The following is a 223772-nucleotide window of genomic DNA, read 5'->3' on the forward strand; positions in this document are numbered from 1 at the left end:
CGACCATAGGCGCTGGCTGGATCCTTGAAGCCCCAGGCTTCGAAGAACTGCAGCAACTGCTTGCGCGCGCCATCCTCGTTCCACTCCCGGTCACGGCGGACGATCTCGATCAGCTGGTCCACCGCACCTTCCTTGTCGCCCTTGCCGTTGAGGCCGAGGGCAAGGTCGAAACGGGCCTGCAGATCGAGCGGGTCCTTGGCGATGCGCTCCTGAAACTCGGCGAGGTCGCCCAGGGAGGCCGCCTGTTCGGCCAGTTCCAATGCGGTCTTGGCGGCCACATAGGCTTCGTCCGCCTGTTTTTCTTCCGGAACCAGTTCAAGCGCCTGCTTGGCCCGTTCCAGGTCGTCGGCTCCGAGATAACATTGTGCGAGACCGGCAATCGCGGTCACGTTGTCCGGTTCCATCTGCATCACGGCGCCGAAAAGCTGGGCCGCCTGGCCGTAATCCTTGGCAATCAGCAGCTCTGCGGCCTGCTCCAGGAACGTGTCTGTCTGGCTGACCGGTGCGGGGCCGGCCACGCGCTCGATAAAGGCCTGGATCTGGCTTTCCGGCTGCGCACCCATGAAGCCGTCCACCGGTTGGCCGTCCTTGAAAGCCACCACGGCCGGGATCGACTGGATGCCCATCTGGCCGGCAATTTCCGGATGGTCGTCAATGTTCATCTTGGCCAGCTTGACGCGGCCGCCGGCGGCTTTCACCGCGGCTTCGATGAGCGGTGTCAGCTGCTTGCAGGGGCCACACCAGGGCGCCCAGAAATCGACCAGAACCGGTTGCTGGCGGGAGGCTTCCATGACATCGGCCATGAAGGTCTGCGTCGTGACGTCGAAGATCAGGTCTCCGGCAGGGGCGTCACCGCCGCCGTTGCCGCCACCCATGTTTCCACCACCCTGGCCGCCGTAACCGCCGCCCATGCTGGCGCCAAAGCCGCCGCCGACCTGGCCGCCGATGCTGTAATTGCCGTTGCTCATGTGCCGCCTCGAAATTTCCGGCCGGTGCCTGAGGCATCCCGGCTCAAAGTGAATGCCGTTGAATGGTTGAGTTGGCCCATAACATGGAGCCACTGCGCGCGAAATACAAACGCCTTTGCCTGCTGAAAGAAGCGGGCTGCTAAAGCCCTGCCGCCTTGGCCTCTTCGCTGACCGCCAGAACCTGTGCCGTGTGGCCGCAGGCAGAGGCGAATTTCAGAAGGTCGGCGGAGGAAATCGCCGTCGTCGCGTTGTTCTTCAGCGGGTGATAATTGAGCACCTCATGCTGCATCATGGCGGCGTCAAAGACAGGTGTGACGCGCTGGGCTTCGCGATCGTTGATCAGCGAAAACGGCGTCACCGACCCCGGTTCGACGCCAAGCACTTCCATCAGAAGATCCGCGTTGCCGAAGGAGACGCGCCCCTGCGCACCGATGATCTGATGAACCTTCTTCAGGTCGATTTCGGCATCATGCAGGGCGACAATCAGAAACAGCCGGCCCTTCTTGTCCTTGACGAAGAGGTTCTTGGTGTGACCGCCGGGAATGCGGTCATGCAGGTCGCCGGACTCGGCAACGGTAAAAACGGGCTCGTGATCCACTGTCGTGACAGGGATCCCGAGTTCCTCGAAAAAGGCCAGTAGGTCGTCGCGTGTCGCCGGCATGAGTTTTCCTGAGAATTTTGAGAGCTTATGCGCTGTCTAACGCGATTTGGCAGCCCGCCACAAGGGGATGCAAGCAGAACAAGCGGCAGAAATCCGCGATTTTCCGGCGTTGATTTCACAGGAAATCCACAAATGGATGGCCAAAAAAAATTCTTCAATTTCGGTGTTGCAATCCGTCTCAGCATAGTTCATATACTGCGCCACCGACGCCGAGGCGGTCACCGCCACGGACCAGGGACGCTATGCGGGCGTAGCTCAGGGGTAGAGCACAACCTTGCCAAGGTTGGGGTCGTGGGTTCGAATCCCATCGCCCGCTCCAATTCGACCGAAAGGTCCAGAAAGCCAGTATTCGAAAGAATACCGGTTTTTTTGTTTTTGTTCCGGGATTGGCGGCTTGCCGCGCGCTATCGGCAGTATTTCAAGGTTCGTCTAAACATTGATACAAACCCGGCTCCCAACCTGAACGAAGTTGCAGGGGCCAGGGAGTACTGTCAGCGGGCATTATGCGGTGGGGCCGGTTGCCGGTGGTCTCCGTCTTTTGCTTTGCCTCAAGTACCCAACTTGGCTGCAGTGGAACCACCCGGTTCCGCTGCAGTTCCAGTGACTGCCAGCGCTTGGCGTCCTGTGCCGATCCATCCAGATCCTGCCTGGCACATTCCGAAGCTTTTCAGGCCCAAAGAGACACTTCGGGAACCGGCTGTCCGGCACTTCTGGTCGCGTTTCAAAAAAAATGATCTCTCCGCGTTCAATAGTTCCGCGCCTTTTGCCGGGTCGTGTTACCGTGCCCGCGTGCCGATTGCAGTCGGGGGGAAGGCATTGAACGCATTGAAGGAACATCCGGTTTTCGGTTTTGCCGACTGGTGCCTGCGCGGGATCGGGCAGGTGGTGTTTCAGAACAATCCGGTCTCGGGTCTGATCATCTTGGGCGCGCTTTTCTTCAATTCGCCGATCTATGGGGCCATTGCCGTTTTCGGAGTGGTCATCTCCACCGCGACGGCGGTTCTGTTGCAGGCGGACAAGGAGCTGATCCGCGACGGACTGTTCGGCTTCAACGGGGGCCTCGTCGCGCTGGCCTTGATTGCCTTCACGAGCGAGGATTTCCATTACGGCGCTGTTCCGTCCGTCTATCTGACGGTCTATATCGCCTTCGGCTCCGCCATGACGGCGATGGTTTTCACCAGCCTGGCAAACCTGCTTGGCCCGCACCGGGTCGCGCCGCTGACAATGCCGTTCGTGCTGGTCGGCTGGCTGTTCCTGTTTGCCGTCCTGAAGTTCCACAGCATCGATGCCGGGCCGCTCGCCAAGCCCGTGTCGCCCACCCAGTATGACGGCACGGTCCAGTACACGCTGGCGACCTGGTACAAGGGTATCGGCAATGCCATCGGTCAGATCTTCTTTCAGGACAACTGGATCAGCGGATATCTGATCCTGCTCGGTATCGCCGTGAATTCGCGTGTCAGTGCGATCATGGCGCTGCTGGGGGCCAATGTGGCGGCCTTTGTCGCCGTTCTTTACGGCGCGCCGGAAGGGGCGATCAGCGACGGGCTGTTCGGCTACAACGCCGCCCTGACGGCGATCGCGCTCGGGGGCTTCTTCCTGGTGTTGACGCCAGCCTCCGCTCTCTACACACTTTTTGGCGTTGTCGTGTCGACCTGGCTCTGGGCGTCCGTCGCAATCTTTCTGGAGCCCATCGGCATGCCGGTGCTGACCTCAACCTTTGTCATCGTGACCTGGCTGATGCTGATCGGCGTCAACGGATTTGCGGCCCTTGTTCCGATTGCGCCGGCTGATGCCGTTACGCCGGAGGTCAACCGCAGGCGTTATCTTAAGGCGTTGCGGGAAGGCTGAACCTGCAGAGAACTCAGAAGTCAGCAACGCCAAAGTGGCATTAGCGTCCATAGCACCGCATCCGGCCAGCCTGTCGCCATTCTCTAGCCTCTCCATCGTCATCCCGGCCAAGCGTAGCGCAAGCCGGGACCGGGGAGGCCAGAGCCTTTCCTGTTCCTCGAGACTGCCAGATCAGGGGCTCTCCGTTCCCGGATCTTCACTTCGCTGTGTCCGGGATGACGGTGGAAGGGCTGTTAAGCGAGCGGAGCGGAGCTGCTCCGCTCGCTATTCACCTGTCCGGCTCAGACTTTCAGAAAGCAGCCGTTTTGCGCGTGGGAGCGTTCTGCGAGGTCGAGCGCGACCTGAAGCCGGGCGCCGTGGTCGAAATCCGGGTCCGCCGGGGCGCCGTTCATGATCGCGGCGGCAAAACGCTGGTAGACCGTCGGCACCGGGCCGACCTCGATGTCAGACCAGGTCGCGGACGGGAGACCTTCGCCTTCGCAAATGCGCAGGCTCTCGGTGCCCTTTTCGAAGCGCACTTCCAGACCGCCCTTGTCGCCATAAAGGCGCAGGCGCAGGTCGTTCAGATGACCGGAGGCGAACCGTGTCGCGCTGATCGTGCCGAGCGCGCCGTTTTCCAGTTCCGCCTGCAAGGTGGCGCTGTCGTTGGCGTCGAGCGTGTATTCGCCGATCCGGCCGCCTTCGACCTTGTCGAAGGTCTTGAGTCGGCAGGACAGTTCGTTGACCGGGCTGCCGGCGGCGAAGATGACGAAGTCGAGGATATGAATGCCGACATCGCCGAGCACGCCCTTGGAGCCATGTGCGCTCGACAGTCGCCAGAGCCACTGGCTTTCGGTTTTCCAGTCGCCCCAGGCCGGCTGTGTCAGCCAGCTTTGCAGGTAGGAGGCCTCGAAGTGGCGAAGCGCGCCGAGGCGGCCGACTGCGACCAGTTCGGCGGCCTTCTGCAGCACGGCGACGTTGCGATAGCTCAGGTTGACCATGCCGATCAGGGACTGCGCGCGGGCAAGATCCGCCATTTCCCGGGCATCGGCGGCGTTGGTCGCCAGCGGCTTTTCGCACAGAACGTGCTTGCCCGCCTTCATCAAGGCCAGTGTGGTTGAATGGTGCGCGGCGTCCGGGGTCACATTGGCGGCAGCATCGAAACCGCCCCAGGCGATTGCCTCTTCCAGTGTCGCGAAGCGATTTGGAATGGAGAACGCGTCGCAGAAATGAGCGAGCACGTCCGGGCGCCGGTCGACACCACCGACGATTTCAACACCGTCGATCTTTGAAAAGGCATCCGCGTGGGTACGCGCCATGTTGCCGGTCCCGACAATCAGGATCCGAAGAGGAGTAGCAGCAGAGGTCACGGGGATCTCCCTCAGCGTTTGGGGAATGGCCGGACCGGCAAAAGGCTGCCGGTCCGGAAAAGGGTGCGGATCAGCGGAAGCCTTCTTCGCCGTCGGCGTGCAGCCTGGGGCCGCGTTCCTCGATCTTTTCGGGCGCGGCTTCCACCGGAACGTTGGGGGCAGCGTTCGGATCGGCGATACGGGCCATCGGGTTGAAGGCCCATTTGACACCGTTCTTCAGCACCGTCTGCACATGGGCATTGTGATAGGTCGGATAGGTCTCGTGCCCCGGGCGGAAGTAGAAGACATTGCCCGCTCCGCGCTTGTAGGTCAGGCCCGAACGGAACACCTCGCCGCCCTGGAACCAGCTTATGAAGACCGTTTCCAGCGGTTCCGGCACGCCAAAGGGTTCGCCGTACATTTCTTCCATCTCCAGCTCGAAACTGTCCGGCAGGCCGTTGGTGATGGGGTGGTTGCGGCTGGTCACCCACAGGCGCTCACGCTCGCCGGCCTCACGCCAGGTGAGGTTGCACGGGCCACCCATCAGGCGCTTGAACGGCTTGGCGAAATGGGCCGAGTGGAGAAACACGATGCCCATGCCGGACCAGACGGCATCGCAGACCCGCTCGACCACCTCGTCGGCAACGTCGCCATGGGCAGCGTGACCCCACCACAGCAAGACGTCGGTTTCGGCAAGGCGTTCCTTCGTCAGGCCGTGTTCCGGCTCCTGCAGGGTTGCCGTGGTGGCGGTGATTTCAGGATCGGTATTCAGCGTATCGGCGATGCACTGGTGCATGCCGTCCGGATAGACACCCGCGACGATCTTGTTGTGCTGTTCATGGACGTTTTCGCCCCAGACCACGGCTCTGATCGGCATTGCAGCCTCTCCCGTTGTTCAGATGTTGGCAGAATTGTTTGCGAATTCAGGATAGAAAGCGCTTTCCCTGAAATGATCCTCCAAAGCGCTTTGGATAGCGCTAGCATCAGGGTTTTATACTGTCAATCGGACGGGCTGTAATATTCGATCACAGTTCGCATCGAGGGTTCCAAACCGGCGCGAGTGAACCTGAGGACAGCTGCGGGGTCATCCCGGGCAAAGGCCACCCGACGAAAATCAGACGCCGGTAAAAAAACGCACCAGACAACGACGCAGCAGTGTGGCCAGACCTTCTCTGCTGTGACCCACCGCCGCATTTCCCGTCATGCTCATTCGTGAAAACATACCATATGTTATGGTTTGTTATGGAGGTGAAGATGGAAATGAATGGTCTCTTGCTGGCGGCTGCGGGTTTGTCCGCTGCCGTCTGCCTGATCCACACGTTTGCGGGTGGACGCACGATTGCCGTGCCGCTGCTGAATGCGGCGGATCTGCATCCGGTGCCGAAATATGTCGCTTACTACTGCTGGCACATCGTCACGATTGTCCTGGCGATGATCGCGGTCATGTTCGCCCTTGCAGGCACACGGGCCGAAAGCCTCGACCTTGGCTGGGTGGCGACAGCCTTGACGGCTTCTTTCTGTCTGCTGGGCCTTGCGGTGCCGCCGCTGAAGAAGCAGAAATACAGCCAGATGCCGCAAGGCTGGCTGTTTCTGCCGATTGTCGTGCTGGGCGTGCTGGGTGTTCTGAGTGGAGTGAGCTGACCTGAAGAAGCGTTTCGGAAAATCGGACTGGCTTGATCTCGGCCTCACGCAGCTTGCGAAGGACGGTCCGGCGGGACTGACCATCGAGGCGCTTTGCGCTGCAGCCGGTCGTACCCGCGGTTCGTTCTATCATCACTTCCAGGATCACGGCGCTTTCGTGGAAGCCCTGATGCTTGCCTGGAAACAGCGTCACACGCTGGACCTTGCCGACCAGACCCTGGCCGAAGAAGGCGCATTGCGCGCCCGCAAGCTGTCCGACCTTGCCAACCGTCTGGACCACCGGCTGGAGCGGGCCGTGCGCGAATTCGCGCAGTCAGACCGGCAGGCGCAGGAGATCGTCCGGGATGTCGATGACCTGCGAACCGGTTTCATCGCCCGGCTTTACGAAATCGGAGGGTTGGAACCGGCGCTCGCGGCGGATGTTGCAAAAATCGAATACGCCGCCTTTGTCGGCAGCCAGATTGTTTGGCCGGACATGCCGGCGGAAGACCGCGTCGCCCTCGACCGGCGGTTCGCGCAGCTTGTTGCAATGGCGACGGCTGCTGCATCCGAAACGTAAATCCGGAGCTCAGGCAAGAAAAAGCCTCGGGTCCTCGAAGAGGGCCCGGGGCAGATTGAGGGAACGCGGTATCCTAATAACCGGCGGCCAGGGCGCCGGGACGGCGCGGGTCGGAGGAACCGGCCAGCACGCCGTCGACCAGCATGATCGACTGGGTCGACCCCATCGCATTCTTGACCTCCACCTTGTGGCCGCGGGCTTCCAGCAGGCGGATGGTGTCCGGCGAAAGACCTTCCTCGATCCGAATTTCATCCGGGAGCCACTGATTGTGGATGCGCGGGGCAGCGGTTGCCTCGGCAATGTTCATACCGTGATCGACGACGTTGAGGATGATCTGCAACGTGGTGGTGATGATGCGGCTGCCGCCGGGTGAGCCCGTGGCAAGGAAAAGCTTGCCATCCTTGAATACCAGTGTCGGGCTCATGGAAGACAGCGGCCGCTTTCCGCCTTCGACTGCGTTGGCTGTGCCGCCGATCAGTCCGTAGGCATTGGGGACCCCGGGTTTTGCGGAAAAGTCGTCCAGTTCGTTGTTGAGCAGCACGCCGGTGCCGTCGGCGGTCAGGCCAACGCCGTAGGAAAAGTTCAGCGTGTAGGTATTGGAGACGGCATTGCCATCCTTGTCGACAACGGAAAAATGCGTGGTCTGGTTGCTCTCATAGGGGAACGGATCGCCAGGTTTCACGTCTTCGGAGGGCGTTGCCGCATCCATCTTGATGGTTTTGACGAGTTCCGCCGCGTAGGCCGGGTCGGTCAGGCCCTTGACCGGAACCTCCACAAAATCCGGATCTCCCAGATATTTGGAGCGGTCGGCATAGGCGCGCCGCATGGTTTCGGCCATGACGTGGATACTGTCCGCGGAGTTCGGGCCATATTCAGCCAGCGGGTAATCTTGCAGCATGTTGAGGATCTGCACGATGTGAACGCCGCCGGAAGAAGGTGGCGGCATCGATGCGATTTCATAGCCGTGATAGCTGCCCGTGACGGGTTCCCGCCAGACGGGTTTGTAACCGGCCAGATCTTCCGTGGTCATGCCGCCGCCGGTGGCCTGTACCTTCTGCGCGATTTTTTCGGCAACTTCACCGGTGTAAAAGCCTGCCGCGCCGGTGTCGGCGATGCGTTTCAACGTGTTGGCAAGGTCAGGCTGCTTGAGCGTTTCGCCCGGTACGAATGGCAGGCCGCCGGTCTTGTAAAAGATCGCGGCGCTTGCCGGGTCCTTGAGAAGCCGCTTTGCAGAGGCGGTCAGCGAGGCGGCAAGATCCGGCGTCACTTCGATACCGTTCTCTGCAAGGCCAATGGCAGGTGCCACAAGCTCGGCCCAGGTCAGCTTGCCGCTGCCGTGTTTTTCGAACGCTTCGGCAAATCCCGCCACGGTGCCGGGAACGCCGACAGCAAGTCCGGAGAAGCGGGACTTCTGATTGTCCGGTTCGCCGTCTTCTCCAAGAAACATGTCTTTGAAGGCAGCCTCTGGCGCCTGTTCCCGGTAATCGAGGGCCTTGGTTTCACCGCTGTCGGCCAGATGGATCATCATGAAGCCGCCGCCACCCAGATTGCCGGCCCGTGGCAGCGTGACGGCAAGAGCAAACCCGGTGGCGATGGCGGCATCGACTGCATTGCCGCCCTTTTTCAGAATGTCGACACCGACGCGGCTTGCAACGGCCTCCTGGCTGGCGACCATGCCGTTTTGCGCCGTTTCCGGCTGAAAACGGTCCTTCAGAGAATAGATCGGCGAATCCTGCGCCGCGAGTGGTGCCGCGACGCCGGCAACGAGAGCGGCCGCCAGCGAAACGGCGGCAAAGCTGGATTTGAGAAAATGTTTCATGGGTCTCTCCGGTCGCCGGTATGGCAGGAGTTGGCAAGTGGCGGGCAGATCGCGCATCAGGCGTAGCGATCTTCCCGGCAACTTTAAGTCGTTCTTGATTCAGCGCAAGGCTAGATGATCAGATAGGCTGCAGTCTTGAAGGGACAAGCTGCACGAAGGCCAGAACGCGACTGGTTGAAGGAGGATCCATGAGCATCGCATATGCCGTTTCGAAACCGTGCCTCAACCTGAAGGTACGGTCCTTGCTGAGCGGTGCCGCTCTGGTATGCATAGCCATTGTCTCCGGTGCAGGTGCTGTCCATGCAGGGGATGCGGCCAGCGGCAAGGCTTTGGCGCTGCAATGGTGCTCTGCCTGCCACCTGGTGTCTGACGAGCAGAACAGCGCGTCCAGCGTGTCCCTCCCGAGTTTCTACGACATGGCGAAGGATCCCGGCTGGTCGGAAGAAAAACTCGCAACCTTTCTCGCCAATCCCCACCCGCAAATGCCGAACATGACGCTCGGAAACACCGAGATCGCAAATCTGGCCAGTTACATCGAATCCCTGGCCCCTTGAGGCGCGTTGCTTGCCCGTAACCTCATGGTGAGGGAGCGGGGTTGGCTGGCTCTTTTTTGGGTATCGGGTAATCTGTACGAAGACATTTCCGCCAGTCCGCTAAAACTCGAACTCGGCCAGCATGGCGGCGTGGAAGGAGCCGGCATAGGCGTCTTCATCCGCGTCGAAGACTTCGTCGGGAAGGCCGACATTGAACACCTTGAAATCAATCGTCCGGTGGGCAACGGAGGCGCTGGCGAGGATATGGTCCAGCGCCTGGCCCTTGCCCTTGTGAATGACCGTCTGGCGCTTCTCCGGGGGTAGCGAAGCATCAAGCTGGTAGAGACGGCGTGCGGCGAGCTTCGGTGAGCAGGTGTCGTCCGGGTCGGCACGCAGCAGCCTCAGCGTTCCGGTTTCACCGGTTGCGTTGAAATCACCCGCCAGAACGATCTGGCTGTCCTCGCTTGCATCGAACAGGCTTTCCACGGCAAGGCGCAATTCGAGCGCCTGCGCGGTCTGTTTCAACACCGAGAGCTGATACCCTTCAGCCCATGCAGAGACCGATGTCCATGTCCGGTCCTTCCCCTTGCCGCCGCGGATCATGGCCGCAATCGGCGCCCGCAGGTGCACACAGAAGACATGCAGGGGGCGGCCCGTGCCGATATCGATTTCCACCTGCAGGACCGGTCTGTCGAACAGGATCGTCTGCGGGCTGCGATAGGCCGGCACGGCGGTGTTGGGTTGCCAGAGAGGTGGGTGGGCATTGGTCTGGTAGAGGCTGAAGAACCTGGTTATCGGAAACCGCGAGAGAACCACGAGATTGTGACGGTCACCGGGCCCCTTTCCGGAAGGGCGTTCGCTGGTTGCCCGGTGAAATTTCTCGTAGGACGTTCCCTCCAGAAGCAGATCCAGGGCCTGGAACTGACGTGCTGTGACACCTTTTCGTTTCTGAGCGTTGACTTCCTGCAGGCACAGGATGTCGGCTTCAAGCTCCAGGATCTTCGGCCGAAGCGCATCCAGACGGGGTGTCAGCGCGTCCGGGTCGTGCCGGTCCGCGCCGAAAGATTCCATGTTGAAGGTGGCAAGTTTCATTCAGCAGGCCCGAAGCTGGAAAGGGTCTGTGAAACCATAGCCGTGCGGAGGACCAAGTGGTAGAGAGCGTTGACGCAGGAATGGCTCTGAATGGGGGGAGAGGCAAATGAGCGAAGAGGTTTGCCCCTGTGGCAGCGGCAAGGGTTTCGATCTGTGCTGCGCGCCGTATCTTTCAGGCAAGGCTGTGCCGGAAACCGCGGAGGCGCTCATGCGCTCGCGCTATTCGGCCTATGTCCGGCAACTCATCGCCTATCTGAAAGAAACGCTCTGGCCGAAGTATCAGCCGAGTTTCGATACGCAAGGCACCGCGCGCTGGGCGGCGGAAAGCCACTGGACGGGTCTCAGCATATTGGCCGTCGACAAGGGCGGACCAGCCGACCGTGACGGCACCGTGCTTTTCGAAGCGAAATACCTGTCTGCCGGTCAACTTCACACGCACCGGGAACTGAGCCGGTTCCGCAAGAAAAGCGGGCGCTGGTACTACGTGGAAGCCGTGCCGGATTAGGCAGGCTGGCCGTCTCGATTGTTGGTTTAAAAAAATCGTCCGGTCCCTGCGATTGGCGGCGGGAGCAGGGACCGGACCAATTTGCGGATAGAAGGGGAGGCAGCCCTCAACATCCGCAACAAGGAGATCGGGAAGGCCTGCGGCAAGGGTCAGCCGAAGGCGTCGACAGGGTCGAATCGAGTTTCGTTCTCCGTTTGTTCTTCTTAGCATGATTCCCTGGCCCGGCGTCAAGCACGGAAACGGCCAATATGCACGTGAGGGACGCAGGGTGTCTTCCGGCAGGACATGAAGGAAAATCAACGCTCTGGCGGCTTCCGAAACGTCATCACACATCTGTGAAACGTAGCCAGGTGCGTTTGATTGATCGCCATAGAATATTAAGTCCCTCATGTCACAAATACGGAAGAGTACTCATAAGGGACCCCTACGTGCGTTTTTCCGCCAACTCCTGGACCAAGCGTTTGCAAGGCGTCGCCTCGCCTCTGGGATTGGGGAAGGGGGCTGATCAGATCCTGGAATTCCTGAAGGGAGGCGGCAGCGACCGGCATGCGGCGGGCCGGATGGTGGTGTCGACCTTCGCGGCTCGGATTGCCGGCGCGGCTCTTGCCTATCTGTCGCAGATCGTGCTTGCCCGCCTGTTGGGGGCTCATGACTACGGTCTCTATTCGGTTGCCTGGACCTTCGTGATCGTGCTGGGCGTGATGGCCTGCGGAGGGTTTTCCACCTCCGCCAGCCGGTTCATCCCGCAGTATCTGCAAAGCGGCGACATGGCGCGCCTGCGCGGTTTCCTGCGAACAAGCCGGCAAATGGCGTTTTTCCTCGGGGGAGCTGCAGCGGTCATCGGCATCGGCTGTGTCACCTTGTTCCGGCCCTACATCGAAACCGCCTATTTCGAGCCGCTGACGGTCGTTCTCCTGGCGCTGCCCTTTTTTGCATTCGGTCTGGTTCAGGACGGCATTGCCCGCAGTTACGACTGGTCGTCGCTGGCGATGTTGCCAACCTATATCTGGCGGCCGCTGGCGATCCTGTTCTTGCTGGTCGGTGCGGTGGTCGCAGGTTTTCAGCCTGATGCGGTGACGGCGGCCGTGGTGGCTGTCGCGGCAACGGTTCTGGTCGCTCTCTACCAGTTCCTGCATCTTCGTCGGCGGCTGCGTACGCAGGTCCCTGACGGGCCTGCAAAGTTCGAGTTCAGATCCTGGCTGGCAGTTTCCATGCCGATGCTGATGGTCGACGGATTCCTGCAACTGATCACAAGTGCCGACGTGATCATGGTCAGCTTCTTTCAGGATCCGGACGAGGTTGCGGTCTATTTCGCTGCGTCCAGAACGCTGGCGCTGGTGCATTTTGTCTATTTTGCCGTGCGGGCCGCATCGGCGCATCGTTTTTCCAGCTACACCCACAATCAGGATCTTTCGGGACTTGCCGGTTACATGCGGCAGGCAACCCTCTGGACCTTCTGGCCGTCTGTGGCCGCAGGTGCCGGCTTGCTGCTGATCGCGCCGCTTCTGCTGGCCCTGTTCGGCAGCGGTTTTGAAAGCGGCTACGAGGTGATAGCCCTCCTGATGATCGGCGTGCTTGCGCGTGCTTCGGTTGGACCTGCCGACGCGCTTTTGACGATGACCGGGCACCAGAACACTTGCGCCGGCATTTACGCCGGGACGTTTTTCCTTAACGTCATACTCAATCTCGTTCTGATCCCGCTGCTCGGCCTGGCCGGCGCGGCTATTGCCACAAGTCTTGCGATCCTTTTTGAAGCCACTGCCCTTGCGGTAGTGGCAAAACGGAAGCTCAATATCACGACATTCGTTTTGCCATTGCTTTTCTCCGGGAACCGTTCGGTTGACCAATGATCCGTTTTCTTCCGTGCAGCTCGAGGTTTTGTCCCTCGACCCTTTGAGCGCCGATGTGCCGCTGGATGCCTGGCGGGAACTGGGTGCGGCAGCTCTCAGCCCGAATCCATTCTTCGGTCCGGATTTCCTCTGTCCGTTTCTGGAAAAGATGAGCAAACGGCCGGTGCGGCTTGTCGTGGTGCGCGAACGCTCTGGTGGCCGCTGGTTGGTGGCGGCCCCTATCGGCCGCCGCCGGTTCGGGCTGGCACTCTCCGTCAACACCACCTGGGCAACGGAGTTTGCCCCGCTCGGTACGCCGCTGGTCCACCCGGACGCGAGTACCGAGGCCATCACAACGTTTCTGACGGCCGCCAAAGACCCTGGAGACGCCCTCGCCATTCCCTATCTGCCGCTGCATTCCCAATCTGCAGTCCGGTTGAGGGACGCCGGCTCCGGCAGGAAGGCGGTGCTTGTGAAGTCGTTCCGGGCGAGCCACGGTGCCGGAGCCACGGGAAAGGCGCAGCTTGCCGAAGCCGACAGCGGCAAACGGCGCAAGGAAATGCGCCGGCTGATGCGCCGACTGGGAGACCATGGCAAAACCACGTTCCGCAGCCTCGCCGGGCCGGATGCCATTGCCGGGTTCGAGACCTTTCTGGAACTGGAGGCCTCCGGCTGGAAGGGCCGGTCGGGAACCGCTCTTGTCAGTCAGTCCAATACGGCGAACTTTGCCCGAACGGCCGTCGCCAATATGGCCGGGCGAAACGGTGTCCGGATCGATCAGCTCTGGTCGGGGCAGACACTGGTTGCCGCCCTGGTGCTGTTTCAGGAGGCCGGCAAGGTGTTTTCCTGGAAGATCGCTTTTGACGAGGAATTCGCCCGCTATTCTCCCGGAGCCCAGATCGCGCTGCAGGCGTTGAAGACCAATCTGGCCATCCCGGGGTTCAGGGGCGCGGATTCCCTGGCCATTCCCGGGCATTCGATGATCGAGCCACTGTGGCGCGGCCGGCTGGAAACCGGCACGATGCTTTACGCCAGTGGCCTGAAGCTGTCGTTGTACAAGACGGATCTCAAGTTTGAGCAAAGCCTGCGCCGGTTTGCGCGGGCGGTCAAAAAACGTCTGCGTTCCCGGTCATGACGAGGGGGATCAGCCCTCGATGCTTTCAAGGTCCCGCAATTTCCTGCGAATGATCTTGCCGGTGGTGGTCATGGGCAACGAGGTGACGAATTCGATTTCCCGCGGATATTCATGTGCCGACAGGCGTTCGCGGACGAAGGTGCGGATATCGTTTTCCAGAGCTGTGCCTTTTTCCTCGCCCGGCTTCAGGACGATGAAGGCCTTGACGATTTCCGTGCGCAGCGGGTCCGGCTTGCCGACAGCCGCCGCGAGCGCGATGGCCGGATGTTTCAGCAGGCAATCCTCAATCTCGCCCGGGCCGATCCGATAGCTTGCCGACGTGATGATGTCGTCGTCGCGGCCAACGAAATGGACATAGCCGTCTTTGTCCATCAGGCCCTGGTCACCGGTGATCATCCAGTCTCCGATGAACTTCTCCCGCGTCGCCTCCGGCTTGTTCCAGTATTCCAGGAACATTACCGGGTCTGGCCGCTGGATGGCGATCTGGCCGAGGGTTTCAGACGGCAGCTCATTGCCTTCATCATCGATGATCGCAACCTGGTGACCGGGCGTTGCCTTGCCGATGGCCCCTGACCGGCTGACGCCGAGGTCCGCGGCGGAGCCGAGCACGGCATTGCATTCGGTCTGGCCGTAGAATTCGTTGACCTTGAAGCCGAATTCGTCGGCGAACCAGTCGTAGGTCTCCCGGCCGAGGGATTCTCCGGCGGAGCCGACGCTGCGCCAGGTCAGGTCGAACCGTTTGGCCGGATTGTCGACAGCCCGCAGCATCTTCAGGGCCGTGGGCGGAATGAAGGCATTGCGGATCTTCTGCTGTTCCATGAGACGGAAAGCGACTTCCGGGTCGAACTTGCGCGATGCGTGGCAGACCACCGGCACGCCGAGTGACAATGCTGGAAACAGGGCGTTCAGCAGGCCACCTGCCCAGGCCCAGTCGGCCGGGGTCCAGAGCAGATCACCGTCGCGGCCGAGGAAATTCTGCGACAACTCGATGCCGGGCATATGCCCGAGCAACACCCGGTGGCCATGCAGCACGCCCTTGGGCTGCCCGGTGGTGCCGGACGTGTAGATCATGAGCGCCGGGTTGTCGGGTGTGGTCGCAAGGGTCCGGTAGTCATCGGAGGCCTTCTCAAGCAGGTCCTCGAAACCGAAGACACCGGTTTCCGGGCCGTCGACAGAAATCACCAGATCGAGGCCGGGAAGGTCTGACCGGATTTCCGTAAGTTTTGTGAGGCCGGCTGTATCCGTCACAAGGACGCGGGCACCGGAATCGGCCAGCCTGTAGCGCAGTGCCTCCAGTCCGAACAGGGCCGCCAGCGGCACGGCGATCGCGCCGGACTTGTAGGCTGCCAGATGCGCGATGGCCGTTTGGGGGATCTGCGGCAGGAGCAGCGCAACCCGGTCGCCGCGGTTCAGGCCAAGGCCTTCAAGAGCATTGGCAAAACGGTTGGCTGCCCGGTTCAGCGCAAGATGGCTCCAGTCCCGGTGCGACCCGTCCTCGAGAACCTGGCGGATCGCGAGACGGCCGGGGTCTTGTGCGGCCCATTGGTCGCTGACCGCTGCGGCCATGTTGTAGGTTGCAGGCCGAGGCCAGCGGAAAGTCTCTCTCAGCGCGTCGTAGTTGCCTGTAGGCTGCAGCATTTCAGAGCGTCCGGTGCTTCAATTTTGAGCAGCGGAGTTTAGGGCGGTCATTGCTGCAGCGCAATAGAGCCGAAATCATCCTGGGAAATAGGGGTTTGCTGTCCTTGCGCTGACGCGCGAAAGGTACGCCGGTATGGCCGTTTCCAAAAGGTTTTCCTGTCAATATTTTGCGTAAACCGGCTGTTTGAAACGGGTTGCCGCTGCGGGCGGATTGCGGGTCAGGCAGAGCGCGCGGGGTATTTCCGGGCAGTCATTTCTTCGCGAGCGGATGGGCGCTTTCGACCAGTTCGCGCAGGCGTTCGTCCAGAACGTGGGTGTAGATTTGCGTCGTGGAAATATCCGCATGGCCCAGCAGTTGCTGCACCACTCTGAGATCGGCACCGTTCTGCAGCAGGTGCGAGGCGAAGGCGTGACGCAGCACGTGGGGCGAGATCTTGCCGGCATCGAGCCCGGCGGCGATGGCGAGGTCTTTCAGCTCGCGCGCAAAATGCTGGCGGGTCAGATGTCCGCTTTCGCCGTGGGAGGGAAACAGCCAGGGGCTTTTTTCATATGCCCCTTCGGCGGCGCGCAATCCAACATAGTCCTTCATGGCAGCCTGGGCAGCGCGCGACAGCGGCACCAGACGCTCCTTGCCGCCCTTGCCCCGGATTTCGATCAGGCGCGCGTCCCTGAGAGCGGCCGTAACGGGAAGGGCGACCAGTTCCGAAACGCGCAGGCCGGTGGCATATAGCACCTCGATCAGTGTGTACATGCGCTGCGTGCGCAAGCGTGCAGCAGCGCTTTTCTGCGGCTTTTCGGTTTCCGACCGTGCTGTCTCGATCAGGCGGTCGACATCGTTCATCGACAGCACCTTGGGCAGGCTTGCGCGTTTCTTGGGTGCGGACAGGGTGCGGGTCGGGTCGTCTTCCCGTGAGCCTTCCGCATAAAGGAACTTGTAAAACTGCTTCAGCGCCGACAGCCGTCTTGCCTGCGAGGTTTCGGCAAAACCGCGCCGATTGAGATCGCCCAGATAGTCTGAAATGTCGACGGATTGCGCGGATGCCAGGGTCTTTCGTCCGAGAAAGCCGGAGAAATCTTCCAGGTCGCGACGGTATCCGGCCAGCGTGTTTTCCGCCGCGCCGCGTTCGGCGGCCAGCATCTCCAGGAAGTTTTCAAGATCGAAACCGGTTGCCATTGCGTATGCCTTCGGAAAGGACCTTATGCTTGTCCCTAGGATGACCAGTCAGTTGAACACGCGCCTTAGCGGCCGAAGCCGTCTTTTTTCACCCGCACCTCGATTTCCCGTTCGCGCGGATCGACGAGATTGGCCAGGGAATAGATCGCGCCATAGCCGAGCGCGCCGAGCAGCAGCAGCACGAGCAACAGGCGGGTCAGGGTCGGCACGTCGGCTGTCTCCAGGTCAGGACGTCGGTCCGCTCGAAGTGAAGCGAATCGGATACCGGATTGTTTCAACAAGGCGGGGGTGCATGCAAGGCAAAGCAGCAATCAGGCAGGCCGAGTTCCCCCGTGTCTTTTTTGACGAATATGCTAAAACGCCGCAATGACAGAACACGACAAGGCGCGGTCTTCCGAAGGAGGATTCGCGGAGACAGACGTAAAACCCGTTGATCTGGCCCGCCTGGTGGCTGCCCTGGGGCATCGGTCCATCGTTCTGGTGGGAATCATGGGCTGTGGCAAGTCGACGGTCGGCAAGCGGCTGGCGAACCGGCTTGGACTTGAATTTGTCGACGCCGATACCGAAATCGAGCGCGCGGCCAACATGACCGTTGCAGAAATTTTCGCCGAACACGGCGAGCCTTATTTTCGCAGCGGTGAGGAACGGGTGATCGCCCGCCTTCTGCGTGAAGGGCCGCAGGTGCTGGCTACGGGTGGCGGCGCTTTCATGAGCGATGCGACACGGGCGGAAATTGCAGAACATGGCCTGTCCATCTGGCTGAAGGTGGATTTCGACACGGTGATGGCGCGAGTCCGGCGCAGATCCACGCGCCCTCTGCTGCAGAACCCCGATCCCGAGGGCACGATGCGCAAGCTGATGGCCGACCGCGAGCCCGTCTATGCCAAGGCGGCATTGACGGTCACGTCCAAGGACGTTCCGCATGAGGCGGTCGTCGACCAGATCATCGCCACCCTGGCGGATTATCTGTTTCAACGCGAGGCCGCCAGCGCCGCGCAAACATCAATGACATGAATTTAAAAGCGTGACGGCATGGTAGACACGGTAGTGGCAAAAGCATTGTTGGGCCGGGACGAGAAGATCGTCCAGGTCGATCTTGGCGCGCGCAGTTACGATATCAAGATCGGCCGGGGGCTGCTTGAAGGTGCCGGGGCGGAGATCGCTGCCATCATGCCCGGTGCACGTCTTGCTGTTGTTGCGGACGAAACCGTTGCGGGGCTTCATCTGAAGGCCTTTTCACAAAGCCTGAAGGCCGCCGGTCTCGAACATACCGTCATTACCGTGCCGGCAGGCGAAAGCACCAAATGCTTCCGTGAGTTCGAGCGCCTGTGCGACGAGGTTCTGGCCGCCCGGCTGGAACGCGGCGACGCGGTTGTCGCTCTTGGTGGCGGTGTCGTTGGCGACCTGACCGGATTTGTCGCCTCCGCCGTGCGCCGCGGCATGGCTTTCATTCAGGTGCCGACCACGCTTCTTGCACAGGTCGACAGTTCTGTCGGTGGCAAGACCGGGATCAACTCGCGCCACGGCAAGAACCTGATCGGCGCTTTCCACCAGCCTGCGCTGGTGCTGGCCGACACCGCCATTCTGGACACGCTGCCGCTTCGCGATTTCCGCGCCGGCTATGCGGAAGTTGCCAAATACGGGCTTCTGGGCGATGCCGATTTCTTCGCCTGGCTGGAAACCAACTGGCAGGCGGTTTTTGCCGGTGGGGCGGAACGGGACGAAGCGGTGGCCCGGTCCTGCCAGGCCAAGGCCGATGTGGTGGCTGCGGACGAGCTGGAATCGGGCCGCAGGGCGCTTCTCAACCTGGGACACACGTTCGGCCACGCGCTTGAATCGGCCGTTGCTTACGAGACCGAGCGTCTGGTGCATGGCGAAGGTGTGTCCATCGGCATGATGCTCGCGCATGAATTCTCTCAGCGTCTTGGTCTCATCGGCGAAGACACCGTTGAGCGTGTCCACAAGCATCTGAGCGATGTCGGTCTGCCCCTCCGGGTGCAGGACATTCCCGGCCAGTTGCCGCCGGCCGAAACGCTCATGGATATCATCGCGCAGGACAAGAAGGTCAGCCGGGGTGCGCTCACTTTCATTCTTACGCGCGGCATCGGTGAAGCCTTTGTCGAAAAAGGCGTCGATCCCGCACTGGTGTCGGACTTCCTGAAGGAGAAACTCGAGGCATGACGGAAACGGCTCTCTGGCTGGCGATTGGCGCCATCTTCGTGCTCCTGTTCCTGTCGGGCTTCTTTTCCGGCTCGGAAACAGCGCTCACCGCCGCATCGCGCGCGCGCATGCACCAGATGGAAAAAACCGGCGACTGGCGCGCCCGGGTGGTCAGCCTGCTGATCGCCAACCGGGAACGGCTGATCGGCGCGCTGCTGCTGGGCAACAACCTGGTCAATATCCTGGCGTCTGCGCTGGCAACCAGTGTGTTCCTGTCGCTGTTCGGCGAGGCGGGCGTGGCGCTTGCCACGCTGGTCATGACCGCCCTTGTTCTGGTTTTTGCCGAAGTGCTGCCGAAGACCTGGGCCATTTCGAACCCGGAGCGTTTTGCGCTTGCGGTGGCGCCGATCGTGCGCTTCGTGGTGGCTGTATTCGGGCCGATCGTCGTCGGGGTGGAGTGGATCGTTCGCAACATCCTGAAGCTGCTTGGCGTCAATATCGGTGACGACACGTCGATCCTGTCGCCGCATGAGGAACTGCGCGGCGCCGTCGATCTGCAGCATATCGAAGGTGGCCTGGAAAAGGGCGAGCGCGACCGCCTCGGCGGGTTGCTCGACCTGGCGGAACTGGAAGTCTCGGATGTCATGGTTCACCGCACCAACATGGTGGCGCTGAATGCTGATGACGCGCCGGACAAGCTGGTCAATGCGGCTCTGGCTTCGCCCTATACCCGTCTGCCGCTCTGGCGCGGAGAAAGCGACAATTTTGTCGGCGTGCTGCATGCCAAGGATCTGCTGCGCGCGCTGCAGGCTGCAGGTGGCGATGCCGCGAAGATCAACGTCCTGGATATTGCTGCCCCGGCCTGGTTCGTTCCCGACACGACCTCGCTTCAGGATCAGCTCAACGCCTTCCTGCGGCACAAATCGCATTTCGCCCTCGTGGTCGACGAGTATGGCGAGGTGATGGGTCTGGTTACGCTGGAAGACATTCTGGAGGAAATCGTCGGCGAGATTGCCGATGAACACGACGTGGAGCTGGAAGGCCTGCGGCCGCAGGCGGATGGCTCGGTGATTGTCGATGGCTCCGTACCGATTCGCGACCTCAACCGCGCTGCCGACTGGAGTCTGCCGGACGACGAGGCGACCACGATAGCCGGTCTTGTCATTCACGAAGCGCGGATGATCCCGGAAGAACGCCAGATCTTCACCTTCCACGGCTTCCGTTTCACCGTGCTGCGGCGGGAGAAGAACCGCGTCACCCGGTTGCGCATCATGCCGCTTGGCCAGACCCCCGGCGTCAAGATGCCGGCTGCCGCTGCCCAGGCCGTTGCCGGTGCAGCAGCGAAAGCGGGTGGTTGACCTAAAAAACACCCGGCTGTTGAAAGCCGGGTGGTGGCGCTGCCTGGGCATGGCCCCAAACAACGCTTCAGGCGCTGAATTTCGGACTTTCTAGGTAACCGGCCGTTCAGCCGCCTGCCACCCGGGCGGCGCGCGGGTCCGGTTCGCTTTCGGAGCGGATTTCCAGTGCCAGCGCGTGTACGCCTCCGGCGATCTCGTCGGCAAGCAGATCGTTGATTGCCCGGTGCCTTGCAACCCGGTTCATGCCCTCGAAAGCGGCCGCGGCGATTTGTACACGGAAGTGGGTTTCACCACCCTCGCGCCAGCCGCCATGGCCCCTGTGCTTTTCGGACTCGTCGATGACGTTCAGATAGGACGGGGAAAAGGCTGCGGAGAGTTTGTCGGTGATCGTCTGCTTTGTGCTCATGTGTCTCACTTGGCGTAGCTGTTTTCGAAGTTCAAGTCTTTCATGGTCCGACCCTGCCTGATACAGTGCCGGGCTCTTCGACTTTCGAAATCCGGTGCGGAGAAATTAACTTTGGATACCGGGACAATGCAACGGCCTGCGGCTTGCTCGCCAGCCCTCACACTTCAATATTTCGGCGCATGAAACTCGACTCAAAACTTTTCGACAGCATCCGAGTGAAACCGGACAAGGAACGGGCCCAGCAGGGTCGCCATCCGGTTTGCGACCATCCGGGTTGCCAGCGACCGGGCACGCACCGGGCGCCGAAAGGGCGCGACCGGGAAGGGCAGTATTTTAATTTCTGCGTCGACCACGTACGCGAATACAACAAGTCCTATAACTATTTTACAGGTATGGGCGACGACGACGTGCGCACCTATCAGAAGGACAGTCTGACGGGGCACCGGCCGACCTGGAAAATGGGCGTAAACCGGCAGGCGGCGCAGGGCCCGGACGGGTTCGACGCACGCTCCAACATGCGCTCCAACGCGCAACGGCGGGCCGAGCAAGTGCGGCGTCCGCGCGAAAGAAAGCTACTAACGCTTGAAAAACGTTCCCTGGATGTGCTCAATCTGCCCTACACAGCCCGTGGCGCCGAAATCAAAGCGCGCTATAAGGAGCTTGTTAAATTGAACCATCCGGATGCCAATGGCGGTGACAGGTCTTCCGAAGACCGCCTGCGGGAAATCATTCAGGCGTATAACGTTCTGAAAAAAGCCGGTTTCCTTTAGAGCCTGCAGGGTCCTGCCGGCTTTTCCCAAACGACCCTTCCCGAAATCCGGGACTGCGGAGGACTGATGACTGAGACGACGACTGCGGCCATGGCCATGCCGGACACTGAAATTTCCGTAGAAGAGGTTTTCGGTTTCAAGTCCGACCTCAAGGTACCCGCATTTTCCGCGCCGTCAGAACATGTGCCTGAGCGTGACGAGGATTACCTTTTCGACCGCGCGACCACATTGGCGATCCTGGCGGGGTTTGCCCACAATCGGCGCGTGATGGTGACCGGATACCACGGCACGGGCAAGTCGACCCACATCGAACAGGTGGCGTCGCGTCTCAACTGGCCCTGTATCCGTGTCAACCTGGACAGCCACATCTCCCGTATCGATCTGGTCGGCAAGGACGCGATCGTGATCAAGGACGGCAAGCAGGTCACCGAGTTTCGTGACGGTATCCTGCCCTGGGCCTATCAGCACAACGTCGCGCTGGTGTTTGACGAATACGACGCCGGCCGTCCTGACGTGATGTTCGTGATCCAGCGTATCCTGGAATCCTCCGGCCGCCTGACGCTACTCGACCAGAGCCGGGTCATCCGTCCGCATGCCGCATTCCGGCTGTTCGCCACCGCCAACACGGTCGGTCTCGGCGATACCTCCGGCCTTTATCACGGCACGCAGCAGATCAACCAGGCCCAGATGGACCGCTGGTCGATCGTCACCACGCTGAACTATCTGCCGCATGACAATGAGGTCGATATCGTCCTGTCGAAGGCAAAGCACTTCCAGTCGGACGAAGGCCGCAACACCGTTTCCAAGATGGTGCGCCTGGCAGACATGACGCGGAACGCCTTCATCAACGGCGACCTGTCCACGGTCATGAGCCCGCGTACGGTCATCACCTGGGCGGAAAACGCCCAGATCTTTGGCGATGTCGGCTTTGCCTTCCGTCTGACCTTCCTCAACAAGTGCGACGACATGGAACAGTCCCTGGTGGCCGAGTTCTATCAGCGCTGCTTCGGTGAAGATCTGCCGGAATCGTCCGTCAACGTAGTCATGAGCTGAGGTCCCTATGGCACCACGGCCGGGTCATAATTCCCTTCCGGGCAACAAGCCCGCACCGAGCACCGAGCCGTTCAAGCAGTCGGTGACCGGCACCATGCGGGCGATTTCCGGTGAACCGGAACTGGAAGTCATCTTTTCCGGCGACCGGCCAGGTCTCAGTGGCATGTCCGCGCGCTTGCCCGAACCTTCGCGCAAGATCAACGCGCGCGAGATCGCCATTACCCGCGGTCTTTCGGACAGCATTGCGCTGCGCATCGCCTGCCACGACAAGGCGATTCATTCCAAGAACATGCCGCAAGGCCCGGACGCCCGGGCGATTTTCGAAGCGGTCGAGCAGGCTCGCTGCGAGGCCGTCGGCGCGCGCCGTATGCAGGGGGTCGCCGACAACCTGTCGGAGATGCTCGACGACCGGTTCCGCAAGTCCGGTGCGCCGGACATTACCAGCCGGGAGGAAGCGCCGCTGCAGGACGCCCTGTCCCTGCTGGTGCGTGAGCGTCTGACCGGGGCAAAGCCGCCGGAGAGTGCTGAAAAGCTTGTCGACATGTGGCGGGGCTGGATCGAGGACAAGGCCGGTGCCGACCTTGACCGGCTGGAAGCCGAGGTCGAAAACCAGAATTCCTTCGCAGCCCGTCTGCGCGATGTCCTGAAATCGCTCGACATGGGTGATGAGCTTGGCGATCACGACCAGGACATGGACCCGGAAGAAAACGAGGACCAGGGCAACAACGACGAAGCCGAATCCGGCGACGACAGCGAAGAAGACAGCGGCGAACAGGAAGCCTCTCCGCAGGAGATGGAACTTTCCGGCGAAGAGCAGGAAAGCGGAGATACGGAAGCCGCTGAAGCCGACATGGAAGACTTCGCCGATCAGGACATGTCGGAGGACACAGAGGAGCCGGGCGAAAGCGACCGGCCCGACACGCCGTTCTCCAACCGGCCGGAGTCCGATTACCGGGTGTTCACCACCCAGTTCGACGAGACCATCACCGCGGAAGAGCTTTGCGACACGGCAGAACTCGACCGTTTGCGCGGCTTCCTCGACAAGCAGCTGACCCATCTTCAGGGCGCTGTGGCGCGTCTTGCCAACCGGCTGCAGCGCAAGTTGATGGCCCAGCAGAACCGGGCCTGGGATTTCGATCTGGAAGAAGGGCTTCTGGACACGGCCAGGCTGACGCGCGCCGTGACCGACCCGATGGCCCCGCTTGCCTTCAAACAGGAGCGCGACACCAATTTCCGCGACACGGTCGTGACGCTGCTCCTGGACAATTCGGGATCCATGCGCGGGCGTCCGATCACCGTTGCGGCCACCTGCGCCGACATTCTGGCGCGCACGCTGGAGCGGTGCGGAGTGAAGGTCGAGATCCTCGGCTTCACCACCAAGGCGTGGAAAGGCGGCCAGTCGCGCGAGAGCTGGATCGGAGCCGGCAAGCCGCCGACCCCGGGCCGGCTGAACGACCTGCGCCACATCATCTACAAATCCGCGGACGCGCCCTGGCGTCGAGCCAGACGGAACCTCGGCCTGATGATGCGCGAAGGCCTGTTGAAGGAAAACATCGACGGTGAAGCGCTGCTGTGGGCTCATGACCGCCTGATGGCGAGGCCCGAACAGCGCCGTATCCTGATGATGATTTCCGACGGTGCGCCGGTCGATGACACCACGCTGTCCGTCAATCCGGGCAATTATCTGGAGCGGCACCTGCGCTATGTCATCGAGGAGATCGAGACCCGCTCGCCGGTCGAACTGATCGCCATCGGCATCGGTCACGACGTCACGCGGTACTACCGCCGTGCCGTCACGATCGTCGATGCCGAAGAACTTGCAGGTGCGATGACGGACCAGCTTGCCAACCTCTTCGACGACGAGGTGGACACGTCCTTCAATACGCGCGGCCGCCGTCGCCGCGCAGGGCATCGTTAGACGGCGGGAACCGGAAAATATGGGAGCAGAAGGGCGTCGTCCGGCTGGCAGCATCGCGCTGGCTGCCGCCTTTCTCTCCGCTTTCTGGTGTGCAGCGCCCGTCTCGGTCTCGGCGCAAGAACTGCTGACTGCCGGACAGCCGGTCAAGGTTCGCACCAAGCCCATCGATACCTTCCGCATAGGGCTCGCCGACACGACATTTGGCAAGCTGACCTATCTTGGCGGTCTGGAGCTGATCGCTGACGACCGCAAGGTGGGTGGTCTTTCCGGCCTCATCAGTCTGGATCACGGCAACCGGTTTCTGGCGGTGACGGACAATGGCCACTGGGTAAGCGGCTCGATCGAGCAGACCACGGACGGCAAGCCGACCGGCATCAAAGATCTGCGAAGCGCGTCCCTGCTGGGCGCGGACGGCAAAACGCTCGACGCCCGCTGGGGGCACGACACCGAGGCTCTGACACTGTCGGGGTCCGGGCTCTATGTGACGGCCGAAACCCGCAATGCGGTTTACCGCTTTCCGTGGCCGATCTCGACCGGCAAGGAAAAGATGATCGGCGAAGTCGCGCTGCCGCAGGATATTCGGGATCTGCCGCGCAACACCGGGTTGGAAGCGCTTGCCGCCGGTCCGGAGGACGGGCCGCTGGCCGATAAGCTCGTGGCCGTCGCGGAATCGGCTCCAAGCGATCTGCACGATCTGTCCGGCTTCATCATCGGGCCGGAGGGGACGGAACGCTTCACCATCCGCCGGCACGATCGTTTCGACGCGACGGATGCCGCGTTTCTGCCGGGCGGAGACATGGTGCTTGTGGAGCGCCGCTTCAGCCTGCGCGACCTGATTGGCCTGCGTCTGCGCCGGTTCAAAGGCGCGGATATCGTTCCCGGCGCGGTTCTGGAAGGTGAGCTGCTTCTGGAGGCCGACTTCAATTCCCAGATCGACAATATGGAAGCGCTCGGCGTGCATACAGATGAAAACGGCGCAACGATTCTGACGCTTGTTTCCGACAACAACCGGTCGATCCTGCAGCGGACCCTGTTCCTGAGGTTTCGGCTGGAGGACTGAGGCGCGATTGCAAGTCGTGTCAGCTCGTCGGCAGCGAGGCGATTGGCGGGAGCACACTCGCCTTGCCGCTTGGCTCAGGACATTTCTGGTTGAGAGGCGCTTCCGGAAATTGTCTGCATTTCTCCTGAAATGAGCAGGCCCGAGTGGCGGTTCGCCAAATTTGTACGACCGCCCTTCCTGTTCGGCGAGTGTCGCTTAAGCTGCGGTGCCCTTCGGCATGGCTTGAAACAGGCTCAGCACGATGCGGTAGGGGGCCAGCAGGGCGACGGCAACCAGCATTTTGACCAGGAAGTCACCCACGGCCAGGGAGACCCACAGCAGGGCCTGGGTATCGTCGCTGATGCCCAGGAACGGCACCGGGAAGGCGAGCGAGCTGTTGTCCATGCCGAACAGGCCGTCGATGAAGGCGAAGCTGGCAGAAAAGGCAATGCCGAAAAACAGGATGGTGTCGATCACCGAACCGATGAAGGAAGAGGTGATCGGTGCTTTCCACCAGGCCAGCTTGCGCATCCGGTCGAAAATCGTCACGTCCAGCAATTGCGCCACCAGGAAGGCGGTGCCTGAGGCAATGGCAATGCGGGGTGTCGCGAGCCAGATCGACAGGACAACGGCAATCAGGAAGCCAGCGATCACCACCTTGCGAGCTGCGGTCGGGCCGAAGCGGCGGTTGGTGAGATCGGTTACCAGGAAGGCGACCGGATAGGTGAACGCGCCCCAGGTAAGCGTGTCGGCCAGATTGACGCTGCCGATGAAATGCTCGACCGGAAACTGGACCAGAAAGTTGGAGGCCACGACAACAGCCGCCATCGCAAGAATAGCGACAACGTGATGGCCGGCGGAAAAGGTCCGGGTATCGGTCATGTGTTCACCTCATAACGACAGACGCCCAACCGGTTTCGATTGGGCGTCCTGAAAAGGTTCTGTGCAAGTAAGCGAGCTGCCTGCTGCCGAAAACGGCCGATGCAGGCGCTTCAGGCCTTAAGCGGCAGCGGTGGCTTCAGCCTGCTTGCGCTTGATGTTGACCTTGATCTTGCGGGCAGCGTCGGAGAGCTCTGCGTCGCTGGCCTTCATCAGGTATGCGTCCAGGCCACCGCGGTGTTCGACGGAGCGCAGAGCGTGTGCGCAGACCTTCAGCTTGAAAGTTTCGCCAAGCGTGTCGCTGATGAGAGACACGTTGCACAGGTTCGGGAGGAACCGGCGGCGGGACCTGTTGTTCGCGTGAGAGACGTTGTTGCCCGTCATCACATCTTTGCCGGAGAGTTCGCAACGGCGTGCCATGATATCACCTTTTGTTTTCGTGGCTGGGCCGTTACTTTGAACCCAGCAAGTCCAACCGGAACCGGCGCGGACCTGAGGCCCGGCGACATCGTCTCCGGCATTTCTCGGAAAAAGTTGCCCCGCTATAATGGGAGTGGAGGCCAACGTCAAGACATCTGAACCGCTTTGCCGAGATTCACTGCTTTTATTTGCATGATGCCCTGCCGTTAACCAGTGAGTTACCATAATTGAGAATGATTGGGGTCGTTCAACGGACAGGATTCATGGTACTCTTTCCGTCGCGGAACACTGATGGCGCGGGGGCGCAATTCGCTGCCAGACGGCAGTCCGGAGGTTTTGAAGTGTTTGGTTTGATGTCTCTCGGGCGGCTGGTCGCCCTGCCAATGCTTGCTGCGGCACTGCTGACGACGCCGGCGGAAGCCAAGAAAAACAGCGTAGGCGGCCTGTACAATATCTCGATTGCCGGCTTCAAGGTCGGACGCGGAACCCTGTCGCTCGTCATGCAGGGCAATGCCTATTCGGCCAAGGTCAGCCTTGAGCCTGCAGGCATCGGCACGCTGTTCACCACTGGCAAGGGCGGTGCAGAAGCCTCCGGCTGGATGGTCGGGTCCCGCGTGGTGCCGTCCAAGTACCGGATGGCCTCGCATGCCTCCAATCTCGATTTCTACGTCAATCTGAGTCAGGGCTCCGGCAGCATCCGGTCCATGGAAGTTGCGCCCCAGTTCAAGCCCAATCCGGAACGGATCAAGGTGACGGACCGGCATACGCGTAACGCGATAGATCCGCTCAGCGCGGCGCTGATGCCCGTAGGCCGGGCCAAGGACAGCCTCGGGCCGAAGGCGTGCTCCCGGCGTTTGCCGGTATTCGACGGCTGGACGCGATTCGACATCAAGCTGAGCTATTCCGGCACCAAGGAAGTCTCCGGCCACGGCTACGACGGCCAGGTGGTGGTCTGCAAGGCCCGCTGGGTGCCCGTCGCGGGGCACCGTCCGTCCAAGGATTCAGTCAAATACATGGCCAGGGCCAACATGGAAGTCTGGATCGCGCCCATGGGCCGCGACAACGTGCTGGTGCCCTACCGGATTTCCATCGATACCAAGAACGGCCGTCTCGTCGTTGAAGCCGACAAGCTCAAGATCGACGGTGCCGGCAGCGACCAGGCTTCTGCCGACTGATCGCAGGCCTTTTTCAGATCCCTTTCCGGCGCCAAAGCCGGGAGGGGCTGGCGGGCGCGAAGGTGTTCCGATGCCGGTCGGCCGGCACACCGAGACTTGCGCCCTCTTGCGTCTCTTGATACAGCCCTCCACGTATGTGTTCAGGCGCGCTTGCGTGGCCTGAAGCATCTTGCGTTGTTCAGACGCGGCAAAGATGCTTGAACGTCTTTGAAATGATCGACTTTGGCTGCCTGGCCGCTTCCGGCCGGATATCCTTCGATCTTGTGACAGAATTTCCGGAGCGGCCGCCGAACGTGAGGTGGTGCCGGCTTGATTCAGGTAACCGAGTAAATGCACAGCTATTTGGAATTCGAAAAGCCCGTTGCAGACATTGAAGGCAAGATCCAGGAGCTGCGGGCTCTGGCCGGGGAAGATGGCGAAGCCGTCAATGTCGACAGTGAAATCGACCGGCTGAAATCGAAGTCCTCGCAAACACTGCAGGAACTCTACACAAAACTGACACCCTGGCAGAAAACGCTTGTTGCCCGCCATCCGGACCGTCCGCACGCCGTTGCCTACATCGCCGGCCTGATCGAGGATTTCACGCCGCTGGCCGGTGACAGGAAATTTGCCGAAGATGCCGCGCTGATCGCCGGGATCGGACGTTTCCGCGGTCAGTCCGTCGCCATCCTGGCCCAGGAAAAGGGCCATGACACCGAAACGCGCCTCAAGCACAATTTCGGCATGGTCCGTCCGGAAGGTTACCGCAAGGCGGTCCGGGTCATGGAAATGGCGGAACGTTTCGGCCTGCCCCTGATCAGCTTTGTCGACACGTCCGGTGCCTATCCGGGACGCGGTGCGGAAGAGCGCGGCCAATCGGAAGCGATTGCACGCTCAACGGATGTCGGTCTTGGTCTCGGCACGCCGTCCGTTTCCGTCGTCATCGGCGAAGGCGGATCCGGTGGCGCGATTGCCATCGCAACCGCCAACAAGGTGCTGATGATGGAGCATGCGATCTATTCGGTGATTTCGCCGGAAGGGGCCGCCTCCATCCTGTGGCGCGACAGCGCAAAGGCCCAGGATGCTGCGACCGCGCTGAAGATCACCGCGCAGGATCTCAAGCAGCTCGGTGTCATCGACGACATCATCAAGGAACCGGTAGGCGGTGCGCATCGTGCGCGTGAAATCGTCATCGACAATGCAGGCAAGGCCATCGAGAGCGCCTTGAAGGACCTGGCGGGACTGTCGCCCGAGGAGCTGCGCAAGCAGCGTCGCGACAAATTCATCTCCATCGGCAGAACGCTGAGCTAGAATACTTCACGTTCATTTGTGTGCCTTCCGGATGCCGGTTTCAGTCAGATAGCTGTGCCGGTGGCCTTGAAGGGCTGCAATTCGCCGCAATTCAGGAAAAACGATGCCGGGCCGCCGTAAAAGCGGCCCTTTTGCCATCCTGTGGCCAGAATTTGCCGTCATTCAGGCGAAGTTGGGACGCACAGGATGACGCTCGGGCAAGTTTTTGTTCCTATCACCATAATTTGGGTCGCGGGTACAATCCGGTTTCAGTAACTTATCGTCAACCATCATTCCCTAGCCTTTGCGCGGGGGCGAGGACGCAGGAAGTGCGACAGGGCTAATTGTCTGCCTTTGTCGGTTTCCGCTTAGTTTGGGACAGTATCATGGTCTTTCGGCGCCTTATGAACACGCCAGCCGGCCTATTCTTTGGCAAAAGCGGCCTGACGGGCCGCAAGGCAGTCCGTCTCGGGGCGGCACTGTTGCTTGCCGGTGTGCTGGCTGCCTGTCAGGCAGACGAATTCAGCGCAGGTCCAAACAAGGCTCAGCGTCCTGTCAGCGCGTCGATCAAGCGCAAGATGAACGATCTCAACATGAGCTCGACATCGCCGATCATGATCCGGATCTTCAAGGAAGAGAGCGCGCTGGAAGTCTGGAAACAGACCCGCACCGGCAAGTACCAGCTTCTGGACGAATTCGAGATCTGCAAATGGTCCGGCAAGCTCGGCCCGAAATTCAAGGAAGGCGACCGTCAGGCCCCGGAAGGCTTTTACGAGATCACGCCGGCCCTGATGAACCCCAATTCGAATTATCACCTGGCCTTCAATCTCGGCTATCCGAATTCCTATGACCGTTCCCACGGCCGTACGGGCTCGCACCTGATGGTGCATGGCGCCTGTTCGTCCCGCGGCTGCTACGCCATGACCGACGAGCAGGTCCAGGACATCTACGCACTTGCCCGCGACAGCTTTAAGGGCGGTCAGCGCTCCTTCCAGGTCCAGGCCTTCCCGTTCCGCATGACGCCGGAAAACATGGCCCGCCACCGCGATAGCGAGCATATGGAATTCTGGAAGATGCTGAAGACCGGCTACGACCACTTCGAAGTGACGCAGACCCCGCCGCAGATTTCCGTGTGCGAGAAGAAATACGTGTTCGATGCCACCACGCTGGTGGAAGGCGTGCCCTTCCGGGCCAGCGCCAAGTGCCCCGACTATCAGGTAAGCCCGGGCATCGCGACGGCCGTTGCCTCCAAGCAGCGCCGCGACAACGAGAAGTACCAGCAGCTCGCCGCACGGTTTGACGCCCGTGAAGAGCGTCAGAAACGCTGGGAAGAACGCTCCAACCGGCTTGCTGAAGCTCTTGGTGGCGGACAAGACGAAACCAATCCGTCAGTCGCTACGGCCGAGACGGCTGCGCCTGACGTACAGCCTGCCGCCGAAACGGCAACGGCTGCAGCTCCTGCTGACGCTGCTCCTGCGGCTCAGCGACCGGGATCGGCAGTCGAAACCGCCTTTGCTCCGCAGGACCAGTCCAGCGGCAGCTCCGTCGGCAGTTTCTTCAAGCGCTGGGTGCCGTTCGGCGCGAAAGCCACCGATGAGAACGCCGGTGTCGGCCCGATCGAAACCGAAGTGGTTCCGGACACCAAGCCGAACTGATCGGGCTCAGTCCCGGTCTCAGCTACATCGAGATCTTGCTCCCCGGTTGATTTCCACATCCAGAGGACTGAAAAGTCCTCTGGATGTGGCTGTAATGCGATTCAGGCTTCGTGGAGGGGAATCTCGAGGCTCGATGAGGTATCCTTCGGAGCTGGCGGCGCAAGCTGGCCGTGCACAGTCAGCCTCAATGGACGTTATTTGATCGCAGTGATGGCGGCCCATTGGGTTGGCTTGCGGTCGTAACCACTTCCCAGCCAGGTTTCTGTTTCCAGGATGCGCCAGGGGGCCATCTCTCTCCAGACCGTGGCCAGTTCTTCCAGAGACAGGAAGTTGTAGTAGCGGCCAAGCGCGTCAGTGCCTTCGTTGGTACCGACTTTGAAGCTGGCCCAGACTACCCCGTTGTCGCGCAATGCTCGATGGATTCTCTCAATCACATCGCCGAGGTCAGCTCTGGGGGCGTGGGTCAGCGCAGCGCAGGCGTAGACGCCGTCATAAAGCTCGACGGCGTCGAGTTCGTCAAACAACATGGTCTTAACCGGCTGGCCTAACCGTTGCGAAGCTATCGCTGCGAGTTCGGAAGAGCCATCAGTCGCATCCAGTGCAAAGCCGGACTTGAGTATGGCTTCAGCGTCCACACCTCCTCCGGTTCCCAGTTCCAGAATTTTACCCTCTGCTTTGCAGCGCTTCAGGAAGACGGGCAATCTGGGATTGGGCGTCTCCTTGTTGCCAACATATTCCCTGGCAGTGGTGTTATAAAAATTCACTGTTTTGCTGGTCATACGTGACAGTCGATCTCCATTGGCTTTCGATCTCGAACTCGCAGAGTCTGAAGTTGTGACAGCTGTTTGCGGCGCCAAGTTGGCTTGGAAGGGCCGTCTTGAAAAAGGTTTGGTTCGTGCCAGGGTTTGGGGGGGCACATGGCTCGCGGTAAAGCTTGCTCAGAAGCACAAAGTGTGTGGACGCCCTGGTGCATGCGCCGTGTCACGAAGGGAGCATGCCCTTCGCTTCAAGCGTTGTTCGTGTTGCTTCATTGAGATCGTATTTGCCGAGATCTTCGGGAAGGACCCATGCGAAGTCCTCGAATTCGTCATTGATGGAAACGTTGCGGTTGGCCGCTCTGCAATCAAATATAAGATAAATCATGTAAATTTCTTCGGTCGTTCCGTCCGGGTAGGTCTTCGTCCTGACGTCGTCGCGGAACGTCCATGGCTGCACTGTTTCAATCGTCAGACCGGAGCCCAGCTCCTCTGCGATTTCCCGAAGCAGCCCCTCTGTAATTCGCTCACCCTGTTCCAAACCACCACCGGAAAGCGCCCATTGACCCGGAAAGACCCCCCGGTCGCCTGGCATCTTGCACAGAAGGTACGCACCTTCATTTTCGATCAAGGGGCAAACAATAATTCTTTGACGCATGTCTTTCTCGATCTATCTGATTGTTCGAGGATATTTCTGTTTCTCAAATCGTTGCGATGGCTGCATTTGTCGCAATGTGGCCGGCACTGAATGGCGGCAATCTACCGTTCCCTCAACCTATTCATGGTGGGGTGGACACGCTGCAAGCGTTGGGCCGTTGATGGGTGTCCCGGAAGGCGACGGCCTGTGCATCCCCGAACCCTTCATACGCCTTGTCCGGCAGGGATGACACTGGAGGAGCGCCGCCAAGGACAGGCGGTTCTGCTTGCATCAGACGCCGGACGTTCATCGGAGAGGCGGCAGTCCTCTGGTGACACCTTCCTGCAGCACAGCCGGGTCGTAGGCCTTGCGGGAAAAGACCTCGCGCACCAGCGGCTCGAAGCTTTCCAGCGTGTCCGTTTCATAGTCGGGATCGAAGGACGACTGGTCCCAGCGTTCGCAAAAGTCGGCGCAGGCCTGGAAGTGCATGTGATCCTTGAACCGGTCGCGGGCGTTTTCGTCCCAGCCATAGTGGCGGCCGTAGTAGAGCATCTGGAAGATGCCGTGATGTTCCACCACCCAGGCAACCTCGTCGCGCACGAAGGGCCGGATGACCTCGGCTGAGAACCGGTCGTGGTTCTGCGGAGCCAGCCCGTCGCCGATGTCGTGCAGAAGCGCACCGACAATCCAGTCGATATCCGCGCCTTCCCGCCTCGCGCGGGTCGCGGCCTGCAGGCCATGCTGCATGCGGGTGATCTTGTAGCCGGACAGCGTGTCCTCGTTCTGGCGTTTCAGCTCGGCCAGGATCCGTTCCGGTGTCAGGGCGTGATAGGGACGCTCCGCTTCCGCCAGCAGTTCGTAGTCTTCCCTGGTGCCGTCTTTCATCTGGGTGAAGGATACGGTTTTCATGGCGCACGCTCCTGTTTTGCGAGAGTGTGCGCCAGGGCTTCCGAAAAAGTCCAGACAGGAAACATCCTGCTCCTGCCTGGCTCCACTGCTCAGTTGGACGCCGGTGCCGGCATATCCGGCAGCACTGCTTCGACCGCAAGACCGAGCGACAGGAGATGCCGGTCGGAGAAGGCGGGGCCGTCAAGTTCAAGGCCCACGGGCAGGCCCTCCGATGTCAGCCCTGCGGGCAACGACAGGCCGGGAATTCCGGCAACCGATCCCGGATCGGTGTTGCGGATGAAGGTTGGGAAGGTCGGCACGTCTTCGCCATTCAGCGACACTGTCTCATCGGATCCGGAGATAGGCTGTGCGGGCAGAGGGGTTGTCGGGAAAACCAGCGCGTCCAGCTTGTTGGCTGCAAAGACCTCCGCATATCCGGCCTGGATCAAGGGGCGCATGTCGTCCATTGCCTCCCGGTAGACAGCATCGGGGATCGCCTCGTTGCCCAGTACCAGATTGTCAAAGACGAATTTGACATCCGGGCTCGCAACCTCATCGGCTATGTCCTGCAACCCCAGCCCGGTTTCGTGGGTCTGCAGAAAAGCGGCAAGATCCCGTTTCACTTCCCACAATGCAATCGGGAAACCGGCTTTTCCGGCAAGCCCAAGCTCAGTGCTGATATCGACGGGAACAAGGGTCACGCCAGCGTTCTTCAACTTTTCCAGCGCTTCCTTGAAAAGGCGATCCGTCTCCGGCGACAGGTTTTCCGTCAGAACTCCTGGAACCCCAAGACGGACCGTGCCGAGGTCGGCGGGCTCGATCGGTGACATGCTGCCTGTGATCACCGCATCGAGGAGGACCAGATCGGCGACAGTCCTTGCAATCGAGCCGGGTGTGTCGCGGGTTGCGGAAATCGGCACGATACCTTCTGCCGGATAACGGCCGGTGGTCGGGCGCAGACCGGAGACACCGTTGAGCGCCGAGGGAATGCGCACCGAACCGCCCGTGTCGGTTCCAAGGCCGGCAGGCGCCAGCCGGGCACCGACTGCTGCTCCGGTGCCACCGCTTGACCCGCCGGCAAAGCGGCCCGGATCATAGGCATTTGCAACGGCACCGAAGGCAGCATTGTTCGAGGTGATGCCGAAGGCAAGTTCATGAAGGTTGGTCTTGCCGAGCAGGATGGCGCCTGCATCCCGCAGCTTCTTCAGAACCGGTGCGTCCTCCCCGGGCACCCATTCCTTCAGTGCGGGCGTTCCGCCAGTGGTCGGCAGGCCAGCGGCGGCAATATTGTCCTTCACGACGATCGGTACACCGTGCAGCGGGCCAAGTGTATCCCCTGCCTTCACGCTTTCATCCGCGGCTGCCGCAGCCGCCAGAGCCCCTTCGGTGTCGAAGGTAATGTAGACGTTTCCCGGGTCATCCCCGGTTTTGGCAATCAGAGCTTTGACGAGTTCCGTGGCGCTCAGCGTCCGTTCGGCGATGGCGCTTGCCGTCTCCGTCGCACTCATGGTGGTGATGTCTTCCGCAGACTGGGCGGGGCAGGCCAAGGCGGCCGCGATTGCGGTCAGTCCGGCTGTGAGATGCACTTTCATTTCGTTCCCCTTCTTGTGCATGAGGGAAACAGCAAACGCCTGCGTCTTGTGCTGTGCATCCTCCAAAATGAGGAGGCGGACGCCTTTATTGCAGCGAGCACCGCGCGTTGATGCTTGCGAGCAGTTCTGCCCGGCTTTTTACTCCTGACCTTTGAAACACGGCCTTGAGGTGGGAGCGGACGGTGGTAACGGAGATTTCCAGATCGGCCGCTATGTCGCGGTCACGCTTGCCCTTGCTCAACAGGCGTAGCACGTCCTGCTCCCGGCTGGTGAGCCCGTGGTGTGTCGCCCAAGCTGTCAGCCGTCGTCGAGGATCAGCATCATGCTGTTTGCGTTCGTGATTCTGCATGTTCGCGAGGGCTTGCCCGAAAGATCTGCCGATTGCGTTGAGAATTTCCAGGTCGCGCTGCTGGAAGGTTTCCTTGCCGGCTCCGCGCCAGATGCGCAGATCGCCCAGATGACCGGTCGCCGCATAGGCATGGAAGTTCATGCCCTGATGCAAGCCATCCCGCGCCAGAAAGTCGTTGTAGAATTCGGTGCGCAGGAAGTCTTCGCGGGAAATGACCTGGTCGAGGTGGGTGGCGCGCCTGCACATGCGGAACCTGGGTGTAATCGGATCGCAGTGCTGGAAATGGTGCTGGTAGGCGGCGAGATTGCTCTCGTCCATGTTCAGGAACACGCCGTCCGTGTCACCGTCGGTCCTTGTCCAGACGTAGGAGGCAAAGTAGTCCGCCTCCAGAAGGTCCAGCAAGCGGGTGCCAAGCTGCAGCCTGAGTTGCCGTGCGTCCTGGATGGCGATCATGTCCTGCATGATTGCAAACAGCAGGTTTGTTTCCCGGCCCGAAAGCGTTGTCAGCATGCCGACCCTCCTCCTGCATCATGGTAGCCGGGTAGAGGAGATCCGTCATCCAAAAGGATCGGGTCGATCCGGCAGCTTATTTCGGCATCAGGGCCCAGTAATCGAAATCGAGCACCACTTCCGGCAGGTAGTTGCCCTCATGGTCCTGGCCCGGAAAATCATGGCAGGGCCGGTTCTTGGTTGCGACGAGGCGCAGGCGCAGCGCGCCGACATCCGAGCGTCCGTCAATATCTGCCTTGTCCAGCACTTCCGACCAGGCATATACCGTGTCGCCTGCTGCCAGCGGCCCGACGTGGCGGCCGCCATTGATGCCGGCAATATGAAATGCGTTGCCCAGTCCGTTGAACGACAGTGCGCGGGCAATGGAAATCACGTGACCGCCATAGACCAGACGGTGGCCGAAGCGGTTGTGAGCTTCCGTATGCTGGTTGAAATGTACCTTGGCGGTGTTCTGGTAAAGCCGCGTCGCGAGCTGATGCTCGGCTTCCTCCACCGTTATGCCGTCGACATGGTCGATCTTCTCGCCAATCTCGTAGTCGTCGAACCGGTATTCGGATCCGGCCAGATCGTTGTCCCAGTTGGCGGTGTCGAGCAGCGGCACGGCCGTGCCGAGAGACTGCGGGTCGAGTGCGGCGGGAAGTTCCGGTACCACCGGTTCCGGTGCCGGATTTGCGGCAACACGCTTGTTGACCATCACCCAGCGGACATAGTCGAGCACCTCGGTGCCGTTGGCGGTATAGCCGGTCGAGCGTACATAGACGACGCCGGTCTTGCCGTTGGAATTCTCCTTCTTGCCGATCACCTCGGAGACGGTGGAGATCGTGTCGCCCGGGAACACCGGCGCCAGGAAGCGGCCGCCCGCGTAGCCCAGATTGGCGACGGCATTCAGCGAGATGTCCGGAACGGTCTTGCCGAAGACGATGTGAAAGGTCAGCAGGTCGTCGACGGGGGCGTGGGAATAGCCGAGCGATTTTGCGAAAGCGTCTGACGACTGGACCGCGAAACGAGAGCCGTAAAGCGCTGTGTAGAGCGCCTGGTCACCAGTGGTGACGGTGCGCGGCGTTGCATGGCGGATCACCTGACCCACCTCGAAGTCCTCGAAGAAATTGCCGCGATTGGTCTTGCTCACCTGTGCCTCCCGGTTCTGATTTGCCGGAGAGGATTAAGCCCGCTGCGGTGCACACAAGCAAGTCAGACGTTTTGCCGATGAGTCGTGAATCCGGTTTGATGCTACCAGCTTGGCATTTTGCACCGGAAAATGCCTGGAAGAAGCCCTGCTATTTGCCGGCCGGGTCGGGCAGCGCGCCGCAGAAGCCGCCGCTGGGGGCGGTGCCGGACCCCAGGGCTAGAAGCTTCGGGGCCTTGTAGGGGTTGGGCGGTGTCGCGGACGCATCCAGGGCGATCATTGCGGCAAGCCCTGCGAGAGCGATGGAGGCCGTTACCAGACGGGTCATGATCTTGCCTCCAGCTTCAAAAGCGGGCGCAGTTTCACGCCGTAGATCGAGCCGGCGAACGCTGCCGCGAACCAGACCCAGCCGTGCAGGCTGCCCGTTGAAATGCCGGAAAAGAACGCGCCGACATTGCAGCCGAAAGCAAGGCGGGAGGAATAGCCCAGCAGAAAACCCGCGACCATCGCAGCAAGCCATGCCTGCAGGGGCAGCCTCTGGATCTTCTGCGACAGGCCGCCGTTTCGCCAGCCGGCAACCAGAAAGGCGCCCAGGATGATGCCGATATTGGTGAGCGAGGTGTAGTCTGTCAGCAGGCTATGGGTCAGGCGCTCGACGGATGCGGGTGCGCTCCAGAATGCCGATCCGGACAGGTCCACACCTGCGGCGGAGGCTGCTTTTGCCGCCCACAGCCCCAGGCCGTATACGACGCCCCAGGGTTGGCCGGCCACGATCAGGTTCAGAATGGCAAGGGCAGCCAGCAGGGTGGCTGCAGCAATCAGCCGGCGTGGCAGGCGCCGGTGTTCGGGAGCCGCCAGCTTCCAAAGCACTGCGGCAATTGCCGAAAGCCCCAACCAAGTGATTACCGCGCCCTGCCAGCCGGACAGGGTCAGAACAGGCAAGGCACCAAGGTCTGTCCACCAGATAAGGTGATAGGCCCCGGCAAAGCTGCCGATGGCAAAGAAGGGTAGGGCAACGAGGGAAATCGCATTACCGGATCCTGCGTTGACCAGGGTGCCGGACCCGCATCCCAGCACCACCTGCATGGCGGCACCGAACACGAAGGCTCCCGCAATCATGGCAAAGCCGATCGGTCCCTGAGCACCGCTCAGCTCGCCCTGGTTCGCGGCAAGCAGCGGAAAGGCCACTAGCGAGACAAGGGCAATCGACAGAAGCTGTGCCCACAGGCCGCCCGGGTCCCGGCGCAGGATCATCGCCCGCCAGGGGCCGGCAAAGCCGAAGCGCAGACCTTCCAGCACGATGCCGAAGCCAAGACCGACGGCAAGCAGCAAGCCGTAACGTCCACCGACCAGAAGGGCGGTGGCCAACACGGCTGCGAGGGCGACCAAAACAAGACCGCCGCGGCGCCAGATTGGCGTCGCAGCGGTTGTGTGAATATTTACGGCAGTGGTCACGTCAGTTCAGTATCTGGTTGATCAGGTTCTGCACGAGACCCGGCGTGTTCGCCATCTCGTTTCCGGACTGGGAATATTCGACCATGGAGCCTGCGTAAAGCTTGGCGTTTTCAACGCCGGCCACTTCGGACACGGCAAACCAGTGCGCAGCGGCCCAATGGCCGGTGTTGCAGAAGGAGACCGTATTCTTGCCGTCTTCAACACCAAGCGAGGCTTTCAGCGCGGCCGGATCGATGGCAGTGGACATCGCCGGCGAGCCTTCCTTGAAGAAGGTCGTGTAGGTGTGGTTGATGGCGGTCGGCAGGGTTCCGGGGCGCGCTGCCGCGTCATGCGCCTTCCTGCCGTTGAAGAAGTCAGCCGGGCGGGCATCGACCAGAAGTGCGTTGGATTCGCCTGCAGCCACTGCGGCAACGTCCGCCGTGGTGGCGAGCCACGTGTCGTCAAACGTCAGCTCCAGCTCGCTCGGAAAGGCGGATTCGGGCGTGGAATTGACTGGCAGTCCAGCGGCTTTCCAGGATTCCAGGCCTCCGTTCAGGATCGACAGATCGGTGAAGCCGGTTGATTTCAAGGTCCAGTAAACCCGGGCAGCGGAGCCGAAGTCGGTATCGGTCTTGCCTTCGGACAGGATGACGATGGGCGTATCCTGTTCGAGGCCGAGTTCTTCCAGTTCGGCTTCCAGCTTTTCAAGGTCCACAAGGCCGCCGGGATTTTCAGCTGGTCCACGGAACATGCGGTAAGGGGCAAACAGGGCACCGTCGGCATGACCCTTCTCGTATCCGGCATTGCGGATGTCCAGCAACACCGGCTCCACGGTGTCCAGCGACGCGGACAGCTCTGCGGGGTCCACCAGCGGGCCGAAAGTTGCGGCAGCGGCGGATGTGGCGAGGCTTGCGGTCATCGCCAATGCGAGAGCGATATGTTTCATGGCTTCAGCCTTTCTTGCGCGCGTCCGCCTTGAGGCCACGCGCGTTATTTCGATTGCCGAAGTTTAGGAAATTCCCGTGCATTGGGCGTGGGATGGCGTTTCAAATTCAGTCGTGGGGCTGACATTTTAAACCAAGGCGGACAATTGGCGTGGCAATTGGTTGCGGTCAGGCTTGCTGACGGTTGCCTGTCCTGTGCTTTGCCGGCGAACGATCCGGACGAGTGAAAGAAGGCGTGCATAGGCAAACCTCAACCTGCGGAAGCGCGAAGCGCTGTCTCGAAGGATGGGGCACTTGCTCCGAAAATGCCGTCCATGCTTCGAGACGGACCTGCGGCCCTCCTCAGCATGAGGGAAAAATCGAACTGGCCGAAAAAACATAAAAAAAGCCCGGGACATTGCCCGGGCTTTTTCAGGTTCTTCAAATCGGGCTTATGCCGATTCCTTGTTCGCCGCGCGGTCGGCGCGCTTGCGCTCATGCGGGTCGAGAATGGCCTTGCGCAGGCGGATGGAGTCCGGGGTGACTTCCACCAGCTCGTCGTCTGCGATGTAGGAGAGTGCCGCTTCCAGGGTCAGCTTCTTCGGCGTGGTCAGCTTGACCGCGTCGTCCTTGCCGGCAGAGCGGATGTTGGTGAGCTGCTTGCCCTTCAGGACGTTCACTTCCAGGTCGTTGCCGCGGGTGTGCTCGCCGATGATCATGCCCGGATACACCTTTGTGCCCGGATCGATCATCATCGGGCCGCGGTCTTCCAGGTTGAACAGCGCATAGGCAACGGCTTCACCGGTGCCGTTGGACAGGAGCACGCCGGTATGGCGGCCCTGGATCGGGCCCTTGTGCGGCTCGTAGCCATGGAACAGGCGGTTGAAGATCGCGGTGCCGCGGGTGTCCGACAAAAGCTCGGACTGGTAGCCGATGAGGCCGCGGGTCGGGGCGTGGAACACCAGACGGGTGCGGCCGCCGCCGGACGGCTTCATTTCCAGAAGGTCGGCCTTGCGTTCCTGCAGCTTCTGAACCACGACGCCTGAATGTTCTTCATCGACGTCGATGATGACTTCCTCGATCGGCTCCAGGCGGTTGCCGGCATCGTCATACTGATAGACAACGCGCGGACGGCCGACGCCGAGTTCAAAACCCTCGCGACGCATGTTCTCGATCAGGATTGCCAGCAGAAGTTCGCCGCGTCCGGATACAACGAAAGCGTCCGGCTCAGCGGTATCTTCAATCTTCAGCGCGACGTTGCCCTCGGCTTCCTTCTTCAGGCGGTCGCGGATAACGCGGGACTGAACCTTGGAGCCTTCGGTGCCGGCCAGCGGGCTGTCGTTGACCCGGAAGGTCATGGACAGTGTCGGCGGATCGATTGGCTGTGCCTGCAGGGACTCGGTGACCGACGGTGCACACAGCGTGTCGGCAACGGTTGCCTTGGTCAGGCCCGCGATAGCGACGATGTCGCCCGCTTCACCCTTTTCGATCGGCTGGCGTTCCAGACCCCGGAAAGCGAGGATCTTGGAGATGCGGCCGTTTTCCACCAGGCTGCCGTCACGGGCAAGCGCCTTGATCGGCATGTTCGGCACAGCGGTGCCGGATACGATGCGACCGGTCAGGATGCGGCCCAGGAACGGGTCGGATTCGATCGTGGTTGCCAGAATGCGGAAATCACCCGGCTGGGCTTCCGGCGGAGACACCTTGTCCAGAACCATGTCGAAGAGCGGATCCATGCTGTCCTGCGGGCCGGTCGGCTCGAGCGCCATCCATTCCTGTTTGGCGGAACCGTAAAGGACCGGGAAGTCGAGCTGGTCTTCATTGGCGTCGAGGGCTGCGAAGAGGTCGAAGACCTCGTCCAGCACTTCATCGGCGCGCTGTTCCGGCTTGTCGATCTTGTTGATCGCGACGATCGGTTTCAGGCCGAGCTTGAGTGCCTTGCCGAGAACGAACTTGGTCTGCGGCATCGGGCCTTCGGCGGCATCCACCAGAAGGATCACACCGTCGACCATGTGCAGAATACGCTCGACCTCGCCGCCGAAGTCGGCGTGGCCCGGGGTGTCGACGATGTTGATGCGGGTGTCTTTCCAGACCAGCGAGGTGACCTTGGCAAGAATGGTGATGCCGCGTTCACGCTCGATGTCGTTGGAGTCCATCATCCGTTCTTCGGTGCGCTGGTTGTCGCGAAAGGCGCCGGATTGCTTGAGAAGAACGTCGATGAGAGTGGTTTTGCCATGGTCAACGTGCGCGATAATGGCAATATTACGAAGGTTCATGAGTGGCTCCAAAAGACAGAACGGGCCCTTGGGGACCCGCAGCTTGTCTGGAAGTTGAATTGCTATGGATCGGCATCCGCGCCGAATTTGGCGCCTTTATACGTGGCGCGAGGGAATTGTGCAACGCAATGTCACATCTGCGCATTGACAGCGGTTCCAGAACCGCCGTATTCGTAAGGTAACCTTACTAAAATGAGGCGGCGATGGGACTTCCTACTCCGAATGTCGGCATCACCATGCTGGTCGTCGATCTGGCACGGTTGCTGCGGCGGAACTTCGAAGCGGAATTATCCAAGGTCGACACTGGTCTGACCGCCGGCGAGGCGCGTACGCTGTTTTATGTCTGGCGCCATCCGGGCCAACGGCAGGCTGTTCTGGCAGATGCGATGTATGTCGAGCCGATGACCCTGGTCGGGTACCTCGACACGCTCGAAAAAGCCGGATTGATCAAACGCTGCCAGGATCCGAACGACCGTCGGGCCAAGATGATCGAGCTGACGCCGTTGGCCGATCCGTTGCTTGAAAGAATAGGGACTGCCCTGCAAGCAGTACGCTCCAAGGCGCTTGAGGACATTCCCGCCGATCAACGGCAGATACTGGAAGCACTTCTGCAGACCATGAAGGACAGCCTGCTGCAGGAGGTTTCCAAAGGGAAACAGAAATGACCGCCGACAGCTCGATCATGAGCGCCAGACGTACTTCGCTACTCGGGGCCGGGCTCGTCGCCATCGGCCCCATTTCGATGGCACTTTATACCCCGGCCATGCCGGCCCTTGTCGAAGCCTTCGGTACCACCGATTCAGCAGTCAAGCTTACCTTGACGGCCTATTTCGCCGGTTTTGCCGTTACTCAGCTTGTCTGCGGACCGCTGACGGACGCTTTCGGACGCAAGCCGGTCACGATTGCCTTCCTGATCCTTTACCTGATCTCCAGCGTGCTGGCGACCTTCTCTCCGACCGTCGAGTTCATGGTGTTCGCCCGTGCGCTTCAGGGTGTCGGCGCCGCGGTAGGCATCGCGGTCTCGCGTGCCATTGTCCGCGATCAGTTCACCGGACAGGCCTCCGCCAAGATCATGAATACAATCGCGATGATGCTGGCCCTGGGGCCGGCGATCTCGCCCACCATCGGCGGCATCGTGCTGGAGCTGTTCGGCTGGCAGGAAGTGTTCTGGTGCATGGTGATCTACGGCGCACTGCTGATGATTGCCGTGCTTGTCTTTCAGGTCGAGACCAATCCAAAGCCGGGCAAGCATCACCTCAATCCGCGGCAACTGGCGATCAATTACACCACATTGCTGAAAGATCCGAGGTTCCTGGCGCCAAGCCTTCTCATCGGCTTCGGCCTCGGCAACCTGTATGCGCTGGCAACCGTTCTGCCTTTCATCCTGATCTATGAGGTCGGCCTCACGCCGTCCGCCTTCGGGCTGACTATGATCATTCAGTCGGGCTCCTTCATTTCTGGAACCATCCTGACCGGCCGCCTCCTGCGCTTCATCGAAGCCCGCAAGCTGGTGCCCTATGGGCTCGGGCTCTGGGTCGTTGCGTCGACGCTGATGTGCTACGTCACGCTGACTCATGAGCCGACGATCCTGACGGTGATGGGGCCGGTGGCGCTGTTCACATTCGCGCTGGCACTGGTGCTGCCGGCAAGCTTCACCGAGTCCATGGCCCCTTTCCCGCATATGGCAGGGGCGGCATCTTCCATGCTCGGCTTTCTTCAGTTCGGCGGTGGTATCGTCGCCAGCCTCTTGATTGCGGCGCTCGGCGAACCGATCCTGGGGCTTGCCTTCATTCTGCCGGGTATGCCCATCGTCGGTATCATTCTCTATCTGATCCTGCGCAATCAGATCCGGCAACCTGCTGCGGCGGCGGAGTAGAAAAATCAAACGGGCCGGTTTCCCGGCCCGCTCTTTTGTCTGAAAAACTTGATCAGGCCTTACGAACCGGATCCAGCGTGACGGTGTGCAGTTCGACGTCGTCACGGTCCATCAGGCGTACGGTGAGCTGTTCGCTCTGGCCGTCGATATCCACCAGGCCAAAGAACTGAAGCCCCATGGACGGCGGCAGGTTGGCTCCCTGTTCGGCGGTCGGTGCCTTGATGTATTTCAGCTCCGGGCCGAAGGTCATGTCGAGATCGTTCGGACCGAAGGTGCCGGCATGGATCGGGCCGGAGACGAATTCCCAGAACGGTTTGAAGTCCTGGAACTGGGCCTTGTCCGGATTGTAGTAATGCGCGGCGGTGTAGTGCACGTCGGCGGTCAGCCAGACGATGTTGTCGATATCGGCCGTCTTGATGAAGCGCAGCAGATCGGCAATTTCCAGTTCGCGGCCCTTTGGAGCGCCATGATCGCCATTGGCGACTGCTTCGGCACCGGCCTGGTCCTTCCAGTTGTCCCAGACGATCAGGCCAATCGGCATGTCGCAGGCGATTACCTTCCAGGTGGCGTTGGAATTCAGCAGTTCGCGCTTCAACCAGGCAAGCTGCTCGGCGCCGAGGATGCGCGAGGCAGGCGTCATGCTGTCTTCCATCGAGGCGCCGTTCGGGCCGCGATAGGAGCGCAGGTCCAGGAAAAACACATCCAGCAGCGGACCATAGGCGATCTTGCGATAGACGCGGCCCGGTTCGGCCGGTGCATAGCGGATCGGGGTCAGTTCGTGGAAAGCCCGGCCGGCACGGGCGGCCAGCAGGTGGATGTTCTTTTCGCTGTAGCGGTCGTCGGACAGGAGATCCTTGGAAGACGACCAGTTGTTGACGACTTCGTGGTCGTCCCACTGGAAGAAGGTCGGAACTTCCGCGTTGAACGCCTTGAGGTTCTCGTCCAGGAGATTGTATTTCCACTGGCCGCGATATTCGTCCAGCGTCTCGGCAACCTTGGATTTTTCTTCCGTGACGATGTTCTTCCAGACAGTACCGTCCTTCAGGTCGACCGTTTCCTTCACCGGGCCGTCGGCATAAATCGTGTCACCGGAGTGGATGAAGAAGTCCGGCTGATGCTTTGCCATTGTGGCATAGGTCTTCATGCCGCCGCGGTCAGTATCGATCCCCCAGCCCTGGCCGGCAGTGTCGCCCGACCAGGCGAAGCGGATGTTGCGGCGAGAGGCGGGAGCCGTGCGAAAGCGGCCGGTCATCGGCTCTGACACCGCATTGACGTCGTTCAGGTCGGCAAAGGCGACGCGGTAGAAGATGTCCTGATCGGACGGCAGATTCTCAAGCAGACGCTTGACGGCGAAATCCGAGTCGGGAAGCGCATTGATAGGGGCAAGGCGTCGCGGCGTTTCGAAGGTTCCGGTGGCGTCGACTTCCACCAGCATTTTTGCCGGACGATCCGACCGCGCCCAGATCATGCCGGAATTGGCGTCAACGTCACCAGACTGCAGGCCATGCGTGATCTGCGGGCGCGAGGCTGCGCGCGACAGGCCGGGCATGGCGAGCGGCGAGGATAGCACCAGACCAGTGGCAACCGATGATTTCAGAAAATTGCGTCGAGAAACTTTTGAAGACATTTTCAAGCTCCGTGGCTGAGGACCGCAGGGGCGAGTCCCTTGGCAAAAACATCAGGTGCTGAAGCTCCGTGACAGACGGATGTCCGTTCCAAGACCGTTTCCCGAATTTTTGATGACGGTGTGTTCGGATTGCAGAAAACCGCTACGGAACGATTGAACCTCCAAATTGCTTCCAAATCGTGATCGTCCACAGCCTTGGGGTGGGGTCAAGCAGGGCGAGGTCGCTTTAGTGCCGCTTGACCGTCGGTGCCAGACGCGCCAAACACGTGCCTGACCGTCAAAAGGACGCCATGATGCCGACCCCGACAGCCTATCAACCGCCTCGTTTTGCAGGTGGAAGTCAACGCCCCCACGTGATGGGGATCTTGAACGTGACCCCGGATTCCTTTTCCGACGGTGGACGCCATGCGACCGCCGGCGCCGCACTGCGGCGCGCGCAGGAAATGATTCTGGAGGGTGCCGACATTCTGGATGTCGGCGGGGAAAGCACGCGGCCGGGTTCGGAGCCGGTGCCGCTGGACCTGGAATGGTCGCGGCTCGATCCGATCCTCGATGAGGTGATCGCCATGGGGACGCCGGTTTCCATCGATACCTACAAGGCCGAAATCGCCCGCCGCGCCTGTGCCGCAGGCGCTGTCATCGTCAATGATGTCTGGGGTCTGCAAAAGGATCCGGCCATGGCGGATGTCGTTGCCGAGGCAGGCGTGCATGTGGTCATGATGCATAACCGTCTTGCCGCCGATGCCGGTCTGGATATTCTTGCGGACATCGACCGGTTCTTCGAAACTTCGATGGAGCTGGCGGAAAAGGCCGGAATCGCCCGGGACAAGCAGATCCTTGATCCGGGCTTCGGTTTCGGCAAGACCATCAATCAGAATTTCATCGTCCTGAACCGTTTCGAAACGCTGCAGAAACACGGTCTGCCGCTGTTGGCGGGCGCGTCGCGCAAGCGCATGATCGGCGCCGTGCTGGAAGCGGAGACGGAAGACCGGCTGTTCGGGTCCGTTGCCGTTCACATGACGGCCATGTTGAAGGGCGCCGCCATCGTGCGGACACATGACGTAAGTCCACATGCCGATTGCGTGCGTATGATCGAGGCAACCCGCCTGGAACGGAACCCTGTCGAATGAATGCTGAAAGTGCGATGGCCGATGCCCCGACCCGCTGTGCGCTCGGGCTTGGATCGAACCTTGGAGATCCTAAGGCCAATCTCGACGAAGCGATCCGGCGACTGGAGGAAACTCCCGGCATCATGCTGGTGTCCCGCTCCTCCGACTACCGCACGCCGCCCTGGGGGCCGGTGCCACAGGACGATTTCCGCAATTGCTGCGTGGTGATCGACACGACCTTGAGCCCGCAGGCGCTGTTGAAACGCTGTCTTGAAATCGAGACCGAACTCGGTCGCGTGCGCGATGTGCGCTGGGGACCGAGGACGCTGGATATTGATGTTCTGATCTATGGTCTGCAAAGGGTTGCCGAAAACGACCTCGAAATACCTCATCCACGCATGGGCGATCGTGCCTTCGTTCTGATCCCGCTTGCCGAAATCTGGCCAGACGCCCCCCTCGGCGACGGTCGCACAGCAATGGAAGCATTGGAAACCTGTCCGGATCAGGACGGTGTGGTGAGGCTCTGACGGCAGCGGTCTGCCGCGAGTGGGGTGGGCCTAATCGGGTTTCCTTTGGAAAATTTCAACCAAAGACGTCCTAAACTGTCGAAAACGGGGCGAGCTTCATGTCCGCCATTTTCAGTCGGCATGTCGTTGCAGGGGGCAGGGTTGTGATTGGCAAGGTCAGACAGTTCTATCTGGGGGCGCTCAGATCGGAGGATCTGAACACCCGCTTTGGTGGTCCACTGTTCGTTTTCATTCTGCTTTCCATGTCACTGCTTCTCCTTGCAACCTGGATTCGCGACGACGGCGGTGCGTTTACTTTCGCGCATAGCGTTGGCGTTGCGGAAAACGAGGATTTCGCCGCCTTCTACCGCGCTGGCGAAATGGCGCGGCTCGGCATTGCGTCCGATGCCTACGATTACTACAGGTTCACGGCGGCATTCTCAGAGAGCAACAAATTCCTGTTCTTCCTGAACCCTCCTCATGCCTTTCTGTTCTTCGAGCCGCTCACGTACCTCGATTACCCGGGTGCGAAAGCCGTCTTCATGGTGCTGAGTGTACTTTGTCTGCTGATGTCCATTCACATGACCCGGCTCAAGCTCGGTCTGTGGCCCTATGTCTTCGTGCTCCTGTCAAGCGGGACTTTATATTCGTTTCAGCTCTTGCAACTTTCTCCGATTACGACGTTCCTGCTTCTGTTCGCCCTGCTGTTCAGCCGCACGCGGCCAGTGCTGGCGGGACTCGCCCTGGCTGTGCTCACGATAAAGCCGCAGTACGGTATTCTTGCGCCTGTCTTCCTTGCAGCCAATCGGGATTGGCGTGCCTTTGCGGTCGCCGCACTTGGAACCTGCGGGCTGATTGCGCTGTCCATCGCCGTCTACGGCCTTGAGGTCTGGCAGGCATTCTTTACGTCTCTGTCGAGCGGCGTGCACGCGGTTCAGTTCGAGGTGCTGCACAACATGATGGTGACAGTCGGGAATTCTCTCGGAAAATTCGGTGTGGAACCCGCTTTCAGAAAGGCGTTGCAACTGTTGGCCATATTGTGTCTTGGGGTGGCAGTCTGGTTTCTTGCGCGACGCCGCCCTAGGGAAGAAGCCGTGGCCTTCTGCCTGCTGGGAATGTGCCTGGCAGCACCGTCTTTCCTGTTCTACGACTGGTTAATCTACTCTATGGCTCTGCTCCTGCTGGTCAAGGTCAGACCCAATTGGCCAATCGCCCTTCAGGCAGCCGCCGGACTGCTCTGGTGCGCGCCTGTCCTGCATGACATTGTCGACAAGTATGACCCCACCGCGGCATTCTACTTTTCAGGTTCTATTTTGTTCCTGTCACTCTTGGTTCTAGCGCTCGCCTTTGCCTGCTTCAGGAAAGCCCCTGCAACAGGCAGCGTTGCCAGATGTCAGATTCCGATGGTGCAGGCACCATAGGGTCAGGGTTCCCAAGCCGGGTCACACCGTCGGCTGGCTCTAACAAAGCCCAATAAAACTCTTCATGTGGAACCGCGCATTATCCGGGGCCTGGCGATGCTCCTTGCCAACGGGGCAGGCCAGACGGGCAAGGCAGCCGGTCCAGCAGGCCTGCATCTCGTCTTCCAAAAGGTGCGTCCGGCAGGCCGGAACGTCGTAGCCGGTTTCCAGCGACAGGGCATCTGCCGGGCAGGCGGCGATACAGGGTTTGTCCTTGCAGGCCTCGCAGGGGCCCGGCAGACCGTCAGATGTTTCTGCCCAAAGTGGTTTATTGCTCAGAAAAGCCGCACGGAAACCGGTCCAGGGGCCGTAGGTCCGGTGCGCCAGAACTCCGAGCGGGCTTTGGGAGAAGCCTCCGCATTTCATCGCCCATTGCTGGAAGGGGTAATAGGGCGGGCCTTCGAAGGGAAACACCGGTTCGTAGCCGGATGCCTCGGCAAGGTCCAAAAGGCTGCGCCGCGTGTAGCGGTCGAGCGAGTCCGGTTGGCCGCTCTCATATTCCGGGCTCTGTGTCAGTCGCGGCCAGATCGACGGTCCGGTGCTGCCGATCAGGAGGAGGCTTCGGACCTCCTTGCCGTTTGCAAGAGACGGGACGGCAACAGTGCCGTCGGGCGCAAAGCCACCGAGCAACAAAAAACCGGCGGCAGCAAGGTCCTGTTCGAGTTTTGCTGCCGCCGGTCTTGTCATGTCAGAGATCTCAGCCGATCCGGTCGCGCTTGGCGAGGGTGCGCAGGCGCAGGGCGTTCAGCTTGATGAAGCCGGCGGCGTCCTTCTGGTCGTAGGCGCCCTGGTCGTCCTCGAAGGTGACCAGCTCTTCGGAATAGAGCGAATAGGGCGAAGACCGGCCGACGAGAATGACGTTGCCCTTGTAGAGCTTCAGCTTGACGGAGCCGGTGACATGCTCCTGGCTCTTGTCGATCAGAGCCTGCAGCATTTCGCGCTCCGGCGAGAACCAGAAACCGTTGTAGATCAACTCTGCATACCGCGGCATCAGTTCGTCCTTCAGGTGCGACGCACCTCGGTCGAGCGTAATTGATTCCATGGCCCGGTGCGCCGTCAGAAGGATGGTGCCGCCCGGCGTTTCGTAGATGCCGCGGCTCTTCATGCCGACGAAGCGGTTCTCGACCATGTCGAGACGGCCGATGCCGTTGTCGCGGCCATAGTCGTTGAGCTTTGCGAAGAGCGTTGCCGGCGACATCTTCTCGCCGTTGAGGGAGACAGCGTCGCCCTTTTCGAAGCCGATCTCGATGTAGGTGACTTCGTCCGGAGCTTCGGTCGGGTCAACCGTGCGCTGGAACACGTAATTCGGTGCTTCCTCGGCCGGATCTTCCAGCACTTTGCCTTCCGATGAGGAGTGCAGCATGTTTGCGTCGACGGAGAACGGGGCTTCGCCGCGCTTGTCCTTCGGAACCGGGATCTGGTGCTGTTCGGCGAATTCCAGAAGATCGGTCCGGGACTTGAAGGTCCAGTCGCGCCAGGGGGCAATCACCTTGATATCCGGGTTCAGCGCATAGGCGGACAGTTCGAAACGAACCTGGTCGTTCCCCTTGCCGGTCGCGCCATGCGCAATGGCGTCGGCGCCGGTTTCCTCGGCGATCTCGATCAGGCGCTTGGAAATCAGCGGCCGGGCGATGGAGGTGCCGAGCAGGTAAACACCTTCATAGACGGCATTGGCGCGGAACATCGGGAAAACGAAGTCGCGGATGAATTCCTCGCGCAGGTCGTCGATGTAGATTTCCTTGATGCCGAGCATCTCGGCTTTCTTGCGCGCAGGCTCCAGTTCCTCGCCCTGGCCGAGGTCGGCGGTGAAGGTCACCACTTCGCAGCCCAGTTCGGTCTGCAGCCATTTCAGGATGATGGAAGTGTCGAGGCCGCCGGAATAGGCCAGCACGACTTTTTTGATGTCACCATGCGCCATTTTGGGAAAAATCCAGTTCGATGTTCCTGGCGGTTGCCCGCCGATGAAAATTTGCGGCAATTTAGCCGGTTCTATGGACGGCGCAAGCCCCGCGATGCACTCAAATCGTCGCGTTTTCGTCTGCCAGGGCCGATCTGTCGTATTGGAGAATTTTGGCGGGCGCCGGTTACTGCGCCGCTACCGTGCGCGCGGATGCCGTAGCGCCGTATCGGGCCAGGAACATATCGACGCTTTCCTCGATGATCCGTTCCATCTCGGGCCGGGTCGTGACGCGGCCGCTGTGGATGTTCGGATAGAAGGAGCGGGCCTTGATCAGGCCGAGAAACTGGGTTGCTGCCAGGGACGGATCTTCGACGGTAAGCTTGCCTTCGCGGGTGGCGCGTTCCATGAACTCGGTAAAGACGGAGATCTTGGTCATGCGGCTGTCCATATCGGCAGCAAGGGCCGGATTACGGATCGTTTCGCTCATGACCATGCGGGCCAGGCTCATGAAACACGGATTGACCATGAGTTCGCCTTCCGCCCAGCCAAGACGCACAAGTGCGTCGCGAATGGGGACAGCCGGGTCGTAAGGGACTTCAAGTGCCGAGTTGATCTGGTCGGCAAGGCACTGGTTGATCTCCTTGAAAAGCACGTCCTTGCTTTCAAAATGATTGTAGACCGTGCGCTTGGAAACCTGGGCTCGCTCGGAAATCCGGTCCATGCTGGCTCCGGCATAGCCCTTTTCCTGAAACTCCGCGATTGCAGCCTGAACTATCTGCTTCTTTTTCTGATCCGATACGGACATTATCTACTCATATTAACCCCGTTGCATTTTCTGTCAGTTGACAGGACCTCCGCCTCTTTAATCCCAAAAATCGCGTCCTATGTAAACTCTGGCGTTTACAGACGTGCCGTTTCTAACTAAACTGCACGGTGTAGTTTACATCCTTTAGCCAGAATTGGCCAGCCAAAGGAGACGCCTCCTCATGTCAGTGACATTAAAAATAAACGGGGAAACGCGCACGCTCGACGCGGATCCCGAGAGCCCTCTGCTGTGGGCTCTGCGAGACGAGCTGGGAATGACGGGGACGAAGTTCGGTTGCGGCATCGCATCCTGCGGTGCCTGCACGGTTCACATGGACGGTATTCCGATCCGGTCCTGCCAGACGTTCGTCGGCGACCTTGAAGGCGCTGAAATCACCACGATCGAAGGCATCGACGGCAAGGCGGCTGCAGCTGTCCAGGCCGCCTGGAACGAGCTGGACGTGCCGCAGTGCGGTTACTGCCAGTCCGGCCAGATCATGGCTGCAACCGCATTGCTGGCAGAAACGCCCAAGCCGACCGATGAGGACATCGACGCAGCGATGGATGGCAATGTCTGCCGCTGTGCCACCTATGCCCGGATCCGCAAGGCCATCCACCTTGCTTCAGACAAGATGGAGGCCTGAGCCATGCTGCATCTCCTGAAACAACCGCTGGCAGCCGCAATGCCGACACGGCGCACCTTCCTGAAGATGTCCGCCGGTACTGTTGGTGGCCTTGTGCTTGCCATGAACCTGCCGCGCTCGACCGCATCGGCCGCCGAAGGTGAGTTCATCCAGCCCTTCGTTCACATCCGTCCGGACAACACGGTGGTGGTGCTGTCAAAGCACTTCGACATGGGACAGGGAACAGCCAGCGGTCTCTGCAGTCTGGTGGCCGACGAACTCGACGCTTCCTGGGAGCAGGTTCGTGTCGAATTCGCCCCGTCCAATCCGCAGGTCTATGCCAACACGCTGTTCGGCGTTCAGGGCACCGGCGGTTCCACGGCCATGGCCAACTCGTTCATGCAATACCGTCAGGCCGGAGCTGCGGCAAAGGCGATGATCGTTGCCGCCGCGGCACAGAAATGGGGTGTGCCGGCTGGTGAAATCACCGTGTCGGGCGGCGTTGTCTCCCATGGTTCGGACAAGTCCGCGACCCTGGGTGAGCTTGCCGGTCTTGCCGCCAACGAGGACGTCCCGGCAGAGCCGACACTGAAGACACCGGACCAGTGGGTCTATATCGGCAAGTCGTTCCCGCGTCTTGACGTCAAAAACAAGACCGTGGGGGCACCGAAGACCTACACGATGGACTTCCAGCGTGATGACCTGCTGGTTGCCGTTGTTGCCCGCTCTCCCCGTTTTGGCGGCAAGGTGAAGTCGTTTGACGCCACCGAAGCCAAGAAGGTGCCAGGCGTCGTCAACGTGCTGCAGATCCCGAACGGAGTTGCGGTGATCGCCAAGTCCACCTGGCCGGCAATCAACGGCCGGTCCCTGCTCGAAATCGAGTGGGACGATGCCGAGGCGGAAACACGGTCCAGCGATGCAATGATCGCCGAACTGAAGGATATGACCACCAAGCCGGGTGTGAAGGTTCGCGAAGACGGTGATGTCGACGCGGCGCTGGAAGCTTCGGCCAAGGTCATCGAAGCGGAATACGACTTCCCGTTCCTGGCCCATGGCGCCATGGAACCGCTCGACATCGCCATGATGTTCGACGGCGACACGGCGGAATTCTGGTTCGCTTCCCAGATCCCGACCATCGATCACAACGTGGCGGCCACCGTACTCGGCATTCCGTTCGAGAAGGTCAAGATCAACACCCTGTGGGCAGGCGGGTCCTTCGGGCGTCGGGCCCAGGCCGATGCGCATCCGGTCGTGGAAATCACCACGCTGGCCAAGGCCATGCAGGCCGCCGGCATGGCACCGGCTCCGGTGAAGATCGTCTGGACCCGTGAGGACGACATGGCGGGCGGTTACTACCGTCCGATGTCGGCTCACCGGCTGCGGGTCGGTCTTGATGACCAGGGCAACGTGACGGCGTTCAAGTACAACATCGCCGCCAAGTCCATCGTCAAGGGCACGCCTTTCGAAGCCATGCTGATGAAGGACGGTGTCGACCACAACATGACCGAAGGCGCGCATGATACGACCTATGCGTTCCCGCTCATGAACATGGACCAGTCCTTCCAGGAAACGCAGGTGCCGGTGCTGTGGTGGCGGTCGGTGGGGCACACCCACACGGCCTACGTCATGGAAACCATGGTCGACCGTCTGGCCAAGGAAGCCGGCAAGGACCCGGTTGCCTATCGCCTTGAAATGATCAAGGACGATCCGCGCAAGGCGGGTGTCCTGAAGCTGGCTGCCGAAAAGGCCGGTTGGGACACGCCCTTGCCTGAAGGACGTCACCGCGGCGTGGCCGTGCACAAATCCTTTGGCTCCTATGTGGCCGAGGTTGCGGAAATCTCCTTCCGCGATGACGGCACGGTGAAAGTGGAAAAGGTGACGGCAGCGGTCGACTGCGGCACGCCGATCAACCCGGACAATATCCGGGCGCAGGTCGAAGGCGGCATCGGCTATGGTCTCGGTGCCATTCTGCGAAACCAGGTGACGCTTGCGGATGGGGTTGTCGAAGAAACCAACTTCGACACCTACGAGCCGATTCGGATGTCCGACATGCCGGAGATCGAGGTGCATATCGTTCCTTCGAACGAAGCACCGACCGGCATCGGTGAGCCCGGCACTCCGCCAATCGGTCCGGCCGTCGCCAACGCGATTGCCGCTGCCAAGGGCGAGTGGGCAACCAGTCTGCCGCTGGCAAAGGCCGGTCTCGTCTGAGCCTTGCCGCTTGAACAGAGAAAGGCCGCCTCCGGGCGGCCTTTTCCAGATTGCCTTGACGTTTTCTGATCAAACAAAAACGGCGACTCACTGGAGTCGCCGTTTTTCGTTCAGCAAATGATGTTGCCTCAGGAGGCTGCCAGTGCCTCACGGTCCTTCTTGCGCATGCGCTCCGATGCCGATTTCAGCTGTCCGCAGGCTGCAAAGATGTCGCGTCCGCGCGGTGTGCGGATGGGAGAGGCATACCCGGCCCGGTTGACGATGTCGGCGAATTCCTCGATCCGTTCCCAGTCGGAGCATTCGTAATCGGTGCCCGGCCAGGGGTTGAAGGGGATGAGGTTGATCTTGGCCGGAATGCCCTTGAGCAGGCGGACCAGATCGAGTGCGTCCTGGTTGCTGTCGTTGACGCCCTTCAGCATCACATATTCGAAGGTGATGCGCTTGGCGTTGGACAGGCCCGGATACTGCCGGCAGGCATCGAGCAGTTCCTTGATGTTCCATTTCTTGTTGATCGGCACCAGCACGTCGCGCAGCTCGTCGCGGACCGCATGCAGGGAGATGGCCAGCATGCAGCCGATCTCTTCACCGGTGCGGAAGATTTCCGGCACGACGCCGGAGGTCGACAGGGTGATGCGACGCTTGGAGAGCGACAGGCCGTCGCCGTCGGAAGCGATCAGCAGCGCCTTCTTGACGTTGTCGAAATTGTAGAGCGGCTCGCCCATGCCCATCATGACGATGTTGGTTACCAGCCGGCCTTCGGACGGTACAATGGCGCCCTGAGGTGTGTCCGCATGCGGAAAATCGCCCAGCCGGTCGCGAGCGATCAGGATCTGCGACAGAATTTCTTCGGCCGTCAGGTTGCGGACCATCTTCTGGGTGCCTGTGTGGCAGAAGGTGCAGGTCAGCGTGCAGCCGACCTGAGAAGAAACGCAGAGCGTGCCGCGGCCTTCTTCGGGAATATAGACGGTCTCGACTTCGACCGGACGCCCGGCGCCGCGCGCGGGAAAGCGGAACAGCCACTTGCGTGTGCCGTCGACAGAGATCTGCTCTGAGACGATTTCCGGACGGGCGATGGTGAAGGCGTCGTCCAGCTTCTGGCGCAGGTCCTTGGCGATGTTGGTCATCTGCGCAAAGTCGGAAACGCCGCGCACGTAAAGCCAGTGCCAGAGCTGCGAGGCGCGCATGCGCCACTGCTTCTGTGGCACGCCGATGGTACCGAGAGCTTCGCCCAGTTCCTCGCGCGACAGGCCGATCAGCGTCGGCTTGTCTTCGCCGGGCAGCACTGCGCCGGCTGCGCCTGAAACGGTGTGCGCGTTCGGATTGTCCCGCGCGATGTCGAGCGTAATTGCCATGTCGTGATCCGTAATCTCGTCCGGCAAGGTTTTTGAGTGTCTTGATACAAGACTACGCTGTCGCCGGGCACCTGTCTCGCAGGTCTGAATTCAAGCGCTCCCAAAACCACAAAAAGCGCCGAAAATCAAGTTTATCGACGTGCAAGGGAGCTATGCAGATCTGTTTTCATGCAACGAAAAGAGCCCGGAAAGGCCGTTGGGCCCGTCCGGGGTCAAGTCGAAATTGAAAGGAAACCACCGGCTGGCTTCGGCATTTCACCCTGCAAATGCGGGTGAAAGCCGGAGAAGCCGCCACCTGATCGCGTTAGCGGCAGGCAGCGTTGGAATCGTCGATCGCGGCCGTTACACCGGAAAGAGAGAACTTGTAGGTGGTACGGGTACCGCGGCTGGATTCGCCGGTAACCGTCATTTCCCGGCCCGCCTTCATGGCAGCGACCAGTTGCGCTTCGGTAGCAGCATTTTCGACCCAGGCACCATCATTGTTGGTGAAGAGCGTGAAGCCCTTGCCATCAATATCGACGTTGACCGAGGATTTGTCCTTGAAAGGATAACCGACCAGCAGGCTCGGCTCGGACGAAACGCCTTCCGCCGGGCGGGTGGTCACGAAAAAGAACACGTCCCCGTGATTTCGATCTCCCGGCAGCAACGTCGTCGGTTTGGTCAGCGCGTAGCAAACCTTACCGCCGCCACTGGTCAGCGCATAGGCCGCCCAATCCTTGTGCTGCTTCAGAAGTGTCGGGGTTTGTGCGAAAGCCGCTGCACTCGAAACGGCAAGACCTGCGATGGCCAGAACCAGCGATTTTGCTTTCATCATCTCCACACCGTTGGATTTGAGTTTCCGTCAAATTTAGTTCAACTGCCGTCTGACATATAAACCTTGCTTTAATGATAACTTAAAGCGGGTTACGAAAGGGTTGAAGCTCGGCAATTGTTTTTCTGTTTTCGGTGCGTGCACCAATCTTATCGCTTTGCGTTTAAACGCGGCAACAGTGTGGCAGACCTGCTTGACCCCCCTTTCGAATTGTGCCGAACCTGATAAAGAAGATGGATCGGCAGGGGGATTGATTGTCTTTGACGCAGGTGCAGTATTTTTCCGATCTCATTGTCAAAGTGGCGGAAGACCGGGACAAGGCGGCTTTCGTGGAGCTGTTCGATCACTTCGCACCGCGCCTGAAGGGCTATCTCATGAAACAGGGCGCTGATGAAGCCCTGGCGGAAGAGGTCGCCCAGGACGTCATGATGACGCTGTGGCGCAAGGCAGATCTGTTCGATCCCAGAAAATCTAATGCCAGCACGTGGCTGTTCCGGGTTGCCCGAAACCGGCGGATTGACCGCATTCGCCGCCAGAAGTCCGCAGCGCTCGACCCGGACGATCCGTCCCTGCAGCCCACGCCCTTGCCGGATATTGCGGAGGAAATGGATGCCCGGCTGCGGGAAAAACGCGTGCGCGCTGCCTTGTCGCAGTTGCCTGAAGAGCAGCGGGATGTGGTTCGCCTGGCCTTCTTTTCAGGGCAGTCTCACAGCGAGATTGCCGAAAACACCGGTCTGCCGCTGGGGACGGTGAAATCCCGTATCAGGCTGGCCTTCGGACGATTGCGCCAACTTCTGGAAACCGACTCGTCCGTGGATGTGGACTGAACTGGTTCGCGACAATGCCCCCGAACCGATTTACAGGGTGGGGGACTCAGGTGTGCCCCGGGTCAGGTTCCCGGCACCTTGCGGCCCGTGCGCATCACAGGTCCGCCGCTGACATGTTTCGGCCGTTCGATTTTCGGGCCGCCGGCGGTGATCGAGCGATCGGCGTAGCGGCCGAGGGCCCTGTGACGGTCATACATGACGATTGCGCCGGCCATGGCAACGTTGATGCAGAACTTGGTCGGGATCTTCACCACATGGTCGCAGCGCTCCAGCATCTGCGGCGAGAGAGACCCTCGCTCCGGGCCGAGCACGTAGGCGGCCTGCAACGGATGGCCGAAGCTCGGCAATTCGATCGATTCGTCCGTCAGTTCGATGCCCACCAGTTGGCACCCCCTGGGCAAGTCCATCGTGTCAACGCTGTCCCAGGTGAAGACCGGCAGGTGTCCGGGGCTCTTGGAGGTGTCGGAGGGTGGTGCCTTGCGCAGTTTGTGGTCGGCATCCACCGTGAAGAAAAAGTTGGCGCCAAAGGCGTGGGCAGAACGCATCAAAGTGCCCAGGTTCATTCGTTTCGAGAGGCCTTCGGCCCCGATTGCAAAATATCCGCGCATCAGTTCGTCCGTTTTCGATTTGGCTGCCTCATAGCCGACTTTCGCCAAGGCCGAAAGTTTTCAGCTTATCCGGAAAGCCAATTCCCGCCTTGAGCATGGCTTGCTAACGTCTCGGCCAATACAGCGCGATCGGCGCTTTGCCCGTTCAATCTCATGAGGATGCCGTGAAAGCCTGTCTCTGCAAAACCTTCGGTCCGCCTTCCAGTCTGACTGTCGAAGACATTGCCGACCCGGTCGCCGGGTCTGGTGAGGTCGTGGTGCGGGTGAAGGCTTGTGCGCTCAATTTCTTCGATACGCTGATCATCAGGGGCAAGTACCAGTACAAGCCGGAAATGCCGTTTTCACCGAGTGCCGAATTCGCCGGTGTGGTCGAGGCGGTCGGCTCCGGAGTGGAGGGATATTCCGCCGGCGATAGGGTCATGGGGTACATGCGCTGGGGCGCTGCGCGGGAAAAGGTGGTTGTTGCCGCAGCTGATCTTGTGTCTCTGCCTGAGGATATTTCCTTTGAAACCGCAGCGGGTTTGACCGTCACCTACGGCACGACGCTGCATGCCTATCGCGACCGCGCAGGACTGAAGCCGGGCGAGACAGTCGCCGTTCTGGGGGCATCGGGCGGGGTTGGCCAGGCGGCAGTGGAAATTGCCGCCGTGATGGGCGCAAAGGTGATCGCCTGCGCATCGTCGGAGGAAAAGCTTTCCTTTGCCCGATCACTTGGCGCGGACATGACGGTCGATTATTCGGTTCAGCCACTCAAGGAAACATTGAAGGAGCTGACCGGCGGCAAGGGTGTCGACGTCGTCTACGATCCGGTGGGCGGGGACTTGTCCGAACAGGCCATCCGGGCGACAGCCTGGGAAGGGCGGTTTTTGGTGATCGGCTTCGCCGCGGGCGAGATCCCGAAAATCCCGCTCAATATCGTCATGCTGAAAGGCTGCGACATACGTGGCGTCTTCTGGGGAGCCGCGCTCGAACGGGATCCTGAAGGCCACCGCCGCAACATGTCTGAGTTGCTGTCCTGGGTTGGCGAGGGCAAGCTGAAGCCGCACATCCACGGTGTCTACCAACTGGAGGAAACCGCCCAGGCTCTCGAGGAAATCGCCGCGCGCCGGGTACAGGGCAAGGTGATCGTCACGCCTTGAGCTTCCATTCACGGTGGTTTTAGCAGATACTTGGAGAAGGTATTATTACTTGGACGCGCCGGTTGCCTTTTAAAGCCATTAACTTGTTTAAATCATAGACTGATGAGGTTATTGCGGCGGCTCGTCGATGGGAATGAATTGCTGTCCCGGAGGTGCCGATGTTGAAAAAAAGCCTTCTTTGCTTAATTGCTTTTTGGTTGTTGCCCTGCTTCGTAACTCATGCGGCTAGCGAGAAGCGCGTGGCACTTGTTATAGGCAATAGCTCCTACGACAATGCGACCTACCTCGACAATCCCGTGAATGACGCCAAAGCTGTTGAAAGCAAGCTGTTGGAGTTGGGTTTCGATGTTCTGTTGTCGCTGGATGCAGACCAACAGAGCTTCATCGAAACCCTTGAGGAGTTCAGGGAACGACTGGAAGGCGCAACACATGCGGTCTTCTATTTCGCTGGCCACGGGATACAGGTTGATGGACAGAATTATCTGATTTCGACCAATGCTAGTCTTGATAGCCGTTTCAAGGTTCAATCAGAAACAATCGCGCTAGATCAGATTATTGAAGTGATGGAGGGCTCTAGTCCCGTCAACATGGTGTTTCTGGACGCTTGCCGAACCAATCCCTTCACTGAGCGACTGAGAGAAGTGGAGTCCCGATCCCGATCAGCCACAATTACCAAAGGCCTTGCTCCGATGTCACGCGCACTTCATGACCGGTCGGGCAAGGAATTGCTTGTTATGTTCGCAACGGCACCGAACAGGCTTGCTGAGGACGGTGAAGGTGAAAATTCTCCATTTGCGAAAGCCCTGATCCAACACCTCGGAACACCGTCAGCAGAGGTGTCGATTGCGCTTAAGCGCGTCATCAAGGATGTGCGCGAGGCGACCAACTATCGACAAAGTCCAGAGATTTTGTCGTCAATGTCGGTGGAGTTTTTCTTCAACCATCGTCTTCCGGAGAATGCGAGTGATCTGACCGGCAGTTCGGATGCGATTTATCTTGCTTTTAATGCAGCGAGGAACTCGAACACATCGGATGCTTGGCGACGATTTCTGGATCAGACACCTGACGGTTATTATGCGGACCTTGCGCGCGATGCGCTGGTCGAGGCAGAGGCGAATGAATATGTGTTTGATGTCAGTGTTTCTTCGGAACAAGCTGAGAACTCACTTGCATTGAATGCATCCGAGCGGAGAGATGTTCAGCTTGTCTTGGCTGCCCTTCGCTACGACCCAGGACCGGCCGATGGGGCTTTTGGAAAGGGTACTCGGCACGCGTTGCAGGCGTTCCAAAGGGAATGGGGCCTGGCTCCGACTGGCTATATTGATAAACTGACCCAGCAATATCTCAGGTCTGAACGTGTTCTGACAGCTGCTGGCAGGAGTCTGGACGGTTCCTTGGTTCTGGAAGGGCGTGCTGCGGAAGAGGCGCTCGGTCTCACGCTTCAGGAAAAAAAGGCCATTCTCCGTGGTCTCGGAGTCTTGGGCTACGATGCCGGAGCGAGCCGGGAGGGGCTTGACGGGTACAAACAAAGGGCAGCGATCAAGCAATTCCAATTCAAGAATGACAAGGAGCCAACTGGCTTCCTGCACGCTGAAGACGCGGCTTATCTGCTGAAACTCGGACGTGAGCAAGGACAGTTTGTTGCAGACTATCTGGATGTGAATGACTTGGACCCGAGAAGTGATCCGCGCTTAATAAAGGGGGCGCGCATCTTTAACAATCGTCTCGTGCTCTACGCTTATTTTGGGAATTCGCTTTATTTCGTGGTGGAGGGAGATCGTTCCTGGGATTCCTATGAGAGCTTGGCAGAGTCTGCCGGAGGGCACCTTGTGGTTTTCTCTAGTGCGGCTGAAAAGAAGTTTGTCGACGATCTCGTCAGTCAAGATACTCGGTTTTATGTGTCTGACAGTTCGTGGCACGATGGTCCCACGGTTGGATACTTTCAGAAAGGCAGTGCCAGGAGTTCCACAGAGGGCTGGCGATCTGTTACCGGTGAGCCTGTGCGTTTTCTGAACTGGTTCAAGGGGCAGCCGAATGAAGTGCGATTGGCTCGCAAAGTCGGGTTCGCCGTTTATGGTGGAGAAGGTCCGTTCAGCAGGAACCGCAGGCTGGCTTTTGCCGATCAGATCCGGTTTCAGCAGATTGCGCAAAGCGCAGTCATCGAGGTTCCTCCAGAACCGGTGAAGACACAGACCAAATAGCCTGTCCTTCCTCCTGCGCACAGGTTTTAGATCGCGAATTCGGCGATCACCGGCGCGTGGTCCGACGGCTTTTCCCAGCCACGGGCGGCGCGCAGCACCGTGGTTCCTTTCACATGCGGGGCAAGCGGCTGAGAGACCCAGACATGGTCGAGACGGCGGCCCTTGTCGGCAGCGGCCCAGTCCTTGGCACGGTAGCTCCACCAGGTGTAGAGCTTTTCGTCCAGCGGCGTGAACTGGCGCATGGCGTCCAGCCAGCCGCCTGCTTCGCGCACCTGTTCGAACAGCTCCGTTTCGACCGGCGTGTGCGAGACGACCTTCAAAAGTTTCTTGTGCGACCAGACATCGTGCTCATAGGGGGCGACGTTGAGATCGCCGACCAGAATGGCGGGTTTTGCGGTTTCCCCGCCTTTCAGCCATCCCAGCATTTCGTTCATGAAGTCAAGCTTGTGGCCGAACTTCGGGTTGATCGTGCGGTCCGGCTCGTCGCCACCGGCCGGAACGTAAAAATTATGCAGCCGGATGCTGGAACCGTTGAAGGGCACATCCGCAGCCACATGGCGGCTGTCGCCAACCTGGCAGAAGTCGCGCTTCTCGATGTTGCTCAGCGGCAGCTTGGAGAGCGTTGCGACGCCGTGGTAGCCCTTCTGGCCGTGAATGGCCATGTGTTCGTATCCCGCCTTGCGGAAGGCGTTTTCCGGAAAATTGGCGTCCGGGCACTTTGTTTCCTGCAGACAGATCACGTCCGGGGACACTTCCTCGATCAGCTGTTCCACAATCGGCATGCGCAGGCGCACGGAATTGATGTTCCAGGTGACGAGTTTGATCCGGTCGGTCATGGGAAAATTGCCAAGGCTGGTTGCGGGATTTGCCAAGTCATACGGATTTGGCGGCCGAGTGCAAATGATTTCAGGTCTCGGTATCGTCTTCCCCGGCCTTGCCGGTTTCACCGGCCCGTTTGAGCGCTTGCTGGGTGGCGGTGGGGCCGAGCAGTTCGAAGACGATCGTCGATCCTATGGCGACGGTCAGGATTTCGTCCCGGAACTGCGGCAGCACTTCTGCTGCCACCAGGGCCATGCCGAGCGCAACGCCGGCCTGGGGCAGCAGCGACAGGCCGAAGAGATAGCTTCTGGACGATGCAGCTCCACCGGTGAGCTTGCCGCCCAGCCAGCCCCCGGCCAGACGTCCGGCAAGCCGCAGCAGAACGTAAGCGGCGCCCAGGAGCCCGAGTTTCACCAGCAAATCCGGCTGCAATGCAGCACCGGCCAATACGAAAAAGAAGATCATGAACGGCCATTCGATATGTTCGATTTCATAGAACGGCCGGGAATGGTGACGACCGGTGTTGACCACCATGGCACCGCAGGCAATGCCTGCAAGCAGGAAAGACAGATCGAGCCAAAGCGCGAGGCCTGCTGTCAGAAAGACAATGCCGAGGGCTTCGGCAAGTGTGGGATCACCGGGCTGCAGGCGTCCTGACAGATAACCTGCCGGCAGGCCGACGATGGCGCCAAGCAGGAGCGATCCGATGATTTCCCACGCGGCATGCAGCAAGGCGCCCGACCCATCGCCTCCCACGAGAGCCTGAGCGCCCATGAGGCAAAGCGCGAAGATCAAAATGCCCCAGATGTCGTCGAGGGCGACGATGCCAGACAGAACGGTGGTGAACGGCCCCTTGGCGCGATACTGGCGAATGACGTCACTGGTGGCGGCTGGATCCGTCGCGGTGGCCAGGGCTGCCAGGATCAGGGCCAGTTCCAGCGGGAAGCCGAGCAGGGCGAGACCTGCAAAGACGATGATTGCGGTGGAGACGACGGCAGAGGCCGAAATGATCGTGACGGCTCGGCCGCTGTTTTGCAGATGTACCCTGGAGAGTTTGCCTCCGAGCACGAAGGCGACCATCGACAGGGCGAGCACGGAGAGGGTCTCGTACAGCTGGGTCAGGTTCTCGGGCAGAAGGTCGAAGAAGGCAGGGCCTGCGGCCAGTCCGCACAGGATCAGCAGCGTGACACGCGGCAGCTGCGTCCTGTGGCCGATTTCGTCGGCCAGCATGCCGAGCAGCAGAAGGACGCCGATGGCGATCAGGGTGGTCGCAATTTCCATGCTCATAGATTGGGCGAAGCGGGCCAGATGTCTTTGATCCGCCGCAATCCCGCCCTATTCGATTGCCTGCACGATAACAGATACGTGTTAACGCGGAGAAATCGTGAATTCGTCTACGCTCCGTTAGGAAATCCCGGGCATTTTGTGCGGTGACTTAAAGCCTTTCTTAACCCTGCCGAGGACGCTGTGCTGGCAATCGCGAAATCGTTTTGTTCCATTTTCGGGTTCATATTTTTAAGCTCATGTGCAGCTTACGACTTTCCGGATCCAACACCAGAAGACTACGCGGTGCACGGCATCGATGTGTCCCGGTGGCAGGGCGATATCGATTGGGCCGCGGCCAAACAGGGGGGCGTCGCCTTTGTCTGGATCAAGGCGACGGAAGGCGGCGATCATGTCGATCCGCGCTTTGTCGACAACTGGGTGGCCGCACGCCAGGCAGGCATGCCGCGCGGCGCCTATCACTTCTATTATTTCTGCCGCCCGGTTGAGGAACAGATCTCCTGGGTGAAGGAAATCGTTCCCGTTGATCCGCAAGCCCTGCCGCTTGTACTCGACATGGAATGGAATGCGCATTCCAAGACCTGCCGGGAAAGGCCGGAGCGGCCGCAGATCCTGCGGGACATGAAGATCTTCCTCGACGAAATGGAAAGGCACTACGGCAAGCGCCCGGTGATCTATTCCTCTGTCGACTTCCACCGCGACCGGCTGGTGGGAGCGCTGAAGAACGAGCAGTTCTGGCTGCGCTCGGTCGCGAGCTTCCCGAACAACATCTACGAGCAGCGTAACGACTGGGTGTTCTGGCAGTATACGGCCGAGGGCCGGGTGCCGGGTGTGAAGGGCGATGTCGACCGGAATGCGTTCTTCGGAACGAAATCGCAATTCCGCGACTGGCTGAACGGCAAGCTGAAGCGCTGACCGCACCGGAAGGTCACCCCGCTAACGAACCTTGATCTGGTGTGTGACGTCCTTGCCGTTGCTGACGGTGACCTGCGTGAAGCCGATCAATTTGCACAGGTCGAGAAAGTTCAGGTCCTGAGGCTGGTTCGACCGCGCGAACAGCTCGGTTGTGCGGGACATCGATGTGAGTGAGGCGAGCAGGGCGCGCAGTCTGAACAGCGTGTCGTAGCGTCCGTCGCCGGTTGCGACCACAATCAGCTTCTCCAGCTCTCCGCCCTTGGCAAACAGATGATAGCCGGGCGCATACCCCAGCTTTGCATTCTGGGACGCAAGGCCGCTGACAAAGGCTGCCCGCGAGCGTTTGCCGGTGTCCGGTGCCAGTTCCAGCCCGGAGACGTAGACCTCCTGCGTCTGCACTTCGGGGTAGTAGTATCCGGCATGAGCATCAAAGGCCCTTGCCGGTGCAAGAGAAGCGGCAAGCCACAGTGCGGCAAGCGCCATTGCAGGCGCAACAGATTGAGTTCGTTTCATTTCCAGCAAGCCCCCCGGCTGTTTGTGCGCCTATCAAGCCTGAAATGCCGAGCGAACGCAAACCAGACGCAAGCTGGACGCAAGCTGGGGCGGGCACCATTTGGCGTGAGAAGGAGCCGAGATGCCTGCAGCGCTATACTTTTGCCATGATGCTAGCCGCTTCTTGAAAGCGTCAGGGCGCAGACCTTTGGAGTTTTGAACATGTTGACCCGCTTTTCGCTGGCCTTCGCCGCGATCGTGATGATGGCGCTGCCGGCGAGCGCGCAATCACGGCCGGCCATTGCCTATACGACGGCCAATCTCAACATGCGTGCCGGGCCGGGAACCAATTATCCGGTAATTGCGACCGTGCCGCGTGGGGGCGGGGTGACCATATTCGGATGTACGGCCGATTTCGGCTGGTGCGACGCCGCCTTCACCAACGTGAAAGGGTGGGTTTCAGGCAAATATCTGAGCTATGGCGGCGAAGGGATCTACTATGGCCGGCCAATTCCCAGTGCCGGCATCAATCTCGGTGTGCAGCGCTACTACCGGGATTATCCGATCTATGCGGAAGCGCCTGCCTATCGGGGCGGGCCGGTCTACAAGGGTGATCCCCCCTATGATCCGCCGCCCGTCGATCCGGGCCCCGTCTATGCTCCTGGCCCGGTCTATGACGCGCCGCCTGTTGTGGTCGCGCCGCCGCAGCCGATCATCATCCGTCCCTACTGGGATTCGTTCCCCGGTTATCCGCAACGGTATTTCGAACCGCGCGTCTATTGAGGAGAGGTCCTACTGCGCCGGTTTCGGTGCGGCCATGACAAGCGACCAGAACACCTTGTGCTTGGCGTTGGGCGCATAAGCCGTTGCGATGCCGAGCCGGGTCGCGTCCTTCGTCAGGAGTACCTGATTGTGCTTCGGGCTTTCCCGCCAGCCGGAAAAGGCTTCGGCGAAGGTCCGGTAGCCGGCGCTGACGTTTTCGGCGGCTGCCGTCTTCGGCTCGCCGATAGATGCCATACGGGTTGCCAGTTGCTGGTTCGGGGCGAGCGATGCCTGAACGTTTCCGGCCGTTGCCATGGCAGTGGCCTGGGACTTGGCAATCGACGTCAGTTGCGGATCGGCGGTCACCGGCGACAATCCGTTGTTGATCCGGTACTGCGAGATCATCTGAGCGGCGGTTGCCGCATCTACCACCCCATCGACACGCGCCATGTCCTCGTAGAAGGGGGGCGTCTGCATACGGTCCCCCATGCAGGCGGCAACCGAGAACAGCAGCGCACCGGCGAGGGCGAGTTTCAGGGGTCGATGGACCATCGGTTTGTCAGCCACGCTGTTGAAGCTCCCGCTCAGGATAATTGAGTTCCAGTGAGGGACATGATTCGCCTCACTTGGGAAGGTGATGGGACGACAGTTGAGCAGAATTGCGGCGCCGCCCTTCGGAAACCGGTGCACAAGCCATTCACTCAAGACCGCCCAACGCCAAGGCCCCGGAAAATTACAGGCCGGTTTCTTGCATGTCGGATTTCAAGTTACATATAAAGTAACATGAAAAAATTGGCCACCCGGCCAGAACGGGCCATTGAGCTGAGTAATGCTTGGGGAAACCATTCATGTCTTTGTTTTCGGGTGATGCATCGACTGCCGGATATGCGGAAAGAACGGCCAGGCTGGTGCCGGGCCTGGCCGACATGCACAAGATGGCCGGACTTCTGCTGGCCGAGCGGGCGCCGGCAAAGGGGACCATTCTGGTACTGGGTGCCGGCGGCGGCGTTGAGCTGACGGCCTTTGCCCGGATGCAGCCGGACTGGCGTTTCTGCGGTGTGGATCCATCGGCGGACATGCTGGAAAAGGCGCGCGTACACCTTGGTCCCCTGGGCGCGCGGGTGCAATTGCTGGAGGGGTATATTGAGGATGCGCCAGACAAGCTCTTCGACGGGGCGGCCTGCCTGCTGACGCTGCATTTCCTCAATCAGGACGAGCGGTTGAAGACCCTTCTGGAGCTTCGGCGCCGGTTGAAACCGGGCGCAGTGTTCGTTGCGGTTCATCACAGTTTTCCGACCGACCCTGCGGGCAAGGACAGATGGCTTGCCCGGTTCGCCGCGTTTTCCGCCGAATCCGGGGTGCCCCGGTCGCTGACCGAAAGCGGACTGGCCGCAATGAAGGAGCGATTGCCGGTGCTTGCCCCCGAGCAGGACGCGGATTTGCTGAGGCAGGCAGGATTTGTCGATGTCGAGACTTTCTACTCTGCCTTCACCTTCAGGGGCTGGGTCGCCGTTGCCGGGTGATCTCAAGGAAAAGGCCAGCCCGTGAGACACGGGCTGGCCAGGCTGCATGAGGCTAACGGAGCCGAAGCCCCCCAGCCTTCCAGGGAGATTGTTGGCCCGGCCGCTTTCAAGCGCATCACTTGCGGGCGGCAGGTGCCGGATCAGCGAGTGGACGCCTCCAGGACGTCGTCATAGGTGCGAAGACCGGTGGTCGGGGCACACACCAGAACGGACATGTTGCCCGGTGCGTGCTGGTTCTTCCACATCTTGGTGTGGGCCTTCGGGATCTGGTCCCAGGGGAATACCTCGGACATATAGGGGTCGATGCGCCGTTCGATCATCAGCTTGTTGGCGGCCGATGCCTGTTTCAGATGGGCAAAGTGTGAGCCCTGCAGGCGCTTCTGGTGCATCCACATGTAGCGGACATCGAAAGTGCAGTTGAAGCCGGAGGTGCCGGCGCAAATGACGACCATGCCGCCCTTCTTGCAGACCAGGGTCGATACCGGGAAGGTTGCCTCACCCGGGTGTTCGAAGACGATATCGACGTTGTTGCCCTTGCCGGTGATGTCCCAGATTGCCTTGCCGAACTTGCGCGCTTCCGCGAACCAGTCTGCATATTCGGGCGAGCCGACCGTGGGCAACTGGCCCCAGCACTTGAAGTCCTTGCGGTTGATCACGCCCTTGGCACCGAGTTCCATGACGAACTGACGTTTGTCTTCCTCGGAGATGACACCAATGGCGTTGGCGCCCGCTGCGGTGATCAACTGGATGGCGTAGGAGCCGAGACCGCCGGACGCCCCCCATACCAGCACGTTCTGTCCTGGCTTCAGTTCATGCGGATGATGGCCGAAAAGCATGCGGTAAGCGGTCGCGAGCGTCAGCGTGTAACAGGCGCTTTCTTCCCAGGTCAGATGCTTCGGCCGGGGCATCAACTGCTGGGCCTGAACGCGGGTGAACTGCGAGAAGGATCCGTCGGGTGTTTCGTAGCCCCAGATTCTCTGGGAGGTCGAGAACATCGGGTCGCCGCCGTTGCATTCCTCGTCGTCGCCGTCGTCCTGATTACAATGCACCACGACTTCGTCGCCAACTTTCCAGCGTTTGACCTTGTCGCCGACGGCCCAGACGATGCCGGACGCATCGGACCCTGCAATGTGGTAGGCGGCGCCATGGCCGTCGAACGGGCTGATCGGCTGGCCGAGTCCTGCCCAGATGCCGTTGTAGTTGACGCCGGCGGCCATCACCAGAACCAGAACCTCGTAGCTGTCGAGTTCCCAGGTCGGCACGACTTCCAGCTTCATGGCGTCTTCCGGCGGGCCGTGACGCTCGCGGCGGATCGTCCAGGCATACATGTTTTTGGGAACGTGTCCGAGCGGCGGGATCTCTCCGATTTCATAAAGATCTTTCACCGGCGCGCCCTCTCGCGTTTGGTTGTCATTGGCTTCCGCGCTTGCTGTCATTCTCCCCCTCCCAGGGCTTTTGTTGGGCCTCAGAATTTCGCATTTGCACAAGGCGTAATCGGGCAAATACCCGATTTTGCGCAACTATTGTTCAAAAACAATCACCGTTCTATACGACTATTGCTTAACTTGCGTTTTGATGCCAAGCATATTTTGCATTGCACATTGGGATTTCGCAGTCGCGTAAACTCCGGCACACTGCCGACTGTTCGGGAGAAACAGGCTGACGCGGTGCTGCGAAATCAAGAAAAAACAGGCAGCAGAACGCCTTAGGAGGATGAGTGGCATGAGTGCATCGGGTGAGAGCCGGCCGGAGAAGGATCGTCCGTGGATTTTCCGGACATACGCGGGTCACTCTACGGCGGCCGAATCGAACAGGCTCTACCGTGGCAATCTTGCCAAGGGTCAGACCGGCCTGTCCGTTGCATTCGACCTGCCGACCCAGACCGGATACGATCCGGACGATGCGCTGGCGCGTGGTGAAGTCGGCAAGGTCGGTGTGCCGGTGGCCCATCTGGGCGACATGCGCGCCCTGTTCCAGGACATTCCGCTGGAGCGGATGAACACGTCCATGACGATCAACGCGACTGCGCCCTGGCTGTTGTCGCTCTATATAGCCGCCGCCGACGAGCAGGGGGCCGACCGCACGCTTCTGTCCGGCACCACTCAGAACGACATCATCAAGGAATATCTGTCCCGGGGCACCTATGTGTTTCCGCCGGCGCCGTCGCTCAAGCTGACGACCGATGTCATCGCCTGGACCTATTCCAACATGCCCAAATGGAACCCGATGAACGTCTGCTCCTATCATTTGCAGGAAGCAGGCGCGACACCGGTGCAGGAGCTGTCCTTCGCGCTGGCGACGGCGGTGGCCATTCTGGATTCCATCAAGGCGAGCGGTGCCATTCCCGACGAGGATTTTCCGAAGGCCGTCGGCCGCATTTCCTTCTTCGTCAACGCGGGCATGCGGTTCATTACCGAGATGTGCAAGATGCGCGCCTTCACCGAACTGTGGGACGAGATCTGTCTGGAACGCTATGGGGTCGAGGACGAGCGGTACCGCCGCTTCCGCTACGGGGTCCAGGTCAACAGCCTCGGCCTGACCGAGCCGCAGCCCGAAAACAACGTCTACCGCATCCTGATCGAGATGCTGGCGGTGGTGTTGTCCAAGAATGCGCGTGCCCGTGCGGTGCAGCTTCCCGCCTGGAACGAGGCGCTGGGCCTGCCGCGGCCGTTCGACCAGCAGTGGTCGCTGAGGATGCAGCAGATCGTTGCCTATGAGACGGACCTTCTGGAATACGCGGACATTTTCGACGGGTCTGCCGAAATTACCCGGAAAGTGGAGGAACTGAAGGCGCAGGCCCGGGAAGAGCTTGCCCGGATCGATGCCATGGGCGGCGCGGTCGCCGCGGTCGACAGCAGCTACATGAAGCGCCAGCTTGTGGAATCCAATTCAGCGCGTCTGGCCGGCATTGAGGGCGGCGAGCAGGTGGTGGTCGGCGTGAACCGCTGGACGGACAGCGAGCCTTCGCCGCTGGCCGCAGGTGAAGACGGCGGCATCCTGACCGTTTCCGAGCATGTCGAGGAAGAAGCGGTCGAGAAGATCAAGGCCTGGCGCGAGGCACGAGACAGCGCCGCGGTCGACACCGCGCTGGCGAATCTGAAGGCGGCTGCCCAGGAAGGCCGCAATATCATGGAGCCTTCGATTGCCGCGGCAAGGGCAGGCGTGACCACAGGCGAATGGGGCCGGACGCTGCGCGAAGTCTTTGGCGAATACCGGGCACCGACCGGTGTCGGCCAGGCCGTGCGGGACACCGCCGGCACATTGGCCGACATCCGCTCGGACGTGGAGGCGGTTTCGGAGAAACTCGGCCGCCGCTTGAAATTCCTGGTCGGCAAGCCGGGGCTGGACGGGCATTCGAACGGTGCGGAGCAGATTGCGGTCAGGGCGCGCGACTGCGGCATGGAAGTGGTCTATGAGGGGATCCGGTTGACTCCGGCCCAGATCGTCAACGCAGCGGTGGAAGAAGATGTCCACGTGATCGGTCTTTCGATCCTGTCCGGCTCGCATCTGGCGCTGGTGCGCGACGTGATGGACAGGCTCCGGGCTGCCGGGGCGGACGATATCCCGGTTGTTGTCGGCGGGATCATTCCAGACGAAGACGCTGCCCGGCTGAAGGCACAGGGTGTTGCCGCGGTCTATACGCCAAAGGATTTTCAGCTCACTGACATCATGGCGGATGTTGTGCGAATTGTTGGCAGCCGTGCGGAAAAGGCCGCTTGAAACATTCAGTTGCCTGAAGTGACGAGTGTTCTGATGTAAGTATTATCTGCGTCGTGCATCGATTATTCCCGTGCCAGATAAACTTTCGGTTGCGGCTGACGTAGTCTTGTCTGCGTCAGTTTCTCCGACAGGTTCAAGGTTTATTTATACTTGGTCATTAGTAGTTTCCCTTAGTGCGGGTCTAAGCAGGAAACGATCCGATGATACGCAAGCCAATTTCCAGAATAACTTCAATTCTCATCGGATTGCGGGACGGGACCAGTCTGCGCCAGCAGATTGCTCTTCTGGCGGCTTCGCTTTGCATCCTTTCCATTGCCGTTGCTGCCTTTGGAGCAGCGTTGATCGCGCGCGGCGAAGCGATCCGTGAAAACCGCTGGGATCTGACCCTGATCGCACGCAGCATGGCGCAGCGGCTGGACCAGACGATGTTCGATCGGTTCCGCGAAGTGCGCAATGTCGCCGACATGGAATTGCTGAAGCCCGTCTGGACCCGGAATCCCGATAGCATCCGCGAGACGCTCGACCAGTTGCAGAGCAGCCTGCCGCAATACGCCTGGATCGGTTTCGCATCCGTCGACGGAACGGTCGTCGCCGCGACGCGTGGCATGCTGGAGGGCGCCTCTGTCGCCGAGCGACCCTGGTTTGTCAGCGGTTTGAAGGGGCCAACCGCCGAAGATGTTCATCTTGCCAAGTTGCTCGACCATCTTCTGCGGACAAGTCCCGACGAGGCACCTTTCCGCTTTGTCGATGTGGCAATGCCCGTGACGGACGAAAGCGGCAAATTGGCAGGCGTCCTTGGCGCTCATATGAGCTGGAACTGGGCTGAAGAAACCCGGCGCAACGTTCTGGACAACAATCTCGGCAAGGAAGGGCTCGACCTGTTCGTGCTCGCGCGTGACGGCACCGTGCTTGTCGGTGAAGATGCAACGGGCAGGTCGATCGCCCAGGAAGATGCCGCCTTCGATCCGGCCAATCCCGACATGATGGTCGAAGTGGTCGAAACAGCGGGCCTCGGTGATTATCCGGGACTGGGCTGGAAAGTTGCCGTGCAGCAGCCGATCAGCGTCGTGTCGGCCCGGGTGGCGGATCTGGTGCGCAACATCTTCCTGATCGGACTTGCGGTTGCCTGTCTGTCAGCGCTGTTGGCGTGGCTGGTCTCGCGAACCATCTCGCAGCCGCTTCTGGGGCTAGTGTCCGCTCTGGACGGGATCGGGCGTGACGAAAAGGAAACCACTGTTCCGCGCCTGCATGGGTTCCGGGAGCTTTCGCAGGTTTCCGCCTCTGTCAGGTCACTGCTGCGCCGCCTTGGCAGCGTGGAAGAAAGCGCGAAAAGCGCCCGGGACATGCTTGAGGAGCTGAAAGACGAATACAGCCGGAACATGCGTTCCAGCGAAGAGCGAAACCGGCAGCTGGGAGCCGATATCCGTTCCTTGAGAACACTGGCGGAGCACGACCCGCTGTCGGGTCTGCTGAACCGGCGCGCGTTCCAGCCGTTTGCCGAAGACGCGTTTGCGACGTTCCGGCGCCATGATCGGCCTTTCAGTGTGCTGATGATCGATGCCGATCACTTCAAGACCGTGAACGATCGCTTCGGGCATCGGGCCGGCGACGACGTGATCCGGGCCATCGGCGAAACCATCGTTGAAGAAATCCGATCGACAGACAAGGCCGCCCGGTTCGGTGGGGAAGAATTCGTCCTGCTTCTGAGGGAGAACGACGCCAATGGTGCCTGGGTTCTGGCCGAACGTATCAGGTTGAGGATTGCAGCCTTGTCCGTGGAGGAGGGGCAAGGCAGTGTCTCGGTAACGGTCAGCATCGGCCTGGCTGAGGCCACTGTCGAGGATCGCGACGTCGAAGACACGATCGCCCGGGCCGATCAGGCGCTTTACGCCGCCAAGTCTTCAGGACGCAATCGAGTCTGCGTCGACTATCCGCTCGGCCGGTCTCAATCAGCCTGAGGCTGTTGCCCTCGGCAGAAACCGGATTAACCTAGCGTAAAGTTTTGTTAACTCTTTGTTGAGACAGTTGGCAGGTTCCGCCAGAAGGCGGTAATTCTCTGATGGCCAGGAGGCCGGAATGGCGACGATCGAAAGGCCGCAATCGGCCCAGGTCGTGGCGCATGCGACAGAGTATCCAGCGGACCGTGACGGTGACGGCACCGGTTACGACCGCAGAAAGAAGCGTGACACCGCAGAGCGCCACGAAAATGAAACCGGACTGTCCGATGACACTCCGGCATTCCTTATTGATGATCATCATACGGTAAATCATGTGCTGGATGGCGTTGCCGCCTACAAGGCCGCTGCGCTGCAGGTCATGGAGCCCGGCATCGATCACGGACCGGTGCACCCCTTGCGCGGGCCGGTCGATCGAGTACCCGCCGACAATATCCGCCATGCCTATGAGGATCACGATGATGGTGAGCCTCCACATGAGGTGAATGTCGCGACCTGACGGACAGACTCGTCCGAAAGGTTGAAGTCTCTTGGCTCGTTACGTATTAACCCGTATCTATGGCCGGCAGGGGAGATCCCCTATCGTTCGCGCATCGATGGGCATCCTTGCGGATGCTGCACCTGGTGCCGCCGTTCCGGTTGGCAGGCCTGCCCATATCTGGTGCAGGCGGTCGATCCCGGGTGACAAGAGCTGGAGACTTGAGTTTGACTTTCCCCACACATCTTCTCGAAGGCTACGGCCGTTACCTCAACAAGGGATTCGTCAGGCACAGGGAAACCCACGAGCGGCTCGCGGTCTATGGCCAGACACCGGACGTAATGGTGATTTCCTGCTGCGACAGCCGCGTGACACCCGAAGGCATCTTCAATGTCGGTCCGGGTGAATTGTTCGTGGTGCGCAATGTTGCCAATCTGGTGCCGCCTTACGAGGACACCGAAGGTCAACACGGCACCAGCGCGGCGATCGAATTCGCGGTCAAGGGGCTTCAGGTCAAGCACATCGTGATCATGGGACATGGTCATTGCGGCGGGGTGAAAGCCTTCCGGGAAAACGCGAATGCTCCAATGGCGACAGGACAGTTCATCGGCCGCTGGATCAAACTGCTGGAACCGGCGGCGATCGCCATGGCCTGCATGCCAGTGGACAAGGCGGACGATCCTCAGCTGGCCATGGAATATGCCGGCATCCGGCAATCGCTGAAAAACCTGCTGACCTTCCCGTTCATCGAAGCGGCGGTTCAGGAAGGGACGCTCAGCCTGCACGGATCCTGGTTCGACATCGGGTCCGGCGAGCTGCGGGTGATGGACCCGGAAACCCAGAGGTTCTCCACCACCGCCCCGAATGTTCTCGAAACGGCGAGATAATTGCAGCCAGGAAAGGGACGTCATGCTCGTTGATCCGGTGCTCTATCGCCGAATGGCCAAATACAACAGCTGGATGACCGAAAAGGTCTATGCGGCGGCGGGTCTTATGAGCGATGAGGACCGCAAGTCGGACCGGGGAGCCTTCTTCCGGTCCGTACATTCGACGCTCAACCACATCCTGTTTGCCGACAGGGCCTGGATGAGCCGTTTCACCGGCCGTAAATACGAAATCAAGGGCATGGGCGTCGATATCTTCGAGAATTTCGACGAGTTGAAAGCTGCTCATTTCGACATGTGTCTGCAGATTTCCGATTTTGCCGAATGGTTGACCATTGACTGGCTGGCGGAGGATCTGGAATGGACAAGCGGTCAGGACGGTATTCCCCGGTCACGGCCGCGCTGGATCCTTGTCACCCACATGTTCAACCACCAGACCCATCACCGCGGCCAGCTGTCAACGCTGCTGACCCAGGCCGGGCACGACATCGGCGTCACCGATCTGCCGTTCATGCCGGACCTGGTATGATCGGGATCCGTGGCTGACCGTCAGTTGGCCACGCGGCGCAGTTCCCCGAGATCTATGCTCAAGATGGTGTCCCGGAACGCGCGCAGCAGGTCTGTGTCGAGTTTGCCTTTCATCTCCGCCAATGTGGCAAAGGCCTGCCTGGGGCTCATGCTGTCCTTGTAGGCGCGTTTTTCCGTCAGTGCCGAATAGATGTCGACAATGGTGATGATGCGAACGAGTTGCGGAATCTGATCAGCGGCAAGGCCGTCCGGATAGCCGGTGCCGTCCAGAAACTCGTGATGCCAGATGGCCATCTCGGCGGCTTCCCTGGGGATGTCCTTGCAGTTCTTGAGGATCAGCCGGCTGTAGGCAGGGTGCTTGTTGACAAGCTGGCGTTCCGCGTCCGACAGCTTGCCAGGCTTGTCGAGAATGGACAGCGGGATCTTGATCTTGCCGAGGTCGTGGACCAGAGCACCCATTCCGAGCATCGCCTGGGTTTCGGCCGAAAGTCCGAGGACCTTGGAAAACAGCATCGTGTGCCCCGTCACCATCATGGTGTGGCAAAAGGTGTGGCTGTGATGCAGCTGCACAGCCGTGAGCCAGGCGCCGAGGCCGTCCGATTCAATGGTGTTCGAAATCTCGACACTGGTTCTCGCCAGGCTCGCCAGAGGCAGGGCAGCGCCGGTCAGGGCTGCGGTCGAGGTCGCGGAAAGTGCGACGCAGGTGGATTTCACGGTTTCTCCCACCTTCGGGGAGCACTTGCCGTCAATTTGCGGCAGGGAATAGTCGGCAGCTTTCTCACGGATTTTCAGCAATAGCGTGCCAAGTGGTTCGGCGCGGTCAACAAGGTCATGGCACCCCAGTTCACGCACCTGCATGATCTGCTGCCGGTTCTTCAGGTCGAGGACGGCGATCACTTCACAGGTTGCCTTGGCCAGCAAGGTCTTCAGAACAGTAAAATGCTCCGGTGTGGCTCCAAGGAAGTCGGCGACGACCAACACGTTTGCGGGCAGTTGTGGTCCGAGCTCGGAAAACGACGCGAGTCTTGCCGGATACAATGAGCAGATTTCAAGGAAGTTTTTGCTCGCCTTGTTCGTGTCTGCAATCGTCAGCAAAACCTGCATGATGAAGAGTTGCCTTTTTACGCTACGGAATATTCCTTGGTAAGGGGCGCGCCTTAAAGAAGTATTTCACGGAAGCACCAGGCTAACTGCTTGTAGGTTGTAATTAAGTTTGAAAGCGGATCGATAAAGTATTTGGTGAATCCGGAGTTAAGGTGGAGCGCTCCCAATATAGGGCGAGGCAGGAATTTAACCGGTTGAGATGCTGCTGCCTGCCCTGTCATTCGGCAAAGACCCTTCGGCGGCCAAACCGCCCCGCGTGGGGCGGCCGAGTCATGCCGCAGACAGGCCCTTCAGGCCAGAGTTGCTGTGCGGACAGCACCGCAACGATCAAAGCATCATGCGTCGGTCTTCATCCCGTAATTCTTCACCGCGCCGAGCACCGCATCGATTTCGGACTTGGATAGAATGTGCGGCGAGCCGATCGTCCGGCTGAGGATGTAGGCCTTTGCCAGGATTTCCAGTTCCTCCAGCCGCCAGAGGCCCTTCTCAAGGGTTTCTCCGACAACCACCGCGCCGTGGTTGGCCATCAGGCAGCCATGCCGGTCCGTCATGGCGCCGGTCACCTCGCGGGCAAGTTCGTCGCTGCCGAAAAGAGCGTAGCCTGCCAGGGGAACCGTGTCGCCGCCGAAGAGCGCGATCATGTAGTGGCAGGAAGGAATCTCCATCCGGTTGATTGCCAGCGCGGTGCAGTGAACCGGGTGCGCGTGCACGACCGCGTGCATGTCCGGCTTCGCCCTGAGCAGAGCAAGGTGGAACTGCCATTCGGTCGACGGCGGCAGCGGGCCATCGAAGCCGCCATCGCCATCCAGCGGAATGGAAGCCAGCATCTCCGGGGTCATACGATCATAGGGTACGCCGGAGGGCGTGATGATCATCCGGTCGCCCGCGCGTGCGGAAATATTGCCCGATGTGCCCTGGTTGATACCGCGGCTGTTCATTTCCTTGCAGGCATCGATGATGGCCTCGCGAAGGTCGGGGGTATCCTGATAAGGCGTCTTAAGCATTGTCTTCCGTCAGATTGAGCATTTCGGTCGCTGTTTCCGAACATGTGGCGATATGGGTGGCATAGCCGCCACGCAGGGCTGCCAGCATGGGTCTGGCACGGTCGGGGCCTGAGCCGACAAGCAGCCCCATGTCCTTGCCGCGCATCTGGTCCAGGGTGACGGCGATCATCCGGTCCTCGATTTCCCGGTTGAGACCGTTGCCGTCGTGGTCGATCAGGCGGCCGCAGATCACGCCGATGGCACCGCGTTCCGCGCAAGGGTCGATGTCGGACGGGTCGAGCAGTCCGGTATGGACGACGTGGCTGTCCGCCGTGCAGGTGCCGCAGGCGAAGATGGTCTTGTTGCAGTCGGCGACAGCATCAAGCTGCATTCGGATCACCGGTTCCTGCTTCAGTTCCTCCACCAGGGCCCGGTTCGACAGCAGCAGCGGCACATGCAGGTTGACGCAGTGCGCGCCATAACGGCGGGCAAGCGTCGCCGAACAGGTTTCCGCGGCAAAGCCGAGTGCCGCCGGACGCGAGCCGACAAGCTGAACCACCGTGAGGTCCGGCACCGTCACGCGGGGTGCGGCTTCGGCGACCCGGTAAACCGTCTCACCCCAGGCAACGCCAAGCCTGTCGCCCGGTTCCAGCAGGCCCGGTAGCCAGTCGGCAACCACCCGCGTTACACGGTCGAGCGACTGATCGGCGCCGGCCGGCGATGTGGGAACGACAATGGCATCCCGCAGGCCGAACCGGTCAACGAGGCGTCGTGCCAGATCGTGGTTTCGGAAGATATCCGTATCCAGCGTGATGCGGACATAATCGCGTTTTCGCGCTTCGGACAGATAGTTGACGACGGTCGCCCGCGAGATGCCGAGGCGTTCGGCGATCTCGTTCTGGTTCATGCCTTCCTGGTAGTAGCACCAGGTGACCTCGATGATGGCATCGTCCTGGCTGCGCGCCCTTGTGGCCGCAGCTGGTGCCGCGGCCTTGGTACCGGAGGGCCGGGAACTGGTCGGTCCTGGGCTCATGCGCTCTTGGCGATCCCGCTGAGATCCGGGAAGAGAGCCGCGAGGCCTTCGGCGCTGGCGTCGCACACGCCGCGTTCCGTGATGAGGCCGGTGACGAGGTGGTTCGGCGTAACGTCGAAGGCGGGGTTGCCACCCGGCGTGCCGACCGGTGTCACCTGCACGATGCCGATGCTGCCGTCGTCGGTCAGGCCCTGAATGTGGGTGACTTCCCGTTCCTGGCGTTCCTCGATCGGAATTTCGGCAACGCCGTCATCCACCGTCCAGTCGATGGTCGGTGACGGCAGGGCGACGTAGAAGGGCACATTGTTGGCCTTGGCGGCCAGCGCCTTCAGATAGGTGCCGATCTTGTTGCAGACGTCGCCACGGCGCGTGGTGCGGTCCGTGCCGACGATGACCAAGTCGACAAGGCCATGCTGCATCAGGTGCCCGCCGGCATTGTCGGTGATGTAGGTGTGCGGAATGCCATGGCTGCCGAGCTCCCAGGAGGTGAGGGCGCCCTGGTTGCGCGGGCGGGTCTCGTCCACCCAGACATGGATCGGAATGCCGGCGTCATGCGCCTGGTACATCGGGCTTGTGGCCGTACCCCAGTCGACGGTGGCGATCCAGCCGGCGTTGCAATGGGTCAGGATGCGGACGGGCTCGCCGTCCTTCTTGCCGGCGGCGATCTTGCGGATGATTTCAAGACCATTCTGGCCGATGCTGTGATTGATGCCGACATCCTCGTCGGAAATCTCGTGTGCCAGCTTCAGCGCGGCCGCCGCACGGTCTGCTTCGGGCAGGGGCATCAGGTGCGCACGGCAGCGGTTGAGCGCCCAACGCAGGTTGATGGCTGTCGGCCGGGTCTTGTCGAGATATTCCCAGGCCTGATCCAGATGGGCGTTGGACGGGTCGACCTTTGCGGCCAAGGCCATGCCGTAGGCTGCCGTTGCGCCGATCAGCGGCGCGCCGCGCACACGCATTTCCACGATGGCGTCGGCAAAATCCTGGAGCGTGTCGACCTGCTGGATACGGAATTCATGCGGCAACCAGCGTTGATCGATGATCTGCAAGGCAGCCTTGTCGTCATCCCACCAGAGCGAGCGGTAATGGGTGCCGTTGACCTTCATGGGATGTCCTTCTTGTTGAATTGGCGCGCAAGCTTCACAAGCGCATCGGTCGAGCCGTAAGTTTCGGGCGACAGGATGAGGTCGGCCCCCATCAGCAGGTTGCGCGTTTCAAGGCGGCGCTTCATCTGCTTGTCCTCGATTTCCTCGAAATCGGCGTTGTGGGCGAGTGACAGGGTGCGGCGGTGCATCTCGATGCCGCAATAGCCCATGGCCTCGGTGCGGATCTCCTGCAGGAGGCCGGCACAGGCGAAGCCGGACGCCTGTCCCTGATCCTCGAACAGGGAAGCCGGATAAAGCATGCCCGTGCGTTCCGTGTTCCAAAGCCGTGTGAACTCGGCCTCGAAGGCGGAGAAGGTTTCGGAAATGACCGACAGAACCCATTCCTGGAAATCGTCCAGAGTGTCTGCGCTGCGATGGGCAGGCTGGCTGAAATAGGCCATCAGAAAGTTTGCCGTCAGCATGCCGATGTCGAACCCGAGCGGGCCGTATTGCACGAATTCCGGATCGATGACGCGGCTGTCGCTGTCCGTGGACATGATGGAGCCGCTGTGCAGGTCGCCATGCACCATGGTCTCGGTGTTGGAGGCGAATTTCATCAGGAAGCGCTGCACCTTCGCCTTCAGCTCAGCATTGGCGCGCAGGTCCGCTACAACGGGATCGAGGCCGTCCGTATGGTGGTTCATCTCCGCCGCGTAGTACGGGTCGGTGAAGACCAGCGCCTCGGTGATTGCAGGAATTTCCACATTGCCGGCGAACAGGCTGACGTCAGCCTTCTTGTCGGCGCTCTTCATGGAGAGTTCCGAGCCGCGAAATGCCGTGCGGGCGCAGAAGGCACCAAGGAACGCTCCGAGCCCGGCAACCTTCTCGCCGTCGATCAGCTTGCGGCGCAGGATCTTGTGGGGCGAGAGGTATTCCATGACGATCAGCGCCTGGCTCTCGTCGAAGTGATAGACCTCCGGCACCGCGCCCGGGTCGCGGGCGGCCTGGCGCACAAGCGCATGGTTCTCGTAAAGCGCGCGATAAAGCGGCAGCGGCCAGCTGTCGCCGACCAGGCGAACATAGGGCAGCGCCTGCTTGACGATGATCGTGCCTTTGGAGCCTTCGACGATGAAGACAAGATTGAGGTTGCCGTCGCCGACTTCGCGAACGGTCCAGTCAGACGGGTCTGCTCCGATCCTGTCCGCAACGGCGGCAATCCCGGAAAGTCTCTCGCCGAGCGTTTCCGGCGTCAGGGGCCGATAGAGGTCTGGCGTGTCCATCTTGGGTCTTGTTCCTCCCTATTTTGCCCCGATAATGGTCAAGATTATTCAAAAGTCAACACAGTTGACAAATGCCTATTTAGCGTGTTGTAACGATGACAAGCGGGGGAGGAACTCGCAAAAACATCGGGAGGAAAGGTGCCAGACGTCACCTGTAAATTGAGCGGCTTGGAAAAGTCCTTCGGGCGCAATCACGTGCTTCGGGGGATCGATCTGGAGCTGCGCGCCGGCGAAGTCACGGCGTTGATGGGGGCCAACGGTGCTGGCAAGTCGACGCTGGTGAAGGTCCTGTGCGGCTATCATTTTGCCGATGCCGGCGAGATCGAACTGGCCGGTGCACCCTTCAAGCCACTCGACGCGGCAGATGCCATCTCAAAGGGCGTTGTTACCGTGCACCAGTCCATCGACGATGGTGTGATCCCGGATCTCGATGTCGCCACCAACCTGACGCTCGATCTTCTGACGGAGCCGGGCGCCGATTTTTTCGTCAATGACAGGAAGCTGCGCCGGCAGGCCCGCAAGGTTGCCGAAAGCATGGGGCTGACAATGGACGTGCGCACCCGCGTTGCGGACCTGGAGGTCGCCGACCGGCAGATGATCGCCATCGCCCGTGCCATGGCGCGCGCGCCGAAACTGCTCATTCTGGATGAGCCAACCTCTTCCCTGTCCGCTTCCGAAGCCGATCGCCTGTTTGCGCTGATCGACAGGCTGCGCGCGGAAGGTGTCGCCATTCTCTATATTTCGCACCGCATGTCGGACATCCGCCGGGTGGCCGACCGGATTGTGTCCATGCGCGACGGGGCAATTTCAGGCCTGTTCGAGACGGAGCCGCTGGACTATGTCGGCGCGGTCAACGCCATGCTTGGGCACCAGATGACCGAGGTCGATATCGAGCCGGTCTCAGGCGGTGATCCGATCCTGGAAGTTGAAGGTATACGCCTTTTCGAGAACGCCCCGCAGATCGACCTGACTGCTCGCGAAGGCGAAGTGGTCGCCCTTACCGGACTTCTCGGCAGCGGAACTACGGAGCTGGCCGAAGTCCTGTTCGGACTTGCGAAACCCGCAAGCGGCAGCTTGCGCCTGGACGGCAAGGACTACACGCCGAAAAGCGCTGAAGACGCCGTCGCCAAGGGTGTGTTCATGTCGCCCAAGGACCGCAGCGTGAATGCCGTGGTGCCGGACTTCGATATTGCCAACAACATGACGCTGCCGTTCCTTGGTGCGTTCAGCCGGTTCTCTTTCTTAAGCGATCGCGGGCAACGTAGGGCCGCCGATGACATGATCGGCAAGATCGGCATCGTCTGTCAGGGCAATGGCGACGGCATCAACACGCTGTCGGGCGGCAATCAGCAAAAGGTCATGATCGGCCGCTGGTTGCTTCAGGCAAGCCGCGTTCTGTTGCTGGACGAACCTTTCCAGGGGGTCGACATCGGCGCCCGGCGGGACATCGGTCATTACATCCGGCAAACCGCGAAAGGGCGCACGACGCTCGTCTTCGTGGCGGAAATCGACGAAGCCCTGGAAATCGCCGACCGCATCGTCGTCATGCATGAAGCCGCGATCGTCGGCGAATACATCAACAAGAACGTCGACCTGAACCGTCTGGTCGCGGATGTCTCCGGTCCGGCGAACGGGCAGGGACAGCACGAGGCGGCAACGCAGGCAATGGCAGGATGAATACCGGAACAATGAACAAGAACCCGCTCGAACTTGCCATCCGCTACGGCTTCCTCGTCCTGCTCGGCGGACTGGCCCTTTTCTTCAGCCTCTATGCCAGCGGTTTTGCCAGCCCGCGCTCGGCAGTTTTCATCCTGCAGTCGGTGGCCATTACCGGCATTCTGGCGCTTGGCGTCACCTGTACACTGGTGGTGGGTGGCTTCGATCTTTCCATCGGCTCCGTGGCGACATCGGCCCTGATGCTGTCCGCCTATTCCATGGTGGTTCTGGAACAATCGGCCTTTGTTGCCGTAGCGCTCTGCCTGGTGATGGGCGCGGTTGTCGGTCTGATCAACGGCTTCCTGATCGTGAAGATGCGCGTACCGGATCTTCTGGCGACGCTCGGCATGATGTTCCTCTTGATCGGCCTGCAGCGCATACCGACCCAGGGCAATTCGATCGCGACCGGGATGAGCCTGGGCGATGGGGTTGTGGCGGAAGGCACGTTCTCCGCGGCTTTCCTGTGGCTCGGCCGGCACCGGTTCGACCTGTTTCTGGACCGGTTGCTGCCGGTGCCGGTGGTGGTGTTCCTGCTGATCGCGCTGCTGATCTGGCTGTTCCTCGGCTACACCCGTCATGGCCGCCTGATGTATGCAATCGGGTCCAACGAACGGGCTGCAGAACTGGTCGGCACCAACGTGCAGCGCTACAAGATCGTGGCCTACATGATCTCCGGTATGCTGGCGTCGGTCGGCGGCATTCTTCTGGCCGCGCGTCTCGGCCGTGGCGACATCGCCTCGGGCAACAATCTTCTGCTCGACAGCGTTGCGGCTGCGCTTATCGGCTTCGCGGTGCTGGGCGCTGCCCGTCCGAATGCCTTCGGCACAGCCGCAGGTGCGCTGTTTGTCGGCATTCTTCTTCAGGGGCTGACCATGATGAACGCCCCTTACTACATGCAGGATTTCGTCAAGGGCGCCGTACTGGTCGCCGCCCTTGTCTTCACATTCTACCTGTCCTCGCGACGCGGGGGCCGGAGAACAGCGTGACGCCCTGAATGGCGCCGTTTCCATTGGGAGGAAAACAAATGCTGAGACGTGAATTCATGAAGTTGGCGGTTGCCGCCGGGATCGGACTTTCCGGCGGAGCGGCTTTCGCAGCCGATATGCCGGCCCCGTTCGACAAGCCGGAAGAGGTGAAGATCGCCCTGGTGCGTTATCTGTCCACCGGCGACTTCTTCCAGTCCTATCTGTCGGGCGTGGAAAAGCAGGCAGCTGCCCTTGGCGTCGACCTGCGCGTTCTCGACAGCCGTCAGGATGCTGCCCTTCAGGCCGACATGGTCGACCAGGCCATCGCGCTTGGTGTTGACGGGATCATCATCCAGCACGGCCTGACCGAATCCATGAAGGCTGCGGCACAGCGCGCCGTCGATGCAGGCATCAAGGTCGTCGCTTTCGACGTCAACGTTGAAAACGATGCGATCCCGCAGATCGAGCAGTCCGACTACCTGCTCGGCAAGCTGGCGCTGGAACAGGCTATCAAGGACAATGGCGACAGCTTCACTGCCGGCTATGTCTATGTGCCGGGTATCGCGCCGCTGGACCGCCGGGATGTCGCCTGGAAGGAAGTCAAGGAAGCCAATCCGGGTATCACGGAAGCGGCCATGTTCGGCACGCTCGACAACCCGATTGCCAACTCCGTTGCCAACCAGGCCCGTTCGGTGCTGCAGGCCAACCCGAACATCAGTGTTGTCTTTGCCCCATACGACGAATTCGCCAAGGGCGTGAAGATTGCAGTCGATGAAGCCGGTCTCAACCAGGACATCGATATCTATTCCGCGGATGTTTCCACGGCCGATATCTCCGCCATGCGCGAACCGGATTCCGCCTGGGCGGCAACGGTTGCGACCAATCCGGCGGTGGTCGGCGAAGTCAGCGTGCGCACGCTGGCCCTGATGCTGGCTGGTGAAGATCCGGGCAAGCAGGTTGTCGTGCCGCCTACCCTGATCACCCAGGAGTTCCTCAACGAACAGGACGTCAAGAACATGGAAGAGCTGGGCCAGAAGATGCCGCAGTTCCAGCATGCCGACGTGTCTGTTGCCGAGTGGATCCCGCTTCCGGCCCGCTAAGAAGAAATTCGGTTGCTCGTCAAAAGAAAACCCGGTGTCCATGCACCGGGTTTTTTTGTTTTGCGGGGTTCGCCGATCAAGGCAGTGCGCACTCCAGCGGATCACATCAGGGATTGCGACGCCTGTTTCACGTTCTTGGTGGCCGCGTCGATCTGGGCCGTTGCCGAAGAAATCGACTGCATGTTCGAGGTGATCATTTCCACGCCCTGGGCGGCCGAATGCATGTTGGAGGAGATGTCGTTGGTGACCGCCGACTGTTCCTCGACCGAAGTTGCGATGCTGGCGGCGATTTCGCCGACATTCTTGATGACCGTCAGGATCGATTCGATTGCGGAGACCGCCTGTCCGGTCGTTTCCTGCATCGACCCGATCTGGTTGGAGATTTCCTCGGTCGCCTTGCTTGTTTGTGCGGCCAGGCTCTTCACTTCGGAAGCAACCACGGCAAAGCCCTTGCCGGCTTCACCCGCTCTTGCGGCCTCGATGGTGGCGTTCAGGGCCAGCAGATTGGTCTGGTCCGCGATGCCGTCGATCAGTTCGATCACGGAGCCGATCGTCTTGGCGTCTTCGGACAGTCCGCTCATGATATCGCTCGACCGCTCCGCCTCGGTGGCGGCGCTTCGGGAGACCTCGAGCGCGGTCTGGACCTGACGGCTGATTTCCTGGATCGAGGCAACAAGTTCTTCTGCTGCCGCGGCGACTGTCTGAACACTTGAATAGGTCTGTTCGGACGCGGAAGCCGACGTCGTGGCTTGTTCGGTCGTATTGGAGATGGCTGCGGCGATTTCCGACAGATCCTGGTCGATGCCCTGTTGAACGGTGGTGCGGCGACGTCTTTCAACGACCTGCGGGGTGCGGTCCGTCGCGAATTTCACGACCTTGAAGGGACGGCCGGCGGAATCGAATATCGGATTGTAGGTTGCCTGGATCCAGACTTCGCGCCCGCCCTTGCCGATGCGTTTGAATTCGCCCGCCTGATATTTCCCCTCCGACAGATTTTTCCAGAACTGCCGGTACTCGGTGCTTGCTTCGTAATCTTTCTCCACAAACATGCTGTGTTTGCGGCCTTTGATTTCGTCGAGGGAGTAGCCCATCGCGGACAGGAAATTTTCGTTGGCGTCCAGGATCGTGCCGTCGAGATCGAAATGGATCACGGCCTGCGACCGGTTCATCGCTTCAACCTGACCTTCAAAATCGGCGCTCTTCTGCTTGCGCTCGGTGATGTCCGAGGCGATCTTGACTACCTTGACCACCTTGCCGGCGCTGTTGAGGATCGGGTTGTACGAGGCTTGGATCCAGACTTCCCGGCCACCCTTGCCGTAGCGCAGATATTCTGCGGCTTGAAATTCGCCTTGGGCCAGCTTTTTCCAGAACGTCTTGTAATCCTCGGACGCAGCGTAGTCGGCATCGACAAACATGCTGTGATGCTTCCCCTGAATCTCGCTGAGGGAATAACCCAAGGCGTTCAGAAAGTTGGGGTTGGCTGTCAGGACCGTGCCCTCGGGAGTGAACTCGATGATGGCCTGCGAACGGCTGAACGCATCAAATGCGGCTTTCCACATGTTCGACCCTGAAAACAGCACCACTTCTACTCCCGATTATTACATTTGTTGAACTGGGAATTGTCGTTGGGGAACCTGAAGAAAAGGTTGCGGTGACCTTGGAAAGTCAAAGGAAAGCTCATGCGGGCGAACAATTTTCGCTGATGGCGCTACCTATTGGCTGTGATGTCGTCAGGTATTCAACTTGTGGAGGGCGTTGATCCTGTCTAACAGGCCCTGGCCTGTCGCCGGACACGCCCAAATTCGGAACTCAGCACCTGGGTTCGAAATTTTCGCAACAGGTCCATGTCGAGCTTGCCTTTCATCTCGAACATGATGGCAAAGGCCTGGCGCGGGCTGAGGCTGTCCTTGTAGGCACGTTTTTCGGTGAGCGCTGAGAAGATGTCGCTGATCGTCAGCAACCTGACCAATTGCGGGATCTGGTTGCCCTTGAGGCCATTCGGATATCCGCTGCCGTCCAGGAATTCATGGTGCCACAATGCCATCTGGACAACTTGTTTGGGAACTTCCTTCCGCGTTGCCAGAATCTCCTGGCTGTATAGCGGGTGTTTGTCGACGAGTTCGCGTTCTTCCTTTGTCAGCTTGCCGGGCTTGTCCAGGATGGTAAGCGGGATCTTGACCTTGCCCAGGTCGTGAACCAGCGCACCGAGACCGAGCAGTGTCTGGTCTGCCTCCGAGTGGCCGAGCGAGCGAGAAAACGACACGGCGTGACCGGCGACCATCATCGTGTGGCAGAAGGTGTGGCTGTGATGGCACTGAACCGCGCTCAGCCAGTTGTCCAGGCCTTCCGTCATGATGGTGGAGGTTATGTCCTTGGCGTTGGTCGCCAGCAGGCGCATCGGCAAGGGGGCGCCGGAAAGCGCAGCAGCGGACATGAGGTTCAAACCCATGCTGCTGTCTTCGACCGATTTGACAAGCTTTTCCGAAAACCGGGTGGGGAGCGCAGGTTTGGAGTAGTCGCCCACGATCTCGCGTATCTTTGCGAACAGGACCGCGAATTTGTCCTCGCGGTCGACCAGGTTGTAGAAGCCGAGCTCGCGCGCCTGCAGCACGCTCTGCCTGCTTTTGGTGTCGACGATGCCGAGTGCCGGAACGGTCTGGGGGCCTCTGGAAAACTCCCGCAGGATGCGGATGTGGTCAGGGCCAAGGTCGAGAAAGTCCACAAGAAGCAGAGATCGCGGCTTGATGTCCAGCAGGTTGGTTCTGGAGAAGGCAATTCTCTTTGTCGGGTAAAGCGTCGCGATTTTTGCAAATCGCGTTGGGAAGTTCCCGAAATCTACTGCCGCCACTAAAATTTGGACCATGATAAATCGGCATCTGAGAAAATATTGGTTGAAATCAAGGATTGTAGAAAAAGACTAAAAAAGCTTTAGTGAAATTTACAGGTAAAATTACGAACAAGGTCCAGTAATTTCTGGAGCTGGAACTTCTTTTTAACGTCCCGTGATGACCCGTCTGATCATGAAGTTTTGACTGTACCTGTTTTGATCTGCGTGCAGTGCAGCAAAAAAACGTGGTGCTGAGCGAAATGAAGCTCACCGGTTGCGGTGTCGGGACATTCGCCTTGTCCTCAGGTTACTTGAAAAATATCCGGACTGAAATAACCGGTTCGTCCGACTCGTGAGCGTTCGGCCGTGATTGCGGTCCGGCGGGGCCTTGCGCTGCGGACACTTGGCAGGAAGCCTATGCCGCAGGGTGATGCAGGCAAGACATTGGCTTTCGGATATGAAAAGGGCACGGACAGTGTCCGCGCCCTTTCGCAAGTCGACATGTTTCGGGCCCGGAGCCTCAGGCGGCTGCGACACCATCCAGGAAGGTTTCCACTTCCTGTTTCAACTCTTCGGTGCGGGAAGACAGCATTTCGGAGGCGTCCAGAACCGACTGGGAAGCCTTCGACGTCTGGTTGACCGCGCTGGAAAGGTCGGACATGCAGGAGGACACGAAGGTAGTCCCTTCCGCCGCGTTCTGGGCGTTCTGCGAGATCTCCCCTGTGGCCGAACCTTGCTGGCTCACTGCCGCCGCGATGGTGCTGGTGTAGGAATTCACCTCTTCCATGATCTTGGTGATCTCCGCAATGGCACCGACCGAATCCTTCGTGGCATCCTGGATGGCGGTGATCTGGGCGCTGATTTCCTCGGTTGCCTTGGAGGTCTGGGTGGCCAGTTCCTTCACTTCGGCTGCCACGACCGCAAATCCCTTGCCGGCTTCGCCGGCGCGTGCCGCCTCGATGGTGGCGTTGAGGGCCAGAAGATTGGTCTGTTCGGCAATCGCCTGGATCAGCGTCACAACTTCGCCGATCTTGGAAGCGGAGGCCGCGAGCCCTTCCACTTTCTCGTTGGTCATGCGTGTGCCTTCGGTTGCCCGGCCAACGACTTCCGTCGTCTGGGCCACCTGGCGGGAAATCTCGCTGATGGAAGCGGAGAGTTCTTCAGCGGCGCTGGCCACGGTCTGAACGCTCGACGTGGCCTCATCGGCAGAGTTCAGGGTTTCCGTCGCACTCGAGGCGCTCTGGCCGGACAGGTCGGACAGGTGACCGGCGGTGCCTTCCAGGCCCTGCACCGTTTCATTGACCGAGTTGAGCACGTTGGACACATTGGTCCGGAAGGATTCGATCAGCGCCTGAACACGGTTTTGCCGGTCGGCGGCTGCCGCTTCGGATGTGCGCTGATGCTCAGTCAGTTCAATCCGTTCAACAGCCCTGTCACGCAGCGTGCTGACCGCCTGGGCGAGTGTTCCGATTTGGTCGGAACGTTCCTTGAAGGGAACTTCGTCGGCAAGGTTGTCCTGCGCAATCTGATCGGTGATTTGCGCCAGTCTTGTGATCGGACGGAGCTGGCGGCGGATGGCAAGGATCAGAAGGATCACCGAAACGGCAACGACCGGCAGCACCAGCATCGCGTAGCGGCTGGTCAGTTCCCATGCGTTTGCTTCGACTGCAGCTTTTTCAACGCCGGCATAAAGAATGCCGAGAATATCGCCTGTGGTGGAGAAGATCGGCTGATAGACCGTGAAATAGTCCTTGCCGAGAATGGTAGCCTGACCGTGGAAGGTCTTGCCCTGCGTCACGACGGGATACACCGCACCGTTCTGGCCAAGCTGGGTTCCGACAGCCCGTTTGCCGTCACCCTTGATGATGTTGGTGGTCTTGCGCCAGAAATCCTTGGTTTCAGAGTCCCATGCAAAAACAGTTGCGGTTTCACCGGTCATGCGTCCGATGGAATCGATCAGGTCATGATTTTCGAACACCGGCATTTCGGCCAGCTCGATCCGCTTGACGTTGCCACTGGAGTCCCACGAAACCTTCGCCCCGTCGATACGGTCCTGAAACAGCGTGGCTGCAACACGAAGGTTGATATCCTGCTTGACCTGGGCACGATCCTGAGCTTGACCAAGCGCGATTTCGTACAGGATAAAGCCCACAACAATCATCGATATTCCAAGCACGCTGGCAGAAATAATTGCGAGCGTCGAAGTCACGCTTAATCGGGACAAGAACTTCTTCATCATTTCCCCCAAGGTCATATTTCAGATCATCTTTGACGATTTGCGTAAATTAAGAATGAAAGAAAATTCGCGTAAAAATGGCAATAATAATCACGGTTTGGTGAGCGTTTCAGAGTTCCGTGAAAAGGCTGCAGTTTATGTTGTTTTTGTGTATTTTCTCCGGATCTTTCATCTCTGTATCGCAGGAGCTTCTGCCTTGTCGCTTTCCTGAAGCTGAACTGAAATAAGCAGAAACCCTCGGTCAGTCATAAGAATGCTGGAGGAAACATGACTCGCCTGGCGGCTCTTTGCCTTTTCCTGCTTTGCATTTCGGGGACGTCCGTCCTTGCGCGAACCGTTACCGATTCGGCGGGCCGTACGGTCGAGATCCCGGAAACGGTTACCCGGGTGTTCGCAGCCGGGCCTCCCGCGTCCATTCTCGTCTATGCGCTCAAACCGGACGCCCTGCTCGGTTGGCCGAGAGCGCTGCGAGACTATGAGAAACCTTTCATAGCCGAAGCCTTCCGGGATCTGCCGGAGACGGGCCGCCTGACCGGGCGGGGCGGGGAGGCAAATCTGGAACGGGTGCTGGCACTGAAGCCTGATCTGATCATCGATTTCGGGTCCGTCCGCGATACCTACATCGATCTTGCCGACCGGGTGCAGGAGCAGACGGGCATTCCCTATCTTCTGGTCAACGGCCGTTTTGATGAAACCGCAGGCGCTTTGCGGCTTGTGGGCGAGGCTCTTGGTGTTCCGCAACGCGGAGAGCTTCTGGCCGCGGATGTCGAAGCAACCTTTGGAGCACTTGCGTCAGCGCTCGGCGCCGTGCCTGAAGGGGAGCGGCCGCGTGTTTATCTCGCCCGTGGCGCGGACGGGCTCGAGACCGGCCTGAAAGGGTCGATCAATACAGAGATCATCGAAAAGGCAGGTGGCCGCAACGTGGCCGACGTGCCCGGGCAATACGGACTGGTGCAGGCCAGCCCCGAACAGATTATCGTCGCCAACCCGGATACCATCGTGACCTGGGACCGGAGCTTCTATGAAGCCGTCTGGCAAGATCCCCTGTGGCAAGGCATCGCCGCCGTGCGTGAAGGCCGGGTTTTTCTGTCGCCAACGGCCCCTTTCGGGTGGATCGACAGGCCGCCGTCCGTAAACCGGATGATGGGGCTGAAGTGGCTTGCCGGTCTGTTCTATCCCGAGCTGTGGGACGGGGATCTGCGTCAGGAGACCGCTGACTTCTACAGGCTGTGGTACCACGTGGACCTTAACGACGCGGAACTCGACACGTTGTTGGAATGGGCAAAGGGGCGGGCTCCCTGACCGGTAAATCCTCCTCTTCTGCGCGATCCGGCCTGTTCGTCTGGCTGGGACTGGTGCTTGCAATTGGCAGTTTCGCGGCTCTTCTGATCGGTCCGTTTCCGCTCTCGCCGTCCGAGGCTGCCGGTGTGCTGGCGCGCGTGTTGTCCGGGGCGGAGCCTTCGGGGACGCAGGACACAGTCCTCCTGTTGATCCGCCTTCCTCGCGTGGTCGCCGCACTGCTTGTCGGTGCTTCTCTTGCTGCAGCCGGTGCCTGTTACCAGACCCTTTTCCGCAATCCGCTGGTCTCGCCGGACATTTTGGGTGTCTCCGCCGGTGCTGGGCTCGGGGCCGTGCTCGGCATCTTTCTGTCCCTTCCCGTTGCGGCAATCCAGCTGATGGGTTTTGCAGGCGGGCTCGCCGCTGTTGCCCTCGTCGGTTTTGTTGCCGCAACGGTGCGCGGAGGAGACAGCACTCTTGTCCTGGTGCTTGCAGGCGTTGTCGTTGGCGCTCTGGCAGGGGCGGCGACATCCTTGTTGAAAGTGCTGGCAGATCCTTATGACCAGCTTCCGGCGATCACCTTCTGGCTGCTGGGCAGTCTGGCGGGTGTGAAGGCCGGTGACATTCTGCCGGCAGTGCCAGTTGTTCTGTTCGGACTGGTTCCGCTGTTTCTGCTGCGCTGGCGCATCAACGTGCTGTCATTGGGGGATGAAGAAGCCAGGGCGCTTGGCGTGGAAGCCGGCCGATTGCGGCTTGTTGTCATTTTCTGCGCGACGTTGATCACCGCGAGCGTTGTCGCCATTGCCGGTGTCGTCGGCTGGGTGGGGCTGGTGATACCGCATATCGCCCGGATGATCGTTGGCCCCGGTTTCGGTCGCCTGTTACCGGCGGCAGCCCTTCTTGGTGCGGGATATCTCCTGGCCGTCGACACACTGGCGCGCACGCTATCTGGAATCGAGGTCCCGCTCGGTATTCTGACCGCCGTGGTCGGCGCGCCTTTTTTCCTGTGGCTGCTGGCCAGGGGGAGGCGGGCATGGGCGTGATGCTTAGCGCCGAAGATCTTGCCATCGGTTATCCCGGGCATGATGTCGGTAGCGGGTTGAACCTGACTACTTCTTCCGGGGACGTCTATTGCCTGCTGGGGCCCAACGGGTCCGGCAAGACCACTCTTTTCAAGACGCTTCTGGGTTTGTTGCCGGCGCGTGATGGCACGGTGCTGGTGGAAGGGCGACGGCTGAAGTCGCTGTCCCGTGCGGATATCGCTACACGGATCGCCTATGTTCCACAGGCGCACGCCGCGCCCTTTGCCTTTCCGGTCCTGGAAGTCGTGCTGATGGGCCGAACCGCAAAACTGCGTGCCTTTCAACAGCCCGGCCCGCGTGACAGGGACGTCGCGCTGGCAGCGCTGGCAAGGCTGGGCATCGGCGAACTCGCCGGAGCTGACTATACAAGGCTTTCCGGCGGACAGAGGCAGCTGGTGCTGATCGCCAGGGCACTTGCGCAGGAAACACGTGTCCTCGTGATGGATGAGCCAACAGCCAGTCTCGATTTCGGTAATCAGGCGCTGGTACTTTCCGAAGTTTCAGGTCTTGCGGCGGACGGCCTGACCGTTGTCCTGTCGACCCACGACCCGGATCACGCCTTTGCAATCGGCACCAGGGTGGCCTTGCTTCACGACGGCCGCATCAAGACCGATGGCCCCCCACACGAAGCACTGACAAGCGCTGCCCTTTCCAATGTATATGGTGTCGACGTGAGGATCGAACAGCTCGCCGACGGCCGCACCGTCTGTCTGCCGTCACTTGCGCGCAAGGGGAAGGTGGTACGGGTCTGAATTGTGTCTTGACTTATCCATAACTCCACAGTTATCAATCCAATCAATAACTATGGAGTTATGAATTTGAGTGAGCCAACACCTGACCTTCTGTTTAGGACACTGGCCGACCCGACCCGGCGGGCGTTGTTCGAACGGCTCTGCCGCGAAGGCGAACTGACGGTGCGGGTGTTGACTGACCAGGCCGGTGTCTCCCAGCCCGCGGTTTCAAAGCATCTTGGCGTCCTGAAGGAGGCCGGGCTGGTCACGGACCGGCATGAAGGGCGGCAGTCGCACTATAGCGCCAGGCCTGGAGCACTTGCGCCGCTGGTCGACTGGACACAGCGCATGAACGTGTTCTGGGAGCGCCGGTTCGACGATCTGGAAGACCTTTTGAGAAGAATGGATCAATGAGTTTCTCGGACGAAGATACCCTTGCTGTTGTCGTGGAACGGGAAGTTCCCTTTCCTGCAGAAAAGATCTGGCGTGCGCTGACCCAGCCCCACCTGATCGAGGAATGGCTCATGAAGAATGCCTTCAAACCGGTTGTCGGTCACCGTTTCAACCTGAGTGCCGACTGGGGAGTGGTTGATTGCGAAGTCCAGTCGATCGAGCCGCATAAAACGCTCGCCTACAGCTGGGATACCAAGGACCTTCGAAGCACGGTGACCTGGACTTTGACCCCAACGGAAAACGGCACCCTGCTGCGCATGGAGCAAATCGGCTTCACGCAGGAACAGTTGCCCTACTTTCGCGGTGCAAGCGCCGCCTGGCCCCGCTTCATGGATGCGCTGGAAAGCGTTGTTACGCGGCTGGACGATGCCGACGACGCTTCGTGAAAACCACAAGGGAGATGACCATGGACAATCAAGTGTCCCCCGCGCAGCAGATCGACGCGAGGATCGCAGAACTCGACGACTGGCGTGGACGAACACTGGCACGGGTGCGCGCTATCATCCACGAGGCGGTCCCGGATGTCGAGGAAACCTGGAAATGGCGCGGTGTTCCCGTCTGGGAAAAGGACGGCATCATCTGCACCGGCGAGACCTACAAGAAAGCCGTGAAGCTGACCTTTGCCAAGGGCGCCTCGCTCGATGATCCGGCAGGTCTCTTCAATTCCAGTCTGGACGGCAACGTGCGCCGGGCGATCGACCTGTTCGAAGATGTAGACATCGATGAAGCGGCGCTGAAAGCCCTCGTTTGTGCGGCCGCAGAGCAGAATGCCGCCGCCATGACCGCCAGGAAAACGCGTAGGAAATCGGCCCAGGGCTGACATTCCGCCACGCGGCGGACTGAGCTTGCACCACCAACCTTCAAGAACCCATTGCTGACGGATCTTTCCGGCAGGCGGGATCTTGCGTCGTGATCAACGGGAGCAAACCATGAATTGGAACAAGATCATCCGACAGCTGCACCGATGGCTGTCCATAGCCTTCACGCTGGCTGTCCTCGTCAATCTGGCCGCCATGAGCCAGACCGAACCGGCACTCTGGGTCGGATTGCTGGCGCTGGTGCCATTGATCTTTTTGCTCGTATCGGGGCTTTACCTTTTTGCGCTGCCTTATGCCGAAAGGTGGCGCCGGCAGGCACGATAACGGGCAGTCGATCGGAGGATTGCCCGAATTCGGCTTCAAGGCGCCGTTGGCCGTCAGGCCAACGGCATCGTCGTGCCCTAACCAGGAAACTTTATCGTGAAATAGGGGGCAGGGGCGTTTTCCCCCGGCGCAATCAACCCTGGAACGGGATTGTCATCCGGTGTCAGGGACTGAAGGTAGCTCGCAAGCGCTTCGGCGTCCTGCGTGGTTAGTTCGGCGTAGGCAGGCCAGGGCATAACGGGAATGAGCAACCGTCCGTCTGGTCGAACGCCGGTCGTCAGGGCCGCTACGATTTCTTCCGTACTCCAGGATCCTGCACCACCATTGGCTGGCGTGAGGTTTGGGCCCCAGACAATACCTGCCTGCGGAATTTCAAAGCCGACATTGCCGCCGATGAGTCCGGCTTCCGGCATCGGCGCGCCGTTCGGTCCGCGCGGACTATGACAATCGGCGCAAGCCATGATCCGGGCAAGATAGGCTCCGCGTGCTGCCTTGTTCTCATCCGCGGACGCGGATCCTGAAAAGGCCGCGAGAATGCCAAAAGCCAGAACGGTTCTCTGGAAGACAAAGGAGATCATTGCCGTCTCCTAAGCCGCAGCCTGACCTGGAAGCATTTCCAGGCCGTAGTCGGGAGCAAGTTCCATGAACCGTTCTGCTCCTTCCGTGCCGGCTTCGGCAGCGCGTGCGAACATCGTTTCGAAACCGCCAGGCGTAACGGTGACATCGAGCCAGCCCTCGACATCGCCGACATTGCGGAACGCATGCGGGACGCCGCGAGGCAGGACGACAACATCACCTGGATGGACGTCGAAGACTTTCTCGGCGCACCAGATGCGGAAATGCCCTTCACGGACATTGAACATCTCGTCTTCCTTGTGATGGATGTGCAGGGGTACACCTTCTCCGGGTGGAACGATTTCCTCAAAAAAGCCAAGCCGTCCGCCGGTGTCGGCACTCCGCACCCTGATGCGGCGAAAGCCGAGGATTTCGTTTTCGCAGGCGTCCTCATGCACCGCGATCGCGGCCGTATTGAAAATTGCTGTCATTATGGGTCTCCTCAAGCCGCTAACTGCGGCGAGTGCAAAAAATACGACTTTCCCGAAATTGCAGAAGTGGCGATACTCCGAACAGTTTGTCCGGTTTTGCAGGACGTTCGCATGGCGCTTTTCGATGCAATTGAGATCTTCGCCCGCGTGGTTGAGGCCGGAAACATCACCCGGGCCGCCGAGCAGCTCGGCTTGTCCAAATCCCGTGTCAGCGAATGTGTCATTGCCCTGGAGAAACGTCTGGGGGTACGCCTGCTTGACCGGACCACCCGTCACGTTTCTCCGACCGAAGCCGGTGTGATCTTCTACCAGCGCTGTACCCGTGCACTGGAGGAGGCGCACGCGGGAGTAACTGAAGTAATGGCGCATCAGGAAACCCCGGTGGGTCACATGCGGATCGGTGCACCTGAGGCCTTTGCTGACCGGTTTATCATTCCGGCACTCGGGTCATTTCTTGCAGAGAATCCGCAAGTGACGGCAGAAATCGTTGAGGACATGCGCATGGTCAACCTCGTTGAGCAGCGTCTCGACCTGTCGATAAGGATCGTGCGTGAACCGGAACCTGCGACAATTGTCCGTAAACTCGGCACGTCGGAGATCCTCATCTGTGCCGCACCGGACTACATCGCGAGGCAGGGAGTGCCGCAACATCCTGTCGATATTCCGGACCACAAGTGCATCGGGTTCGCTGCACTTTACTGGGCACGGGAATGGCCGTTCCTGTCACCACAGAAACACACCGTTTCACTGTCTCCCGTGATGATTTGCAACAGCACGGCATCGCTAAGGGCCGCGGTTGTGTCGGGAATCGGCCTGGCGGCTCTACCCCGTTGGGCGGTTGCCCGTGAGCTGAATGAGGGTGCCCTTGTCAGGGTGATGCGGGACTGGACACTACCTGAAAGCGGCATCTATGCCGTCTATCCATCAAACCGACTGGTGACGGCGAAGGTGCGCCGCTTTGTCGATCACCTGGCGCCGATCCTGCGCCACAGTTTAAGAGACATGCCGGACATGGACGTATCGCATAATGGATGTCCCGCAGATGGCACTCATGCAATGACGGATGGTTTGCGCCCCGACGAACAGGCCGCCAGTCTGTTTTGAGCTGAGTTCATAATCGATCGGTAGTCGGGCGGCTGACAGGCGCTGCTTGGCTGTTAACGGCGCTGACAAGTACTCTGTTCAGCAGGAGTTTTATCGCAAAAAAAGACGTCCGGAAATTGAAATCCAAGCGAGATTGGGAAACGGGTTTCGTAAATTTTTCGTAAAAAATCCCGATGTATTCCCCAGATGGGGAATAGGAGATGTGCCGTAAGGGCATATGATCACTTTGGCTTCATCGCGACAGCAGGGCTGTTTCAACCTGAAGGTCGTGCTGGAGGTCTGCAGTGTATTTGCCGGTTGCCTTCTCGAGAGGTGAGCGGTCCTCGAAATTCGTTTCGAGTGTTTTGAAAAAACATTGATATTTTCGTTAGGGAGCCGGGTCCGATCGAATCATCCCGCTGCAGTCCGCTGCAGAGATCCGGTACGTATCCGGCTCCCATATTTCCCATCGTCTTGCAGCCGTCATCATCCGGTCGAGTGCCTGTTGTGCGCCTATTGGCTCGCGAACAGGAGAGCACTGCCCGCAACAACGCCCGCTGCGCCTACCCACGCACCAAGAGCCGGGGCTTCCCTGGTGCGCCACCACATCATCGGCAGCATAAGGACGGGTGTCGTCGCTGACAGGGTCGCCACGATGCCGACTTCTCCGCCGGACAGCGCGAACAGGATCAGCGTCATGCCCAGGCCCATGCCGAACAGGCCGGAGACGGCAATCAGACCAACCACCGGAAACGTGAAATTTCCCGCCGGTTTGACCCATCTGACCGGAAGTCGCGTCAGGAGCAGCAACCCGAGTGCTGCAACGCCGACACGAATGCTGGACGCGGCGACAGGGTCGGCGCCGGTTTCCATGATCGGGCGGGCAATCAGGGACCCGACCGATTGGGACAGCGCCGCTGCAAGGCCGAGAAGCACGCCAATCCAGACCGGACCCTTGATGTTTTCCCATTTGTGAAGCTGGGATTTGCGCTTGCCGAAACGGATGGCCAGCAGGACACCCAGAAATGTAAGACCTATGCCGACCATCTGGGTGGCGGTCAGATCCTCGTTCAGCAGCAGCCAGCCGAGGATCGCCGACATTGGGGCATTCAGCGAGAACAGCATTGCGGTCCTGCGCGGGCCCATGCGGTTCAACGTCAGGAAAAGGGCGGTATCTCCAAGAAAGATGCCGACGAACCCGGACACGACCAGAGGCAGCATCTGTGCCTCTCCAATGGAGCTCCAACCCGTGGTCAGGAATACCCAGATGCTCAGCATCATCGCCACCAGCACCATGCGGGTGCAGTTGAAGGCAATCGCGCCCAGATGCTGGGCGGGGCCCGTGGACAGCAGTCCGGTCAGTGCCCACAAAGCAGCCGCGCCGAGAGCTGCGGCCTCATAGAGATACATCGGTTCAGTTCCGTTAGAGGTCTTCCTCCGGGCCGAGCAAGTTGCCGGTCCAGGCGGTTTCGAAGAAAGCGACTTCCAGTTTGCTCATCTGGCGGAAGAGATCCGCAACACGCGCTTGCTCGGCTTCCGTGAGCGTGGGGCCGATCCGATCCATTTCGGCCCGGATCCAGTTCACGAAGGCCTCGAAGTCGGGCACGGCGTGAAGATCAATCCATTCCGCGAGATAAAAGGCATCGGGGCGCGGTTTTCCGGCTTCGCGTTGTCCCCAGGTGAGATAGCACCATTCGGCGCACAGCAGACAGGCAAGCCCGTCGGCGTAGCTGCCTTGTCCGGAGGATTCCAGCAGGAGCTGCGAGAACGCGCGGGTCACCGGACCCTGAGCCGCGGTTTCATAGACATGCGGTGCTACGCCGAGGGTTTCGAACGAGCGCAGGAAATAGTCGTTTTCGTCCGACGTCAGCAGGGCCAGGAAACCTGAAAGCCTTGACTTGGCGGGCATGCCGGGGGCCTTGGCGACGAGATATCCCAGGGTGGAAGCGAGATCGGTGACAAAGGTGTAGTCCTCGATCAGATAGCGCACATAGGCGGCTTCGGGCATGGTGCCGTCACCAATCGCAACGGTGAAGGCGTGGCTGGTGGCATCGCTCCAATAGGGCTCTGCGCGGGCGGCAAGCCAATCGGTAAAAGATCCGTCGGGAGAGCGATCAAGGAAGTCGGTGAACGACCCGTCAAATTCGGATGGCATGGGAACGAAACTCGTTGGCGTCCTTGGCGAGAGCCGAGGAAAAGGGAAGACAGAGGTGATGCGGTTTTCCAAGCCTGTCAACACCAAAACCCGTTGGCAGCCGGCAACATGTTCTGGTTCATGGGGCTGAGCTGAGCGCTCTTGCCCATTCGTCTTCACAGCGCCTTGCCCTTCCTCAGGATAAGGACGTGGGAAACGTGGCTCGGTGGAGTGAGATGAACGGTGCTTGCAGGATTTTCGGCAAGGAAGTTCCCGCTCGTCATCATTGTCGCCTTGCTGTGTCCGGGCGACGGCCGACGGGCGTTAAAAAAACGGGCGCCCGAGGCGCCCGTTTGAACTGTCGATCAGGCCGCGGCCTTTTTCGGGGTAATCAGGCCGCGGTTGACGAGAACCTCGGCGATCTGGACGGTGTTGAGCGCCGCGCCCTTGCGCAGATTGTCGGATACGACCCAGATGTTGAGGCCGTTTTCAACGGTCGCATCCTCGCGGATGCGGGAGATGTAGGTCGCATCTTCGCCGGCGCTTTCATAAGGCGTGATGTAGCCGCCGTCTTCCTGCTTGTCGATGACGAGGCAGCCGGGAGCTTCGCGCAGGATGTTGCGGGCTTCTTCAGCGGTGATCTCGTTTTCGAACTCGATGTTGACGCTTTCCGAATGGCCGATGAACACCGGCACGCGAACCGCGGTGCAGGTCACCTTGATGGCCGGATCGAGCATCTTCTTGGTTTCCGCCAGCACCTTCCATTCTTCCTTGGTGTAGCCGTCTTCCATGAAGCTGTCGATGTGCGGGATCACGTTGAAGGCGATGCGCTTGGTGAACTTGCTCGGTTCGATCGGGTCGTTCACGAAGACCGCACGTGTCTGGTTGAACAGCTCTTCCATCGCTTCCTTGCCACCGCCGGAAACCGACTGATAGGTGGAAACGACGACGCGCTTGATCTTGGCATGATCATGCAGCGGCTTCAGCGCCACAACCAGCTGGGCGGTGGAGCAGTTCGGATTGGCAATGATGTTCTTCTTGGTGAAACCGGTAATGGCATCGGCATTCACTTCCGGTACGATCAGCGGCACGTCGGCGTCGTAGCGCCATGCGGAAGAGTTATCGATGACGATACAACCTTTTGCACCGATCTTCGGGGACCATTCCTTGGACACAGTGCCACCCGCAGACATCAGGCAGATGTCGGTGTCGGAGAAATCGTAGTTCTCCATGGCCTGAACCTTCAGCGTCTTGTCACCGAAGGAAACTTCGGTGCCCTGAGACCGGCGGGAGGCGAGGGCGACGACTTCGTCTGCCGGAAAGCCGCGCTCAGCGAGGATGTCCAGCATCTCGCGTCCGACATTGCCGGTGGCGCCTGCAATTGCGATCTTGAAACCCATCTTTGACTAGTCCTTGTCCGTCTCCCCGCTTCGCCAGCCGCCCGGTTCTGGATGGGCGTGGCCGGCTCCCGGCGCCTCCCATCCCCGGGGAGGCGGGATGAGCGGCACCGTCAAGCGGTGGTCTTGGTGGTCTTGGTAGTGCGTTTAAGAGCGGTTGCGGCAGCCGTCCGCGGCTCGCCGCGCATGAACATAGCGCTGGCAAGGGCCTGGGACATCATATCCAGAATGTCGGCTTTCAGCCGGGTCATCGGGGCTCGCAATCGTCAATACTTGAGACGGCGGTGTTTTTGCCCGGAAATTCCCGGGAGTCAACAAGGAATAGGCCGTGTTGCCAGCTTAGTGAACGAAATGATGCCGTCCGGGAACAGCCGCATGGCTCCCGACCCGGCAATTTCGCCGTAAGAAACCCTCCGGCATCACGGCATCGCGGCGTGGCTCTGCCTGTCCTTTGCAGGTCAGGCAGCGAACAGCCGCCCCGGTCCGCGACCGGTTGTCGGCAGATCCGCCAGATGCATCATGTGCCAGGCAAGCGCCAGGTTGGAGCTGATGACAGGTTTGCCCAGACGCCTTTCGCAGGCCTCAATGACAGGCAGCGTGCGCAAGTTGGTGCAGGAGGCAAAGACGGCTTCTATCTCAGGATCCCTGCCGACCTCGCAGATTGCCTCTTCAACGGACTGCAGGCTGATCCTTGCAACCACCGCTTCTTCCGCCTGCCCGAAGGAACCGACCCTTGCGGGCGCCACGCCATTGTTTTCCAGAAGACCGCAGAGTGCGTTGGAGACTTCCTCCACATAGGGCGAGACAATGGCGATCCGCGAGACGCCAAGTCGTGCAAGCGCTGCGATGACCGCACGCGCCGGGTCTGTCACCTTTGCGTCCGGGTGGGCGACCTGGATCGCACCGGCGACCTCATCCGACCCGATCACCGTTGCACCGGAGGTGCAGGCATAGGCGATGACGTCGAGCGGGCGCGTTCCCGGCAGAAGGGCGGCCGTGTCGGTCAGACGGGCCTTCATCTGCATGAGTTTTTCAGAGGTGACTTCGGAAGCGCTCTCGATCCGGGTGTGAAGCAGCGAGACGCCCTCCTGATGAAAGAGGGGCCGGAACTCGCACTCGATGGTTTCGTCAACCGACAACAGGATCAGGCCGAAAGCGGCTCTTGTGGCAGATCCTGTATCGCAGTCGAAGGACAGTTCCATAGCGCTGTTCCCGGTGTTTCATGTGGCGATTACAGGAATGTCCGGCGTTGCACGCCGGGTCAGAAACTCAGGTGCTCCGTCTCGAATGACGATGTTTTCTTCGTGAACCATCATCCTGCCCCGACCGAGCGAGAGGCTCGGCTCCAGGGTCAGCACCATGTTCTCGCGCAGCTGGGTTTGGTCGAAGCCGGTCAGGCTGGGTGCCTCGGTAAGCTGCATGCCGAGCCCGTGACCGAGCCTGCCCACGTCTCCTTCGCCCTGATCCAGAACCCCGGCCATGGCCTGGAAGAGATCGGCACAGGTCCGGCCTGGGCGGGCGATGGTGGCAGCCGCTTCAACCGCCCGGACCAGCGTTTCATGAGCGGATCTGACAGCATCGCTGGCCTTGCCGATCGCAAAATTGCGGTCAAAATCGCAGAAATAGCCGTTTTTGGTCGCGCCGGTATCAAGCATCAGGATGTCACCATCCTGAAGCGGCCGGGTGGTGGGCGGTGAAATGACATCGCCGTAGCCGTCCTGTCCTGCCCCGCCGACCAGATAAGGCACGTCATCTGCGCCTTGCCTCAGGAGCTCGATGCGGAAGGACCGGAAAACCTCGTTGAGCGGTTGGCCTGCGTGGAAAAGCTCCGGTGCTCTGGCGAAGGCTGCCGAACCAATGCTGCAGATCTCGCGAAGGAGAGTGATTTCTCGTTCCGACTTCACCATCCTGAGGCTCTGGATCAGGTCGGTTCCGTCGACATATTCGGCACTGCCGGTAAGATCCTGCAGCCGCTGAAAATCGCGAAGCGGCATGCGTAGCGCGCTTTCCCGGCCCATTGGCATGGCGATTTTCGGGAACCCCTTGAGGGTATCGGCCAGCAGGGTGATGCCGTCATCAACCGGGTGCGGGGCGGAAAACGTCCGGATGTCGTCGATCCACGTTGCGGCCATCAAATGCGCGCCGATCTGCGGAATGACCGCAATCGGCTTGCCGTCCACCGGCACCACGAGAAACCAGGGCCGGGTCGGGCTTTGCCAGAACAGGGTCCGGAAGCCGGTGAAATACCTCATTTCGGCTTCCGTCGTGAAGAACAGCGCGTCGACGCCTTGACCACGCATGGCCTGCTGGGCGGCTTGCGTGCGGGCGGCAAATTCGCTTTCGGGAAAGACCTGCTCAGACATCCTCCGGCCCTTCGGAGAGATAAACAAGCACCCGCGCCTCCGGGCCAAGGGCAAGGGTCTGGGCTTCGTTTGCCGCGTGACGAACAGCGGCGATGCCGGCAGCGCCGGACGGCGTTGTCGCGATGCCGTTTTCACCCAGCCATTCGACCGTTTCTGCCGCCTCGTGATCGGAAATGGTTACGAAGACATCGGCTTCCCGAGCAAGGTACTTCAGCGCCAGATGAGAGGGTTCCTTGCAGTCGAGCCGGCCCATGTTCGACACCGGGCCGGGAGCCGTGACTGGTTCGCCGGCTTCAATGCTGGCAAGTAGGGCCGGGGCATTTTCAGGTTCCACCACAACGATGGTCACTGCCTTGCCCCAGGTCAGGCGGGCACCAACGGCGCAAGCCGCGGCAAGGCCGCCGACACCTGCTTGGAGGAAGACATGTGTAGGCGGTGTTTCGATCTGCCGGGCAATTTCCGCGGCCATCACCAGATAGCCTTCCATGACGTCGTGTCCGGGGCCGGTCATGCCCGGCCAGGTGCTGTCCGGCAGCAAAGTCCAGCCTTCGGCGTCAGCTCGTCTTTGCGCTTCTGCCATACTGTCTTCATAGGTGGCTCCGGCCCGGACAACCTCGGCTCCTCTTGCCCTGAGGCGGGCCTCGAAGGCATCGGGCACGGTTTCCGCCACGAAGACGGCGGCCATGGCACCAAAGAGCGGAGCGCCGGCTGCAAGCGACATGCCGTGGTTTCCCGCGCTTGCACAGACAAAGGTCATTCCGTTCAGGGCGGATGCGTGCGAAGGAGCCAGCCCGTCCCGGACACGTTGGTCAGCCAGTTTGGCAATCGCATAGGCCGCACCGAGCGCCTTGAAGCTGCCAAGGCCCATGCGCTGACGTTCGTCCTTCAGGGTCAGGCTCTCGATTGCAAGACCGGCTGCGAGATCCGTCGGGGTCAGTAGCGGGGTTTCATCTGCGCGCGGGCATTTTCGAAAGAGGCTTTCTGCCCGGTCCACATCCTGCGAGACGGCTCCCTCCGCAAGTCCGCAATGTTCCGGAAGGCCTTTGCCGAGAAAAGGGTTTTTCAGTGTTTTCATGGTCGGTCCCGCACGGTTTCCCAGGCAGGTCAGCAGCTCTGACGGTCGGTTGCAAGCGTCTTGCGGAAAATGACGGTTCCGAACCAGAGGAGGCCGTCTGCGCGATGTGGCGACCGACCGCGAAAAAGACTTGCCTACTGTTGAAGAATCGAAATATCATGAATTATGGATATGAAAGATGCCTTGAGCGCTTTCGGAGCGCTCAGCCAGAAAACCAGACTGGAAGTCTTCCAGCTGCTGATCCGGGCTGGTGAAGAAGGAATGACCGCCGGCGAGATCGGCGAGGCTCTGGACGTTCGGCAGAATACGATGTCGGCGAACCTGGCCGTCTTGCTTCAGTCCGGGCTGGTGCGCAACGAACGCGAAGGCCGGTCGATCCGGTACTTCGCGGACCTGGACGGAATACGCGAGTTGTTGACGTTCCTGATGGCCGACTGCTGTGGCGGTCATCCGGAGCTTTGTGCGCAGGTTATCGAGACGATTGCCTGCGGAGAGACCTGTTCATCGTAAGGGGGACCAGATGTCCGGCGATGTCTTTAATGTGCTGTTCCTGTGCACGGGCAATTCCGCCCGGTCGATCATGGCGGAAGCCATCTTGAATCGGGAGGGGCAAGGCCGGTTCAAGGCCTTTTCCGCCGGCTCGCAACCAGCCGGAGCCGTGCGCCCGGAGGCATTGGCGCTGCTGAGCAAGCTCAATCACAAGACGGACGGCCTGCGATCGAAGGACTGGGCCGAGTTTGCGGTGCCGGACGCGCCGGTCATGGATTTCGTTTTTACCGTCTGCGACAATGCGGCGAAGGAAACCTGTCCCGTCTGGCCGGGCCAGCCGATGTCTGCCCATTGGGGCCTGCCGGATCCGGCAGCCGTTACCGGAAGCGACAGCGAAAGAGCGGTCGCATTCAACGAGGCCTTCCGGATGCTCAGCAACCGGATATCGGTGTTCGTGAACCTGCCGATGTCTTCACTCGACCGGCTGTCCCTGAAGAAAAAACTCGATCAGATCGGCCAGTCCGCCGAGGAGCCAGTGTGAAGCTGCTCCGGCGGGCGGGTTTCAAGACACAATCGGATCAGGCGACTGCCTGGCCTTCGCGCCTTGTTCGCAGGGTCAGGAGGGAGATAACCAAGGCGATGAACGCGCAGGCGGCTACGGCGCTGACCAGCGGCAATGCGGTCCGGTCGAAGAACGGGCTGCAGATCAGGATCATCACACCACCGGCAACCATCTGAAAGGTGCCGCCGAGGGAAGAGGCCATGCCGGCATGTTCGCCATGTTCTTCCAGCGCCATGACCATGACCGGGGCGATGACCTGGCCAAGGCAGGTGTTGCCAATGAAGAACAGGCCCATCAGGACCGGCAGGTCGTCAATGCCGCTCCAGACCAGAATGACCAGGAGGGCGTTGGCCGCGGCAAAACCGCTGACTGCGACAAGTGCCACCCTGGCCATGCCGAAGCGCTCACCCAACGAAGCGGCGAACTGGGAGGATGCAAAGAAGCCGATCGCGTTCAACGCGAAGACAAGGCTGAAGGCCGTCGGCGTCAACTGGTACTGGGTCATGTAGACCAGAGGCGCGGCGGCGATGAAGACGAAGAAACTCGCCAGCGAGAAGCCCCCGATCAGCGTCAGCCCCATGAACCTGCTGTCGCGCAACAGATAGATGGCGCTGCGCAGCATCGCCGTCGGATCGATCTTGCCCCGGCGTTCGACCGGCAGCGTCTCGGGCAGCAAGAAGGCCATTTGCAGCATGGCGAGAAGAGAGATCACGCCCAGGGCCACAAAGATCAGTCGCCAGCTTCCGAACTGGATGATCAAGCTGCCGGCAAGCGGCGCCAGCATCGGGGAAACACTGAAGACCAGCATGACCAGCGCCATGAGCCGGGTAGCCCTGGGTCCGGTGTGAAGGTCCCGGACGACGGCGCGGACGATGACCATGGGCGCGCCTGCACCGAGTGCCTGCACGAAACGGCCGAGCGTCAATGCCGAGATGTCGACCGCAGTCGCACACATGACCGAGCCGATGAGAAACACGACGAGGCCGAGAAAGGCCGGTAACTTGCGGCCGAACCGGTCGGCCAACGGACCGTAGATCAGCTGGGCAAAGCCGAAGGCGATGAAATAGACCGTGAAGGTCATGTGGACCGCTGCGTCGTCCGTCTGCAAGGCCCGCACGATTTCCGGCATGGCGGGCAGATATAGGTCGATCGCAAATGGACCGACAGCAGCGAGAAGCCCCAGCACAATGGCGGAGCGGACAAAACCGATCTGCATTGGAAAATCCGATGAAAAATGCGCCGGAGGCACAAACGCGGGAAAGTATGGAAGGTGGAGGAAACGGCAAACGCCGAGACAGCCTTGATATGATGTAAGTGCTCGAAATGCAAATTCAAGGCAGGCCGGGTGTTGTCATGAAAGCTTCATGCAACTGTCACCGATATTGTAATCAGGACCACTAGCTTGCGCGCACCATCAACCCGATATTTTTGTGGGAGCGAGTGCAATGGCGGACCTTCGTGGGCGCTTTTTAAAAGGTGTCAGCCTCTCTGTTCTGTTTGGCCTTGGCGCCATGTCGGCAGCTCAGGCCGAGTATTTCGAGCGTATCAATACATTCCCGGTCTACAAGACCCTCCCGGAAGGTGTCGATCAGGCAACTGAAACCGTTGCCGAGATCATCTCAGCCACCAAGGATGGCCGCACACTCGTCTTCACCGACAGCCCGGGCGAAGCCATCGTCTTCGTCAATGCGGCCAACCCGCTGAACCTGCTGCCGATGGGCCGGACCGCCCTTGGTGGTGAGCCGACCTCCGTCACCGTGGGCAAAACTTTTGCCTATGCCGGCGTCAACACTTCCGAAGACTACGTCAACGCCTCCGGTCATCTGGCCGTGATTGCTCTCGACGGGCTCGGCATCACCGCGAAATGCGATGCCAAGGGGCAGCCGGACAGTATCGCCATTTCCCCGGACGGCAAGTTCGTTGCCATCGCCATCGAGAACGAGCGCGATGAAGACCTGAACGACGGCGTGATCCCGCAGATGCCTGCCGGCCATCTGGCGATCTTCGATCTGGACGAAAGCGGCGCGCCGACCAACTGCGATGCGGTCCGCATTGTCGACCTGACCGGTCTTGCCGAAATCGCGCCGACAGATCCTGAGCCGGAATTCGTTTCGATCAACTCCAGGAACCAGGTTGTCGTCACCCTGCAGGAAAACAACCACATTGCCGTGGTCGATCTGGTCTCCGGCGAGGTTGTCAGCCATTTCTCCGCCGGCACGTCGTCCGCCGAAAACATTCCGGTAATCAAGGCGCGCATGAGTGATGCCTCCGGGTCGATCGAAAACGTCAAGCGTGAACCGGATGCGGTTGCCTGGCTTGATGATGAGCGTTTCGTCACCGCGAACGAAGGCGACTACGAAGGCGGTTCCCGCGGCTTCACCATCTGGAACACCAAGGGCGAGGTCCTGTTCGACAGTGGCAACCAGATGGAGCATCTGGGCATGTCGTATGGCCATTATCCGGCCAAGCGGGCCGCCAAGAAAGGCACCGAGCCGGAAGGCGTGACCGTCGGCGAATTTGGCGGCGAGAAGCTGATCTTCGTCAATTCCGAGCGCGGCAACTTCGTCGCTGTCTACAAGGACACCGGTGCCGAGCCGGAATTCGTCCAGTTCCTGCCGACGCACGTCGGTCCGGAAGGCTCTCTGGCAATCCCGAGCCGCGACCTGTTCGTGGTGGCCAACGAGGTCGACAGTGCGGAAGACAACGTTCGTGCGCAGGTCTCCCTCTACAAGTTCGGTGCGGACGCCTCGTCCTATCCGATGGTTGCTTCCGACGTCGATCCGGAAAAGGGTGCGCCGATCGGTTGGGGCGCGCTGTCCGGTCTGGCAGCGGACCCGGCGGATGCCAACAAGCTCTATGCGGTCAGCGACAGCTTCTATGACGATGCCCGCATCTACACGCTGGATATCTCCTCCAAGCCGGCCAAGATTGTCGGCTATGCCACCGTTCAGGACGGCAAGCAGGCGAAACTGGACCTGGAAGGCATTTCCATTGCCAAGGATGGCGGCTTCTGGCTGGCTTCCGAGGGCAACCTGGACAAGGACCTGCAGCACCTGTTGCTGAAAGTCAGTGCCGACGGTCAGGTTGAGGAAGAAATCACACTTCCGGAAGAGCTGAACGTCCAGTCTGTCCGCTTCTCCTTCGAAGGCGTTGCCGAGTTCGAAATGGACGGCAAGACGCTGGTGGCCGTAGCCGTTCAGCGCGAATGGAAGGACGATCCGAAGGGCATGGTGAAGCTGGCGATCTATGATCCGGCCGAGAAGTCCTGGGGCTTCGTCCACTATCCGCTCGACAAGCCGAAGAGCGCAGCCGGTGGCTGGGTCGGCCTGTCTGAAATCGTCTCCATGGGCAACGGCAAGTTCGCCATTCTGGAGCGCGACAACAAGGGCGGTGAAGACGCAGCCATCAAGCAGATCACCACGATCTCCCTGGACGGCGTGACACCGGCTGCCTACGGGGCCGACCTGCCGGTCGTCGAGAAACATTATGCCATGGACATCCTGCCGGCGCTGGCAGAAGGCAAGGGCTGGGTTCTCGACAAGCCGGAAGGCCTGACAATCACCGCCGACGGCCGCCTGATCCTGGTGACCGACAATGATGGTGTCGACGATGCGCCCGGTGAAACGCAGCTGATCGACCTCGGCCCGGCAAGCCGCCTGAAATAAGGCGCTTCAAACAGTGTCGGAACCGATCAAGTAACCGATCCGGTCCCTGACGATTTTCGGAAAACCCCGCTTCGGCGGGGTTTTTTGTTTGGCTTTTACACTCTGCCCTTATCTTTCCAGCGGGTACATCTGCAGAAGGTATTGAACGTCCATTTCGTTCGCGAAGGCGGCTGGCCGCGACAGCAACAGGTCCCGGATGCAAGCGCGCCGCGCTTTCATGTCCTTTGAGGGGTATGCCTCTACGGATCTCATCTGCCTTGTCCAGGGTCTCGTTGGGTTTCGCAAAAATCGAAGCAGGCTGAAGCCGTGTCGCGAAGTGAGAGTTGCAGACATTTCCGATCCTCCTGCTTGTTTTCCTGCCTTTAAAATATCCTCGGCAACATTCGGCTGGTATCCGGCCCGGCGTTGTGTTGCTCTACATAAATGAAGAGCCGGATATCGAACTGGACAGATATCAAGGCATTCCTGGCCGTGTTCCGGGAAGGGTCAACTCTGGCGGCGTCACGCCGGCTCGGGGTCGCGCAGCCGACTGTCGCGCGACGGATCGAAGTGCTGGAACATGAACTGCACCTGTCTCTTTTCGACCGGGACACGCGTGGTTTTCGGCCGACCCGGCACGCGAGGGCGCTTTACCCGAAAGCCGAGGCCATTGAAGCAGCGATGACAGCGCTTGAAACCGAGGCGAACGGTCTCGCAACACCGCGCCCGATCCGCATCACCGCATATTCGGCAAATTTTTCACCACGGGCCAACAAGATCTTCAGCGATTTTTCTGCCCGGCATCCTCATGTCCGTCTGGAATTTATACCCACCCAACTCATGCTGGATCTTGAAAAAGGCGAAGCCGATATTGCACTGCGGCTGACCCGGAATTCGCCGTCGCAAGACCTTGTCTGCAGAAAGATCAGCACCGCCAGATATTCCCTGTTCGGGTCTCGCGACTATGCGAAGAAGCACGGCCTGCCCACATCGCCGGAAGATCTGTCCGGCCACACCTTCGTCACCTTCGAGCGTGACGATGTTCCAACGACCCTGCACGATTGGCTAGCCTGCCGCGTGAAGCGAGAGCAGATCCTTCTTTCGTTCAGTGAGTTTGAGCTGATGCATGCCGCGATAAGGTCAGGCGTCGGCCTGGGCCTCCTGAACCTGAAGCTCGTAGAGCAGGAGACCGACCTCGTGCGCTGCTTCGAACCGATCGATGAACTTGCAGCGGAGCATCTCATGCTGATTTCCAGCGAAGCTTACAAAAGGCCCGAAGTTCGGCAGTTCACGAAATTCTTCGCCCCGAGATATGCAGCGCTCTTCAAGCCGCACCCGTTACGATTTCCAACCTTGAACAGGAGAACGCGGGCACACTCGCTGCGTAATTCCTGGAGAAAGATCCTCCCAAGACCTGAGCGAAGGTCCGGCGGCTTTATGCGGCCGGGCCTTTTCTTTTTTGGAGTACCATTCTCAACCCCAGAGAGTTCGTTGTCGCCAGTGTGACAGGGCGGCAAGGCCGTGTAGCCCGATGAGGGCCGCCAGCAGAAGTGCTGCGGCATGGTGGAGATTTACCGGTGGCAATCCCGCAAGGGTCCCAAGGCCGGGGAATGTGCCGTCAGCGATCGTTCCCAGGGTGCCTGACAGCAGGATCATGCCAACCCCGCTGATAAGCAGCAGAAGCGGAACGAGGCGCAAGGCCACATGGACGCTCCTGCCGAGGACAGCCTGGACGCCGGGCTTGACGATGAAGACCGGGGCGGGGGTTCCGTTCATTATCCAGGTGATGGTGCGGACGAGAGCGAGACCTCCGGCCGACAAACCAAGCCCCAGATGGGTTTTCAAAAGGGTTACGGAAAACGTGTCGCTGTTCGTCATGGCGTAGCCTGTCGCCAGGGCGCCGATGGTCAGGGCAGCGATTGCCCAGTGCAGCAACCTAATGCCGGATGTGGGGGAAGACATCACTCGTCCTCCCGGATCACTGTGTAGAGCGCGGCATGAAAATCGATACCCTTGAACTCCGCGACGATGCCGCTTTTGCCAAGCTTCTGAATGGCGGACTGATAGGTCTCGGGACTTTCCCAAAGTGCGACGTTGACCAGCTGGAACTTCGCCTGCGGGGACAGGGACTGGTGCAGGCGGGTGGTGATGTAACCTGGCTGCTGTTTCAGGAAATCGCGTGCCTTTTCCCAGCCGCGAATGGCGTCGGCGAGGCGGTCTTGCGGAATTTCGAAGGAATTGATCAGCGTGATGGGGGCGTTGTCGGTGATTTCGCTCGCCATGGCGGTAACTCCGAGGTTTGTGGTCAATAGGGTGAGTGCTGCCAGGTGAACAGCACGCCGTGTCCAGGAGAATGTCATTTCGATTTCCTATTTATATAGCAAGCTATGTTTATTTATATAGGATGCTATCTATCGTATATGCAAGGTATGACCTTCGAAAAAGATTCCTCCGCCGGATATCTCGCGAACCACATGGCCCGGCTGTTTGCCGCGGGCCTTCATCGCCGCATCCGGCCGCTCGGCCTGTCGCCGGGCCAGTTTCCGGCGCTTGTTGCCCTATGGGCGAAGGAGGGGCGGACGCAAAAGGAACTCGTGCAATTGCTTGATATCGAGCAGGCGACACTGGCCAACACGCTGGCGCGGATGGAACGTGACAGCTTGATCACGCGCCGGGCGAGCGAGGAAGACGGACGGGTTCAGGAGATTTTCCTGACGGAAAAGGCACGGGTGCTGGAGAAGGAAGCCGTCGGCGCGGCGATTGCGCAGAATGCCGAGGCACTGGAAGGATTTTCGGAACAGGAAAAAACTCTGTTCCTGGATTTCATGCACAGGGCGATTGCGGCCATGCAGAAAGCCCAACGTGGCGGTAGCCGATGAGCGCAAGCTTGTTGGGCCTGTTCAGCGTGTCCTTTCTGGCCGCCACCTTGCTGCCTGCCCAATCCGAACTGGGCCTTTCCGGCTTGATCGCGCTTGGAACCGAACCGGTCGTTCTGCTGGTTGCCGCCGCAAGCCTTGGCAACACGCTCGGGTCGATGGTCAACTGGGGTCTTGGCAGAGCGGCCACCGCCTGGTCGACCGCCTCCTGGTTTCCGGTCAAACCCGACAAACTGGAAAAGGCAACAGGCTGGTATCACCGCTATGGTCGCTGGAGCCTGTTGCTGAGCTGGGCACCGATCATCGGCGATCCCCTGACGCTGGCAGCAGGTGTTCTGAAAGAGCCATTCTGGAGTTTTGCCCTGTTGGTCGCCATTGCAAAGACCGCTCGCTATGTCCTGGTTGCACTGATCACGTTGCAGGTCGTCTGAGTTTGCGGACCAGAAGGCGGAAAGTGCCCGGCTGTTTCCAGCCGGGCAGGTGACGCGGGTTCGGATCAGTCCCCGGCGCGATACTCGGGCGGTATCGTGAAGACTTCGTCGGCGCGGCCATAGCCGCCGTCCTTGACCTCTTCCACCAGAACCATGGTGTTGGGCCGCACGATCTCACCGAAAAAGGAAACCAGCAGGTCGGTGGTCTTGTGGATCAGCTCTTCCTTTTGCGCTGTGCTCAACGCGGCTTCGGGCAGTTTGTAATTTGCAAAGGGCATTACGATTCTCCTTGGGGTTTTGGTGTCAGTGTCTAGGTCCACACCCTAGATGATGCCGCCGTTGGCACGCAGAACCTGGCCATTCATCCAGTCCCCGTCCGGACTGGCCAGAAAGGCAGTGGTTGCAGCGATGTCCTCGGGAGTGCCGAGACGGCCAAGCGGGTTTGATTTCCGGATCGTTTCCACAAGCTCCGCCGGCTTGCCGGCAAGGAAAAAGTCAGTCTCAACCGGTCCGGGGGCGATCGCGTTGACCCGGATGCCACGCGGGCCAAGCTCCTTCGCCAGAACCCGGGTCATGGCTTCAACAGCGGCCTTGGTCGCGGCATAGAGGCCGTAGTTAGGCTGATAGAGGCCGACCACACTGGAGGAAATGCTGATGATACGGCCGCCGTCCGCGAGCCGGCTCGACGCGAGCCGCATGGCGCGGAAGACACCGCCGAGATTGACCGCACATTGTCTGTCGAAATCTTCGTCAGTTGCTTCGGCAATGGAGGCGTTGCGCATGGTGCCGGCATTGTTGACGAGTACACCCACAGGGCCGAAGGCCTTTTCTGCAGCTTCGAAGAGACGCTCGTGGGTAGCTGTCTCGGCAACGTCTCCCTGGATCGCGATTGCCTTGCCGCCCTGGTCTTCCAGGCTTCGGACAAGAGCGTCAGCTGCGGCTTCATCCTTGCCGTAATTGATCACCACCTGAAACCCGTCGCGCGAGAGCCTGCGGGCTATGGCTGCGCCTATGCCTTTGCTGGCGCCGGTGACGATGGCGGTGTCGAGATCTGGTGTCATGTAAGTCTCCTTCTCGTTGATCCTGAAGATAGCGAGGCGGAAACTCCGGATAATGATGCTTTAACTGAAAAGATAATCCGGATAATAAGAACAAATGTATGGCAAGTTCGACGCAATGCAGCTCTTTGTCCGGGTGGTCGAGCGCGGCAGCTTCACTGCTGCCGCGGCAGATCTGAACCTGCCACGGTCCACCGCCACGGATGTAATCCAGCGTCTTGAGCGTGATCTCGCCTGCCGGTTGCTGGAGCGAACCACACGCCATGTGATGCCGACGCCGGATGGCGAAGCCTATTACCGGCGATGCGTGTCAATCCTGGCGGAAGTGGAAGAAGCCGAGGGCGCGCTGCGCGGGCACGAGCCTGCCGGACAGTTGCGGGTCGATGTGCCGGGACGGCTGACCCGCACCTTCCTGTTGCCGCACCTGCCGGACTTCATGGCGCGTTATCCGAAAATCGACCTGCAGCTCGGCCAGGGCGAGCGCCTGGTGGATCTGGTCCGCGAGGGGGTTGATTGCGTGCTCCGTGCCGGTGTGCCGGACGACAGCGGCATGATCATGCGAAAGTTGACGGAGATCGCGGAGATTACATGTGCCAGCCCGGACTATCTGGCCAGGCACGGTACGCCGACAAGTCTTGAGGATCTGGAAGGGCACCTGATGGTCGGCTTCCTGTCGTCACGGACGAGCGCCGTCATGCCGCTTGACTTCCTGACGTCTGCCGGGGTGCGCGAAATAATGCTGCCCAGCCGGATTGTCGCAAACGATGCCGAAATGGTACACCAACTCGGGTGTCTTGGGTTCGGCCTGATCCAGGCGCCTCGCTACCGGCTTGCCGAAGATCTGGAAAGCGGTGCGCTGGTGCAGGTCCTGCCGGATTTGCCGCCGACCTCGTTGCCGTTGGCTGCGTTTTACCCCCAGAACCGCCAGCTTTCACCACGCGTTCGTGTCTTTGTCGAATGGGTGGCCGGTATCTTCGCCGCGGTGGATATATAGACCTCAGACCCTCTGGATCAGATCCCACTTGTTGCCGAACGGGTCCTGGAACACGGCGACCTTGCCATAGGTTTCGTGGCGTGGAGGCTCCAGGAACGTGATGCCGGCTGCGAGCATCGCCTGATGGTCGCGGTCGAAATCGTCGGTGTGCAGAAACAGGAACACGCGTCCACCGGTCTGGTTGCCGATGGCCGCTTGCTGGTTGTCTCCATCGGCCTGCGCCAGCAGGATACGGGTCTCGGAGCTGCCTTTGGGCGCGACCAGCACCCAGCGTTTGATGCCGCCAAGGGGTGTGTCTTCAATCAGGTCGAAGCCAAGCTTTTCGACATAAAAGGCAATGCCCTCATCGTAATCCGGCACGATAAGGGCAATCGCTCCAATTACCTGTTTCATTGAAGACGGGTTCCTACTGCGCGCGCCGATAGACGGACACGTTCGTGTAACTTGCAACATCCACCAGGTGGACAGTCTGGGTCACTGTCAACGTAGTGCCGTCATCAGACAGTTCCCGGTCGGCCTTCATGATGGTCAGGCCCCCGCGGCGGGCTTCGGAAATCAGGTTGCGGTCGCCCTTGAAGACGAGACGCATGGCGTCGACCAGGCCGCTTTTGCCAAGACGCACCTCAGGGCCGTCGGGCATTGCCTCGAAGGAGTCGTTGGTGACTTCGCCGTCGTCGGCCACCTGGTTCATGGTGAACACGGCAACACCGAAATTGTCTTCGATCTTCAGCGTGGCACTTCGAGGCGGTTCGCCCTGCTCGAAGTCGCTTTCCTCCGTGTCGAGGATCCAGGTGCCGAGAAAGGGAGCGAGTTTGTCTTCGATCATGGGGCCAGCGGTGTCTTGAAAATGGGAAAGCCGCCACCGGGATAACCGGTGACGGCTCTGCTTGCAAATGGCGATTGCCTGTCAGGCGCTCAGGGCGTCCAGTTCGGCAATGATGGCGTCGCCCATTTCCACGGTGGAAACGGTTGCCTGGCCAGGAGCTGCGATGTCCTTGGTACGCAGGCCCTTGTCGAGGGCGTTGGCGATGGCCTTGTCCAGCTTGTCGGCAGCCGCGACTTCCTCGAAGGAGTAGCGCAGCGCCATGCCAAAGCTGGCGATCATGGCGATCGGGTTGGCAGCGCCCGTGCCGGCAATGTCCGGAGCCGAACCATGGACAGGCTCATAAAGCGCCTTGCGCTTGCCGGTGACACCATCGGGTGCGCCGAGTGAAGCGGACGGAAGCATGCCGAGCGAACCGGTCAGCATGGCGGCAACGTCGGACAGCATGTCGCCGAAGAGGTTGTCCGTCACGATGACGTCGAACTGCTTCGGCCAGCGAACGAGCTGCATGCCACCGGCATCGGCCAGCATGTGCTCCAGCTGCACGTCCTCGTAGCCGTTCTTGTGAGTCTGGGTAACGACTTCGTTCCACAGAACACCGGATTTCATCACGTTCCGCTTTTCCATGGACGTGACCTTGTTGCCGCGCGTGCGCGCAAGCTCGAAGGCAACGCCGGAAATGCGTTCGATCTCGTAGGTGTCATAAACCTGCGTGTCGATGCCGCGCTTCTGACCGTTGCCGAGGTCGATGATTTCCTTCGGCTCACCAAAGTAGACGCCGCCGGTCAGCTCACGCACGATCAGGATGTCGAGGCCTTCGATCACGTCCTTTTTCAGCGAGGAGGCATCGGCAAGCGCCGGGTAGCAGATCGCCGGGCGCAGGTTGGCGAAAAGCTGCATGTCCTTGCGCAGACGCAGCAGGCCTGCTTCCGGGCGAACTTCATAAGGAACATCGTCCCACTTCGGGCCGCCGACGGCGCCGAAAATCACCGCGTCCGCAGCCATGGCCTTGGCCATGTCCTCTTCGGAGATCGACTGGCCATGGGCATCATAGGCGGAGCCGCCCACCAGGCCCTCGTCGGTTTCAAAGGACATGCCGCCCTTTTCGTTGAACCAGGCAATGACCTTTTTCACTTCCTGCATGATTTCCGGGCCAATGCCGTCACCCGGCAGAAGCAGAAGGTTTTGTGAAGCCATGGGTGTTCCATCCCGCATTTTGAGAAATCTGATCGCGATGGGTTAGCGCGTCGGCCGATGTCTTTCAAGATGAACCCAGTTGCGAAGAACTCAAGCAAGCCATGGGGAAAGGTCAAGAACGGCAGAAAGTCGAAGAAGGCAACGGCAGGACCGTCGTCTGCCGGAACCTTCGGGGCGAAGTTATCCGAGCCAGCCGCGCGCCGCCTGCCACAGGAGGTTCAGCGCCAGGGCGGTCATCACCCATCTGAAGCCGGTCTTGAAGCTTTTTTCGTCCATGCGGCCAAGCAGGCGGCTGCCGGCAAGCGTACCGAGAAAACCGCTTGCGATCATCAGGATGATCAGTCCGAGCCAGGGCGCGAAGGCAAAGCCGAGGGCCCCGAAGGCAATGATCTTGAAGATATGCATGATCAGCGCGGTGATGGCCTGGTTGGCAACAAACCCGTGGCGCGGCAGGCCGAGGGTCGACAGGACCGCTCCCCCGATGGGGCCGGCCGCTCCAAAGAACATGGACAGGAACGTCGAGGTGAAACCCGCTGCCGCCATCACCCGTTTCGGGGCCTTGCCGAAGCGAGGCGCCTTGCCCCAGACGACCCACAACACGAACAGGCCGATGCCTGCTTTCAGGACGACGGGAGGCAGTTCCACGGCGATGGCCCCGCCGACCGCAGCACCAATTGCCGCCCCAACCGCAAACCAGAGCGCAATCAGCCAGTCGACATGCTTCAGCTGCACCAGCGCGCGCCCGGCGTTCGAACCCAGCTGAACGACGCCATGGACCGGCACCAGCGCACTGGCCGGCATCACGGTTGCCATGATCGCGATCAGCGCGACCCCGCCGCCAAGGCCGACGGCCGCCGTCAGTGCGGAAGTGAAGAAACTGGTTATGATCAGTGTCAGCGATGCAGCAAGGTGCAACTGGTCGGGAAAGAAGAAGCCGGCAATTTCCGACATGTCACGACCATCTCCTGTTGGCGTAATTGACCGCTTCGCGGACATCCAGGGCACGGGTGGAGTTGCCGCTGCGCAGATAGAAGACAGATGCCCTGTTCTCTTCCATGTAGACCGCACGGGGCGCCGGGCTGACGATAACCATGGCCACCTCCTTGCCGTCGACCGTGGAAAAGACCGTGTGGATGTAGGGGCAGAGATCGCCACCGAGTGTTTTGGAAACGATGTCGTTGACCGTGCGCTCGAATGAATCGAGATCCGGGCTTTTCAACGTTGCCAGATCCTTGTCGAGCCCGAGCGGCGTGCCGTTGTCGTCGACACCAATGAGAAGATGACCGCCATCTGCGTTGAAGAAGCCGGCAAGGGTCTTGGCGATGACCTTTTCCAGCGACCTGTTGGTCCGGTTTTCCTTCAGGTCCCAGCGCAGAGATGACTTGAATTCCACGCGCCGGCTTTCCCCCTGCTTCAGAAGGTCGGGGATCAGCGCGGTCTGTTCCTCGCGAAGAGACCGGTAGGCTTCGGAGGTGCGCATGTAGTTGCGGGTGAAGATGCCGAAGGCAAGGCCGACAACTGCGCCGAGACCGGTATAGGCAATCGCAACATCCAGATGCCGGGGAAGCAGTACCAGCCACAGGCGTGCCGCCAGAAATTCAAAGAGATTGGGGGCCGTCTCAGAAAACCTGGCCAGTTCCCACCAGACAACCACCAGGTTCAGCGGGTGAATCACCAGAACGCCAACAATGGCCCCGACCACGACATAGGCTGCCAGAAAGGGAAGCTTGAACGGGGAAAGTGCCATATTCGAAAATCCAAATGAAAACGCCGGTCGGAACCGGCGTCACTCTTAAGCCAAAACCTTCCCGCCGTCATCCCGGCGAGGCATCATGCGTGCCGGGATCGCGATGGAGGCGGGCAAAGCCGTCAGGCAGCTGCGGGCAGGGCCGTCTCGACCAGTTTGACCCAGTAGGAACAGCCGACGGGGATCAGGTCGTCGTTGAAGTCGTAGGCCGGATGGTGCAGGCCGGCGCTGTCGCCGTTGCCGGCGAAGATGAACGCGCCGGGGCGCTCTTCCAGCATGTAGGAGAAATCCTCGCCACCCATCATCGGTTCGATCTCGCGATTGACCTTGCCGACCCCGGCAATGCCTTCGGCGACTGCCGCTGCAAAATCGGTCTGCTCATCGTGGTTGGCCGTGACCGGGTAACCGCGGGTGAATTGCAGTACCGCCTTGGCACCGAAGGCATCTCCAACCGAACTGACGATGGTTTCCATCCGTGCCTGGGCGAGGTCCCGCATTTCCGGGCTGAGCGTGCGCACCGTGCCGCGCAGCAGCACTTCCTGCGGGATGACGTTGAAGGCGTTGCCACCCTGGAAAACGGTCACCGACACAACCACCGAATCGAGCGGGTTGGCATTGCGGCTGGCGATGGTCTGCAGCGCGGACACCAGTTGCGAGCCGATCACGATCGGATCGATGGTTTCGTGCGGCTTGGCCGCATGGCCACCCCGGCCGGTGATGGTGATGCGGAATTCGTCCGTTGCGGCCATGATCGGACCCTTGCGGATGGCGAATTCGCCTACCGGCATGCCCGGGAAGTTGTGCATGCCGTAGACTTCCTCGATCGGCCAGCGAGTCAGAAGACCATCGTCGATCATCGCCTTGGCGCCTGCGCCGCCTTCTTCGGCCGGTTGGAAGATGACGACGACTGTGCCGTCGAAGTTCCGGGTCTCGGCGAGATATTTGGCCGCGCCCAGCAACATTGCAGTGTGACCGTCATGGCCACAGGCATGCATTTTTCCGGGGATCTTGGAAGCATATTCCTTGCCGGTGATTTCCTCGATCGGCAGTGCGTCCATGTCGGCGCGCAGGCCGATGGTCTTGCCTGCGCCACCGTTCCGGCCCTTGATCACCCCGACAACGCCCGTCTTGCCGATGCCCGTTGCGATTTCGTCGACACCGAAGCTCTGCAGGAGCTCGGACACCTTCTCGGCGGTCCTCACCGTCTCGTAGAGGATTTCGGGGTTTTCGTGAATGTCGCGGCGCCAGGCAGTGATCTCGTCGGCCAGATCCGCGAGGCGATTAACGATGGGCATGAAGGACTCCTAGAAACACATCGGAACAGGAAAGCGCTTGAAGCTTGAAGGGTTAGGTACCTAACCTATCGCAAGCTGCAAAAAGAGGAAGTGGGATTGCGGAAAAAGTTATCTGCCCGGCTGCGATCCGCAAGACTGGTCCGCCAAGGGGTTATTCGCCGGATGATTTTTCCTTCAATCGAAAGACGCGCGTGCGTTTGATCTCGTTGTCTTCCAACGCACCGACCACAGGAACGCTGTAGGCCGCCAGTTCAATCAAACGTGACGACGGCAGGTAGGACCGGCCCGGGTCGCCGACGAAAACCGCGATGTCCTTCGTCAGCAGCGTGTCGAGGAAGGCCAGCACTTTGTCGGCCATGGTCTTGTCGTAGAAAACGTCGCCGCAAAAGACCAGATCCGCGTCCGGCGGCTCTCCGGCGGTGATGTCCGCGGTCTCCGTGGTGATCTCGACGTCATTGAGGGCGGCATTCAGCCGGGTTGCAGTCAGGGCGTAGGCATCGATGTCGACCGCATGGCAGGACGCGGCGCCCGCCTTCATGGCCGCAATGCCGACAAGGCCGGATCCGCAGGCAAAGTCGACAACGCGCTTGCCTGCGACAAGATCCGGTGTGTCGAGCACATAGCGGGCAAGGCCCTGACCGCCCGCCCAGGCGAAAGCCCAGAACGGTGGCGGCAGGCCGAGCTCGCCCAGTTCGTCTTCTGTCTTTTGCCATAGATCCATGGCTTCATCCGCCACATGCAGAAGGATTTCCTCCGCATGCGGCACGGGCTTGACCTTGGTTTCCTTCCGGATGAAGGCTGCCGGATCCTTGAAAAGGGCCATTCAGGGCAGGTCTTTCAGAAGAGGACGTTACGCTGGCACTTTCAGGCCGCCCATTTCACAGACGATTTTCCATTCCTCTTCCGTGACCGGCTGGACCGACAGACGCATGGACGTGACCAGCGACATCTTGGCAAGGCGCGGTTCGGCCTTGACGTCCGCCAGGGTCACCGGCTTCGGCATGTCGCGGACCGCCTTGAAGTCGACGCATTCCCAGCGTGGATCGTCGATGGTGGTGTCCGGATGGATGTCGCTGCAGACTTCAACGATGCCGACAACTTCCTTACCGATGTTGGAATGGTAGAAGAACGCCTTGTCGCCGATTTCCATGGCCCGCATGTTGTTGCGTGCCTGGTAGTTCCGGATACCGTCCCACTGCTCGCCCTTGTCGCCCCGGGCCTTCTGCTGTTCCCAGGACCATTTGTCGGGCTCGGACTTGATCAGCCAGTACTGCACTCAGTTTGCCTCCGGATTCTTGATCGCCCAGTTCCAGGGACGGATCTCGACGCTTTCGAACAGGCCGGCGCGGGCATAGGGATCTTCCTGTGAAATGGCCAGGATCTCGTCGCGGTTGGACGCCTCGATCACGACCAGCGAACCGGTCATGTTGCCGTCGTCGTCCAGAAATGGACCAGCAGCCTTGAGGCTGTCGCCAAGGCCTTTCAGAAAGTCGATATGAGCGGCGCGGTTGTCGAGGCGCGTCTGCAGCGCACCGGGCTTGTCGGTGCAGATCAGGGCATAGAGCATGAAAAAATCCCCGGGTTGGTCGAATCTGCGACGAACCTAGGGCCGGGGCGGGGGAAACTCAATGGGGGAATGCTTCCAGTCCCTTCACAACCTTGCGCCTCATCCTGAAGAAGGTCTTTGGTCCTGTCTGGAGCGGGGGCCGATTGTCACGAGGTTGCCGCCATCCTCCGAGACGCATGCGAGCGCGCTCCTCAGGATGAGGGCGTGGGTGTGTTGGTCGTTTCTGTCCGATAGGAAAACCGGGCATTCGCGAAACGCCCGGACGAGCCACAAGTGAATGTGCCACCCCGGGTGAGCAGCGGGAGACCCGGTGCCTACCCGCTTCCAGAGAGCAGGGCTCGAGCTCTGGGGTGGGGGGCTTCGTCAGGAAGCGTTGCCTGCTGCGGTAAGCGGCGCGGCGAGTGGGCCCCGGATCTACGCTTTGCTTGTCCGGGGTGACACTTGTGTTTTCTGCCTATTCTCGAAAGCCTTACGGTACATGGAGGGGGAACCAGGTCCCGGCGTGTGCCGAGGCCGGACGCCGGTTTCTTCACGAGAGCCTTAAAGCCCTTCCGTTTCCGATTTCAGCGGGCGGGCCATCAGGGTGTTGAGGGCATCGTCGATGGTCTGGTCCTCGTCGATCATTCTGGCGACAGTCTCGCAGATCGGCACTTCGACATCGTATTTGCGGGCTAGCTTCACGGCGACCCGGGCGGAGTAAGCCCCCTCCGCCAGCTTGCCGCCGGCAGAGATCAGCTCGGAGGCCATGAAGCCTTCGCCGAGCCTCAGTCCGAAGGAAAAGTTGCGCGACTGGCTGGACGAGCAGGTGAGCACCAGATCGCCCAGGCCCGAAAGGCCGGTCAGGGTTTCGCTCTGCGCGCCCATGGCGGTACCGAGGCGTGACAGTTCGGCAAACCCGCGTGCGGTCAGGGCCGCCTGTGCACTGGCGCCGAGCTTGCGGCCGACGACGGCTCCGCAGGCAATCGCAAGCACGTTCTTCAGCGCCCCGCCGATCTGGGCGCCGAGAATGTCGATCGAGGCATAGGGCCGGAAGCAGGGCGATTGCATCGCTTCGCAAAGGCTCAGCGCTGTCTTGGCGGAATTGGCGGCAACGGTGACGGCGGTTGGAAGACCCTTTGCGACATCGTCGGCGAAACTCGGACCGGACAGGACGCCGGGCTCGATGCCGGGCAGCTCCTCGCTCATGACCTTGGACAAGAGCTTGCCGGAGGATTGTTCGATGCCCTTGGCGCACAGCACAACAGGACCGCGCACCTTGCCGGTCAGTTTCAGGGCGGCCAGCATGGCCCGGGTGGTCTGCGCCGGTGTCACCAGCAGAATGGCATCGGTGTCCGCAACTTCTTCCAGCGAAGAGGTCGCCTCCAGGTCCTCGTCAAAGGTGATCCCCGGCAGATATCTCGGGTTCTGCCGGCGGGACCGGATTTCTGAAACCGTTCCGGGGTCGCGCGCCCAAAGGCGGACTTCCCGGCCGGCACGGGCCGCCGTCAGGGCCAGGGCTGTGCCCCAGGCGCCGCCGCCAACGACGCCGATAGACCTAATGGCGCCCATTGCTCTGCCTTTCCACGCGCGTCCGTAGTGTTTCAAGTTGCGCTCCAAACCCTTCAAAAAAGCGGGCCTCGGTCGGCGCATCCATGGTGAACAGGTCAATCCAGAACAGACGGAACCTTATCGGAGGTCCGCCTGCATTCGGTGACGTTTCGAAGTGTTCCCATTCAGTCGCGGGCTTTTCACGAATACGGCCGTGAAAATGCCGCCGGCGATGCAAGCCGTCGAGACAACGGGGAACATCTTTGAAGATATGGTCCTGGTCGGCGAACGATTCGAGCGCGATATCCAACGAAAGTCCTGTCTCCTCGGCAAATTCTCTCCTGGCTGCCTGCAGATAGCTCTCTCCGGGGTCGAGCGTGCCGCCGGGAACCTGGATCTCGGCCTCGGGAAAATCCGGCTCCTCAAACACGAGAAGCTCCGTGCCGCAGGTCAGATAAACATAGGCTTTCTGGTAGATCAGCACCGGCAGGTCCTTGAAAAACGATTGTTTATGCCGCGTTCGCCACAGATGTCACACGCTCGCGCAGGGCATTCAGGGGCGCGCCGAAGGCGGCAAAGAAATTTTCCTCGTTGCGGGCCCGGTCGCCGAAGAGGTCGACCCAGAAGAACCGGTAGCGAATCGGATCACCACCGCTGCTGGGATGCATTTCGTAATGTTCCCATTGGGTATCGGGCCGGGTGGCAAGCCGGACATGGTAGTTGCGCCGGATGTGACGGCCGAGCAGTGGCCGATCCGGATGCGGCCGGTACTGGCCGACCGGAGGGATCGTCTCGAAGGGAATGTCCTGGGCGAAAAACTGCTCGAAAGCCACGTCCAGCTCGAGACCGGTTTCCTCGGCGAATTCCCGCATGGCGCCATGCAGGAAGCTTTCTCCCGGATCGATTGTTCCACCAGGCACCTGAAGGCCGAGCCAGGGTGTGTCCGGTTCGTCAAAGACCAGAAGGTCCGTGCCGCAGGTCAGATAGACATAGGCCTTGTGGTAGACGCGCATTTTTCAAAAACAGTCCTTGTTGGAAGGCTGAAGTTTCCTAACAGGGTCTTTGGCCTCGCAAAAGGGTCGGCGCCTATTCGAGCGACGTTTTATTAGGCTGCCGCCTAAACCTTGGCGCCTTTTTTGCCTGCGCCGAGCACGCCGGCATTGGCCGCATCCAGCGGCCAGCGGGGGCGCGGCGACAGGCTCATGTCGTCCACAGGGCCAAGACGCAGCCGTTCGATGCCTGCCCAGGCGATCATTGCGGCATTGTCGGTGCAAAGGCTCAGCGGCGGAGCGATGAAACGGGCGTCCGCCTCCTCTGCCGCCGCCAGAAGACTGTTGCGAATTTCCTGGTTCGCCGCGACGCCGCCGGCCACGACAATTGCCGGTTTGACGCCTGGATGGCGCGTCCGGAAGAGGTCGAGTGCCGACCGGGTGCGGGTGGCCAGCACATCGGAAACAGATCGCTGGAAGGCGGCGCAGAGGTCGGCAATCGTCTGCTCGTCGACTGGTTCCAGCTTCTTTGCCTGGGTTCGAAGAGCCGTTTTCAGCCCGGCGAAGGACATGTCGAGGCCCGGCCGGTCAAGCAGCGGGCGCGGCAGGCGGAAGCGGGTGACATCTCCCCGTGAGGCCATCTTCTCCACATGAGGGCCGCCGGGATAGGGCAGGCCCAGCAGCTTGGCGGTCTTGTCGAAGGCTTCGCCGATGGCATCATCGATGGTCGTGCCGAGACGTTCATAGTCGCCGACACCGCGCACCAGCAGGAACTGGCTGTGACCACCGGAAACCAGCAGCAAAAGGAACGGAAACTCGAGATCGTCGGTCAGACGCGCGGTCAGGGCATGGCCTTCCAGGTGATTGACACCGACGATCGGCTTGCCTGCGGCCATGGCAATGGCCTTGGCAGTCATGAAGCCGACAATGACGCCGCCAATCAGGCCGGGGCCCGCGGTCGCCGCAATGGCGTCGATGTCGTTCCAACCGCAACCTGCTTCGTCCATCGCCTCCGCGACGATCCTGTCGAGGATTTCGATATGGGCGCGGGCAGCGATTTCCGGCACCACGCCGCCGAATTCGGTATGCTCGTCGATCTGCGACCGGATCGTGTTGGACAGGATTTTCTTGTGTGCAGGACCGCACACCACCGCTGCCGCCGTCTCGTCGCAGCTGGTTTCAATGCCCAGGACCGTCAGATTGGTCGCATTGTCATCTGTTTTGACTGAGGTCATTGGTCTAAGTGCGGTGGCCTGTGTTAGGACATCCGAAAAGACATAAATCGGTGCCCGTCATTTCTGCCGGGCGTAGCATCTGGACGGTAAACCTTGCAATCAAATCCTTTGCGTATCGGAACAAGGGGCAGCGCGCTGGCGCTGGCACAGGCCCATGAAACCCGCGACCGGCTGATGGCGGCCCACGGTCTGACCGAAGACGCGTTCGAGATCGTGGTCATCAAGACATCCGGCGACAGGATCCAGGACAGGCCGCTGTCGGAAGTCGGCGGCAAGGGGCTCTTCACGAAGGAAATCGAGGAAGCGCTTCTGGACGGGCGTATCGATCTCGCCGTTCATTCGTCCAAGGACATGCCGACCGTGCTGCCGGACGGGCTGGCGCTGACGGCTTTCCTGCCGCGCGAGGATGTGCGCGACGCTTTCCTGTCGCCCAAGGCCAAGACACTGACCGACCTGCCCCAGGGCGCTGTTGTCGGGTCCAGCTCGCTGCGCCGTCAGGCGATGATCAAGCGGCTGCGCCCGGACATCGAAGTGGTGATGTACCGCGGCAACCTGCAGACACGCCTGCGCAAACTGGCGGAAGGCGAGGTGGACGCCACGCTTCTGGCGGCGGCAGGTCTGCGTCGGCTGGGCCTTGAAGCGGAAATCACCAGCCTTCTGGAAACCGACCAGTTTCTGCCGGCTGTCGGGCAAGGTGCGATCTGCATCGAAAGCCGGGAGGGCGACACCGCCACCCTTCAGAAACTTGCCGCAATTCATGACGAGACAACCCAGATCCGCCTGGATGCCGAGCGCGCCTTTCTCGCCGTTCTGGACGGGTCATGCCGCACGCCGATCGGCGGTCTGGCAACGGTCGACGGCGATACGCTTCATTTCAAGGGCATCGTCCTGAAGCCGGACGGATCAGAGGCCCATGAAGCTTCGGCCAGCGGACCTGCGGCAGAGGCCGTGCGGATTGGCCGCTCTGTTGGGGACGATCTGAAAACCCGGATTGGGCCGGACTTTCTGGCGGGAGCCTGAGTCGGTCATGCGTTTTCTGGTGACGCGTCCCCAGCCGGATTGCCGGCGCACCGCTGAAAGACTGCGGTCCCTGGGGCATGTCGCCGATGAAGCCCCTGTCCTTAAAACCGTCGAGGTGCCGTCGGCGGACATCGGCTTGGGTGGAGTGTCGGCGCTTGCATTTTCCAGTCGGCGGGCGGTCTCTCTCCTGTCGGCACACGGCCAGATGGAAGACCTCAGGCAACTGCCGGTCTTCACGGTTGGAGACGCGAGCGCACTTGCCTGCCGGGAGGCGGGGTTCAAGCAGGTTTTGTCTGCCAGCGGGGATATCGGCGCGCTGGCGCAGCTGATTCTCGATAATCGAAGCAGCCTGACGCCGGGCGAAGTGCTTTACCCCGCGGCGCAGGATCGGGCAGGGGATCTGGAGGGACGTCTCGCCGCAGGTGGGATTTCTTGCCGCACTGTCGTGCTCTACCGGATGGAACCGGCGCAAAGCCTGTCTTCGGCAGTGGTCGAGAACCTCAAGGGAGGAGCCTTTGACGGTGTCCTGATTTATTCGAAGCGCACGGCGGAGGCCTTTCGGGCGCTGGTGCGCAACCATGGGCTTGACCATATTTTTTCCAGTTTGCCTGTCTATGCCCTTTCGCGGCAGTCGGCCGAGCCCCTATCTGAGGTAAGTCATGTGCGTGTTGCAGCCGCGCCGAACGAAAGCGCGTTGCTGGATCTGGCTTTAACACAGTGTTAACCAGATCCGGGGGAGTCGTTCTTTTGCAGCGCGCAAAAGTCTTTGCTGCGGCGGTACCGCTTCGCAAAGAGGTGTGTATAGTGAAGGTCTTGGGACCGGCAGGGTTCAGGAGGAGATGAGATGACGACGGACAAGAAATCCCCGGGCGGGACATCTTCATCGGGCGGCAGCGGCACCGGCGGCAAGGACAAGCCGGGCAGCAGCACCGCGTCTTCCTCCGGCAGCGCAAAGCGGCCGGTCACCATCGATCTGACCGCGGAAAAGGTCGGCGCCAAACCATCAGAAACGGCATCGTCCTCCACCTCGTCATCCAGCAGCCCGTCTTCCAGCAGCACGCCCAAGCCGGGCGGCGCGGGCAGCACGCCGACGTCCGCAAGTTCCGCCAAGGCGGGCGGCACGTCCACGTCATCTTCGCCATCTTCAACGGGTGCGGCGCGTCCGGGCAGTGCATCGTCGCCGTCTTCGGCTGCGTCAGCGTCGTCTTCGACCACGTCCGGCTATTCCTCGACCTCTTCCGCTGCCAGCAAGTCTGCGGGCACCAGCACCTCCGGATCGTCAGCCGCCACCAGCAAACCGGCGTCTCCGGCGAGCTCGTCAGCGTCTCCCGGCAGCACATCGGGAACCGCGTCCACGAGCGGCAGCAGTTCCCGTCCAGGTGGCACGACAACCTTTTCCAATCCGCCGGCTGCTGAAGACCGCGGCGGTGTGGGTGCCTTCGGCGTTTTGATCGCCGCCGTCATCGGCGGTATTCTGGTCCTCGGTGGGGGCTTTGGTCTCTATCAGGCCGGGCTGGTCAAACTGTCGCCGGAACCCAACCAGCAGCTCACCAGCGCGCTCAGCGCGGCGGAGCGCAAGATCTCCGATCTGGAAAAGAAACTCGGCGATGTGACGTCATCTGTCGCCAACCGGACAAGCTCCGGTGCCGTCTCGGCTCTGGAAAGCAAGGTCACTGCGCTTGAAACCCAGCTGCAGGATGCATCGTCTTCCGATCTGGGAGCTGCCGTCGATGCACTGAAGCAGGAGGTCAGCGACTTGCGCAGCACTGTGACTTCGGCGGGCGGAAGCACCGGCGACGGAACGCCGGTTGATCTCCAGCCGCTGGAAAACAGGATTGCCGCGCTGGAAGAGGCGGCAAAGAGCGGTGGAGAAGTCAATCTGGCACCGTTGGAAACGCGCCTCGCCAAGCTGGAAAGCGATACCACCTCAACCTCTTCGGAAGCCGACAAACTGTCCGGTTCCGTCACCGGGCTTGAAGGCCAGCTTTCGGAACTGAAATCGACCCTCTCCGACGTCGAGACCCGTCTTTCCAACACCGAAGCGACGGCCAAAGCCGCGCAGACAGCCGTGTCGACATCCGATGTTTCCCTGAAAACCCTTGCCGACAGCCAGGCACGGGCAACGGAAACCCTGTCCTCGCTGGCCGCTGACATCAAGTCCGTCGGGGCGGCGAACACATCGGCTCTGGAAGGACTGCGCGCCGAACTCGATACGATTTCAACGCGCCTTGCCGCTGTCGAAGCGACCATGGGCGATGCCACCGCGCGTGAAGTTGCTGCAAGGGCACTGTCGGTGTCCGCGCTGAAGTCCGCCGTCGATTCCGGCCGCCCTTATGAAACCGAGCTGGCCGCCGTGAAGGCAGGCCTGCCGGATGGTCTTGACCTTTCGGCGCTGGAGGCCAACGCCAAGACCGGTGTCGAGCCGGTGCCCGTGCTGATTGCCCAGTTCCCGCCGGTCGCACGCTCGATCTACCAGACCTTTTCCGAACCGGACCGGTCCGGCGATGTGCTCGACAGCCTGATGAACAGTGCGCAGTCGCTCTTCACCGTTCGCCGTTCCGGCTCGGGTGAAGGCGATGGTCCGGCCGCTGCCCTGCAGCGCATGGAAAATGCCGTCAACAAGGGAGACCTGAAGACGGCACTTGCCGCCTACAAGGATCTGCCCGAACAAAGTCAGGCTGCGGCCGCCGACTGGGCGACCCGGGCAGAAGCCCGTGTCGAGGTCGATGACCTGACGGACAAGGCCTCGCAGGAAGTGCTCAATGCACTTGCTGCGAAGGATAGCTAATGCAGGCCGGCCACTCGCCCGCCCGTCAATGGAACTATGTGCCGGCAGGAGCCGGCCGTCGCAGGGAGCGAACTGAATGATCCGCGTTCTGTTCTTTTTCGCGCTGTTGTTTGCCGTTGCCATGGGCTTTGCCTGGATGGCGGACCTGCCGGGGACAATCCAGATCTCCTGGCCGGTGTATGAAGGCGGTCAGCAGGTCGGGACGGACATCTGGGAACAGTCGCCCGCGATTGTGGCCCTTGCCGCCGCCGTTTTCCTGGCGATCTTCCTGGCGGTTGTCTGGGCCATTCGCGTGGTCCTGAAGTCACCGCAGATTGCCAGCCGCTTCTTCCGCCGCCGCCGGAAGGACAAGGGTTACAATGCTCTTTCCCAAGGGCTGATCGCGCTGGGAACGGGCAACGCCAAGATGGCGCGCCGGTACGCACTGGATGCCGACAAGCTGCTGGACGACGAACCGGCGGCAAAGCTGCTGCTGGCGCAAACGGCGCAGCTTGCTGGCAAGGATGACGAGGCGCGTCAGCGGTTCGAGGCGATGCTGGAGGACCCGGCCACCAAGGCGCTTGGTCTGCACGGCCTCTTCGTGGAAGCCGAGCGGCACAGGGAACCGGTTGCCGCGCGTCACTATGCCGAGGAAGCTGCCAAGACCTCGCCTGGCCTGGAATGGGCCGGAAAGGCCGTGCTTGGATACCAGGCGGTTGCCCATCACTGGGACGAGGCGCTCAAGACGCTGGAGCGCAATTACGCCGCCAAGATGCTCGACAAGAAAACCTACCGGCGTCAGCGCGCCGTCATTCTGACGGCCCTTGCCACCAAGCTGGAGGACGGCGAGCCGGAACGGGCCTATTCGCTGGCCAAGGAAGCTCACGGGCTGGCGCTCGACCTTGTGCCGGCTGCCGTGCTGACGTCGCGCCTGGCGACGCGCCGGGGCGACATCCGAAAGGCGTCCAAGGTGCTGGAAGCCACGTGGCGTCTGTTTCCGCATCCCGATCTGGCGGAAACCTATGCCCATGTCCGCACCGGCGATTCGGCAGTCGACCGCCTGAAGCGGGTGAAATCGCTGTCCGCACAGCGGGCAAATACCTCCGAAGGCGCATTGGCCATTGCCCGCGCGGCCATGGAGGCGCGCGAATTCGAGGAAGCGCGCAAGCAACTGAAAAAGGTTCTTCAGTCCGAACCCACCCGACAGGCGTTTCTGCTGATGGCGGAAGTGGAAGAGGCAGAGCATGGCGACAAGGGCCGCATGCGCGACTGGCTGGCCCGTGCCGTCAGCGCACCGCTGGACAAGGTCTGGATGGCCGACGGAATCATCTCTGCCGAGTGGCAGCCCGTGTCACCGGTTACCGGCAAGCTCGACGCGTTCCAGTGGGCAACGCCGGGCAGCCTGTCGGACGAGGATGGACCGCTGCTTGAGGACAGCCTGTTCGACGCACCCGCCCTGCCGTCCGCGACCTCAGCCGAACCGGTTCGGCCGGTTTCGGATACAGATGACGACGCTGTGGTGCTGGAAGTTGAACCTGTCGCCAAGACCGCAGAACCGAAGCCAGCCGAGCCCAAATCCGGCGACGCGAAGGCCGGTGACACGAAGGCCGGCGACGGCAAGTCCCCCGAGACTGCTGCGGCTCCCCTTGGCAAGCAGGGCTACGAAGGTACGACGGACGACGTCAAATTCAGCCCTGCGCTGAAGGATCTTCCGGACGCAGAGGCAGTAAAGTCGCCTCCGGTCAAGGAAGCGGCTTCCATGGACGAATCCGCCAAGGTACCTGCATCAAAAGCGGAGGCACCGGCAAAGGCCGTCACTGCCGCTGCGACAGCTGGGGCAGCCGGGAAGGCTGACACCCGGAACGGGGCGGAAGAGCCATCCAGGTCCAATGCCCAGGATGAGGCCAAAGCCGAGGTCAAGGAAGCTTCCAAAGATGCGGACGCAAAGTCTGCGAGTTCCAAAGCCGAAGACGCGAAAACTGGCGATGCAACGGCCGGAAGCCCCAAAGAGAATCTCAACCGGCCGATCGAGTTTCCGCTGTCGCGTATGCCGGACGATCCCGGTCCGGACGAGGACGACGATAACGAGGCTGCCAAGACACCACGACCGCGCTTTTTCAACTGAAGCGCTGCTCCATGCGCGGTCCTGCGGTATCGGTGAGCGGATGTTTGCCGGACTTTGGAAAAACGGAAGATGTGATCTTCCCGAAAGAACCGGTTTTAGGCTCTTGCATCTGACGCAAAGCTCCGGTAATTAGCGGCGCACTCGGGCTTGACCTGAGTGTCCGCGCCAAATCGCGCGATGCCCGGCACCTGCCGGAGAACGCCGCTGTAGCTCAGATGGTAGAGCACGTCATTCGTAATGATGGGGTCGGGGGTTCGAGTCCCTTCAGCGGCACCACTTTTCCTTTGCATGACTGGTTGTCAATTCTGCCCGAAAAGGGCAGTCTCTTCTGAGTTGCTTTTGCTCCAGCTATAGCCGTTAAATTCAATTTGTCATTACACGTGCCCTTCGACACGGCAGACGCGGTGAAACAAGTCGGCGCCTTTCCTCCAACTTGAAGGGCTTTTCATGAGTCAGTCAGGAACTGTTTCCCAGACACTGGATCCACCGCCTGCGTCCTGGACTGCGCCGGGCCAAAGCGACAGTTTCGCAACTGCCGGTCTCGTTACCCTGCTGTTGATCTTGTTTCTGGTTGTCTACCTCTATGCGGCGTTCGACAGATTTGCCTCCCGCAAGGGTGAAGCCACGCCCCTTCGAACGACAATCCCGACAATGCTCACGATCGGCCTGGCCTACGATCTTGTCCCCGTGCTTGAGGACTTCAGCCTTCTTTTGCCGCTGACGCTGATCCTCGCGGCGCTTGCAATGGACATCACATTATGGCTGAAGCCCAAGTCGTCAGACGAAAACGGACCGCCTGAAGAGCAACAAATCGAAGAGGGCGAAGCTGCAGGCGGCCCGGGTGGAGAAAAGACCTTCGGGCAAGGCCTCGCGACGGAGAGCTCGCCCACGAAGCGTGTGGTCGAGGAACTTCCACCTGAAAAGAGGACTGCTGACAAAGACCTGGCAGTCGAGGGGGGCAGCGCATGATTGAGTTGATCATCACCTGTTTCCCTCTGCTCCTGCGCATTGCCTATCTGCATTACCGCAAACGCCCCGTCACGCTTTACAATGTCCACCGTGCGCTGTTCGTCTGGATTGTGCTGTTCGTCGCGTTGATCTTCACCGTGGAATATTATCACCCGGACACGCGCAATGCGCTTATTCCCTACCGCGTCGTTCCGGTCGTGACCGAACAATCCGGCACGGTCACCCAAGTGGCCGTTCGTGCGGGTCAGACGGTCAAGTCCGGTGACCTGTTGTTCACGGTCGACGATTCCAGCGAACAGGCGGCGGTCGAAACCGCACAATCGACTGTTGAAGAGGTCAAGAGCCAGCTAGAAGTTGCCAAGTCCGAGGTTGCTGAGGCCAAGGCACAACTCGAAGAGGCGCAAGCGGGGCTGGATGACGCCAATTTAACGATGAAGAACCAGGAAACGCTGCGAAACGAGAAGTCTCCTGCATATTCCGAAGACAGATATCTGCGTGCCAGATCCAATCTACAGGCGCGCACCGCGGACGTGTCCGTGGCCCAGAGTAATGTGACGACCGCGCAATTGAATGCGAGCCAGGTCCTGCCAGCGCAATTGACCACGGCTGAGGCGACCCTGCATGAAGCCCAGGTCAAACTGGACAAGACGCGGGTTCATTCCTCCGTAAACGGGCGCATCGCGCAGCTTACCCTGAACGTTGGAGACAGGGCGGGGCAGTTCGTTGCCAGCCCCTCCATGGTCATTATTCCCGACCGGGCTGCCGACGAACCGGCCGAGATCGTCGCGGGTTTCAGCCAGACCAACAGCGCAATCCTGCATGTCGGCATGCCTGCCGAAGTCGCGTGTGAAAGCAACATCAACAGCGGAATGGTCAACTCGGTGCTGCCGGCGCGGATCGTTCGGATACAGGACGTCATCTCTACGGGCCAATTGGCACCAACCGGGACCTTGTTGCAGCCGTCAGACCGGCCGAAATCGGGCGACCTGGTTGTGCACGTGCGGCTGGAGTATCCCGACCAGCAAAAATTGCTGGTCGATGGCAGCAAGTGTCTGGTGCAAGCCTACACGACGCGCATTTCCGGATCCCTTGCCGGCACCTTTCTGGGGGGTGTGATCGAGGCCTGGGCGCTGGAGAAAGCGCTGATCATGCGAATGAAGGTCTGGGCGACACTCTTTGTCGGAACCGGATTGACCGGAGGGGACTGAGCAGCCCTTGATCGAGGGGCGGCGTGTCGCTGCCTCTTCGTCACCGATGAGGCAAGTTTCCGTAGAGTTTGGTGATATCGTTCCGCAGTTCGCCCTGCCCAGGCGCGACCCGTCTTTCCGTTGAGAGATCTCGTCGTCAGCGCGCCAAAATTTTCAAAAAAACCGCTTCAATCACCACTTTGATGAAAAATTGGCCCGCCTGGAAACCTCGGGCCCGGCGAAACGCAATCGAACGTGAACCGGTTGGGGAGGTGTTTCCTGCGCCGTGGGGCTCAGCGTCGCTTGTAAATCGTCTCCCAGTTAGAGGTGAAGAAGGGATCTTTACATCATATTTGGAATGTATTCCGATCACTATTGTAATAAGAGTTGAGTATTGGCGCGTAGATCACAGGTTGTATTTTTACTCAAAATTTTCAGTAACTGAAAATATACAATTGTTTCCTTATTATGCTTGTAAATTTAGACATGGCCTCAACTGACGATGCGAGTGCCCGCAAGAGGTGACGAGAATTGCTGCATAAAATGATCCGCATTCTTGTTGCTGACGACAGCGGCATCGCCCGCGAAGTCATCAACATGGGCATCGCCGTTCACCGGGCCAAACGCTACATCGAAGTCGACAATGTCGACAACGGCCGCTCCGCCGTTGAGGTTCTGAAGAAAAAACAGATCGACATCGCGTTTATCGACATAAACATGCCCGGGTTGAACGGCCCGGAAGTAATTGCAGCGATGAGTGAGACGAAGTCGACGGATTGTCTGACAGTTGCGATCTCGAGCAGTCTCGATCAGCACAATGCCAATGTGCTGAAGCAATTCGGAGCATATCACTTCCTGAAAAAGCCCTACAGCCAGGAAGAGGTCTCGGACATTGTCGCCACTTACATGACAATGACGACGACCTATCCGATCCTGATCGTCGACGACAGCGCGACGATGCGCAAACTGACCCGCAAGATTCTGGAAGCCAGCCGGTTCGATTTCGAAATTTCGGAAGCAGACAGCGCCCAGGCAGCGCTTCGCGCACTGGCCTCTGGCAAGTTCCGGATGGTGCTGACCGATTTTCACATGCCGGATGTTGACGGCATCGAGCTTGCTGGATCAATCCGGGATCTGTCGAGCAAGATAGGCATCTACATGATGTCGACCAACGATACGAGTTACCTGGAACGCTCGGCGGCCTTTGTCGGCATATCCGGTTTTCTCAAAAAGCCGTTCACCGCTCGGGATATCGACACGATCATGCACCAGTTTCTGGAGCTCGATACGCCGAAATTCGGCAAGGTGCGCAACATGTTCAGCTTCATGGAACGTGAGCGCAAGGCGTCCTGAGTCTGTGCGGTTGTGCCGTAGGACGGCTGGATCGCTGGTCGGATCAAGCCGGTCCAAACCGGAGCGCTTGCAGAATGAGGCAACGTGGCAACCGGGCCGGCAAGGGGCGAAGTATCCCCGCCGATGTTCTTCGAAATTTTGAGGGTGCGGTTTAATTGCCGCTTACATTGTTTCTGGATTGTTTGTCTGCATTCTTGATTTAAAGTGGCTCAGTTGATTCAATGAAAGAATCAGAAGTCTCCCCCTAGTTCGTATCGGTTCCACTGTCTGACTGCATGGAGAGCGGTGTGGGCAAAACAGCAAAACTTGAATTACTTCGGCGGATATTGCCTCTCGGCCTCTGCGTGCTCGGTATTGTCGGCGGATATTTTTTCATGTCGGTGCTCAGCAGCCTGCTTTGTGTTGTCGCTGCCGCCGGGATCTACGCTGCCTTGCCACGGCCGAACGTACCGTCCGGTGCCGTCAAGCCGGTGTGTCATCCGTCCGTCTTTGTGCTGGATGCCATAGGCTTTGGTTTCGGTGTCGTTTTCTTTTCCATTGCATTCATCGGGATGGCCGACTGGGGCGGCGGTGCGGCGCTGATGGCGCTTCTTTGCCTGGCGCCTGCCTCGATATCGATCGTGCTGTTCACGGTCTCCGCACGACAGGAGACATCCTGGGTCCGTTTCTTCAGCAACGGTTTCGAATTCACCCAGTTCGGGCGCCGTGTCCGGGTGATCTACGAGGAGCTGAAGAGGATCGACATACGCGTGTGGCAGGCTTCCGGCTGGGTGGCATGGTTTCAGTCAACGATCGGTTCACTTGGTCCGAGATCGGCCATCCTGCTCAATGGCGCCGAGACGACGACGACGCTGGTCTTCAAGCGTCAGGACGGGGCGACCTTCACCATCTCCTCCGAACTTGTGCCGGATTTACAGCGCGTGCTGATCAACATCGACAGGGCCGGCATGGAGCTGCCTGATGGGATCAGTGAATATCAGCGCAAGAAGATCCGTCAGCGGCGCGAACGCATGTATGGAGGTCCGCCGACGGAGCTGCCCAAGTCGGAACAGAAGGAAGTCGCCCGGATCGCGGCCCTGATCGAACACGCCAGGCGCAGCGCCGGGCATTGAGGCCGGGTTTACGCCTCACTTCTCGTTTGGCCATCTGCTAACCACAACTTCATCCTCATCCTGAGGAGCGCGCTTGCGCGCGTCTCGAAGGATGGGCCGCTCACGACGGAACTCCTGGCCCATGCTTCGAGACGGACCTGACGGTCCTCCTCAGCATGAGGACGAGTGGGGGCACTGGCGGAAGGAGGGGCGATCTGCCGAAGACCCGGTGCTGACACCGGCCGATGCAAAATTACGAACTGACCCAGTTTGCCTTCCGCTTTTCGAAGAACGCGGAGATGCCCTCCTGGGCTTCCGGCGTTTCCCACGTCTCGGCGAGACGGCGGATGGTGTCGTCGATGATTTCTTCCGTGATTTCCGGACCAAGGCTGCGGGCGAGCGCCTTTGAGGCGGCGACGGCGGCAGGGGCCGCGGCGAAATAGGGTTTGATTTCCTTTTCAATGGCCGCGTCGAGGTCGGCTTCTGTCACGACCTTGGCCACCAGATCGAGATCCCGGGCTTCTTCAGCACCAAAAATGCGGGCTGACATGAACACACGGCGCGCCTTGCCTTCACCCATACGGGCCAGCACATAGGGGCTGATGGTTGCCGGGATGAGGCCGAGGCGAACTTCCGTCAGTCCGAATTTGGCGCTGTCGATCGCAACCACGGTGTCGCAGACGCTCATCATGCCGATGCCACCACCGAAGGCCTGGCCCTGCACACGGCCGATCAAAGGTTTCGGCAGTTCGTTGAGGCTCTGCAGCATCATGGCGAGCTTGCGCGCCTCGGCCATGCGGGTCTCGCGGGTTGCCTCGAACTGTTCGCGCATCCAGCCGAGATCGCCACCGGCGCAGAAGCTTGTACCGGAACCGGTCAGGACAACGACACGAACGGTGTCGTCCTCCGCCAGCTGCGCGGCGGCATCCGTAAGTTCGGCAATCATCCTGGCGGAAAGCGAATTGTGCTTGTCCGGGCGGTTCAGTGTCAGGGTCGCCACGCCCCGGTCGTCAACGGCGATGGAGATTGTTTCGAAGCTCATGCGTCAACACTCCTGAGGGTGCGGGCAAAATCGGCGATTTCAGCAAGCTTCGCCCTGTCGATACCGGTTTCGAAGCCCTTGCGGGTCATCAGGTCGAGCACGGCTTCTGTTGCAACATTGCCCTTGGCGCCCGGTGCATAGGGGCAGCCACCCAGGCCGCCGACCGCGCTGTCGAAGGTGCGCAGGCCCTTCTCCAGGCTGACCTCGATATTCTCGATCGCCCGGCCCTTGGTGTCGTGAAAATGGCCGGCGACCTTGTCGGCCGGGATCGCGGCCAGCACAGCGTCCAGCATTGTCCCGATGGTTTCCGGCGTTCCGGCTCCGATGGTGTCGCCGAGGGAGATCTCGTAGCAGCCGAGATCGAACAACGTGCTGGCAACCTCGGCCACTTTTTCCGGCGGTGTCGGTCCATCATAGGGGCAGTCGGTGACGCAAGAAACGTAACCACGCACGGGGATGCCGTCTTCGTGGGCCTTTTCCAGAAGCGGTTTGAACCGTTCGATGCTTTCGGCCACCGAGCAGTTGATGTTCTTCCTGGAAAAACCTTCCGATGCCGAACCGAAAATGGCGACTTCATCCGCCGACACCTTCTTGGCGGCCGTATAGCCTTTCACGTTGGGCGTCAGCACCGCATAGGTCACGGAAGGGTGCCGGTAGATGCCTTCCATCACCTCCTGGGCGTCGGCCATCTGGGGCACCCACTTCGGACTGACGAAACTGGTCACCTCGATCTTGCGGAAGCCGCAGGCGGAGAGGCGGTCCACCAGGTCGATCTTCTGCGCGGTCGGCACAAAGATCTTCTCGTTCTGCAGACCGTCGCGCGGGCCCATTTCAAACAGGGTGACGAATTCAGACATGTTTTCTTCTCTAGCTTCTCGTGAGGCCCAAAGGTGAGGCCGGTTCTTCGCTGCGCTTCGTCCGGGGGACGGCACCAAGCAACTCGCGGAGCATTCGTTAAACGGCGTTTGACACGATCACTCTTCCTGCTCGGCTCGGGCGCGCAACTCGCGGCGGATTACCTTGCCGGTGGTGGTCAGTGGCAGGGCGTCGACGAAAGCGACTTCGCGCGGATATTCGTGGGCTGCAAGACGCGTCTTGACGAAGTCGGCGATTTCCTTTGCAAGAGCGTCGGTCGGCTCGATGCCGGATTTCAGCACGATATAGGCCTTGACGATCTCCGTGCGCTGCGCGTCGGGTTTGCCGACGACACCGGCCATGGCAACCGCCGGGTGCTTGATCAGGCAATCCTCGATCTCGCCCGGACCGATGCGGTAACCGGATGACGTGATGACGTCGTCGTCCCGGCCGACGAAACGGATCCATCCGGTGTCGTCCTTGATGCCGGTGTCGCCGGTCAAAAGCCAGTCGCCGGCGAACTTCTTTTCCGTTGCCTCCATGTTGCTCCAGTAGTTCAGGAACATCACCGGATCGGGACGTTGGACGGCAATGTTGCCGAGTGTGCCTGCGGGCAGTTCCTCACCCTTGTCGCTGACGACGCTGACGTGGTGACCGGGAACAGGACGGCCCATGATGCCGGGGCGCGCTTCCATCAGTCTGGCGCAGCTCGAAACGATCATGTTGCACTCGGTCTGGCCATAGAACTCGTTGATCGTCAGGCCAAACGTGCGGCGACCCCAGTCGATCAGCTCCGCGCCGAGCGTTTCGCCGCCGGAAGCAACGGACCGAAGCGTGAATTGCCAGCGTTTTTCAGGAGCCTCAACCTGCCGCATCATCTTCAGCGCGGTTGGCGGCAGGAACGTGTTGCGGATCTTCTGGTCTTGCAGCAGTTGAAAGGCTGCTTCCGCGGTAAATTTCCGGAACCGGCAGGCAACCACAGGTACGCCGAGATAAAGCGCGGGCATCAGGACGTCGAGCAGGCCGCCGATCCAGGCCCAATCGGCCGGGGTCCAGATCCGGTCGCCCGGCTGGCCGAGCAGATCGTGGCTCATCTCGACGCCGGGCAGATGGCCAAGCAGTACCCGGTGGCCATGCAGGGCGCCCTTCGGCTGGCCGGTCGTGCCGGAGGTGTAAATGATGATGGCCGGGTCGTCCGGGCCCGTGTCAAAGGGATGGAAGGTGCCTTCATGTCCAGCCATGTGATGGTGGAGGCTCTCCGCTCCCGGAACGTCCTCATCCGCACAGAGAACAGTCGTCAGCTCGGGTAGCCGGTCGCGGATGGTTGCCAGCTTGGCCGCGCCGCTTCTGTCCGTGATCACAGCTTTCGCGCCGGAATCCTTCAGCCGGTATTCCAGCGCTTCTTCACCGAAAAGGGTGAAGAGCGGAATGGTGATCGCGCCGAGTTTCAGGGCAGCGATATGGGCAAAGGCGGTTTCGGGCCTTTGGGGCATCAGGACGCCGATCCGGTCGCCGGGCTGGACGCCTCGGGCGGTCAGAAGGTTGGCAAGCTGATTGGAAAGGCGTCTCAGGTCGCCATAGGTGTAGCTGGTGGCGCCGCCGTCCTCGTCGGTATAGACCAGCGCCTCCCGGTTAGGCTCGCGCTCGGCCCAGGCGTCGCATATGGCAACGCCGATGTTGAACCGGTCGGGGATCTCCCATTTGAAACGGCCGGAAAGGTCGTCGTAGCTTGTGGCGTCATGCGGCAGCATCGGCTTCCTCCGCAAGCGCCAGGAGAATGGTGCCGTCGGTCACCTGCTCGCCTTCGGCCACCAGAACCTCACCGATGACACCGTCGCGCGGGGCTTTCAGTGTGTGTTCCATCTTCATGGCTTCCAGGATTACCAGCGGCTGATCCTTTGTTACGGCTTCGCCAGCCTTGGCGTTCAGCACCTTCACAAGGCCTGGCATCGGCGCAATAAGCTGATCGCCCGCACCGCCGGCTTCCTCGTCGGCGCTGAGGGTGTCCGGCAGGATGACCGGGAAGGCATGGCCACCGAGGAAAACCGTCAGTCCCTTGCGGCCTTCCACGACCACGGCCCGTGCTCGGTGGCCGCCGCAGTCATAGGTGATCGCGTCGCCTTCGACCTTCACCAGCGCATATTCGCGCAAGCCTTCGTCCAGGCGGACGGCAAAGCGATGGTGGCCAAGGGCGTGCACCTCGACATCCCGACGCTCTCCCGCAATTTCCAGCAGTGCGTATTGGCGCGATGCGCTCCAGATCCGCCAGCCGGCCAGCGTGTCGAACGGGTCGTTGCCACTGGCGGGTCTGGTCAGGCCGAGCGACGTCAGCGCGGCAAGGGCGATGGCGTCCACCGGCAAGGCCGGTTCCTCGATGAGACTGGCCAGATCGCGGTCAATCAGGCCGGTATCAACATCGCCTGCGGCAAACCCTTCATGACGGCAGAGTGCTGCCAGAAATCCGGCGTTGGTGACGCAGCCGGCGACTTCCGTTGCCTCAAGGCTCGCCAGCAGTTTGCCGAGAGCAGCCTGGCGGGTTGGGCCGTGCACGATCACCTTTGCGATCATGGGATCGTAAAACGGTGTGATTTCGTCGCCGGGACGGACCCCGCTGTCGACCCGGGCGCTGTCCTCCGGCAGGGCCAGATGCTCCAGCGTGCCGATGGCGGGCAGAAAGCCCTTCGGCGCGTCTTCAGCATAAAGACGGGCTTCGAAGGCCCAGCCATCAAAAGAAAGGTCTTCCTGGCGTTTCGGCAAGGGTTCGCCGGAGGCGACCCGAAGCTGCCATTCGACCAGGTCTTCTCCGGTGATCAGTTCGGTGACCGGATGCTCCACCTGAAGGCGGGTGTTCATTTCCATGAAGTAGAAGCGGTCGGAGCGCAGGCCGTCGGAGACGTCCGCGATGAATTCGATGGTGCCGGCACCGGAATAGTCGATGGCCTTGGCCGCTGTGACGGCAGCTTCCCCCATCGCTCGGCGCATTTCTTCCGGCATGCCGGGAGCAGGGGCTTCCTCGATCACCTTCTGGTGGCGGCGCTGCAACGAGCAGTCGCGCTCGAACAGATGTACCGCATTGCCGTGACTGTCGCCAAAGACCTGGATCTCGATGTGCCGCGGCTTGGTGAGGTATTTCTCGATCAGCACGCGGCCATCGCCAAAGCTGGCTTCGCCTTCGCGCTGCGCGCCTTTCAGGGCGTCGGCAAAATCCTTCGGGTCATCGACGCGGCGCATGCCCTTGCCGCCGCCGCCTGCGCGCGCCTTGATCAAGACCGGATAGCCGATCCGGTCAGCCTCCTCTTTCAGGAAGTCCGCGTCCTGGTTCTCGCCGTGAAACCCTGGCACCACCGGTACGCCGGCTTTTTCCATAAGAGCCTTGGCGGCGTCCTTCAGGCCCATGGCGCGGATGGACGAGGCGCTCGGCCCGATGAAGGCGATGCCCGCCTTGTCCAGTGCGTCGACGAAGTCTGGATTTTCCGAAAGGAAACCGTAGCCCGGATGCACCGCCTCGGCGCCGCTCAACTTGCAGGCCTCGATGATCCTGTCTGCCTTCAGGTAGCTTTCCGACACTGGCGCGGGGCCGATGCGGAAGGCCTCGTCAGCCATGGCAACATGCTTTGCCCTGGCGTCCGCATCGGAATAAACCGCCACGGTCTTGATGCCGAGTTTCTTGGCGGTAGCCATGACCCGGCAGGCAATCTCGCCGCGGTTGGCAATGAGGATCTTCTTGAACATTTCTCAGCTCTCCTCCCAGGGAGTGACGGGTGCGCCGGGGGTGTCGGCAATTCGGTCCGGAGCAAGATCCGGCATATGTTGTATCGGCAGTACGCTGAACACCGTGACGGAGTTCCGGCTGCCGTCAGCCAGAAGAGCGCTCCGGCCGGTTGCCAGCACAGACACCTTGAGGCCGCCGACGGAAAGCGTATCGCCCTTGTCGATGCTGCCTTCGTCGAGCGCGACCAGGATGGCGGTCAGTGGCTGCGTGAGTTGAACTTCGGGGTGCTGCTCACGGAACGCTGCTTCGATATCGGGTCCGCATTCCACCATTGACCGGACTTCACCCTGCATGGGATTTCCTCCCGAGTGCTTCCTGAAGTTGGGCGTGGCTGGCCGCATCGAAGGCGACCAGCGTGACGATGTCGATGTCCGGCAAGTCGTCCAGAACACGTGTAACTGTTTCCACCGCAATCAATGCGGCCTGGTCGGCCGGATAGCCGTAAATGCCGGTGGAGATCGCCGGAAAGGCGACGGTCCTGCAGCCGTTTTCAGCCGCAAGACGCAGGCTGGTTTCATAACAGGACGCCAGCAGGTCTGGTTCGCCGGATGTGCCGCCTTTCCAGACGGGGCCGACCGTGTGAATGACGTGGCGAGCGGGCAGCTTGTAGCCCCTGGTGATCTTTGCATCGCCGGTGTCGCAGCCTCCGAGCGTTTTGCATTCGGCCAGAAGGTCCGGCCCGGCGGCGCGGTGGATCGCACCATCGACACCGCCACCACCGAGCAATGACGAATTGGCCGCGTTGACAATGGCGTCCACGGCAAGGTGGGTGATGTCACCGGTGTGGGTCTTGATCCTGCTCATGGCTTGAGCTCCGGTTGCAGGTCCTCAACAACCTCGAAGCGTTCGCAGACGAGGTCCATTTCCGGGTCAAAGCCGCCATTGCGTTCAAAGAAGACCTGATGATCCCGTCGCCAGCCGGCAAGGTCGTCATTTTCCCCTTCCGCCAGGGCAAAGTCTTCCGTGACATCGCAGAAACGCACGACGGAAACCTCAAGCGTCTCGATCACCAGGGCGGGTGTGTCGTCCCAGTTGAGCGCGATGTCCCTGCGTCCGTGAACAGGAAGGATCTCGCCGCCTTCCTCATAACTCTGCAAGGCGCCACATGTGGCGGTTTTTTTGCCCGCGCGGACGAGGGCGATAAGCTCGGCGCACAGGTCCTCATTGTCGCCGAACTTGAAGGTTTCGGCGCCGGGATATCTTGCTTTCAGCTCGTCGATGGACATCGGATCACATCCTGAAGAGACCGAAGCGTGTGTCTTCGATCGGTGTGTTCAATGCTGCCGACAGGGACAGTCCCAGAATGTCCCGGGTCTTGCGCGGGTCGACTATGCCATCGTCCCAGAGCCGGGCCGTGGCGTAAAGCGGGTGGCCCTGCTGTTCGAACTGGTCGACGATCGGTTGCTTGAACGCCTTTTCCTCGTCTGCCGACCAGCTGCCGCCCTTGCGCTCGATGCCGTCACGGCGAACGGTAGCAAGCACACCGGCGGCCTGTTCGCCGCCCATGACGGAGATGCGGGAATTGGGCCAGGTCCACAGGAAGCGGGGCGAATAGGCGCGGCCGCACATGCCGTAGTTGCCGGCGCCGAAGGAGCCGCCGACCAGCATGGTGATCTTCGGAACGGAGGTGGTGGCAACTGCGGTCACCAGCTTGGCGCCGTCCTTGGCAATGCCGCCGCTTTCGTATTTGCGGCCGACCATGAAGCCGGTGATGTTCTGCAGGAACACCAGTGGCACCTTGCGCTGGGAGCAGAGCTCGACGAAGTGGGCCCCTTTCACCGCGCTTTCGGAAAACAGAACGCCGTTGTTGGCGATAATGCCGACCGGCATGCCATGGATATGGGCGAAGCCGCAGACCAGTGTGGTGCCGTAGCGGGCCTTGAATTCATCGAAGCGCGATCCGTCGACGGTGCGGGCGATCACTTCGCGGATGTCGTAGGGCGTTTTCAGATCGGCCGGAACGACACCGAGGATTTCGTCCGGATCGTAGAGCGGGTCTTCCGGGGTCTGCAGCGCGACGGATGGGGTCTTGGTGCGGTTGAGGCTGGCGATGGCGCGGCGGGCGAGCGCCAGTGCGTGGGCATCGTCGCGGGCAAGATGATCGGCAACGCCGGACAGGCGCGTGTGAACATCGCCGCCGCCGAGATCTTCCGCAGATACTTCCTCGCCGGTGGCAGCCTTCACCAGCGGCGGGCCAGCCAGGAAGATTGTGCCCTGGTTCTTGACGATGATGGTCTCGTCCGACATGGCCGGCACATAAGCGCCGCCCGCGGTGCAGGAGCCCATGACGACCGCGATCTGGGCGATACCTTTTGCCGACATGTTGGCCTGGTTGAAGAAGATGCGGCCAAAGTGGTCGCGGTCCGGGAAGACCTCGTCCTGGTTGGGCAGGTTGGCGCCGCCGCTGTCGACCAGATAGATACAGGGCAGATTGTTTTCCGAGGCAATTTCCTGGGCGCGCAGGTGTTTCTTGACCGACATCGGATAATAGGTGCCACCTTTGACGGTGGCGTCATTGGCGAGGATCATCACCTCGCGGCCTTCAACCCGGCCGATGCCCGCGATCATGCCGGCGGCGGGAGCCGCGCCCTCATACATCTCGTGGGCGGCCAGCATGCCGACTTCCAGGAAGGGTGAGCCCGGATCGAGCAGGCGGGAGACGCGTTCGCGCGGCAGGATCTTGCCGCGGGACACATGACGCTGTCGGGCGGTCTCGCCACCACCGTCCAGGGCTGTCTGGGCTGCTGCCTTGACGGTGTCCATGGCCGCCTCATGGGCGGCACGGTTGGCTGCAAACTGTTCGCTTCTCGGCGATAGGCTCGATTTCAGGATGCTCATGTCACCCGGTCTCCCTTGGAACAACCCTTTGGGCGGTTGATCTCGTTCTCGTGTTGGCTCCCCAAGCGTCCGGTTTCACGCCAGAGGGGCCGGAATGTCTCGGTTCTCCGGCGCGACGGCCTTGCGCGCCAGGTCAAGGTAAAGCTCTTCGATGTCCTGCCTGGAAAGGCGTCCGCCTTCGCGGTACCAGCTTGGTATGGCGGTCAGCATCGCGATGATCGCGCGGGTCGTGACCCTTGGTTCGTGCACGCTGTAGCGGCCCTGCGCAGAGCCTTTTTCCAGAATATCCGTCAGGATGCCTTCGTAGCGGCGGCGCTCCGTCTCGACGGTGTCGAAATTGTCAGGCTCGAGATTGCGCAGCTCCATGTAGGAAATGAAAACCTCGTCCGTCCGTTCCAGGTGATAGCGGATGTGAAAGCGCACGAAACGCTCCAGCGGGTCCATATCGACAGGGAAGGGGGCTTCGTCCCAGGCGGCCAGAAGCTCGCCCATATGGGCCAGCATCAGGTCCTTCAGGATATCCTGCTTGGTCGGGAAGTGATTGTAGAGCGCACCTGGCTGGACACCGACATCGGCGGCGATTTCGCGCATGGAGACAGCTGCATAACCATTGGCGGCAAAACGTTTAAGGGCGGCCTTGCGCACACGTGCGGCAGTCTCCTGGCCCTTGGCTCCCGTTCTGGAGCGGCTTTGCGGTCTTGCGGCTGCACTTGCCATCTCGTTCCTCCCTGCCAGGAAAAATAAATGAACGTTCGTTCATTTGCAAGGGTGATTTGTGTGTGAAAGCGTTGTTGATAGAAAGAATGAGAGGGGAACCGGTGCGACTGTCAAAAAACTTTCATGGATAACCTGTTCACAGTCCATGGGCATTCTGCGTCCGATTGAATGCGCAGCCGATCTTGGGCGTGTCGCCGGGATGTATTTCAAAGGAACCGATTGATGACCGAAGAGAGTGCAAAAACCTGGGTTGAAGCGGAATGGGCCGACAGCCTGGACGAAGAGCTGGAAATGGAGATCGACGATTTTCTCATCGCCAGGGATCTCGCCTTCATCTCGGAGAAGAAGCACAAGTCTTCCATCGACCGGAACACCTATTTCCATGAGCTGCTGCGCCTTCAGGCCGAGCTGGTCAAGCTGCAGGACTGGGTGCAGCACACCGGCGAGAAAATCGTGATCATCTTCGAGGGCCGTGACGCGGCCGGCAAGGGCGGTGTCATCAAGCGCATCACCCAGCGGCTCAATCCGCGTGTCGCGCGTGTTGTTGCGCTGCCGGCGCCGACGGACCGTGAAAAGACCCAGTGGTACTTTCAGCGCTACGTGCCGCATCTGCCCGCGGCGGGCGAAATGGTGCTGTTCGACCGCTCCTGGTACAACCGGTCCGGCGTCGAGCGGGTGATGGGGTTTGCCGATGACAACCAGGTCGAGCAGTTCTTCAACGACGTTTCGGAATTCGAGCGCATGATCGTGCGGTCCGGCGTACGGCTGATCAAATACTGGTTTTCGATTACCGACGAGGAGCAGCAGCTGCGCTTCCTGATGCGCATCCACGATCCGCTGAAGCAGTGGAAGCTATCGCCGATGGATCTGGAATCCCGGGTGCGCTGGGAAGACTATACCAAGGCCAAGGAAGAAACGTTCGAGCGAACCAACATTCCCGAAGCCCCGTGGTTCATCGTGGAAGGCAACGACAAGAAACAGGCCCGCCTCAACTGCATCAGCCATCTACTGTCGATGATCCCTTACGAAGAAGTGCCGCACGATCCGATCGAGTTGCCCGAACGCGTCTATAACTCCGACTATGAGCGCAAGGTGCTGCCGGAGCATCTCTACGTGCCGGAGAAATTCTGACGCGGGTCGCCGCTTCCTGCACGGCGCGGTGACGGGCTTCGTTTAGATCTTTCCGGATACCACCGATGTCCCCCCGGGCGAGCAACGCGAGACCCGTGGCCCACTCGTTTGCAGAGCGTTGAGGCTGGAGCGGGTGTCGACCGGAAATTCGCGTGTTTCAGCAAGCAGTTTCGCGATTGGTCCCCGGATCTGTGCTCCGCTTGTCCGGGGTGACGCAGAAATGAGGCAGGGTCTGTTTCCTGAATGCTGCGCTGACAACGAGAGCAGACCTTTCTTCTGCCTTTCTGCCCTTGCGGAGTTAAATCGTTTTATGTCATCTGGCGTGCGTACCTCAAAATCATGGGAAGGATGCCGGCATGACGGAAAAGACTATCAAGTGGGGGATCGTTTCGACCGCGAAAATCGGTCTCGAGAAGGTCATTCCGGGCATTCAGCAATCCACGACGGGTATTGCCTATGCAATCGCCTCGCGCGATCTCGGCCGGGCGCAGGAAGCCGCCAAGGAGCTTGGCATCGAAAAGGCCTACGGATCCTATGAGGATCTGCTTGCGGATCCGGAAATCGATGCGATCTACAATCCGCTGCCCAACCACATGCACGTGCCCGTGACGATCCAGGCGGTGAATGCCGGCAAACATGTGCTGTGCGAGAAGCCGGTTGCGCTTAACGCCGAGGAGGCATCGCAGCTTCTGGACCTGCCGAAAGACAAGCTGGTGGCCGAAAACTTCATGGTGCGGGCGCATCCGCAATGGATCAAGGCGCGCGAAATCGTGCGTTCAGGCGACCTGGGGGAACTCAAGGCCATCCACACCTTCTTCAGCTATTACAACGACGATCCGGGCAACATCCGCAACAAGGCCGATATCGGCGGCGGCGCGCTGCTCGACATCGGCTGCTACACCATGCTGGCTGGTCGGTACTTCTTCGATGCCGAACCGCAGCGGGTGGTGTCGCTGATCGACCGGGATCCGGAGTTCGGCACGGACCGGATGACCAGTGCCCTGCTCGACTTCGGCAACAACCGGCATCTCAACTTCACCGTCTCGACACAGCTCACGCCCTATCAGCGCATTCATCTGGTCGGCACGAAGAAGAGGCTGGAAATTGTCATTCCGTTCAATGCACCCCAGGGCGAGGCAGTGCAAATCCGGCTTGACGACGGCTCACTGCTCGGTGATGCCTCGATGCAGTCGGATATCATCGCGCCCTGCGACCAGTATGGCGAACTGGTGGATGTGTTCGGCCGGGCGATTTCCGGTGAAGCGCCGCTGCCCTATGGCGCGCAAGACGCGGTTCAGAACATGAAGATCCTCGACGCGATCTTCGCATCGGCGGACAAAGGCGGCTGGGTCAGCATCGGCTGATCCTTTTGTACGTTCCGCTTTCCGACCAACGCAGTCCCGGCCTTGAGCCGGGACTGCGTTTTTTGAAGACCTCCGACGCAAGGCCGGGGGAAGTTTAGTAGCGCCGCGTAAGTCGCCGTGCGCTTAAACCTCCACAAAGCCGAAACCGTTGCCGTGCGGTTCCAGACATCCGAAGCGGTCCGTAGACAGATGAGTTGCGGCGAAAGGGATCCTGTCCGCCGCAAGGCGGTTGAACAATGCCTTGCGTGTTTCCACCGCAAGATCAGGATCACTGTCGAGAGCGTAGTGGACCTGCGGATTGGCAAATTGCAGTGCATCGGACACCACCACGTCGGCCAGCAGGATCATTTCCCTGGAGCCGGCTGCAAGATGGACCGCCTGATGTCCCGGTGTGTGGCCTGGTGCGAAAACCAGACTGATGCCGTTGCCAAGATCGGCATCGCCGCGATGTAGGCGCAATTGATCGCCGATTGGTTTTGCCAGCTTCTGTATGAGACCGACCAGCGGGCGTCGTTCCTCCGGAACAGCGGCCAGCAGGGCCTCGTCGGTCCAGAAGTCCCACTCCGTCGCCTGAACATGGATGTCCGCATTCGGAAAGAGGCTGCTGCCGCTTGCCGACAGTCCGCCGATGTGGTCGGCATGCATGTGGGTGATGATGATATCGGTCACCGCTGCGCGGTCTTCTTCTTTTTCCGGGGTCTGCCACGTCAGGGCACCGCTAGCCGGAAACCTGTCCTTCAGAAAATCACCCGAACCGGTGTCGACCAGAATCTTGCGGGTTCCCGTTTCGATCAGCCAGGTATTGGCGCCGAAGCGTGTGCCTGGGCTGACAGCCTCCTGTTCCGCTGGCGACGTATTGGAAAAATAGGCGGCGGGAATATCGAGATAGCCGTCTGACAGGGCCGTAACCGTGAGGTCGCCAAGTGCAAGACGGGAAGCGGATCTTTCGAGAGTGCCGAGCATCAGGGTCTCCGTGTCTGTTTACCGGACGGACTCTAGCTTCGGGCGTTCACTCAAACGATTGGCGTAAATGACAAAGAATGTGCTAAATCAGCCAAATGGGTCAGCCGCTTGCCATCGCCATCCTCGCTTATCCGGGATCCCTGAAATCCGCCGTCTACGGGCTGCAGGACGTGCTCGGCCATGCAGCGGGCCTCAGCGGTGCGGAAATGACGCTGGACGTGCTGAAAGATTTCTCTGCGGCGGCAGAACGCTATGACGCGGTGATCCTGCCGCCTTCGGCGGGAAGGGTTCGCCTGGAAGATGTTCCGGTGCTGCCTGGTTTTTTGCGGCACTTGCACAGCAGTGGGGCGATCATCTGTTCGGCCTGTACCGGGCTGACATTCGTTGCAGCGGCCGGTCTGGCGGCGGGTCGCAAGGTGACGACCCATTGGGGGCTGGAACAGCGTCTTTCGGCTGCGTATCCGGACCTCAGGCTGGATACGGACCAGCTGCTGATCGAATATTCCGACCTGATCACGGCGGGAGGCCTGATGGCCTGGGTCGATCTGGCGCTGGCACTCATCGAACGGTTTCTGGGATACCCGGTGGCCGTTGCCACGGCGCGGCATTTCATTGTCGATTACCGGCGCCGCGACCAGCGTCGGTTCAGGCGTTTCCTGCCGGATCTTCGACATGGTGATGCGTCCATCCTGAAAGTGCAGCATTTCCTGGAGATCCGGTCCGGCGACGATGTGAGCGTTGCCGATATGGCGCGCGAAAGCGGGCTGCCGGGACGGACCTTTCAAAGGCGCTTCAAGGCGGCAACGGGTCTGGCTCCGAAACACTATCTCCAGGAATTGCGCATCGAGAGAGCCAGAGACCTTTTGATCGAAACGGATCGGCCGGTCTCGGAGATCTGTTTTGCCATTGGCTACAATGACCCGCCGTCCTTCGTCCGCCTGTTCTCCCGTCTCTCCGGCCTGACGCCGGGGGCGTTCCGGGATCAGTACAGGCGGGAGGATCTCAAGCTTGCCGATTGAAGAGCGCCAGTTCAGGCAACCATGCTCTCAAGAGGTCAGCAGGCGCTCGCTTTCGCCTGCCAGAGCCGAAAGCTCCTCGAAAGCGCCGGGACCGGCAGCCAGAACCGGGCCACCGTCGAGTATGGCATCGCCTTCAACGGGGAAGGGACGGTAACTGCCCCCGGCTTCGACAACCAGGCAATAGCCGGCAAGGCAATCCCAGGCATGCATGGAAGGTTCGTAGAACCCTGCCAGCCTGCCCGCAGCCACCAGAGCCAGCATCTGGGCGCCCGACCCTGTGCGGATGTAGTTGCCGCCGCGCGCCATCAGGCCGGTGATAAGCGCTCCGATCATTTCCGGCGGTACGGCATTGTTGGCGCCGATCCCGGTCAGGCTGTTCTGCAGCGTCTTCGATGCGTCAAGCCGGAGCGGTTCGCCGTTGAGTGTTGCGCCGCCACCCCTGACAGCTGCGAAGCTCTCGTCGTCGCAGGGCACACGGATAACACCCATGACCAGATCCGCTCCGCTCAGCAGCGCGATGGAGACGCACCAGCTCGGCAGGCCGTGGACGAAAGCGGAGGTGCCGTCAATGGGATCGACCACCCAGGTGAACCCGCTGGTGCCTTTTTCGATGCCGTGTTCCTCACCCAGAATACTGTCTTCCGGAAAGGATGCGTGCAGTCGCTCGCGAATGAGCGTTTCGACATTCTTGTCGGCGATCGAGACGACGTCCTGCAGGCCGCCCTTGATCTCGATGGTAAGGTCCTTGCGTCGGCGAAAATAGTCCAGTGCCAGGGAACCTGCTTCTTCGGCGATTTCCCGGGCGAGTGCAAACCTTGCCGTCAGCGCGTCGGTCGATGGGGTCATGTCTTCTGTAACCAGTGTCATTTCATGCCTCGATCAGGGCAAGGCCGCGATTGCGGAACCCGAGAGAGACGGCGGTGCGTGGGGCGAAGGATCGTTCGACCGAGTGATCGATAACGAAGAAATTTCCGACCGGGGTCTCGATCTCGTATTCCACGTGATCGCCCAGATAGGCAGCCGTCAGGATTTCACCACCGAGACCTGCCGCTCCTTCCGGATTGAGCATCACAGAGCCGGGCCGCACAGCCAGTTTGGCCTTGCCGCTGGTGGCTTGCCGTGCGCGCAGGCGGTGCTGCAGGCCACCGACATCGATCAGGGCGTCGTCACCGTCCCGGCCGACGATCTCGCAGGAAACGACGTTCGCTTCGCCCATGAAATCGGCGATGAATTCGGAAACGGGCTCTTCGTAGAGTTCGCGCGGAGCGCCTTCCTGGGCGATCTTGCCGTCCTTCATGACGACGATCCGGTCGGATACGGCAAGCGCTTCGTCCTGGTCGTGGGTGACATAAACGGCGGTGAAGCCGAGGCGCTGCTGCAGCTCGCGGATTTCCGTGCGCACGCGCCGGCGAAGGCGGGCATCGAGGTTGGACAGGGGTTCGTCCAGCAGCAGCACCTGCGGGTTCAAGACGAGCGCACGGGCCACCGCGACACGCTGCTGCTGGCCGCCGGACAATTCCGCCGGCAGCCTGTGCCCCATTCCGGAAAGGCCGACCTGGGAAAGGCCTTCCTCTGCCCGTTCGCGGGCCTCGCGCTTCTTGTATCCGGAGGATTCCAGCCCGTAGGCCACGTTGTCGAGCGCATTCATGTGCGGGAAGAGGGCGTAGGACTGGAACACCATGGAGACATCGCGCTCATGCGCGGGAACCATGGTGACGTCTCGTCCTCCGATCAGGATCCTGCCTGCGGTGGGATGCTCGAGGCCAGCCAGCATGCGCAAGGTGGTGGTCTTGCCGCAGCCGGAGGGACCAAGCAGGGTTACCAGCGTGCCGGGCTCGATCGTGATCGACAGGTCGGGAATGGCGGTGAAGGTGCCGAAGTCCTTGCGGACGTTTTCAAAAACGACGGAGCCGGGTTTGAGGTCAGTCATGCAGTTTTCTCCTGCGCGATACGGATTTTACTGGATTTGGCCATGCCGGAGACGCGGTTTTCCCGGCGCAGGCGGCGTTCGCCAACCAGGAGCTGGAAGCCGGCAATGACCGTGATCATCACGAAGATCAGCATGGAGGAATAGGCAATGGCGATGCCGTATTCCCCGTTCTCGACGAGGCCGACGATGTAGGAGGTCGCCATGTTGTATTCCGCGCTGACGAGGAAGATGACCGCACTGATGGATGTGATCGCCCGGACGAAGGAATAGACCAGCGCTGCGGTGATGGCGGGCCGCAGCAGCGGCAGGATCACCTTGCGCAGGGTGCGGGCGCTGTTTGCCCGCAGCGTCAGCGAGGCTTCGTCCAGGCTCTTGTCGAGCTGGCTCATGGCGGCGATGCCGCCGCGCACACCAACGGGCATGTTGCGGAAGACGAAACAGGCAACCAGGATCAGGGCCGAGCCGGTCATCTCGATGGGCGGCAGGTTGAAGGCCATGATGTAGCTGATGCCGATGACGGTGCCGGGAATGGCGAAGCTCATCATGAGGGCGAATTCGAAGGCGTTCTTGCCGGCGAATTTCTGCCTCACGATGATATAGGCCGTCAGCAGGCCGACCGCAGCCGTCAATGGCGCGGAGATGAGCGCGATTTCCATGGTCGTCCAGAAGGAGTTCCATGCAACACCGGTCCAAACAAGAGCGCCATCCTGGAAGGTGACCGAGAAAGCCCTGGCGTAGTGTTCCAGTGTCAGCGAGTTGTCGAGGCCCCATGTCTTCACGAAGCCGCCGAACAGGATCATGCCGTAAACGACGATGGTGAAGCCCATCCAGGGCAACACGATGCCGTAGACGGTGATGGACAGGCTTTTCGGCAGACCTGCATGAGCGCCGCTGTCGCCCTTGCCGGTGACGGTGGCAAAGTTCTTGCCCGACAGCCACAGACGCTGTGCGAGAAACGCGCTGAGCGTGAAGCTGAGCAGGATGATCGCAAGCACGGCGGCGCGGGAGGGGTCGACCTGTGAACCGACGACAGCGAAGAAGATTTCCGTCGAGAGCACGCCGTGGCTACCGCCGAGCACCAGCGGGTTGCCGAAGTCGGCCATGCTTTCGATGAAGCCGATCAGGAAGGCATTGGCGAGACCCGGTTTCATCAGCGGCAGTGAGACGCGCCAGAAGGTGCGCCAGCGGTCGGCCCGCAGGGTCTGCGAGGCTTCTTCCATTGAGGGGCTGACGCCTTCGACAACCCCGATCAGGACAAGGAAGGAGATTGGCGTGAAGGACAGAACCTGCGCGATCCAGATGCCGGTCAATCCGTAGAGCCAACGGCTTGGCTCGATGCCGAAAAGCGTGTCGAGTCCTTCGGTGACAACGCCGGAACGGCCGAAGAGCAGTGTCAGCGCCAGGCCGATCACGAAGGGCGGGGTGATGATTGGCAGGACCGTCAGGAGCCGCAGGCCCTTCTTGAAGGGAAAGCGCGTGCGCGTGGCAACCAGAGCGAAGGCAAGGCCGAGCAAGGTTGAACCGAGGCCTGTCATCACGGCCAGGAACAGCGTGCGCCACGCGACGCCGCAGCGGTTGCCGCCGACGACACAGTCGAGGCTCCAGATGGCCGGGTCCTGCATGTTGCGGATGAACCCGTCCGGCTTGAAGGATCCGTCGAAATCCTGCACCGAGCCGGCGAACATCGAGCCGATGGGGTAGAAGATGAATACCGTCACCAGAAAGATCAGGATGGAGATCGATCCGACGACAAAGGCATCGCCCTTCATGAAGCCACGCTCGGCGAGCCCGAAGGCGATGAAAAGAACGAAGATCAAAGAAGTGACGATAGCGCCCGCCCCCATGGCGGGCTGGCCAAGCGGCAAGGCTCCGAAGGTGGTTTCGGGAAAGGTCCAGGCCCAGCCGGTGAAGCTGATGGCAAGTCCCTGAAGGGCCATGAAGAGAATTCCGATGGTGCCGGTGACGACAAGCAACCGGCCGCGCTTGTTGGCGTCGGACATGAAGCGGGCACTGCCGCCGATCAGAAACAGCGCCAGCGCGAGCGCAAGCCACACACGCCCTTCGGCAAAGATCTGCAGAAGACCGGGCGCGAGATCGGAAGAGAACGGAAACTCCGATGGCCATTCAAAGGAAAAGAAGCCGCGGTCCACCCTGTACCAGGGCACGATAAGAAAGGCACCGATCCCCAGCCCGAGTAGAGCGTTCAGCCGTTTGTTGCCACTCAGCATGGCCACCCCTGTATTTATGGTTTTTGAACAACGGACGAGCCTCGCCGCATCCCTGTCGCGATGCGCCGCTGAAGCTGGTCGAGAATGCGGACCCGCCGCGGCGTTGCCCTTGATCTGTCAGATGCCGGTGGCGGCAGGTGTCATCGTGCGGAATGCACGCCCTGCAGCGCTGTCGATCCGGGTGAAGCCCGCACCGGCTTTCAGAGCCAGATGCGAGCTTCTTCGGGTGTTGGGGTCAGTTGGCGATAGCGCCAATCTCACGGTCCCAACGCTCCAGGAGGCCTTTGCGGGTGTCCGGGTTGCCATAGGTGGCGAAGTCGTAGTCGATCAGCTTGATGTCTTCGAACTTCGGCGCTTCCGGCGGCACTTCGGCAGCCTTGTTGGACGGAAGCTGGAAGGACTTCGCGTCTTTCATGCGCGACTGGACTTCCGGAGACAGCGCCCAGTCGTACCAGACCTTGGCGTTGTCGAGGTTGCGGGCACCCTTGACGATGGACATGGAGCCGATTTCGTAACCTGTGCCTTCGCATGGTGCGATGGCCTTGACCGGGAAACCGGAAGCAGCCTGTGCAATGGCGTCATGCATGAAGACGATGCCGAGGCCGGTTTCGCCGCGGGCTGCGGCTTTCACTGGTGCCGAACCTGACTTGGTGTACTGGGATACGTTGTTGTTGAGTTCCTTCAGATAGTCGAAGGCCTCGTCTTCGCCCATGATCTGAACCAGAGAGGCAAGCGCCGTATAGGCAGTGCCGGAGGAATTCGGGTTCGCGACCTGAATTTCAGCCTTGAGTTCTGGTTTCAGCAGGTCTGCCCAGCAGGTTGGTTCGGCAAGGCCCTTGTCCTTGAAGATCTCGGTGTTGTAGCCCCAGCCGAGGGCACCTGCATAAACGCCAACGGTCTTGAAGCCGGAGCTTTCCGCCTGTTTCTGCGCCCACTCATGAAGCTCGGCAAGTTTTTCGGACTTGTATTCCTGGGTCAGGTTTTCAGAGGCTGCCTGCAGATGCGGGTCGCCGGTGCCGCCCCACCAGATGTCGGTTTTCGGATTGCGGGATTCGGCGCGGATCTTCGCATAGCTTTCGCCCGATGACAGGCGCACCATGTTGACCTTGATGTCGTGCTTGGCTTCGAAGTCGCCCTGCAGCTGTTCACAGATCACGACATCCGCCGAGCAGATGACGTTGAGATCGCCCGCTGCCAAGGCCGGGGTGACCGAATAGGTTGCTGCCGTTGCAAGCAGCGCGACGGAGAGTGTTTTCAAAGACATGGTTTCCTCCACTTTTGGCTTTCAGCCTGTTACCTGCCCGGACGGGCAGGCTTTTCTTTCAGCCCGTGGGCTGATGTGCTGACCGGCTTGAGGCACACCTTGCCCGTTCGGAGCCGCCTCCACGGTCCGTTGCCGATCGAATTTCAAATGACGAACTTCAGGTCTCCCCCTCACTGGTGACGGGCGGAACCTGGTCTCTTACTGGGTGACTACAGGGGTTGCCGTCTGCAGCACCTCCTTGTCGAAACGATCGAGCAGCCTTCGCCTCTGGTCAGGTGAACCGAATGTGGCGAAGTCGTAGTCGACCATGCGAATGAGTGAAATGTCCGGAGCCGCCGGCGGCAGCGACGTTTTTGCGTTTGCAGGGATCTGGTTCTGGCCGGATGCCGCGCAGGTTTCCTGCCCTTCAGGGCTGAGTGAAAAATCGACGAACCGACGTGCAGCTTCCGGGTGTTTGGCGCCCTTGACGATACTGACGGCGCCGATCTCATAGCCGGTGCCCTCGCAGGGCGCGACGATGACCATGGGCGCGCCGGCGAGTTTCTGCGTCACCGCGTCGTGGATGAAGGAAATGCCGATGCCCGTCTCGCCGCGCGCGGCGGCCTGAACGGGCGCGGCGCCGGAGACCGTGAACCGGTCGATATTCTTTGCGAGCGCTGCCAGATACTCGAAAGCCTCGTCTTCCCCCAGCAACTGGACGAGCGTTGCCAGCATCGTATAGGCGGTTCCCGATGAATTCGGATTGGGCATCTGGACAAGGCCCTTGTACCGCGGCGCGGTCAGGTCTTTCCAGCAGGAGGGCGCTTCAACGCCGTGCTCAGCCAGGAATTCGGAATTATAGCCAAACCCAAGAGCGCCTGCGTAAATACCGGCGGCCTTGCCTCCCGACATCAGGAAGAAGTTCTGCGCCCAGGGCAGGGCGTCCTCGAAGTTCTTCGGCTGGTAGGGCTCCAGCAGGTCCTCGCCTGCTGCCTGCAGATGGGTGTCGCCTGTGCCGCCCCACCAGACATCGATCTTCGGTGCGTCGCGCTCGGCCCGGATCCTGTCGAGGATCTCGCCTGTGCTTCTGCGTTCCATGGAAACATCAAGGCCGGTCTTCTCCTCGAAGACGGCTTCCATCATCTGGCACCACTCGACCTGCACAGCGCACAGGACATTCAGGTCCTGCGCCGAAGCGGCGTTGAGCGACAGCGACAGCCAGACGGCCGCACCCGCTCCGAGTGACGTGGTGAATTTCATGTTTCCTCCCAATCCGGAACCCAAGTCCCGGACAGCTATTACCATGGCAGAAGAGGCAGTGTTCGCAACAGGAGATTGGTTACTGTTGTTTCGCTGGCAAAAGAAAAGAGTTACAAATATTACAAGCCTTACAAATGTGACAAGCAATTGAAAAACCAAGGCTTTGCATAACGTGCCTCTATGCATATGATGTCACTTGGGAGGACATAGGTTTGCTGAACGAAGGCATCAAGATCCTGATCGTGGAGGACGATCAGGACATGGCTGAACTGATATCGGACCTCTTGGAAGCCGAGGGCTGGTTGCCGGTTGCCACGCGCTCGGCGGAGGAGGCCGCCAGGATCCTGCCGGAGCATGCTTTCCACCTGGTTCTGGTCGATCACAACCTGCCCGGCATGTCCGGCCGGGTGTTTGCGCAGAAGCTGCGGTCGCAGACCGACATCGGCATCGTAATGGTCACGGCAGCCGGCAGTGCGGCAGAGCGCGTGCTGGGCCTTGAAACCGCTGCCGACGATTATGTGGTCAAACCGTTCGAGCCGATTGAGCTGACCGCACGCATCAAGGCGGTACTGCGGCGCATGCATCCGTCCCTGCGCGGAAGCGAGAGGGACACGATCAGCGTTCAGCATGAACCGACCGCGCTGCTTCTGGGCGACTGGGTGATCGACCTCGTCAATCGCAAGGCCGTGTGCACGTCTCATCCCACGCGCACACTGACGTCATCCGAGTTTTCTCTGCTGGAGATCCTGGCCGCAACGCCGAACGAACCGGTCAGCCGGACGAAGATCCTGGAGCAGCTGGGTGCGGAAACAGACCGGTTGATCGACCGGAATGTCGATGTGCTGGTCTTGCGTCTCCGCCGGAAGATCGAGCGCAATCCGGATCTGCCGCAACATATCAAGACCCGCCGGGGGAAGGGCTACATCCTGCATCAGGATCCCGCCCATGTATCTTAAATGATCAGCCGGCCGGTTCTTTCCTCCATCGCTTTCAGGCTGCCCGCCGCCATTGCGCTGATCTGTGCCGTCGCCTTCACGCTGTCGGCGATAGCGATTTACGGGCTGTTGAAGGCGCGCGAGGAAACTGCGGCCTACGGCCTGCAAGCCTTCACCAGCCTTGCTGATGCAGCACTTGTCTCCAGGCAGGTGTCCGACCTCGTGTCGAGTGCGCCTTTCCTGATGAATGCGACCTCACCTTATACGGTCTCGGGCAAGAGCCGGCTGCTGGTCGAGCAGGTCGACCAGCTGTTGAGTTCGCTGCCCGATTATCCGCCCGGCAAGGAAACCTACAGGGCCGCCAACACGCGGATCTTCGAGCTGCTCGGCCAGATCAGGGCGCAGACGCTTGCACTGTCTGCCAAGGCCGAAACCGCCCAGCACTACAAGGAAGAAGTCTCCTCGGCACTCGGCATGATCGCGGTCGCCGACACCGCTAGCCAGAAAGAACCACGCCAGCGGCTCAATGCCATCGTGCATTCGGTGTCGAGTGCGGGCAGTCTGTTTCAGCTCGGCGAGTTGAAGCGCCGCTATGTGGCGGAACCCGCTTCGGCCTCTCTGCCACCGTCAGATCTCAGGCCCTATGAGCGGGTTTTCGAGGCACAGACCAGCTATCTCCTGGAAATGTTCGCCGTGCGCAGTGCGATTGCCAGGCTGCATACGGTTGCGCGGGAGCTGTCCCTTGCCACGGAAACCCAGTCGGGAATCGTGACGGAAACCCTCAACAGGGATTTCCAGTCAACGTCGGCCACCTTGCAGCAGCTTCTGGTCATCGTTGCGGTGGCGTCGCTTCTGGTGCTGACCATGGCGGTGATGTCGATCCGGTCTGTCATCCGTGTGTCGAAAGGGATCGTCTCGTTGTCGAGCGGCATGAATGCCCTTGCCAAGGGGCAGAAGGATGTCGGGCCACCGGTCTATCAGGGCGACGAAACCGAGCTTCTGGATCTGCAGCAGGCTTTCCTCGCCTTCAAGGAAAGCGTCGACCGTGTCACCCGTCTGAGGCGCACCGCGGAGGCTGCTGCGAGGACGATCAGCTCCACGTTCCGCAGCATGAACGAAGGCATTGCCATCTTTGATGCCAACGGCCAGCCGGTGACCATGAACAGGAGAGTCATCGAACTGCTGGGCCACAAGGGCTCGGCGCGCAAGCTGCCGCTGGTCCAGTTTCTGGAGCCTGTTCCGGAAGTCCGGACAGAGCTGCTTCCGGGCGCCCCGGACGGCCGGCCATTGAGCGCCCCCTTTTCCGTGCGCCATCGTTCTGAAAGCGGAACGGTTACGGAAATCTCGCTCTCGCGGCAGAGCGACGACGGTGTTGTGTTGCTGGCCCGGGACGTGACACTCCTGGATCGGCAGGAGGCGGAGGCGGCCAAGGCACAGAGGCTAGACGGCATCATGCGCATGACGCACCAGCTCAGCCATGAGGTTGGCAACACCATCGGCATTATCACCGGAAGCCTCGGGCTGCTGGAACGGGACGGCGGGTTCAGCGAACGCCAGACCCGCAATATCGCCCGTATCCGCAAGGCGGCCGACCGGGGCCGCTCGCTCGCCAGCAGCATGCTGACCATCGGCCGCCAGCAGCCGGCCAATCTCAGCCGTACCGGGATTTCTTCATTGCTGCGTGGCATGGCGGATATTCTGGAAATCGCAATTGGCGAGAAATGCTGCCTGAAGCTGGATCTGGACGACAGCTTGCCGCCTCTGGTGCTGGACCCGGAGCTGTTCGAGCAGTCCGTGCTCAATCTCTGCCTGAATTCGGCAGCGGCAATGCCGGAGGGAGGCGAAGTGCGGGTCGCCACCTTCTCGCATGGCGATACGGTTGTGGTTTCCGTTCGCGATACGGGCATCGGCATGAGCCGGGAAGAGGTTGACAAGGCCTTCGAACCCTATTTCACCACCAAGACCAGCGAAGGCGGCGCGGGGCTGGGCCTTGCTGTCGTCTATGGCTTCGTTCGCCAGAGCGGTGGTACGGCAAATATCTTTTCCGAACCGGGCAAGGGCACGACAGTCGAACTGCGGTTCCCTCAGGACGTGGAAGAGGTTGGATCGACAGCACCACGCGTTAAAGCGGTTTCCTGAGGCGCTGACTATCCATCAGCGGAACGTTTCCTGGCTCATCGTATTTCGCAACCGCGTCACCACCTGCGTTACCCCGGACGAGCGAAGCGCAGGTCCGGGGCCTGCTCGCGGATCCGCTTGCTGAAGCCTCTGTTGTTTTCTTGGATAGTTGCTGCACCTTGCAAACGCTCTGGAAACGGGTGGGCCTCGGGTCTCGCGTGGCTCGCCCGGGGTGACGAGGGGGATGAGCTGGAGGCATGTTGTGGTGCTATGCCCGGGGAGCTCGTGGTTGGCTACCGTGCCGGTTGAAAAGTCGGGATGCTTCGGATTTTCAGGCTGCCTGGACACCTGGTTTCCTGCCTGCCAGCCCATTAGTTGATCCCGACTTCCACCTCGAATTCTCCACCGCACAAAATTCCTCCCTTGACTCATTTGGAACGTTCCAGTAATTGTTGCGCTCAAGAATTGGAACGTTCCAAAAACAAGACTTGTTCGGGAGGAATGGATGCGTTGGGCCCTTATCGGTGCAAGCCGAATTGCGTCGAGTTACATGATCGATGCGATCCGCTCGCAGAATGCCGACATCCAGTCCGTCCTGAGTTCGGATGCGGCCCGCGGCGAGGCATATGCCCGTGAGCATGGTATTGCCGACAGTTTCACGGATCTGGATGCGCTCCTGGCGGATGACAGTGTTGATGCGGTCTATATTTCCACCACCAACGAAAAGCATCATGCGCAGGCACTGGCCGCGATCGCTGCCGGAAAACACGTGTTGTGCGAAAAACCGCTGGCCATGACCCTGGATGAGGCCGGTGAAATGGTTCGCACTGCCGCCGGCAAGGGTGTGGTCTTTGCCACCAATCACCATCTGCGCAATGCGGGATCTCATCTGGCCATCCGTGAGCTGATCGCTTCCGGCCGCATCGGCAAGGTGTTGAGCGCGCGCGTCTTCCACGCGGTCAACCTGCCGGACGCGCTGCGCGGCTGGCGCATCAATGATGCGGCTGCCGGTGGCGGCGTCATCCCCGATATCACCGTGCATGACGCGGACACCATCCGTTTCCATCTGGGCGAAGACCCGCAGGAGGTCGTTGCCAAGGCGGCAGCCTCCGGCCTCGGCGAAGGGGTCGAGGACAGCGTGATGTCGGTCTGGTCGATGCCGTCGGGAACCATGGTGCAGTCGCACGAAAGCTTCACGCATAAATTCGCCGGAACCGGTATCGAGTTTCACGGAACCGACGGCTCGATCTTTGCCCGCAATGTCATGACCCAGGAACCTGTCGGAGCAGTTCGTCTGGTCGATGCGGATGGCGAACACGAGATCTCTTACGAGAAGCATAACCTCTACCACCGCGCGCTCGGCCTCTTTGCCGATGCGATCAAAGGCAAGGGTCGCCCTTCTGCCGATGGTGTCGACGGGGTCAAGTCCCTGGCCGTTGCCCTTGCCGTGCGCGAAGCCGCGCAATCCGGCAAGGCTGTTGCCGTCAATTACGGAGGCTTCTGACCCATGGCCTCCAAGATCGTTTCCATGGCGGATGCCGCCGCCCGCATTCAGGACGGCGCGGTTGTCACGGTTTCCTCTTCCTCCGGTCTCGGGTGCCCGGACAAGATCCTTGAGGCCATCGGCGCAAGGTTCGATAGCGAAGGGCATCCGAGAAACCTCACGACGCTCCATCCGATTGCTGCCGGCGACATGTACGGCATCAAGGGGATCGACCACCTTGCCAAGGATGGCCTGTTGTCGACCATCATTGCAGGGTCCTACCCCTCAGGTCCGTCCAACCTGCCGATGCCGGCGATCTGGCAGATGCTGGTGGAGAACCGGGTGGCTGCCTACAACGTGCCCTCCGGCATTCTTTTCGACATGCACCGGGATGTTGCCGCGCGCCGTCCAGGTGTCATGACCAAGGTCGGTCTCGACACCTTCGTCGATCCGATCCGCCAGGGCTGCGCCATGAACGATGTCGCCGCCGAACGGCCGATTGTCTCCCGGCTGGAGCTTGGCGGCGAAACCTGGCTGCATTTTCCCAACATCGTGCCGGATGTCGCGATCATCCGGGCGACCACCGCTGATGAGCGCGGCAATCTCACCTATGAACACGAAGGCGCCTATCTCGGCGGCCTCGAACAGGCAATCGCCGTGCGCAACCATGGTGGCCTGGTGATCGCGCAGGTCAAGCGCGTGACGGCCTCGGGCTCGCTGCGTCCGCACGATGTTCGTGTGCCCGGTCACCTGGTCGATCTCATCGTCGTTGATCCCGATCAGCGCCAGACCACCGAAACCGGATACGATCCGGCGATCTCGGGCGAGATCATGCGGCCCTGGTCCAGCTTCTCGCTGGCCGAGCACGGCATTGAGAAGGTTGTCGCCCGCCGGGCGGCGATGGAACTGAAGTCCGGTCAGACGGCAAACCTCGGCTTCGGCATTTCGGCCATGGTGCCACGCGTGCTGCTGGAAGCCGGGCAGGAGCAGGCCGTCACCTGGGCCATCGAGCAGGGTGCAACCGGCGGGATGCCGCTGACTGGTTTTGCCTTCGGCTGCGCGTCCAACGCTGATGCCTATATGCCGTCACCGCAGCAATTTACCTACTTCCAGGGTGGCGGGTTCGACGTTTCCTTCCTGTCCTTCCTGGAGATCGACCTGGACGGCAATGTCAATGTCTCCAAGCTTGGCAAGAAGCCCTATCTGACGGCCGGCTGCGGCGGGTTTGTCGATATCACCGCAAGTGCGCGCAAGATCGTGTTCTCGGGACTGTTCGAAGCGGGCGCGGATCTGGAGCTGACGGAAGACGCGCTGAAAGTCCGGACGCCGGGCAAGTTCACCAAGATGGTGGACGAGGTCGAGCATGTCACTTTCTCCGGCCGCAGGGCAAAGGAACTCGGCCAGGACGTCATCTATGTGACCGAGCGCTGCGTTATTCACCTGACCGATGCGGGCCTGGTGGCAACGGAAATCATGCCGGGCATCGATCCGGCGCGTGACATCGTCGATGCTTCCAAGGGTCGGGTACGGCTTGCCAACGAGCTGATCGAAATGCCGAAGGCGCTGCTGTCCAGAGGCGCGATGGAGCTGAGCCTGTGAGCGCGCTGCATCTCATTCGTCACGGGGCGATCGCCGAGCTGAAGCTGGACAATCCGGCCAAGCTGAATGCGTTCACGCTCGACATGCTGAAAGCTGTGGAGCCCTGTTGCGACGAACTGGAACGCGACGCGTCGATCCTCGCCGTGGTGATTACGGCGGCAGAGAGCAAGGCCTTTTGTGCTGGAGCGGACATTCTCGAATGGTCCGAGCTCTCGCCTTACGATTTTGCCCGTCACTGGGTGCGCGAAGGCCACCGGGTTTTCGACAGGCTGGCCCGGCTTTCCAAGCCGACGGTGGCCGCGCTGGGCGCGCACGCCTTTGGTGGTGGACTGGAATTCGCCGCGACGGCCGATATCCGCGTGATGGCGCCAGGGGCGACGCTGGCGCTGCCCGAAGCGTCTGTCGGCATCGTGCCGGGCTGGTCCGGCACGCAGCGGCTGATCCGACTGCTGGGTGAGCCGATGGTGAAGGAAATGGTCCTCTTCGGCCGGCGGATATCCGCAGAACGCGCGTTTGCTGCGGGCTTTGCTGCGGAGATTTCCGAGGACCCTGCTTCAACTGCTTTCGAAATGGCCGAGAAGCTTGCCGGCAAGTCGGCCCGGGCCGTGGAAGTGGCCAAATACATGATCCATGCAGCCGTCGGCGAGGATCGCAGCGCGATGATCGAGGCGCTTGGCTCCGGCATGATCAGTCCGACTGAAGACCGCAACGAGGGCGTTACCGCCTTCCGTGAAAAGCGCAAACCGAATTTTCTGGAAGTTAAGTCATGAGTGACCTGAACGTCGTTTCCATCAGCGAAGCCAAGCTCCCGGCGGACCCTTTTGTTGCCCGCCACCTGATCGATGGTGATTGGCGCCAGAGCGCCGACGGTTCGACCTTCGAGCGAGTGTCCCCGTCCCATGGCAGCGTTGTCACGCGGGCCGCAAAGGGTGGCGCCCGCGACGTCGATGCCGCAGTGTCCGCGGCACGGCTCGCCTTCGACAAGGGGCGCTGGTCGCGCACCAGCGGCAAGGAGCGGGCAACGCTTCTCCTGAAGATCGCCGATCTGATCGACAGGGAACGGGAGCGGATCGCTTATTGGGAAACGCTGGAATCCGGCAAACCGATCAGCCAGGCCTTGGCGGAAATTGAAGGTGCATCTGACATCTGGCGCTTTGCCGCTTCCCTGGCGCGCACCATGCACGGCGAAAGCTACAATTCACTCGGCAGCGACATGCTCGGCCTTGTGCTCAAGGAGCCGGTTGGTGTCGTCTCGATCATTACGCCCTGGAACTTCCCGTTCCTGATCGTGTCGCAGAAACTGCCCTTCGCGCTTGCCGCCGGATGCACCGCCGTTATCAAACCTTCTGAAATGACACCTGTCACGACGGTCATCCTGGGGGAACTGTGTGTCGAAGCCGGTATTCCGGCCGGGGTTGTCAACATCGTCCTGGGCTATGGCGATCCGGTCGGAGCTGCAATGACCGCAGACAAGCGTGTGGACATGGTAACCTTCACCGGCTCGACCGGCGTCGGCAAGGCCATCGTCAAGGCGGCGGCCGGAACCTTGAAAAAGGTGTCGCTGGAACTTGGCGGCAAGAACCCGCAAGTCATCTTCCCTGATGCCGATCTCGAAAGCGCCGTCGATGCGGTCGTGTTCGGTGTCTATTTCAATGCTGGCGAATGCTGCAATTCCGGATCCCGGATCATCGTGCACGAAGACATCGCCGAAGCGTTCCTGAAAGCGACGGTCGACCTGTCGCGGAAAGTGCCCTTCGGCGATCCTCTGGACCCATCGACCAAAGTCGGCGCGATCATCACTCTCGACCATCAGAACAAGATCGACAAATATGTTCGGGATGCTGCGGATGCGGGAGCGACTGTCCGGCTGGGCGGGGAAGCCCTGACGGTGCCCGGTCTTGCCGGACAGTTCTACCAGCCGACAATTGTCGCGGATGTGAAAAGCGACATGCCGATTGCCCGCGAGGAAGTGTTCGGGCCGGTACTTTCGGTGCTGACCTTCAAGACGCTGGATGAGGCGATCGATCTCGTCAACGACGCAGATTACGGCCTGTCTGCCGGTGTGTGGAGCGAGAACGTGCACACCTGCCTGGAATTTGCCCGCCGGGCACATGCGGGCACTGTCTGGACCAACACCTGGATGGACGGCTTTGCCGAGCTTCCCTTTGGCGGCGTGAAGGAAAGCGGTCAGGGCCGGGAGCTGGGCAAATACGGGCTGGACGAATTTCTGGAAGCCAAGACCGTGACCATGCGCATTGGCAAGACACGGGCACCCTGGGTGGCGTGATGAGCGAGCTAGTCGGAAATCGAGAACGCGCCTTCGGGCTTCAGGAGGACCTGCATGTCCTCCATTGGGGCGCCGTCGATCCTGGCGAGCAAAACCTTGGCCATGGCCCGGCCGGTGGCGCGCAGGTTTTCGTCGATGGTCTCGATTCTCGGTCGGAAATGATTGGAAATGGGCGAGGCGCGTTTGGCGACGACGTCGACTTCAGCACCCGGTGTCAGGCCCATGTCGTTGAGGTAGGCCAGCGTGACCAGAGCCATGACTTCGCCGACGCAAACATAGCCGTCGGGTCCGTTGGGGCCGGCATGCAGCGAGCGCAGTGTCGCGGCAATCATATCGGGATCGCTGTCGAGATCGACACCGTCGGGAACCGTCAGTTGAACGCCGTGGGCGATGGCGGCCTGACGGGCACCGAACCGCAGATGCTGACCGAAGGTGTAACGCTCGTTCGGCATCACCATGCAAATGTGTTTGCGTCCCTTGGCGACCAGCCGCTCAACGGCCATGCGGGCGAAGACCTCATTGTCGAAATCGACATAGGGGTGGGGCGTGGTGAAGTCCGTCCGGCCATGGGTGGCGAACGGGAAGTCGTGTTCAAGCAGGTAACGGACCCGGTCGTCGAAACATTCGGTTCGGGTGAAAACGATGGCGTCGGCCAGAGAATGCCTGCGGATGTTGCGGATCACCTCCAGCCGGTCGTCTGCCAGTCCGTCCGCGGTGATGGTGATCGCGTAGCCGGTTCCGGCAAGACCCTCGGACATGCCGCCGAGAAACTCGGATGTGAAGCTGAGGAATTCGTGCCGGGTGTTCAAAAGCAGGCTGATGACCTTGGTGCGGCCGGTGCGCAGGCGCTGCGCTGCACGGTTGGGGACATAGCCGAGACGGCGAGCGACTTCGGAAACCCGTTCGCGCGTGGCCTCCGCGATCCTGGGGTCCCCGGCAAGGGCACGGGAGACCGTGGTCACCGCGAAGCCCGCTTCCTGCGCAACCGTGCGCAAGGTTGGACGAGGCAGTTTTTCCGCGGCGCGTCCGCCGATGGGTTCATAGGTTTTTCGCGTCATGCCCGTTCACTTCAGCCGAAGCTTTCTAGCTCAAAAAGCCAACCAAGTCTAATCAGGGCTTTTAAAACGTTACAACAGAATAATGTGCTGCACCGCAGCGCCAAAACATGCGCCTTAATAGTATGTAAAACAAACAAAACTCATTGTTTTTCGCGAGTGATGAAAATCGTTGACACCACTCCGGTTTGCAACGTTACAATAAACGTTGCGTGACACTCGACTGCCGGGTTCCGGCACTCGAAACGCCTATCGGCACCATATGGGAGGAATATCGATGTCTTTGAAATCGCTGAAGCTGGGCCTTGCCGCCCTCGCAATGAGCACAAGTCTGGCGTCTGCCGCCGACGTTGAAGTTCTGCACTGGTGGACGTCCGGCGGTGAAGCTGCCGCTCTTAACGTTCTGAAGCAGGATCTGGAAAGCCAGGGCATCGGCTGGAAGGACATGCCGGTTGCAGGTGGTGGCGGCACCCAGGCCATGACCGTTCTGCGCGCACGTGTGACCTCCGGCAACCCGCCCACCGCCGTGCAGATGCTCGGCTTCGACATCACCGACTGGGCAAAGGAAGGCGCGCTGGCCGACCTGAACATCCTGGCCGGTATGGAAGGTTGGGACGAAGTGGTTCCCGAAGCCCTGCAGAAGTTCTCCAAGTACGACGGCAAATGGGTCGCCGCACCGGTGAACGTCCACTCCACCAACTGGGTCTGGGCGAACAAGGCCATTCTTGACGAGCTCGGCATCGAGCCCCCGCAGACCTGGGACGAATTCGTCGCCGCTCTGGAAAAGGTGAAGGCATCCGGCAAGACAGCCATCGCACATGGCGGTCAGGCCTGGCAGGATGCGACCATCTTCGACGCAGTCGTGATGGCAACAGGCGGGCCCGAGTTCTACCAGAAGGCTTTCATTGACCTGGACGAGGAAGCGCTCGGTTCCGACACCATGAAGGAATCTTTCGACCGCATGGGCGTGATCCGCTCCTACGTGGATGACAACTTCTCCGGCCGTGACTGGAACCTGGCGACCGCCATGGTCATCAACGGCGATGCGGCCTTCCAGATGATGGGCGACTGGGCGAAGGGTGAATTCCTGAATGCCGGCAAGAAGCCGGATGAGGATTTCCTCTGCTTCCGCTTCCCGGGCACCCAGGATCAGGTGACCTTCAACGCCGACCAGTTCGCGATGTTCGCGCAGGGTCCGGAAGTCGGCAAGGAGCAGGCTGCACTTGCAACCGCTATCCTGTCGCCGAGCTTCCAGTCCGCGTTCAACGTCGTGAAAGGGTCCGTTCCGGCCCGGACCGACGTGCCGAACGATGACTTTGACGCCTGCGGCAAGAAGGGCATGGTGGATCTGAAAAAGGCTGCCGACAGCGGCAACCTCTACGGCTCCATGGCACACGGCCACGCCAACCCGGCTGCCATCAAGAATGCCATGTACGACGTGATCACGGCGCATTTCAACGGGGAATACGACAGCGAAACCGCTGTTGAGGAACTCGTGACCGCCGTTCAGATCAACAAGTAACGACCGCGCGGAGAGCGGTGATCCGTCACCGCTCTCCCACCGGTTCGGCTGACCGACGAGCGGTAGCGAACGACCGTCCCGGAGCCGGCCGGATCCAAAGTGTTAGAGCCGCCAGGAGCGTTCAACGAAACGCCGACAAAGGTGCTCTAGGTCGGGGAACTCAAGATGTCTTTCTCTGAAACGGCGAACCCGCGCGGTTCCGTTGTTGACAGACTGCGTGATGCTTTGCCCAAACTTGTGCTGAGCCCGACGATCGCCATCGTGGCAATCTTCGTCTATGGCTTCATCGCCTTCACGCTCTACCTGTCGTTCACGGACAGCCGTATTCTGCCCACCTTTGGCTGGGTCGGCTGGCAGAACTATCAAAACCTCTTCAAGATCCGTGCGTGGGATACGGCCGTTTCGAACCTCGTGGTGTTCGGCGTTCTCTATATCACCGTCTGCTGCGTCCTTGGCCTGCTGCTGGCGATATTGCTGGACCAGAAGATCCGCGCCGAAGGCTTCATCCGAACGATCTATCTTTATCCGATGGCGCTCAGCTTCATCGTGACCGGGATCGCCTGGAAATGGTTTCTTGATCCGGGCATCGGCATCGAGGCCGTCGTGCGTGGCTGGGGTTGGGAAACCTTTACCTTCAACTGGATCAAGGACCGTAACTTTGCGATCTACACCATCGTGATCGCGGCGGTCTGGCAGACCTCCGGGTTCGTCATGGCCATGTTCCTGGCGGGCCTGCGCGGCATCGACGGCGAGATGATGAAAGCCGCACAGATCGACGGTGCATCCACGTTCGCCCTCTATCGCCGGATCGTGATCCCGCAGCTACGGCCTGCCTTCATGTCGGCCTTCGTGGTGCTCGCCCATATGGCGATCAAGTCTTACGACCTTGTGATCGCCCTGACGGGTGGCGGACCGGGTACCGCGACCGAAGTGCCGGCAACCTTCATGTATTCCTACACTTTCACCCGGAACCAGATGGGCATCGGTGCAGCCTCCGCCGTGATCATGCTGATGACGATCGCCGCCATCATCGTGCCTTATCTCTGGTCCGAACTCAGGGAGAAAAAGTGATGTCGACGATATCCAAGTCTTCGTCCCTGCGTCCGGCCCGGGTCATTCTCTACCTGCTGCTCGCGCTGTTCTGCATCTACTACCTGCTGCCGCTTTACGTGATGGTGGTCAATTCGCTGAAGCCGCTGGCCGAAATCACCTCGGGCGGCATGATGGCCCTTCCAAAGCAATGGACGCTTGCACCGTGGGAAAGCGCCTGGTCGAGCGCGCAGGTCGGCGTCGAGGCGACGGGGCTGAAGCCCTACTTCCTCAATTCCATCATCATGGTGGTTCCGGCAGTCGCCCTGTCGACGCTGGTTGGCGCGCTGAACGGTTACGTGCTGACAAAATGGACGTTCCGCGGGGCGACCATCCTGTTCGGCCTTCTGCTGTTCGGCTGCTTCATTCCGTTCCAGATGGTTCTGATCCCGATGGCCCGGATGCTGGGGCTGATGGGTATCGCCGGCACGGTGCCTGGGCTGATCTTCGTGCATTTCGTCTACGGGATCGGGTTCTCGACGCTCTATTTCCGCAACTATTACGCGGCCTTCCCGACCGAGCTGGTCCGGGCGGCACAGATCGACGGTGCCGGTTTCTTCCGGATCTTCTGGCGCATCCTGCTGCCGTCGTCCGGGCCGATCGCCGTGGTCTGCGTCATCTGGCAGTTCACGAACATCTGGAACGACTTCCTGTTCGGCGCTTCCTTCTCCGATTTCGACAGCCAGCCGATGACCGTTGCCCTCAACAACCTGGTGCAATCGTCCACCGGTGTGAAGGAATACAACGTGCATTTTGCCGGCGCGATCATGGCGGCGCTTCCAACCCTTCTCGTCTACATCGTCGCGGGCCGCTACTTCGTGCGTGGTCTGATGGCAGGCTCAGTAAAAGGATAAGACAATGGGCTTTCTCGACATTAAGCAGGCGACCAAGTCTTACGGATCCATGCGGGTCCTGCATGAAACCGACATCTCCATCGAAGAGGGCGAGTTTCTCGTGCTCGTCGGCCCGTCCGGCTGCGGCAAGTCCACCCTGCTCAACATGATCGCCGGCCTCGAGGACATCACCTCCGGCGAGATCGCGATCAAGGGCAAGAGCATGAACGGCGTCAAGCCGGCGGACCGCAACATCGCGATGGTGTTCCAGTCCTACGCGCTCTACCCCAACATGACCGTTGCCGGGAACATTTCCTTCGGCATGGAAATGCATGGCATCGCCAAGCCGGACCGCGAAAAGCGTATCGCCCAGGTGGCCGATCTGCTGCAGATAAGCCATCTGCTTGACCGCAAGCCGGGCCAGCTGTCCGGTGGTCAGCGCCAGCGTGTCGCCATGGGGCGCGCCCTGGTGCGTGAACCGGACGTGTTCCTGTTCGATGAACCTCTGTCGAACCTCGATGCAAAGCTGCGCGTCGACATGCGCACGGAAATCAAGAAGCTTCACCAGAAGCTCGGCACCACCATCGTCTATGTGACCCACGACCAGATCGAGGCGCTGACACTGTCGACCAGGATCGCGGTCATGTTCGGTGGCTATGTCCAGCAGCTCGGCACGCCGAAAGAGATCTACGACAATCCGGCCAACATGTTCGTTGCGGGTTTCATGGGATCCCCTTCCATGAACCTGTTCCCGGCAAAGGTCGTCTCGGTCGACGGCAAGCCGGCAGCGGAAGTGTCACTGGCCGACGGCAAGACGGCCGCCATTCCGTTTGCCACTGAAACATTGTCTTCCAGTATCGGGCGGGACATCATTCTCGGCATTCGGCCTGAGGCCATCACCGACAAGGACGGCGCGGACCGGAACTCCAAGGCGATTCACATCGTCGATGCTCCGGTGGAAGTTACCGAGCCGGCAGGCTCCGACACATTTGTTGTCAGCCAGATCGGCGGCAAGGACGTGACCGGCCGTTTCCGCGCCGATGTTGCGGTGAAGGCGGGGGACGTGTTCCCCTTTGCCTTCAACATGGAAAAGGCGGTCGCCTTCGACCCGAAAACCGAAAACCGGGTCGCCTGATCCATGAATACGGCGCCCGACATCGTGATCATCGGCAGCGGCATGGGCGGAGCCTCCCTTGCCGCGGGCCTTGCGCCGTCCGGAGCAAGGATCACGATCCTGGAACGGGGCTATCGGATACCGGACGATGCTCCGGCCCGCGATCCCTGGCGCATTTACACCAACAGCGCCTTTCGGGCGCCGGAAACCTGGCTCGACGAACAGGGGCAACCGTTCGAGCCGGGCAACTATTACAATGTCGGCGGCAATTCGAAGCTCTATGGCGCGGTGCTGATCCGCTACCGGGAAGAGGACTTCGGCACGCTGGAGCATTATGACGGCGTCTCGCCGGCCTGGCCGCTTTCCTATGCGGAGCTGTCGCCCTGGTACGATGCGGCCGAGCAGTTGTTTCAAGTCCGCGGTGATGCCGCCTCCGATCCGACAGAACCGCCGCACGGCAAGTCCTATCCGTTTCCGCCGATCCCTGACGAAGAAGCGATCCGCATTGCCAGGCGGCGCCTGGAACAGGCGGGTGTTCGCCCGTTCAGCCTGCCGCTGGGGGTTGATATCGACCGTTGGCTCGATGCCGGGCACACCGGTTGGGACGGTTATCCCGACCTCAGATGCGGCAAGATGGATGCGGAAACCTGCGCGCTGGAAGCCGCGCTTGCCCATGACAACGTCACCCTTGTGACCGGTGCCGAAGTCACCGCGCTCAGGACCGGTTACAAGTCCGGTCGTATCGATGAAGTTCACTACCGCAAGGACGGTGAGGAGATTTGCCTGACACCGGGTGTCGTTGCCCTGTGTGCGGGAGCGGTCCAGTCCGCGGCGCTTTTGTTGCGGTCCGGCGTCGCCAACCTGTCGGACTATGTCGGCCGCTGCTTCATGAACCACAATGCGACGGCGATGATCGCCATCGATCCCCGGTTCCGCAATACCTCCGTCTACCAGAAGACCTTCGGTCTGAATGACTGGTATCTCGATGACGGCGAAGACGGCATGCCATTGGGCAATGTCCAGCTTCTGGGTCGGGTGACGCCTGACATCCTGAAGATCCAGGTGCCTCAACTGCCCAAATTCGCAGCCCGCTGGATTTCCGGGCATGCGCTCGATCTCTATCTCATTTCCGAAGACCTGCCCGATCCGGAAAGCCGGGTGATGCTGAAAGACGGCAGGATCCAGCTCATCTGGCAGCGGTCCAACATGACCGCACACAGGAAGCTGGTTCAAAAGACCCGCAAGACCCTGCGCGAGGCCGGTTTCCCGCTGGTTCTGTCTCGCCTGTTCGACGGCAGGGTGCCGTCGCATCAGTGCGGCACCGTGCGCATGGGCGATGACCCGGCAACATCGGTTCTCAATCCGGACTGTCGGTCCTGGGACCATCCGAACCTCTTCGTTGCCGATGCTGGTGCGCTGCCGACTTCTGCCGCCGTCAATCCGGCCCTGACAGTCGCGGCCCTGGCACTGCGGGCCGCGGACACCATCAGGAAGGATCTGGCGGCATGAGCAGGATCGCACTTGTGACCGGTGGCCAGCGTGGCATTGGTCTCGGCATTGCGCAGGCCCTCACAGACGCAGGCTACACGGTCGCCATCGCCGCTCAGGAAGAGGCGGAGGCACCGGAGGTGGTCGAAGCCTTGAACAGCCTGGGTGGCAAGGGAGCCTATTACCGGCACGATCTTCTGGACATCGACCATTGCAAGGTGCTGCTTGACCGGGTGGAAGCGGATCTTGGGCCGGTGACCGCTTTTGTTTCCAACGCAGGCGTTCCGGCCAGGATCCGGGGCGACATGCTGGATCTGGCGCCCGACAGTTTCGACTTCGTCATGGGTGTCAACCTGCGCGGGGCCTTCTTCCTGGCGCAGGAAGTGGCCAGACGCATGCTGAACCAGCCGTTCGACAGCTATCGCTCGATGAGTTTCATCACCTCGGTCAGCGCCGAGATGGTGTCGATCGAACGGGCGGAATACTGCCTGTCGAAAGCAGGTGCGGCCATGATGGCGGAGCTGTTCGCCGTGCGGCTTGCACCGCACGGCATCGGCGTTTTCGAACTGCGTCCCGGCATCATTGAAACCGGCATGACTGCCGGTGTGAAAGACACATACACGGCCCGGATCGAAGGCGGTCTGGTGCCGGCAGCCCGTTGGGGGCAACCCGCCGATATCGGCTCAATCATTGTGCCGATTGCCGAGGGACAAATGGCCTTTGCAACCGGTTCGACCTTTGCGGTGGACGGCGGTCTGTCGATCCCCCGGCTTTAGAGCGAAATGTTCTGAGAGACTTCAGATGGAAACAGGCTACGACTTCATCATCATCGGTGGTGGCAGCGCCGGCTCGGTTGTTGCCGCGCGTTTAACCGAGAACCCGGACGTTTCCGTGCTGTTGCTGGAGGCGGGCGGACGTGATTGGCATCCATTCTATCATCTGCCTGCCGGCTTTGCGAAGATGACCAAGGGCATCGGCTCCTGGGGCTGGCACACGGTTCCGCAGAAGCACATGCTGAATCGTGTGTTCCGGTATACCCAGGCCAAGGTGATCGGCGGCGGCTCGGCCATCAACGCGCAGATCTATACCCGTGGCAATGCGCTCGATTATGACGAGTGGCGTCAGATGGGTTGCGAGGGCTGGGGCTATGAAGATGTCCTGCCTTACTATCGCAAGGCCGAGGACAACGACACCTACGACAACCGCTATCACGGCAAGGGCGGCCCTCTCGGCGTTTCCAGGCCCTGTGCTCCGTTGCCGATCTGCGAAGCCTATTTCGAAGCCGCCGCCGCGCTCGGCATTCCGAAAAACGAGGATGTGACGGGCGAGAAGCAGGACGGCGTTGCCTATTACCAGCTGACGCAGCGCAACGCTCGCCGCTCTTCCGCCGCCATGGCGTATCTTGCCCCCAACAAGGGCAGGCCAAATCTCCACATCAAGACCGGTGCCCAGGTGCGCCGTATCGTGGTGGCAAGCGGCAAGGCGACCGGGGTCGAACTGAACGACGGCACTCTCCTGACGGCCGGGTCGGAAGTCATTCTGTCCTCCGGCTCGATCGGCTCGCCCAGGCTGCTGCAGCTTTCCGGCATCGGCCCGGCGGACGAACTCAGAAAGCTCGGCATCGATATCGCCTATGACCAGCCGGAAGTCGGGTCCAACCTGCAGGACCATCTGGACCTCTATTGCATTTGCGAGGTCAGCGGCCCGCACACCTACGACCGCTATGCAAAGCCGCATCTTTCGGTGCTGGCCGGCTTGCAATATCTGCTGACCCGGCGCGGGCCCGTGTCCTCCAGTCTCTTCGAGACAGGCGGGTTCTGGTATGCAAACCCGGATGCGCGCTCGCCGGACCTGCAGTTCCATCTCGGTCTCGGGACGGGGATCGAATCCGGTGTTGCCGCCATGCCCGATGGCGGCGTGACGCTCAACTCCTGTTATCTGCGCCCACGCTCGCGCGGCAGTGTGCGTCTCAAGAGCGCCAATCCGGCCGATGCGCCGCTGATCGACCCGAATTACCTGCAGGACAGTCAGGACCGGGAAATGTCGATCCGGGGCCTGAAACTGACCCAGGAAATTCTGGCGCAGGCACCGCTGAAGCCTTTCATCAAGGCCGAGCATCTGCCGGGGCCCGGGGTGAAATCGGATGAAGACTACTTCCGCTTCATCTGCGAACACTCCAAGACCTCCCACCATCCGGCAGGCACCTGCCGCATGGGCTCCGACGACAAGGCGGTGGTCGATCCACGCCTGAAGTTCAATGGCCTTGAAGGTCTGCGCGTGGTCGATGCCTCGATCATGCCGACGGTCATCTCCTCCAACACCAATGCCGCGGCCATCATGATCGGCGAGAAAGCCTCCGACATGATCCGCGAAGACCACGGGGCGCTGTCATGATCCGTCATATCGTTCTCATCAAGTTCCAGCCCGATGTTGCCGAAGAGCTTATCGAAGGCCTGTTTCAGGAGCTCAGAAGCATCCGCAATCAGGTGTCAGGCATCGGCGAGATCGTTTCGGGTCGAAGTGAAAGTCCGGAACAGATCGAACGGGGCTACATGCACGGTTTCACCGTTGATTTCGACAGCTGGGACGCGCTGGAAGCCTACCAGACCCATCCGGACCACAAGGCGCTCGGCGCCAGGCTGGTCGCCAATGCCATCGGCGGGATCGACGGCATTCTCGTCCTGGATATTCCCGTTTCGGCCTGACCGGCCGACAGTTTCACGGAGCGTCTCATGCTGACCCTGCCCACTTACGAAAACCGGCTGGAACCCTACAGCCTCACCGGCGAAGCCCTGACCCCGCGCGCACCGCGCGTTCCGCTGACCCGCACCGCTTTTGCCGCAGCGCATGTGGTGTCGGATCCTCTGCGCGAACGCGACCCCTGGGTCGGCTCTCCGGCTGTCGATTGGGAAAACACGCTGAAATTCAGACACTGGCTGTGGGACCAGGGGCTGGGGCTGGCCGAGGCCATGGACACGGCGCAGCGCGGCATGGGCGTTGACTGGGCAACCGCGAAAGAGCTGATCGAACGCACCATGAAGGAGGCGAAGGCGCATCCGCTGAAGCCGCGTGTTGCCTGCGGCGCGGGAACCGACCAGGTGCCGCTTGATAAGCTCAGGACCAACGACGACATCGTCGCCGCCTACTCCGTTCAGCTTGAGGCCATAGAGGCGGCGGGCGGGCAGGCGATCCTGATGGCATCGCGGGCGCTTCCTGCCATCGGGGCCGGCCCGGACGATTATGCCGACGTCTATGGCCGGCTGATCACGCAGGCACGGGAGCCGATCATCCTGCACTGGCTGGGCGACATGTTCGATCCCGAACTCACCGGCTATTGGGGGTCGACGGATGTTGCCGCTGCGTCCGATGCAGTTCTTGCCATCATCGAAAGTCACGCAGCCAAGGTCGACGGCATCAAGATCTCGCTGCTCGATCAGGCACACGAGGAGGCCTTCCGCGCACGCCTGCCGGACGGTGTGCGGCTTTATACCGGTGACGACTTCAACTATGCGGAGCTGATTGCCGGCGACGGCAAGCATTATTCGCATGCCTTGCTCGGGGCCTTCGCAGCAATTGCGCCCGTAGCGAGCCAGGCACTGGAGGCCTTGGCGGAAGGCAATCTTGAAACCTATCACGCCCTCTTCGCACCCACTGTTCCGCTGAGCCGGGAAATCTTCAAGGCGCCGACCCGGTTCTACAAGGCCGGTATTGCGTTCCTTGCCTGGTTGAACGATGCCCAGAGCCACTTCATCATGCCGGCCGGTTTCCAGTCCTCGCGCGAGATTGCTCACTATGCGGAAGTCTTCCGGCTTGCGGATCAGGCTCGATTGTTGTCAAAGCCGGAGATCGCCGAGGAGCGCATGGGGCTGCTCCTGAAACTGCACGGGATCGGATAGACCTTTCATGAAGAAGCGGCCGACAATTCTGGATGTTGCAAGGCAAGCGGGGGTTTCGAAATCCACTGTTTCGCTGGTGCTTCAGAATTCGTCGCTGGTGAAACAGTCGACGCGGGATGAGGTGACCAAGGCGATCAATGAGCTTGGCTATGTCTATAACCGGTCGGCGGCAGGGTTGCGCGGTGCGACGTCCGGACTGATCGGGCTGATCATCAATGATCTGCGCAACCCCTTTTTCACCGAGTTTGCCGCCAGCGCGCAGATGACCTTTGCCAGCAAGGGGTATTCGACCGTCATTGCCAACACGGACGAGGATCCGGAGATCCAGGCGCAGGTGATCGACAGCATGATCGAGCACGGCGTGTCGGCTTTCGTGATTTCGCCGACCTATGGCGGCGACGAGAGTCCGTTCGAGCGGATCGAGCGGGCAGGCATACCGACCATGCAGGTGCTGCGTCAACTGGACAAGCGCACGGATCTTTTTCCCTTCGCCTCGCATGACTATGCCTTTGGAGGCGAGGCCGCGGCCCAGCACCTGATAGACACAGGCTGCCGCAGAATCGCCTTTGCCGGTGGTCTCGCCGACCGGCCGATCACGCTGGAGCGCATGTCCGGCTATCGCAAGGTCATGCAGGCGAACGGCATCACACCAACTATCTTTCACGGGCGGCCCTCGCGTCAGTTCGGACGCGAAATTGCGCTGAAGATCCTTGAAGACCACCAGGACCTGGAAGCTGCGATCTGTTTCAGCGATCTGGTGGCGCTCGGCATGCTCAGCGGCTTTGCCGAACTTGGCGTCAAGATCGGGAAGGATTTCCGCATCATCGGCTTCGACGATATCGAGGAATGTTCGCTGGCCTATCCCCGGCTGAGTTCGGTGCGCTGCGATACCGCGCTTTTCGGCCGGAATGCCGCTGAAGCGATGTTGGCCTGGATCGTTGACGGCAAGCGGCCGCCCGACACTAGGCATTATCCAGTCGAGCTGATCAAACGGCAATCGACCCTGGGGTTCGATGAATGACAGATTGCTCTCGTGAAGCCTTGTTGCGGCGCCTGTTCGAGACAGCCGTAGCAGCAGCCGATCCGATGAAGTGTGTTCCTGCCTTCCTGCCGGAATGGGCTGACGGCCGGATGGTCGTGATCGGTGCCGGCAAGGCGTCAGCACGCATGGCCGAAGCCGTGGAGAGCGTCCGGGGTGCTTCAGAGGGGGGGGTGATCACTCGCGACGGCTACGCCCGGCCGTGCCGTGGGATCGAGATCGTCGAGGCATCGCATCCCGTGCCGGACGCGCGTGGCCTTGAGGCATCGCAGCGTCTGCTCGATCTGTTGTCCTCGCTTGAAGAAGCCGATCATGTGATCGCGCTGATCTCCGGCGGGGCTTCGGCCTTGCTGGAGGTGCCAGCTGGCGACATCAGTCTTGCCGACCTTCAGACCCTGAATGAAACCCTGCTGGCGTCCGGTGCGCCAATCACCGACATGAACACGGTGCGCAAGCACGTCAGCCTGGTCAAGGGCGGTCAGCTTGCAGCAGCGGCCTATCCAGCACGGATGACGGCCTTGATCATTTCCGATGTTGCCGGTGACGATCCGGCCTTCATCGCCTCTGGGCCAACGGTCGGCGACAGGACGACACCGGCGGATGCGCGTGCGGTGATCGAGCGGTACGGCATGACTGTGCCGGCATCTGTTCTCGCCGTTCTGGACGGTGCGAGCGGAGTGTTGCCGCCCGAAGACGGCAAGTTGTCGAGGGTGGAAAACCGCATCATCGCAGCGCCATCCCTTTCGCTTGAAGCTGCGGCAAGACTTGCGACTGACGAGGGCGTGGAAGTTGAGGTCCTGGGGGACGCCATCGAAGGCGAGGCGCGGGAAGTGGCCGCTCAGCAAGCCATGCTTGCGCTCAAACGCCAGCAGGAGATGAAATCGGGTGACCAACCCATCCTGCTTCTGTCAGGCGGTGAATGCACGGTGACCCGGCGCGGCGCGGGCTGCGGTGGTCCGAATGCGGAATATGCGCTGGCGCTGGCGATCGCTCTCCAGGGAGCCGAAGGCATTTACGGGATTGCCTGCGACACCGACGGTGTCGACGGCGCGGCGGATGTTGCAGGGGCGGTTGTCGGCCCTGGGACCCTTGAACGAGCCAAGATGCTAGGCCTCGATCCGTGCGTCACGCTGGACGACAATGACAGCCACAGTTTCTTCGCGGCCCTTGGCGATCAGGTGGTGCCGGGTCCGACCCTCACCAACGTCAACGACTTCCGCGCCATTCTCATCGAAAGCCCGTCGACATGAACGACCTGGAAACCCTACTCCAACAGGCACAAGCCCTGATCTTCGATTGCGACGGTACGCTGGTGCAGACACCGACGCTTTACGCCGGAGCCTGGCAGGACGCGTTCCAGGCCGCCGGTCATCACATGGAACCGGACTGGTATCACGCCCGGGCCGGCATGTCGGAACATGTGCTGCTGGACGACTATGAAGCCGAGCACGGCGTTACGGTGGATCGCGCTCTGGCAGTTCGCGAAATGCGCTCGGCGGTACTGGCGCGGATCGGGGAAGTCGGTGAAATCGAGATCATTAGTTCTATCGCGCGGAAGTTTCACGGCAAATTGCCGATGGCGGTTGCCTCTGGTGGTCCGAAGGAAGTTGTGCGGGCGTCTTTGAAGGAGACGGGGCTGCTGCCGTTGTTCGACACGGTGGTCACGATCGATGACGTTGCCCACGCCAAACCGGCGCCCGATCTCTTCATTGAAGCTGCTTCGCGGCTCGGTGTTGCGGCCGCGCAGTGCCTTGTGTTCGAGGACAGTCATCAGGGGCTCGAGGCTGCGAACAACGCGGGGATGCCTGTTGTCGATGTGAACCGGCTCCTCGGATAACGCCTTACCGACGTATGATCTGGTCCTGTTAGCGCAGGTTATGGGACTGCGGCAGGGTCTCTTGCCAGTCAGCCGTCAGGTGCCGGAGCTTTTCGGGGTTGCGGGTAACATAGACTGCCGTGATCTTGCCGTCCCGAATCTGCAATGCGGTGGTCTGGACAAGGCCGCCGCTTTCCTCCGTCACAAATCCCGGCAGTCCGTCGATATCGGCAAAGCGGATCAGGCGTGAGGGGGCTTTCCTGAAATAGCGGGCAAGTGCAGCAAACAGATGCAAAGAGCTTTCGTGTCCCGATGTCGGGACGGATGTAGCAGGCACCTTGCCACCGCCATCGGCGTAGACGACGATGTCTTCGGTCAGCAAGGATTGCAGCACGTCCATGTCGCCGCTGCGCGACGCTTCGTAGAACGCGGACGCCAGCTTCTGGCCCTGTTCCCGCGTGACGGCAAAGCGCGGTCTGGCGTCGCGCAGTCTTGCCCGGGCGCGGCTGGCGAGCTTGCGACAGGCTGCAGGTTCCCGGTTGATTGCAGCCGAGATGTCCTCAAACGCCATGCTGAATACGTCATGCAGCAGAAAAGCGGCCCGTTCCAGTGGGGACAGCCGTTCCAGAGCGACCATCACCGGCAGCGTGATATCGTCGGCGAATTCGGCATCTGACGTTGTCAGAAGAGGCTCCGGCAGCCAGGGGCCGATATAGGTTTCTCGGCGGCGGCGTGCGGATTTCAGTTCGTTCAGGCAAAGTCGCGTGACGACGGTTTTCAGGAAAGCAGCAGGCGCACGCACTTTTTCCCGGTCGGTGGCAAGCCAGCGCAGCCAGGCTTCCTGAACCACGTCTTCCGCGTCGGAGACAGACCCCAGCATTCGATAGGCAATGCGGGTTAGCCGCCTGCGCAGAGCGGTGTCTTCTTCAAGGGCCGGTGTTTCCGTCATGACCGCAGCAGCCTATCACGCCAGCACTGCGGAGGTCTGCGCTTGTGCCTGTCCGGCCGCAAACAGCAAGGCTGTTTTCGCAACGCGTCTGCCCAGGTGGCGGGCGGTTGCCAGATCGGCCGCCGGGGGCGCTGTCACCGGGCCTTCGTCGGTGTTTGACTGGGCCCCGGCCCCGAGCCAGAAGCCGAGCCGGTTGAGATCGTCCTCTGACCCTTCCGTGGAACAATTGGCCGGTGGCAGGTCCAGGCTTACCCAATGCATGCCATGTTGGGCGGCAAACAACGCCAGCTGGACGAGGACGGCCAGCTTGTCGCCGGAACGAGAGCCGGAGTTGGTAAAGCCTGCGGCAAGCTTGTCTCGCCACAGATAGCCCTTCGACATGATCTCGCGTGAACTGGCTTCCTGAAAGTTCTTGAAGGCTGCCGATGCCGCGCCGACGTAGGTCGGCGTTCCGAACACGATTGCACTGGCGGCATTGAGGTCGCTCCAGCGTGTCAGGGCTTCGTCGACCGTCAGAAGCAGCGCATGCGCGCCGTCTACGTCTTCAACACCCGCCTTGACCGCAGCCGCCTGACGTTCGGTGTGGCCGTAACCGCTGTGAAAGACAACGGCAATATCCACGGTGTGTCGATTGTTTGTGGTGTTTGTCTTCTGAAGGCCTGCCAGGGCATTCCCATCATCCATCATCATCTTCTCCTGCACGCAATTGCGGTTCGCAGGTAATGACAAGACAGCGGCAGCCGATGTGACATGCCGGGGACGATTTTTTAAAATGGGTCCCCACCCCAGGAACCCGAAAACGAGAAAACCCCGCCGAGGCGGGGTTTTCAGACATTCGAAATACGTTGAAGCTTACTTGATCGGAGCCAACACCATCACCATCTGGCGGCCTTCCAGCTTCGGCGCGGATTCGACCTTGGCGATTTCGTTGGTTTCCTCACGGACCTTGTTGAGCAGGTTCATGCCCAGATCCTGGTGTGCCATTTCGCGGCCCCGGAAACGGAGCGTGACCTTCACCTTGTCGCCTTCGCCAAAGAACCGCAACATGCTCTTCATCTTCACCTCGTAATCGTGGGTGTCGATGTTCGGACGCATCTTGATCTCCTTGATCTCGACGGTCTTCTGTTTCTTGCGGGCTTCTGCTGCTTTCTTCTGGGCCTGGTACTTGTACCGGCCATAGTCCAGGATCTTGCAGACAGGCGGATTTGCGTTCGGCTGGATTTCAACAAGATCCAGGCCAGCATCGGCGGCGATGCCCATCGCCTCTTCTGTCGGGACGACGCCACGGTTGGCGCCTTCATGATCAATCAACTGGACTTCGCGAACGCGAATTTCGTGGTTTGTGCGCGGGCCTTCCTTCGTAGGAGGCGGGGCGCGGAACGGACGGCGAATGGTCGCAAACTCCTCTTTCGTTTCAATGTGGTGTTAGGGCTTGGGTATGGTCCATGCACAAAAAACCTCGGAACGCTGGTACCAAGGTGCTGACATGAACGAGGCCTAACGCCATCCCCCAACGTCCTGCGAAACCGGCGAAAAGTCAACCGAAAACACCGTTTTCGACAGGCCGGATCACATTTTCAGGGACTCAAGCTCCAGCCGGCTTGTTTGGGCCGGTCAGGCAACTGCCGGTTCGGGACGGTTGCATTCCACCCGGCAGATGGTCAAGTAAGCAGTCAATGAGCCCATATCAAGGAAGGATACCGGTTTGGACGGTGGGAAATTCATGTTGCAGCTCTTCAGGATCGCGTTCGGATTCATCTTCGCGGTGCTTGCGTGCGGCCTGTTCCTTGCCTGGGGCTTTTTCCGGGCCGGGCATCCGGAGGCGGATCCGGTCGCCTTTGCCACAATGGTCGGCAGTGGCCTTGTAGGTGCAAGTGTGGTCGGTGCAACGGCCCTGGCTCCGGCTGCCGTCGCGATCGTTCTGGCGGAAGTCGCAAAGCTGCGCAGTTTCCTGTTCCATGTCGGCGTTGCGGGTCTGATCGCATTCGCTGTCTGGACGCTTGGTACAGAGGCTGCGGACAGTGCCTTCCGACCCGGAAGCGCTGTGGCGCTGGCTGCGGGATTTATCGCCGGAGCGATCTACTGGCTGATCGCAGGCAGGGCGTCCGGCTGCTGGCATGGGGAGAAGATGCCCGGCCAGGCAACGCCAGGCTACGCATCATCTGGACAGAAACGTGAAGATCAGGGCAAGAGCGACAGTTTGTAACGGGGGGTCAGATTTCGCCGTCCTTCAAGGCATCCTTCGCAGCCTGATAATGTTCCGGCCGCATGTGACTGCGGATCATTGCCAGGGCAGCCAAGAGCACCGTGGCGTCGTCGCCGAATCCAATTCCGATCAGAAAATCGGGAATCGTGTCCAAAGGCAGCACAAAGTAAGCAAGGGATGCCAGCAGCGTGGCCCGCACCTTGCTCGGAGTCGATGTATCGATCGCACAGAAATAGCCGGCCACGACATCTTCCATGAAGGGAATCTGACGCGCAGCCTTGCGGGCCGTCGACATCAACTTCTGCCGGATCGTTTTCTTCTGCTCTTCCTCCGGACCGAGGATCTCGGGGTCGAAGCCAAGGTCTTCAAAGGTGGTGTTCATCGGGCTGCCTGTGCTTGTGATTGCCTCTAAAGATAGGATTTGTGCCGGGCAGCTTCAACGTTGCGCATTCCGGCGCAGTGGTGGACGGAATGCGCAACATGGCCGTTCACAGCGTCGCTGCGCTGTTTTCCTCGGCCTCGGTGAGGTCGCTGTGGCCGAGACGTTCAAGCGCCCGGTCGATCTCTCGCAGGCCGGATGTGTCCGGGGTTTCGTTGCCCATTGGGCTCTCCGTCGCCGCCCGCTGCAAGGCGCGAGCGTCTTCCCGCATCCTGAGAAGTTCGTTGACCCGATCGTCCTTGCTGCGCGTGTCGTCCTTCAGAATGCGGGCAATGTCTTCCCTGGTCCTGTCGGTCATGTTGGGTCCTCCTGTGTGCGGCAGCCGGAATTTCCGCTTTTGGACCACCGGCTACCCGATACCGGGCAAACGTGCGAGGCGGCTGGAAGTTCCTGAGCTTCGGGGCGGCTGGCCGCCCCCCGAGGCAGGATCTGATTGGGGTTTTTGATATTTTTGCGGAACATTTCCGTCCTTCCCCCGTTTTGCCTAGTGCAACATGAAGGGAGTTCATCATGTGGAAAATCATGCTGGTTGCGGTCGCCCTGACTGGTCTGACCGCCTGCAACAACACACAAAAGGGCGCGGTGGTCGGTGGTGCCTCGGGAGCTGCCATTGGCGCTGCAACAACCGGTAAGGCGGGCGGCGCGCTTGTTGGCGGGGCCGTCGGGGCAGCCGCAGGTGCGCTGGTCGGCAGGGCAACAGAGCCGGGCAAGTGCATTTACCGCGATGCCAATGGGCGCGAATATGTAGCTGCCTGCAGCTAATCCGGCTGAATAGAGCTTCCCGGGGCTCAAACCACCGGACAAATAAACAAAAGGGACGACCTTTCGAAGGTTCGTCCCTTTTGTTTTGTACCCTGTGGGGCGTTCACCCCTTCCAGGTATGCACGATCACAGCAGAATGAAACCAACGACCGCCAGGGCAATCACTGCTCCGGTTATGCCGATAGCAAGAACGTAGCGCATCTCGTGCAGTTCGAGGCCCTGCTTTGCGTCCTTCTCCCCCAGAACGACTTCTTCGTCCTGTTCGCCGGTATGTCCGTGATAAGTCATGTCTACCTCGCTGGATTGAAGGTCTGGAGAAACGCTGGAACGTGTCTGCGCCAGCGCTCTTAAGAGCAACGTTCGAACGCCAACAGCGTTCCGAGGAACCTGTCTGATCAATAGCTGAGCAAGAAAATCAGGGCGAGCAGAGAAAAAATGATGCCGCTGAATCCGAAGCCGAGTGCCAGCTGTTTCCAGCTTGAGGCTTCCTTGTCCCTGATCCGTTCGCGCAGGATGGCAAGGTGCCGGTCTGCATCGTCGTTAAAGCCGTGATAGATCATATTCACTACCTCGCGATGTTGCCACTTGTCAGCCCGGGATACCGGCTGCTCCACTGAGCAAACGTGCAAGGTCCCGGTTCGTTCCCTGAAGGAACTTCCCGCTGCTGCAACCGTTTCCCCGAAGACGCCCGGCATCACGTCCGGCGCTGCCAAAGAGGGGACAACGACAATATGGGTTTAGACAGCCTGCCGCTGTGGGGTTTGCTCGCGCTGTTTGCCGGGGCCGGGGGTGTTATTCTGATTTGCGGCATCCGGCTAACCGGCCAGGCGGACCGCATCGCGGACCGGACCGGTCTGGGCGAGGCTCTGGTCGGCGGCGTTCTTCTGGGTGCGGCAACGTCCCTATCCGGCACGGTGGTGTCCGTCACCGCGGCCTTGGACGGTCGAGCGTCGCTGGCTTTTTCCAATGGCGTCGGCGGCATTGCCGCACAGACAGCGTTTCTGGCAATCGCGGACATCGTTTATCGGCGGGCGAACCTGGAACATGTGGCTGCCGACATTTCCAGCCTGTTTCAATGTGCACTGCTTATGCTGTTGCTGGCGATTCCTGTCGTTGCCTACACTGCACCGGAAATCACATTCCTGGGCGTTCACCCGGCCTCCTATGCCCTGGTGATTGTTTACGGCAGTGGATTGCTGGCCCAAAGGCACGTGCGTGACCAGCCCATGTGGCGGGTGGTCGATACGTCTGTGACCCACAAGGATATTCCCGACGAGGAACCGCACGAGCTGCGCGGTAATCTGGCACTTATGGCCGGGTTTTCAGGTCTCATGCTCGTCCTGGGCGCAATGGGCTGGGTCCTGGCGGAGGTGGCTGGTGAGCTGACGGACCGGTTCAATCTCAATGCGTCGCTGGTCGGGGCCCTGATGACCGCCGTGGTCACATCCCTGCCTGAACTGGTGACGACGCTGGCGGCCGTTCATCGAGGTGCTCTGCAGCTTGCGATTGGCGGCATTGTCGGCGGCAACACTTTCGACACACTGTTTCTGACCCTGTCCGATATCGCCTATCGCGAGGGCTCGCTGTATCAGGCCGTCTCCACCCAGGATTATTTCTGGCTTGCCATCGGACTGGTGATGACGGCGATCCTTCTTCTGGGACTGCTCGTGCGCCAAAAGTCCGGGCCCGGCGGAATTGGCTTTGAAAGTGTCAGTCTGATCGGGGTCTATGGCGGTGCCATCGCTCTTCAGGCTCTCGGATAGCCGGCTGGCCCTGGTGGCAGCCTCAGAGCAGGGCGATCAGCGCCCAGGCAACGGCCGCGAGGGGCAGAAGTGCTGCCAGGGCAAAAAGTCCGTCCCGGGTGAGGAGGGAGAAGGCGATCAGGCACACCGATGCGCCAAGAAGTGACGATGAAAACGGCACCAGTTCTAGAAAGGGCATCAAGACGCCGAACAGGAGACATGCGAGCGGCAACAGCACCCGAAGCGGTTGCCGGAAGAGAAACCGCGCCCTCGCGCGCGAATGATCGTCCAGCCAGCGTGCGGCGGGTCGCAGTTTGTTCAGCGCCACTCGCACCTTGTTGCCCTCAAGGCTTTGCTGGCCCAGCCAGTGGGGAAGCCAGATCCGGTCACGTTTCATCAGCCATTGCGCTGCAATCAGGAAGATGGTCAGCCCGCACAGGCTGGAGAACAGGGGGATGCCGCTCAGCGGTGTCACGGCCGCTGCAGCGGGCACGATCAGCATCGCCGCAAATCCGGTTTGCTCAAAAGCGCCGACTACGCGATCAAGCGAGACCGTGCCTTCTTTCGTGATGTTTTCGACCCGGTCGACAATATCTGTCAGGGGCCGGTCCGTTCCCGGATCAGCAGTCATGGTCTTTCCTGTTTCGGTGACCGCGGACCGAAGACGCAGACTGCGGCCACCGTTTTCATGGGGGAAATCAATCCGGTATCCTGTTCTTCAAGGATCATCGGACCAACCGGCAACTTGCCACAAGCTCTACATTCCGAAGACGAGTTTCTCGATACGGTCAACGGGGTGGTTGGTGAGGTCCTTGTCGATCTCCGCGACCACCTTGTCGCTGACCTCCTTGTGCAGGCGTTTGCGTACCTGACCCAGAACCGAGGGGGCGGCGACCAGCACGATTTCATCGAACTTGCCTTTGTGGGCGCGCTTGTAGAGCATGTCGGCAAGATCGGCGGCAAAATCGTCTTCCGCCAGCGTGTGCCAGTCGGCCTCCTCAACGGCGCTCCGGTGCCCTTGGGGGCCGTCACTCTTGCGGCCGGGGCGGTCGGACGTCTGGTCCCGGTTGGGAGGATTGTCCTGAGTTTCCTTCCGGAAGACCTTTAGGTCCGGAACGTGCTCCGTGCCATTGTTGGTGAGGAAAAGCGCCTTGGTACCGTCGGCAACGACAACCCAGCCGTCATGTTTCAGTCGGATTGAATCCTTCATGTCGCACTCCTGCAGTTTAGGGTCCGTTAGGAGTGAACGCTGCACAACTTGAAGCGTTCCTGATGATAGCTGTGACAAATTGGACAGTTTGCAAGCCTACCTGTGCGGGAATGGTATCCTGAGGCCTACCGCAACAGACCGCGACGCCCTAAGTGAAGAGGGGTCGTGCGGAACAAACAAGAATACCGTTCTTGAAAGGGAGAAGATCATGAAGAAACTTGCAATCGGGTTCGGGGCTGCCGTGCTTGCCCTCAGCGGCGCCGTTGCCCAGGCTGGTGAGACACCGGCCCCGGAAGGCGTGAAGCTCTATTTCATCAATCTGAAGGACGGCGACACCGTCAAAAGCCCGGTGACCGTCCAGTTTGGCCTTGCCGGCATGGGCGTTGCACCTGCCGGCACGGAAAAGGAAAACACCGGCCACCATCACCTGATCATCGACGAGAGCATTGAGGGTGAAGAGCTGAACGAAGCCATTCCTGCGGATGATAACCACAAGCATTTCGGCGGCGGACAGACCGAAACCACAATCGAGTTGCCTGCCGGTTCGCACACGCTGCAACTGGTCCTGGGAGACTGGTCCCATATTCCGCATAACCCGCCAGTCATGTCGGAAAAAATCACGGTGACTGTCGAGTAAGGGTTGCCAGCACCGGAAACCCTCCGGAACGAACGACTTGTTGCGGCGTTGCTCCCTTATGCAGACCGACCCGCAACAAGGAACGACCATGGCAGACCGTCTTGCCGCAGAAATGGATCTCAGCTTCGGGGCCTTGCCCATCGAAGTTCTGGTCCTTCGGATGATTGCGGCCATCGTTCTGGGTGGTGTGATCGGATTCGAACGGGAAAGGCGCGGCAAGGACGCCGGGCTCAGGACGCATATGCTGATTGCGTTTGCGTCCTGCCTGTTCCTGCTGATCAGCCAGGCGCTTGCCGAGCTTCCCTTTTCCGGGGCAAGCAATGTCAACGTGGATCCACTCCGGCTGGTTGAAGCCGTCACGGCGGGCGTGGCTTTTCTATCCGCCGGATTGATCTTTTCTCGCAACGGTTCGGTTCAGAATGTCACCACCGGCGCATCCATGTGGCTGTCGGGAGCGATCGGCACTGCCTGTGGCGTCGGGCAGATCGGGTTGGCCGGTCTGGCGACGATCATGGTGGTGATCGTCCTGGCCGTTATCGGCCGTCTGGAACGCCGGCTCGGCTCTCATGTCCGGGGCAGCACCCCGGACACGCGAGCCTGATATCATCGACAATTTCCCGGGCGCTTCCTTTGGTCCAGAAGAGCGCCTTGTTGAAAATCAGGCGTTGCCGCGGGTTTCCAGCAGGCGGCGCGCTATCACCTGAGCCTGAATTTCCGCTGCACCTTCGAAGATATTCAGAATGCGGGCGTCGCACAGGACGCGGGAAATCGCATATTCCAGTGCAAAGCCATTGCCGCCGTGGATCTGCAGCGCATTGTCCGCTGCTGCCCAGGCAACACGTGCACCAAGCAACTTCGCCATGCCGGCTTCCAGATCACAGCGCTTGCCGGAATCCTTCTGCCAGGACGAGAAGTAGGTGAGTTGGCGGGCAATCATCAGTTCGGCCGTCATCATGGCCAGCTTGTCGGCAACACGCGGGAAGTTGACCAGTTCCTTGCCGAACTGGACACGTTCTTCTGCGTATCTCAGGCCCAGATCCAGCGCGGACTGGGCTACGCCCAGAGCGCGGGCCGCGGTCTGGATGCGAGCGCCTTCGAAAGTCTGCATAAGCTGCTTGAAACCTTCACCCTCGACCTGGCCGAGCAGGTTCTCGCCCTTCACTTCAAAGCCGTCGAAAGCGATTTCGTATTCCTTCATGCCCCGGTAGCCGAGCACTTCAATCTCGCCGCCGCTCATGCCTTGCGCCGGGAACGGCTCCTCGTCGGAGCCGCGCGGCTTTTCCGCAATGAACATGGACAGGCCCTTGTAGCCCGGTTCATCCGGGTTTGTGCGGGCCAAAAGGGTCATGATATCGGCGCGGACCGGATGGGTGATCCAGGTCTTGTTGCCGGATACCTTCCAGACATCGCCGTCCTTCACGGCACGGGTCTTGAGGGACGCAAGGTCGGAGCCGGTGTTGGGTTCGGTAAAGACAGCTGTCGGCAGGATCTCGCCGGAGGCGATTTTCGGCAACCAATGCTGCTTCTGCTCTTCTGTTCCACCGCACAGGATGAGTTCCGCTGCGATTTCAGACCGGGTGCCGAGCGAACCGACGCCGATATAGGCGCGGGACAGCTCTTCGGAGACGACGCACATGGCCTCCTTGCCAAGGCCCAGGCCGCCGTATTCTTCGGGAATGGTAAGGCCGAACACGCCGAGTTCCGACATCTGTTCGATGATCTCAAGCGGGATGTATTCGTTCTTCAAGTGCCATTCGTGGGCGTTTGGCACGACGTTGTCTTCCGCAAAACGTCGCATTTCATTGCGGATCTGCTCCATGGTCTCGTCGAGGCCCGGATCGCCGAAGGTCGAATGGCCTGCCTGGTCGCGGATCAGGCGCGTGATCTCGCTGCGGATTTCCGGGCGGCTGCCGGTCTCAATCAACGACAGGATCTCGGCTGTCTGGAAGCTCTGCGCCTCTTCGAAGGAAATACCAAGATCGGACAAGCGAACGATCTCGCCCTGGTTCATCGGAATGCCGCCGAAAATCTGGGCCAGATATTCCCCAAATCCGAGCTGGACGATGTGGTCTTCAAGCGCGCCGTAGCGGCCTTCGGCACTCAGCCGTTTCGCATAGGCGTCCAGCTGACGTAGAGATTCGACATAGGTTGCGAACCAGGCCAGTCCGTGTGTTGCCCTCTGCTCTTCTTCCATCCGGCGAGAGGAGATGCGTCCGTCCTCGCTCACGAGCTCGCGCACCCGCTGCGCTGCGAGATTGAGCAGGCGGTCGAGCGTCACGATGGCGGCTTCCGTGCGCTCGGGAAGGCTGGCTGGCGTTTCTGCGGCCGAAAGGGCTGCGGTGGACATGGCGATCTCCGTTTTCATTTGTTGCGCAGCAGCGCTTCTTGTTGAAGCTATGTTGCGTTGCACACCATCATTTGTCGAGCGTGAATTTATAGACCTTTTGGCGGATGCGGTTTTCACCACCCAGGCTTGACGAATTGTGTCGGTGCGGGCCACATCTTGGGTCATGAGCGCCCGACAGACAGTTCTTGTGATTTACGCCGTGCTGAAAGACGCCATTGGTCACTTCGCCCGCGATGATGGCTTTGCAATGGCCAGTCACGTGGCCCTGTCGGGGTTGCTGGCGATCTTTCCTCTGCTGATCTTCATCGCCTCGCTGGCGGCCTTTCTCGGTATGACCGGTGCTGCCGACACAGTGTCGGAGCTGATGTTTGACGCCTGGCCGGAGAGTGTCGCGGCTCCGGTCGTGCGCGAAATCCAGAACGTCCTGACCATCCGTCGCGGTGATCTCGTGACATTCGGTGCCGTGGCTGCCCTGTGGTTTTCCTCAAATGGGGTCGAGGCCCTGCGCACTGCGCTCAATCGGGCCTACCGGCAGCACGAACACCGCTCAATCGTGCTGCTGCGTCTGCAATCGCTGGGGCTCGTGCTGCTCGGGGCGGGCATTCTTCTGGCCTACACGTTCCTTGTGGTTCTGGCACCGCTCGCCATAGAAGGGCTGAAGGTCTTTGTGCCCAAGATCGAGACATTCCTTCTGTCGATCAATGTCGCCCGCTATACGCTGGCCGGATCGCTGCTGATCATCGGCCTTTTCATCACCCACTGGCTGCTGCCGGCTGGCCACCGCACTTTTCGCGATCTGTGGCCCGGTGTGTTCGCCACATTGTTCATGTGGATCATTGCCGGCAGTGCCTTTGGTGCCTATCTCGCCAGCTTCGCCAATTACGTTTCCACATATGGCGGTCTGGCGGGGATCATGACTGCGCTGATCTTCCTTTATATCTGCGCGCTCGTGTTCATTCTGGGTGGCGAACTGAATGCCGCGATCTCCCGTCAACGGCGCTACTGGCGGCGCCGTCAGGAGCAACTTGCCCTTGCGCTCGACACGGACGTGTAAACGGACCCGTTGCGTTTGGCGCCAGGCCAATGCCGCCGGTTTTCGAACAAGTGGCTTTGGCTAACTCTTTCGGGCTCTCTTGCGGATTGTCAGAACCGCGCTGATCACCAGCACCATGCCGGCGATTTGAACCGGCGTCAGAGCTTCGCCAAACAGGAAATAGCTTTCCACCGCTGTCGCCACCGGTACCAGAAAGAACAGGCTGGCAACCTGGGAGACAGCGCCTTCGCGGATCAGCAGCATCAGCAGCAGGATTGCACCGACGGACAGGACCAGCACAAGCCAGACCATTGCAAAGATCAATTCGCCCGACCAGGTGATCTGCCAGCTTTCGGTGAGGCTCAGCGGTATGGTGATCAGGAGAGCGCCGACATATTGCCAGACGGTTGCCGCCATGAGGTCGGTCTGCTGCACGAAACGTTTCTGGTAGACGGTTCCCAGACTGATGGCCACAACGGAAAGCAGGACGACGAAAATCGTCACCATCGTGATGCCCGATCCGGCCAGGTCGAGTTTCGGGCCCAGCACGAACGCCAGGCCGATGGCGCCGATGGCCATCGCAAGCCAGTGCCTGCGGGAGATGGTTTCACCGAGCAGCGCCACCGCGATCAACGCGGTTAGCACGGGCTGCAGGCCAACGATGATCGAAGATGCGCCCGCCGGCATGCCGTGTTTGATCGCCCAGAAGACGCCAGCGAGATAAATGCCATGCACCAGCATTCCGGTAACGATGCAATGCAGGATTGCGGCAGGATCCTTCGGCCAGGATTTCGCCAGAACCATTGCCAGCAGAATCAGGACCGGCAGAACCGCAACGAAGCGGATCGTCAAAAACACCATCGGATCGATGTAGGGTGCGCCGAGTTTTGAACCGACGAAACCTGTCGACCACAGCAGAACAAAAATGGCCGGTGCCGCTCTTGCGAGGAGATTCACTTGCAGCCTCAATGACAAAGTCGAAGATGACGCAAGGTTAGAGTCGCGTCAGGTCGGCGGGGTTGCGCGCATGTTAACCGTAAATTGGCATTTCTAGTCAAATCTACGGCGCAAACATGAGTGTTCGTGCGTCCTGCCGTGAGAGAAAACAGCAGACAAGATGTCCGAACACTTTCAGATCGATCAACGCATGGATGTAGACATCGATCCCGATGACACGTCCGTTGATCCAGGGGACATACGCTGGTGGCCTTCAGATCTCAATCATCTTTTCGGATCTTCACGAATTTGTCCGTCAAAGCCAGAATTCTGGCCTTGAGCCTTTTCACCATTGTCGGACTGCTGGCGATCGGCGGCGTCTTTTTCTGGAGCCAGGGTGAACTGAACTCGGCCTTCGCGCGCATGAGCAGCAGCTCGAAGCTGGCAGCTCAGGTCAGCACCTTGTCGGAAAATGCGGCGGCGCTTCGCTCCATCGAAGAGCGCTATCACAGCAACCCATCTGTTGAGACGTACCAGAGCTTCAACGCCAAGCTTGATGAGGCGGGCATAGTTCTGGAATCAGTCGCGGCCAATCCTGCGGCGGCCGCCTATGCTTCGGAAGTCGCCGACGTCAAGGACACGCTGGAAGGCACCAGAGGTGCATTCGAAATGCTTGACGCTGCCCAGCAGAAGATCGGGTATGACGCCACCCAGGGCTATCTGGCGGGTCTCAACGATTACGCCGGGGCGTTCAAGCATCGCCTGTCGGAAGAGATGAAGTTCGGCGGCGGTCCGGATTTCGAGAAGCTGGCCCGCGCCATTCTGGCCGTACAACTGGCCGAAAGGGAGTTCACGCTCGCCAACACAGAGGCCGCGCAGGAGGCGTTTCAAAGCGAGTACACCGCCTTCGAAGAGTTCTTGCAAAAAGTGTACATCTCCAACGCCGTCAAGGCGGAGCTGGCCGAAAACATGGCCAAATACAAGACGACCTTCGACGATTACACCGTCGCCAAGGCGCAGCGGGCCGAACATTCGGAACTGCTGGAAAATCTTTTCGAACTTGTCCCGCCGCATATTGCCTCCCTCAGCAAAGCCGCCAATGCGATCCAGAGCGAAGCTGCCGGCCAGCTTGAGACAGCCCGGTCGATCGCGACCTACGCAATCGGTGGGGCAATCCTCGTCCTGCTGTTGTTGCTGCCGGCCATCGCTCTTTTGATCGGCCAGTCGGTCTCGCGTCCTCTGGCGCGCCTTCAGACGGCCATGGAAGCGCTCGCCGGTGGACAGACGGATCTCGACCTGCCGGACGATAGCGGCAACACCGAGCTGGCCTCAATGAGCCGAACGGTCCAGGTCTTCCGCGACAATGCTGTGGAGCGGGCAGAACTTGCGTCGGCCCAGGACCAGGAAAACCGCAGGCGCGAAGAACGAGTTGCCCGTCTCGATGCGCTGATCGGGCGTTTTGAAGGTACGGTGTCCGCGGCTCTCAACAGTCTGGATCGGGCTAATGACGAGCTGCGCCAGACCTCTCAGTCCATGGAGCAGTCGGCCGACGACGTTGCCAACCAGTCCGGTGAAGCGGCTGAAGCAGTGCGCACGGCGGCGGAAAATGTCACCTCCGCAGCCCATTCCGCCGAAGAACTCGCCGCGTCGATTGCCGAGATTGCCGGCCAGGCGAACAAGTCCACCGAAGTGGCTCAGCAGGCGGTGCGGAGTGCGTCGTCGACTGTTGCCACCATGCAGGAGCTTTCCAGCGCAGCCGATCGGATCGGCGAGGTCATGGGGCTGATCCGGGACATTGCCAACCAGACCAACCTGTTGGCACTGAACGCGACCATCGAGGCTGCCCGGGCGGGCGAGGCCGGCAAGGGCTTTGCGGTGGTTGCTGCCGAAGTGAAACAGCTCGCCGACCAGACATCGAAAGCCACAGAGGATATCGCCACCCAGATCGAGGCCATTCAGGGCTCTTCCGGCCAGGCGGTGCAGGCGATCGAGGACGTCAACCGGATCATCTCCGACATGGAAGGCCTCGCCTCGGCCGTTGCATCTGCCGTGCAGCAGCAGGACGAAGCCGTTCAGGCGATCTCGCACAATGTGTCCAGCGCTTCGGCCCGGTCCGAGCAAGGGGTGTCGAGCATGGAAGCGGTCGGATCGGCCGCCGAGCTTGCGCGCTCCAACAGTTCAGAAGTGGAGCAGCTTGCAGAATCGCTTGGTGAGCAGGGGACATTGATACGGCAGGAAGTTGCCGAGTTCCTGCAGGGCGTGCGCAGCGCCTGATCCCGAACTGTATCGCACCAAGCACAGAAATCGAAAAAAAACGCCGTGTCGGACCCGACGCGGCGTTTCGCCATTCTGGCGGCTTGCGTTTCTTCGTGCTAGCCATGCACACAAACATTCGGCCGGCACGCAATCCGCCGGACCGGCCAAGCGCAAAGAGGGCGAAGCGGAATGCAGGAAGACATCGTCATCATCGGAGCAGGACAAGCCGGTGCCCAGGTTGCCCAATCCCTGCGGCAGGGCGGATTTGAAGGACCGCTGCGGCTGATCGGCGACGAACCGCATCCTCCTTATCAGAGGCCGCCACTTTCCAAGAAATTTCTGGCCGGCGATATCGGTGCCGAAGGCCTGTGGTTGCGCCCGCCGGCTTTCTTCACCACCAACAACATCGATCACATTCCGAACACCAGGGTCGTTGCCATCGACCGGGGTTCCAAGCGGTTGACCCTGGCCAACGGCGATACGCTGCCCTACGGCAAGCTGGTTCTTGCAACCGGCACCAATGCCAGACAGCTGAAACTCGACGGCGCCGACAAGAAGGGCGTCGTCACTCTGCGCACGATCGCCGACGTCAACGTGATGCGGGAGATCATGCAGTCTACCGACAGGGTTGCCATTATCGGTGCCGGGTATATCGGTCTGGAGGTTGCCGCCGTCGCCAAGGGGCTGGGCAAGACGGTGACCGTTATCGAGGCGCAGGACCGCCCGATGAAGCGCGTGGTCAGCCAGACTGTTTCCGACTATTTCTCCGGCCTGCACAAGGCCCGGGGCATCGAGTTGCGTCTTAATACGGGCATCGAGGCCATCGAGGGAGGTGACAGTGTTACCGGCGTACGGTTGTCGACGGGCGAGACGGTTCCGGCGGAGCTTGTTCTGGTTGCTGTCGGCGCCGAACCCAACGATCACCTGGCCACCGAAGCGGGCCTGGAAGTCGACAACGGGATCCTGGTGGATGGGTGCGGCCAGACCAGCGACCCGGACATCTTCGCCGCGGGTGACTGCACTCGGTTCTATTCCAATCGCTACCAGCGGTCGGTGCGCATGGAAAGCGTCCAGAACGCCATCGATCAAGCCAAGGCGGTTGCCCAGGCGCTGCTGGGGCAGGAGGTCGACTACGACCCGTTGCCGTGGTTCTGGTCCGATCAGTACGACATCAAGCTTCAGATCGCGGGCCTGTCGGAAGGCTATGACGACACCAGGGTCGTCGGTTCGACCGAGAACAGCAAGTTCTATGTCGCCTACCTGCACGACGGCCGGCTTATTGCCGTCGACAGCATCAATTCGCCGCGCTCGCACATGATGGCCCGCAGGGTGATCGGCGAGACCTGGCGCGACGACCTGCTTCCGGAAGCCTGAGGCTCACGGTCTGAAACGATTGACGCAGGCGGGCATTGGATCGACGCGGTCTCAATGCCCGCTGTCAACAGGGCCGATTATTCGACCTTGCCGAATTTCTCCAGAAAGTATGCGGTCATGTCCTTGTTGCGATCGTACTGATGCACGATCGCGTAGGGCTGCTTGTCGAAGGTTTTGACAAGCCCGTCCTCAAACACCGGGGCGGTTTCCCTTGGCATGCAGAAGCCCGGCGCATCCGGGCCGACATTCGCACTGACCGCATGCAGCAACCAGGGGACCTGCCAGTTCACTTTCTCGGCCTTTTCCTTCCAGCCGCAGAAGGTCAGAAGCTGGTTGAAGGCTGCCTGGTCACCACTGCGTTTGGTCTGGTCGAAATAGTAGACCGCCAGCATGAAATCCATCATGGCCTCGTAGCGGCCTGCAAAATAACCTGCGCAGCACACGGGAACCTTGGCCACCCGGTCATAAGCGTGGCGGCCGTAGGTCTTCAGGACGTTCCTGTGGTTCCAGGGGTCTTCATGGGTGATGCTTTCCTCACCGATCAGGAGATCCTTGCCGGTGGCAAGATTGTCTTCCATCCAGGCAAATGGATCGGACTGGAAGACGACGTCCCGGGCATCCGAGAAAGCAACGAAGCGGACGGGTTCGCCAAGGGCATCCAGCCGCTGCTTCACCAGGTGGCTGGCATGGAAGAAGCGCCGGTCGTAGATCTTGTCCTTGAAGCGCAGGATGCGTTTGTTCCAGGTCCAGCGTCTGTCGGTGTAAAGTTTGCCGTCATCGGAATGGTCGGCGATCTCTTCCTGTAGCTGAGAATAGGAATAACGCTTCTTGCCAGCGTCATGATTGAAGGTGATGACGAGCGAGCCCATGTGCTTCATGTACTCCACAAGGGCTTCACTGACATCGTAAGCCACGGCAACCGTGCGGCCGCGGTATCCGGTTGCCTTGAGGGAATTGTACCAGGCTGCCATGTGTTTCGGCTCATAGCCCGAAACCGCCGTGACGATGACATCGTTGGCTGAAGACATTTCGGCTGACATGCGCACTCCGGCTCGGTTCAAACTGGCCCCGGCGACAGGCTGGCCGGGCTTCGGCCTGCTACCTAGCCCAAACCGCGCCGGGGGGCCAGATCAGGGCGAAAATTTCTGGAACCGCGGAGGACGGTTCGCCTCAGCATCCTGCGTTCTGAAGGATGAGCCGGGTGACGTCCTTCGGCAGTTCCAGATGCAACATGTGGCCGGTTCGTTCGAAGATGTGCGTGGCAACGATACCTGGCAGCTTGTGGGCCTGGCGTGTCGGCAGGACGCGGTCCTGCGTGCCCCAGAGAACCTTGATCGGCATGGGCAGGGCGGCCAGCTCGTCGCGCGGCAGGGTTTTCTGCACGCTGCCGTCGATGATCTCGTCGGCGATCGACTCCAGTGTTGCGGCCGCGCCCGGGCGGGCCCGGCTTTCGGCGGCCGTTCTGGCCAGGAATTTCGGCAGTTTGAACTCCCAGCCGAAGAACTGCTCCAGCAGGGTTTCCATGGTGTCCGCATCCGTTGCGGCCGCATAGCGGCGCAGCAGACGGTGGTTGATCTCCGGGCCGAAACCACCGGGTGCCAGCAGCGTCAGGCTGGCCACCAGATCGGGATTGCGCAGGGCAATCAGTGCGGCGACCGCGCCGCCCATGGAATGGCCGACGAGATGAACCCTGGTCAGTTCCAGTGCATCAAGAGACTGGCTGACCGCCTTTGCGGCAATGCCCGCATTGCCGATCCGCGGCCAGTCCAGTGCCTCACCGTGCCCCGGCAGATCAAACGCAATCGAGCGTTTCTTCGGGGCCAGCGCAGTCTGGATGTTGAGCCAGGTCTGCCGGTCGCCTCCGAAGCCGTGCAGCAGCACGATCGGCGCGCCGTGGTCAGGGCCGGTGGCTTGCTGGTCTCTGAAGGGCAGGTGGGAAGGGGCATCTGGACGTAGATCGGTCATGTCGGTCTTTGCTTGTCGAGAAAATGAGGAAAAATCCGCCGGACGGTCGGCCTCAGGAAAGCCGGTCCAGGGTAAACAGGGGTTGGGGGTCGGTGAAGCCGTTGAGTTCGAACGATCCGGCCGGATTGGATCTTTCGCTGGCAAAGCGGGCGATGTCTTCGGTCATAAGCACGTCGGCGCCAACGGTCTTGGTGAGGCTTTCGATGCGCGCGGCCGCGTGAACTGTCTGGCCGATCACCGAAAAGGTGAGCCGGTGCGGGACGCCGATATTGCCGAACATGACGGAGCCGACGGACAGGGCAATGCCCGCCTTCAGAACGTGCGGCAGTGCGGGGTCGGCATTGATCGCCTTCAGACGGTTCCGGCTTTCGTCCGCCGCCGAAAGCGCCAGTGCAACGGCCTTGTCCAGGCTTTGTTGTCCGATGGGAAAGACACCCAGAACGGCATCGCCGATAAAGTCGAGAACTTCACCGCCCTTGGCCAGGATCGCACCGGCTGTGGCGTCGAAATAGGTGTTCAGAAACGACAGGTAGGCATCTGGGCCGAGCAGTTCGGCAATGGCGGTCGAATTGCGCATGTCGCTGAAATAGATCACCGCGTCGACGGTCTGTCCGTCGCCGTGGCGGATCTGGCCGCTCAGTACCTTGCCGCCGGCGATCTTGCCGAGATAGGTCTCCGCGATCGTCTGGTTGATCTGCCCCTGGATGGTGGCACGGGCGGCAAGCGCAAAGCGTTTTTGAATGTAGCGGATCGCGGTGAGGGCATCGTCGGAAAAGCCGTCCGTTTCCCGCGTTGCCCAACTGATCACGATGCCGGACGTGGCGATCTGGTCCTTGATGGTCGGCAGGTCGAATTCGGTCAAGATCACGATGTAATCCGTGTAGCCGCTGTCCCTCAGGCGAGTGAGCAGTGGAAACTCCAGCGGGGCATTGGCATTCTTGAGACGCCGTCGCAGGGCGGGTTCCTTGTTGACCAGCACTGCGCGGACAGGGCTTTGCAGCCATTCGTCGGTTTCTTCCGCATTGTGGGCGATCTGTTCGCGCTGGATCTCGATGCCGTTTTCCCAGATGGCGGCTTCGGCCTCGATCAAAGGATGGAGCGTCGACCAGCCGATCATCGCGCGGTCCACCGGAACCTCGCATGCACGCAGGCGTTCGCACATCTCGCCGAACATGGACCCCAGATCGGGCGAGCCGAGAGACTGGTCGATCAACCAGTCTTCGACACCGTCAATTTCCGCCATACTGATCATGGCGCCAAGTTAGTGTTGTTTTCGTCGGGATTCCAGACGGCTTGTGGGGGTGTTCGCGATTAATTCGCAGGTTCGACAGCCACTTGGCCTGGCGGGATGATGACCCAGTTGACCGTGACATCCGGCAGGCTGCCGGATGTCTGGTACCGGAACGTCCGCGATCCTTCGCGGACAGCATCCGGATAATAGCGGCGAATTTCCGCAATTGGTGTTTCCTCGTCACCGCGCCAGACGATCATCAGACCCTTTTCCTGGATATCCTTCGGGTCGATCCAGGGACTGAGGGTCCGGTCATGCAGATAAAACATCGACGGGCGGCTGGGCGCCTGCGTGGTGACGTTGGCTGCCGACCACATGTCGCCGGCCACATAGGCGAGGTCGGTGCCCATGCGATCTTTCCAGACGGTAGCCATCTCGTCCGCGATTGCCTTGCCGGGATAGTGGATCCGGGTCTGCTTGTGTTTCCAATGGGGCTCGAGAACCGCCTGCCCGAAGATAACGCCGAGGAAAATCGCCTGGATCGCGATCGCCGCTGCAAATGCTCGGGCAGGAAAAGGCCACAGGTTCGGCAAGGCCAGAAACCGTACCGCAAGGACGCCGGACAGCACGAACATGGGTGTGCCCCACATATGCTCGAACTCGTTGCCGGTCACGGCTGAGGCCAGAAGCACGACGGCAAGCGGCAGGATGGCAAACCAGAGCAGAAAGCGGTCGGAAGGTACGGGAAGAACCTCGACCGTTTCGCGCCTGTGCTGTCGCACCTGTTTCACTCCGCGCCAGCCCAGACCGGCCAGGAAAACCACGAACAGGCCTGCATGATTGCCGATCTGCGCGGCCAGGAAGTTCAGTGGATTGAACAGGTGGTCGAAGATACCGGTTGCCGGATTGCTGCGGCTGGCGGCATAGCGCAACGTCAGGAAGTCCGTTTCCAGCAGCCATGCGGCGTGCGGCACAAGCAGGACAAGACAGACGGCTGCCGCCACCCAGGGGCCCGGACACAAAACGTGCCGCCGGGCATCGGCGAAAACCAGTGCGTAGAGACCGATTGTACCGATCAGCAGTAGCACGAAATATTTCGTGTAGAGGCCAAAGGCGGCAAGGACGCCGAGCAGCACCCAGTCGAGCAAACGGCCCTTTTCCAATGCCCGGTGAAACACCAGCATCATGCCCGCCCAGATCGGGATCTGCAGGATATTCGGATTGAATTCGGGCAATGGCAGCGTGAAGTAGAACGTCACGCTGGTCAGGACGAGCGACCAGAAGGCTTGCTGTCCGGACAGGCCAAGGCGGCGGCCAAGCTGCCAGATGAACAGATACCCAAGGGCGAGCGAACCGGCACTCAGCCAATAGCCGCCGGATAGGCCCCCTGTCAGGCGATAGGTCAGTTCCAGAAGCCAGGCCTGCATCGGTGGGTGCTTGGTGTAGCCGAGCTGAAGTTCCCGGCCCCAGGCAAATCCTTCCACGACATCCAGCGGCGGATTGGGAAAGGTCAGGGTCGGCACCAGAGCGTAGAGCAGGCACAGGACCGCAGCGTAAAGGAGGGCAGCCCGTGCTGGGGCGTTTTCGATCAGGCGCATTGCGGGTCAGGATCCGGCGGCATGGTGCGAGAAGGCCCAGAGCCGGGCACCGGCAAAGGAGAGGGCGGGCACGATCGCGATGGAAAACAGGAGGCCTATGAGATCCGGCCAGGGGGTCAGGGTCAGCCACAGGGCCAGAACGGTGGTGTTCAGCAGGAAACCGGTGACGGCAATCATCAGGAAGCGGACCATGCTTTTGAGGGCGGTTCCTTTCCGGCGAAGATGCGAAAAGCTCCAGAAGTAGTGACCGCTGAACGAAACGCAGAAGGCAACCAGGAAACCGCAGACATTGGCTGGATAGGCAGACAGCAGTTCCGATTGCAGCAGGCTGCCGGCGACCGCGGCATGGGTAAGGGTCGCCAGCACGCCGATTACGGCAAACTTGCCGGCGGCCACGGTTTCCATCTTCAGCTTGCCGTAACGGGCTTCAGGCGCCATTGGCGGCGTCGTCCGTTTGCTTGGCGGGTTGCGGAGTGCTTTCGCCCTCGATGACATCCTGAACGATAAAGACCGGCCGCTGTTTGGCTTCGTTGAAGAGCCTCGCGACATATTCCCCGATCATGCCGATGGACAGCAGTTGCACGCCTGAAAAGAACAGGATCGCGACCATAAGCGATGTATAGCCCGGGAGGTCGATGCCTTCGATAAGAACGCGCAAAGTCAGATAGAGCGCATAGGTGAATGCGCCAACCGAGATCAGCGCGCCGCCATAGAACCAGACGCGCAGCGGCAGCGTGGTGAAGCCGGTCAGGCCGTCCAGCGCAAAGTTCCAGAGTTTCCAGTAGTTGAACTTGCCTGTACCGGCGAGGCGAGGAGGACGCTCATAAGGCAGCGCCATGGCCGGAAAGCCGACCCAGGCGAAAAGCCCTTTCATGAACCGGTTGCGTTCCGGAAGGCGCAGCAGGGCGTCAATGACGCAGCGGTCGATCAGACGGAAGTCGCCGGCGTTCGCGGGCATGTCGATATTGGCCAGCCGGTTGAACAGGCGATAGAACATGCCTGCGGTGGACCGCTTCATGAGTGTGTCGGACGAACGGTCGACCCGGAGCCCATAGACAACATCGTAGCCCGCGCGCCAGCCGTCCAGCATCTGCAGAATAAGCTCCGGCGGGTCCTGCAGGTCGGCGTCGATGATGATGCCGATGTCTCCCTTTGCGGTCTCAAGGCCCGCAGAAAGGGCCGCTTCCTTGCCGAAATTTCGGGACAGGCCCACAAGCCGTCCGGGAAGACCGTTTGCGAGCTGTTCGGAAAGGATATCGGCCGTCCTGTCACGGCTGCCATCGTCGATGAAGACGTATTCGTATTGCAGGCCGCTTTGCTCAAGCACCGGGCGGGTCGCCTGAAGAAAGTGAAGAATGACCTCTTCTTCGTTGTAGACCGGGACGATGACGCTCAGCAGCGGTGCCTGCGGGCGGGCGCTTTCCCGCCGGGAGACATAAACATTGTTATCCGCATTTGTGTGCATGGACATTCGTTAGCCGGTTGAAGTCGGCGGCAACCTGCCGGAATTTCACGAAAAAGGCCAGCCCTTTGAAGAGGCTGGCCTTCGTCATGGCTATTTGAGCCGATTGTTCTCAGACAAGCACGCCGTGGCAGTGCTTGAACTTCTTGCCCGAGCCGCAGGGGCAGGCCTCGTTGCGACCGACCTTGCCCCAGCTTGAAGGATCGTTCGGGTCGCGCTGTGCCGGCGGTACCGGCAGCTGGCCATCAGCCACGGCCATTTCATCTTCCCCTGTAAGAGGGTTGATGTGATGGGCGTGCATTTCCGGCTCGGCCGGCATTTGCGGCGGCTGTTCCGTCACCAGTTCGACCCGCAGCAGCTGTGCGGTGGTCATCTGGCGCAGCTGGGTCAGCATGGATTCAAACAGCGTGAAGGCCTCGGTCTTGTATTCCTGCAACGGATCGCGCTGGGCATAGCCACGGAAACCGACGACGGACCGCAGGTGGTCGAGATTGGCCAGGTGCTCCCGCCACAGATTGTCGAGCGTCTGCAGCAGCACGGCCTTTTCGACCTGACGCATGATATCCGGGCTGTATTTGGCAACCTTCTGGGCCATGGCCGCGTCGGCGGCCTTGCGCAGACGATCCTTGACCTCTTCGTCGGCGATGCCTTCCTCGGCGGCCCAGTCCTTGATCGGCAGATCCAGGTTGAGGTACTTGCGCACCTCTTCCTGAAGACCTTCCGTATCCCACTGTTCGGGATAGGCGCGCTCGGGAATATGCGCGGAAACAAGATCGTCGATCACGTCGTGACGCATGTCGGAAACCGCGTCCTGGATCGCTTCGCTGTCCATCAGTTCGATACGCTGATCGAAGACCACCTTGCGCTGGTCGTTCATCACGTCATCGAACTTCAAAAGGTTCTTACGAATGTCGAAGTTGCGGGACTCGACCTTCTGCTGAGCCTTTTCAAGAGCCTTGTTGATCCACGGGTGGATGATGGCCTCGCCATCTTCCAGGCCGAGCTTCTGCAGCATGGAATCCATGCGCTCGGACCCGAAGATGCGCATCAGGTCGTCCTGCAGGGACAGGAAGAACTTGGAATGGCCCGGGTCGCCCTGACGGCCGGAACGGCCGCGCAACTGATTGTCGATACGGCGGCTTTCGTGGCGCTCGGTGCCGATGACGTAGAGACCGCCGGCAGCCAGTGCCTTTTCCTTCAGCTCCTCGACCTCGGTGCGGATCTGCGCTTCCTTGGCGGTGCGTTCGTCGCCTTCCGGCATGTCGCCCAGTTCCATGGCGATCTGCATGTCGGCGTTGCCGCCGAGCTGGATGTCCGTACCGCGGCCCGCCATGTTGGTGGCGATGGTCACGGCGCCCGGCAGACCGGCTTGTGCGACGATGAAGGCTTCCTGCTCGTGGTAGCGCGCGTTGAGCACCGCGAAGACCTTGGTCTTGCCGCCGTCCTGCTTCTGCGCGGCGGCGAAGGCAGCCGGATCGCTGAGATCGATCTGCTTGTAGCCGTGCTTCTTCAGCATCTCGGCGAGATACTCCGACTTCTCGATCGAGGTCGTGCCGACCAGGATCGGCTGTGCACGCTGCTTGCAGTCGTCGATCAGCTTGACGATGGCGTTGAATTTTTCCTGAACGGTCCGGTAGACCTCGTCGTCGTCGTCGATACGTTTGACGGCGACGTTGGTCGGGATCTCAACCACTTCCAGCTTGTAGATGTCGGCAAATTCGTCGGCTTCGGTCGACGCGGTACCGGTCATGCCGGCCAGCTTGCCATACATACGGAAATAGTTCTGGAACGTGATGGAAGCCAGCGTCTGGTTTTCCGGTTGGATACGCACTTTTTCACGGGCTTCCAGTGCCTGGTGCAGGCCTTCGGAAAAACGGCGGCCCGGCATCATGCGGCCGGTGAACTCGTCGATGATCACAACTTCGTCATTGCGGACGATGTAATCCTTGTCGCGCTGGAACAGCTTGTGCGCCTTCAGCGCCTGCTGCAAGTGATGCACGATGGCGACGTTTTCGACGTCGTAGAGCGAATCGCCCTTCAGAAGACCTGCTTCACCGAGCAGCTTTTCCAGTTTCTCGTTACCGGCTTCCGTGAAGGTGGTCGAACGCTGCTTCTCGTCCAGCTCGTAATCTTCGTCGGTCAGATGCGGAATGAAGGCGTCGACCGAATTGTAGAACTCCGACCGGTCTTCAAGCGGACCGGAAATGATCAGAGGCGTACGGGCCTCGTCGATCAGGATCGAATCCACTTCGTCGACGATGGCATAGGCATGTCCGCGCTGAACCATCGACTGGCGGTCATGCTTCATGTTGTCGCGGAGATAATCGAAGCCGAATTCGTTGTTGGTGCCGTAAGTGACGTCGGCGGCGTAGGCCGCCCGGCGTTCCTCATCGCTCAGGCCGTGGGTGATACAGCCGACGGTGAGGCCCAGAAACTTGTAGACCTGACCCATCCAGTCGCTGTCGCGCTGCGCCAGGTAGTCGTTGACGGTGACGACGTGAACGCCGTTTCCTGTCAAGGCGTTGAGGTAGACCGGCGCGGTGGCCACGAGCGTCTTGCCCTCACCGGTGCGCATTTCGGCGATCTGGCCGGAATTCAGCACCATGCCGCCGATAAGCTGCACATCGTAATGGCGCTGACCCAGCGCCCTGCGGGCTGCTTCGCGGACGGTGGCGAAGGCGGGAACCAGGAGATCATCGACGGTTGCGCCGTTTTTCAGCTGGTTTCGGAACTCGTCGGTCCTGGCTCTGAGAGCCTCGTCCGAAAGAGCCTGGATTTCAGGCTCAAGGGCATTGATCTGATCGACCGTTGCCCGAAATGCCTTCACTTTCCGGTCGTTTGCCGAACCGAAAATCTTACGTGCTAAAGCGCCAAGGCCAGCCATGTGGCGGTCCTTCCCTACCGGGCGGCGCCAACTGGCAAAGAGGCGCCTGCCCATGAAATCGTCTCAATTGCTGTCCACGTTGCCGCCTGGCGCAGAGCGCCGGCCGGTAACCGCGGCCGAAAAGATGCCTTCCCGGCGCTAGGCCAGGACGCCCGACAGATAAGAGGGGGCTGAATGCTTGTCAACGCCGCAGGAATGCGCAATGTAGCCACGCCCCTGCAAGACAGGGGAAAGAAAGATTACTGTTCCGATACGTAAAGGACTTCTCATGTTCCGAATTTCGATGCGCAGGCCGGCTCAGGCGCTTGCCGTTTCTCTCCTGGCGCTGTCGCTCGGATCCACCGTCCTGTCCGCCGCAGAACCGGACGATGTGGTCGCGAAAGTTGGCGACACGGAGATCACCGAAGCCGATCTCGCCTTCGCCGCACAGGACCTGGGCAAGGAATTGCAGCGGTTCCCGCCGGCGCAGTGGCGCAAGCTTCTTCTGGACGTCATGGTCGATATGGAACTGATGGCGCACGCTGCCCGTGAGGATGGCCTGGACAAGGATCCGGACTTCCAGCGCCAGCTCGATTTCCTGAAGTTGCGTGCCCTGCGCAATGCCTACCTGGCCCAGAAAATCGACGGCGCGGTCACCGATGAAGAAGTCCAGGCAGCCTATGACAAGGAATTCGCCGACTTCGAAGGTCCGGAAGAAATCAACGCCCGTCACATCCTGGTGAAGGAAAAGGCCGAAGCCGAAGCCATCATCGCGGAACTTGACGGTGGCGCGGATTTCGCTGAACTGGCCCGTGAAAAATCCACTGGCCCGTCCGGTCCGAATGGCGGCAGCCTGGGTTACTTCGTCAAGGGACAGATGGTTCCCTCGTTCGAAGCCGCGGCCTTCGCACTGGAGCCGGGCACCTACACCAAGGAGCCGGTGGAATCCAAGTTTGGCTGGCACGTGATCAAGCTTGAAGACAAGCGTCAGCAGGAAAAACCGGCGTTTGATCAGGTTGCCAATGGTCTGCGTCAGCAGCTGATGCGCGAGCGCTACGATGCCCGCATGGCCGAGCTGAAGGATCAGGTTGCCGTCGAGATCCTCGACGAAAGCCTTGCCAAGGCCGAAGGAGCAGGCGCTGCTGCTGAAGACGGTGCGGCGGCAGACGACGCGGCCAAGACCGAATAAGGCAAACCCTGCCTGTTAACGACCAGCCCGGCAGCCACGCTGCCGGGCTTTTTTGCAGGCCTTGTGCACCACGCCTGAAAGGGCTTGAAAAGGCTTGCGTTTGTCCCATGCTTACGGCAAGAGCATCCAGTGTTCTGGCGAGCGCGGACAAGGTGCTCGCACGCATTTGATTGGATCAGTTTCCGGACGGTCGAACGATCTCGATTGAGCGTCCAGTGATCCGGAACCTTTGTTTTTTCTGACCGGGACCGCTTCGATGTCGACGACCGTATCTCCCCTTGCGCCCAAGTCCTATCCCGAGATGCCGGAGATCGACGGCGTTCAGTTCGCGACCGCATCTGCGGGGATCAAGTACAAGGGGCGAACCGACGTCTTGCTGGCAACGGTTGCCGAAGGGACGGCAGTTGCCGGGGTGTTCACCCGCTCCAAATGCTCGTCCGCTCCGGTTGACTGGTGCAAGGACCGGGTCGGCGGCGGCAAGGCCCGTGCGCTGCTGGTCAATTCCGGTAACGCCAACGCTTTCACCGGCAAGAAGGGTAGAGCAGCTGTTGAAATATCTGCCGAGATCGTCTCCAAGTCGCTGGGGTGCAGCGATGGCGAGATCTTTCTGGCGTCAACCGGCGTGATCGGCGAGCCGCTGCCGGCGGACAGGTTTTCCGGCGTGATCGAAGAGCTGAAGACCAACCAGGGCAGCGCAAGCTGGCTGGATGCGGCCAAGGCCATCATGACCACCGACACCTATCCCAAGGTTTCGACGGCAAGCGTCGAACTGGATGGCGTCACCGTGACCATCAACGGCATTGCCAAGGGCGCGGGCATGATCGCGCCGGACATGGCCACCATGCTGTCCTTCATCTACACCGATGCGCCGATTGCTCCGGCCGTTCTTCAGGCGCTGCTCAGCGGCGAAGTCGGCGGCAGTTTCAATGCGGTCACCGTCGACAGCGATACCTCCACTTCCGACACGGTTCTTCTGTTTGCGACCGGCGCGGCCGCGAAAAAGGGCGTGGAGAGCGTAGTCTCGCTTGAAGATCCGCGCGTCGACGTTCTGCGGGCAGCCCTTGGCGACGTGATGCTGGATCTGGCCCATCAGATTGTCCGGGACGGCGAAGGTGCGCGCAAATTCGTGGAAGTGCGGGTGGAAGGCGCCGAAAGCGATGCGTCCGCCAAGCGGATCGCGCTGTCGATTGCCAATTCGCCGCTGGTCAAGACGGCAATTGCCGGCGAGGACGCCAACTGGGGCCGCGTCGTGATGGCTGTCGGCAAGGCCGGCGAGCCGGCCGACCGCGACAAGCTGGCCATCTGGTTCGGCGATGTGCGCGTGGCCGTGGAAGGCGAGCGGGATCCCGACTACAGCGAAGCTGCTGCCTCTGCAGTGATGGAGCAGGAAGATATCGTCATCCGGGTAGACCTCGGCCTGGGAGACGGTCAGGCGGCGGTCTGGACCTGTGATCTCACCAAGGAATATGTCGCCATCAACGGCGACTACCGGAGCTGAGGCTCCTTCGCAGTTCTGACGGTGTTGCCCGCCAACGTGCTTAACCGTGCCTTAAACCAGAGTTTCAGGATTGGACATCTGCCAATGACCGAGATCGTGCTTGTTGCCGCCTGCGCCCTTGTGGATGCGGATGGCCGCATTCTTCTGGCACAGCGGCCCGAAGGCAAATCCATGGCCGGATTGTGGGAATTCCCCGGCGGCAAGGTCGAGGAAGGCGAACGCCCCGAAGAGACGCTGATCCGTGAGCTGGACGAAGAGCTGGGCATTGAGGTTAACGAAGCGTGTCTGGCGCCTTTGACTTTTGCCAGCCATTCTTACGAAGATTTTCACCTACTTATGCCATTGTTCATTTGCCGCAGGTGGGGTGGAATTCCACAAGGCAGGGAAGACCAGGCGTTGAAATGGGTGCGCGCAGCCAGGTTGAGGGACTACCCTATGCCGGCCGCCGACGAGCCTCTGATACCGCATCTCCTGGACGCAGTTTAGGGCAGTTTTCTTGGCGCCGGAGGCCTCATGCAGTTTCGATTTCTTTCCGACGCGAACCGCATAGGGCTTGTTGCTCGCATGGCCCGAAAGCTGGCTCGCGACGAGCGCGGTGCCACCGTTATCGAATATGGTCTGATTGTCGGGCTGATCGGTGTTGTCGTTCTGGTTGCGATGACTGGAATCGGTTCAGCCATGCGCAACGATATTTTCGGTGCAATTTCGACCGCCCTTCAAGGAGCGCTCGGTTCCAGCTGATCCGGCCGTTCTGGTGCCTCTAGTCGCCGATTTTCCGTTCAGGGACGCCAAGGGCGTCGGCAAGCCGCGTCTTGGCTGATCCTGGCCGCAACGGTTTCTGCTGGCTTTCGTGCGGCGCCCAGCCCGATAGTGTTACCATCGAAAATGTCGCCCGGATCCTGCCGTCGGCATCGGCGTGGTTCTGCGCATAAAGCTCGGCTGCACGCAGCAGCACCTGGCGCGACAGAGGTATCCTGCTGCGGTCTTTCAGCACGGACGTTGCGCCCATGGCCCTGAGATCCGCCAGCAGCGCGAACATCGTGTCGTAGCGCACCGTCAGACTATCCAGATCCGTTACCGGCAACGCAAAGCCAGCCCGTTGGAGCAGGCTGCCGAGGTCGCGCGTGTCGGCAAACGGCAACACCCTTGCAGCCGCGCCGCCTTTTGCTTCCAGCTCTGCCCGCGTGAGGCTGTCGCGCAGTTCACTCAGGGTGCCGGCGCCGGGCAGGGTGGCCAGAAACAGGCCGTCCGGTTTGAGGGCGCGGCGGATCTGCACCAGAGTGCCCGGCAGATCGTTGACGAATTGCAGGTTGAGCGCGGAGACGATCAGATCCACCGTCTGGTCACCGAAGGGGATCAGGGCGTCATCAAAAACGAGGTCAGGCGCGGCCAGGCTGGGGTCGGCGGCAAACAGATCCGCCCGAAGCACAAGATCAGCCTTGCCGGACTGCCGGATCGCCTCGCTGACATGAGCGCAATGACCACCAAGATCGACGGCAACCTTGAACCGTCGGTTGACCAGCAGCAATCGGTCCTGCAGATCGTCACTGACGGCCTTCAGCAGAAAATCCGCACCCGGTTTTGCAGCTTTCAGCGCCCGCAGGCGGCAGCTGCGGAAAAAGGAGCGGTCGAAGAGATCTGGTTGTGCGGTCACGGCAAACTCGGCTGTCGTCGAACTTAACGCGGTCACATATGATATCCGTGCGCCAAGGTCAAAGGCGCAAGGGTCGCGCCCTGCGTCGTGCTTCCGGACGGCTGTCTCCAGGCACCGTCAGGCAGCTTCTTATTTGCGTTGCCTGGTATAAACTGCGCTGCCACAGCCGAGACGGCTGTGGCAGCGCGGTCCTTGAGGGTATAATTCAGGAGCAATTTTGCGAAGCCTTGCGATGAACATTGCCGGTATCCCGGAATTCGCGGCGCGGTTCGGGCTCGATTTCGTGCTGCCGCAGCGCTGCTTAAGCTGCGATGCAAGGGTGTCGGAGCAGACGGGGCTGTGTGCGGAATGCTGGTCCCAGATGCCTTTCCTGGAACGGCCCTGGTGCCAGCGGCTTGGTATCCCGTTTTCCTACGATGTCGGCGAAGGTGCCTGGAGCCCGCAGGCAATTGCCGCGCCGCCCGTGTTCGGCAGGTTACGGTCTGTCGCCTTTTACGAAGGTCCTGCCCGCCAGATGGTTCATGCGCTGAAGTTTTCCGATCGGCGTGAACTGGCCCGCCCGATGGCGCGCTGGATGGCTCGCTCCGGCAGCGAACTGCTGAGCGAGGAAAGTCTGCTTGTGCCGGTGCCGCTTCACTGGTTGCGCTTGTTGTCCCGCAGGTTCAACCAGGCCGCCGATCTTGCAAAAGAGGTTTCCCGCGAATGCGGTGGGCAGTTTGAACCACAGATCCTGAGACGGCAGAAGCGTACCCGCCGGCAGGTCGGCCTTTCGGCCAAGGACCGTCACCGGAATGTCCGTTCCGCCTTCAAGGTCGACGCCGATCGGGCCGATCTGGTGCAGGGGCGTCACGTTGTGTTGATCGATGATGTGCTGACAACCGGTTCGACAGTGTCCGCCTGCTGCAAATGCCTGCTTTCATCGGGCGCAGCCTCCGTCGACGTGCTCACTTTTGCGCAAGTCGACCCGTCCCAGCGAGCAGGTATTCCGGCCTGATCGCAACGCTCGTCTATTGAGTTTTCGCTGTGCGCTCGCATATAACGCCCGGATTTGGTGTGCGGCGGTGCGGCAAAAGCGTGCGGCTGCCAAAAAACAAGGAAATAGACCTGATGGCTGAAGTGGTGATCTATACGCGCCAGCTCTGCGGATTCTGTACAGCGGCCAAGCGGCTGCTGGACAAGAAGGGCGTTGCCTACACGGAACACGATGCCACGTTCGATCCGGGCCTGCGCAAGGAAATGGTGCAGAAAGCCAACGGGCATTCGACCTTTCCGCAGGTCTTCGTCGGCGCGACGCATGTGGGTGGCTGCGACGATCTTCACGATCTGGAGCGTGCGGGCAAACTGGACGCCCTGCTCGGGTCCTGATTTACTGAAGGCACAATTTCTTCTCACAGGATGGAGACAGCGGTCGGATGACCTCATTCACGGCAGCATGCATTCAGCTGCGTAGCGGCAAGACGATTTCGGACAACGCCGATGCTGCGGAAAGCCTTATCCGGGCAGCAGCAAAGGATGGCGCGCATTATGTTCAAACGCCCGAAATGTCGAACGTTCTGGTGCGCAGCCGGGAAGAACTGCTGGAGCGGATCTCCGATGCGGATGACGACCAGTTCCTGAAGCGATCACGCGCACTTGCGGCCGATTTGGGCATCTATCTGCACCTCGGGTCACTGGCCGTGCTTGCCGGCAACGGCAAGGTCGCCAACCGTGCGTTTCTGATTGCGCCGGATGGCAACATCCTCGCGACATACGACAAGATACACATGTTCGATGTCGACCTGCCGAACGGTGAAAGCTGGCGAGAATCGGCAACGTATGAACCGGGCACACAGACGGTGATCGCCGATCTGCCCTTTGCCAAGGTCGGTATGGCAGTGTGTTACGACATCCGGTTCCCGGCAATATTTCGAACCCAGGCCCGCCAGGGCGCGCAGGTTCTGACAGGGCCGGCGGCCTTCACCCGCCAGACCGGCCAGGCTCACTGGCACGTGCTGCAGCGTTCCCGTGCGATTGAAAACGGTGCTTACGTGATTTCGGCCGCCCAGGGCGGTGCCCATGAGGATGGCCGTGAAACCTATGGTCACAGCCTTGTCGTGGACCCCTGGGGTGCCGTGATCGCCGAACTCGACAATGATGCACCGGGCTACGTTCTCGCGGAGATCGAACCCAAGAAAGTGGCCGATGCGCGGGCGCGTATCCCTGCAATTGCCAACGAGCGGGATTTTGTCTGTCATCATGCGGACGGTTTGAAGGAGATTTCAGCGTGATCAAATACACGCTCGTTTGCGACAGTGCGCATTCCTTCGAAGGCTGGTTCCGCAATTCCGATGATTTCGACGCGCAGTGTGCGCGAAAACTGGTTGTCTGCCCGATCTGCGGAGCAACCAGCGTTCAGAAAGGTTTGATGGCGCCGGCAGTTTCGACCGCACGCAAGCGGGACGCGCTTGCCAGTGCCACGCAGGCTGAAATGCAAGCGGTAGCCGCGGCTACCGCTCCCAAAACCGAAACGCCGACTGGCACCACCACGACCGACATGCGACCGTCGGCACTCCTGCCGCAAGATGTGCAGCAGAAGGAAGTTCTGGAGGCGCTCCGGCTGGTGCGGGCGCGCATCATCGAGAGTTCGGAAAACGTCGGCCAGAACTTTGCGACCGAAGCCCGCAAGATCCACTACGGCGAAGCTGAAGAACGCAGCATCTATGGCGAGACGTCGCCCAAGGATGTCGAGGCGCTGCTGGACGAAGGTATCCAGGTGTTCGCTCTTCCAGAGTTGCCTGACGACAAGAACTGAGTTCTGGCGACGGTCCCGAGTGCTCCCGGACAATCGTTGGCAAACCGTTCGCCGGGCTTTGCTGCCCGCATGGTTTGCTGAGGGGCAGCAAAAGCATGATCCGCTGAAGGAGGGGCAGGCCCGAGCCATGGGCGATGACTGATGCCGCCTCATGCCTCAAGAGCTGTCGCCGAGAGGACCTTTTCTCTCAGATGCAACCTTTCTCTTTTGTCTATTGCTGGCAGCGTTCAGTCAAAAGGTGGTTTGTTGCTTCTGCGTAGTGCTGATGTTTTGGATGATTTCTTACGTAGTGTTAATCATTGTTAATTTATTTCATTATTTAAGTCTTGCATTGCCTTGGGAACTTTTGAGTGTTTTCCGAGTTGAATATTACAAGAAATCTTTATAAGCAGAACGCTGTGCCGAGGTTCCCGATGTCGATAGCTGAAATGAACATGCCTGATTCTATACGCGTGATGGTGGCGGAAGACGAGCCGATGATCGCCTGGATGCTGGAAGACATCCTTTCGGGCATGGGACTGATGGTCGTCGGGCCGTTCTCGACCGTTGCCGAGGCAAGTTCCTGCATATCTTCGGCAACGCCCGAATTGGCACTTCTGGATGTCGATCTGGCCGACGGCGTTGTTTATCCGCTGGCCGACACGCTGCACGCGCAGGAAATTCCGATCATCTTCCACACTGCCAACCCGGACAAGGTGGACCTAAAGAGCCGGTATGAAGGCGCTGAGGTCGTGCCAAAGCCATCGAACCCGAAGCGGCTCCAGATCGCCGTCGAAACGGCCCGGACACTCCTCAAAAGATCATGAGCAAGGCCGGTCTGCCGGAGAGCGAAAGCAACTCTTTCGGGCATGGATCTGCCGACTGTCAGCGGCTGCAACAAGCAACGGAAAAGCCTGCCTCATTCGTTTATGGATGAAGCAGGTTATTCCAGCGGGTCCGGGCCGACAGTAACGTCAGGACTTCGCGGCGGCCGGTTTGCGCCGGGCTGCCGCCGGTTTCATCGCCGACTTGGTTTCTTCCAGACTTTCTTCCGCAGCCTTGCTCAATTCGTTGACGCTTTCCATTGCCGTTTCGTTGAGTTCTTCAACCGCGGCAGCGCTTTCGGAAAAGCTGTTTCGGAAAAGGGCTGCCTGCTTTTCGAAATGATCCTGATATTCACTCGCCATTCTGGAATAGAAATCCTGCAGCGTTGCCATGGTTTCTTCCGGTGCGGCGCACTGGCTCAGGGATTTGGCGCATTCGAAATCCTGATGCAGTCGATGGCTGACGAAATTCATGTGGTCATCAAATGCCTTTTCGGCATGGGACCACATGGTCGTACCCATTTTTTGGAAGCTTTCGATGGCCTTGGCTTCAATCCGGTCTTCGCGCTCGGCGAACGCCCAGTTGGAAAAGGTGGGCATCGGCCACTGGGTTGGCGTCGGCCACTCGGGTATCTTGGGCCATTCGGCCATCATGGCGCTCAGGTCGAAGGCACCCGTATTGCTTTTGGTCGGCATGAAAGATCCTCCGGTTGTTCGTGTGACATAAAGCGGCTGGCCATGGCGGTTTTCCGCCGGCTTACCGTCCCCTGACCCGTGAACGGTTTCGTCACCGGCACAGGGCCCCGCTCCAAAGGTGACGTAACTGTACCCTTGCATCAAGGCCAAGCTTTGACACGGATCAAATCGCGTACCGATTCTTACGTAAAAGACGCAAGCGCCGCAGACCCGGCTGGGCTTACCGCCGGCTCAGGGGCGATTTAGAAAATCACGCAGCGTTGCGGTCACCATTTCAGGAGCTTCCAGCGGGGACAGGTGCCCGCTGCCTTCAATCACGGCCAATTCGCTTTGGGGAATGTGGCTGTGGATCTCCTGCGAGACTTCAACCGGAGTGAGGCGGTCGCCATCACCAACCAGCACCAGCGTCGGACAGGCGATCTCCCCAAGCCGGGGCCGGGAATCGATGCGGTTGATCAGGGCTGTCTGCTGGCGGATGAATGCCTCTGGTCCGGTTTCATGTGCCATGTCGACGACAGCTGCTTTCAGGTCCTCGTCATCTTCGCGATTTTCATGGACAAAGCCGGGGTAAAGCAGATGTGGAACCTTGGAGAAGCCCTTCTTGCGGGTCAGGTCAATCAGGAATTGACGGCGTTCGGACTGGTCAGGTGTGTCAGGCCGCGAATTGGTGTCCAGAAGGGCGAGCTTGCCGACCCGGTCGGGCGCTTCACGCAAGATTTCCATGGCGATGTAGCCACCCATGGACAGGGCGATGAGGGAAAACCGCTCAGGGGCCTTTTCCAGGACACTGGCGGCGATGGCCTTGATGCTGTCGTGTTCACGGTGGTTCGCCACCATGATCGGCCGGTCGGCAAAGGCAACGATTTGCGGGGCGTAGAGAGCCTCGGTGCACAGGAGGCCCGGAACAAACAGGATCGGATCGCTCATCGGATCTCCTTCGCCCGTTCCGCCAGCATCATGTAGTTCACGTCCATGTCGCGCGATTTCGTCCAGCTGTCCGTGAGCGGATTGTAGGTGACGCCGCAGCGGTCGATCATGGTCAGTCCGGCGGCCTGGAGCGGACCTTCGATTTCCGAGGGGCGGACCAGCTTTTCATAGGAATGCGTGCCCTTCGGCAGCCAGCGCAGCACATACTCGGCGCCGACGATGGCAAGCGCATAGGCTTTCAATGTGCGGTTGATGGTCGCAACGAACATCAGTCCGCCCGGACGGACCATTTGCGCGTTGGATTCCAGGAACAGCGGCACGTCGGCCACATGCTCGACCACTTCCATGCTGAACACCACGTCGAAGGTCTCACCCGCCGCCGCCAGGGCTTCCGCCGTCTCTGCCCGGTAGTCGATCTCAAGGCCGGAGGTCTTCATGTGCAGGCGTGCGATCTCGATGTTGGTTTCAGACGGGTCCGCGCCGACCACATCCGCCCCGAGCCTTGCCATCGGTTCGCTCAGAAGGCCGCCGCCGCAGCCGATGTCGAGGAAGCGCAGGCCCTTGAACGCATCCGACGCCTTCGGATCGCGGCCGAAATGCCGGCTGATATGATCCTTGATGTAGGCCAGACGCACAGGGCTGAACTTGTGCAAGGGTTTGAATTTGCCCGTCGGGTCCCACCACTCTTCTGCCATGGCGGAAAAGCGCGCGACTTCCTCGCTGTCGATCGTGCCTTTGGTTTCCTGAGCCCTGCCAGTCATCGGACGGTCCTTTCAAGAACGTGAAGCGGCCTCGCGCTTCGCCTGGTCATTCAACGGTTCGAAGTCGATCCAAGGTCTGAGACTATTTGTCAAGAGACCCAGTTGCGGCAACGGAACACAGACTGTATGCATGTGCGCCGATCCCGGAGGCGCAAGAGGCGCTTCCAGACACGACTATAAAGATTACGAGTGGTATGGCCCGACTGGTTTTAAAATTTGGCGGGACTTCGGTTGCCGATCTTGATCGCATCCGCAATGTCGCCCGCCATGTCAAACGGGAAGTGGACGCCGGCCATCAGGTCGCGGTGGTAGTTTCGGCCATGGCCGGGCAGACCAACAAGCTGGTGGAGTTTTGCCGAGAGGCATCACCGCTCCACGATGCCCGCGAGTATGATGCCGTTGTCGCTTCCGGCGAACAGGTGACCTCCGGCCTCCTGGCCATCGTGCTGCAGGACATGGGCGTCAATGCCCGATCCTGGCAGGGCTGGCAGGTGCCGATCAAGACCGACGAGAACCATGGCGCGGCCCGTATCCGCGATATCGACGGCAGCTTCCTGAGCGAACGCCTCGAGCAGGGTCAGGTAGCCGTGCTCGCCGGTTTCCAGGGGGTGGCGCCGGATAACCGGATCGCGACCCTGGGCCGCGGTGGTTCCGACACCAGTGCGGTTGCCATTGCCGCCGCCATCAAGGCCGACCGCTGTGATATCTATACCGATGTCGACGGAGTCTACACCACCGATCCGCGCATCGTGCCCAAGGCGCAGCGTCTTGACCGGGTGTCGTTTGAGGAAATGCTCGAAATGGCCTCTCTCGGTGCCAAGGTGCTGCAGGTGCGCTCCGTGGAAATGGCCATGGTTCATGGCGTCAGAACTTTCGTGCGCTCCAGCTTTGACGATCCGGATGCGCCCCAGGTCGGCGAGAACGGCCTTCCGATTGGAACTCTTATTTGCGACGAGGACGAACTCGTGGAACAGCAGGTTGTCACCGGCATTGCCTATGCCAAGGACGAAGCCCAGATCTCTCTCCGTGACGTTGCCGACAAGCCGGGTGTCGCCGAATCCGTGTTCGGGCCGCTGGCGGATGCCAACATCAACGTCGACATGATCGTTCAGAACATTTCGCCGGACGGAAAGACCACCGACATCACCTTCACGGTTCCCGAAGGCGACTTCGAACGCGCCAACAAGGTGCTGAAAGACAATCGGGGCGTCATCGGTTTCCAGAACCTTGAAGGTGCGCGGGACGTGGTGAAAGTCTCCGTCATCGGCATTGGAATGCGCTCGCATGCAGGCATCGCAGCCCAGTGTTTCCGCGGTCTTGCGTCCAAGGGCATCAACATCCGTGCCATCACCACTTCCGAGATCAAGATCTCTGTGCTCATCGATTCAGCATATGCAGAACTTGCGGTGCGGACTCTGCATTCGCTATACGGGTTGGACGGATAGTTCATCCGGGAGGCAGGCCCTTGCTGAAAAGGGGTCTGTTTGAAGCGGGATCAACGGGGGCGCAATGCGCAGCAACCTAGCCGGACCGCGCCTTCTGCTCCGTCGGCTTCGCGAAGTCATGGCGGAGCCGATCACGGCGCAGGAGCGACTCGACAAGATCGTGGTGTTGATCGCCTCGAACGTGGTCGCCGAAGTCTGTTCCGTTTATATCCTGCGCGCCGATGGCGTTCTCGAGCTCTACGCGACCGAAGGTCTGAAGAGCGAAGCGGTTCACAATGCATCGCTTCGCGTCGGCCAGGGCCTTGTCGGCCTGATCGCGGCCGAAGCCCGGCCGCTGAACCTGCCCAACGCCAGTGCCCACCCGGGCTTTGCCTATCTGCCGGAAACGGGCGAAGAAGCCTATAACTCCTTCCTCGGTGTGCCGATCCTGAGGGCCGGCCGCACGCTCGGCGTCCTTGTCGTCCAGAACCAGTCCCACCGGACCTATCTGGAAGATGAAGTCGAAGCGCTGCAGACGACTGCGATGGTGATCGCCGAAATGGTGGCCGCCGGCGAGCTGGAAGCCATTTCCCAGAAGGCCACGGGCCTCGATCTTTCCCGGCCGATCACTTCCAACGGTGTCGGCCTGGCCGAAGGCGTCGGCCTGGGGCATGTGGTTCTGCACGAGCCGCGTGTCGTCGTCACGAACCTGATCGCGGAAGATACGGATCGCGAAAAGAGCCGCCTGGATGCGGCGATCAACCGGCTGCGGCTTTCAATCGACGATTTGCTGGCCAGCGGCGAAATTGCCGCGATCGGCGAACATCGCGAGGTTCTGGAAGCCTACCGCATGTTCGCTTACGACCGCGGCTGGATCCGGAAGATCGAGGAAGCGATCCGCAACGGCCTGACTGCCGAGGCGGCTGTCGAAAAGGTGCAGAGCGATACGCGTGCCCGCATGCTGCGCCAGACCGACCCTTACCTGCGCGAACGCCTGCACGATCTTGACGACCTTGCCCACAGGCTGATCCGCGAACTCATGGGCCGCGAGCACGGCCCGGGCCTGGACGAACTGCCCCAGGATGCGATCGTCGTCGGCCGCAACATGGGTGCGGCAGAGCTGCTGGACTACGGCAGGGACCGCATCCGCGGCCTGGTTCTGGAAGAAGGCGGGCCGACCAGCCACGTGACCATCGTTGCCAGGGCGCTCGGCATTCCGACGGTTGGCCTTGTCGATGATATCGTCAGTCTGGCCGATGGCGGTGATGCCATCATCGTGGACGGCGATACCGGCGAAGTGCATCTGCGTCCGGCTGTCGACCTGGAAAACGCCTATGCGGAGAAGGTCCGCTTCCGGGCGCGGCGTCAGGCCCAGTACCGGCGCCTGCGCAACAAGCCGTCCGTCACCCGGGACGGTATCGACATCTCGCTGCAGATGAACGCCGGCCTTCTGGTCGACCTGCCGCATCTGGACGAGGCGGGGGCGGCCGGGGTCGGTCTCTTCCGCACCGAACTGCAGTTCATGGTGGCGTCCTCGTTCCCGCGCATGCGCGAGCAGCAGTCACAGTACAGCCAGGTTCTCGATGCAGCGGCGGGCCGTCCGGTCACCTTCCGGTCGCTTGATATCGGCGGTGACAAGGTGTTGCCTTATCTGCGCTCGATCCAGGAGGAAAACCCGGCCATGGGCTGGCGCGCGTTGCGCCTTGGCCTCGATCGGCCGGGCCTGCTCCGGACACAGATCCGGGCGCTGCTGCATGCGGCTGCCGGCCGGGACCTGAAGCTGATGTTCCCGATGGTGGCAGTGGTCGATGAATTCCTGCAGGCCAAGTCCCTGGTGGACAAGGAAGTCAAACACCTGCGCCGCCATGGTCACGCCACGCCGGAAAACATCCGTCTGGGCGTGATGGTGGAAGTGCCTTCGCTGCTGTTCCAGCTCGAAGAGCTGATGGGTCATGTCGACTTCGTATCGGTCGGGTCCAACGACCTGTTCCAGTTTTTCTGTGCGGTCGACAGGGGCAACACACGTGTCGCCGACCGGTTCGACACGTTAGGGGTCGGGTTCCTGCGGGCCTTGAAATCCATCGTCGATGCGGCAAATAAAGCTCATGTTCCCGTAACACTATGCGGGGAACTGGCCGGGCGGCCGCTGGAGGGGATGGCACTGATCGGCCTGGGCTTCCGGGACCTTTCCATGTCACCCGCATCCCTTGGTCCGGTGAAGGCCATGCTGCGGACCCTTGATGCCGGTCGCCTGTCCGCCAGGCTGTTGCCGCGGCTGGAACCTGGCCACGACGACAGCAACATTCGGGACGTGTTGAAGCGGTTCGCCGCCGAAACCGATGTTGCCCTTTAGCGCTAACGGGCGTAACTCACCGTCAAAGCGATAATTTCTGGAGAATCAGCGCGTATGCTGGCGCGTCACAAACTCGATACCCTGCTGGACCGGTTCGCGGAACTCGAACACATGATGTCCGCCAATCCGGATCCGGGCGCTTACGTCAAGCTGTCGCGGGAATATGCCGGACTGGAACCGCTGGTCGGCAAGATCCGTGCGTTGATCAAGGTGGAACAGGATCTGGCCGGTGCGAAGGCGCTGCTGCAGGATCCGTCCTCCGATACGGAAATGCGCGAACTTGCCGAAATGGAGCGCGACGAACTGGAAGAGCGCGTCGAGGAGCTGGCCCAGGATGTGCGCATCGGGCTGCTGCCGAAGGACGAGGCGGATTCCAACGATGCCATTCTGGAAGTGCGGGCCGGGACAGGCGGCGACGAGGCGGCCCTGTTTGCCGGCGATCTCTTCCGCATGTATCAGCGCTATGCCGAACTTCAGGGATGGAAGGTCGAAATCCTGTCCGCCAGCGAAGGTGAAGTCGGCGGATACAAGGAAGTGATCGCTTCCGTTTCCGGCGACAATGTCTTTGCCAAGCTGAAATTCGAATCCGGTGTCCACCGAGTACAGCGGGTGCCGGCAACCGAGTCGGGGGGGCGAATCCACACGTCCGCGGCAACCGTCGCCGTGCTGCCCCAGGCCGAGGACGTCGACATCGACGTTCAGGAAAGCGATCTGAGGATCGACACCTACCGTGCGTCCGGGGCAGGTGGCCAGCACGTCAACACGACCGATTCGGCGGTGCGCATCACGCACTTGCCAACCGGTATCGTCGTGGCCGTTCAGGACGAACGCTCCCAGCACAAGAACAAGGCGCGGGCCATGCAGCTGCTGCGTGCTCGCATCTATGACGAAGAGCGCGAGCGGGCGGCAAGCGAGCGGACCGAGGCCCGCCGGCTTCAGGTCGGATCCGGTGACCGTTCGGAACGCATCCGCACTTACAACTACCCGCAGGGCCGTGTGACCGACCATCGCATCGGTCTGACGCTCTACAAGCTGGAACAGATCCTGTCCGGCGAAGCCCTGGGTGAGGTCATCGAACCATTGATCCTGGATTACCAGGCCAATCTTCTGGCTTCCGAAGAGGCTTGAGGGTGAGCATCGGCCAGCTTTACCGGTCTGTGCGTGACCGGTTTCGAGCGGCCGGGCTGCCGACGCCGGAACTGGACGCGAGGCTTCTGGTCGGAGCGGCGCTTGATCTGCCCCTGTCAGATCTTCTTTTACGCGAACATGATGAGGCTGCGCCCGGCGCTGCCGAACTTGTCGAAGCCCATGCGCAAAAACGGCTGGCCGGAATGCCTGTCGGCCGCATACTTGGCGAGCGGGAGTTCTACGGCCGGCGGTTTCTGTTGAATCCGGCGACACTGGAACCGAGGCCGGACACCGAAACCCTGATCGACGCCGTGCTGGAAAGATGCGCCCCGGATGAAGCGCCGCTGATCTGCGATATCGGCACGGGCACGGGAGCCATTGCCGTCACCTTGCTAGCCGAATTGCCCAATAGCCGTATGATTGCGGTGGACCTGTCGGAACAGGCACTGGAATGCGCGGCCGGCAATGCGCTCCTTCATGGTGTGGGGGGGCGACTGCTGCCGGTTCGAGCGGACTATACCTCTGCCTTGCGGCCTGAAGGTGGTTTCGACTGGGTTGTCAGCAACCCTCCCTATATCCGCAGTGCAGTGCTTGCAGAGCTCTCGCGCGAGGTGATTCAGCATGACCCAAAGCTCGCGCTTGATGGTGGCGAGGATGGCCTGACCGCCTATATCCGTATTGTCACGGATGCAAAAAAGTTGCTCCGGTCAGGCGGCTGGATCGCACTTGAAATCGGCTTCGATCAGGCGGTTGATCTGGAAAAACAGTTGCGTCATCATAGCTTTGTAGGGATTGAAGTCATTCAGGATCTTTCCGGCAACGACCGTGTCGTGTTGGGGCGCAGGTCTTAATTTTGCGGATTTGATCCAAAGACGAAAAAGCACTTGGAAATCGCAACGGAAACGGGTACGTTCCTCTTGCCGAGACCGGAAATGTTATCAGCGTTTAGCGGGGCATACGCATCCGGCAGCTGGGAACCGGCGCAACTTCAGCGTTTTGGAAACCGTTGCAAATCGGACTATCCGGTGTTTCGGACTGTCGAAGAAAAAGACAATCGCGTTGGCCAGCGGCCTTTAGCGCGCTGCGTATGTTTTCAATGACAGCCGCTAACCAGCATTGTTGGTTTCGGCAGGTATTTCGTGTCGGTTTTAGGCAATTCCGATGTTGGGTCAGCGTCAAGCTGACCGCCGTTCCGTAAGAGAAAACGGCAGGATGAGACCAGGAAATCAAAGCAATAAGCGTATGCGCGGACGGGGCCGCAAGGGCCCTAATCCGTTAACCCGGACTTACGAATCCAACGGTCCTGATGTGAAGATCCGCGGTACTGCGATGCATATTGCAGAGAAGTACCAGCAGCTTGCACGCGATGCCCAGGCATCGGGCGACCGGGTGATGTCCGAGAACTATAACCAGCATGCGGAGCATTATCTGCGCATTGTGGCTGCTGCGCAGCCGCAACAGCAGCCGATGGCGCATGCCTCTTCCCGCAACGAGGCCGAAGACGGTTTCGAAGCTGGGGCAACCAATGGCTCTGCACATTCCAATGGTGCGGAACGGCCTTCCCAGGAAATGTCTTCCTCGGATGGCGACCTGATGGATGCCGACAGCCCGCAGCCCTTTATCGACGACATGCCTGTCATCGATCAGGAAGGCAAGGTCAACGGCGCTTCCCAGAAGGCAGACAAGGCCGAGGCCGGTGACGACGATGCGGACGAAAAGCCGCGCCGCAGGGCCCGGACCCCTCGTGCCCGCACACCGCGTCGGGCATCCGGCGATCAGGCGGATGCAGGCCAGACCGCGGCGGAAGCCACGGACGGTGCCGAAGCAGCTGCCGGTGGTTCCGAGCAGGAAGAGCAGCCGAAACCGCGGCGCCGGGTTGCTCGCCCGCGCCGCCCCAAGGCGGCTGAAGAAGCTCCGGCCGAGGCGCCTGCTGGCGAATAAGCCGGTGAATAGTCAGCCTCGATAAAGCTGAAATAGATAAAACGGCGTCCATGATGGGCGCCGTTTTTGTTTGTCTTGCAGATATCCGTTCCGAACGGCACAGATAAGATGCCGCAGGGGCTTTTGTGGTGAATATGCAACACTATATTAGAGGAGCAGCACTGCAAAAGGCTGTGCGGATGCCCGTATCAGGGGTCCGTATTCCAGATCGTTCCCCACGCTTCGGGTGGTGCGAACGGGTAGGAGGTAACTTATGAACTTTGAAAAATACACTGAGCGTGCGCGCGGTTTTGTTCAGTCCGCTCAGACCTTTGCCTTGGGGCGGGGCCATCAGCAATTCGCGCCTGAACATATCCTGAAAGTTCTTCTGGATGATCCGGAAGGCATGGCCAGCGGCCTGATCGACCGTGCCGGTGGCAACGCCAAGGCACTGAAGGGCGACCTTGAAGGCCTTCTGGACAAGATGCCGAAAGTTTCCGGCGGGTCCGGCCAGCTCTATATGGGGCAGGCTACCGCCCGCCTGTTCGAGCAGGCCGAGAAGATTGCCGACAAGGCGGGAGACAGCTTCGTCACCGTCGAGCGTCTTCTGCTTGCCCTTGCCATGGACAGCGACGGCGAAACCGGCAAGCTGATGAAGCGGCACGGCATTACTCCCAACGCGCTGAACGAGGCAATCAACCAGCTTCGTCAGGGCCGGACGGCCGATACTGCAACCGCGGAAAATCAGTATGACGCGCTGAAGAAATTCGCCCGGGATCTGACGCAGGTCGCCCGGGAAGGCAAACTCGACCCTGTGATCGGCCGTGACGAGGAAATCCGGCGGACCATCCAGGTTCTGTCGCGCCGTACCAAGAACAACCCGGTCCTGATCGGTGAGCCCGGCGTCGGCAAGACTGCCATCGCCGAAGGCCTTGCTCTTCGTATCGTCAACGGTGACGTGCCGGAATCGCTCAAGGACAAGCAGCTTCTGGCGCTCGACATGGGCTCTCTGATCGCCGGTGCGAAATACCGCGGCGAGTTCGAGGAACGCCTCAAGGGTGTGCTGTCCGAGGTCCAGGCGGCCGCGGGCAAGGTCATCCTGTTCATCGACGAGATGCACACTCTGGTCGGAGCCGGCAAGGCAGACGGCGCCATGGATGCCTCCAACCTGCTGAAGCCCGCCCTGGCGCGCGGCGAACTGCACTGTGTCGGGGCAACCACGCTGGACGAGTACCGCAAGCACGTCGAAAAGGACGCTGCGCTCGCCCGCCGGTTCCAGCCGGTGTTCGTGAGCGAGCCGACGGTTGAGGATACCGTGTCGATCCTGCGTGGCATCAAGGAGAAATACGAGCTGCATCACGGGGTTCGCATCACCGACAGTGCCATCGTTTCGGCGGCCGCCCTTTCGAACCGCTATATCACCGACCGGTTCTTGCCGGACAAGGCAATCGATCTTGTGGACGAGGCCGCCAGCCGGCTGCGGATGCAGGTCGACAGCAAGCCGGAGGAACTGGACGAACTGGATCGCCGGATCATCCAGCTGAAGATCGAGCGTGAGGCGCTGAAGGCCGAAAGCGACGAGGCATCCAAGGATCGCCTGTCCAGGCTCGAAAAGGAGCTGACGGATCTTGAGGAAAAATCGCAGGCACTCAGCAATCGCTGGCAGGGTGAGAAGGAAAAGCTGAACCTTGAACAGAAGATCAAGGAACAGCTCGAACAGGCCCGCATCGACCTGGAGATCGCGCAGCGGCGCGGTGATCTGGCGAAAGCCGGAGAGCTGGCCTATGGCGTGGTTCCGGAGCTGGAGCGCAAGCTCGCGGAAGCGGAAGCTTCCGAGGATGTCGATGCCATGGTCGATGAGGCCGTGACACCGGCCCATATTGCCCAGGTCGTCTCCAAATGGACGGGGATCCCGGTCGACAAGATGCTGGAAGGCGAGCGCGAAAAGCTGCTTCAGATGGAAGACATGCTGGCAAACCGGGTCATTGGCCAGGGGGAAGCCATTCATGCGGTTTCCACTGCCGTGCGCCGCGCGCGTGCCGGCCTGCAGGACCCGAACCGGCCGATCGGCTCGTTCATGTTCCTTGGGCCGACCGGTGTCGGCAAGACCGAGCTCACCAAGGCGCTTGCGTCGTTCCTCTTTGATGACGATAGCGCAATGGTGCGGATCGACATGTCGGAATACATGGAGAAACACTCGGTTTCCCGGCTGATCGGCGCTCCTCCCGGCTATGTCGGTTACGAGGAAGGCGGGGCGTTGACGGAAGCCGTTCGGCGGCGGCCCTATCAGGTCGTGCTGTTCGACGAAATCGAAAAGGCCCACAGTGACGTGTTCAACGTGCTGTTGCAGGTTCTTGATGACGGCCGTCTGACGGATGGTCAGGGCCGAACCGTCGATTTCCGCAACACGCTGATCATCATGACCTCGAACCTGGGGGCCGAGTATCTGGTCAACCAGCCGGAAGGTCAGGACACCGATGCGGTTCGAGACGAGGTGATGAGTTCCGTGCGGGCTCACTTCAGGCCCGAGTTCCTGAACCGCCTCGACGAGATCGTGTTGTTCCACCGCCTGCAGCGGGCGCAGATGGCCGATATCGTCAAGATCCAGCTGGAGCGTCTGCGGGCTCTCCTCACTGATCGCAAGATCACACTGAAACTGGACGACGGTGCCCTCGGGTGGTTGGCTCAGAAAGGCTACGACCCCGCCTACGGGGCCCGGCCGCTGAAACGTGTGATCCAGAAGGATGTTCAGGATCCGCTCGCCGAAAAGCTGCTTGCCGGCGAAATCCTGGACGGCCAGACAGTGGAGGTCTCGGCCGGTTCGGACCGCCTGATGTTCCAGGTGGAAGGCTCGGAAAGCGCTGCCGCCTAACCAACTGGCGGCAAGCCTCAAGGACAGATCGGAAACCCGCGGAAGGACCCTTCCGCGGGTTTTTTGTTTTGCGCCTCGCTTCCTCAAGGCATTTGCGTTTTGTCAAACGGGGGCCGGGAAAGGTGTGGTATTCATATATTCATAGTAATGAAATAATAGCTGTGCCGGAACGGCCCTGGGTGGCAAATCCGGAATAGGAGGCTCAAATGACAGTCGACCGTGCCGTAATGATGTTCGCAGGTGCCATGGTGCTCTTGTCCCTGGCGCTGGGATATTATGTTTCATCCTACTGGTTTCTGCTCAACGCCTTTGTCGGCTTGAACCTGATACAGGCCTCGGTCACCAGTTTTTGTCCGGCGGCGATCTTCTTCAAGAAGCTCGGTCTGAAACCGGGAGTGGCCTTCTCGTAAGGTGGAGGTCAAAATGAGACGCGGTATCCGCTTTCTCGTCCTGCTGATGCTGGCAACAGCGTCCGGTGCCGCGTCGTCGGCTCGTGCCGGTGAATATCTGGCACAGCCGATCACCGTGCCGGAAACCAAGGCCGTGTTTGCCGAGGTCAAGAGCCGCACAGTTGTGCCGGCTCGCGCGCGGATCGGCGGCACAATCAAATCCATTTCCGTGCGTGAGGGCGACGAGGTGATGGCCGATCAGGTCATCGCCATGGTCGTGGATGAAAAAATCGCGCTTGAACTGGATGCTGCCCGGGCCCGGATCGAGGTTCTGCGCTCCCAGCTCCAGAATGCCCGGACCGAACTTGAGCGGGTCGAGCAGCTTGTCGCACGCGGCAGCGCGGCGCAGAGCCGGCTCGATCAGGTGCGCACACAGTTTGATGTGGTCACAAACCAGACCGTTGCAGCGGAATCGGACATGGCGGTCGTTCGCCAACGGGCCAGTGAAGGCGAGGTACTTGCACCCAATTCCGGACGTGTCCTGACGGTGCCCGTCACGGAAGGGTCGGTCATTATGCCGGGCGAGGCAATTGCCCGGATTGCGAGCGGTCATTACTTCCTGCGCTTGTCCATCCCAGAGCGTCACGCCGCGCAAATCACCTCGGGTGCGAAGGTGCTGCTGGGGGGGCGCGGTCTTGATCCGAAGCCGGAGACCGCCGGCACGCCGCAGTCCTTTGGAACCATCGTCAAGATCTATCCGGAAATCTCGGAAGGCCGCGTGACGGCAGATGTCGATGTTGACGGTATTGGAGATTATTTCGTCAACGAACGTACCCTTGTCCATGTTCCCGTGGGCGAGCGTCATGTCATCGCGGTACCGGAAGCAGCTCTCTCGATCCGTCATGGTGTCGATTATGTGCAGGTCGCCGGTGACGGAGGCGCTCAGGATGTCGCCGTCGTTCCGGGTGCGCCAGTTATTCATGACGGGACGGTTCTGGTTGAAATACTGACCGGACTGCGCGCCGGTGACCGGGTGATGGTGCCATGAAACTCGGACTTGCCGGATGGCTGACCCGGTCTTTCATCGGGTCGCCGCTCACCCCGCTGTTTCTGATGGCTTCCCTGGCCCTGGGGCTGATAGCGCTTGTTGCCCTTCCGCGTGAGGAAGAGCCGCAGATCTCCGTGCCGATGGTCGACATTCACGTGGAGGCGAACGGTCTCAACGCGGAGGACGCGGTCAAGCTTGTGACGGAACCGCTCGAGACGATCGTCAAGGCGATCGACGGTGTCGAACATGTCTATTCGCAGACCCAGGACGACCGGGTGCTGGTGACGGCGCGGTTTCTCGTCGGAACAGACGCGGATGCGGCCATCCTGCGCGTGCATGAGAAGATTCGCGCCAACATGGACCGGATACCGGTCGGTATTCCCGAACCGCTGATCGTCGGCCGGGGTATCGACGACGTTGCCATTGTCGTTGTCACGCTGACACCCACGCTGGAGGCTGCCGACCGGTGGACTGCCAACGGGTTGACCCGGATTGCGCGCGAACTCCAGACCGAGATTGCCAAGCTGCCTGACATTGGCCTGACGTTCATCGTCGGCGAACAACCGGAAGCTATCCGGGTCGAACCGGACCCTGAAAAGCTGTCGCTCTACGGGATCACGCTGCAGCAACTGGCGGCCAAGATCGAAGGGGCGAACAAGTCCTTCCGCGCCGGCTATGTGCGCGAAGCGGGGGAGCAGCGCGTGCTGGTGGCCGGCGAGACGCTGCAATCGGCGGAGGAGATCGGAAACCTGTTCCTGACCGCCCGCGATGCCCGGCCCGTCTATGTGCGCGATGTTGCTCGCATCGACCTTGCCACTCACTCGGCAGAGCACAGGGTTGCCAATATACGTAAACAGGAAGGAACGCTGGTCATGGCGCCAGCCGTGTCGCTGGCCATCGCCAAGCGCCCGGGCACGAATGCGGTGGTGATTTCCGATGAAATCGTCTCAAGGCTGGAGGCAATCCGTGGGGATCTGTTTCCCGAAGGCGTGGACATGGAGATCACCCGGAACTACGGCGAGACCGCCAACGAAAAGGCCAACGAACTGCTGTTTCACCTCGGTCTTGCGACGGTGTCCATCGTTGTCCTGATCGCGCTTGCGATAGGCTGGCGCGAAGCACTGGTCACGCTGGTGGTCATCCCGACGACGATCCTGCTCACACTCTTCGCCGCCTATCTGATGGGATACACCATCAACCGCGTCAGCCTGTTCGCCCTGATCTTTTCCATCGGCATCCTGGTGGATGATGCCATCGTGGTGATCGAGAACATCGCCCGTCACTGGGGCATGTCGGATGACCGGAGCCGGATGCAGGCCGCTGTGGAGGCAGTCGCCGAAGTTGGCAATCCGACCATTGTGGCCACCTTGACGGTCATCGTCGCGCTTTTGCCGATGCTGTTCGTCTCGGGTCTGATGGGGCCTTACATGGCACCCATACCCGCCAACGCCTCGGCGGCGATGCTGTTTTCCTTCTTCGTTGCGGTGATGCTGACACCCTGGCTCATGATGAAATTCGCAGGTCGCAGCGGCGGGCACCCGCACGTGCCTGCAGCCCATGGCGGAGTGTTGGGGCGGGTGTATCGACTGGTGGCAAAACCGCTGATCGGATCGCGCCTGCGCTCCTGGATCTTCCTGCTGATCGTCGGGGTCTGCACGATCGGCTCTCTCGCACTGTTCTACACAACCGATGTCACCGTGAAGCTGCTTCCGTTCGACAACAAGTCCGAGCTGCAGGTGCTTGCCGATCTGCCCGAGGGGGCTTCGGTTGAAGACACCGACAGGGTGCTGCAGGAAATCGTGGCCCGCCTTGGGGATGTTCCGGAAATCCTGTCGTTCCAGACCTATGCCGGCACCGCTTCGCCTTTCAATTTCAACG

218 protein-coding genes, 2 tRNA genes and 1 pseudogene (2 of these 221 only partly in view) are annotated in these 223772 nt (G+C 60.5%); 111 read left to right on the forward strand and 110 right to left on the reverse strand.

Annotated features, from left to right (window positions below; translation table 11 throughout):
• Both trxA and ACYQ54_RS20390 read right to left on the reverse strand, forming a co-directional pair.
• Positions 1-968: the 5' portion of a thioredoxin gene (trxA, locus tag ACYQ54_RS20385; protein ID WP_460085817.1), read on the reverse strand. The gene continues 31 nt to the left of window position 1, outside the view; only the first 968 of its 999 coding nucleotides appear in the window; it begins with the start codon at positions 966-968; the stop codon falls past the left edge of the window.
• A 139-nt stretch (positions 969-1107) separates the two neighbouring features.
• Positions 1108-1629, reverse strand: coding sequence for a prolyl-tRNA synthetase associated domain-containing protein (locus ACYQ54_RS20390; protein ID WP_460085818.1), 522 nt, complete (start codon positions 1627-1629; stop codon positions 1108-1110).
• Positions 1630-1873: 244 nt separating this feature from the next.
• On the opposite strand from ACYQ54_RS20390, the gene ACYQ54_RS20395 reads away from it, so the two are divergent.
• Both ACYQ54_RS20395 and ACYQ54_RS20400 read left to right on the forward strand, forming a co-directional pair.
• A tRNA-Gly gene (locus ACYQ54_RS20395) sits at positions 1874-1948 on the forward strand.
• A 497-nt stretch (positions 1949-2445) separates the two neighbouring features.
• Positions 2446-3477 carry an urea transporter gene (locus ACYQ54_RS20400; RefSeq protein WP_460085819.1) on the forward strand — a complete coding sequence of 344 codons (1032 nt, stop codon included), beginning with the start codon at positions 2446-2448 and terminating at the stop codon, positions 3475-3477.
• A 281-nt stretch (positions 3478-3758) separates the two neighbouring features.
• Here the strand turns inward: ACYQ54_RS20400 and ACYQ54_RS20405 are convergent, their stop codons facing one another.
• Positions 3759-4826 carry a Gfo/Idh/MocA family protein gene (locus ACYQ54_RS20405; RefSeq protein WP_460085820.1) on the reverse strand — a complete coding sequence of 356 codons (1068 nt, stop codon included), beginning with the start codon at positions 4824-4826 and terminating at the stop codon, positions 3759-3761.
• Between the two features lie 70 nt (positions 4827-4896).
• Complete coding sequence (locus ACYQ54_RS20410) at positions 4897-5682, reverse strand: ThuA domain-containing protein (RefSeq protein WP_460085822.1); 786 nt, start codon at positions 5680-5682, stop codon at positions 4897-4899.
• A gap of 377 nt (positions 5683-6059) precedes the next feature.
• On the opposite strand from ACYQ54_RS20410, the gene ACYQ54_RS20415 reads away from it, so the two are divergent.
• The 3 genes and pseudogenes from ACYQ54_RS20415 (at position 6060) to ACYQ54_RS20425 (ending at position 7005) form a co-directional block, all read left to right on the forward strand.
• Entirely contained in the window at positions 6060-6446 is a 387-nt protein-coding gene (locus tag ACYQ54_RS20415; RefSeq protein WP_460085823.1) for a hypothetical protein, read from the forward strand.
• Position 6447: 1 nt separating this feature from the next.
• Positions 6448-6603, forward strand: a pseudogene (locus tag ACYQ54_RS20420) (TetR/AcrR family transcriptional regulator); the annotation flags it as partial.
• Positions 6604-6615: 12 nt separating this feature from the next.
• A complete protein-coding gene (locus ACYQ54_RS20425; RefSeq protein ID WP_460085825.1) occupies positions 6616-7005 on the forward strand; it encodes a hypothetical protein in 390 nt (129 codons plus the stop codon).
• Positions 7006-7078: 73 nt separating this feature from the next.
• Here ACYQ54_RS20425 and ggt read toward each other — a convergent pair whose 3' ends face one another.
• Entirely contained in the window at positions 7079-8824 is a 1746-nt protein-coding gene (gene ggt, locus ACYQ54_RS20430; protein ID WP_460085826.1) for a gamma-glutamyltransferase, read from the reverse strand.
• Positions 8825-9012: 188 nt separating this feature from the next.
• Here ggt and ACYQ54_RS20435 point away from each other — a divergent pair, with 188 nt between their 5' ends.
• Positions 9013-9378, forward strand: coding sequence for a c-type cytochrome (locus tag ACYQ54_RS20435; protein ID WP_460085827.1), 366 nt, complete (start codon positions 9013-9015; stop codon positions 9376-9378).
• 99 nt (positions 9379-9477) lie between these two features.
• On the opposite strand, the gene ACYQ54_RS20440 is transcribed toward ACYQ54_RS20435, so the two are convergent.
• Entirely contained in the window at positions 9478-10449 is a 972-nt protein-coding gene (locus ACYQ54_RS20440; protein WP_460085829.1) for an endonuclease/exonuclease/phosphatase family protein, read from the reverse strand.
• Between the two features lie 106 nt (positions 10450-10555).
• Between ACYQ54_RS20440 and ACYQ54_RS20445 the strand changes: the two genes are divergently transcribed.
• The 3 genes from ACYQ54_RS20445 to ACYQ54_RS20455 all read left to right on the forward strand — a co-directional run bounded on the left by ACYQ54_RS20445 (position 10556) and on the right by ACYQ54_RS20455 (position 13918).
• Positions 10556-10954: a YchJ family protein gene (locus ACYQ54_RS20445; protein WP_460085830.1), complete on the forward strand. Its 399-nt coding sequence runs from the start codon at positions 10556-10558 to the stop codon at positions 10952-10954.
• A gap of 428 nt (positions 10955-11382) precedes the next feature.
• Complete coding sequence (locus tag ACYQ54_RS20450; RefSeq protein ID WP_460085832.1) at positions 11383-12804, forward strand: lipopolysaccharide biosynthesis protein; 1422 nt, start codon at positions 11383-11385, stop codon at positions 12802-12804.
• Complete coding sequence (locus ACYQ54_RS20455; RefSeq protein WP_460085833.1) at positions 12794-13918, forward strand: GNAT family N-acetyltransferase; 1125 nt, start codon at positions 12794-12796, stop codon at positions 13916-13918. Before ACYQ54_RS20450 ends, ACYQ54_RS20455 begins: the two co-directional genes overlap by 11 nt.
• 9 nt (positions 13919-13927) lie before the next feature.
• Here ACYQ54_RS20455 and ACYQ54_RS20460 read toward each other — a convergent pair whose 3' ends face one another.
• The 3 genes from ACYQ54_RS20460 to ACYQ54_RS20470 form a co-directional block, all read right to left on the reverse strand.
• On the reverse strand, positions 13928-15556 hold the full coding sequence (locus ACYQ54_RS20460; RefSeq protein ID WP_460085834.1) for an AMP-binding protein: 1629 nt from the start codon (positions 15554-15556) through the stop codon (positions 13928-13930).
• 250 nt (positions 15557-15806) lie between these two features.
• Complete coding sequence (gene xerD / locus ACYQ54_RS20465) at positions 15807-16730, reverse strand: site-specific tyrosine recombinase XerD (protein WP_460085836.1); 924 nt, start codon at positions 16728-16730, stop codon at positions 15807-15809.
• 65 nt (positions 16731-16795) lie between these two features.
• A complete protein-coding gene (locus tag ACYQ54_RS20470; RefSeq protein ID WP_167579543.1) occupies positions 16796-16939 on the reverse strand; it encodes a hypothetical protein in 144 nt (47 codons plus the stop codon).
• Positions 16940-17096: 157 nt separating this feature from the next.
• Between ACYQ54_RS20470 and ACYQ54_RS20475 the strand changes: the two genes are divergently transcribed.
• The 3 genes from ACYQ54_RS20475 to ACYQ54_RS20485 are packed head-to-tail and all read left to right on the forward strand — an operon-like array spanning position 17097 to position 20248.
• Positions 17097-17744 carry a shikimate kinase gene (locus tag ACYQ54_RS20475; protein ID WP_460085837.1) on the forward strand — a complete coding sequence of 216 codons (648 nt, stop codon included), beginning with the start codon at positions 17097-17099 and terminating at the stop codon, positions 17742-17744.
• An 18-nt stretch (positions 17745-17762) separates the two neighbouring features.
• On the forward strand, positions 17763-18911 hold the full coding sequence (gene aroB / locus ACYQ54_RS20480; RefSeq protein ID WP_460085839.1) for a 3-dehydroquinate synthase: 1149 nt from the start codon (positions 17763-17765) through the stop codon (positions 18909-18911).
• A complete protein-coding gene (locus ACYQ54_RS20485; protein ID WP_460085840.1) occupies positions 18908-20248 on the forward strand; it encodes an HlyC/CorC family transporter in 1341 nt (446 codons plus the stop codon). Before aroB ends, ACYQ54_RS20485 begins: the two co-directional genes overlap by 4 nt.
• A 106-nt stretch (positions 20249-20354) precedes the next feature.
• Here the strand turns inward: ACYQ54_RS20485 and ACYQ54_RS20490 are convergent, their stop codons facing one another.
• Positions 20355-20654 (reverse strand): BolA family protein, encoded by a 300-nt coding sequence (locus ACYQ54_RS20490; protein WP_460085841.1) that lies wholly within the window; start codon positions 20652-20654, stop codon positions 20355-20357.
• A 179-nt stretch (positions 20655-20833) separates the two neighbouring features.
• On the opposite strand from ACYQ54_RS20490, the gene ACYQ54_RS20495 reads away from it, so the two are divergent.
• The 4 genes from ACYQ54_RS20495 (at position 20834) to ACYQ54_RS20510 (ending at position 25455) form a co-directional block, all read left to right on the forward strand.
• Positions 20834-21424, forward strand: coding sequence for a DnaJ domain-containing protein (locus ACYQ54_RS20495; RefSeq protein WP_460085842.1), 591 nt, complete (start codon positions 20834-20836; stop codon positions 21422-21424).
• 66 nt (positions 21425-21490) lie between these two features.
• Positions 21491-22477 carry a cobaltochelatase subunit CobS gene (gene cobS / locus ACYQ54_RS20500; RefSeq protein ID WP_460085844.1) on the forward strand — a complete coding sequence of 329 codons (987 nt, stop codon included), beginning with the start codon at positions 21491-21493 and terminating at the stop codon, positions 22475-22477.
• Positions 22478-22484: 7 nt separating this feature from the next.
• Positions 22485-24395 carry a cobaltochelatase subunit CobT gene (cobT, locus tag ACYQ54_RS20505; protein WP_460085845.1) on the forward strand — a complete coding sequence of 637 codons (1911 nt, stop codon included), beginning with the start codon at positions 22485-22487 and terminating at the stop codon, positions 24393-24395.
• A 19-nt stretch (positions 24396-24414) separates the two neighbouring features.
• A complete protein-coding gene (locus tag ACYQ54_RS20510) occupies positions 24415-25455 on the forward strand; it encodes an esterase-like activity of phytase family protein (RefSeq protein ID WP_460085846.1) in 1041 nt (346 codons plus the stop codon).
• Positions 25456-25650: 195 nt separating this feature from the next.
• Here ACYQ54_RS20510 and ACYQ54_RS20515 read toward each other — a convergent pair whose 3' ends face one another.
• Both ACYQ54_RS20515 and rpmB read right to left on the reverse strand, forming a co-directional pair.
• A complete protein-coding gene (locus ACYQ54_RS20515; protein WP_460085848.1) occupies positions 25651-26316 on the reverse strand; it encodes a VUT family protein in 666 nt (221 codons plus the stop codon).
• A gap of 117 nt (positions 26317-26433) precedes the next feature.
• On the reverse strand, positions 26434-26733 hold the full coding sequence (rpmB, locus tag ACYQ54_RS20520; RefSeq protein WP_460085849.1) for a 50S ribosomal protein L28: 300 nt from the start codon (positions 26731-26733) through the stop codon (positions 26434-26436).
• A gap of 341 nt (positions 26734-27074) precedes the next feature.
• Between rpmB and ACYQ54_RS20525 the strand changes: the two genes are divergently transcribed.
• From ACYQ54_RS20525 to ACYQ54_RS20535, 3 genes are all read left to right on the forward strand, one after another.
• A complete protein-coding gene (locus ACYQ54_RS20525; protein ID WP_460085850.1) occupies positions 27075-27908 on the forward strand; it encodes a DUF3108 domain-containing protein in 834 nt (277 codons plus the stop codon).
• A 330-nt stretch (positions 27909-28238) separates the two neighbouring features.
• Positions 28239-29198, forward strand: a complete 960-nt coding sequence (locus ACYQ54_RS20530; RefSeq protein ID WP_460085852.1) for an acetyl-CoA carboxylase carboxyltransferase subunit alpha — start codon at positions 28239-28241, stop codon at positions 29196-29198.
• Between the two features lie 365 nt (positions 29199-29563).
• The gene (locus ACYQ54_RS20535) at positions 29564-30832 is read left to right on the forward strand and encodes a L,D-transpeptidase family protein (protein WP_460085853.1); all 1269 of its coding nucleotides are present in this window, start codon (positions 29564-29566) and stop codon (positions 30830-30832) included.
• 194 nt (positions 30833-31026) lie between these two features.
• On the opposite strand, the gene ACYQ54_RS20540 is transcribed toward ACYQ54_RS20535, so the two are convergent.
• The 10 genes from ACYQ54_RS20540 to typA form a co-directional block, all read right to left on the reverse strand.
• Positions 31027-31611, reverse strand: a complete 585-nt coding sequence (locus ACYQ54_RS20540) for a class I SAM-dependent methyltransferase (RefSeq protein WP_460085854.1) — start codon at positions 31609-31611, stop codon at positions 31027-31029.
• Positions 31612-31813: 202 nt separating this feature from the next.
• Entirely contained in the window at positions 31814-32245 is a 432-nt protein-coding gene (gene nudI, locus ACYQ54_RS20545; protein WP_460085856.1) for a nucleoside triphosphatase NudI, read from the reverse strand.
• A gap of 285 nt (positions 32246-32530) precedes the next feature.
• Entirely contained in the window at positions 32531-33133 is a 603-nt protein-coding gene (locus ACYQ54_RS20550; RefSeq protein ID WP_460085857.1) for an HD domain-containing protein, read from the reverse strand.
• Positions 33134-33222: 89 nt separating this feature from the next.
• Positions 33223-34704 (reverse strand): indoleacetamide hydrolase, encoded by a 1482-nt coding sequence (gene iaaH / locus ACYQ54_RS20555; protein ID WP_460085859.1) that lies wholly within the window; start codon positions 34702-34704, stop codon positions 33223-33225.
• Positions 34705-34789: 85 nt separating this feature from the next.
• The gene (locus ACYQ54_RS20560) at positions 34790-35563 is read right to left on the reverse strand and encodes a helix-turn-helix transcriptional regulator (RefSeq protein WP_460085860.1); all 774 of its coding nucleotides are present in this window, start codon (positions 35561-35563) and stop codon (positions 34790-34792) included.
• A gap of 76 nt (positions 35564-35639) precedes the next feature.
• Positions 35640-36692, reverse strand: coding sequence for a MaoC family dehydratase (locus ACYQ54_RS20565; protein ID WP_460085861.1), 1053 nt, complete (start codon positions 36690-36692; stop codon positions 35640-35642).
• A gap of 148 nt (positions 36693-36840) precedes the next feature.
• A complete protein-coding gene (locus ACYQ54_RS20570) occupies positions 36841-37017 on the reverse strand; it encodes a hypothetical protein (RefSeq protein WP_330560974.1) in 177 nt (58 codons plus the stop codon).
• Positions 37014-38144, reverse strand: coding sequence for a YeeE/YedE family protein (locus ACYQ54_RS20575; protein ID WP_460085863.1), 1131 nt, complete (start codon positions 38142-38144; stop codon positions 37014-37016). Before ACYQ54_RS20575 ends, ACYQ54_RS20570 begins: the two co-directional genes overlap by 4 nt.
• Position 38145: 1 nt before the next feature.
• Positions 38146-39069, reverse strand: a complete 924-nt coding sequence (locus tag ACYQ54_RS20580) for a sulfurtransferase (RefSeq protein ID WP_460085864.1) — start codon at positions 39067-39069, stop codon at positions 38146-38148.
• Between the two features lie 429 nt (positions 39070-39498).
• Positions 39499-41322 carry a translational GTPase TypA gene (gene typA / locus ACYQ54_RS20585; RefSeq protein WP_460085866.1) on the reverse strand — a complete coding sequence of 608 codons (1824 nt, stop codon included), beginning with the start codon at positions 41320-41322 and terminating at the stop codon, positions 39499-39501.
• A gap of 203 nt (positions 41323-41525) precedes the next feature.
• Here typA and ACYQ54_RS20590 point away from each other — a divergent pair, with 203 nt between their 5' ends.
• The gene (locus ACYQ54_RS20590) at positions 41526-41987 is read left to right on the forward strand and encodes a MarR family winged helix-turn-helix transcriptional regulator (protein WP_460085867.1); all 462 of its coding nucleotides are present in this window, start codon (positions 41526-41528) and stop codon (positions 41985-41987) included.
• Positions 41984-43198 carry a multidrug effflux MFS transporter gene (locus ACYQ54_RS20595; RefSeq protein ID WP_460085868.1) on the forward strand — a complete coding sequence of 405 codons (1215 nt, stop codon included), beginning with the start codon at positions 41984-41986 and terminating at the stop codon, positions 43196-43198. Before ACYQ54_RS20590 ends, ACYQ54_RS20595 begins: the two co-directional genes overlap by 4 nt.
• Positions 43199-43250: 52 nt before the next feature.
• Here ACYQ54_RS20595 and ACYQ54_RS20600 read toward each other — a convergent pair whose 3' ends face one another.
• Positions 43251-44825 carry an alkaline phosphatase D family protein gene (locus ACYQ54_RS20600; RefSeq protein ID WP_460085870.1) on the reverse strand — a complete coding sequence of 525 codons (1575 nt, stop codon included), beginning with the start codon at positions 44823-44825 and terminating at the stop codon, positions 43251-43253.
• A gap of 293 nt (positions 44826-45118) precedes the next feature.
• On the opposite strand from ACYQ54_RS20600, the gene folP reads away from it, so the two are divergent.
• From folP to ACYQ54_RS20615, 3 genes are all read left to right on the forward strand, one after another.
• Complete coding sequence (gene folP, locus ACYQ54_RS20605; RefSeq protein ID WP_460085871.1) at positions 45119-45955, forward strand: dihydropteroate synthase; 837 nt, start codon at positions 45119-45121, stop codon at positions 45953-45955.
• Positions 45952-46461 (forward strand): 2-amino-4-hydroxy-6-hydroxymethyldihydropteridine diphosphokinase, encoded by a 510-nt coding sequence (folK, locus tag ACYQ54_RS20610; protein WP_460085872.1) that lies wholly within the window; start codon positions 45952-45954, stop codon positions 46459-46461. Before folP ends, folK begins: the two co-directional genes overlap by 4 nt.
• A gap of 98 nt (positions 46462-46559) precedes the next feature.
• Positions 46560-47861, forward strand: a complete 1302-nt coding sequence (locus tag ACYQ54_RS20615) for a glycosyltransferase family 87 protein (RefSeq protein ID WP_460085874.1) — start codon at positions 46560-46562, stop codon at positions 47859-47861.
• A 39-nt stretch (positions 47862-47900) separates the two neighbouring features.
• Here the strand turns inward: ACYQ54_RS20615 and ACYQ54_RS20620 are convergent, their stop codons facing one another.
• From ACYQ54_RS20620 to ACYQ54_RS20630, 3 genes are all read right to left on the reverse strand, one after another.
• Positions 47901-48587, reverse strand: coding sequence for a hypothetical protein (locus ACYQ54_RS20620; RefSeq protein WP_460085875.1), 687 nt, complete (start codon positions 48585-48587; stop codon positions 47901-47903).
• A gap of 10 nt (positions 48588-48597) precedes the next feature.
• Positions 48598-49818 carry an argininosuccinate synthase gene (locus ACYQ54_RS20625; RefSeq protein WP_023002831.1) on the reverse strand — a complete coding sequence of 407 codons (1221 nt, stop codon included), beginning with the start codon at positions 49816-49818 and terminating at the stop codon, positions 48598-48600.
• A gap of 166 nt (positions 49819-49984) precedes the next feature.
• A complete protein-coding gene (locus ACYQ54_RS20630; protein ID WP_460085877.1) occupies positions 49985-50605 on the reverse strand; it encodes a TetR/AcrR family transcriptional regulator in 621 nt (206 codons plus the stop codon).
• A 181-nt stretch (positions 50606-50786) separates the two neighbouring features.
• Here ACYQ54_RS20630 and ACYQ54_RS20635 point away from each other — a divergent pair, with 181 nt between their 5' ends.
• Both ACYQ54_RS20635 and ACYQ54_RS20640 read left to right on the forward strand, forming a co-directional pair.
• Positions 50787-51248: a (2Fe-2S)-binding protein gene (locus ACYQ54_RS20635; RefSeq protein ID WP_460085878.1), complete on the forward strand. Its 462-nt coding sequence runs from the start codon at positions 50787-50789 to the stop codon at positions 51246-51248.
• Positions 51249-51251: 3 nt separating this feature from the next.
• Positions 51252-53438 (forward strand): xanthine dehydrogenase family protein molybdopterin-binding subunit, encoded by a 2187-nt coding sequence (locus ACYQ54_RS20640; protein ID WP_460085879.1) that lies wholly within the window; start codon positions 51252-51254, stop codon positions 53436-53438.
• Positions 53439-53566: 128 nt separating this feature from the next.
• On the opposite strand, the gene rlmN is transcribed toward ACYQ54_RS20640, so the two are convergent.
• Both rlmN and ACYQ54_RS20650 read right to left on the reverse strand, forming a co-directional pair.
• A complete protein-coding gene (rlmN, locus tag ACYQ54_RS20645; RefSeq protein WP_460085881.1) occupies positions 53567-54790 on the reverse strand; it encodes a dual-specificity RNA methyltransferase RlmN in 1224 nt (407 codons plus the stop codon).
• Positions 54791-55094: 304 nt separating this feature from the next.
• Positions 55095-55604: an invasion associated locus B family protein gene (locus tag ACYQ54_RS20650; protein WP_460085882.1), complete on the reverse strand. Its 510-nt coding sequence runs from the start codon at positions 55602-55604 to the stop codon at positions 55095-55097.
• A gap of 251 nt (positions 55605-55855) precedes the next feature.
• Between ACYQ54_RS20650 and ACYQ54_RS20655 the strand changes: the two genes are divergently transcribed.
• Positions 55856-56428, forward strand: coding sequence for a sigma-70 family RNA polymerase sigma factor (locus ACYQ54_RS20655; RefSeq protein ID WP_460085884.1), 573 nt, complete (start codon positions 55856-55858; stop codon positions 56426-56428).
• A gap of 62 nt (positions 56429-56490) precedes the next feature.
• Here ACYQ54_RS20655 and ACYQ54_RS20660 read toward each other — a convergent pair whose 3' ends face one another.
• Positions 56491-57036, reverse strand: coding sequence for an RNA methyltransferase (locus tag ACYQ54_RS20660; RefSeq protein WP_330560956.1), 546 nt, complete (start codon positions 57034-57036; stop codon positions 56491-56493).
• Between the two features lie 164 nt (positions 57037-57200).
• Between ACYQ54_RS20660 and ACYQ54_RS20665 the strand changes: the two genes are divergently transcribed.
• Positions 57201-58175, forward strand: coding sequence for an NADPH:quinone oxidoreductase family protein (locus ACYQ54_RS20665; RefSeq protein WP_460085885.1), 975 nt, complete (start codon positions 57201-57203; stop codon positions 58173-58175).
• Between the two features lie 158 nt (positions 58176-58333).
• Entirely contained in the window at positions 58334-60376 is a 2043-nt protein-coding gene (locus ACYQ54_RS20670; protein ID WP_460085887.1) for a caspase family protein, read from the forward strand.
• Between the two features lie 26 nt (positions 60377-60402).
• On the opposite strand, the gene xth is transcribed toward ACYQ54_RS20670, so the two are convergent.
• Together xth and ACYQ54_RS20680 are read right to left on the reverse strand one after the other, a co-directional pair.
• A complete protein-coding gene (xth, locus tag ACYQ54_RS20675) occupies positions 60403-61212 on the reverse strand; it encodes an exodeoxyribonuclease III (protein WP_460085888.1) in 810 nt (269 codons plus the stop codon).
• A 70-nt stretch (positions 61213-61282) separates the two neighbouring features.
• Positions 61283-62482, reverse strand: coding sequence for a cation:proton antiporter (locus ACYQ54_RS20680; protein WP_460085889.1), 1200 nt, complete (start codon positions 62480-62482; stop codon positions 61283-61285).
• A gap of 180 nt (positions 62483-62662) precedes the next feature.
• Between ACYQ54_RS20680 and ACYQ54_RS20685 the strand changes: the two genes are divergently transcribed.
• A complete protein-coding gene (locus ACYQ54_RS20685) occupies positions 62663-63394 on the forward strand; it encodes a glycoside hydrolase family 25 protein (RefSeq protein WP_460085891.1) in 732 nt (243 codons plus the stop codon).
• Between the two features lie 21 nt (positions 63395-63415).
• Here ACYQ54_RS20685 and ACYQ54_RS20690 read toward each other — a convergent pair whose 3' ends face one another.
• Positions 63416-63907 (reverse strand): hypothetical protein, encoded by a 492-nt coding sequence (locus tag ACYQ54_RS20690; protein ID WP_460085892.1) that lies wholly within the window; start codon positions 63905-63907, stop codon positions 63416-63418.
• A gap of 201 nt (positions 63908-64108) precedes the next feature.
• Between ACYQ54_RS20690 and ACYQ54_RS20695 the strand changes: the two genes are divergently transcribed.
• A complete protein-coding gene (locus ACYQ54_RS20695; protein WP_460085893.1) occupies positions 64109-64669 on the forward strand; it encodes an SH3 domain-containing protein in 561 nt (186 codons plus the stop codon).
• A gap of 9 nt (positions 64670-64678) precedes the next feature.
• Here the strand turns inward: ACYQ54_RS20695 and ACYQ54_RS20700 are convergent, their stop codons facing one another.
• Positions 64679-65215, reverse strand: coding sequence for a CAP domain-containing protein (locus ACYQ54_RS20700; RefSeq protein ID WP_460085895.1), 537 nt, complete (start codon positions 65213-65215; stop codon positions 64679-64681).
• 281 nt (positions 65216-65496) lie between these two features.
• Between ACYQ54_RS20700 and ACYQ54_RS20705 the strand changes: the two genes are divergently transcribed.
• A complete protein-coding gene (locus ACYQ54_RS20705) occupies positions 65497-66171 on the forward strand; it encodes a class I SAM-dependent methyltransferase (RefSeq protein ID WP_460085896.1) in 675 nt (224 codons plus the stop codon).
• Between the two features lie 140 nt (positions 66172-66311).
• Here ACYQ54_RS20705 and ccrA read toward each other — a convergent pair whose 3' ends face one another.
• Complete coding sequence (gene ccrA / locus ACYQ54_RS20710; protein ID WP_460085897.1) at positions 66312-67607, reverse strand: crotonyl-CoA carboxylase/reductase; 1296 nt, start codon at positions 67605-67607, stop codon at positions 66312-66314.
• Positions 67608-67884: 277 nt separating this feature from the next.
• Here ccrA and ACYQ54_RS20715 point away from each other — a divergent pair, with 277 nt between their 5' ends.
• The 5 genes from ACYQ54_RS20715 (at position 67885) to ACYQ54_RS20735 (ending at position 73737) form a co-directional block, all read left to right on the forward strand.
• Complete coding sequence (locus tag ACYQ54_RS20715; protein ID WP_460085899.1) at positions 67885-69891, forward strand: methylmalonyl-CoA mutase family protein; 2007 nt, start codon at positions 67885-67887, stop codon at positions 69889-69891.
• A gap of 200 nt (positions 69892-70091) precedes the next feature.
• Complete coding sequence (locus ACYQ54_RS20720) at positions 70092-71849, forward strand: sensor domain-containing diguanylate cyclase (protein WP_460085900.1); 1758 nt, start codon at positions 70092-70094, stop codon at positions 71847-71849.
• Positions 71850-71967: 118 nt separating this feature from the next.
• Complete coding sequence (locus ACYQ54_RS20725; RefSeq protein ID WP_460085901.1) at positions 71968-72345, forward strand: hypothetical protein; 378 nt, start codon at positions 71968-71970, stop codon at positions 72343-72345.
• 206 nt (positions 72346-72551) lie between these two features.
• The gene (locus tag ACYQ54_RS20730; RefSeq protein ID WP_460085902.1) at positions 72552-73211 is read left to right on the forward strand and encodes a carbonic anhydrase; all 660 of its coding nucleotides are present in this window, start codon (positions 72552-72554) and stop codon (positions 73209-73211) included.
• A 22-nt stretch (positions 73212-73233) separates the two neighbouring features.
• Positions 73234-73737, forward strand: coding sequence for a DinB family protein (locus ACYQ54_RS20735; RefSeq protein WP_460085904.1), 504 nt, complete (start codon positions 73234-73236; stop codon positions 73735-73737).
• Positions 73738-73757: 20 nt separating this feature from the next.
• Here the strand turns inward: ACYQ54_RS20735 and ACYQ54_RS20740 are convergent, their stop codons facing one another.
• The 5 genes from ACYQ54_RS20740 to mtnK all read right to left on the reverse strand — a co-directional run bounded on the left by ACYQ54_RS20740 (position 73758) and on the right by mtnK (position 79221).
• The gene (locus ACYQ54_RS20740; protein ID WP_460085905.1) at positions 73758-74840 is read right to left on the reverse strand and encodes an HD-GYP domain-containing protein; all 1083 of its coding nucleotides are present in this window, start codon (positions 74838-74840) and stop codon (positions 73758-73760) included.
• A 335-nt stretch (positions 74841-75175) separates the two neighbouring features.
• The gene (locus ACYQ54_RS20745; RefSeq protein WP_460085907.1) at positions 75176-75844 is read right to left on the reverse strand and encodes a class II aldolase/adducin family protein; all 669 of its coding nucleotides are present in this window, start codon (positions 75842-75844) and stop codon (positions 75176-75178) included.
• Positions 75837-76856, reverse strand: a complete 1020-nt coding sequence (locus ACYQ54_RS20750; protein WP_460085908.1) for a sugar-binding transcriptional regulator — start codon at positions 76854-76856, stop codon at positions 75837-75839. The genes ACYQ54_RS20745 and ACYQ54_RS20750 overlap by 8 nt, the downstream gene beginning before the upstream one ends.
• The gene (mtnA, locus tag ACYQ54_RS20755; RefSeq protein WP_460085910.1) at positions 76853-77962 is read right to left on the reverse strand and encodes an S-methyl-5-thioribose-1-phosphate isomerase; all 1110 of its coding nucleotides are present in this window, start codon (positions 77960-77962) and stop codon (positions 76853-76855) included. The genes ACYQ54_RS20750 and mtnA overlap by 4 nt, the downstream gene beginning before the upstream one ends.
• Positions 77959-79221, reverse strand: a complete 1263-nt coding sequence (gene mtnK, locus ACYQ54_RS20760; protein WP_460085911.1) for an S-methyl-5-thioribose kinase — start codon at positions 79219-79221, stop codon at positions 77959-77961. Before mtnK ends, mtnA begins: the two co-directional genes overlap by 4 nt.
• Positions 79222-79359: 138 nt before the next feature.
• Between mtnK and ACYQ54_RS20765 the strand changes: the two genes are divergently transcribed.
• From ACYQ54_RS20765 to ACYQ54_RS20775, 3 genes are read left to right on the forward strand one after another with little or no spacing between them, the layout of a single operon-like run.
• Positions 79360-80898 carry a sugar ABC transporter ATP-binding protein gene (locus tag ACYQ54_RS20765; RefSeq protein ID WP_460085912.1) on the forward strand — a complete coding sequence of 513 codons (1539 nt, stop codon included), beginning with the start codon at positions 79360-79362 and terminating at the stop codon, positions 80896-80898.
• Positions 80895-81923: an ABC transporter permease gene (locus ACYQ54_RS20770; RefSeq protein ID WP_460085914.1), complete on the forward strand. Its 1029-nt coding sequence runs from the start codon at positions 80895-80897 to the stop codon at positions 81921-81923. Before ACYQ54_RS20765 ends, ACYQ54_RS20770 begins: the two co-directional genes overlap by 4 nt.
• A 56-nt stretch (positions 81924-81979) precedes the next feature.
• Positions 81980-83002 carry a substrate-binding domain-containing protein gene (locus tag ACYQ54_RS20775; protein WP_460086117.1) on the forward strand — a complete coding sequence of 341 codons (1023 nt, stop codon included), beginning with the start codon at positions 81980-81982 and terminating at the stop codon, positions 83000-83002.
• 101 nt (positions 83003-83103) lie between these two features.
• Here ACYQ54_RS20775 and ACYQ54_RS20780 read toward each other — a convergent pair whose 3' ends face one another.
• From ACYQ54_RS20780 to ACYQ54_RS20790, 3 genes are all read right to left on the reverse strand, one after another.
• Positions 83104-84585 carry a methyl-accepting chemotaxis protein gene (locus ACYQ54_RS20780; protein WP_460085915.1) on the reverse strand — a complete coding sequence of 494 codons (1482 nt, stop codon included), beginning with the start codon at positions 84583-84585 and terminating at the stop codon, positions 83104-83106.
• 182 nt (positions 84586-84767) lie between these two features.
• Positions 84768-85865, reverse strand: coding sequence for an HD-GYP domain-containing protein (locus ACYQ54_RS20785; RefSeq protein WP_460085917.1), 1098 nt, complete (start codon positions 85863-85865; stop codon positions 84768-84770).
• A 484-nt stretch (positions 85866-86349) separates the two neighbouring features.
• A complete protein-coding gene (locus ACYQ54_RS20790; protein ID WP_460085918.1) occupies positions 86350-87990 on the reverse strand; it encodes a methyl-accepting chemotaxis protein in 1641 nt (546 codons plus the stop codon).
• Positions 87991-88332: 342 nt separating this feature from the next.
• On the opposite strand from ACYQ54_RS20790, the gene ACYQ54_RS20795 reads away from it, so the two are divergent.
• The 7 genes from ACYQ54_RS20795 to ACYQ54_RS20825 all read left to right on the forward strand — a co-directional run bounded on the left by ACYQ54_RS20795 (position 88333) and on the right by ACYQ54_RS20825 (position 92751).
• The gene (locus ACYQ54_RS20795) at positions 88333-89367 is read left to right on the forward strand and encodes an iron ABC transporter substrate-binding protein (RefSeq protein ID WP_460085919.1); all 1035 of its coding nucleotides are present in this window, start codon (positions 88333-88335) and stop codon (positions 89365-89367) included.
• Complete coding sequence (locus ACYQ54_RS20800) at positions 89343-90386, forward strand: FecCD family ABC transporter permease (protein ID WP_460085921.1); 1044 nt, start codon at positions 89343-89345, stop codon at positions 90384-90386. The genes ACYQ54_RS20795 and ACYQ54_RS20800 overlap by 25 nt, the downstream gene beginning before the upstream one ends.
• A complete protein-coding gene (locus ACYQ54_RS20805; protein WP_460086118.1) occupies positions 90383-91177 on the forward strand; it encodes an ABC transporter ATP-binding protein in 795 nt (264 codons plus the stop codon). The genes ACYQ54_RS20800 and ACYQ54_RS20805 overlap by 4 nt, the downstream gene beginning before the upstream one ends.
• A gap of 66 nt (positions 91178-91243) precedes the next feature.
• Positions 91244-91570, forward strand: a complete 327-nt coding sequence (locus ACYQ54_RS20810) for an ArsR/SmtB family transcription factor (RefSeq protein WP_460085922.1) — start codon at positions 91244-91246, stop codon at positions 91568-91570.
• Complete coding sequence (locus tag ACYQ54_RS20815; protein ID WP_460085924.1) at positions 91567-91995, forward strand: SRPBCC family protein; 429 nt, start codon at positions 91567-91569, stop codon at positions 91993-91995. Before ACYQ54_RS20810 ends, ACYQ54_RS20815 begins: the two co-directional genes overlap by 4 nt.
• A gap of 20 nt (positions 91996-92015) precedes the next feature.
• A complete protein-coding gene (locus ACYQ54_RS20820) occupies positions 92016-92429 on the forward strand; it encodes a DUF1801 domain-containing protein (RefSeq protein ID WP_460085925.1) in 414 nt (137 codons plus the stop codon).
• Positions 92430-92538: 109 nt separating this feature from the next.
• Positions 92539-92751 (forward strand): hypothetical protein, encoded by a 213-nt coding sequence (locus ACYQ54_RS20825; protein WP_460085926.1) that lies wholly within the window; start codon positions 92539-92541, stop codon positions 92749-92751.
• 77 nt (positions 92752-92828) lie between these two features.
• Here ACYQ54_RS20825 and ACYQ54_RS20830 read toward each other — a convergent pair whose 3' ends face one another.
• Together ACYQ54_RS20830 and ACYQ54_RS20835 are read right to left on the reverse strand one after the other, a co-directional pair.
• Entirely contained in the window at positions 92829-93329 is a 501-nt protein-coding gene (locus ACYQ54_RS20830; RefSeq protein ID WP_460085928.1) for a c-type cytochrome, read from the reverse strand.
• Between the two features lie 9 nt (positions 93330-93338).
• Entirely contained in the window at positions 93339-93797 is a 459-nt protein-coding gene (locus ACYQ54_RS20835) for a cupin domain-containing protein (RefSeq protein ID WP_460085929.1), read from the reverse strand.
• A gap of 111 nt (positions 93798-93908) precedes the next feature.
• Between ACYQ54_RS20835 and ACYQ54_RS20840 the strand changes: the two genes are divergently transcribed.
• Positions 93909-94901, forward strand: coding sequence for a LysR family transcriptional regulator (locus ACYQ54_RS20840; RefSeq protein ID WP_460085930.1), 993 nt, complete (start codon positions 93909-93911; stop codon positions 94899-94901).
• Positions 94902-95393: 492 nt separating this feature from the next.
• Here ACYQ54_RS20840 and ACYQ54_RS20845 read toward each other — a convergent pair whose 3' ends face one another.
• From ACYQ54_RS20845 to ACYQ54_RS20875, 7 genes are all read right to left on the reverse strand, one after another.
• A complete protein-coding gene (locus ACYQ54_RS20845; protein WP_460085931.1) occupies positions 95394-96290 on the reverse strand; it encodes a DMT family transporter in 897 nt (298 codons plus the stop codon).
• 13 nt (positions 96291-96303) lie between these two features.
• Positions 96304-97035 carry a TenA family protein gene (locus ACYQ54_RS20850; protein ID WP_460085933.1) on the reverse strand — a complete coding sequence of 244 codons (732 nt, stop codon included), beginning with the start codon at positions 97033-97035 and terminating at the stop codon, positions 96304-96306.
• A 344-nt stretch (positions 97036-97379) separates the two neighbouring features.
• A complete protein-coding gene (locus ACYQ54_RS20855; RefSeq protein WP_460085934.1) occupies positions 97380-98414 on the reverse strand; it encodes an aspartate-semialdehyde dehydrogenase in 1035 nt (344 codons plus the stop codon).
• Positions 98415-98524: 110 nt separating this feature from the next.
• Positions 98525-98662, reverse strand: a complete 138-nt coding sequence (locus ACYQ54_RS20860; RefSeq protein ID WP_460085936.1) for a hypothetical protein — start codon at positions 98660-98662, stop codon at positions 98525-98527.
• A 207-nt stretch (positions 98663-98869) separates the two neighbouring features.
• Positions 98870-99613, reverse strand: coding sequence for a maleate cis-trans isomerase family protein (locus ACYQ54_RS20865; RefSeq protein WP_460085937.1), 744 nt, complete (start codon positions 99611-99613; stop codon positions 98870-98872).
• Positions 99614-99631: 18 nt separating this feature from the next.
• On the reverse strand, positions 99632-100774 hold the full coding sequence (locus ACYQ54_RS20870) for a M24 family metallopeptidase (RefSeq protein WP_460085938.1): 1143 nt from the start codon (positions 100772-100774) through the stop codon (positions 99632-99634).
• Positions 100767-101849 (reverse strand): pyridoxal-phosphate dependent enzyme, encoded by a 1083-nt coding sequence (locus ACYQ54_RS20875; RefSeq protein ID WP_460085940.1) that lies wholly within the window; start codon positions 101847-101849, stop codon positions 100767-100769. The genes ACYQ54_RS20870 and ACYQ54_RS20875 overlap by 8 nt, the downstream gene beginning before the upstream one ends.
• A gap of 165 nt (positions 101850-102014) precedes the next feature.
• Here ACYQ54_RS20875 and ACYQ54_RS20880 point away from each other — a divergent pair, with 165 nt between their 5' ends.
• Positions 102015-102359: an ArsR/SmtB family transcription factor gene (locus ACYQ54_RS20880; protein WP_460085941.1), complete on the forward strand. Its 345-nt coding sequence runs from the start codon at positions 102015-102017 to the stop codon at positions 102357-102359.
• A gap of 10 nt (positions 102360-102369) precedes the next feature.
• Entirely contained in the window at positions 102370-102879 is a 510-nt protein-coding gene (locus ACYQ54_RS20885; protein ID WP_460085943.1) for an arsenate reductase ArsC, read from the forward strand.
• A gap of 37 nt (positions 102880-102916) precedes the next feature.
• Here the strand turns inward: ACYQ54_RS20885 and ACYQ54_RS20890 are convergent, their stop codons facing one another.
• Positions 102917-104116, reverse strand: a complete 1200-nt coding sequence (locus ACYQ54_RS20890; RefSeq protein ID WP_460085944.1) for a multidrug effflux MFS transporter — start codon at positions 104114-104116, stop codon at positions 102917-102919.
• Positions 104117-104345: 229 nt separating this feature from the next.
• Between ACYQ54_RS20890 and ACYQ54_RS20895 the strand changes: the two genes are divergently transcribed.
• Both ACYQ54_RS20895 and ACYQ54_RS20900 read left to right on the forward strand, forming a co-directional pair.
• Entirely contained in the window at positions 104346-106565 is a 2220-nt protein-coding gene (locus ACYQ54_RS20895; RefSeq protein ID WP_460085945.1) for an esterase-like activity of phytase family protein, read from the forward strand.
• 423 nt (positions 106566-106988) lie between these two features.
• Entirely contained in the window at positions 106989-108050 is a 1062-nt protein-coding gene (locus tag ACYQ54_RS20900; protein ID WP_460085947.1) for a LysR family transcriptional regulator, read from the forward strand.
• Here ACYQ54_RS20900 and ACYQ54_RS20905 read toward each other — a convergent pair.
• The gene (locus ACYQ54_RS20905; protein WP_460085948.1) at positions 108018-108506 is read right to left on the reverse strand and encodes a cytochrome b/b6 domain-containing protein; all 489 of its coding nucleotides are present in this window, start codon (positions 108504-108506) and stop codon (positions 108018-108020) included. The two genes, ACYQ54_RS20900 and ACYQ54_RS20905, sit on opposite strands and share 33 nt — an antisense overlap.
• Entirely contained in the window at positions 108506-108904 is a 399-nt protein-coding gene (locus ACYQ54_RS20910; RefSeq protein ID WP_460085949.1) for an antibiotic biosynthesis monooxygenase family protein, read from the reverse strand. The genes ACYQ54_RS20905 and ACYQ54_RS20910 overlap by 1 nt, the downstream gene beginning before the upstream one ends.
• Before the next feature lie 60 nt (positions 108905-108964).
• Here ACYQ54_RS20910 and ACYQ54_RS20915 point away from each other — a divergent pair, with 60 nt between their 5' ends.
• Positions 108965-109423: a MarR family winged helix-turn-helix transcriptional regulator gene (locus ACYQ54_RS20915; RefSeq protein WP_460085950.1), complete on the forward strand. Its 459-nt coding sequence runs from the start codon at positions 108965-108967 to the stop codon at positions 109421-109423.
• A complete protein-coding gene (locus ACYQ54_RS20920) occupies positions 109420-109851 on the forward strand; it encodes a YqaA family protein (RefSeq protein WP_460085952.1) in 432 nt (143 codons plus the stop codon). Before ACYQ54_RS20915 ends, ACYQ54_RS20920 begins: the two co-directional genes overlap by 4 nt.
• Before the next feature lie 65 nt (positions 109852-109916).
• Here ACYQ54_RS20920 and ACYQ54_RS20925 read toward each other — a convergent pair whose 3' ends face one another.
• Both ACYQ54_RS20925 and ACYQ54_RS20930 read right to left on the reverse strand, forming a co-directional pair.
• Entirely contained in the window at positions 109917-110129 is a 213-nt protein-coding gene (locus ACYQ54_RS20925; protein ID WP_075283965.1) for a tautomerase family protein, read from the reverse strand.
• A gap of 45 nt (positions 110130-110174) precedes the next feature.
• Positions 110175-110912, reverse strand: a complete 738-nt coding sequence (locus ACYQ54_RS20930; protein WP_460085953.1) for an SDR family oxidoreductase — start codon at positions 110910-110912, stop codon at positions 110175-110177.
• A gap of 94 nt (positions 110913-111006) precedes the next feature.
• Between ACYQ54_RS20930 and ACYQ54_RS20935 the strand changes: the two genes are divergently transcribed.
• Positions 111007-111903, forward strand: coding sequence for a LysR family transcriptional regulator (locus ACYQ54_RS20935; RefSeq protein WP_460085955.1), 897 nt, complete (start codon positions 111007-111009; stop codon positions 111901-111903).
• A gap of 3 nt (positions 111904-111906) precedes the next feature.
• Here the strand turns inward: ACYQ54_RS20935 and ACYQ54_RS20940 are convergent, their stop codons facing one another.
• From ACYQ54_RS20940 to tsaD, 13 genes are all read right to left on the reverse strand, one after another.
• Complete coding sequence (locus tag ACYQ54_RS20940; protein ID WP_460085956.1) at positions 111907-112296, reverse strand: VOC family protein; 390 nt, start codon at positions 112294-112296, stop codon at positions 111907-111909.
• A gap of 13 nt (positions 112297-112309) precedes the next feature.
• Positions 112310-112729 (reverse strand): hypothetical protein, encoded by a 420-nt coding sequence (locus tag ACYQ54_RS20945; protein ID WP_460085957.1) that lies wholly within the window; start codon positions 112727-112729, stop codon positions 112310-112312.
• A gap of 81 nt (positions 112730-112810) precedes the next feature.
• Positions 112811-113923 (reverse strand): 3-isopropylmalate dehydrogenase, encoded by a 1113-nt coding sequence (gene leuB, locus ACYQ54_RS20950; RefSeq protein WP_062486691.1) that lies wholly within the window; start codon positions 113921-113923, stop codon positions 112811-112813.
• Positions 113924-114103: 180 nt separating this feature from the next.
• Complete coding sequence (locus ACYQ54_RS20955) at positions 114104-114874, reverse strand: sulfite exporter TauE/SafE family protein (RefSeq protein ID WP_460085959.1); 771 nt, start codon at positions 114872-114874, stop codon at positions 114104-114106.
• Between the two features lies 1 nt (position 114875).
• A complete protein-coding gene (locus tag ACYQ54_RS20960) occupies positions 114876-115670 on the reverse strand; it encodes an AlbA family DNA-binding domain-containing protein (protein WP_460085960.1) in 795 nt (264 codons plus the stop codon).
• Between the two features lie 122 nt (positions 115671-115792).
• Complete coding sequence (locus tag ACYQ54_RS20965; RefSeq protein WP_460085961.1) at positions 115793-116965, reverse strand: M20 aminoacylase family protein; 1173 nt, start codon at positions 116963-116965, stop codon at positions 115793-115795.
• 151 nt (positions 116966-117116) lie between these two features.
• Positions 117117-117788 carry a class I SAM-dependent methyltransferase gene (locus tag ACYQ54_RS20970; RefSeq protein WP_460085963.1) on the reverse strand — a complete coding sequence of 224 codons (672 nt, stop codon included), beginning with the start codon at positions 117786-117788 and terminating at the stop codon, positions 117117-117119.
• A gap of 27 nt (positions 117789-117815) precedes the next feature.
• Entirely contained in the window at positions 117816-118241 is a 426-nt protein-coding gene (locus tag ACYQ54_RS20975; RefSeq protein ID WP_460085964.1) for an EVE domain-containing protein, read from the reverse strand.
• Positions 118242-118532: a YciI-like protein gene (locus ACYQ54_RS20980; protein WP_460085966.1), complete on the reverse strand. Its 291-nt coding sequence runs from the start codon at positions 118530-118532 to the stop codon at positions 118242-118244. It abuts the gene before it with no gap.
• 540 nt (positions 118533-119072) lie between these two features.
• Positions 119073-120080: an NAD(P)H-dependent glycerol-3-phosphate dehydrogenase gene (locus tag ACYQ54_RS20985; protein WP_460085967.1), complete on the reverse strand. Its 1008-nt coding sequence runs from the start codon at positions 120078-120080 to the stop codon at positions 119073-119075.
• The gene (locus ACYQ54_RS20990) at positions 120067-120543 is read right to left on the reverse strand and encodes an NUDIX hydrolase (RefSeq protein ID WP_460085969.1); all 477 of its coding nucleotides are present in this window, start codon (positions 120541-120543) and stop codon (positions 120067-120069) included. The genes ACYQ54_RS20985 and ACYQ54_RS20990 overlap by 14 nt, the downstream gene beginning before the upstream one ends.
• 25 nt (positions 120544-120568) lie before the next feature.
• Positions 120569-121072, reverse strand: coding sequence for an NUDIX hydrolase (locus ACYQ54_RS20995; protein WP_460085970.1), 504 nt, complete (start codon positions 121070-121072; stop codon positions 120569-120571).
• A gap of 104 nt (positions 121073-121176) precedes the next feature.
• On the reverse strand, positions 121177-122283 hold the full coding sequence (tsaD, locus tag ACYQ54_RS21000) for a tRNA (adenosine(37)-N6)-threonylcarbamoyltransferase complex transferase subunit TsaD (protein WP_460085972.1): 1107 nt from the start codon (positions 122281-122283) through the stop codon (positions 121177-121179).
• A gap of 93 nt (positions 122284-122376) precedes the next feature.
• Here tsaD and hemC point away from each other — a divergent pair, with 93 nt between their 5' ends.
• Positions 122377-123303, forward strand: a complete 927-nt coding sequence (gene hemC / locus ACYQ54_RS21005; RefSeq protein ID WP_460085973.1) for a hydroxymethylbilane synthase — start codon at positions 122377-122379, stop codon at positions 123301-123303.
• 7 nt (positions 123304-123310) lie between these two features.
• The gene (locus ACYQ54_RS21010) at positions 123311-124027 is read left to right on the forward strand and encodes a uroporphyrinogen-III synthase (protein ID WP_460085975.1); all 717 of its coding nucleotides are present in this window, start codon (positions 123311-123313) and stop codon (positions 124025-124027) included.
• Here the strand turns inward: ACYQ54_RS21010 and ACYQ54_RS21015 are convergent.
• Together ACYQ54_RS21015 and ACYQ54_RS21020 are read right to left on the reverse strand one after the other, a co-directional pair.
• On the reverse strand, positions 124024-124518 hold the full coding sequence (locus ACYQ54_RS21015; protein ID WP_460085976.1) for a hypothetical protein: 495 nt from the start codon (positions 124516-124518) through the stop codon (positions 124024-124026). The two genes, ACYQ54_RS21010 and ACYQ54_RS21015, sit on opposite strands and share 4 nt — an antisense overlap.
• A gap of 6 nt (positions 124519-124524) precedes the next feature.
• Positions 124525-124689, reverse strand: a complete 165-nt coding sequence (locus ACYQ54_RS21020) for a hypothetical protein (protein WP_460085977.1) — start codon at positions 124687-124689, stop codon at positions 124525-124527.
• 43 nt (positions 124690-124732) lie between these two features.
• Between ACYQ54_RS21020 and ACYQ54_RS21025 the strand changes: the two genes are divergently transcribed.
• From ACYQ54_RS21025 to ACYQ54_RS21055, 7 genes are all read left to right on the forward strand, one after another.
• Entirely contained in the window at positions 124733-126091 is a 1359-nt protein-coding gene (locus ACYQ54_RS21025) for a COG4223 family protein (protein WP_460085979.1), read from the forward strand.
• Positions 126092-126167: 76 nt separating this feature from the next.
• Entirely contained in the window at positions 126168-128195 is a 2028-nt protein-coding gene (locus ACYQ54_RS21030; protein WP_460085980.1) for a heme biosynthesis HemY N-terminal domain-containing protein, read from the forward strand.
• 200 nt (positions 128196-128395) lie between these two features.
• Positions 128396-128471, forward strand: a tRNA-Thr gene (locus ACYQ54_RS21035).
• A 171-nt stretch (positions 128472-128642) separates the two neighbouring features.
• Entirely contained in the window at positions 128643-129164 is a 522-nt protein-coding gene (locus tag ACYQ54_RS21040) for a hypothetical protein (protein ID WP_460085982.1), read from the forward strand.
• The gene (locus ACYQ54_RS21045; RefSeq protein WP_460085983.1) at positions 129161-130372 is read left to right on the forward strand and encodes an HlyD family secretion protein; all 1212 of its coding nucleotides are present in this window, start codon (positions 129161-129163) and stop codon (positions 130370-130372) included. The genes ACYQ54_RS21040 and ACYQ54_RS21045 overlap by 4 nt, the downstream gene beginning before the upstream one ends.
• Before the next feature lie 510 nt (positions 130373-130882).
• Positions 130883-131704 carry a response regulator gene (locus ACYQ54_RS21050; protein WP_460085984.1) on the forward strand — a complete coding sequence of 274 codons (822 nt, stop codon included), beginning with the start codon at positions 130883-130885 and terminating at the stop codon, positions 131702-131704.
• Between the two features lie 374 nt (positions 131705-132078).
• Positions 132079-132816 carry a hypothetical protein gene (locus ACYQ54_RS21055; RefSeq protein ID WP_460085985.1) on the forward strand — a complete coding sequence of 246 codons (738 nt, stop codon included), beginning with the start codon at positions 132079-132081 and terminating at the stop codon, positions 132814-132816.
• A gap of 232 nt (positions 132817-133048) precedes the next feature.
• Here the strand turns inward: ACYQ54_RS21055 and ACYQ54_RS21060 are convergent, their stop codons facing one another.
• The 9 genes from ACYQ54_RS21060 to ACYQ54_RS21100 form a co-directional block, all read right to left on the reverse strand.
• Positions 133049-133837 (reverse strand): crotonase/enoyl-CoA hydratase family protein, encoded by a 789-nt coding sequence (locus ACYQ54_RS21060; RefSeq protein WP_460085986.1) that lies wholly within the window; start codon positions 133835-133837, stop codon positions 133049-133051.
• Positions 133834-134694, reverse strand: a complete 861-nt coding sequence (locus ACYQ54_RS21065) for a hydroxymethylglutaryl-CoA lyase (RefSeq protein ID WP_460085988.1) — start codon at positions 134692-134694, stop codon at positions 133834-133836. The genes ACYQ54_RS21060 and ACYQ54_RS21065 overlap by 4 nt, the downstream gene beginning before the upstream one ends.
• 117 nt (positions 134695-134811) lie before the next feature.
• Positions 134812-136443 carry an acyl-CoA synthetase gene (locus tag ACYQ54_RS21070; protein WP_460085989.1) on the reverse strand — a complete coding sequence of 544 codons (1632 nt, stop codon included), beginning with the start codon at positions 136441-136443 and terminating at the stop codon, positions 134812-134814.
• Positions 136430-138424, reverse strand: coding sequence for an ATP-binding protein (locus tag ACYQ54_RS21075; protein WP_460085990.1), 1995 nt, complete (start codon positions 138422-138424; stop codon positions 136430-136432). The genes ACYQ54_RS21070 and ACYQ54_RS21075 overlap by 14 nt, the downstream gene beginning before the upstream one ends.
• Positions 138425-138427: 3 nt before the next feature.
• On the reverse strand, positions 138428-138757 hold the full coding sequence (locus ACYQ54_RS21080; RefSeq protein ID WP_460085992.1) for a hypothetical protein: 330 nt from the start codon (positions 138755-138757) through the stop codon (positions 138428-138430).
• The gene (locus tag ACYQ54_RS21085; protein ID WP_460085993.1) at positions 138747-139268 is read right to left on the reverse strand and encodes an O-acetyl-ADP-ribose deacetylase; all 522 of its coding nucleotides are present in this window, start codon (positions 139266-139268) and stop codon (positions 138747-138749) included. Before ACYQ54_RS21085 ends, ACYQ54_RS21080 begins: the two co-directional genes overlap by 11 nt.
• On the reverse strand, positions 139265-139690 hold the full coding sequence (locus tag ACYQ54_RS21090; protein ID WP_460085994.1) for an ASCH domain-containing protein: 426 nt from the start codon (positions 139688-139690) through the stop codon (positions 139265-139267). Before ACYQ54_RS21090 ends, ACYQ54_RS21085 begins: the two co-directional genes overlap by 4 nt.
• A gap of 4 nt (positions 139691-139694) precedes the next feature.
• On the reverse strand, positions 139695-141302 hold the full coding sequence (locus ACYQ54_RS21095; RefSeq protein ID WP_460085996.1) for a carboxyl transferase domain-containing protein: 1608 nt from the start codon (positions 141300-141302) through the stop codon (positions 139695-139697).
• A 75-nt stretch (positions 141303-141377) separates the two neighbouring features.
• A complete protein-coding gene (locus ACYQ54_RS21100) occupies positions 141378-142019 on the reverse strand; it encodes a TetR/AcrR family transcriptional regulator (protein WP_460085997.1) in 642 nt (213 codons plus the stop codon).
• Positions 142020-142241: 222 nt separating this feature from the next.
• Between ACYQ54_RS21100 and ppk2 the strand changes: the two genes are divergently transcribed.
• Together ppk2 and ACYQ54_RS21110 are read left to right on the forward strand one after the other, a co-directional pair.
• Positions 142242-143150: a polyphosphate kinase 2 gene (gene ppk2, locus ACYQ54_RS21105; RefSeq protein ID WP_460085999.1), complete on the forward strand. Its 909-nt coding sequence runs from the start codon at positions 142242-142244 to the stop codon at positions 143148-143150.
• Between the two features lie 356 nt (positions 143151-143506).
• Complete coding sequence (locus tag ACYQ54_RS21110; protein ID WP_460086000.1) at positions 143507-144514, forward strand: Gfo/Idh/MocA family protein; 1008 nt, start codon at positions 143507-143509, stop codon at positions 144512-144514.
• A gap of 123 nt (positions 144515-144637) precedes the next feature.
• Here the strand turns inward: ACYQ54_RS21110 and ACYQ54_RS21115 are convergent, their stop codons facing one another.
• Entirely contained in the window at positions 144638-145477 is an 840-nt protein-coding gene (locus ACYQ54_RS21115) for an MBL fold metallo-hydrolase (RefSeq protein ID WP_460086001.1), read from the reverse strand.
• Positions 145478-145572: 95 nt separating this feature from the next.
• Between ACYQ54_RS21115 and ACYQ54_RS21120 the strand changes: the two genes are divergently transcribed.
• Positions 145573-146496, forward strand: coding sequence for a GlxA family transcriptional regulator (locus tag ACYQ54_RS21120; RefSeq protein ID WP_460086003.1), 924 nt, complete (start codon positions 145573-145575; stop codon positions 146494-146496).
• 27 nt (positions 146497-146523) lie between these two features.
• Here the strand turns inward: ACYQ54_RS21120 and ACYQ54_RS21125 are convergent, their stop codons facing one another.
• The 6 genes from ACYQ54_RS21125 to ACYQ54_RS21150 all read right to left on the reverse strand — a co-directional run bounded on the left by ACYQ54_RS21125 (position 146524) and on the right by ACYQ54_RS21150 (position 153157).
• Positions 146524-147363, reverse strand: a complete 840-nt coding sequence (locus ACYQ54_RS21125; RefSeq protein WP_460086004.1) for an inositol monophosphatase family protein — start codon at positions 147361-147363, stop codon at positions 146524-146526.
• 1 nt (position 147364) lies between these two features.
• Positions 147365-148426, reverse strand: a complete 1062-nt coding sequence (locus ACYQ54_RS21130; RefSeq protein ID WP_460086006.1) for an ABC transporter ATP-binding protein — start codon at positions 148424-148426, stop codon at positions 147365-147367.
• On the reverse strand, positions 148423-150654 hold the full coding sequence (locus ACYQ54_RS21135; RefSeq protein ID WP_460086007.1) for an ABC transporter permease: 2232 nt from the start codon (positions 150652-150654) through the stop codon (positions 148423-148425). The genes ACYQ54_RS21130 and ACYQ54_RS21135 overlap by 4 nt, the downstream gene beginning before the upstream one ends.
• A 117-nt stretch (positions 150655-150771) precedes the next feature.
• Positions 150772-150909, reverse strand: a complete 138-nt coding sequence (locus ACYQ54_RS21140) for a hypothetical protein (RefSeq protein ID WP_460086008.1) — start codon at positions 150907-150909, stop codon at positions 150772-150774.
• Positions 150890-151918, reverse strand: coding sequence for an ABC transporter substrate-binding protein (locus tag ACYQ54_RS21145; protein WP_460086010.1), 1029 nt, complete (start codon positions 151916-151918; stop codon positions 150890-150892). Before ACYQ54_RS21145 ends, ACYQ54_RS21140 begins: the two co-directional genes overlap by 20 nt.
• Positions 151919-152116: 198 nt before the next feature.
• Positions 152117-153157 carry an ABC transporter substrate-binding protein gene (locus ACYQ54_RS21150; protein WP_460086011.1) on the reverse strand — a complete coding sequence of 347 codons (1041 nt, stop codon included), beginning with the start codon at positions 153155-153157 and terminating at the stop codon, positions 152117-152119.
• A 212-nt stretch (positions 153158-153369) separates the two neighbouring features.
• On the opposite strand from ACYQ54_RS21150, the gene ACYQ54_RS21155 reads away from it, so the two are divergent.
• The 6 genes from ACYQ54_RS21155 (at position 153370) to ACYQ54_RS21180 (ending at position 161579) form a co-directional block, all read left to right on the forward strand.
• Positions 153370-154113 (forward strand): response regulator transcription factor, encoded by a 744-nt coding sequence (locus ACYQ54_RS21155; RefSeq protein ID WP_460086012.1) that lies wholly within the window; start codon positions 153370-153372, stop codon positions 154111-154113.
• Positions 154114-156231 carry an ATP-binding protein gene (locus ACYQ54_RS21160; protein WP_460086013.1) on the forward strand — a complete coding sequence of 706 codons (2118 nt, stop codon included), beginning with the start codon at positions 154114-154116 and terminating at the stop codon, positions 156229-156231. It abuts the gene before it with no gap.
• A gap of 484 nt (positions 156232-156715) precedes the next feature.
• The gene (locus tag ACYQ54_RS21165; protein WP_460086014.1) at positions 156716-157714 is read left to right on the forward strand and encodes a Gfo/Idh/MocA family protein; all 999 of its coding nucleotides are present in this window, start codon (positions 156716-156718) and stop codon (positions 157712-157714) included.
• A gap of 3 nt (positions 157715-157717) precedes the next feature.
• On the forward strand, positions 157718-159292 hold the full coding sequence (locus ACYQ54_RS21170) for an acyl CoA:acetate/3-ketoacid CoA transferase (RefSeq protein WP_460086015.1): 1575 nt from the start codon (positions 157718-157720) through the stop codon (positions 159290-159292).
• Positions 159289-160062 (forward strand): enoyl-CoA hydratase/isomerase family protein, encoded by a 774-nt coding sequence (locus ACYQ54_RS21175; RefSeq protein ID WP_460086016.1) that lies wholly within the window; start codon positions 159289-159291, stop codon positions 160060-160062. The genes ACYQ54_RS21170 and ACYQ54_RS21175 overlap by 4 nt, the downstream gene beginning before the upstream one ends.
• Positions 160059-161579 carry an aldehyde dehydrogenase family protein gene (locus tag ACYQ54_RS21180; RefSeq protein WP_460086017.1) on the forward strand — a complete coding sequence of 507 codons (1521 nt, stop codon included), beginning with the start codon at positions 160059-160061 and terminating at the stop codon, positions 161577-161579. Before ACYQ54_RS21175 ends, ACYQ54_RS21180 begins: the two co-directional genes overlap by 4 nt.
• 8 nt (positions 161580-161587) lie before the next feature.
• Here ACYQ54_RS21180 and ACYQ54_RS21185 read toward each other — a convergent pair whose 3' ends face one another.
• Entirely contained in the window at positions 161588-162637 is a 1050-nt protein-coding gene (locus tag ACYQ54_RS21185; RefSeq protein ID WP_460086019.1) for a substrate-binding domain-containing protein, read from the reverse strand.
• 268 nt (positions 162638-162905) lie between these two features.
• Here ACYQ54_RS21185 and ACYQ54_RS21190 point away from each other — a divergent pair, with 268 nt between their 5' ends.
• From ACYQ54_RS21190 to ACYQ54_RS21245, 12 genes are all read left to right on the forward strand, one after another.
• The gene (locus tag ACYQ54_RS21190) at positions 162906-164156 is read left to right on the forward strand and encodes an ABC transporter substrate-binding protein (protein WP_460086120.1); all 1251 of its coding nucleotides are present in this window, start codon (positions 162906-162908) and stop codon (positions 164154-164156) included.
• Positions 164157-164321: 165 nt separating this feature from the next.
• A complete protein-coding gene (locus tag ACYQ54_RS21195; protein WP_460086020.1) occupies positions 164322-165227 on the forward strand; it encodes a carbohydrate ABC transporter permease in 906 nt (301 codons plus the stop codon).
• Positions 165227-166099, forward strand: coding sequence for a carbohydrate ABC transporter permease (locus ACYQ54_RS21200; protein WP_460086021.1), 873 nt, complete (start codon positions 165227-165229; stop codon positions 166097-166099). The genes ACYQ54_RS21195 and ACYQ54_RS21200 overlap by 1 nt, the downstream gene beginning before the upstream one ends.
• 4 nt (positions 166100-166103) lie before the next feature.
• A complete protein-coding gene (locus ACYQ54_RS21205) occupies positions 166104-167213 on the forward strand; it encodes an ABC transporter ATP-binding protein (RefSeq protein WP_460086023.1) in 1110 nt (369 codons plus the stop codon).
• A 3-nt stretch (positions 167214-167216) separates the two neighbouring features.
• Complete coding sequence (locus ACYQ54_RS21210) at positions 167217-168701, forward strand: FAD-dependent oxidoreductase (RefSeq protein ID WP_460086024.1); 1485 nt, start codon at positions 167217-167219, stop codon at positions 168699-168701.
• Entirely contained in the window at positions 168698-169456 is a 759-nt protein-coding gene (locus tag ACYQ54_RS21215) for a 3-ketoacyl-ACP reductase (RefSeq protein WP_460086026.1), read from the forward strand. Before ACYQ54_RS21210 ends, ACYQ54_RS21215 begins: the two co-directional genes overlap by 4 nt.
• A gap of 25 nt (positions 169457-169481) precedes the next feature.
• On the forward strand, positions 169482-171074 hold the full coding sequence (locus ACYQ54_RS21220) for a GMC family oxidoreductase (protein WP_460086027.1): 1593 nt from the start codon (positions 169482-169484) through the stop codon (positions 171072-171074).
• A complete protein-coding gene (locus ACYQ54_RS21225) occupies positions 171071-171385 on the forward strand; it encodes a Dabb family protein (protein WP_460086029.1) in 315 nt (104 codons plus the stop codon). The genes ACYQ54_RS21220 and ACYQ54_RS21225 overlap by 4 nt, the downstream gene beginning before the upstream one ends.
• A gap of 27 nt (positions 171386-171412) precedes the next feature.
• Positions 171413-172576, forward strand: coding sequence for a dihydrodipicolinate synthase family protein (locus tag ACYQ54_RS21230; RefSeq protein WP_460086030.1), 1164 nt, complete (start codon positions 171413-171415; stop codon positions 172574-172576).
• A gap of 7 nt (positions 172577-172583) precedes the next feature.
• Positions 172584-173597, forward strand: coding sequence for a LacI family DNA-binding transcriptional regulator (locus ACYQ54_RS21235; RefSeq protein WP_460086031.1), 1014 nt, complete (start codon positions 172584-172586; stop codon positions 173595-173597).
• Positions 173594-174865, forward strand: a complete 1272-nt coding sequence (locus tag ACYQ54_RS21240) for a glycerate kinase type-2 family protein (protein ID WP_460086033.1) — start codon at positions 173594-173596, stop codon at positions 174863-174865. Before ACYQ54_RS21235 ends, ACYQ54_RS21240 begins: the two co-directional genes overlap by 4 nt.
• Positions 174862-175452 carry an HAD family hydrolase gene (locus ACYQ54_RS21245; RefSeq protein ID WP_460086034.1) on the forward strand — a complete coding sequence of 197 codons (591 nt, stop codon included), beginning with the start codon at positions 174862-174864 and terminating at the stop codon, positions 175450-175452. Before ACYQ54_RS21240 ends, ACYQ54_RS21245 begins: the two co-directional genes overlap by 4 nt.
• Before the next feature lie 28 nt (positions 175453-175480).
• Here ACYQ54_RS21245 and ACYQ54_RS21250 read toward each other — a convergent pair whose 3' ends face one another.
• From ACYQ54_RS21250 to infC, 3 genes are all read right to left on the reverse strand, one after another.
• The gene (locus ACYQ54_RS21250; RefSeq protein ID WP_460086035.1) at positions 175481-176380 is read right to left on the reverse strand and encodes a sigma-70 family RNA polymerase sigma factor; all 900 of its coding nucleotides are present in this window, start codon (positions 176378-176380) and stop codon (positions 175481-175483) included.
• Between the two features lie 15 nt (positions 176381-176395).
• Positions 176396-177064, reverse strand: coding sequence for a flavodoxin family protein (locus ACYQ54_RS21255; RefSeq protein WP_460086037.1), 669 nt, complete (start codon positions 177062-177064; stop codon positions 176396-176398).
• A gap of 168 nt (positions 177065-177232) precedes the next feature.
• The gene (gene infC, locus ACYQ54_RS21260) at positions 177233-177772 is read right to left on the reverse strand and encodes a translation initiation factor IF-3 (RefSeq protein ID WP_460086122.1); all 540 of its coding nucleotides are present in this window, start codon (positions 177770-177772) and stop codon (positions 177233-177235) included.
• A 331-nt stretch (positions 177773-178103) separates the two neighbouring features.
• Between infC and ACYQ54_RS21265 the strand changes: the two genes are divergently transcribed.
• The gene (locus tag ACYQ54_RS21265) at positions 178104-178586 is read left to right on the forward strand and encodes a translation initiation factor IF-3 (RefSeq protein WP_460086038.1); all 483 of its coding nucleotides are present in this window, start codon (positions 178104-178106) and stop codon (positions 178584-178586) included.
• A gap of 7 nt (positions 178587-178593) precedes the next feature.
• Here ACYQ54_RS21265 and ACYQ54_RS21270 read toward each other — a convergent pair whose 3' ends face one another.
• Complete coding sequence (locus ACYQ54_RS21270) at positions 178594-178968, reverse strand: YkvA family protein (RefSeq protein ID WP_460086039.1); 375 nt, start codon at positions 178966-178968, stop codon at positions 178594-178596.
• Between the two features lie 106 nt (positions 178969-179074).
• Positions 179075-179323 carry a hypothetical protein gene (locus ACYQ54_RS21275; RefSeq protein WP_460086041.1) on the reverse strand — a complete coding sequence of 83 codons (249 nt, stop codon included), beginning with the start codon at positions 179321-179323 and terminating at the stop codon, positions 179075-179077.
• A gap of 212 nt (positions 179324-179535) precedes the next feature.
• On the opposite strand from ACYQ54_RS21275, the gene ACYQ54_RS21280 reads away from it, so the two are divergent.
• Positions 179536-179787, forward strand: coding sequence for a glycine zipper domain-containing protein (locus ACYQ54_RS21280; RefSeq protein ID WP_460086042.1), 252 nt, complete (start codon positions 179536-179538; stop codon positions 179785-179787).
• A gap of 126 nt (positions 179788-179913) precedes the next feature.
• On the opposite strand, the gene ACYQ54_RS21285 is transcribed toward ACYQ54_RS21280, so the two are convergent.
• Together ACYQ54_RS21285 and ACYQ54_RS21290 are read right to left on the reverse strand one after the other, a co-directional pair.
• On the reverse strand, positions 179914-180075 hold the full coding sequence (locus ACYQ54_RS21285) for a hypothetical protein (protein WP_460086043.1): 162 nt from the start codon (positions 180073-180075) through the stop codon (positions 179914-179916).
• 107 nt (positions 180076-180182) lie between these two features.
• Positions 180183-180347 (reverse strand): hypothetical protein, encoded by a 165-nt coding sequence (locus tag ACYQ54_RS21290; protein ID WP_460086045.1) that lies wholly within the window; start codon positions 180345-180347, stop codon positions 180183-180185.
• Between the two features lie 171 nt (positions 180348-180518).
• On the opposite strand from ACYQ54_RS21290, the gene ACYQ54_RS21295 reads away from it, so the two are divergent.
• On the forward strand, positions 180519-181550 hold the full coding sequence (locus ACYQ54_RS21295) for a sodium:calcium antiporter (protein WP_460086046.1): 1032 nt from the start codon (positions 180519-180521) through the stop codon (positions 181548-181550).
• 22 nt (positions 181551-181572) lie between these two features.
• On the opposite strand, the gene ACYQ54_RS21300 is transcribed toward ACYQ54_RS21295, so the two are convergent.
• Entirely contained in the window at positions 181573-182160 is a 588-nt protein-coding gene (locus ACYQ54_RS21300) for an exopolysaccharide biosynthesis protein (RefSeq protein WP_460086047.1), read from the reverse strand.
• A 126-nt stretch (positions 182161-182286) separates the two neighbouring features.
• Complete coding sequence (locus ACYQ54_RS21305; RefSeq protein ID WP_460086049.1) at positions 182287-182739, reverse strand: host attachment family protein; 453 nt, start codon at positions 182737-182739, stop codon at positions 182287-182289.
• 208 nt (positions 182740-182947) lie between these two features.
• Here ACYQ54_RS21305 and ACYQ54_RS21310 point away from each other — a divergent pair, with 208 nt between their 5' ends.
• Both ACYQ54_RS21310 and ACYQ54_RS21315 read left to right on the forward strand, forming a co-directional pair.
• Positions 182948-183376 (forward strand): DUF4399 domain-containing protein, encoded by a 429-nt coding sequence (locus tag ACYQ54_RS21310; protein ID WP_460086050.1) that lies wholly within the window; start codon positions 182948-182950, stop codon positions 183374-183376.
• Between the two features lie 88 nt (positions 183377-183464).
• Positions 183465-183977, forward strand: a complete 513-nt coding sequence (locus ACYQ54_RS21315; protein WP_460086052.1) for an MgtC/SapB family protein — start codon at positions 183465-183467, stop codon at positions 183975-183977.
• 57 nt (positions 183978-184034) lie between these two features.
• On the opposite strand, the gene ACYQ54_RS21320 is transcribed toward ACYQ54_RS21315, so the two are convergent.
• Positions 184035-185723, reverse strand: coding sequence for an acyl-CoA dehydrogenase family protein (locus ACYQ54_RS21320; protein ID WP_460086053.1), 1689 nt, complete (start codon positions 185721-185723; stop codon positions 184035-184037).
• Positions 185724-185886: 163 nt separating this feature from the next.
• On the opposite strand from ACYQ54_RS21320, the gene ACYQ54_RS21325 reads away from it, so the two are divergent.
• Positions 185887-186777, forward strand: a complete 891-nt coding sequence (locus ACYQ54_RS21325; protein ID WP_460086054.1) for a YihY/virulence factor BrkB family protein — start codon at positions 185887-185889, stop codon at positions 186775-186777.
• A gap of 60 nt (positions 186778-186837) precedes the next feature.
• On the opposite strand, the gene ACYQ54_RS21330 is transcribed toward ACYQ54_RS21325, so the two are convergent.
• Complete coding sequence (locus ACYQ54_RS21330) at positions 186838-187713, reverse strand: DMT family transporter (RefSeq protein ID WP_460086056.1); 876 nt, start codon at positions 187711-187713, stop codon at positions 186838-186840.
• Positions 187714-188028: 315 nt separating this feature from the next.
• Here ACYQ54_RS21330 and ACYQ54_RS21335 point away from each other — a divergent pair, with 315 nt between their 5' ends.
• On the forward strand, positions 188029-189966 hold the full coding sequence (locus ACYQ54_RS21335) for a methyl-accepting chemotaxis protein (protein WP_460086057.1): 1938 nt from the start codon (positions 188029-188031) through the stop codon (positions 189964-189966).
• Positions 189967-190137: 171 nt separating this feature from the next.
• Complete coding sequence (locus ACYQ54_RS21340; protein ID WP_460086058.1) at positions 190138-191322, forward strand: NAD(P)/FAD-dependent oxidoreductase; 1185 nt, start codon at positions 190138-190140, stop codon at positions 191320-191322.
• A gap of 77 nt (positions 191323-191399) precedes the next feature.
• On the opposite strand, the gene ACYQ54_RS21345 is transcribed toward ACYQ54_RS21340, so the two are convergent.
• From ACYQ54_RS21345 to secA, 7 genes are all read right to left on the reverse strand, one after another.
• Positions 191400-192362, reverse strand: a complete 963-nt coding sequence (locus tag ACYQ54_RS21345; protein ID WP_460086059.1) for a hypothetical protein — start codon at positions 192360-192362, stop codon at positions 191400-191402.
• A 130-nt stretch (positions 192363-192492) separates the two neighbouring features.
• Complete coding sequence (locus tag ACYQ54_RS21350) at positions 192493-193287, reverse strand: alpha/beta fold hydrolase (RefSeq protein WP_460086060.1); 795 nt, start codon at positions 193285-193287, stop codon at positions 192493-192495.
• Positions 193288-193339: 52 nt separating this feature from the next.
• Positions 193340-194530, reverse strand: a complete 1191-nt coding sequence (locus ACYQ54_RS21355) for an adenylate/guanylate cyclase domain-containing protein (RefSeq protein ID WP_460086062.1) — start codon at positions 194528-194530, stop codon at positions 193340-193342.
• 68 nt (positions 194531-194598) lie between these two features.
• The gene (locus ACYQ54_RS21360; RefSeq protein ID WP_460086063.1) at positions 194599-196116 is read right to left on the reverse strand and encodes a glycosyltransferase family 39 protein; all 1518 of its coding nucleotides are present in this window, start codon (positions 196114-196116) and stop codon (positions 194599-194601) included.
• 6 nt (positions 196117-196122) lie between these two features.
• Positions 196123-196554, reverse strand: a complete 432-nt coding sequence (locus ACYQ54_RS21365; RefSeq protein WP_460086064.1) for a GtrA family protein — start codon at positions 196552-196554, stop codon at positions 196123-196125.
• Positions 196544-197587 carry a glycosyltransferase family 2 protein gene (locus ACYQ54_RS21370; RefSeq protein WP_460086066.1) on the reverse strand — a complete coding sequence of 348 codons (1044 nt, stop codon included), beginning with the start codon at positions 197585-197587 and terminating at the stop codon, positions 196544-196546. The genes ACYQ54_RS21365 and ACYQ54_RS21370 overlap by 11 nt, the downstream gene beginning before the upstream one ends.
• A 103-nt stretch (positions 197588-197690) precedes the next feature.
• The gene (secA, locus tag ACYQ54_RS21375) at positions 197691-200462 is read right to left on the reverse strand and encodes a preprotein translocase subunit SecA (protein ID WP_460086067.1); all 2772 of its coding nucleotides are present in this window, start codon (positions 200460-200462) and stop codon (positions 197691-197693) included.
• Between the two features lie 268 nt (positions 200463-200730).
• Between secA and ACYQ54_RS21380 the strand changes: the two genes are divergently transcribed.
• From ACYQ54_RS21380 to ACYQ54_RS21395, 4 genes are all read left to right on the forward strand, one after another.
• Positions 200731-201630: a peptidylprolyl isomerase gene (locus ACYQ54_RS21380; RefSeq protein WP_460086069.1), complete on the forward strand. Its 900-nt coding sequence runs from the start codon at positions 200731-200733 to the stop codon at positions 201628-201630.
• 256 nt (positions 201631-201886) lie between these two features.
• Positions 201887-203128, forward strand: a complete 1242-nt coding sequence (gene argJ / locus ACYQ54_RS21385; protein WP_460086070.1) for a bifunctional glutamate N-acetyltransferase/amino-acid acetyltransferase ArgJ — start codon at positions 201887-201889, stop codon at positions 203126-203128.
• 84 nt (positions 203129-203212) lie between these two features.
• Positions 203213-203614: a (deoxy)nucleoside triphosphate pyrophosphohydrolase gene (locus tag ACYQ54_RS21390; RefSeq protein WP_460086071.1), complete on the forward strand. Its 402-nt coding sequence runs from the start codon at positions 203213-203215 to the stop codon at positions 203612-203614.
• A 27-nt stretch (positions 203615-203641) separates the two neighbouring features.
• Positions 203642-203869: a Flp family type IVb pilin gene (locus tag ACYQ54_RS21395; protein ID WP_460086073.1), complete on the forward strand. Its 228-nt coding sequence runs from the start codon at positions 203642-203644 to the stop codon at positions 203867-203869.
• Positions 203870-203888: 19 nt separating this feature from the next.
• On the opposite strand, the gene ACYQ54_RS21400 is transcribed toward ACYQ54_RS21395, so the two are convergent.
• Positions 203889-204818 (reverse strand): methyltransferase domain-containing protein, encoded by a 930-nt coding sequence (locus ACYQ54_RS21400; protein WP_460086074.1) that lies wholly within the window; start codon positions 204816-204818, stop codon positions 203889-203891.
• 181 nt (positions 204819-204999) lie between these two features.
• Between ACYQ54_RS21400 and ACYQ54_RS21405 the strand changes: the two genes are divergently transcribed.
• The 5 genes from ACYQ54_RS21405 to ACYQ54_RS21425 all read left to right on the forward strand — a co-directional run bounded on the left by ACYQ54_RS21405 (position 205000) and on the right by ACYQ54_RS21425 (position 208379).
• Positions 205000-205776 carry a ComF family protein gene (locus ACYQ54_RS21405; RefSeq protein WP_460086076.1) on the forward strand — a complete coding sequence of 259 codons (777 nt, stop codon included), beginning with the start codon at positions 205000-205002 and terminating at the stop codon, positions 205774-205776.
• Positions 205777-205889: 113 nt separating this feature from the next.
• Entirely contained in the window at positions 205890-206147 is a 258-nt protein-coding gene (grxC, locus tag ACYQ54_RS21410; protein ID WP_460086123.1) for a glutaredoxin 3, read from the forward strand.
• Positions 206148-206194: 47 nt separating this feature from the next.
• Positions 206195-207049 (forward strand): carbon-nitrogen hydrolase family protein, encoded by an 855-nt coding sequence (locus ACYQ54_RS21415; RefSeq protein ID WP_460086077.1) that lies wholly within the window; start codon positions 206195-206197, stop codon positions 207047-207049.
• On the forward strand, positions 207046-207573 hold the full coding sequence (locus tag ACYQ54_RS21420; RefSeq protein ID WP_460086079.1) for a DUF1178 family protein: 528 nt from the start codon (positions 207046-207048) through the stop codon (positions 207571-207573). The genes ACYQ54_RS21415 and ACYQ54_RS21420 overlap by 4 nt, the downstream gene beginning before the upstream one ends.
• A gap of 434 nt (positions 207574-208007) precedes the next feature.
• Positions 208008-208379, forward strand: coding sequence for a response regulator (locus ACYQ54_RS21425; RefSeq protein ID WP_460086080.1), 372 nt, complete (start codon positions 208008-208010; stop codon positions 208377-208379).
• Positions 208380-208526: 147 nt separating this feature from the next.
• Here the strand turns inward: ACYQ54_RS21425 and ACYQ54_RS21430 are convergent, their stop codons facing one another.
• The 3 genes from ACYQ54_RS21430 to ubiG all read right to left on the reverse strand — a co-directional run bounded on the left by ACYQ54_RS21430 (position 208527) and on the right by ubiG (position 210760).
• Positions 208527-209072: a phasin family protein gene (locus ACYQ54_RS21430; protein ID WP_460086081.1), complete on the reverse strand. Its 546-nt coding sequence runs from the start codon at positions 209070-209072 to the stop codon at positions 208527-208529.
• Between the two features lie 231 nt (positions 209073-209303).
• Complete coding sequence (locus tag ACYQ54_RS21435; RefSeq protein WP_460086083.1) at positions 209304-209999, reverse strand: alpha/beta fold hydrolase; 696 nt, start codon at positions 209997-209999, stop codon at positions 209304-209306.
• Entirely contained in the window at positions 209996-210760 is a 765-nt protein-coding gene (gene ubiG / locus ACYQ54_RS21440; RefSeq protein ID WP_460086084.1) for a bifunctional 2-polyprenyl-6-hydroxyphenol methylase/3-demethylubiquinol 3-O-methyltransferase UbiG, read from the reverse strand. Before ubiG ends, ACYQ54_RS21435 begins: the two co-directional genes overlap by 4 nt.
• 194 nt (positions 210761-210954) lie before the next feature.
• On the opposite strand from ubiG, the gene ACYQ54_RS21445 reads away from it, so the two are divergent.
• The 9 genes from ACYQ54_RS21445 to ACYQ54_RS21485 form a co-directional block, all read left to right on the forward strand.
• A complete protein-coding gene (locus ACYQ54_RS21445; protein WP_460086085.1) occupies positions 210955-212205 on the forward strand; it encodes an aspartate kinase in 1251 nt (416 codons plus the stop codon).
• Between the two features lie 64 nt (positions 212206-212269).
• The gene (gene ptsP / locus ACYQ54_RS21450; protein WP_460086087.1) at positions 212270-214537 is read left to right on the forward strand and encodes a phosphoenolpyruvate--protein phosphotransferase; all 2268 of its coding nucleotides are present in this window, start codon (positions 212270-212272) and stop codon (positions 214535-214537) included.
• 54 nt (positions 214538-214591) lie between these two features.
• Complete coding sequence (prfA, locus tag ACYQ54_RS21455; protein WP_460086088.1) at positions 214592-215665, forward strand: peptide chain release factor 1; 1074 nt, start codon at positions 214592-214594, stop codon at positions 215663-215665.
• A gap of 2 nt (positions 215666-215667) precedes the next feature.
• Positions 215668-216516 (forward strand): peptide chain release factor N(5)-glutamine methyltransferase, encoded by an 849-nt coding sequence (gene prmC, locus ACYQ54_RS21460; RefSeq protein WP_460086089.1) that lies wholly within the window; start codon positions 215668-215670, stop codon positions 216514-216516.
• A 391-nt stretch (positions 216517-216907) separates the two neighbouring features.
• Positions 216908-217606: a DUF4167 domain-containing protein gene (locus tag ACYQ54_RS21465; protein ID WP_460086090.1), complete on the forward strand. Its 699-nt coding sequence runs from the start codon at positions 216908-216910 to the stop codon at positions 217604-217606.
• Between the two features lie 253 nt (positions 217607-217859).
• Positions 217860-220457 carry an ATP-dependent chaperone ClpB gene (clpB, locus tag ACYQ54_RS21470; RefSeq protein WP_460086091.1) on the forward strand — a complete coding sequence of 866 codons (2598 nt, stop codon included), beginning with the start codon at positions 217860-217862 and terminating at the stop codon, positions 220455-220457.
• Positions 220458-220663: 206 nt separating this feature from the next.
• Positions 220664-220867, forward strand: a complete 204-nt coding sequence (locus ACYQ54_RS21475) for a YgaP family membrane protein (RefSeq protein WP_460086092.1) — start codon at positions 220664-220666, stop codon at positions 220865-220867.
• A 13-nt stretch (positions 220868-220880) separates the two neighbouring features.
• The gene (locus tag ACYQ54_RS21480) at positions 220881-221894 is read left to right on the forward strand and encodes an efflux RND transporter periplasmic adaptor subunit (RefSeq protein ID WP_460086094.1); all 1014 of its coding nucleotides are present in this window, start codon (positions 220881-220883) and stop codon (positions 221892-221894) included.
• Positions 221891-223772, forward strand: partial view of an efflux RND transporter permease subunit gene (locus ACYQ54_RS21485; protein ID WP_460086095.1) — the 5' portion only. 1340 nt of this gene lie beyond the right edge of the window; only the first 1882 of its 3222 coding nucleotides appear in the window; it begins with the start codon at positions 221891-221893; its stop codon lies beyond the right edge, outside the window. The genes ACYQ54_RS21480 and ACYQ54_RS21485 overlap by 4 nt, the downstream gene beginning before the upstream one ends.

This window comes from Roseibium sp. LAB1, assembly GCF_054658235.1.

Coding starts and splice junctions, on each gene's coding strand:
- ACYQ54_RS20935 (WP_460085955.1), top strand. CDS start 111,007: ATGTATGGCAAGTTCGACGCAATGCAGCTCTTTGTCCGGGTGGTCGAG.
- ACYQ54_RS20850 (WP_460085933.1), bottom strand. CDS start 97,035: ATGCCATCCGAATTTGACGGGTCGTTCACCGACTTCCTTGATCGCTCT.
- ACYQ54_RS21480 (WP_460086094.1), top strand. CDS start 220,881: ATGAGACGCGGTATCCGCTTTCTCGTCCTGCTGATGCTGGCAACAGCG.
- ACYQ54_RS21395 (WP_460086073.1), top strand. CDS start 203,642: ATGCAGTTTCGATTTCTTTCCGACGCGAACCGCATAGGGCTTGTTGCT.
- ACYQ54_RS21040 (WP_460085982.1), top strand. CDS start 128,643: ATGAGTCAGTCAGGAACTGTTTCCCAGACACTGGATCCACCGCCTGCG.
- ACYQ54_RS21125 (WP_460086004.1), bottom strand. CDS start 147,363: ATGACACTGGTTACAGAAGACATGACCCCATCGACCGACGCGCTGACG.
- ACYQ54_RS21095 (WP_460085996.1), bottom strand. CDS start 141,302: ATGAGCATCCTGAAATCGAGCCTATCGCCGAGAAGCGAACAGTTTGCA.
- ACYQ54_RS20460 (WP_460085834.1), bottom strand. CDS start 15,556: ATGCTGCAGCCTACAGGCAACTACGACGCGCTGAGAGAGACTTTCCGC.
- ACYQ54_RS20770 (WP_460085914.1), top strand. CDS start 80,895: ATGAATACCGGAACAATGAACAAGAACCCGCTCGAACTTGCCATCCGC.
- typA (WP_460085866.1), bottom strand. CDS start 41,322: ATGAACCTTCGTAATATTGCCATTATCGCGCACGTTGACCATGGCAAA.
- ACYQ54_RS20690 (WP_460085892.1), bottom strand. CDS start 63,907: ATGAAACGAACTCAATCTGTTGCGCCTGCAATGGCGCTTGCCGCACTG.
- ACYQ54_RS20865 (WP_460085937.1), bottom strand. CDS start 99,613: ATGGAACTGTCCTTCGACTGCGATACAGGATCTGCCACAAGAGCCGCT.
- ACYQ54_RS21070 (WP_460085989.1), bottom strand. CDS start 136,443: ATGCTGCCGCATGACGCCACAAGCTACGACGACCTTTCCGGCCGTTTC.
- ACYQ54_RS21055 (WP_460085985.1), top strand. CDS start 132,079: ATGTCGGTGCTCAGCAGCCTGCTTTGTGTTGTCGCTGCCGCCGGGATC.
- folP (WP_460085871.1), top strand. CDS start 45,119: ATGCCGACCCCGACAGCCTATCAACCGCCTCGTTTTGCAGGTGGAAGT.
- argJ (WP_460086070.1), top strand. CDS start 201,887: ATGTCGACGACCGTATCTCCCCTTGCGCCCAAGTCCTATCCCGAGATG.
- ACYQ54_RS20940 (WP_460085956.1), bottom strand. CDS start 112,296: ATGAAACAGGTAATTGGAGCGATTGCCCTTATCGTGCCGGATTACGAT.
- ACYQ54_RS20825 (WP_460085926.1), top strand. CDS start 92,539: ATGAATTGGAACAAGATCATCCGACAGCTGCACCGATGGCTGTCCATA.
- ACYQ54_RS20410 (WP_460085822.1), bottom strand. CDS start 5,682: ATGCCGATCAGAGCCGTGGTCTGGGGCGAAAACGTCCATGAACAGCAC.
- ACYQ54_RS21220 (WP_460086027.1), top strand. CDS start 169,482: ATGGAAACAGGCTACGACTTCATCATCATCGGTGGTGGCAGCGCCGGC.
- ACYQ54_RS21315 (WP_460086052.1), top strand. CDS start 183,465: ATGGCAGACCGTCTTGCCGCAGAAATGGATCTCAGCTTCGGGGCCTTG.
- ACYQ54_RS21080 (WP_460085992.1), bottom strand. CDS start 138,757: ATGCAGGGTGAAGTCCGGTCAATGGTGGAATGCGGACCCGATATCGAA.
- ACYQ54_RS20880 (WP_460085941.1), top strand. CDS start 102,015: ATGGATATGAAAGATGCCTTGAGCGCTTTCGGAGCGCTCAGCCAGAAA.
- ACYQ54_RS21030 (WP_460085980.1), top strand. CDS start 126,168: ATGATCCGCGTTCTGTTCTTTTTCGCGCTGTTGTTTGCCGTTGCCATG.
- iaaH (WP_460085859.1), bottom strand. CDS start 34,704: ATGAAAGTGCATCTCACAGCCGGACTGACCGCAATCGCGGCCGCCTTG.
- aroB (WP_460085839.1), top strand. CDS start 17,763: ATGGTAGACACGGTAGTGGCAAAAGCATTGTTGGGCCGGGACGAGAAG.
- cobT (WP_460085845.1), top strand. CDS start 22,485: ATGGCACCACGGCCGGGTCATAATTCCCTTCCGGGCAACAAGCCCGCA.
- ACYQ54_RS20425 (WP_460085825.1), top strand. CDS start 6,616: ATGCTTGCCTGGAAACAGCGTCACACGCTGGACCTTGCCGACCAGACC.
- ACYQ54_RS20870 (WP_460085938.1), bottom strand. CDS start 100,774: ATGTCTGAGCAGGTCTTTCCCGAAAGCGAATTTGCCGCCCGCACGCAA.
- ACYQ54_RS20530 (WP_460085852.1), top strand. CDS start 28,239: ATGCACAGCTATTTGGAATTCGAAAAGCCCGTTGCAGACATTGAAGGC.
- ACYQ54_RS21075 (WP_460085990.1), bottom strand. CDS start 138,424: ATGTTCAAGAAGATCCTCATTGCCAACCGCGGCGAGATTGCCTGCCGG.
- ACYQ54_RS20615 (WP_460085874.1), top strand. CDS start 46,560: ATGTCCGCCATTTTCAGTCGGCATGTCGTTGCAGGGGGCAGGGTTGTG.
- ACYQ54_RS20855 (WP_460085934.1), bottom strand. CDS start 98,414: ATGGGTTTCAAGATCGCAATTGCAGGCGCCACCGGCAATGTCGGACGC.
- ACYQ54_RS20540 (WP_460085854.1), bottom strand. CDS start 31,611: ATGACCAGCAAAACAGTGAATTTTTATAACACCACTGCCAGGGAATAT.
- ACYQ54_RS21305 (WP_460086049.1), bottom strand. CDS start 182,739: ATGAAGGATTCAATCCGACTGAAACATGACGGCTGGGTTGTCGTTGCC.
- ACYQ54_RS21090 (WP_460085994.1), bottom strand. CDS start 139,690: ATGTCCATCGACGAGCTGAAAGCAAGATATCCCGGCGCCGAAACCTTC.
- ACYQ54_RS21430 (WP_460086081.1), bottom strand. CDS start 209,072: ATGCCGACCAAAAGCAATACGGGTGCCTTCGACCTGAGCGCCATGATG.
- ACYQ54_RS20670 (WP_460085887.1), top strand. CDS start 58,334: ATGTTGAAAAAAAGCCTTCTTTGCTTAATTGCTTTTTGGTTGTTGCCC.
- ACYQ54_RS21185 (WP_460086019.1), bottom strand. CDS start 162,637: ATGACGCGAAAAACCTATGAACCCATCGGCGGACGCGCCGCGGAAAAA.
- ACYQ54_RS20475 (WP_460085837.1), top strand. CDS start 17,097: ATGACAGAACACGACAAGGCGCGGTCTTCCGAAGGAGGATTCGCGGAG.
- ACYQ54_RS21240 (WP_460086033.1), top strand. CDS start 173,594: ATGACAGATTGCTCTCGTGAAGCCTTGTTGCGGCGCCTGTTCGAGACA.
- ACYQ54_RS21130 (WP_460086006.1), bottom strand. CDS start 148,426: ATGACTGACCTCAAACCCGGCTCCGTCGTTTTTGAAAACGTCCGCAAG.
- ACYQ54_RS21145 (WP_460086010.1), bottom strand. CDS start 151,918: ATGTCTTTGAAAACACTCTCCGTCGCGCTGCTTGCAACGGCAGCAACC.
- ACYQ54_RS20970 (WP_460085963.1), bottom strand. CDS start 117,788: ATGGCCCTTTTCAAGGATCCGGCAGCCTTCATCCGGAAGGAAACCAAG.
- ACYQ54_RS21365 (WP_460086064.1), bottom strand. CDS start 196,554: ATGGCGCCTGAAGCCCGTTACGGCAAGCTGAAGATGGAAACCGTGGCC.
- ACYQ54_RS21435 (WP_460086083.1), bottom strand. CDS start 209,999: ATGAGCGATCCGATCCTGTTTGTTCCGGGCCTCCTGTGCACCGAGGCT.
- ACYQ54_RS20895 (WP_460085945.1), top strand. CDS start 104,346: ATGGCGGACCTTCGTGGGCGCTTTTTAAAAGGTGTCAGCCTCTCTGTT.
- ACYQ54_RS21210 (WP_460086024.1), top strand. CDS start 167,217: ATGAATACGGCGCCCGACATCGTGATCATCGGCAGCGGCATGGGCGGA.
- ACYQ54_RS20725 (WP_460085901.1), top strand. CDS start 71,968: ATGGCGACGATCGAAAGGCCGCAATCGGCCCAGGTCGTGGCGCATGCG.
- ACYQ54_RS20635 (WP_460085878.1), top strand. CDS start 50,787: ATGTCAGTGACATTAAAAATAAACGGGGAAACGCGCACGCTCGACGCG.
- xth (WP_460085888.1), bottom strand. CDS start 61,212: ATGACCGACCGGATCAAACTCGTCACCTGGAACATCAATTCCGTGCGC.
- ACYQ54_RS21350 (WP_460086060.1), bottom strand. CDS start 193,287: ATGACCGATCTACGTCCAGATGCCCCTTCCCACCTGCCCTTCAGAGAC.
- ACYQ54_RS20650 (WP_460085882.1), bottom strand. CDS start 55,604: ATGATGAAAGCAAAATCGCTGGTTCTGGCCATCGCAGGTCTTGCCGTT.
- ACYQ54_RS21345 (WP_460086059.1), bottom strand. CDS start 192,362: ATGTCAGCCGAAATGTCTTCAGCCAACGATGTCATCGTCACGGCGGTT.
- ACYQ54_RS20840 (WP_460085930.1), top strand. CDS start 93,909: ATGGCGCTTTTCGATGCAATTGAGATCTTCGCCCGCGTGGTTGAGGCC.
- ACYQ54_RS21110 (WP_460086000.1), top strand. CDS start 143,507: ATGACGGAAAAGACTATCAAGTGGGGGATCGTTTCGACCGCGAAAATC.
- folK (WP_460085872.1), top strand. CDS start 45,952: ATGAATGCTGAAAGTGCGATGGCCGATGCCCCGACCCGCTGTGCGCTC.
- ACYQ54_RS20440 (WP_460085829.1), bottom strand. CDS start 10,449: ATGAAACTTGCCACCTTCAACATGGAATCTTTCGGCGCGGACCGGCAC.
- xerD (WP_460085836.1), bottom strand. CDS start 16,730: ATGGCAACCGGTTTCGATCTTGAAAACTTCCTGGAGATGCTGGCCGCC.
- leuB (WP_062486691.1), bottom strand. CDS start 113,923: ATGGCTTCACAAAACCTTCTGCTTCTGCCGGGTGACGGCATTGGCCCG.
- ACYQ54_RS20580 (WP_460085864.1), bottom strand. CDS start 39,069: ATGAAACATATCGCTCTCGCATTGGCGATGACCGCAAGCCTCGCCACA.
- ACYQ54_RS20835 (WP_460085929.1), bottom strand. CDS start 93,797: ATGACAGCAATTTTCAATACGGCCGCGATCGCGGTGCATGAGGACGCC.
- clpB (WP_460086091.1), top strand. CDS start 217,860: ATGAACTTTGAAAAATACACTGAGCGTGCGCGCGGTTTTGTTCAGTCC.
- ACYQ54_RS20910 (WP_460085949.1), bottom strand. CDS start 108,904: ATGACATTCTCCTGGACACGGCGTGCTGTTCACCTGGCAGCACTCACC.
- ACYQ54_RS20980 (WP_460085966.1), bottom strand. CDS start 118,532: ATGCTCTATGCCCTGATCTGCACCGACAAGCCCGGTGCGCTGCAGACG.
- ACYQ54_RS20740 (WP_460085905.1), bottom strand. CDS start 74,840: ATGCAGGTTTTGCTGACGATTGCAGACACGAACAAGGCGAGCAAAAAC.
- ACYQ54_RS20795 (WP_460085919.1), top strand. CDS start 88,333: ATGACTCGCCTGGCGGCTCTTTGCCTTTTCCTGCTTTGCATTTCGGGG.
- ACYQ54_RS20435 (WP_460085827.1), top strand. CDS start 9,013: ATGAGCATCGCATATGCCGTTTCGAAACCGTGCCTCAACCTGAAGGTA.
- ACYQ54_RS20845 (WP_460085931.1), bottom strand. CDS start 96,290: ATGTATCTCTATGAGGCCGCAGCTCTCGGCGCGGCTGCTTTGTGGGCA.
- ACYQ54_RS20570 (WP_330560974.1), bottom strand. CDS start 37,017: ATGACCCGTCTGGTAACGGCCTCCATCGCTCTCGCAGGGCTTGCCGCA.
- ACYQ54_RS20660 (WP_330560956.1), bottom strand. CDS start 57,036: ATGCGCGGATATTTTGCAATCGGGGCCGAAGGCCTCTCGAAACGAATG.
- ACYQ54_RS20945 (WP_460085957.1), bottom strand. CDS start 112,729: ATGATCGAAGACAAACTCGCTCCCTTTCTCGGCACCTGGATCCTCGAC.
- ACYQ54_RS20965 (WP_460085961.1), bottom strand. CDS start 116,965: ATGCCCATCGTTAATCGCCTCGCGGATCTGGCCGACGAGATCACTGCC.
- ACYQ54_RS21360 (WP_460086063.1), bottom strand. CDS start 196,116: ATGCGCCTGATCGAAAACGCCCCAGCACGGGCTGCCCTCCTTTACGCT.
- ACYQ54_RS20550 (WP_460085857.1), bottom strand. CDS start 33,133: ATGAAAACCGTATCCTTCACCCAGATGAAAGACGGCACCAGGGAAGAC.
- tsaD (WP_460085972.1), bottom strand. CDS start 122,283: ATGACCTCAGTCAAAACAGATGACAATGCGACCAATCTGACGGTCCTG.
- nudI (WP_460085856.1), bottom strand. CDS start 32,245: ATGCGTCAAAGAATTATTGTTTGCCCCTTGATCGAAAATGAAGGTGCG.
- ACYQ54_RS20485 (WP_460085840.1), top strand. CDS start 18,908: ATGACGGAAACGGCTCTCTGGCTGGCGATTGGCGCCATCTTCGTGCTC.
- ACYQ54_RS20830 (WP_460085928.1), bottom strand. CDS start 93,329: ATGATCTCCTTTGTCTTCCAGAGAACCGTTCTGGCTTTTGGCATTCTC.
- ACYQ54_RS21300 (WP_460086047.1), bottom strand. CDS start 182,160: ATGACTGCTGATCCGGGAACGGACCGGCCCCTGACAGATATTGTCGAC.
- ACYQ54_RS20390 (WP_460085818.1), bottom strand. CDS start 1,629: ATGCCGGCGACACGCGACGACCTACTGGCCTTTTTCGAGGAACTCGGG.
- mtnA (WP_460085910.1), bottom strand. CDS start 77,962: ATGAAGGTCAACGGCACCCATTACCGCTCGCTCTGGTGGGATGACGAC.
- ACYQ54_RS20695 (WP_460085893.1), top strand. CDS start 64,109: ATGTTGACCCGCTTTTCGCTGGCCTTCGCCGCGATCGTGATGATGGCG.
- ACYQ54_RS20590 (WP_460085867.1), top strand. CDS start 41,526: ATGGGACTTCCTACTCCGAATGTCGGCATCACCATGCTGGTCGTCGAT.
- ACYQ54_RS20495 (WP_460085842.1), top strand. CDS start 20,834: ATGAAACTCGACTCAAAACTTTTCGACAGCATCCGAGTGAAACCGGAC.
- ACYQ54_RS20890 (WP_460085944.1), bottom strand. CDS start 104,116: ATGCAGATCGGTTTTGTCCGCTCCGCCATTGTGCTGGGGCTTCTCGCT.
- ACYQ54_RS20775 (WP_460086117.1), top strand. CDS start 81,980: ATGAAGTTGGCGGTTGCCGCCGGGATCGGACTTTCCGGCGGAGCGGCT.
- ACYQ54_RS21060 (WP_460085986.1), bottom strand. CDS start 133,837: ATGAGCTTCGAAACAATCTCCATCGCCGTTGACGACCGGGGCGTGGCG.
- ACYQ54_RS21415 (WP_460086077.1), top strand. CDS start 206,195: ATGACCTCATTCACGGCAGCATGCATTCAGCTGCGTAGCGGCAAGACG.
- ACYQ54_RS20800 (WP_460085921.1), top strand. CDS start 89,343: ATGGGCAAAGGGGCGGGCTCCCTGACCGGTAAATCCTCCTCTTCTGCG.
- ACYQ54_RS21465 (WP_460086090.1), top strand. CDS start 216,908: ATGCGCGGACGGGGCCGCAAGGGCCCTAATCCGTTAACCCGGACTTAC.
- ACYQ54_RS21165 (WP_460086014.1), top strand. CDS start 156,716: ATGCGTTGGGCCCTTATCGGTGCAAGCCGAATTGCGTCGAGTTACATG.
- ACYQ54_RS21200 (WP_460086021.1), top strand. CDS start 165,227: ATGTCGACGATATCCAAGTCTTCGTCCCTGCGTCCGGCCCGGGTCATT.
- ACYQ54_RS21160 (WP_460086013.1), top strand. CDS start 154,114: ATGATCAGCCGGCCGGTTCTTTCCTCCATCGCTTTCAGGCTGCCCGCC.
- ACYQ54_RS21320 (WP_460086053.1), bottom strand. CDS start 185,723: ATGTCCACCGCAGCCCTTTCGGCCGCAGAAACGCCAGCCAGCCTTCCC.
- ACYQ54_RS20885 (WP_460085943.1), top strand. CDS start 102,370: ATGTCCGGCGATGTCTTTAATGTGCTGTTCCTGTGCACGGGCAATTCC.
- ACYQ54_RS20985 (WP_460085967.1), bottom strand. CDS start 120,080: ATGGGCGCCATTAGGTCTATCGGCGTCGTTGGCGGCGGCGCCTGGGGC.
- grxC (WP_460086123.1), top strand. CDS start 205,890: ATGGCTGAAGTGGTGATCTATACGCGCCAGCTCTGCGGATTCTGTACA.
- ACYQ54_RS20750 (WP_460085908.1), bottom strand. CDS start 76,856: ATGAGCCCAGGACCGACCAGTTCCCGGCCCTCCGGTACCAAGGCCGCG.
- ACYQ54_RS20560 (WP_460085860.1), bottom strand. CDS start 35,563: ATGCTGACAACGCTTTCGGGCCGGGAAACAAACCTGCTGTTTGCAATC.
- ACYQ54_RS21180 (WP_460086017.1), top strand. CDS start 160,059: ATGAGTGACCTGAACGTCGTTTCCATCAGCGAAGCCAAGCTCCCGGCG.
- ACYQ54_RS20920 (WP_460085952.1), top strand. CDS start 109,420: ATGAGCGCAAGCTTGTTGGGCCTGTTCAGCGTGTCCTTTCTGGCCGCC.
- ACYQ54_RS21170 (WP_460086015.1), top strand. CDS start 157,718: ATGGCCTCCAAGATCGTTTCCATGGCGGATGCCGCCGCCCGCATTCAG.
- ACYQ54_RS20925 (WP_075283965.1), bottom strand. CDS start 110,129: ATGCCCTTTGCAAATTACAAACTGCCCGAAGCCGCGTTGAGCACAGCG.
- ACYQ54_RS20860 (WP_460085936.1), bottom strand. CDS start 98,662: ATGACCCGGCTGAAAGCCGACATTCTGGATATGATGTCCCAGGCCCTT.
- ACYQ54_RS21475 (WP_460086092.1), top strand. CDS start 220,664: ATGACAGTCGACCGTGCCGTAATGATGTTCGCAGGTGCCATGGTGCTC.
- ACYQ54_RS21085 (WP_460085993.1), bottom strand. CDS start 139,268: ATGAGCAGGATCAAGACCCACACCGGTGACATCACCCACCTTGCCGTG.
- ACYQ54_RS21340 (WP_460086058.1), top strand. CDS start 190,138: ATGCAGGAAGACATCGTCATCATCGGAGCAGGACAAGCCGGTGCCCAG.
- ACYQ54_RS20995 (WP_460085970.1), bottom strand. CDS start 121,072: ATGCGCGTCTACCACAAGGCCTATGTCTATCTGACCTGCGGCACGGAC.
- ACYQ54_RS21425 (WP_460086080.1), top strand. CDS start 208,008: ATGCCTGATTCTATACGCGTGATGGTGGCGGAAGACGAGCCGATGATC.
- ACYQ54_RS20720 (WP_460085900.1), top strand. CDS start 70,092: ATGATACGCAAGCCAATTTCCAGAATAACTTCAATTCTCATCGGATTG.
- rpmB (WP_460085849.1), bottom strand. CDS start 26,733: ATGGCACGCCGTTGCGAACTCTCCGGCAAAGATGTGATGACGGGCAAC.
- ACYQ54_RS21230 (WP_460086030.1), top strand. CDS start 171,413: ATGCTGACCCTGCCCACTTACGAAAACCGGCTGGAACCCTACAGCCTC.
- ACYQ54_RS20815 (WP_460085924.1), top strand. CDS start 91,567: ATGAGTTTCTCGGACGAAGATACCCTTGCTGTTGTCGTGGAACGGGAA.
- ACYQ54_RS21270 (WP_460086039.1), bottom strand. CDS start 178,968: ATGAACACCACCTTTGAAGACCTTGGCTTCGACCCCGAGATCCTCGGT.
- ACYQ54_RS21370 (WP_460086066.1), bottom strand. CDS start 197,587: ATGTCCATGCACACAAATGCGGATAACAATGTTTATGTCTCCCGGCGG.
- ACYQ54_RS21255 (WP_460086037.1), bottom strand. CDS start 177,064: ATGGATGATGGGAATGCCCTGGCAGGCCTTCAGAAGACAAACACCACA.
- ACYQ54_RS21275 (WP_460086041.1), bottom strand. CDS start 179,323: ATGACCGACAGGACCAGGGAAGACATTGCCCGCATTCTGAAGGACGAC.
- ACYQ54_RS20620 (WP_460085875.1), bottom strand. CDS start 48,587: ATGACAAGACCGGCGGCAGCAAAACTCGAACAGGACCTTGCTGCCGCC.
- ACYQ54_RS20715 (WP_460085899.1), top strand. CDS start 67,885: ATGAGTGGCATGAGTGCATCGGGTGAGAGCCGGCCGGAGAAGGATCGT.
- ACYQ54_RS21325 (WP_460086054.1), top strand. CDS start 185,887: ATGAGCGCCCGACAGACAGTTCTTGTGATTTACGCCGTGCTGAAAGAC.
- ACYQ54_RS21065 (WP_460085988.1), bottom strand. CDS start 134,694: ATGTCTGAATTCGTCACCCTGTTTGAAATGGGCCCGCGCGACGGTCTG.
- ACYQ54_RS21285 (WP_460086043.1), bottom strand. CDS start 180,075: ATGACTTATCACGGACATACCGGCGAACAGGACGAAGAAGTCGTTCTG.
- ACYQ54_RS20875 (WP_460085940.1), bottom strand. CDS start 101,849: ATGAAAACACTGAAAAACCCTTTTCTCGGCAAAGGCCTTCCGGAACAT.
- ppk2 (WP_460085999.1), top strand. CDS start 142,242: ATGACCGAAGAGAGTGCAAAAACCTGGGTTGAAGCGGAATGGGCCGAC.
- ACYQ54_RS20955 (WP_460085959.1), bottom strand. CDS start 114,874: ATGTCGGAAATTGCCGGCTTCTTCTTTCCCGACCAGTTGCACCTTGCT.
- ACYQ54_RS20600 (WP_460085870.1), bottom strand. CDS start 44,825: ATGTCTTCAAAAGTTTCTCGACGCAATTTTCTGAAATCATCGGTTGCC.
- ACYQ54_RS21225 (WP_460086029.1), top strand. CDS start 171,071: ATGATCCGTCATATCGTTCTCATCAAGTTCCAGCCCGATGTTGCCGAA.
- ggt (WP_460085826.1), bottom strand. CDS start 8,824: ATGAAACATTTTCTCAAATCCAGCTTTGCCGCCGTTTCGCTGGCGGCC.
- ACYQ54_RS21245 (WP_460086034.1), top strand. CDS start 174,862: ATGAACGACCTGGAAACCCTACTCCAACAGGCACAAGCCCTGATCTTC.
- ACYQ54_RS21045 (WP_460085983.1), top strand. CDS start 129,161: ATGATTGAGTTGATCATCACCTGTTTCCCTCTGCTCCTGCGCATTGCC.
- ACYQ54_RS21215 (WP_460086026.1), top strand. CDS start 168,698: ATGAGCAGGATCGCACTTGTGACCGGTGGCCAGCGTGGCATTGGTCTC.
- secA (WP_460086067.1), bottom strand. CDS start 200,462: ATGGCTGGCCTTGGCGCTTTAGCACGTAAGATTTTCGGTTCGGCAAAC.
- ACYQ54_RS21120 (WP_460086003.1), top strand. CDS start 145,573: ATGGGTCAGCCGCTTGCCATCGCCATCCTCGCTTATCCGGGATCCCTG.
- rlmN (WP_460085881.1), bottom strand. CDS start 54,790: ATGGCAATTACGCTCGACATCGCGCGGGACAATCCGAACGCGCACACC.
- ACYQ54_RS20510 (WP_460085846.1), top strand. CDS start 24,415: ATGGGAGCAGAAGGGCGTCGTCCGGCTGGCAGCATCGCGCTGGCTGCC.
- ACYQ54_RS20415 (WP_460085823.1), top strand. CDS start 6,060: ATGGAAATGAATGGTCTCTTGCTGGCGGCTGCGGGTTTGTCCGCTGCC.
- ACYQ54_RS21235 (WP_460086031.1), top strand. CDS start 172,584: ATGAAGAAGCGGCCGACAATTCTGGATGTTGCAAGGCAAGCGGGGGTT.
- ACYQ54_RS20960 (WP_460085960.1), bottom strand. CDS start 115,670: ATGGCACTTTCCCCGTTCAAGCTTCCCTTTCTGGCAGCCTATGTCGTG.
- ACYQ54_RS20705 (WP_460085896.1), top strand. CDS start 65,497: ATGTCTTTGTTTTCGGGTGATGCATCGACTGCCGGATATGCGGAAAGA.
- ACYQ54_RS21280 (WP_460086042.1), top strand. CDS start 179,536: ATGTGGAAAATCATGCTGGTTGCGGTCGCCCTGACTGGTCTGACCGCC.
- ACYQ54_RS21265 (WP_460086038.1), top strand. CDS start 178,104: ATGTTGCAGCTCTTCAGGATCGCGTTCGGATTCATCTTCGCGGTGCTT.
- ACYQ54_RS21100 (WP_460085997.1), bottom strand. CDS start 142,019: ATGGCAAGTGCAGCCGCAAGACCGCAAAGCCGCTCCAGAACGGGAGCC.
- ACYQ54_RS21150 (WP_460086011.1), bottom strand. CDS start 153,157: ATGAAATTCACCACGTCACTCGGAGCGGGTGCGGCCGTCTGGCTGTCG.
- ACYQ54_RS20820 (WP_460085925.1), top strand. CDS start 92,016: ATGGACAATCAAGTGTCCCCCGCGCAGCAGATCGACGCGAGGATCGCA.
- ACYQ54_RS21295 (WP_460086046.1), top strand. CDS start 180,519: ATGGGTTTAGACAGCCTGCCGCTGTGGGGTTTGCTCGCGCTGTTTGCC.
- ACYQ54_RS20915 (WP_460085950.1), top strand. CDS start 108,965: ATGCAAGGTATGACCTTCGAAAAAGATTCCTCCGCCGGATATCTCGCG.
- ACYQ54_RS20640 (WP_460085879.1), top strand. CDS start 51,252: ATGCTGCATCTCCTGAAACAACCGCTGGCAGCCGCAATGCCGACACGG.
- ACYQ54_RS21290 (WP_460086045.1), bottom strand. CDS start 180,347: ATGATCTATCACGGCTTTAACGACGATGCAGACCGGCACCTTGCCATC.
- ubiG (WP_460086084.1), bottom strand. CDS start 210,760: ATGACTGGCAGGGCTCAGGAAACCAAAGGCACGATCGACAGCGAGGAA.
- ACYQ54_RS20790 (WP_460085918.1), bottom strand. CDS start 87,990: ATGATTGTTGTGGGCTTTATCCTGTACGAAATCGCGCTTGGTCAAGCT.
- ACYQ54_RS21380 (WP_460086069.1), top strand. CDS start 200,731: ATGTTCCGAATTTCGATGCGCAGGCCGGCTCAGGCGCTTGCCGTTTCT.
- ACYQ54_RS20515 (WP_460085848.1), bottom strand. CDS start 26,316: ATGACCGATACCCGGACCTTTTCCGCCGGCCATCACGTTGTCGCTATT.
- ACYQ54_RS21355 (WP_460086062.1), bottom strand. CDS start 194,530: ATGGCGGAAATTGACGGTGTCGAAGACTGGTTGATCGACCAGTCTCTC.
- ACYQ54_RS20680 (WP_460085889.1), bottom strand. CDS start 62,482: ATGAGCATGGAAATTGCGACCACCCTGATCGCCATCGGCGTCCTTCTG.
- ACYQ54_RS21310 (WP_460086050.1), top strand. CDS start 182,948: ATGAAGAAACTTGCAATCGGGTTCGGGGCTGCCGTGCTTGCCCTCAGC.
- ACYQ54_RS21390 (WP_460086071.1), top strand. CDS start 203,213: ATGACCGAGATCGTGCTTGTTGCCGCCTGCGCCCTTGTGGATGCGGAT.
- ACYQ54_RS20900 (WP_460085947.1), top strand. CDS start 106,989: ATGAAGAGCCGGATATCGAACTGGACAGATATCAAGGCATTCCTGGCC.
- ACYQ54_RS20445 (WP_460085830.1), top strand. CDS start 10,556: ATGAGCGAAGAGGTTTGCCCCTGTGGCAGCGGCAAGGGTTTCGATCTG.
- ACYQ54_RS20595 (WP_460085868.1), top strand. CDS start 41,984: ATGACCGCCGACAGCTCGATCATGAGCGCCAGACGTACTTCGCTACTC.
- mtnK (WP_460085911.1), bottom strand. CDS start 79,221: ATGGACACGCCAGACCTCTATCGGCCCCTGACGCCGGAAACGCTCGGC.
- ACYQ54_RS20735 (WP_460085904.1), top strand. CDS start 73,234: ATGCTCGTTGATCCGGTGCTCTATCGCCGAATGGCCAAATACAACAGC.
- prfA (WP_460086088.1), top strand. CDS start 214,592: ATGCTGGCGCGTCACAAACTCGATACCCTGCTGGACCGGTTCGCGGAA.
- ACYQ54_RS20630 (WP_460085877.1), bottom strand. CDS start 50,605: ATGTCCGTATCGGATCAGAAAAAGAAGCAGATAGTTCAGGCTGCAATC.
- ptsP (WP_460086087.1), top strand. CDS start 212,270: ATGCGCAGCAACCTAGCCGGACCGCGCCTTCTGCTCCGTCGGCTTCGC.
- ACYQ54_RS21445 (WP_460086085.1), top strand. CDS start 210,955: ATGGCCCGACTGGTTTTAAAATTTGGCGGGACTTCGGTTGCCGATCTT.
- ACYQ54_RS21115 (WP_460086001.1), bottom strand. CDS start 145,477: ATGCTCGGCACTCTCGAAAGATCCGCTTCCCGTCTTGCACTTGGCGAC.
- ACYQ54_RS21010 (WP_460085975.1), top strand. CDS start 123,311: ATGCGTTTTCTGGTGACGCGTCCCCAGCCGGATTGCCGGCGCACCGCT.
- ACYQ54_RS20490 (WP_460085841.1), bottom strand. CDS start 20,654: ATGAGCACAAAGCAGACGATCACCGACAAACTCTCCGCAGCCTTTTCC.
- ACYQ54_RS20745 (WP_460085907.1), bottom strand. CDS start 75,844: ATGCTTAAGACGCCTTATCAGGATACCCCCGACCTTCGCGAGGCCATC.
- ACYQ54_RS20930 (WP_460085953.1), bottom strand. CDS start 110,912: ATGACACCAGATCTCGACACCGCCATCGTCACCGGCGCCAGCAAAGGC.
- ACYQ54_RS21195 (WP_460086020.1), top strand. CDS start 164,322: ATGTCTTTCTCTGAAACGGCGAACCCGCGCGGTTCCGTTGTTGACAGA.
- cobS (WP_460085844.1), top strand. CDS start 21,491: ATGACTGAGACGACGACTGCGGCCATGGCCATGCCGGACACTGAAATT.
- ACYQ54_RS20535 (WP_460085853.1), top strand. CDS start 29,564: ATGGTCTTTCGGCGCCTTATGAACACGCCAGCCGGCCTATTCTTTGGC.
- ACYQ54_RS21205 (WP_460086023.1), top strand. CDS start 166,104: ATGGGCTTTCTCGACATTAAGCAGGCGACCAAGTCTTACGGATCCATG.
- ACYQ54_RS21135 (WP_460086007.1), bottom strand. CDS start 150,654: ATGCTGAGTGGCAACAAACGGCTGAACGCTCTACTCGGGCTGGGGATC.
- ccrA (WP_460085897.1), bottom strand. CDS start 67,607: ATGACAGCAAGCGCGGAAGCCAATGACAACCAAACGCGAGAGGGCGCG.
- ACYQ54_RS21250 (WP_460086035.1), bottom strand. CDS start 176,380: ATGACGGAAACACCGGCCCTTGAAGAAGACACCGCTCTGCGCAGGCGG.
- ACYQ54_RS20785 (WP_460085917.1), bottom strand. CDS start 85,865: ATGGTCCAAATTTTAGTGGCGGCAGTAGATTTCGGGAACTTCCCAACG.
- ACYQ54_RS20905 (WP_460085948.1), bottom strand. CDS start 108,506: ATGTCTTCCCCCACATCCGGCATTAGGTTGCTGCACTGGGCAATCGCT.
- ACYQ54_RS20625 (WP_023002831.1), bottom strand. CDS start 49,818: ATGGCGCATGGTGACATCAAAAAAGTCGTGCTGGCCTATTCCGGCGGC.